We start from the raw sequence: 223,696 nt of genomic DNA, 5'->3' as shown, positions 1-223,696 counted from the left end.
TGGGGGGGGTTTTTTTGGGACGGGGCCCACCAATGGTCCCCAAGGGGGGCCTGTCCGTCCCTGGTTGTTCTCCCTGTCCCGGCCAGCCCCCCCCCCCGGCGGCCGGGCCCAGGCAGGTGCGCCGGAGCCCGGCCCGTCCCGTCAGGTGCGCTGCCGTCTGCGCCAGGCGCGGACGCCGACGACCACCGTGGTCGCCACGACCACCGCCCCCAGCAGCACGGCGTCCGGGACCGCGGCGCCGGCCGCGCGGGCCCACTGTTCGACGGCGAAGGACGCGTCGACACCGAGCAGCCCCGGCAGCGCGGTCGTGCCGTCGTAGACCAGGAACAGCGTGCCCAGGGCGATGAAGAACAGCCCCGAGAGCAACGACGTCGTGTGCAGCTCGAAGCGCCCGAGCCTCAGGGGCCGGCCGCGGAGCCAGACACGGCGGCCCAGGTCGAACCGCTGCCAGAGCAGGGCGAGCGCGAACAACGGCACCGCCATCCCCAGGGCGTAAACGGCCAGCAGCAGGCCTCCGTAGGCCGGGTTGGCCCCGAGGGCGGCGACCGTGAGCACGCTGCCGAGGATCGGGCCCGCGCAGAAGCCGGCCAGCCCGTAGACCGCGCCGAGGGCGTAGACGGACACCGCGGTCGTCGGGCGGATGCGGCCGGACAGTTCCGACAGCCTGCGCGAGGCGAAACCCATGCCGAGGATCTGTGCGACGCCCAGCACGATGATCAGCCAGCCGCCGAACAGCACCAGTTCGTCGCGGTGGCCGTAGAACAGCCGGCCCGCGTACGAGCCGGCGGCGCCCAGTGGGACGAGCGTCGTCGCGAGCCCCAGGTAGAAGATGCCGGTACGGGCCGTCAGCCGGGACCGCGAGTCGATCGAGTACGCGAAGAACGCGGGCAGCAGCAGGGCGCTGCACGGACTGAGCAGGGCGAGCAGGCCGCCCAGGAAGGCGGCCAGGTATCCGATGCCGGTCATCGCTTCGGAGCCGCCGCGCCCTTGCCGGCGTCGGCCGCGGACTCGATGGCCTGCGCGAACGTCTCCAGGGGCTGGGCGCCCGCGATGGGCTGCCCGTTGACCAGGAACGACGGCGTGGACGTGGCACCGAGGGCGTAGCCCTCCTCTTGATCCCTGGCGACCGCCGCACGCGCGGTGTCGCTGCCGGTGTCCCGGCGGAAGCGGTCGAGGTCCTTCACACCCGCCGCTCGGGCCAGCTCCGTCAGCTGTGCCTCGCCGAAGCCCTTCTCCTTGGCGCCCTGGGCGTAGGCGGCCCGGTGGAACTCCCAGAAGCGGCCCTGCCGGCCGGCCGCCCAGGAAGCGCGGGCCGCCGCCTCCGACTCCTCTCCGAAAATGGGGAAGTTGCGCCATTCGATGCGCAGAGTGCCCTTGTCCACGTACTTCTTCACAAGCTCCGGCTCGGTGCCGCGGGCGAACTGGGCGCAGTAGCCGCACTTGAAGTCGGCGTACTCGATGAGCACCACGGGGGCGTCGGCGCGGCCTACGGCGAGCGGGTCGCCGGCCTGGCGCCGGGCGAGTTTCGCCAGCGCCGTGAACTCCTCGGGCCGTTCCACGGCGGCGGACACCTCGGCGGCCGGTTCGCGCGGCGCGGTGGCCTGCCAGGAGACGGTGCCGAGGACGACGGCGGCGAGGACGATTGCCACGCCGATGACATACGGCTTCTTGCCGGCTTTGCTCTTGCCGACGTTGTTCTCGCCGGTCTTGCTGGACTTGGACATACGAAAGCTCCGGATACGTACGGGAAGCGGACGGGGCGGGACGGGGGGCCGTCTACACCCGCAGCACGGAGAGCTCGACGTGACCGGGAGCGGCGCGGTCCGGCCCGCGGGCGGGGACCGGGAGATGCTGCGCCGGGCGGCCAGGTGCGCCGACGGGTACGGTCCGGTCGGCGAGCCCGGCGGCCTGGTCGTGGGCGTGCCGTATCCGCACCGGCGCGGCGGGCTCTTGGCCGTCGCGGCGCCCGTCCGGCTCACAGCCCGGTGAGTCCGGCCGCCGGACGAGTGAGGAGGCCACCAGGATGTGCTCCACAGCCGGAGTGGCGGCCGGAGCGGCAGCCGCAGCCGCGTTCTCATCCGTATCGATGACCGCGTCATCCATGACCGCGTCGTGCACGACTCCCGCACGTGGCACCGCCGGTCGGGACACCGATGCGCCACGCACCGTGTGGCCGGCCGTAGCGGCCGCGGCCACGCGGGTGGGGGCGGACTCGTGTGCCGCCACCATGGCCACAGGAACACGGGCACCCGCGTCCCCGTCCCGTGCCGGAGCCGCACCGATCACGCCCAGTGCGCCGAGGAGCAGCACCAACAGCACCACCGGACGGCACCGGCGGGCGCGGTCGGCGGCAGGGCGCACGGGCGTTCTCCCGAAGATCATGACGGACACTTGCCCCAAAATCGTACGGGCTGTTCCAAGCCACGGCCCTGAGCCACCCCTGAACCGACCCGGAGCAACCCCGGACCGCGCCCCTGACCGCCCCTGGCGCACCCCGGGCGAGAGCCCCCGGCGCACCCCGGACAAGAACCCCGGCACGTCCGGACGGCCACTCGCCGTTCCGCGCCTGCCGCCGTCTCCGCCCGTCCTCGCTCCCGGCACCCGGCCGGGGAACCCGCCTGCACCCCACCGCTCACACCCGACGCCCCTCACCATCCGCCCCGACCCCCACACCCAGCCGAAACCCCCGGACACCTCCGCCGTTCACGCCCGGCGACCGCCTCCGTCTCCGCGCCCATCCCCGCGCCCGTCCCAGCCCCTGCCAAGCCCCCGGACGCCCCGCCGACCCCACGCGGAAATGGGTTCGCCACTCCCGCGCGGCGGGTGAGATCCTGGATCGCGGTATGTCTACTTCCTTCACCGACCTCCAGGCGCTCCTCCACGAGATGCCCCTCCGCGACGCGCACCGGCTCGGCCGGCGCCTCGACGGTGCCCGTCGCATCCGCAAGCCCGAGGCCCGGCAGGCCGTGCTCGACGAGATCGCCGCCGAGGCGGGCGGGGCGGTGGAGCGGCTCGCCGCGCGTGCCGCGCGGCGGCCCGAGGTCACGTACCCGGAGTCGCTGCCCGTCAGCCAGAGGAAGGACGTGATCCTGGAGGCGATACGCGACCACCAGGTCGTGATCGTCGCCGGTGAGACGGGCTCCGGCAAGACCACGCAGATCCCCAAGATCTGCCTGGAGCTGGGCCGCGGCGTGAAGGGCCTGATCGGTCACACCCAGCCGCGCCGGATCGCGGCCCGCACCGTCGCGGACCGGATCGCCGAGGAGCTGAGGACGCCGCTCGGCGAGGCGGTCGGCTGGAAGGTCCGGTTCACCGACCAGGTGAACCAGGACGCCACCTACGTGAAGCTGATGACCGACGGCATCCTGCTCGCCGAGATCCAGACGGACCGCGAGCTGCGCGCCTACGACACGATCATCATCGACGAGGCCCACGAGCGCAGCCTCAACATCGACTTCCTGCTGGGCTACTTCGCCCAGCTCCTCCCGCGGCGCCCCGATCTGAAGGTCGTGATCACCTCCGCGACCATCGACCCGGAGCGTTTCTCCCGGCACTTCGGCGACGCCCCGATCGTCGAGGTGTCCGGCCGGACCTATCCCGTCGAGGTCCGCTACCGCCCGCTCCTGGAGGAGGACAGCGAGGAGTCCGACCGCGACCAGATCACCGCCATCTGCGACGCGGTCGACGAACTCCAGAGGGAGGGGCCGGGCGACATCCTGGTCTTCCTCTCCGGTGAACGGGAGATCCGGGACACCGCCGACGCGCTGAACAAGAAGCTGTCCCGCGCCGGGGGCGCTCACCGGCAGCAGAGCACCGAAGTGCTGCCGCTCTACGCGCGGCTGTCGCACGCCGAGCAGCACCGCGTCTTCCAGCAGCACACCGGCCGGCGGATCGTCCTGGCCACGAACGTCGCCGAGACCTCCCTCACCGTCCCGGGCATCAAGTACGTCATCGATCCGGGCACGGCCCGGATCTCCCGCTACAGCCACCGCACCAAGGTGCAGCGGCTCCCCATCGAGCGGATCAGCCAGGCCAGCGCCAACCAGCGCAAGGGGCGGTGCGGCCGTACGTCGGACGGCATCTGCATCCGGCTGTACTCGGAGGACGACTTCCTCTCCCGGCCGGAGTTCACCGACGCCGAGATCCTGCGGACGAACCTCGCCTCCGTCATCCTGCAGATGACCGCGGCCGGCCTGGGCGACATCGAGAAGTTCCCGTTCATCGACCCGCCGGACCACCGCCACATCCGCGACGGTGTGCAGCTCCTCCAGGAGCTGGGCGCGCTCGACCCCGCCCAGAAGGACCCGAAGAAGCGCCTCACCCCGATGGGCCGCAAGCTCAGCCAGCTGCCCGTCGACCCCCGGCTGGCCAGGATGGTCGTCGAGGCCGACCGCAACGGCTGTGTGCGCGAGGTCATGGTGATCGCGGCCGCCCTGTCCATCCAGGACCCGCGCGAACGCCCCTCCGACAAGCAGCAGCAGGCCGACCAGCAGCACGCCCGCTTCAAGGACGAGACGAGCGACTTCAACGCCTTCCTCAACCTCTGGCGCTACATCCGCGAGCAGCAGAAGATCCTGTCCTCGTCGGCGTTCCGCCGGATGTGCAGGCAGGAGTACCTGAATTTCCTGCGCATCCGCGAATGGCAGGACATCTACATGCAGCTGCGCACGGTCGCCAAGCAGATGGGCATCCACCTCAACGAGCAGGACGCCCCCGAGCAGCACGTACACGTGTCGCTGCTCGCCGGTTTGCTGTCGCACATCGGCCTGAAGGACACCGACAAGAACGAGTACCTGGGCGCGCGCAGCGCGAAGTTCGCGGTGTTCCCCGGCTCGTCCCTGTTCAAGAAGCCGCCGCGCTGGGTGATGTCGGCCGAACTGGTGGAGACGTCCCGGCTGTGGGCCCGGGTGAACGCGAAGGTCGAGCCGGAGTGGATCGAGCCGCTCGCCGAGCACCTGCTCAAGCGCACCTACAGCGAGCCGCACTGGGAGAAGGACCAGGCGGCCGTCATGGCGTTCGAGCGGGTCACGTTGTACGGGGTGCCGATCGTCGCCCAGCGCAAGGTGAACTACGGCCGGATCGACCCGGAGACCAGCCGCGAACTCTTCATCCGCAACGCCCTGGTCGAGGGGGACTGGCGGACGCACCACAAGTTCTTCGCGGACAACCGCAGGCTCCTCACCGAGGTCGAGGAGCTGGAGCACCGGGCCCGCCGCCGCGACATCCTCGTGGACGACGAGACCCTGTTCGACTTCTACGACCAGCGGGTGCCCGAGCACGTGGTGTCCGGGGCGCACTTCGACTCGTGGTGGAAGCACAAGCGGGGCGAGGAGCCGGAACTGCTCGACTTCGAGCGGTCGATGCTCATCCGGGAGGCCGCCGAGGCGGTCACCAAGGACGACTACCCGGACTCGTGGCGGGAGGGCCGGCTCAAGTTCCGTGTGACGTACCAGTTCGAGCCGGGCGCGGATGCGGACGGCGTGACCGTCCATATTCCGCTCCATGTCCTGAACCAGGTCACCGGCGAGGGCTTCGACTGGCAGATCCCGGGTCTGCGCGAGGACCTGGTGACCGAGCTGATCAGGTCGCTGCCGAAGCCGATACGCCGCAACTACGTGCCGGCGCCGAACTTCGCGAAGGCCTTCCTGGACCGTGCGGTGCCGCGGCAGGAGTCGCTGACGGCCTCCCTGGCCCGTGAGCTGACGCTGATGGTGGGCGTCCCGGTGACGGCCGAGGACTTCGACCTGGCGAAGGTCCCGGAACACCTCAAGGTCACCTTCCGGATCGTCGACGAGCGGCGCCGCAGGCTCGCCGAGGACAAGGATCTGGAGGCGTTGCGGCTGAAGCTGCGGCCCAAGGCCCGGCAGGCCCTCTCCAAGGCCGCCGCGGCGGCTGCGGCCTCCTCCGGCGGTTCCGGTGGGAGCATCGAGCGCACAGGGCTGAAGGACTGGACGATCGGCACCCTGACCCGGGTCTTCGAGACGCGGCGGGCCGGTCAGCCCGTCAAGGCGTATCCGGCCCTGGTCGATGCCGGCGACTCCGTCTCCGTACGGCTCTTCGACTCGGAGGCCGAGCAGCAGCAGGCGATGTGGCAGGGCACCCGGAAGCTGATCATGCTGAACATTCCGGTCAACCCCGCGAAGTTCGCGTCCGAGCGGCTCAGCAACCAGCAGAAGCTGAACCTCTCGGCGAATCCGCACGGCTCGATCCAGGCGCTCTTCGACGACTGCGCCACGGCCGCGGCGGACAGGCTGATCGCCGACCACGGCGGACCCGCGTGGGACGAGGAAGCCTTCCGGAAGCTGTTCGACAAGGTCCGTGCGGACCTCGTCGACACGACGGTCCGTACGGTCGCCCAGGTGCAGCAGGTGCTGGCCGCGTGGCAGGCCTGCGAGCGCCGGCTGAAGGGCACCACCAGCCCCGCCCTGCTGGCGAACGTCCGGGACGTACGGACGCAGCTGGACGCGCTGGTGCCCGCCGGCTTCGTCACGAGGACGGGGCTGCGCAGGCTGCCCGACCTGATGCGCTATCTGGTCGCGGCGGACCGGAGGCTGCAGCAGATGCCGTCCTCCGTCCAGCGCGACACCACGCGCATGGAGAAGGTCCACGAGATGCAGGACGAGTACGCCTGGCTGCTGGAGCAGCTGCCGCAGGGGCGGCCGGTCCCGCAGGAGGTCCTGGACATCCGCTGGATGATCGAGGAGCTGCGGGTGAGCTACTTCGCGCACGCCCTGGGCACCGCCCATCCCGTCTCCGACAAGCGGATCGTCAAGGCCATCGACGCGGCCGCGCCGTGACCCCGGGAGGCCGTCGGGCCGGTGACGGCGACATCGCCATGAGTGAGTTCGACCCGGGCCTCTGACCTGCTGTACAGTCTGTGTTCGCAGCCGCACGAAAGACGCGGAAGCGAAAACCTGGTCCTGTGGAGCAGTTTGGAGTGCTCGCCACCCTGTCAAGGTGGAGGCCGCGGGTTCAAATCCCGTCAGGACCGCATGAGAGCCGAGGCCCGCATTCATCGAATGCGGGCCTCGGTCGTGTGTGCTGGACGTCCGCCGCGGGACTACGGTGCCGGCCACGTGCCCCGGGCGTGTGGGGGACACCACGGGTCACGTCCCGTCCGCCTGGTGGGCGCGGCCCGGAATCCGTCGCGATCCGGGCCTTCTTCGCGTCTTGACGGGGTCCTGCGCCGCCGGTACCCAGACATCAGGGGTACAGGGGGCGTACGCCGGGAGGTGACGCATGGGGACGTCGACGAGGCATGAGACACGCGCGCTGCTGCGCGCCCACCTGGCGGCGGCATCGGGCTATCGGCACATCACCCGGCGCTGCGCGGTGTGCCGCCATCTGCTGCGGCTCGCGATGGAGTATTCCGAGCAGCCGTGGGAACCCGGGACCTCCGAGACCGACGAGGAACCCGAGGAACCCCTACGGGCTGGTAAGGACCGTAGCCCCGAATGACGTTGAGCACCGGTGTGACCGGAGTCACGGAACCAGTTTCAGACGTTGTGGCGCTTAACCGCTCTTTACAGCAGACAAATTTAATATGTGCAATTGCACGCCCTGTCGAGCGGTGGAAGCACTCCTCATGAATGTCTGACCAGGGCATCACCTGCCGCACATCGGCGGACGCCCGGACTCCGTTTCCGCCCGCCGGGGAGCAGGCGGCAGTACGCGGCAGCCGTCGGCGTCCTGCGGCCGACAGCCTCCGTGAGACCCGCCACATACCGCCCGGGCCGCACAGCACGGGCACAAAAAAATCGCGCTGGACCCGGCGGAGTCCAGCGCGATCTACGACATGACCCGCGTCTGGCGGGGCGGGGCCTGTTGGGGCAGGCACCAGTCGGGTGGAGCTATGGGTGGGCGTTCCGAGTTGGGGGACTCGGCCGTTCCCGATTACTGCGTACCCGGCGCGATTCCGGGGTGGTTCACGCCTCGCTGCGCTGCTGCGGGATACCCGCGAGCAGTGCGCGGACCTCTGCCTCGCGGTACCGGCGGTGTCCACCCAGGGTGCGGATGGACGTGAGCTTGCCCGCCTTTGCCCAGCGGGTCACCGTCTTCGGGTCCACGCGGAACATCGTGGCGACCTCAGCCGGGGTCAGCAGCGGCTCGGCATCAGGGGTGCGAGCAGTCATGAGCGGCCTCCTCGGGAGAACCGAACCATCTCGGTTCTTTCCTCTAAATTCTGCACCTTGACCCGCGTTGCCCGAAATGGCGGACGCGAGCCGAGTCGGTTATAGGACGAACGGCTTGTCCTCGGCACTACAACTACACCATCTGTCCAGCCACGTCGGCCAAACCGATGGAATTGCCCTCTCAGGTGGCCATCAGCGGCGGAAGCCGATGGACCATGCCATAGCGGACAGTCACGTCACAGTGACGATCAGTCACAGAGCGATCAGGAGTCATCAGACCCCCCATAGAGCGCAATGCCGAGCAATCCGCCCGAACTTGGACGGAAGGAACCCTCCCCGGACTCCTTGTCCTATTTTGACACGTGGGTAGGGGATGAGTGCAAGGCGCCGATTAGTGCTGTCCGTCACGCTTGACACAAAGGCCCGTATAGGGGCCTACGTCCCCGAGCGCCCGTCAGATCCCCCCGCTCGCGGGGGGATCAGCCGCTTCCCGGCCCCTCTTCAGTTCGCCAGCCGCAGTGCCTTGACCGCGCGCCACCGCTCGGTGAACCGGCTGTACGCCGCGGCCGCAGCCGCACCGTCGCCGGCCCGCAGCGCCGACAGTCCCTCCCCGACGTCCGCAGCCGAGCGGTCCGCGGCGAGCAGTGCCTCCGGAAGGGCGTGCACCAGTCCGCCGTAGTCCAGCTCGACCAGTGAGCGCGGATGGAACTCCTCCAGCCAGCGCCCGACGTCGACCAGTCCTTCGGTGAGCGGCCCCTCGCCGATGTGCTCTCGCAATGTGCGCAGGGACCGCGCCAGCCGTTTACGGGCCTGCGCCATGGGGGTGCGGTAGCGGAGTACGGGGGCGGATTCGCCCTCCGCCTTCGCATACTCCCTCTCTTCGTCGACAAAGACCGTGAACCAGGTCACAGGCACATGCCACAGTTCCGTCCGGATCCAGGGCCGGGCGTCCGGATGGCCCTCCCGCCACCTCTCGTGGTCGGCCTCGGCCTGCCGGCGCACCACCGGGGGCAGCAGTGCGTCGAGCACCGGCCCGGGGAACTGTCCGGGCAGCCGCTCCAGCGCCTGCCAGCCGCGCAGCCGGGTCCGCCACGGACAGACGAGGACCACGCCGTCGACCTCCGTGACGAACGCGTCGGCGCTCTCGTGGACCGGCACCGGCACCGGCGGCGTCGGCAGCAAGTCCGCAAGGGAGCGCCGGAGTTCGTCCTGCGCGGAGAGGGACCGGCCGGACCTGGCGTAACGCGTCCAGTGGCGGCGCTCCCGTTCCGGGAAAGCCGCCAGCGGCTCGTACACGCGCAGATAGGACGGGTAGGGGACGCTCACCGAGGAAACCGCGGCCATGCCGGAATCGTGCCACGCGACGGCCCGGGCTACGCCGGGCGAGTGAGCCGTTCCGCGACCGCGACACAGTGCGGTGCAGCCGGAAAGAGTGATGTACGGCACTGCAGCGGATCTACCCTGAGGTAGGCCCTACTCTCTAGCCACCGGGCCGCCCCCACCCATAGGACGGCCCTCCTCCGTCGCTTCGTACTTGGGAGTCACCACCGTGACCGATGTGACCGACGGCGTCCTGCACACCCTGTTCCACTCGGACCAGGGCGGCCACGAGCAAGTAGTGCTCTGCCAGGACCGCGCCTCCGGACTCAAGGCCGTCATCGCCATCCACTCGACCGCCCTGGGCCCCGCCCTCGGCGGCACCCGCTTCTACCCGTACGCGAGCGAGGAGGCGGCCGTCGCGGACGCCCTCAACCTCTCGCGCGGCATGTCGTACAAGAACGCCATGGCCGGCCTGGAGCACGGCGGCGGCAAGGCCGTGATCATCGGCGACCCGGACACCGTGAAGACGGAGGAGCTGCTGCTCGCCTACGGCCGGTTCGTCGCCTCCCTCGGCGGCCGCTACGTCACGGCCTGCGACGTCGGCACATACGTCGCGGACATGGACGTCGTCGCACGCGAGTGCCGGTGGACCACCGGCCGCTCCCCCGAGAACGGCGGCTGCGGGGACTCCTCCGTGCTCACCGCGTTCGGTGTGTTCCAGGGCATGCGCGCCTCCGCACAGCACCAGTGGGGCGACCCGACCCTCCGCGGCCGCAAGGTCGGCATCGCGGGCGTCGGCAAGGTCGGCCACTACCTCGTCGAGCACCTGCTCCAGGACGGCGCCGAGGTCGTGATCACGGATGTGCGCGACGAGGCGGTGCGCCGCATCCTCGACAAGCACCCGCAGGTCACCGCGGTCGCCGACACCGACGCACTGATCCGCACCGAGGGCCTGGACATCTACGCCCCGTGCGCGCTGGGCGGTGCCCTGAACGACGACACCGTGCCTGTGCTCACCGCCACCGTGGTGTGCGGTGCGGCCAACAACCAGCTCGCCCACCCCGGCGTCGAGAAGGACCTCTCGGACCGCGGCATCCTCTACGCCCCGGACTACGTGGTGAACGCCGGCGGTGTGATCCAGGTCGCCGACGAGCTGCACGGCTTCGACTTCGACCGGGCCAAGGCGAAGGCCACGAAGATCTTCGACACCACGTTGGAAATCTTCGCACGTGCGAAGGAAGACGGTATTCCGCCGGCCGCGGCGTCCGACCGGATCGCCGAACAGCGGATGGCCGAGGCCGGTCGCCGCTGACGCTTGACATGCCCTCACGGCACGTGGGACACCGCCGACGGCGAGAGAAGACTCACGCCGTCGGCGGGTCGGCGCACGGAAAGGGTTAAAATCGCAGCTGACCAGCGGGGACGGGGCGCCTCGCCGGTTCTGCGCAGAGGCGCGTCATGCGGGCGGCGTACCGTATGGCCGCGGAAGCAGGTACCGTTGAAGCCCTACGGACACGGTCTCTCCGAGGAGAGCCCGTTCCGACTCATGAACGCGTGTCAAGACTCTGGGGCCGTCGAGCCCCGTCATCGAGGGGGTCGAGCCATGGGGCGCGGCCGGGCCAAGGCCAAGCAGACGAAGGTCGCCCGCCAGCTGAAGTACAACAGCGGCGGGACTGACCTGTCGCGTCTGGCCAACGAGCTGGGCGCATCGACTTCGGGTCCGCTTTCGAGCCAGCCGCCGAACGGCGAGCCGTTCGAGGACGACGAGGAAGAAGACGACCCGTACGCCCGCTACGCGGATTTGTACAACGACGACGAGGACGAGGACGACGAGCCGTCGGACCACTCCTCGCAGCGTCGTGGCGCTTGACGCGCTCGACCTCGCTGAACTGCATTCCACCGACCCGGTCCGGGGCTGCGGCCCCGGACCGGGTTCTGTGCGTCCCCGAACAGTCACCGGTGGTCTCCCGTACGTCACTGGAAGGCCGGGCCATGCGCCCGGCGGGCGATCGGCGGCCACCCGGCGGGTGACCGGCCGTCGCCCGGCCGGGCGGTCGCACTCATCGGTCGGGCAGCGGGTCAGGCCGCGTAGTCGCCGGTCAGCTCGGCACCCGAGGTGTGGTCACCACGGTCGGTGATCGCACCGGCGACCCAGGCGTCGACTCCCCGGTCGGTCAGTGTGGTCAGCGCCACGTCCACGGACTCGGCCGGCACCACGGCCATCATGCCGACGCCCATGTTGAGCGTCCGCTCCAGCTCGAGCCGCTCGACCTGCCCGGCCTTGCCGACCAGGTCGAACACCGTGCCGGGGGTCCAGGTCGAACGGTCGACGGTGGCATGCAGGTGGTCGGGGATCACCCGGGCGAGGTTGGCGGCCAGGCCACCACCGGTGATGTGCGAGAACGCGTGCACCTCGGTGGTCCGGGTCAGTGCCAGGCAGTCCAGCGAGTAGATCTTCGTCGGCTCCAGCAGTTCTTCGCCGAGGGTCCGGCCGAACTCCTCGACCTGCTGGTCGAGGCGCATGGCCGCCCGGTCGAAGAGGACGTGCCGGACCAGCGAGTACCCGTTGGAGTGAAGCCCGGAGGACGCCATGGCGATCACGACGTCACCCGTACGGATGCGATCGGGGCCGAGCAGCCGGTCCGCCTCGACCACACCCGTGCCGGCGCCGGCGACGTCGAAGTCGTCCGGGCCGAGCAGGCCGGGGTGCTCGGCGGTCTCGCCACCGACCAGCGCACAGCCGGCGAGCACACAGCCCTCGGCGATGCCCTTCACGATGGCGGCGACCCGCTCGGGGTGCACCTTGCCGACGCAGATGTAGTCGGTCATGAACAGCGGCTCGGCACCGCACACGACGATGTCGTCCATGACCATGGCGACGAGGTCGTGGCCGATGGTGTCGTACACGCCCATCTGACGGGCGATGTCGACCTTCGTGCCGACGCCGTCGGTGGCGGAGGCGAGCAGCGGACGCTCGAAGCGCTTGAGGGCGGAGGCGTCGAAGAGACCGGCGAAACCGCCGAGGCCGCCCAGGACCTCGGGGCGCTGCGTCTTCTTCACCCACTCCTTCATCAGCTCGACGGCGCGGTCGCCCGCCTCGATGTCGACGCCCGCGGCTGCGTAGCTGGCACCAGTGGTCTCTGACATGACGGAGAGAACTTTCGTGTCGTTACTGCGTTACTGCGGGGGCGTTACGGGCGACGGAGCGCGTCGGCGGCGTCCGCGCCGCCCGCCAGCTCGGTCTCCAGCAGCTGCTTGCCGAGCAGCTCGGGGTCGGGCAGCTCCATCGGGTACTCGCCGTCGAAGCAGGCACGGCACAGGTTCGGCTTGTCGATCGTGGTCGCCTCGATCATGCCGTCGATGGAGATGTACGCGAGGGAGTCCGCGCCCAGCGACTTGCCGATCTCCTCGATCGTCATGCCGTTGGCGATCAGCTCGGCGCGGGTCGCGAAGTCGATGCCGAAGAAGCAGGGCCACTTCACGGGCGGGGAGGAGATCCGGATGTGGACCTCGGCCGCACCGGCCTCGCGGAGCATCTTGACCAGCGCGCGCTGGGTGTTGCCGCGGACGATCGAGTCGTCGACGACCACCAGGCGCTTGCCGCGGATGACTTCCTTCAGCGGGTTCAGCTTGAGGCGGATGCCCAGCTGGCGGATGGTCTGGGACGGCTGGATGAAGGTCCGGCCCACATAGGCGTTCTTGACCAGGCCCGAGCCGTACGGGATGCCGCTGGCCTCCGCGTAGCCGACCGCGGCGGGCGTGCCCGACTCGGGCGTCGCTATCACCAGGTCGGCTTCGACCGGGGCTTCCTCGGCGAGCTTGCGGCCCATCTCCACCCGGGAGAGGTAGACGTTCCGGCCGGCGATGTCGGTGTCGGGACGGGCCAGGTACACGTACTCGAAGACACAGCCCTTGGGCTTCGCTTCCGCGAATCGGGAGGTGCGGATGCCGTTCTCGTCGATCGCGAGCATCTCGCCCGGCTCGATCTCGCGCACGAAGCTGCCGCCGACGATGTCGAGGGCGGCGGTCTCCGACGCCACGACCCAGCCGCGCTCCAGGCGGCCCAGCACCAGCGGGCGGATGCCCTGCGGGTCACGGGCTGCGTAGAGGGTGTGCTCGTCCATGAAGACGAGGGAGAAGGCGCCCCGGACCTGCGGGAGGACCTTCGCGGCGGCCTCCTCGATCGTGAGGGGCTTGCCGTCCTCGTCGACCTGACCGGCGAGCAGGGCGGTCACCAGGTCGGTGTCGTTGGTGGCGGCGACCTGGGTGGCACGGCCGTTCTCACGGGGAAGGTCGGCGACCATCTCGGCGAGCTTGGCGGTGTTCACCAGGTTGCCGTTGTGGCCCAGCGCGATGGAGCCGTGCGCGGTCGCACGGAACGTCGGCTGCGCGTTCTCCCACACCGAGGCCCCGGTGGTGGAGTAGCGGGCGTGTCCGACCGCGATATGGCCCTTGAGGGAGCCGAGAGAGGTTTCGTCGAAGACCTGGGAGACCAGTCCCATGTCCTTGAAGACGAGGATCTGTGAGCCATTGCTCACTGCGATGCCCGCGGACTCCTGTCCCCGGTGTTGCAGCGCATACAACCCGAAATAGGTGAGCTTGGCGACCTCTTCACCCGGAGCCCAGACACCGAAGACGCCGCAAGCGTCCTGGGGGCCCTTCTCGCCGGGGAGCAGGTCGTGGTTGAGTCGTCCGTCACCACGTGGCACGGCTCCGAGTGTAGGCGAGATCGACCACTGGTCCGAATTGGGGATCGTCACATTCGGGCCGGGCGATCCGCACCGGGCCCGCGACCTGGCGTTTCCCCGTGCCGCGGCACCCGACCCCCGGAGGATCGGATTCCGGAAGCCGGGTCACCGGGTGCCGCGAAACAGGAGACCGGGAGCCGTGAGGGGTCTGCCCTGCAGGGACCTCGGCCGGGACCTACGAGGTCCGGCGGGCGGCCGGCGTGCCCCCGTCGGTCTTCCCGCCGTCGGTCGCCTTCCCGCCGTCGCCGGCCTCGGTGGCCTTCGCGCCAAGCCCCTGGCCGTTCTCCGCGGTGAGGACCAGGGTCCCGTCCTTCTGCGTGAAGGCGACCTTGCCGGCGAGGACCTTGAGCATGGCCTTCTCCAGGTCCATGACCGGCCCCCGGCACAGACGGCGCGTGGAGGCGAGCGGCCCGAAGGTGACGGTGCCGTCGGACACCGTGGCCTTGCCGTTCATGGTGTTGCAGCCGAGGTTGCCCTTGACGGTGCCGTCCTTGCCGAGCACGAAGTGCGCCTTGCCCTCCGTTCCCTCGGGCAGCGACGAGGCGACCGAGCCGGTCGTGAGGGACGTCACGGTCCAGTCGGTGCCGAGCAGCGGGGCGGGCTCCTCGGCGCTGAGGGCCACGGTGCCGCCGTTCTCGGTCTTCAGAGTGAGGCGCTTGTCGTCCAGGGACGCTGTGAGCTTCCCGGCGAACGCCTCGGCAAGGGTCTTCTCGAATTCCTGGACCCCGCCCTGGCAGGCCTTCTCGGTGACCGTGCCGCGGCCGAGGGTGAGGGTGTCGCCGTCGATCTTCACCTCGGCGGTGAAGCGGTTGCAGCCGTAGTTGCCGACGGCCCGGCCCTTGGGGTCGATCTCCACGTACGCCCCGGCCGGCGCGTCGGCCTTCTTGCCGCCGACGGTGACGCTGTCGACGCTCCAGCGCGTGCCGGTGACCGGGACGCCGGTCGTGGACCCGGCACCGTCGCCACCGGCCCCGGCTCCGGTTTCCGCACCGCACGCGGAGACGGTGAGGGAGAGGAGGACGGCGCTCAGGGTGATGAGGGGTACTCGGAGCTTCTGCATGCCGGTGTGACGTGGCGGGCGGTGCATCGGTTCCGCCGCCGGCGCCCCGTATGTGCGTGTGCGTTCCGGGGCCCGTGCCATGCGTGCTGCGCCGTCTGCCGGTCCCGCACGGCGGGCGGCCGTGCAGGGCACCGGCGCGGTGCGGTGCGGGGCGGCCGCCGTCGCCGGCAGGCCCGTGCGCGGCAGCCGCCGAGCGCGGTGCCGAGCACGCCCGCGGGACGGTCCTCGGCGTCAGGACATGACCGGCAGCAGTCCCGACAGGTCGGCCCGCTCACCGCTCGCGGACACCCTGGCCCCGCTCAGCTCGGTGGCCCAGTCCGTACGGCCCGTGGCGAGCCGGACCCAGGTCAGCGGGTCGGTCTCGACGACGTTCGGCGGGGTGCCCCGGGTGTGCCGGGGACCCTCGACGCACTGGACGACCGCGTACGGCGGGACGCGGACCTCCACCGCGCCGCCGGGCGCCTTCGCCGCGAGGGCGTCGGCGAGCAGCCGGGTGCAGGCGGCCAGCGCCTGCCGGTCCACCGGGACGTCGAGTCCGGTCGCGGCGTTCAGATCGTCCGTGTGGACGACGAGTTCGACGGTGCGGGTCACCAGGAAGTCGCCGAGGGACATGGCCCCGACCCGCGCGGCCAGCAGTCGCTCCGGGGAGGCGGCGGACAGCCGTTCGATGATCCGCTCGGCCGTCCGTCCGTACAGCGCGTCGGCTTCCGTGCGGGCGGCGATCTCCCTTGTGTCGTCGGAGACCCGTCCCGCGACCGCGGCCGTCGCGAACGGCCAGTCCAGCAGCGTCACCTGCCGCTCGGGCGGCTCCGGCTGGTCCACGTACAGGCTGACGGCCTCCACGGTCAGCGCGATGTGCGTGACGAGTTCGCGGACCGTCCAGTCCCCGAGCCGCGTCGGGAGGGCGAGCTGATCCGGGGTCAGCGTGCCTGCGGCCGCGCGTACGTTCTCGAACTGGGCGAGCACGGCGGCCCGGGTCTTGCCGGGGTCGTACCTGCGGGTGCGCTTCTTGGCCGGTGACATGCGCCGAGGTTAGTCCGCGCCGGGCCGCGGACGCGCGGCCTCCGCCGCCACCCGCGGCCGGGCGACTGTCAGAGGAGGAGCAGGACGGCGGCGGCGAGGAGCACCGAGAGGACGACGGCGACCGGGCCGAGGGGCATGCCCTGGTCGGCCGGCGTGCTGTCGGCCGTGGGGCGCAGTTCGGGGCGTCCGGCCAGGGCCCGGATCTCGTCGGCCGTGCGCGAGGCGGTCGGTACGGCGCCGCGGCGGCGCTCCAGCCAGGAGATGCCCGTCGGCTCGACCTCGATGTCCTGGGTGTCGCCGAGCAGCCTGAGGACGAGCTTGTCGCCTTCCGCGCGGACACCCGCGAGGGCGTCCCAGGGCACGTGCCGGACCTTCCACGACCTGCACACCCAGAGGCCCGCCCGGTCGGCCGTGATGCGCCAGTTGAGGGCGATCGCGGCGGTGTTGGCCATCCAGGCCGCACCGATCACCGTCAACGGGAGCCGCCAGGTGAACGGGTCCCCGTGGAGCAGTGTCATGATCGCGCCGCTCTCCAGGCCGAGCAGTCCGAAACCGACGAGCCGTGAGGCCGGTCCCGCGCCCCAGCGCAGCGGCCGCTCCGGACCCGCGACGAGCCCGGCGGCCGTCTCCTCCACGGACCGGGCGCGCCGTCCCCCACGGGACGCCCATCGGGGTCCGCCGGGGCGGACCGGGCTCACACCGACCTCCACGACGACCTCGTGCTCGCCCCCGGAGACACAGACGACCTCGGCCCCGTCGTGCAGGGCGCCGTAGAGCACGGCCTCACGCAGCGGCAGTACGGTCTCCCCGTCGGCCGGATCGTCCCGCTCGTCGTCGTCCTCGTCCTCGTCCTCGTGGGCGTGCGCCCAGCCGTGCTCCGGACCCGGACCTTCCTCGTCCTCGTCCTCGTACGCGAGTCTCGAGGCGAAGCTCAGCAGCGGTGTGCGCCCTTCGGTGTCGTCGGCCGCGTACACCCACGTCCGCACGTCCTGCCGGCCCTCCCGCACCAGGACCCGCAGGGCGGGCTGCGGCTCGCCGGAGAGCCGTCGGGAGCGTCGGGCGCCGGCGAGGCCGTTGACGAGGAAGGCGAGCCCGGGGACGCCCGTGGCGACGAGGAGCAGCTGCGGGCCGATCGCGTCGTACGGCTCGTCGGCGAGGCGCGCCCAGTCGCCGTCCAGCAGGACGCCGACGCGGGTGCCGACCGGCTGCTCGTCCGGGTAGGCGATCGTGTCGAGGGTTCTGGTGCCGCCGTCGGGCAGGGCGACCTCGACCCGGGTGTCGTCGTCGGTGTAGGCACGGACCTCGCCCTCGACGCGCGTGGCGCGGGCGGCGTGCGCCTCGTCGGCGGCGACCTCCCGGACACCGGTCCAGCCCGCGACGGCCGCCGTCGCCAGGAGCAGCGAGGCGAGCACGAGCGAGGCCCGGCCGCGCCGCACGGACGCGGCGACCGCCGGCACGGGGTGACGGGCGGGTCCGGCGGCCTCCTCGGCCAGCAGCCGCCGCCCGCGGCGGGCGGCCTGCCGGGCGAGCAGGGCCGCTGCTGCGAAGGCCGCCGCGGTCAGTACGGCCAGCCGGTGGTGGAGTCCGGTGTGTCCGAGTGCTTCGTCGGAGAGCAGGATCGCCCCGGTGAGCGGCCCCATGAGCAGCAGGGCGAGGCGGGGCTGCCGCCAGATCCAGTACAGGCCGAGCAGCGCGAGCGCCGCCGTGGTCATGCCCCACCATTCGGGTCCACAGGAGCCGGTGGCGCCGCAGGCCGGTTCTGTGGACACGACGGCCCATCCGGTGGTGCCGGTGAGGGCCAGGGCCGACCAGAGCGGGTGGGACCACCGGCCGGGCACGCCGGCCGCCCAGCGGCGGGCGTCGGCGGACCGCCAGGGGCGGGTGCCGGCCGGTATGTGCTCGGACGGAATGGGAACGGGCGGTTCAGTCACGGCACGCATTATGCGTGGCAGCGCGCGGGGACCCGTCGGACCATGAAAGAGGAGCAGAAAAGGACGAAAGGGGCGGATCGCAATGAAGGAGCACCCGGAGGTCGCCGTCGTACGCCGGGCCTACGAAGCGTTCAACAAGGGCGACATGGACACCATGGCGTCTCTGATGACCACGGACTGCACCCACCACATGCCGGGCACGGGACGGTTCGGAGGCCACCACAAGGGCCGGGACAACGTGCTGGACGTGTACCGCGGACTGGGCGAGTTCTCGCACGGCAGCCTGCGCACCGACCTGCTCGGCGTCTACCCCGACGGACGCGGACACGTCATGGCCGTCCACAAGTACTACGCGGAACGCGAGGACCTCGGCATCGAGATGAAGGGCGGCCTCTTCTTCACGTTCACCGGAGGCAAGATCACCGACGTCGACGAATGCGTCGAGAGCGTCGAAGAGGCGGAGAGCTTCTGGAGCTGACGGCCCGCCCCAGGGGCCCGACGGGCATGACCCGCCGCCTGACAGCCTCCGGCCGGCCAGGCGCCGTACCGGCCCTGCTCCCCCGAGGGAGCAGGGCCGGACGCCGTGGGGGCGTCACGAGGACGCCCTTCGCGTCGCCGCTCAGGCGAGCAGCGCCGGGATCGTCGCCTCGTGCGCGGTGCGCAGCTCGTCCAGCCCGATGGAGAACTCACCCTGAACCTCGATCGCGTCGCCGTCCACGACACCGATACGGGAGGCGGGCAGACCCCGCGCGCCGCACATGTCGTTGAAGCGCACCTCCTCGCTGCGCGGAACCGCGACGACCGCACGGCCCGCGGACTCCGAGAAGAGGAAGGTGAACGCGTCGAGACCGTCGGGAACGACCAGCCGGGCGCCCTTCCCGCCGCGCAGGCAGGACTCGGCGACGGCCTGGATCAGACCGCCGTCGCTGAGGTCGTGCGCCGCGTTGACCATGCCGTCGCGGGACGCCGAGATCAGGATCTCGCCGAGCAGCTTCTCGCGGTCGAGGTCCACGGCCGGCGGCAGACCGCCGAGGTGGTCGTGCACCACCTGGGACCAGGCCGAGCCGCCGAACTCCTCGCGGGTGTCGCCCAGCAGGTAGAGCAGCTGCCCCTCCTCGCCGAAGGCGATCGGGGTGCGGCGGTTGACATCGTCGATCACACCGAGCACGGCCACCACCGGCGTCGGGTGGATGGCGACCTCGCCGGTCTGGTTGTAGAGCGACACGTTTCCGCCGGTGACCGGGGTGCCGAGCTGCTGACAGGCGTCGGCGAGACCACGGGTGGCCTCCGCGAACTGCCACATCACGCCCGGGTCCTCCGGCGAACCGAAGTTCAGGCAGTCGGACACGGCGAGCGGCCTGGCGCCCGACGCGGCGACGTTGCGGTACGCCTCGGCGAGCGCCAGCTGGGCACCGGTGTACGGGTCGAGCTTGGCGTACCGGCCGTTGCCGTCCGTCGCCACGGCCACGCCGAGGTTCGTCTCCTCGTCGATGCGGATCATGCCGGAGTCCTCCGGCTGGGCCAGCACCGTGTTGCCCTGCACGAAGCGGTCGTACTGGTCGGTGATCCAGGCCTTGGACGCCTGGTTCGGGGAGGCGACCAGCTTCAGGACCTGCGCCCGCAGCTCGTCGGCGTCCGCCGGGCGGGGCAGCCGGCCCGCGTCGTCGGCCTGCAGCGCGTCCTGCCAGTCGGGACGGGCGTACGGGCGGTGGTACGTCGGACCCTCGTGGGCGACGGTGCCCGGAGGCACGTCCACGATCTGCTCGCCGTGCCAGAAGATCTCCAGGCGCTCGCCGTCGGTGACCTCACCGATGACGGTGGCGATGACGTCCCACTTCTCGCAGATCTCCATGAAGCGGTCGACGTACTGCGGCTCGACGATGGCGCACATGCGCTCCTGCGACTCGCTCATGAGGATCTCCTCGGGCGAGAGCGTCGCGTCGCGCAGCGGCACGGTGTCGAGCTCGACGCGCATGCCGCCGGAGCCGGCGGAGGCCAGCTCGGAGGTGGCACAGGAGAGACCGGCGCCGCCGAGGTCCTGGATGCCGGCGACCAGGTTCTCCTTGAAGACCTCCAGGGTGCACTCGATGAGGAGCTTCTCCTGGAAGGGGTCGCCGACCTGGACGGCGGGGCGCTTGGTGGGCTTTGTGTCGTCGAAGGTCTCGGAGGCGAGGACGGACACGCCGCCGATGCCGTCGCCGCCCGTGCGGGCGCCGTAGAGGATGACCTTGTTACCGGGGCCTGAGGCCTTGGCGAGGTGGATGTCCTCGTGCTTCATGACGCCTACGCACAGCGCGTTGACCAGCGGGTTGCCCTGGTAGCAGGAGTCGAAGACGACCTCGCCGCCGATGTTGGGCAGGCCCAGGCAGTTGCCGTAGCCGCCGATGCCCGCGACGACGCCCGGGAGGACGCGCTTGGTGTCGGGGTGGTCGGCCGCGCCGAACCGCAGCGGGTCCATCACGGCGACCGGGCGGGCGCCCATGGCGAGGATGTCGCGGACGATGCCGCCCACGCCGGTGGCCGCGCCCTGGTAGGGCTCGATGTACGACGGGTGGTTGTGCGACTCGACCTTGAAGGTGACCGCGTAGCCCTGGCCGACGTCGACGACACCGGCGTTCTCGCCGATGCCGACCAGGAGGGCGTCGTTCTCGGGGGCCTTCTCGCCGAACTGCTTCAGGTGGACCTTGCTGCTCTTGTAGGAGCAGTGCTCGGACCACATGACGGAGTACATCGCGAGCTCGGCGCCGGTGGGACGGCGGCCCAGGATCTCGCGGATGCGCGCGTACTCGTCCTCCTTGAGGCCGAGTTCCTTCCAGGGCTGTCCGACGTCGGGCGTCTCGGTGGCGTGCTTGACGGTGTCCAGAGTCATCAGACGTTGACCAGCTTCTTCAGGATCGAGGTGAAGAATCCGAGGCCGTCGGTGCCGCCGGTACCGACGAGGGGCTCGACGGCGTGCTCGGGGTGCGGCATGAGGCCGACGACGTTGCCGGCGGCGTTGGTGATGCCGGCGATGTCCCGGAGCGAGCCGTTCGGGTTGAAGTCGAGGTAACGGAACGCCACTCGGCCCTCCGCCTCCAGCTCGTCGAGCGTGTGCTCGTCGGCGACGTACCGGCCGTCCATGTTCTTCAGCGGTACGGAGATCTCCTGGCCCTGCGCGTAGTCGGCGGTCCAGGCGGTGTCCGCGTTCTCCACCCGCAGCTTCTGGTCGCGGCAGATGAAGTGCAGGTGATTGTTGCGCAGCATCGCGCCGGGCAGCAGATGGGCCTCGGTCAGGATCTGGAAGCCGTTGCAGATGCCGAGGACCGGCATGCCCGCCTTCGCCTGCTCGATGACCGTCTCCATCACCGGCGAGAACCGGGAGATGGCACCGGCGCGCAGATAGTCGCCGTACGAGAACCCGCCGGCCAGCACGACGGCGTCGACCTGCTTGAGGTCCTTGTCACGGTGCCAGAGCGGCACCGGCTCGGCGCCCGCGAGGCGGGCGGCCCGCAGGGCGTCCCGGTCGTCGAGCGTTCCGGGGAACGTGACGACCCCGATACGAGTGGTCACCGGGACTCCTCGACCTTCACGGTGAAGTCCTCGATGACGGTGTTGGCGAGGAACGTCTCGGCCATCTCGTGGATACGGGCGAGCGCGGCGTCGTCGACGGGCCCGGCGACCTCGAGTTCGAAACGCTTCCCCTGACGTACGTCCGCGATCCCTCCGAAGCCGAGACGGGGCAGTGCGCGCTGCACCGCCTGTCCCTGCGGGTCGAGGATCTCCGGCTTGAGCATGACGTCGACTACGACGCGTGCCACGGGCACTCCCGGTGGTGTGGTGCGAAGGCGGTTCCTTCAGCGTACCCGCCCCGAAAATCTACTCGCGTAGATATCGGAAGGGCCTCTGTCACGTTCCGGTATCGGCACGACAAGCAGCAGGGAAAAACGCGGGGAAAATGCCCCTCACGCGATTCCCGTGGGACACGCGGAAGCAATTGGCCGGGCTTCACAATGCAATGGTTCCCGCTGTACAAAGGAATCCCCGGGCGATCCCCGGAAACAGCATTGCTGCACATCAGCCGGAAGGCCGGTGTCACCGCACGTCAGTGCCGGGATACCGCAGGAAAGGACCGATATCCGTGGCTCAGCGCGTAGTGGTCACGCTCTCCGACGACATCGACGGAGGGGAAGCAGCGGAAACGGTCGCGTTCGGCCTGGACGGGAAGCTGTACGAGATCGACCTCAATCGCTCCAATGCAAAGAAACTGCGCAAGGCCCTCGCCCCGTACGTGGCGGCGGGCCGGAAGCGGTCCCGGGCCGGCAAGGCGTACCGGCACACGCCCCTGGCGCCCGACCCGGCGGCCGTCCGCGCCTGGGCCGGCTCGCACGGCATGGAGGTGCCCGCTCGCGGCCGCATCCCGAAGAAGGTCTACGAGGCGTTCAGCGCCGCCAACTGACCGCCGTGTCCGTGCCGCCGGTTGCTGTTGCCGTCGGCACCCCGCGCCACCCGGAGCCGCCCGATTGCCGCCCGGATCCGCTCGGGGCCACCGCCCGCGCCACCGGCATCCGTCGGCCCCACCCGCATCCGTCCCCCGGCAGCACGGCGTCCGCCCGGGCCGGCCGCTCCCACCGGGACACCGTGCGGGGCCCGGCACACATCCCGGCCGCGGCACCGCTCACCGCCCCTGCGCACCCCGCGTCCGGCCCGGCGCACTGCACCCCACACGCGCCCCTCGCCGAGGGCCCGCGGGAACCGACTTGCGCAACACCCCTGGTGATCAGCTAAAGTCTGGATCACGCCGAGGGGCGAGGCCGAAAAGCCGAACTCCACGAAACGTGCGGGTGTAGTTCAGTAGTAGAACAGCCCTCTTCCAGAGGGAAGGCGCAGTGTGCGATTCCTGTCACCCGCTCTGCACCGCGTACCAGCCACTCCGGTGGATCAGGTACAGTGGTGTTCACGCCGCCCGGTGAAAGCCGAGCGGTAGCACTGCGGACGTGGCTCAGTTGGTAGAGCATCACCTTGCCAAGGTGAGGGTCGCGAGTTCGAATCTCGTCGTCCGCTCTTGATGAAAGGCCCTGGTTGTCAGACCGGGGCCTTTCACGTGTTTCAGCACACTGCCCTCCCGCTGCTGACGCTCAATCCTTATGCCGCCCGGCGCGAAGTCAGGCCTCGCGTCTCGTACCTCGCGCCCCCTGCCTCGCGGACCCGGATGTGGCCTCCGTCACATCTCGTAGGGGCCCTCATGACATTTGTCATGAGCAGTCATGACACGGCGCACTGCCCGGAGCCCTGCTGCGGCGGAACGCTGAAGACATGACTGATGTGATCGAAGCCCGGGGGCTGCGGCGCACCTACGCGGGCGGCTTCGAAGCGGTGTCCGGCGTCTCGTTCTCCGTGGCCGCCGGGGAACTCTTCGCCCTCCTCGGCACGAACGGCGCCGGCAAGACGTCCACCGTCGAACTGCTGGAGGGCCTCGCCGGCCCGACCGAGGGCACCGTGCGCGTCCTCGGGCACGACCCGTACGGGGAACGGGCCCGGGTGCGGCCCCGCATCGGCGTGATGCTCCAGGAAGGCGGCTTCTCGTCGGAGCTGACCGTCGCCGAGACCGTCCGGATGTGGGCCGGCTGCACCAGCGGCGCCCGCCCCGTCGGCGAGGCCCTGGAACTCGTCGAGCTCCAGGGCCGGTCCGGTGTCCGGGTCAAGCAGCTCTCCGGTGGCGAACGCCGGCGCCTCGACCTCGCCCTGGCCCTTCTCGGCCGCCCCGAAGTGCTCTTCCTCGACGAACCGACGACCGGACTCGACGTCGCGAGCCGACGCCGCACCTGGGAACTCATCCGGGAACTCCGGGACTCCGGCACCACCGTGCTCCTCACCACCCACTACCTCGAAGAGGCCGAATCCCTCGCCGACCGGCTGGCGATCATGCACCGCGGCCGTATCGCCGCCGAGGGCCGCGTCGACGAAGTGGTCGCGGCCCAGCCCTCCCACATCTCCTTCGAGCTGCCCGTCGGCTACCACCTCGGCGACCTGCCGCCGCTGGGCTCGCTCGGCGTCACCGGTCACGAGTCCACCGGCCGGACCGTGCGACTGCTCACCGGGGACCTCCAACGCGCAGCGACCGGCGTGCTGTTGTGGGCCCAGCAGACCGGGGTCGAGCTGCGCGGACTCGATGTGCGGTCCGCGTCGCTGGAGGAGGCGTTCCTGCACATCTCCCGCCAGATCGAAAACCCCGTGACCGAGGAGAAGGAGCCGGTGCGATGACCGCCGAGACGACCAGCACGAACACCGCGGCCACGGAGACCAGCGGCACGAACACCGCGGCCACGGAGACCAGCGGCACGAACACCACGGCCACGGAGACCAGCCGCGCGCAGCCCATGGGTGCGAAGACTGCCGGCACGAAGACCACCGGCGGCGACGACGCCGGCGTACGCGCCGTCCGCGCCGGGCGCACCGCCGCGATGCCGGCCGCGCAGACCACCGCCGCCCGTCGCATGGCCGCGCTGGCCCGCACCGAGCTCACCCTCATGGGCCGCAGCAAGGCCACACTGCTGTCCGTGCTGGTACTCCCCGGCGCGATGACCTACGCCATGTCCTCGGCCGTCGCGAACGCGGACCTGGCCGGCACCGGCCTCTCACCGGGCACCGTCCTGCTGCCCGGCGCCATCGGGTTCGCCCTGCTCTTCGCCGTCTACACCGCCCTGACCGGCGTGTTCGTGGCCCGCCGCGAGGAACTGGTCCTCAAGCGGCTGCGCACCGGCGAACTACGCGACCACGAGATCATCGCCGGGGCCTCCCTCCCGTCCGTGGTGGTCGGCCTGGTGCAGGCCGTCCTGCTGGCCATCGGCTGCACGATCGCCATGGACGTCCCGGCGCCCCGGGCCCCGCATCTCGCCGTCGTCGGTCTGCTGGTCGGCATCGTGATGCTCACCGCGCTGGCCGCCGCCACCGCCGCCGTCACCAGGACCACCGAGAGTGCCCAGCTCACGATCATGCCGCTGATGCTGGTCTCGATGATCGGCTCCGGCATGGTCATCCCGCTGGACGCCTTCCCCGGCACGGTCGCCTCCGTCTGCGAACTGCTGCCGCTCAGCCCGGTGGTCGCCCTGCTCCGCGACGGATGGACCGGGGCGGCGGGCACGGGCGAAACCCTCGGCAGCATGACAACTGCGCTGGCCTGGACCGTCGTGGCGGTGTTTGCTGTACAGCGGTGGTTCCGCTGGGAACCGCGACGCTGACCCAGGGAACGGGGGGACGGGGCAGTGATCGTACGGGTACGGGCCCTGCGCGACCGCAGCGGCTTCGCAAAGGTGGACCTCTACACCCGCGTCAGTCTCTACGTCATCGTCTGGTTCGCGGACCTCGGCGTCGTGCTGCAGCTGATGACCGAGCCGGTACGCGGGTCCGGCGTGCCCCTCGCGCTGCACGCCGCGCTCGTCGGCGCCGCGCTCGCCCAGGGCGCCTGGGGCGTACGGATGGTCCGGCTGGGGCTCGACCACTACCTGGGCAAGGCGTCCATGGCGCGCAGGGAGACGGCCGTCGGCGCCGCGCTGCTGGCCGTGCTCCTCACCGGCGGGTTCGTCATCGCGTCGTACGCCGCACCCCGGGACCTGCCGGTCGCCCCCATGCTGTTCTCCTGCGCCACGGTGCCCTTCGTCATGGCCCACTGCCTCGTCGTACGGCGCCGCTACGCGTTCCTGACCCAACCGGCCCTGGCCGCCGTCCTGGGCGGAGCGGTCGCGGCCCTGGGCTCCTCGCCAGAACTCGTGGTGGGCGTGACCCTCACGGAGGTGTTCACCGGCTGGTGGCTGGTCTTCACGGCCCGCTGCTCCGCCTGGGTCCTCGCCGTCATGTGGGAACTCCGGCACACCCGCGACATCCAGGCGCGGCTCGCCGTCGCCGAGGAACGGCTGCGCTTCGGCCGTGATCTGCACGACGTCCTCGGCCGGAACCTCGCCGTCATCGCCCTCAAGAGCGAGCTGGCGGTCCAACTGGCCCGCCGGGAGCGACCCGAAGCCCTGGAGCAGATGATCGAGGTCCAGCAGATCGCCCAGGAGTCCCAGCGCGAGGTACGCGAAGTGGTGCGCGGCTACCGCGAGGCGGATCTCCACACCGAACTCGAAGGCGCCAGAAGCGTGCTGGGTGCCGCCGGCATCCGCTGCCGGATCATCGGCTCCGCCGAAGGGCTGCCGGCGGAGGTGCAGTCCGCGCTCGGCTGGGTGGTCCGCGAGGCGACCACCAATGTGCTCCGGCACGGCGACCCGCGGCAGTGCACGGTACGGCTCACCACGGCCGGCGGACGGGCCGAGCTCGTCGTCGAGAACGACGGCTCCCCCGACACCGCCCCTCACGGTACGGGCGGTTCCGGACTCGACGGGTTGCGGGAACGGCTAATGGTGCTGGGCGGCACGCTCGACGCCGGGCCCACGGGCCGTGGCCGCTTCCGGGTGACGGCCGGGATTCCGCTGCCCGCTCCGGAGCCCGCCGCCGCTCCCGAGCCCGCCGAGACGGGTGAAATGCCCTCCGGAAAGGCACCGGGAAAGGCGGGCGCGCCCTATGCGGCCAATCCGTCCGAGCCGTATGGAGAACCGTCCGGAAGACGAACGGCAGCGGCACCCGGGAAGCGGGTGGGCCTGCCGCATGGAATGGGCTCCGGAAATCAGACGGAAAGTCCTTCCGGGAAGGGCACGGAAATGCCGCCTGCACCCGTCGTCCAGTCCTCTTCCCGGCGCTCCCCCGGACTCCTCGCCGGCCTTCCTGCGGGGCTTCCGGGGGAGCCCGATCCTGCTTCGTCCCGGAAACCGGCCGCGTCGTTCCCGATGCCTCCGAAACCGTCCGCATCCTTCCGGGAACCGTCCGCAGCGTTCCGCCCCCCGGAACCGTCCGTATCGTCCCTTCCCCCGGAACCGTCCGCGCAAAGCGAGGTCCTTCCGTGACCCCGGCCCACCCGGAAACCCCGGAACACCCGGTACGTCCCGTACGCGTCCTGCTCGCCGACGACGAGCACCTGATCCGGGGCGCTCTCGCCGCTCTGCTCGGGCTGGAGGACGATCTGACCGTCATCGCGGAAGCGGCCTCCGGGCCCGAGGCGATTGCCATGGCACGGGCCCACCGCCCCGACGTCGCCGTGCTCGACCTGCAGATGCCGGGCGCCGACGGTGTGAGTGTCGCCACTTCGCTGCGGACCGAACTGCCCGGCTGCACCACCATGATCGTCACCAGTCACGGCCGCCCCGGCCATCTCAAACGGGCCCTCGCCGCCGGCGTGAGGGGTTTCGTCCCGAAAACCGTCAGTGCCCAGCAGCTGGCCCGGATCATCCGGAGCGTGCATGCGGGAAACCGCTATGTGGACCCCGAGTTGGCGGCCGACGCGATCTCGGCCGGGGACTCGCCGCTCACCGCCCGCGAGGCCGAGGTCCTGGAGCTGGCCGCGGACGGAGCTCCGATCACGGAGATCGCCGACCGGGCCTCGCTGTCGCCGGGGACGGTCCGCAACTACCTGTCCTCCGCCGCCACGAAGCTGGGTGCGGAGAACCGGCACGCTGCGGTGCGTCTCGCACGCGAGCGAGGTTGGGTATAGTGGTTCTCGCGCTACGGCGCATGCGGACGTGGCTCAGTTGGTAGAGCATCACCTTGCCAAGGTGAGGGTCGCGAGTTCGAATCTCGTCGTCCGCTCTTGATGAAGGCCCCGGTCATCCGACCGGGGCCTTCGGCGTTCCTACTCCCAGGCCATGCCGGTGAGAAGCTCGTACGCCTCGATGTACTTGGCGCGGGTGCGCTCGACGACCTCCTGCGGGAGGGCGGGCGGCGGCTGCTCGCTCGTGCGGTCCCAGCCGGAGGCGGGGGACGTCAGCCAGTCACGGACGTACTGCTTGTCGTACGAGGGCTGGGCACGGCCGGGCTGCCACTGGTCGGCGGGCCAGAACCGGGACGAGTCCGGGGTGAGCACCTCGTCGGCGATGATGAGCCGGCCCTCGGCGTCGTGCCCGAACTCGAACTTGGTGTCGGCGAGGATGATGCCGCGCTCGCGGGCGATGTCCCGTGCCCGGCCGTAGACGTCGAGGGTCGTCCGGCGCAGCAGGGCGGCGGTCTCCGCACCGACCTGGCGGGCGACCTCCTGGTACGAGACGTTCTCGTCGTGGTCGCCGACGGCGGCCTTGGTGGCGGGGGTGAAGATGGGCGCGGGGAGCTCGGACCCGTCGCTGAGGCCTTCGGGCAGCGCCAGCCCGCACACCGTGCGCGTCTGCCGGTACTCGGCGAGGCCGGAGCCGGTGAGATAGCCGCGGGCCACGCACTCCACCGGAACCATGGTGAGGGACGTGCACACGAGGGTGCGTCCCTCCCAGTCGGCCGGGGCGCCGTCCGGGAGTTCGGTGGACAGGACGTGGTTCGGGACGATGCCGGCGAGCTGCTCGAACCACCACAGGGAGAGCCGGGTGAGGACGCGGCCCTTGTCGGGGATCTCGGTGGGCAGCACCCAGTCGTAGGCGGACAGGCGGTCGCTGGCGACCATCACGAGGTCGCCGGCCTCGTTGCGGTACAGCTCACGCACCTTGCCGGTGTGCAGATGCACCAGGCCCGGCACCTGAATCGGTTCGGGCTTTTCGACGAATCCGGACACGGTTCCTCCCCGTGGTTCTGTCCAATGACCACGATTCTCCCGCATCCGGAGCCGGCCGACCCGGGAGGGGGGTTCCCCGCCGGTGTCACGGCGGGATCTCCCGTTCCCGGGCCGCGCCGGCCGGTCACGTCCGCAGATGCCGGTCAGTCACGTTTGCAGATGCGGTCGAGGAGGTTGGCGGTGGCTCGCTGGATCCGCGGGTCCTTGTGCCCGGGCCGGTCCAGGGCCGGGGACCAGGCGAAGGTGCCGGACGCGAAGACGAGGGCGCCGCTGGGCGCGCGGTAGAGGGAGGTCTCCTGGTGCCGCCGGGCACCGTTCCCGTCGCGGTAGGGGGAATGGGCGAGCAGGATGCGGCCCTGGTGCTCGGGGAGTGCGGTCCGCGGGAAATAGCGGTCGGCCTCGCCCGCGACGAGCCCGGGGATCTCGTCCCCCTCGGAGGCGCCGGTGGACTCCCACAGCCAGTGCGTCGCGTTCCGCACCACCAGCGGATGCGGTTCGGGCACGCGTCCGGCGTACTGGATGCCGAGCAGCTGCTGTTCGGGCCGGTCCACCTCGCGCCACAGCGTGGGCCTGCCGGGGCCGCGGCGCTTGCGGCAGGTCAGCAGCCGGTCCGGCACGCCCGAGGGGGACGGGCCGAGTTCGACCTGCCAGTACATGGTGTTCGCGGAGAGGAACACCAGCGAGGTGCCCTGCTCGCGGGCCAGTTCGGCGGTCCTGCGCATGGGAACCGACCAGTACTCGTCGTGGCCGGGGAACACCAGTCCCCGGTAGCGGCCGGGGTCGACCCGGCCGGCGTGCAGATCACGGGTGTCGGCGTAGGCGAGGTCGTAGCCGTACCGCTCGGCCCAGCGGATGAAGTCGTAGGCGTGGCCGACGTGCAGCGGCAGCCCGGCCCCGGCGTAGGGGCGGTCGAACGAGACGGTGATCGCCGCGTCCTCCTCACCGAGCAGCCGGCCGTGCTCGTCCCACGCGTGGTAGAGGCTCGCTCCGGTCCTGCCGTCCTCGGGGTAGAGGTTGTACGCCTGCCAGGTGACGTCGGGCAGCAGCAGGAGAAGATCGGCGGGCCGGTCGTCCCGCACGGTGAACGTGATGTGCGACCGGTAGCCGTCCGCGGTGGTCAGCACGGCGACGTACGCGCCGATCGACCAGTACGAGGGCACCTGGAGCCGCCAGGACAGCCACCAGTGGTGGCAGGAGACCGTACGGTCGGCGGCGAGCGGGGGCGGCTGGACGATGCCGGACAGCCGGGGACTCGTGGTGATCTTCGCTGCTCCGTCGCCGCCGTAGTGCCCGATCCGGTAGACGTCGACGGAGAACTGCTGGGGCGGGTCGACGGTGATGTGGAAGTCGATCGCGCCGCCGGGAGCGACGGCGCCGGTCGAGGCGAAACCCTTGATCTGCCGGTGCACGTCGTCGGCGGTCCTGGGGCCGCCGGAGCCGCGCGGGCGCGGCACGGGCACGACGCCACCCGGGCCCTCGCCCGGGGCGCCGCCGCTGCCGGCCGGTGCGGACCGGTCGGCGCGGTCGAGCTGTTCGACCTGGCCGAGGGGGTCGAGGTGGTCGGCGTACCAGGGGACGACCTGTCCGGTGTCGCCGAAGTAGTACTCCCCGCCCCGCAGCCAAGGCAGGGGCCCCTGTCCGAAGGGGTCCGTGACGGCGTGGGCGAGCGCTCCCGATTCCCACCGCCGGATCTTTTCCGCCCCCATGCGGCTCCCTCCCTCGACTCCCCCGAGACTCGGCGGGCACGTGACCGGGCCTTGCACCGGATGTCGACCGGCGATACCCAGCACATCACATAACGCACTCGGTCCGTCACCGTTCGTCGCGAATTGACGCGCGAGGAACGGTCGTGTTCCGGACGGGTGGTCACACAGGCCGACGCAGCGGCGGTCAGACCAGGCGGACCGGCTTGTCGGTGCGCACCCCCACCATGGCGAGCCAGGCGCGCAAGGGCTCCGGATCGCCGTCCTCGACGAGGCCGAGCACCCGTGCGGTCAGGTCGGCGACACGCTCGCCGCCGACGAGGAGGGCGGGGCCGTCCAGCCAGTCCAGACCGGGAGCGGCACCGGCCGTGTCCACCGCGGCGCAGCAGACCATCGCCGCCACATGGTCCACGAGGAGGTCCCGGCCGGTACGCGGCGCCTGGAGCGGGAACAGCGGTATCGAGCCGCCGTCCCACAGGCCCTCGCGGTCCTCGTCCGCGTCGCCCCGCCTCCCCCCGACGGGCCGCCTGCGCGGCGGGGCCGCGGCCTCTTCCCGGGCCACCTCGGCGGTTATGCCCTCGGCGAGGGCGTCGGCGGGGTGGGCGCTTGCGGGCTGGTACGCGGCGGCGGGCCGGTACGCGGCGGCGGGCTGCTCCCCCCGAGCCGCGGCTGCGACGCCCGCACCCCGGGCCGGGGCCTCCGGCGCTGCGGGTGCAGTGGACAGATGGTCCAGGACACGGGTGAGCGTCGGGCCGCCGGGCCCGGCGGCCGGCCGGACGCACAGGGAGTCCATGACGCGGTGCAGCCGGGCGGCCTCCGTGCGCCATTTCCGGTCGACGACCTCCTCGGGGTACTGCTGCCATTCCACCGGGGACCAGGCCGGACCGGTGCCGGCCGGACCGCCGTGGAAGAGCCGGGCGGCGAGCAGCGACGCGGCCTCGTCGACCGCCCCGGGCTCCTCCAGCAGGTCGCAGGCCGGACGCTCGCCCAGCCGGGAGGTGAAACCGTCGGCGAGCCGGTCCCGGCGGGACAGTTCGGTGAGCGCGGAGACCACCCCGGCGTCCAGCTTGGAGGGCCAGCGGCCCATGCGCCAGGCGGGCAGGGCGACCCTGGTCAGCAGCCGGTCCCAGCCCGCGTAGGCGAGCCCGACCTGCTCCTGGGCGACGATGCGCAGACCGTAGTCCACAGCCTGTGCACGCTCGGAGGCCGCGGCCGCCACGCCGCGTTCCATCTCCTCGGCATGTCCCACGCAGCCGCGCAGCATGAGCCGGGCCACGCGGCCGACGACCGCCAGGAAGGGCCTGCTCAGCGGGTTGCGTCCCGGCTCGGCGGCCACCGCGACCGCGGCGTCGAGTCCGCGGACCAGGCGCCGGGCCGCGGCTATGTCCGGGTGGGCGGAGGGGCCCGTGCCGGCGACCACCGGAGCGAGGACCGCGCGCAGCTCGCCCACCCTCATCCACCACAGGAACGGGGAGCCGATGACCAGGACCGGAGCCACGTCGCCGACGGCCCGCACGTCCTGCCGGGTCTGCGGCCCGTGCGTACCGGGGGTCCGGTGCGCACGGTGGCTGCGGTCCTCCAGCCAGCTGTCGCAGTCGGGAGTCAGCGCTATCGCCGAGGGCGCGGGCACCTCCAGCCGGTCCGCGAGCTCCCGGACCAGCCGGTAGAGGTCGGGCGCCGCGGCTTCCGACAGTTCCACGGTCGGGGTGACGGCGGGCCGGGCGCGGGCCACGACGGCCTCGACGCCGGCCGCGAACAGCAGCACCAGTACGGCGGTGCAGCCGGCCACCCAGCGGGCGGTGTCCCAGCCGGGACCGGTCAGCCGGCCCGTCGCACCTCCGACGAGCAGCACGACGGCGACGGCCGCGGGCAGCAGGGCGATGGCGAGCGCCCGGCTGCGGACCCGCAGCACGGCGAGCGCCCGGGAACGCGCCGCGAGCGCGCCCATCTCTTCACCCAGACCGGACACGACCGGATCTCACCCCCTGCACCCCTGCATCGGCGTAGGCCACTCCCCCACTGTGGCACCCGCCCAGGACATCGCAATGCCGGTGGGCCAAGTGCCGGAACGCTTGCGCGGCACCATAGTTGGGGCGTGGGCCACCGTCAGCCGGATGGGGCAGCGGTCACCCGATGGAATGGCATCGACCAGAGGTGCAGGGAGTCCGGGCACGCCGTGAGCCGGTATCAGGCACCCGTTCGCACGCCGTGAGCCGGCGACAGGCAACCCCTTCACACGCCGCGTCCGGTCCGTACGGCGGTTCCGGCCCGTACACCGCTCCCAGAGCGGCTCCAGCCTGTACACCGCTCCGGGCCCGTACGGCACTGGTCCGTACGGGCTCGGTCCGGCGGCGGAGGCGGAACGGGGCCCGCCGCGAGGGGCGCGGGCGGCGGAGCCGGGCAGGGTCCGCCGCATCCTTGCCGTACTCAGGCCGTGTGGGTGTCCTCCGCGGCCTTCGCAGCCTCCGCGGCCTTCGCAGCGATGTCCGTACGGTGCTGGGAGCCCTCGAGCCGGATGCGGTCCACCGCGCGGTACGCCCGCTCGCGGGCCTCCGCCAGGTCGGCGCCGGTCGCGGTGACCGACAGCACCCGGCCGCCAGCGCTCACGACCCTGTCGCCGTCACGGCGGGTCCCGGCGTGCAGCACGTAGGCGTGCGGCGCGTCCTGGGCCGCGACCTCGTCGAGGCCCTCGATGACATCACCCGTGCGGGGCGTCCCTGGGTAGTTGTGCGAGGCCACGACGACGGTCACCGCCGCGTCCCCGTGCCAGCTCAGCGGCGGCAGCGACTCCAGGGTGCCGGTGGCGGCGCTGCGCAGGAGACCGCCGAGCGGCGTCCGCAGCCGGGCGAGCACGACCTGGGTCTCGGGGTCGCCGAAGCGCGCGTTGAACTCGATGACCCGGACACCGCGGCTGGTGATGGCGAGACCCGCGTAGAGCAGCCCGGAGAACGGCGTACCGCGTCGGCGCAGCTCGTCCACGGTCGGCTGGAGCACGGTCTCCAGCACCTCGTCGACCAGCTTCGCGTCGGCCCACGGCAGCGGCGAGTACGCGCCCATGCCGCCGGTGTTGGGGCCCTCGTCGCCGTCGAGAGCCCGCTTGAAGTCCTGGGCGGGCTGGAGCGGCACCACCGTTTCGCCGTCGGTGACCGCGAAGAGGGACACCTCGGGGCCGTCGAGGTACTCCTCGATGACGACCCGCTCGCAGGCCAGTGCGTGGGCGCGGGCCGCTTCGAGGTCATCGGTGACGACGACTCCCTTGCCGGCGGCGAGCCCGTCGTCCTTGACGACGTAGGGGGCGCCGAAGGCGTCGAGGGCCTGGTCGATCTCCTCGGGGGTGGTGCAGACGTAGCTGCGGGCCGTGGGCACGTTCGCCGAGGCCATCACGTCCTTGGCGAACGCCTTGGAGCCCTCCAGCCGGGCCGCCTCACGGCTCGGGCCGAAGCAGGGGATGCCGGCTGCGCGCACGGCGTCGGCGACACCGGCGACGAGCGGTGCCTCCGGGCCGACGACGACCAGGCCGGCGCCCAGCTCGGCGGCGAGCGCCGCGACGGCCTCGCCGTCCTGGGCGTCCACCGGGTGCAGCTCGGCGACCTCCGCGATCCCGGCGTTGCCGGGCGCGCAGTGCAGGGCGGTGACGTCGGGATCGAGGGAGAGTGAGCGGCACAGGGCGTGTTCGCGGGCGCCGCCGCCGATGACGAGGACCTTCACGGGACGCAAGCCTAGCCCGCGCCCCGTCGGCGACCTTGTACGGGCCGCCGAAGCGGTGTCCCCTACTCGTTTGTGTATTCCTCCACCACGGTGGCGCCGAGCTCGCGGACGATCAGCTCACGGCCGGACAGCGCCGATTCGACGAGGTCGGGATCGTCCTCCTCGGGGATGTCGTCCTCCGGTGCGACGGGGACGGGCGCGGGCTCGCCGACTGCGGCGGGCGGCGGCCCGGAGGGGGCGGCGGACCCGGCCGGTTCCGGCACGGCGGCCGACGGGGCGGGCCCGGCCGGCGCGGCAGGAGTCGGGGGGGCGTACGACTGCGCGGGCGCGGAGGCCGCCGGGCGGGGCGGCTGCGCCGCAAAGGGCCGGCTCGCACCCGTCTGGGGCTGCGGCTGGGGTGCTCCGCCGCCCGACGGGTCGACGACGGCCTCGATCTTCCACTGGACGTTGAACTGCTCGGCGAGGCACTGCCGCAGCACGTCCTCGCTGCCGCTGCTGACGAAGTTGTCGCGGGCGCCGGCGTTGAGGAAGCCGAGCTGGAGCGTGTTGCCGTCGAAGCCGGTGACCTGGGCGTTCTGGCTGAGCAGGATCCAGGTGAACCGGCGGCGGTTCTTCACCGCTTCCAGGATGGCGGGCCACATGTTCCGGACCTGTGCCGCGCCCTGAGCCATCGCGGGCGAGGCGGCCGGTGCCGCTGCGGCCGCGGGTGGCGTCGTGGGAGCCGGTGCGGGTGTCGCGGCGGGCTCGGGCGCAGTCGTCGGCCTGCCCTGTCCTGGCGCGGCCGCTGTGGGCCAGGCGCCGGGGCGCTGGGCGGCCGCCTGGCCGCCGCCGGTTCCGGGTGCGGTGGCGGTGGGCCAGGAGCCAGGGGCGGGCGACGCGGGTGCCGGCGCCGACGGCTGGGGCGGCGCGGCAGGGGCCGGGGCCGGCGCCGACTGGGCCGCGGTGGGCCAGGAACCGGGCCGCGGTCCTTCGGCGGCGGCCGGCTCGGGCTGTGTCGGCTGCGAGGGGGCCTGGGTCGCCGGTGCCGGAGCGACCGGGGTCTGGGCGTCGGGCGCCGGGGCGCCGTGGTCGGCCGGGCTCCCGCCGCGCGCCGCAGCGCGGGCGGCAGCGACGCCGCCGCCCGGCGGCAACGGCGGATGCGCCTCGGGCCCCGGCACGTACCCCATCGCGGGGCCCGCTCCCGCGGGCGCGAACACGGCTCCCCTCTCCAGCCGGTCCAGCCGGGCCTGGAGGGAGCGCTCGTCGTCGTACGCGGCGGGAAGCAGCACCCGCGCACAGATCAGTTCCAGCTGGAGGCGGGGCGAGGTGGCGCCCCTCATCTCGGTGAGTCCCGCGTTGACCAGGTCCGCGGCGCGGCTGAGCTCGGCGGCGCCGAACACCGAGGCCTGGGCCTGCATCCGTTCGACCACGTCGGCCGGGGCGTCGATCAGACCCTTCTCTGCGGCGTCCGGCACGGCGGCCAGGATGACCAGGTCGCGCAGCCGCTCCAGCAGGTCGGCGACGAAGCGGCGGGGATCGTTGCCGCCCTCGATGACCCGGTCGACGACCTCGAAGGCCGCGGCGCCGTCGCCGGCCGCGAACGCGTCCACGACGGCGTCGAGCAGCGAGCCCTCCGTGTAACCGAGCAGGGCCGTCGCCATGGCGTATGTCACACCGTCCGCGCCGGCGCCGGCGAGCAGCTGGTCCATCACGGACATCGAGTCGCGCACCGAGCCCGCACCGGCCCGCACGACGAGGGGCAGCACGCCGTCCTCGACCGGGATGGCCTCCTTGGCGCACACCTCGCCCAGGTAGTCGCGCAGCGTTCCGGGCGGGACCAGCCTGAAGGGGTAGTGGTGGGTACGCGACCGGATGGTGCCGATGACCTTCTCCGGCTCGGTGGTGGCGAAGATGAACTTGAGGTGCTCCGGCGGCTCCTCGACCACCTTCAGCAGAGCGTTGAAGCCCGCCGAGGTGACCATGTGCGCCTCGTCGATGATGTAGATCTTGTAGCGGCTGCCCGCGGGCCCGAAGAACGCCTTCTCCCGCAGGTCGCGGGCGTCGTCCACACCACCGTGCGAGGCGGCGTCGATCTCGATGACGTCGATGGACCCCGGTCCGTTGCGCGCGAGGTCCTGGCACGACTGGCACTCCCCGCACGGCGTCGGCGTCGGCCCCTGCTCGCAGTTCAGGCAGCGGGCGAGGATGCGCGCACTGGTCGTCTTGCCGCAACCGCGCGGCCCGCTGAACAGGTACGCGTGATTGACCCGGTTGTTCCGCAGCGCCTGCTGCAACGGGTCCGTGACATGCTCCTGCCCGATAACCTCGGCGAAGGACTCCGGGCGGTAGCGGCGGTACAGCGCAAGGGACGACACACCTACGAGGTTATCGGGGCCCACGGACAACCGGCCCCGCCGCCGGGGAACCCCGGAACGCGAGCGCCCCCCACGCACCCGCCAGAGCCGACCTACCCTTGCTGCCTTCCGGCCCTGGGGGAGTTCAGTCAGATAGCGCCACGTGAGGGGCTGCGCCCAGCCTACCCGATCCGGCACCCCGGAAAGCACCCCGCCACCGCGCCGTACCCACCCCGGGACCCGCCTCGGCCGATACCCCGGGGAACGGGTTCGCGAGCACTCCTCAACGTCTTGTATTGTTTGCGGCGGAGGATTCGCCTAGAGGCCTAGGGCGCACGCTTGGAAAGCGTGTTGGGGGCAACCCCTCACGAGTTCGAATCTCGTATCCTCCGCCAGTGCCTCACCGGGCACGATGTCGAAGGGCCCCACCGTTCGCGGTGGGGCCCCTCGACGTGCTTGGTCTCAGTTTTGGTCTCATCTACTTCGGATATTCGCCCTCGAATCCCTATGTCACCCTCGGCAGGGCGCCAGACATATGCCCGTGACTGGCCCAGCTGACCCTCAGTGGGGCGCGACTACGATCGCCAGCATGGACTGGCTGGAGCGGGCCGCGACGTTGAGGCAGTGGACCAAGGGCGGGGCACGTGCTCCCCACAAGCCGCTGCTCCTGCTTTACGCCCTCAGCCGGTTCCAGGAGGATGCCGACGGCGAGCTGGTCTACAGCGCGGTGGAGGAGGACCTGAAGCGGCTGCTGGCCGAGTACGGTCCACCCAACAGGACAACGCCCGCCTACCCCTTCCACCACCTGGCCAGCGACGGAGTGTGGGAAGTGCGCACCGACCGCGGACCCGGCAGCCCCGGAAGCGCGGTGCGGGAGCTGCGGGCATCCAGGGCTGCGGGGCGGCTGACGCCGGAACTGCGGGCGACACTGCGACGGGAGCCGTCGCTGCTGGGCCGGATGGCGCGCGTACTGCTCGAGCAGCACTTCCCGCCCTCCCTGCACAGCGAACTGTGCGAAGCGATCGGACTGGAGCTGGAGCAGGCAGAGACGGGCTGGTTGTCGTCCGCGCGGCGGCAGCGGGACCGGCGGATGCGGGAGCTGGTACTGACTGCCTACGAGTACCAGTGCGCCTTCTGCGGATACGACGGGCGGATCGGGGCGGCGCCGGTCGGACTGGAGGCCGCGCACGTGCGCTGGTGGGCGTTCGGTGGCCCGGATGACGTCGACAACGGCCTCTGCCTGTGCTCGCTGCACCACAAGCTCTTCGACAAGGGCGTCCTCGGTGTCGGCGACGGCCAGCGCATCCTCGTCTCGCAGCACTTCGTCGGGCGCAGCCCCGCGGCCCGCGAGCACGTCATAGCCCTCGCGGGCCGCCCGCTCATCGGCCCGCAGCCGGGCGTCCACCCCGTGGCGGAGCACCACCGCTCCTGGCACACCAGCCAGGTCTTCCACGGCACCCCGCGCCCCGGCGCAGATCTTCCGCGAAGCCGATCTCGCGGGGCCTCGCGCAACCGCCCGCAGGTCAGCCCTCGTGCTCCCATGGGTTGAGCAAAAGCGCGCCAGTCCGGGCCAGGTGCTTGACGTTCCGGCTCACCAGGGTCCACCCGTTCGCGAGGGCCGTGGCGGCGATCAGCGCATCCGGCGGATCGATGCCGGCTCCGGCGCTCCTCAGTTTCCGATGAAGGGCGAGGTACGCGAGGGCCTCCCGTTCTCCGATGGCCGCGATCCGGTCGCTGTGGTCAACGCGAATGGCGTCGAGCGCCAGCGCGAAAGCGGCACGCCGTGCCAGGTCCGGGCCGACATCGGCGAGATGCTCGACCTCGAGCCGGCCGCCGCCTTCGACGCCGCCCTGATCACAGGCGGACTTCCGCTGATCTGCGCGGAGTGGCGGCCCGGAGCCGATATCTGGGAGTTCCTCCGCGACTCGCTCGACAACCCGATCTCGGCGCTGCTGGTCTCCGCCGAGCGGTCACTCGCCGCGGAGTTCCCACCGCAGGCGATGAGCAGGGAGGTCCTGCGGGCAATCGGGAGCGGCGAGAGAACCTTCACCAACATCGCTCGCGCGGCGGGCGGCATCGCCCACACCACTCTCACCCGAGCCACTGACGTCCTGACCGGGAAGCGGGTGGTGGCAGCCGAGCTGCCCCTCTCGCTGAAACCGTCGAAGGAACGCCGTTACCGCGTGGCCGACCCCTATCTCCGGTTCTGGCTCGCGTTTCTGGATCCGCACATGGCGGAGATCGAGCGGATGCTGGGGGATCTTGCGCTGAGCCGGATCAAGGAGCAGTGGACGAGCTGGCGGGGGCGCGCGATCGAGCCCCTCGTCCGGGAATCCCTCGCCCGCCTCCTGCCGGACGGGCTCCTGCCCGCCGCCCCCGCGATCGGCGGGTACTGGACCCGCAGCAATGACGTCGAAATCGACCTGGTGGGCGCCGACCGGCAGCCGGTGGCCAAGAAACTGCTCTTCCTCGGTTCGATCAAGTGGCTCGACAACTCCGCGTTCGACAGCCACGACCTGGCGGCACTGCAAAAGCACCGGGCAGCGATCACCGACGAGCCTGTACCGCTCGTGGCGGCCTCGCGCAACGGGACCGCATGTTCCGGGCTCCAAGCGGCGTACGGACCCGAAGAACTGCTCGGCGCCTGGCGCAGGGCGTGATCAGGAGCCGGACTCCTGTGGTTGCAGTTCTGGTTGCATTCACCCCCGTCCGGCCCGTTCGAACGGGGCAACCCCTAACGCTCCGCCGCAGGTCAGGACGGGTACGACCCCCGCCGGACCCCCGTACGAACATTTGGAGAGCGTGTTGGGGGCAACCCCTCACGACCGTCCAGGGCCTCGCCGGGCACGATGCCGAAAGGGCGTTCGCAGTGGGGCCCTTCGACGTGTGTCAGCCTTCGTCGCCCTGGTCTTCGTCCACAAAGGCTGTGTCGTGGTCTCCCCGGATCGCCGTTCCGCTCTTCCGGGCCACCTCCTTCATCAGGTGGTCGGGCACGTGCCGGCACCGGGCCCGCATGCTCGCGGCGCAGCCGCGCTCCCAGCCCATGACCTGATCGATGACCCGGTCGGGGCTCGGGCAGCCGCACTGTGCGCACCCTCAGGGGCTCGCGGCACCCGCCGCCAGGTCAGCCTCGTGCTCCCGCGGATTGATCGGCTCCTCCACGGAGCGGTCAGGGCCCCAGCCTGTCGTCGGCTGGGCGGCCCTGCACCCCGACGGATACGGCGACCCTTCGCAACCGGGCGGTTCCAGGTGCGTAACCGGACATTCGTACGCGCGACACCACGAAATCCGCTGCTTCGTGACAACCGTCACGTCTCCCCGGACACCTGGGTCGCCGGTTAGTAGATACCGCTCAGGCGACATATGCGATTTTGTCCGCCTTGACACAGACATAGCCCGCATGGGACCTCGGGGCCTTCAGCTCACTCACCTGCGCCTTATGTTTCCCAGCGCAAACAAAGGAATCTGACGGGCCGCCAGGAGAGTCCGTGCCGCGGGAAACGGTGCCAGCACGCCGGGGCGGACGTTTCAAGAGCCCCTCTCGTCTACGACCCCGGTTAGTACCCATGGCCGTTGCCTTGTGCAAACACGGGCTTTAAGAATGGCGGCCCGCAAGGCGTCTCCGCAGCTCAGGCAAAGGGATCTGTGCAGGGCTGGACCCCCACCGGAGGCGCTCCGCGAACACCGAGTGAGGTCACGCATGAGGAAGCACCGCAGGAAGACGCACTACCGGAAGGCGGCCGTCGCCGTCCTCGTCATCGGCGCCGTGGGTGTTCCCTCCGCCGCCATGGCCTGCATGGACACCCAGGAGGACGCGGGCAGCCGACCCCAGGGCCAGTGGCAGAGTGCGGACTCCGCGAGCCGGTGGAGGCAGGCCGCCTGGGACCAGGACGGCACAGGGGAGCAGAAGGGCGGATGGCAGCAGAAGGGCGGATGGACCCAGGAGCGGGCCGCCCGTCAGTGGCAGTCTCCCGCCCCGTCCCCGAGCGCACCCGGGACCACCACCCCGGCGCCGACCGCCCCCGCCTCGAAGACGCCCGCGGCCCCGGCACCGACCGCACCGGTGACCAAGGCCCCGGCGACCAAGGCACCGACCGCCCCGGCGACCAAAGCTCCCACCGCCCCGGCGACCAAGGCCCCCACCGCCCCGGCACCGGCCGCCCCCGCGCCGGCGACCGGCAGCACCGCCCGCGTCCTCCAGCTCGTCAACAGCGAGCGCGGCAAGGTCGGGTGCTCCCCGCTCACCCTGAACGCCAAGCTGACGAAGGCCGCCCAGGACCACAGCAAGGACATGGCCGACCACAAGAACATGTCCCACACCGGCTCCGACGGGTCGAACCCGGGCGACCGCATCACGCGTGCCGGCTACACCTGGAGCACGTACGGCGAGAACGTGGCCTACGGCTACGCCACGCCCGAGAGCGTCATGGCGGCCTGGATGTCCAGCCCGGGTCACAAGGCGAACATCCTCAACTGCTCGTTCAAGGAGATCGGCATAGGTCTCGCGCAGCCCGACAACTACTGGACCCAGGACTTCGGCACCGCCCGATAAGGCCTGACAACGAACACCTGGTCCCGGACGGGCTGCGCCCGCCGCTCACGACGCCGAAGGCCGGACCGTTCCGACTCGTTCCGACGGTCCGCCTTCGTCGTCGCCTTCCCGCTCCCGGCCCTTCAGACGATGCCGGCGGTCCGGTGCATCTCCGCGAAGAACTCCGTGGGCGGGGTCACCCCCGCCGTGACCCTGGCGAAGGCGTCCATGGCCGGGCGGCTGCGCGACACCGCGGCGAGCAGGTGCTGCAGCTCCGGGGTGGGCGGGTCCAGCGCGGCGAGTTCGGTGGTGAACTCGTACATGGGCATGACCTGTTGGTCCCTGCTCCGCTGGTAGTCCCGCATGGCCTCGTCGAACGGACGTCTGCCGCTGAAGGTCTCGTCCAGGGCCCGTGCGCAGAGTTCCGCGTCGCGGAAGGCATCCTGGATGCCCTGGGCGGTGATGAAGTCCTTGAGGTATCCGGCGTCGCCGACCAGTGCCCAGCCCGGCCCGTAGGGCTTGCGGAAGAAGTTCGGGACGGCCGTGCCGACGAGCCGTTCGACGCGCCTGGCCGCGGCAGCCCGTTCCGCGAACGGCGGGACGAGCGCCATGGTGGCCAGGTAGCCGGCCTCCGCGTCCTTCCGGTTCGCGGCGAAGTCCCGCATCGGGAGTCCGCAGATGACCAGGGTCAGGCCGTCGTTCGTGGGCCAGGCGGCGAAGGCCCGGTCCGGCCGCACATATGTCTCGAAGCGGCCGTGCACCGGCAGCCCTTCCCAGTACGAGTAGTAGCTGCACTGGAGCCGGGGCTTCTCGGCGTAGCGGACCGCGCCCACGGTCTTCGCGACAAGCGAGTGGATGCCGTCCGCTCCGAGGACGACACGGGCGTACTCCGTGACGGTCCGGCCGCCCGCGGCGTGGCCCCTGATCCCGGTGACGGTGTCCCCTTCGATCACCAGTTCCTCGACGGCGAAGGCCTCGCGTACCTCCGCGCCGGACTCCGCGGCCGCGTCGACGAGGATCTTGTCGAGGACCGTGCGGCGCGGCGCGTACGAGGCCTCGAAGCCGAGCCCGGCCGGTGACCCCTCGAAGGCGACCGGACCGAAGTCGAAGGAGTACGTGTCGATGGGCGGGCACCCCGTGGCGACGACCTGCGGGAGCAGCCCCCACCGGTCGAGGGCGGCGATGCCCGGCGGGTGGACGAGGTGCGTGGAGAGCGTGTCGCTGGGGAACGTCGCGCGGTCGACGACGAGCACCCGGTAGCCCGAGCGGGCCAGCAGCATCGCGGTCGGAGCGCCCGCGCAACGTGCTCCGACGACGATTGCGTCGTAGACCTTGGTCGTCATGACCTCACCTCGCCTCTGCCGTGGTCACCTCTGGTGTGGTTCTCAGGAGAACGCTAGGCGGCGGGACAGGGTCACCGCTTCGAGAAAACGTCCCGTACGGGACGTGGGTATTTCTGCGTACGCGGCACGGAGGCTGCCGTACCCATGCGGCGCGGGGTCAGACCAGGCCGTGCCGGTGGGCGTACGCCGTGGCCGCCGAACGGGACGACACGCCCAGCTTGAGGAAGATGTTGCTGACGTGCCGCGCCACGGTCTTCTCGCTCAGGAACAGGTCGCCGGCGATGGCCCGGTTCGACTTGCCCACCGCGACGTGCCGCAGCACCTCCAGTTCGCGGGCCGTGAGCAGGCCGGCGGCTCTGGCCGGGGCCCCGATCGCGAGCTCCTCGGCGCGCAGCAGGTCGGGGGTGGCTCCCACGTCCCGGAAGGCCGACTTCGCGGCCTCGATCTCCAGTCGGGCGGTGACCTCGTCGCCCGCCTCCCGGCAGGACAGGCCGAACAGCAGCCGGGCTCGCGCCGCGTCATAGGGGGTGCCGAGTGCGCAGAACGTGCCCACTGCCCGGGCGAGTACGGCCTGGGCTCCGCGCGCGTCGCCCTCGGCGAGCAGTACGGCGCCCTCCGCCGCCTCGGCGAGGGCCTCCAGCATGGGGGCGTCCAGTCGTTCGGCGGCCGACGCCAGTTCCCGCTGGGCGGCGCGGGCGTCCTCGGTGTGGCCGGACGCGAGCGTGATCTCGACGTAGGCGGGAAGGATCCGGCAGCGCGACGGCGCGTCCGCGGCTCCGTCGAGTGCGGTGCGGATCGCGTGCTCGGCGGCTTCCGTGTCCCCGTCCGCCAGCAGGCAGAGCGCGAGCCCCGGCTGCGCGGTGTGCCCGTAGCCGATCGCCTCGCGGTACGCCTGCCGGGCCCGTTCGTACTCGCCGCGCAGCCGGTGCAGCTCGCCGAGCTGGTAGTAGGCGGCGTCCGCGGACTGGGCGGAGGGCGTGGAGCGGAGCCACCGGCAGGCCTTGTCCGCCTCGTCCAGGGCGGCGGTCCAGTCGCCGCCCAGGCGCATGATCTCCACGCGGTGGGCCATGCACACACCGCGGTACGGCACCAGCTCCCGCTGCGCGGCGACCCAGCGGGACAGCTCGTCCGTCCACTCCCGGGCGCGGCGCAGGTCGAAGATCTCGTGGCAGACCGCGATCACCGCGCAGTACGCGAGTCCGGAGACGACCGGGGACACCTCGCCGGCCGTCACCGCGACCATGGCCTCGTCGAGCAGCCGGACCCCCTGCGCCGGGTCGCCGAGGCGGATCAGGCTGTCGCCGAGGGAGACCAGGGCGAAGCTCGTCAGGTCGGTGTCCCGGAAGCGCGTGGCGTACGCGAGTGCCTGCTCGGACATGGCCTTGCAGCGTGGGATGTCCACGGCGAAGTAGCTGTGGAAGCCCTCGAGGGCCAGGAGGTAGCCGGCCTCGACGCAGTCCTCGGCTTCGGTGTCGAGCAGTCTGCGTCCCCGTGCGGTCCAGCCGGTGCACCGGGCCGTCTCGCCGTTCACCGCCAGGTCGATGCCCAGCCAGAAGACACAGCGCACGGCACGCGGCGCATCGCCGCGGCTCAGCCATGCGTGGTACGCCCTGGCCCACAGGTCGTCGCTTTCCCGGTCCCTGCCGATCATGTGGGCGGCGAGCGCCAGCCGTTCCAGGTCGTCGGGGCCGAGCGGACGGTGCCGGTCGGCCTCGGCCAGCTCCGCGTACGCCTCTCCCCACTCGACCCGTGACATCGCCGGGTCCGCGGAGTGCGGCGTTGCGGCTGAGTGCATGCATCCAGTCTCCCAGGACCCGTAGGGGGAAGCCGGATCCTGCCCGCAGGAGGCGGCTTCCCCCTACGGGTCACGCCGCGCGACTGTCCCTTGTGGCCGGACGTGTCCGCGGAAAGCGGCCGGGAGAGTGGTTCTGCGGAATTCCGCCCGCGAGGTGTCGAGAACGCGTTGCCCGCTCCGACGTCCCCTGTGAGAGTCGCCCACGAGGGGCGGCAGGGCATTCCCGGAAGGGGCGACGTCATGAAGTACCTGGTGATGGTGCAGGGCTCGCAGGCGGACTACGAGGCGATGAAGGGCAAGGGCTCTCCGCAGAGCCCGGCCTGGAGCGAGGACCAGCTGCGGGCGATGTTCGCGTACATGGAGTCGATCAACGACGATCTCGCCGAGTCCGGGGAACTCGTCGACGCGCAGGGACTGGTCGAGCCCGCCCGGACCCGGTTCGTCACGGCGGACGAGGACGGACGGCCGGCGATCACCGACGGTCCCTACGGGGAGACGAAGGAGCTGCTCGCCGGCTACTGGGTGCTGGACTGCGCGAGCCTGGAACGGGTCACGGAGATCGCCGCGCGGGTCGCACAGTGCCCCGTGCCGGTGGGCTCCCCGGAGTACCCCGTGGTCATCCGGCCGATCGACGAGGGTGATGTGTGACGCGTACGTCCGAGGTCGAGGACCTGCTGCGCCGGCACGCGCCGCAGGTCCTCGCGTGCCACTCGTACGCGGTACGGGCACTACGGGGGTACGGGAACTTCGGGCCGGCCGGATGGGACTGCTGGAGCCGGCACCGCCCGCTCCCGGCGGGCGTCATCCCACGGGGGTCAGGGACGGAGTCGCGAGGACGGGCGGCCGGAAGGCGGACGTTCCCGCGCCGGCCGGGATGCCGGGCAGGGGCGGGGCCTCGTGGGCGCCGTCGGGGTGGGGGTCGTGGCTCAGGTACTCCTCGCGGTAGCGGCGGCACTCGCGGTGCCAGGTGAGGATGCCGGCGAGCCAGTCCTGCAGCTCGGCCACATGGGTGTCGAGAGCGGCACGCGCCCCGGGGGACAGCCCGTGGTCGTCGCAGAGGACCGGCAGCTCGTTCTCCTTGATGTGCAGGAACTGGCGCAGCCGGGAGTTCATGAGGTCGTCGACGATCCCGAGGGCCGTCGGGTAGTCGCAGTCGAAGAAGTTCTGCACGACGAGGACACCGTTGTGCACCTCGCCCTCGTACTCGATCTCCTTCTGGTACGAGAAGACGTCGTTGATCAGGGTCGCGTAGTCGACGGCCGCGTTCTCCAGGGCCTGGAGGGTGCCGCTGCCGAGGATCTCGGGCGGGATCTCGCCCGCCTTGCGGATGCGGCTCAGGCTCATCGTCATGTCGGCGCCGAAGGTGAGGCGCCGCATCTCGATGTAGTCGACGGGGTCGGGGATGCGGTTGGCCGCCTGGTTGTGGAGCTCCCACAGCCAGCTGTCCGTCATGTCCTGGACGGTGGTGCGGAATCGGGCGCGCGCCTCGGGGTCCATGGGGCCGGCGGTGCGCAGCCACAGGTCGGCGAGCCCGCGCTCCAGGGCGTTCCCGGCCTGCGGGGTGGAGCCGCAGTCGAGCGGCATGAAGAGGGCCAGCCGTTCGTTGCACTGCTGCGCGCCCGCCAGGTCCCTGGTGCGGCCGTAGACGACGGGGTAGTAGTCGTCGCCGTAGGTGCCCCAGGTGAGCCAGGCGGCGCTGAGGTCGAGTTCTTCGAGGGTCGCGTCGGGGTCGAGGCCGGCCGAGCACAGCGCGAAGTCGTAGCCGACGAGTTTGTGTTCGTCCCAGATGTGCGAGCCGGGGACGCCGGGCTGCGGCTCCAGCAGTCCCATCCGGCCGGACCAGTCGACGAGCGTGCGGCGGGACGTCTCCAGGTGCGGGCACAGGCGGGTCTCGAACGGCAGCCGGAAGTCGGGCAGCAGTGACGGACCGGTCCTGTGGAACGGGACGTGGGTGAAGGTGCGGGCCCTGGCCGCCTCGGCCCGCGGGGTCGTGGGGCGGCCGATGCTCAGCGCGGACAGGCCCAGGGCGCCCAGGGGCAGGGTGAGGTACGGCGGGAGGGCGGGGCTTCCGCCGTGGGCTCCTTCGTTCATGTAGCGGCTGGACACCATGTGCCACTCGTGGCCGCCGGACTGCCAGTCCTGGAGGCCCTTCGCATAGGCGAGGACCGCGGCGCGGGCGGCCGGGTCGAGGCCGTGCTCGGCGAAGAGCGGCTCGAGTTCGGTGAGGGTGGTGTGCTCGAACTGCTGGAGGCGGGACGTCAGGAGGTCGTTGACGGCTTCGGCGGCCTCCTGGGTGGTGCAGCCGAGGAACTTCTCCAGGACGAGGATGCCGTTGCTGAGTTCGCCCTCGTCCTCGACCTCGCGCTGGTACGAGAAGATGTCGTTGCGCAGGTGTACGGCGTCGGAGAAGGCGTCCCTGAGCACCCGCAGCGGGCGGGAGCCGGCGATCACGTCCGGTACCTCGGCGCGGGCGGCGAACTCGACGAGCCCGGCGGACCAGGGGGCACCGCCGACCTTGCGGCGCATCTCGATGTACTCGACGGGGTTGGCGACCCGGTCGGCGTTGATGTTGGACAGTTCCCAGAGGGACTCGTTGAGCAGGTTCACCGTGCTCTCGGAGAACCGCTCGCGCCAGGCACGGGACATGGCGGGCACGGTGCGCGTCCAGAGGTCGGCGAGCCCGGCCTCGACCGGGTTGGTCGGTTCGGGGGTGCCGGTCTCCGGGTCCATCGGCATGAAGGCGGGCAGCCGGTCGAGGTAGGCCTTGCCGCCCTCGCGGTCCTGGGTGCGCTTGAAGATCTCCAGGAAGTGGTCGTCGAAGAAGAAGACCCACACGTACCAGTCGGTGACCAGGGCCAGGTCCTCGGCCGTCGCGTCGGGGTGGGTGTAGGAGCACAGCAGGGCGTAGTCATGGGATTCGAGGTCCTGTGTCTCCCAGATGCCGGAACCCTCCAGCATGCCCATCCCGCGGGCCCACTCCCTGGTGTGGGCGCGGGCCTGCTCCAGGTGTGGGTTGAGGCGCGCCGGATACGGCGTGTAGAAGTCCGGCAGCTGAAACGGCTGGGGCACGGTCCGCGGCCTTTCTGTCGGGTGTCATGCGTCTGTCCCGCATGGTGCGGCACCCGGGTCTACCCATGTCGCGACCTGTCCACAGCCGACCCCTATTAGTCATACAAGTCACACCATCAGTCAGTGCCTGTGTGTCAAGCGGTGCATCGCACCGAGGCCGAGGGGATCATCGGACCATGGACAAGACGCTTCGGCTCGCCCAGCAGCCGGACGCCGACGAGCTGCTCGGCAGGAGTCCCCTGGCGGCGCTGGTCGGCATGCTGCTGGACCAGCAGATCCCCATGGAATGGGCCTTCACCGGCCCGTACACGATCGCGCAGCGCATGGGCGACGACGACCTGGACGCCCGCGCGATCGCGGTGTACGACCCGGACCAGTTCGCCGCCCTCCTCTCGGCCAAGCCCGCGGTGCACCGCTATCCGGGGGCCATGGCCAAACGGGTGCAGCAGCTGTGCCAGTACCTCGTGGAGCACTACGACGCGGACGCCGCGGCGGTGTGGCGGGACGCGAAGAGCGGCGCCGACCTGCTGGAGCGGCTGAACGAGCTGCCCGGCTTCGGCAAGCAGAAGGCCCAGATCTTCCTGGCCCTGCTGGGCAAGCAGTTCGGCGTGCGGCCGGCCGGCTGGCGGGAGGCGGCCGGGTCGTACGGGGAGGCCGGCTCGTACCGCTCGGTCGCGGACATCACCGGACCCGAGTCACTCGCCAAGGTCCGCGCCTACAAGCAGGAGACGAAACGCGCCGCGAAGGCCGCCAGAAGCGCCAAGAGTCCACAACAAGGGTGACTTGCCGCGCACCTGTTCCCAGCCGTCCGGCCGGTCGCTAGCTTTCCCCCACCTCTGTTCGCACGGGAAGGACGCTTGTGAACCCATCTCCTCGCAGAGCTCTGGCACTTGTAGCCGCCACGGCGCTCGCGACGCCCCTCCTGCTCGCCTCCGGCGGACCTGCCGCCGCGCACGCCCGTCACCACGACCCGGCCAAGGACGCGGCGAAGCTGTCCCGGAAACTGGTCCGCGAGTCGTCGGCCCGGGAAGCGCACCAACACCTGCGGATGTTCCAGAAGTTCGCCGACGCGGCCGGCGGTGACCGGGCGGCCGGCTCGCCCGGGCACGAAGCCTCCGCGAAGTACGTCCACGACCTGCTGAAGCGGGCGGGCTACCGAGTCTCGTACGACTCCTTCGAGTTCACGTACATCGAGACGCTCGCCGAGAAGCTCTCCGTGGTCTCCCCCGTTCCGCGCAACGTGGAGATCAAGGCGATGTCGTACACCAAGTCCACCCCGGTCGGCGGTATCAACGCGGTGGTCGCCGTGGTCCCCGTCGACGCCACCACCGGCTGCGAGGCCACCGACTACGCCCCGGGCGCGTTCACCGGCCGCATCGCCCTCATCAAGCGCGGCGGCTGCACCTTCGCGGACAAGCAGAAGGCCGCCGCCGAGGCCGGCGCGGTCGGCGCGGCCATATACAACAACACCACGGGAGCCCTCAGCGGCACCCTCGGCGACCCGGCGGCAGGCCGGATCCCCACCGGCGGTCTCACCCAGGAGGCGGGCGAGGCGCTGGCCGCGGAGGCAGCCAAGAGCGAGGTCACGGTCGCGTTCGAGATCCGCCAGCTCCAGGAGAAGCGCACCACCAGCAACGTGATCGCCGAAACCCGGGGCGGCGACCCCACGAACACCGTGATGCTCGGGTCTCATCTCGACTCGGTCACCGAGGGCCCCGGCATCAACGACAACGGCTCCGGTTCGGCCGGTCTCCTCGAAGTCGCCCTGGAACTAGCCGAGACCCACAAGAGGCCCCACAACAAGGTGCGCTTCGCATGGTGGTCGGCCGAGGAACTCGGCCTGCTGGGTTCCGAGGACTACGTCGCCGGACTCACCGAGGAACAGCGCAAGCAGATCAAGCTGTACCTCAACTTCGACATGATCGCCTCGCCCAACCACGCCCAGTTCGTGTACGACGGCGACAACTCCGACGGTGTCGGCGCCCCGGCCGGCCCCGAGGGATCGGCCCAGCTGGAGAAGGCCATAAACGACTTCCTCGACAGCAAGGGCAAGCCGCACGAGGGCACGGACTTCACCGGCCGCTCCGACTACGGCCCGTTCATCGAGGTCGGCATCCCGTCCGGCGGCACCTTCACCGGAGCCGAAGGCATCATGACGGCGGACCAGGCCGCGAAGTACGACGGCGAGGCCGGCGTCGCCTACGACGCGTGCTACCACGCCAAGTGCGACGACCTGGACAACATCGACATGGCGGCCTTCGACACCAACATCGACGTGATCGCCAACGCCGTGGGCACCTACGCCCATGACATCAGCTCGCTGAGCAAGCCGGTCCCGTTCGAGCCCACCACCGGCGGTACGGGCAGCGGTGGCGGACTGCACGACGAGCACGGCCACCTCGCCACGGAGTAACCGGCGGCAGCGGCGCGCCGCGGGCGTTCAGCGCCTGCGGCGCGCCGTGCCGAAGAGGGAGCGGGTGATCTCCCGGCCCAGCCGGGTGCCGATCGACCGGGCCAGCGAACGGAACACCCCGCTGCCGAGGACCTGTTCGGCCAGCGACGGCTCCGCCCGGCCGCGCCCCCGCGCGGCCTCCCGCTCCCTGCCCGTCTTCTCGGCGACCCCGGCCGCCTTCGCCGCCTCGGCCTCCTGTGCGGCACGCTCCGCGGCCGCCTCGGCGGCCTGCTGTTCGGCGCTGAGCCTCTCGTAGGCCGATGTACGGTCCACCGCCTCGGCGTACCGCGCGTGCAGCGGCGACGCGGCCACCGCCCGTTCCCGGACCGCCGCTTCGACCCTCGTTGGCGATCCGGCGGCCCATGAGCGACCGCGGTGCCCGCAGCGGGGTCGCCGCGACGGGTGTCGGGGCGGCCCGTCTCGCTCAGGACGGTGACGACCGCCTCCCCGATGCCCAGTCCGGTCAGCACCTCCTCCAGGTCGTACCGCGAGTCCGAGAACGTCTTCACGGTTGCCTTCAGCGCCTTCGCGTCGTCCGGGGTGAAGGCCCGCAGGGCGTGCTGCACCCGGTTGCCGAGTTGGGCGAGCACATCGGCCGGTACGTCCTCGGGGGTCTGGGTGACGAAGAAGACGCCGACCCCCTTCGAGCGAATCAGCCGCACCGTCCCGGTGACCGCCTCCAGTCCCAGAGCAGCGCTCCGAGGTCGAGCGCGGGCCCAGTGAAGCCGTAGCCCGCCGCGATCTCGGCGGCAGGATCGCCGGGCGAATCACCGGACGGACTGCTTCCACTCATGGTTTGCTCCCTTTTGTCGCCAAATGCGACTTTTGCATCGCCAATCCATGGCTGCGCCCGGAGCCAATGGCCCGGTAGGCTTTCCGTGTGATCTTCAAGCGCATCGGCAATGGGCGGCCGTACCCCGACCACGGCCGGGAAAGCACCCGGCAGTGGGCGGACGTCGCGCCGCGCCCGGTCCGCCTCGATCAGCTCGTGACGACCAAGGGGCAACTGGACCTCGAGACGTTGCTCGCCGAGGACTCCACCTTCTACGGCGACCTCTTCGCGCACGTCGTGAAGTGGCAGGGCGACCTCTATCTGGAGGACGGGCTCCACCGCGCCGTGCGGGCCGCGCTCCAGCAGCGCCAGGTCCTCCACGCCCGGGTCCTCGAACTGGACTGACACCCGGAGCACACCCACTGATCCTTTCGGGTCGCTCTGCGCGCCATCCGATGATCATTTAGTACGCATGGTCGCGAGTCGCATTACGCTGCGCCCATGAGCATGCTCACACCCCCCGGCATGGGCGGCGAATATCGCATCACGGGTGACAAGTACCCGCGGATGCGCCGCCCGCCGCGCCGTCGCCGGATCGTGTTCGTGGTCCTGGCCTGCACCGTGGCCCTCGGCATGGCCGGCTGGGGAACCGTGCAACTCTTCGACGTGTTCACCGGTGACGGTGCGAGGACCGCGGCCATCCGGAAAGCCGGCTGCACACCCGCTCCCGCCCCCACGGCCACCGCGGCGGCGCCTCCGCAGCCCGGCCAGATCACGGTGAACGTCTACAACGCGACCCCCCGCGGCGGTCTCGCCAAGACCACCGCCGACGAGCTGAAGAAACGCGGTTTCGTCATCGGCAAGGTCGGCAACGCCTCGGCGGACTACGACAAGAAGATCGCCGGCGCCGGCGTACTGCTCGGCTCGGCCGAGGCGTACGACGGCCCCTTCGAGGTCCTCGGGGCGCAACTGGCAGGTGCCGAGCACAAGGTCGACACCCGCACCACCCGCGACGTCGACCTGATCATCGGCACGGGCTTCACCTCGCTCAGCGCACCGGCGGACGCCGCGAAGGCCGTGGCCGCCCTGGCCCAGCCCGCGCCCGCCGTCACGGACTGCAAGCGGTAGGCGCTGCAAACGGTGGGCACCCGCGGACGCCGTCGGCCGTACGCCCTCGGGCCGGCCCGCACGCCCCCGGAAGCAGGGCGGCACCGCGGACGAAACGCCCGGGACGGGCCGGTGAAACGCCGGGACGGGTCGGTGTAACGCCCGGGGCCGGGTCCGTCGCTCGACGGACCCGGCCCCGGAGCGGCCGTGATCGGTGGTGCGCACTCGGCAGGAGTGCTCGGTGATGTGTGGTCGGCGATGCGATCGGTGACGGCCGGGCGGTTACTCCGCGGCGCCGTACATGCGGTCGCCCGCGTCGCCCAGGCCCGGCACGATGTAGCCCTGCTCGTTGAGGCGCTCGTCGACCGACGCCGTGACGACGGTGACCGGCGCGCCCGCCAGCTCCCGCTCCATGATCTCGACGCCCTCCGGCGCGGCCAGCAGCACGACGGCCGTCACATCGTCGGCACCCCGCTTGATTAGCTCCCGGATGGCCGCGACCAATGTGCCGCCGGTCGCCAGCATCGGGTCGAGGACGTACACCTGGCGGCCCGAGAGGTCCTCCGGCATCCGCGTCGCGTAGGTCGACGCCTCCAGCGTCTCCTCGTTGCGGATCATGCCGAGGAAACCCACCTCGGCGGTCGGCAGCAGCCGCACCATGCCGTCGAGCATGCCCAGGCCCGCCCGGAGGATCGGAACCACCAGCGGGCGCGGGTGCGACAGCTTCACACCCGTGGTCCGGGCCACCGGGGTCTCGAGGTCGACCTGTTCGGTACGCACGTCCCGGGTGGCCTCGTAGGCGAGCAGGGTGACCAGCTCGTCGGCGAGCCGCCGGAAGGTAGGGGAATCGGTGCGCGAGTCACGCAACGTGGTGAGTTTGTGCGCCACCAGCGGGTGGTCGACGACATGAATCCGCATGACGACCACATTAACCGGGCCCGGGACCGCCTCGTGCTGGCATCAATCGGCCATCCGGAGGGAAGGTGGGGTCATACGATTCCGAGGCTGGGGTGGTGTCGCCGATGCCGGACCCTGACGAACAGGACATACACAAGTCCAGAAGCAGCCGGCAGGACGAAGAGGAGCCGGCGGAGGGCGACCTGGACCGACGGCGCCGCCGCGCCCAGTTCCTGCGAGAACTGCACGAGGCGAAGGCCCTCAGGGACCGTGTCCAGCCGCGCAGGGCCCGCGCCGCGAGGATGCGTCAGGCGATGCGTATGCGCACCTTCCGCTGGTAGGCGGCCGGGGCACTGGACGGCCGTTCCGGCGAAAACCCCTGACGACGCAAGAGCGGAAGACCTCTCGTGAACGCGCGGTTTCTGCCACGATGCCGGTTGGGCGGGGCTCCGAACAGCGCATCCGCTCAGATCCTCCGGCCGGGGGGACCTCCAGCCGGCACCGCCTATGACAGTGGGAGAGTCACGGTGTACTTCGCCGCACTGCTCGCGCGCACCGAAGACGGGTGGGAAGCGAGCGACACAGAGCTCGACGATGTGGAGACGCTGTCCGATCTGACGGACCTGGCCCGTGAGGCCTCGGTGAACGAGGACACGGTGCTGGTCTTCATCGAACAGGAAGACGCGTGGTTCGGCGTCGTCCGCGTGGAAGGCGAGGACGACCCACGTGTGTACGTGTCGGACGCCGCCTCGGCTGCCCGCTCCTCTTACGGGGCCATGCTCACCGATGAGCTGCTCGGCAAGGACGAGGACGACGACGAGCTGGACTCGCTCGACCTCGACGGAACCGAGGAAGGCGAGCCGGAACGGGAGGAGGACACGGCGGACGAGTCCGACGCCGTGCCCGTCGGCCCGCTCGGCGACTCCGAGATCCTCGCGGACCTCGGCATGTCCGCCGGGGAGCTGCGCTCGCTCAGCACGGACGCGCTGGCCGAGATCGCCGACATCCTGGGCGCCTCCGAGATCCTGGAGGCCGTCCGCTAGTGACGGATCCGGTACGGGCGCCCTGGGAGGCGCCCATGCGGCTCGCGCTCGAAGAAGCCGCACGGGCGGCGCTGGCCGGGGACGTCCCGGTCGGCGCCGTCGTGCTGGGCCCCGACGGGGAACTGCTCGCCACGGGGCACAACGAGCGCGAGGCGACGGGCGACCCGACGGCGCACGCCGAGCTGGTCGCGATCCGCCGGGCGGCGGAACGGCTCGGCGAGTGGCGCCTCGCCGGCTGCACCCTGGTGGTCACACTGGAGCCCTGCACGATGTGCGCGGGCGCGATCGTCCAGTCCCGGGTGGACCGGGTGGTGTACGGGGCACGGGACGAGAAGGCCGGCGCGGTGGGATCGCTGTGGGACGTCGTCCGCGATCGCCGGCTGAACCACCGGCCCGAGGTGATCCTCGGCGTCCTGGAAGCCGAGTGCGCGGCCTCCCTGACCGCGTTCTTCCGGGACCGCTGACCCGCCGTTCCCCGGGACTGCGGGCGCCGATCCGCCGGTTCGACGGCCGACCGCGGGCCGCCGGCTTGCGGGCTTGCGGGCCGCAGGCTGCGGACTGCGGACTGCGGACTGCGGACTGCGGACCATGGAGCCCCGGATCGCCGACTCCCACGCATCGACTGCGCGCGGACGTCGGCGCACGCGGACATCGGCGCGGCAGTGCCCGGGGGCGGCTCGGACCCCCGACCACGCCACGCCCGTCCCGGCCGCTGACGGCGCTTCTGCGGGGCGCCGGCGGCCTTCGACGGACGGAGGCCCGGAGAGGCTGCCTCCGGGACCGTGGAAGGGCCGCCGGAAGCCCGCATGGGGCAGGCCCGGGAGGGATCCGGATACGGATTTCAGAACACGGCCCACCTTGGGCTAAGCTCTCTCCCGGTAGCGTGTCCGAGCGGCCGAAGGAGCTCGCCTCGAAAGCGAGTGTGGCGCAAGTCACCGAGGGTTCAAATCCCTCCGCTACCGCTCTTTCACGAAGGGCCCCGGCACATCGCCGGGGCCCTTCGTCGTTCCACGGCCCGCACGGTGCAGAGGATGCGGGCGAGAGGGAACCGATATTCCGGAGGAGCGCCGTCCGGGGGGTTTGACGCTCCCCCAGTCCAGACCGGACCTCGGCGCGGGCCGCGTTCGGAGGACAGCACGGGCCGGCACCTCCGCAGTGAGGTCCTGCTCCCGGCGGCTCCTGCCGGATCCCCGGGGGCTCATCACCCATCCTGCCGCCCGACGGCTCCCGGCGGGCCGGACAAAAGGCCCCGGCCACCGGGACCTTGGTCCCGAGGACGTACGAACCGGCGCCAGGACCGCACAGCGGACAGCGAGGGACGGAGACGGGACGGCAGCCGGACGGGGACGGGCCCGGGCGAAGACGGACGGACACCGGACGGACGCCGACGACGCACCCGGCCCGCCGCCGGACCCCCGGCCGGACACGCCGGGCCACGCCCCACAGGCCGCACAGGCCGCACGTGCCGCCGCCGAATCACCGACGCAGGGCCACTGGAGTGACGCCCGGGTGCGGTTACACTCGCGACCGGACAGGGGACCCGAGGGGGAGGACACGTGGTCGTGCAGGCGAAGAAGGTCGCTCTCTACGTCGTCGTGGTCTTCGTGCTGTACACGATCATCAACTCCCCGGCGCGCGCGGCGGATCTTGTGCAGGTAGGGTTCGAGGGCATTTCGAGCGCCGCGCAGGGCGTCGGCGAGTTCATGACCGCACTGGTGAACTGACCCGGCGACGGTCCGTTCCTAAGGAGCACCCGTGATCCGTCATCTGGTTCTCTTCAAGCTCAACGAGGGCGTGTCGCGCGACGAGCCGCGCGTCGTCGCGGGTGTACGGGCGTTCCAGGAGCTCGGCGGGATCATTCCCGAGCTGGAGTCCTGGGAGTGCGCCTGGAACATCAGCGACCGGCCGGTCGCCTACGACTTCGCGATCAACTCCTCCGTCCGGGACGCGGACGCCCTGAAGAGTTACCTGGAGCACCCCTCCCACCAGGCCGCGGCCGGACAGTGGCGCGAGTTCGCCACCTGGGTGATCGCCGACTACGAGATCTGAGCCCGGCCCGTATCCTCCGCCCGCCCTCCGTCCGCCCGCCGGGCGACCCGCGGACGACCTTCAGGTCCCGCGCCCCCGGGTGCGGGGCCTTCGTCATGGGCGGCCACGGATCATGCCGCATATGCCCCAACTTGCCGTCAACACGGCGTTATACGGTGCTTGCACACAGTGCACATGTCTTGTGATGCTATGACCGCTTTTGACGGATGAGTCCACCGACAGTGACCGCGAAGGGGTGGCGTGACCGTGCCGGCCAGTACAGCGCCTCAAGTGCCGCCCCAGAACGAGAGCGAGTCGCGCGGCAGCAGGGGTGCGGACACCCGGGCCCTCACCCAGGTGCTGTTCGCCGAGCTGAAGCAACTGGAGCCGGGGACCCCCGAGCACAACCGGGTGCGCGCCGCCCTGATCGAGGCCAACCTCCCCCTGGTGCGCTACGCCGCCGTCCGGTTCCGCAGCCGCAACGAACCGATGGAGGACGTGGTCCAGGTCGGCACCATCGGGCTCATCAACGCCATCGACCGGTTCGACCCGGACCGCGGGGTCCAGTTCCCCACCTTCGCGATGCCGACCGTGGTCGGCGAGATCAAGCGCTACTTCCGGGACAACGTCCGGACGGTCCACGTCCCCCGCCGGCTGCACGAGCTGTGGGTACAGGTCAACGGCGCCACCGAGGACCTCACCACCCTCCACGGCAGGACTCCGTCGACGGCCGAGATCGCCGAGCGGCTGAAGATCTCCGAGGAGGAGGTGCTGGCCTGCATCGAGGCCGGCCGCTCCTACCACGCCACCTCTCTCGAAGCGGCCCAGGAGGGTGACGGGCTGCCAGGGCTGCTCGACCGGCTCGGCTACGAGGATCCGGAGCTCGCCGGAGTGGAGCATCGCGATCTGGTCAGGCACTTGCTCGTACAGCTGCCCGAGCGGGAGCAGCGGATCCTACTGCTCCGGTACTACAGCAATTTGACGCAGTCCCAGATCAGCGCGGAGCTGGGGGTCTCCCAGATGCATGTGTCCCGGCTGCTCGCACGGAGCTTCGCCCGACTGAGATCCGCAAACCGTATCGAGGCGTAACCGGATCCAGTGATACCGCCAGTTGGCTGAATTACCCCACATCCCTTGATTCCTGGGCACATTTGGCCCTTACTTGTCGACATGTCACTACAGCGCGTTGCCGACATGTGACATTCTGCAGAAACCGCGTTTGGGGCGGCTCCACCTCCGGTATTCAGGTGGAGGCTGCGTAACTGAAGACGGGAGCGGCCGACGCGACCGTCAGCGACCTCAAGGGGGTGGCATGTCCGCAGAACAGGGCAGCTCGAAGGTGCTCACGCTCACCAAGGGCGCACCTGCCGAGCCCGGCCACGCCGTCGAGCCGCTGACCGCGGCCGCCCAGACGGAGGCCATCGACACCCGCACCCTGTCCCGTTCCCTGTTCCTGCGGCTCCGCGCGCTGGACGCACAAGGCGCGGACGGTCCGGAGCGCACGTACGTACGAGACACGCTCATCGAGCTCAATCTGCCGCTGGTGCGCTACGCCGCCGCACGGTTCCGCAGCCGCAACGAGCCCATGGAGGACATCGTCCAGGTCGGCACCATCGGACTGATCAAGGCGATCGACCGCTTCGACTGCGAACGGGGCGTGGAATTCCCGACGTTCGCGATGCCGACGGTGGTCGGCGAGATCAAGCGCTTCTTCCGCGACACCTCGTGGTCGGTCCGGGTGCCGCGGCGCCTCCAGGAGCTGCGCCTGGCGCTCACCAAGGCCAGCGACGAACTGGCGCAGAAGCTCGACCGGTCGCCGACGGTGCCCGAACTCGCCGCCGTTCTGGGGGTGTCGGAGGAGGACGTCCTCGACGGCCTGGCCGTCGGCAACGCCTACACCGCGTCCTCGCTGGACTCGCCGTCCCCAGAGGACGACGGCAGCGAGGGCTCCCTCGCCGACCGACTGGGGTACGAGGACTCCGCCCTGGAGGGCGTCGAGTACCGCGAGTCGCTCAAGCCGCTCCTCGCCAAACTCCCGCCCCGCGAACGGCAGATCATCATGCTCCGCTTCTTCGCGAACATGACGCAGTCGCAGATCGGCGAGGAGGTCGGCATCTCCCAGATGCACGTCTCCCGTCTGCTGACCCGGACGCTCGCCCAGCTCCGGGAGGGCCTGATCTCCGACTGAACGACCGGGGACGGCCCACGTCCCACGGTCTTCCCCTTCTGCCTCCTCCCCTTCCGCCCCTTCTCATTTGACGGTCCGTCAGAGACACTGGCGGAATGCGGATACGACGTCCCGCACTCGCCGCGGCCGCACTCGCCGCCGCGACCGGTCTGCTGGTCGGCTGCGGCGGCGGGAGCGCCCCCGGGCGTGCCGCCGTCGGCGCCGCGGGCCCCGGGCCGGAGGCATTCCGGGGGACGGCCGTGCCGCCGGACGGAAAGGTCGTCCTGGTGCCCCTGGACGGGCCCGGATCACCGGGCGGTACGCGTTCGGGATCACCGCCACCCGGTACGCGGTCCGGCGGCTCGGAGGGGAAGACGCCGATCACGCCCGGCTCATCCGGGCTGCCCCGCGTACCGGGTGCCGGTACGGGAGAGCCGGCCGACGGCACTGCGGCCGGTCCCGTCGGGACGCCGGGGGATCCGGCCACGCCACACGTGCCCGGCACTCCCGGCGGCCCCGGCGTTCCGAGCGCACCCGGTGGATCAGGTGGATCAGGTACGCCCGGCACCCGGCCGCCGCCGACGGCTCCGCCGTCCTCGTCCCCGCCGCCCTCGCCGGGGCGTCCCCCGGCGCCGGCCGTACTGACCCTCGGCGCCCCGGTGCGCGCTCCCGCGGACCGGCGCTGGTGCGAGCAGGTGACCGTGGAGGTCCGCAACTCCGGTGGCTCACCGGTGCGTTCGGGCACGATCGGCTTCGCCACGCACATCATCGGCGCGCTCGGCATCGACTGGGCGACGATCCGCTCGACCCAGCCACTGCCCCTCCCCCTCACCGCGGGCGCGGTTCGCACCCACACGTACACGGTGTGCGTGGAGTCGTGGCGCGTGCCGCTGGGCATGCACATCGAGACCCGGGACGTGAGCGCCGACTGGAGCTGAACGCACCGGGCCGACCCGGGCGCGGTCGTTCAGCCGGGCCGCAGCCGGCCGTCCGACCGGAGCTGTTCGTCGGCCGGGGTGCCGGTCATGTCAGGGCCGGGGTGCCGGTCATGTCAGGGCTGCCGGTCAGGCGGGGGCTGCACGTCGACCGGTGCCGTCGGCCGGGCTTGAGCCCGCCGTCGGTCAGGCCAGGGCGAGCCAGGCGACCCCGACGAGGACCGCCACGACGGCGACCACGCCGAGGACGAGGCCCATACGTGCGCCGCTCCGCTGAGGCGCGGCCGCCTGCCGGTTCTGCGGGGCACCCTCGTCGACGAAGGCGCGGAACATCTGGGTGCTGCCCGCCGGGTCGTAGCCGCCCTCGGGGCTCTGGGGGTTGTGTGCCATGGGGCAGGACCCTAGCGAAGTCCCGCACCTCGCCCAACCCCGGGGCGAATCGACGGAGACCGGCCTGGTGTCGGGCACGGGACGGCCCGCCGCCCGGCCACGCCCGGCACGGGTGGCGGGCCTAGGCGCTCAGGGGACGCGCTTCGCCTCGATGCCCGCGATGAGGAGTTCGAGCGCGAAGCCGAAGTCGCGTTCGCGCATCTCCTCCACCGTGTCGCCGCCCCGCGCCTCCATCAGTTCGCTGGCCTCCCGGAAGGTCTCGCGGAACTCCGGGCGGTCACCGATCGTCCCCATGGCCTGCTGGAAGTAGTCGTCCTGGCTGACGCCGGCAGCCGCGCAGCGCTCGGCGAATCGGCCCTCGACCGTGCCGAAGCCGTAGACGAACTGGAAAACGGCCGCCATCGCTCCGGTCTGGCCGCTCAGCGGCAGCCCGGTGCGGCGCATCACGCGCTGGAGGGACTTGACGAAGGCCAGGGAGTGCGGCCCGATGTTGAGATACCTGCCGATGAGCGGGGACACCCACGGGTGGCGGACCAGAAGGCTCCGGTACTGCCGGGCGAGCGACCCCAGCTGGTCCCGCCAGTCCGTGGTGTCGTCGGCCTCCTCCGGGAGGACCATCTCGCCGGTGACCGAGTCGAGGGCCAGTTCCAGCAGGTCGTCCTTGGTGTCGACGTACCAGTACACGGACATGGCCGTGACGCCCAGCTCGGCCGCGAGGCGGCGCATGGAGAACCTGGCGAGACCCTCCGCGTCCAGCAGGGCGACCGTCGCGGCGGTGATCCTGTCGCGGTCGAGGCCGGCCGGCTGGTCGGACTTCCGCCCGCGAGGTGTCTTGCCCTCGAGCCACACGCTCGTCCGCACGGCTGCTTTCGCACGATCGGACGCGGTCACCATGGCGCACTCTCCTCGGTCGCTCACTACGGTCCAGGCTATGCCGCGGCGGTGGGTGCGTCCGCCTTCTCCGCCCGCCTGAGCAGCACCGCTGCCAGGAGGCCGCCCACCAGCACGGCACAGGCCCCGACCAGCTGGCTCGTCTCCACCCCGGCGGAGAACGCGTCAGCGATCCGGGCCCGCTCTGCGGCCCCGTCGGCGGCCGCCAGCGCCGCGGGCAGCGAGGCCGCGCCCACGGCAGTGGGTACGAGTGCGGTGAACCGGGAGTTCAGCACCGCGCCCAGGACGGCGACCCCGAGCCCGTTCCCGCATTCGGCGAGCGTGCCGTTGACCCCGGCGCCGACGCCCGCCTTCTCCGGCGGTATCGCGCTCATGATGGCGTTCGCCATGGCGGGCATCGCGAACGAGATGCCCGAGCCCATCACCACGAGCCCCAGCAGCATGCCGACGTATCCGTGGCTGCCGAGCAGCGCGACGGCGGCGAGACCGGCCGCCAGCGTGCTCATGCCGAGGGCGATGGTGGCCGGGGTGCCGAGCCGGGCCACCAGCCGGGCACCCAGTCCGGTGAGGTTGACTGCGACCACGGCGAGGGCGAGCGGTGCGGTCCGCAGACCGGCCTCCAACGGCCCGTAGCCGAGCACGAACTGCAGATGCTGGGTCAGCAGGAACAGTGAGCCCCCCATCCCGAACGCGACGAGGATCGCGCCCGCGACCGCTCCGATGAAGCGCCGGTTGCGGAAGAAGTGCATGTCGAGCATCGGATGCGGGACACGCAGCTCCCACAGGACGAACAGGCCGAGGACGAGCAGGCCGGCCGTGGCCGATGCGAGGACCCGGACGGAGGACCAGCCGTGCTCCGGTCCGGAGATGATCGCGAACACCAGGGCGGTCATACCTGCCGTGGAGAGCAGCGCCCCGAGCAGATCGGGCCGGTCTCCGTGCGGGCTCTTGGACTCCGGTACGAGCGCGACGACCGCGACCAGGCCGATCACCGCCACCGGAAGGTTGACGAGGAAGATCGCGCCCCACCAGAAGTGGTCGAGCATCACCCCGCCGATGAGCGGACCGGCGGCGAAGCCCAGCGAGTTGACGGTGGACCAGAGGCCGATCGCCTTCACCCGCTCGGCGTCGTCGAAGATCTGGACCACGACGGCGAGTGTGGTGGTCATGAGGAGCGCCCCGCCGACGCCCATGCCGGCCCGGGCGGCGACGAGCTGGTCGGAGGACTGGGCGAGCCCGGCGACGAGGGAGCCGATGCCGAACAGGGCGAGCCCCGCGACCAGCATCTTCTTGCGGCCGTAGCGGTCGGAGGCGCTGCCCGCGGTGAGCAGCAGCCCCGCCTGCACCAGCGAGTACGCGTTGATCATCCACTGGATGTCGGCGGTGGTCGCGTCCAGCTCGGTGGTCAGGGACGGGATCGCGACGTTGAGGACGGTGTTGTCGAGCAGCACGGTGAGCTGGGCGAGGCAGATGACGCCGAGGATCAACCAGCGCTGCGGGTGGCCTCCGGGGGCGGAGGTTCGTGGGGTCTCGGCGGTCGTCGCCGTCATCGGGCTCCTTGTACGGTGTACGGGAATCGTTTCCCGTACACCGTACAAGGCCCTTTCTTGTGACGTACAACGGTTTTCCGCCCGACGGGTCCGCGCGGTCCGGGCGCAGAGCGGTCCGCGGTCAGGCCGTTGTGGAGCGATCTGCGGTCAGGCCGTCGTGGAGCGTTGCGCAGTGAGGTCGTAGAGCGTGGTCCCGTCGACCGTCACGGCGGTGAAGTTGGCCTGCACCCACGAGGCGATCTCGCTACTGCTCCCCCCGCCGGGTCCCCGGCCGCCGCCCATGCCGCCTTCGGAGGCGATGAACCAGTGGATCCGCCCGTCGGCCACGTACTGCTTGAACCTGGCGAGTGTCGGGGACGGGTCGGTGCCGTTGAACCCGCCGATGGCCATGACCGGCTTCTGGGTCGCGAGCTGGTAACTCGCAGCGTTCTGGGCCCCGATGGCCGCGGCGGCCCAGGTGTGGTCGTCCGCGTCGGCGAGCAGCTTCGCCTTCACCTCGGAGCCGACCTCGCGGCCGCCGAGCAGCCCGCCCATACCGCCGGGCCGTCCTGCGCCGGTCTCGCCGGACGCCCCTCCCGGTCCGGCGCCACCGGGCATGCCGCCCCCGGCACCGGCTGCGGCCCACGGAGGCGCGCCGGCACCGCCGCCCGGCTGCCCGCCGGGGGTGCCCGTACCGGCGATACCGGCGGTACCGGCGCCGCCGTCATCGGCGGGCGCACCGGGCTCTCCGGTCCCGCCGGGACGGCCGGGGCCGCCCTGGCCCGCACCGCCGGGTCCGGCGCCCTGCCCGGCCGCGCCCCGGCCCGGACCGCCGGCCTGGCCCGGACCGCCCTGCCCTGCGCCGAGGCCCATACCTCCCGGGCCCGCGCCATCCGGGCCCATGCCTCCGGGACGGCCCGGGCCGGCACCCCGCACGCTCGCCGGTCCGGCCAGCACGATCGAACCGGTGTGCGCGGTCGCCACCGTCGACAGCGTGTACGCGGCGGGCCCGGCCAGTACGGCGGCGGCGGCCAGACCCACCGCACCGAGCGCCAGAGGACGCCCCAGCCGTCCCACGAGCACCAGCCCCACCGCCGCCGCGAGACCGCCGAAGAGCACCGCCCAGCGCAGCCAGGGCAGATGGTCCGGTGTCCGGCCCAGCAGGACGTACGCCCACAGCGCCGTCACCGCGACCGTTCCGCCGAGCGCCGCCGACGCCCCGAACCGGCTCCGTTCCTCCCAGAGCACCGCCGCGCCCATGCCGACCAGCGCCGCCACGTACGGGGCGAGCGCCACCGTGTAGTACTCGTGGAAGATGCCCGCCATGAAGCTGAAGACCGCGCCGGTCACCAGCAGCGCGCCGCCCCACACCAGGAACGCCGCCCGGGCCGCGTCGGTGCGCGGCGCCCGCCGCGTGATCAGCAGGCCCGCGACGAGCAGGATCAGTGCGGCAGGCAGCAGCCAGGAGACCTGACCGCCGATGGTGTCGCCGAACAGTCGCCCGATGCCGGTCTCGCCCCAGCCACCGCCGCCCGGACCGCCGCCCGCCGGCCCCCCGCCGCCTCCGACACTGCCGGTCTCATTGCCGTTGATCCGGCCGAGGCCGTTGTAGCCGAGCGTCAGCTCCAGAAAGCTGTTGTTCTGCGAACCGCCGATGTACGGGCGGGACGACGCGGGCCACAACCCCACCACGGCCACCCACCAGCCGCCCGACACCGCCATCGCGCCGCCCGCGAGCAGCAGTTGACCGATCCGGCGGCGGAGCGGCGCCGGAGCGCACACCGCATACACGAGCGCCAGTGGCGGAAGGATCACGAACGCCTGCAGCGTCTTCGTCAGGAATCCCAGACCGACCGCCACGCCGGCCGCGACCAGCCACCCCATCCTGGCGTCCTCCAGGGCGCGCAGTACGCAGTACCCGGCGACGGTCATCAGCAGTGTGAGCAGCGCATCGGGGTTGTTGAAGCGGAACATCAGGGCCGCGACGGGGGTCAGCGCGAGCACCGTTCCCGCGATCAGGCCGGCCGCCGCGCCGAAGCGGCGGCGCACCGCGGCGAACACCACCGCGACGGTCGCCACGCCCATCAGCACCTCGGGCACCAGGATCGCCCACGAGTCGAGCCCGAAGAGCCGCACGGACAGCGCCATCGGCCACAGTGCCGCCGGGGGCTTGTCGACGGTGATGGCGTTCCCCGCGTCGAGCGATCCGAAGAAGAACGCCTTCCAGCTCACGCTGCCCGCCTGAACGGCGGCGGAGTAGAAGGAGTTGGCGTAGCCGGACGCGCTGAGGTTCCACAGGTAGAGCACGGCCGTGGCGGCCAGCAGCAGGGCGAGTGCGACGCGCGTCCGCCGGGACGGGTTCGTCGCGTTCATCGGGAACCCTCCGTTCATCGGGAACCCTCCCGGCGCTCGGGGAAGACCCAGGACCGGAACAGCAGGAACCGCAGCACGGTCGCGGCGAGGTTCGCCGTGACCAGCACGGCCAGCTCCGTGCCGTGCCCGGGGGCGCCGATGCCCGAGGCCGCGTCGAGCGCGGCGAGTGAACCGCTGGTCAGCGCCAGCCCCACGCCGAACACGACCAGCCCCTGGGCCTGGTGGCGCACCACACGGGCCGGGCCGCGCACCCCGAACGTCAGGCGGCGGTTCGCCGCGGTGTTGGCGACGGCCGACAGCAGCAGGGCCAGGCCGTTCGCGGCCTGCGCGCCGAGGCCCGTCCGGAACAGGGAGTACAGCCCCAGATAGAAGAGCGTCGACAGCATGCCGACCGCGCAGAACCCGGCCAGCTGCCGGGCAAGTCCCCTGGGCACGCCTGCCAGTTCACGGTCGCGCGGATCGTCGCCGAAGGGGCGGGCCAGCCGGTCCAGCGGCAGTGCGCCCACGGCGAGGGCCCTGCCCACCCGCCAGACGCCCCTGAGGTCCTCCACGGCCGTCCGGACGATCCGCACCGACGAGTCGGGGTCGTCGACCCAGTCGACGGGCACCTCGTGGATCCGCAGCCCGGCCCGCTCGGCCAGCACCAGCATCTCGGTGTCGAAGAACCAGCCGGTGTCCTCGACCATCGGCAGCAGCCGCTCGGCGACGTCCCTGCGTACGGCCTTGAAGCCGCACTGTGCGTCCGAGAAGCGTGCGGCCAGCGACGACCGGAGGATCAGGTTGTAGGCGCGCGACACGAACTCCCGCTTCGGACCGCGCACCACCCGTGAGCCGCCCGTGAGCCGCGATCCGATCGCCAGGTCCGAATGCCCGGAGATCAGCGGGGCCACCAGCGGCAGCAGCGCGTTCAGGCCCGTGGACAGATCGACGTCCATGTACGCGAGCACGGGCGCGTCGGACCGCGACCACGCGGTGCGCAGCGCCCGGCCCCGGCCCTTCTCCTCCAGCCGCACGCTCCGCACCTCCGGGAACGTCCCGGCCAGCCGCGCCGCGACTTCCGGGGTGCGGTCCGTGCTCGCGTTGTCGGCGACCGTGATCAGGAACGCGTACGGGAAGGTCCGCACGAGATGGTCGCGCAGCCGCAGGACGCAGGGCTCGAGGTCCTGCTCCTCGTTGAAGACGGGAATCACCACGTCCAGCACGGGAGGGAGGCCCGGGCCCGTCACCGGCAGCGGGGCCCGGGCCGGCAGCATGCCCGCGCCGCGGTCCGGAGCGATGTCCGGGGGGACGTCCGGAGGGGCATGGCGGCCACGGCCGGCCTGACGGATGTGGATGCCGAGTGAGGTGTCGGTTCGCATGCCCAGACCCTCGCGAGGCGGGCTGTCACCTCGGTGTGGCGAGCCTGTGGGGCGGCTGTGAGTGCAGGGAGGCGGGCGTTGGCCGCCGGTGCGGGACGCCCGGGAAGCGAACGCCTGCTGCGGGTACGGATCGCGTGCCGGGCCGGTCCGCCCCCGAAGACGCCTGCAAGCACCGGTTGCGGTCCAGCGGACGCCGCCGGCCCCGAGGACACGGGCCTGCGCCCGCGAACGCGCGCGGTGGCGGGCGGAAGCGCGCTCCCGCCCACCACGGGACTACCGCGGAAGCCGCACGGTGAACACCGTGCGTCCGGGCTCCGAGGCCACCGTGACCTCGCCCTCGTGCGCGGCCACCACGGCTCGCACGATGGCGAGTCCGAGGCCCGTGGACCCGGCGGTCCTCGACCGGGACGCGTCGCCGCGCGCGAAGCGCTCGAAGACCGACGGCAGGAGGTCGGGCGGGATGCCCGGCCCGTCGTCCTCCACCTCCAGCACGGCCCGGGTGCCGTCGTGCCGTACCCGGGCCGTCACCGTGGTGCCCGGTGGGGTGTGGGTGCGGGCGTTGCCGAGGAGGTTGACGAGCACCTGGTGCAACCGGGCGGGGTCGCCGGTCAGCGGGACCGGTTCCTCCGGCAGGTCCAGCCGCCACTTGTGGTCGGGGCCCGCCGCGCGGGCGTCGCCGACGGCGTCCACGACCAGCCGGGACAGGTCGGTGGCCTCACGCGACAGCGGCCGTCCCGCGTCCAGCCGGGCGAGCAGCAGCAGGTCCTCGACAAGGCCGGTCATCCGGGCCGCCTCGGACTCGATGCGGCCCAGCGCGTGCCGGGTGTCGGGCCCGACGGGCTCGTGGCCGCGCCGGGTCAGCTCGGCGTAACCGCGGATGGACGCGAGCGGTGTCCGGAGTTCATGGCTGGCGTCGGCGACGAACTGCCGTACCCGGGTCTCGCTGCGCTGCCGGGCGGCCAGTGCCGAAGCGACGTGCCCCAGCATCCGGTTGAGCGCGGCGCCGACCTGGCCGACCTCCGTGCGCGGGTCGGCCTCCGTGTCCGGGACGCGTTCGTGCAGCGCCACCTCTCCGCTGTGCAGGGGGAGTTCGGACACGCGGGTGGCCGTGGCCGCGACCCGGCGCAGCGGCCGCAGCGCGATCCCGGCGAGCGCGGTGCCGGCGATCGCCGCGGCGACCAGTCCCGCGCCGGTGACGCACGCCTCGACGACGATCAGGGTCTCGACGGTGCTCCGAGCCTCGGCGAGCGGAAGGCCGAGCACCAGGTCGTGGTCCGCCGCTCCGGTCCGGGCCGCCCGGTAGTCGCCGAGGCCCGGGAGGGTCACGGTGTGCGGTTCGCCGTCGTCGGGCACCGCCGCGAGTGCCGCCGACTGCGCCGTGTCCAAAGGGCTCACCCCGTCGGGCTCCACCGGCGTCGCCGAGGTGTCCGCGACGAGGCGGACCCCCGACAGGCCCTGCGGGCCGCCGCGCGCGCCGACCGTGCCCACGGGGCGTCCGGGCGCGGTCACGATCCGGAACCCGTCGCCCGGCGGGGGTCCACCGCCCCTCATCAGCTGCCCGCGTTCCCGTTCCACGGAGGCCGTCAGCTCGTCGTCGATCTGCCCGTGCAGATGTGTACTGAGCGCTATCGCCGTGACCGTGCCGATCACCGAGGCGACCACGGCGATGAGCGCGACCGCGGACACCACCAGCCGGGTCCGCAGGGACCACCGGCGCCTCCGCCCCGGCGAACCTGGTACCCCCGCCGGCCCTGGTACCCCCGCCGGCCCTGGTGCCCCAGGCGACCCTGGTTTCCCCGGCCTCCCCGTTCGTCCCGGTCGCTCGCCGCCTCCCCGCGGGAGTCCCCTCAGAAGTCCCCGCGGCCGTCCCCCGCTCACCTACTCACCGGGCTTGATCAGATAGCCGGCGCCCCGCCGGGTGTGGATCATCGGCGTCCGCCCGGCGTCGATCTTCCGTCGGAGGTACGAGATGTACAGCTCGACGACGTTCGCCTTGCCGCCGAAGTCGTACGACCAGACCCGGTCGAGGATCTGCGCCTTGCTGAGCACCCGGCGCGGATTGCGCATCAGGTAGCGCAGCAGCTCGAACTCGGTCGCGGTGAGGTGGATGCCCTCCCCGCCCCGGGTGACCTCGTGGCTGTCCTCGTCCAGGGTCAGGTCCCCGACGACCAGCAACGAGTCGTCCCGGGCCGCCGCGACCGCCGTTCCGGAGCGCCGGATCAGTCCGCGCAGCCGGGCGACGACCTCCTCCAGGCTGAACGGCTTGGTGACGTAGTCGTCACCGCCGGCCGTCAGCCCCGCGATCCGGTCCTCCACGGCGTCCCGCGCGGTGAGGAAGAGGACCGGCAGGTCCGGCTGCTCGGCGCGCAGCCGGCGCAGCACGGCCAGCCCGTCCAGGTCGGGCAGCATCACGTCGAGCACCACCGCGTCGGGCCTGAAGGCGCGCACCTCGCGCAGCGCACCCGTCCCGTCGCCCGCGCTGCGAACATCCCAGCCCTCGTAGCGGAGGGCCATGGACAGCAGCTCGGCGAGCGAGGCCTCGTCGTCCACCACCAGCACCCTCACCGGGCTGCCGTCCGGGCGGAACATGTCGGTGCGCGCCTGGGACCGGGCGGAACGGCCGGTCCGGGCCGGAGCCCCCTGGGTCGGCGAGAACGTGGTCATGGAACCAGGCTGGGAGCCGACCCTGAGAAGCCCCTTGGGCTTTCCTGTGAATTCCCTGAGAATGCCCCGGAGCGCACCACGGCGCCCGCACAGCACCGCCGCACCACGGAGCCCGCACCACGGGCGCCGTCATGCGCAGGGCGCCGCCATGCACGCGACACGGTCATGCACGCGGCGCCGCCGCCCCCAGCAGCCGTGCCCCGTTGTCGTGGCAGACCGCACGCAGCCAGTCGTCGCCCAGATCCAGCCGTTCCAGGGCGTCGAGCTGGTGGACGTAGGCGTACGGGATGTTGGGGAAGTCGCTGCCCAGTACGACCCGGTCGCCCAGGGCCGCCAGCCGGGGCCGTTCCGCGGCCGGGAACGGTGCGGAGCGTTCGGCGAAGTCCGTGAACGCCATGGTCGTGTCCAGGGCGACCCCGTCGTACCGCTCCGCCAGGTCGAGGAAGTCGCCGTACTCGGGCATGCCCATGTGGGCCACGACCAGCCGCAGCCGCGGATGCCGGGCGAGGAGCCCGCGCATCGGCTCGGGCCCGGTGTGCTTGCCGGGCACCGGCCCGGAGCCGCAGTGCGTGACCACCGGGATCCCGGCCTCCGCGAGGAGCCCCCACACCGGGTCGAGGAGCTCGTCGTTCGGGTCGTACGCGCCGACCTGGAGGTGTGCCTTGAAGACCCGCGCTCCCGCGTCCACGGCCTCGCACACATAGCCGGCCGCGCCTTCCTCGGGGAAGAACGTCGCGGTGTGCGCGCAGTCGGGCGTCCGCGCGGCGAAGTCCCCGGCCCAGGCGTTGAGCCAGGCCGCCATGCCCGGCTTGTGCGGGTAGAGCATCGAGGTGAAGGTCCGCACCCCGAACGCGCGGAGCAGTTCCACGCGCCGCTCCTCCTCGTGCCGGTAGGCGATGGGCCACTCCCTCCCGGTCAGCGGGCCGGCCGCGTCGAAGTACGCCCACACCTTGCGCAGTACCCGGTCCGGCATGAAGTGCGTGTGGACGTCGACGAGTCCGGGCAGTCCCAGCCGCCGCCGGAAGTTCCTGACCGGCTCGATGTCCTCAGCCCCGGTCAAAGGTGTGGTTCCTCTCCACCTTGGCCACATGGACGCTGTAGGCCTCGTACCACTCGGCGCGCCCACGCTTCTGGGCCTGCCGGTGCTCCCCTTCGGAGCGCCACACGGCGATCGACGCCTCGTCCCGGAAGTAGGAGACCGTGATACCGAGCCCACCCGGAGTGCGGGCATGGTCGTGCCCCAGGTAGCCGGGCTGCTGCGCGACGAGCTCTTCCATACGCTCCGCCGTCTCGGCGTATCCGTCGGCCTCCTCGGCGCGGAGAGAGGTGAAGACGACGGCGTAGTAGGGGGGTTCCGGCGGCTGGACGGGTCGCTGAGTCATGTCCTCACCCTCGGGCCGGGGCATCGCCGCTGTCCAGATCGTTTTACCGTCCGGGCACCGGGATTTCGTCAGCCGGTCGGGATCCTGGGCCGGAAAGTCCTCCCGCACACCCGGTCAAGGGCCTTCCCCGCCCCCGCGGTCGTGAGAGGCCTTCCCGGGTCGGAAAAGGTCTTCCCGGGTCAGAAGAGGCCTTCCTGTACGTCCGGAACACCGAACGACCGCACCGGGACCCCCGCGGTGACGGCCCCGTCCGCACGGACCATTTCCCAGCCGCTCATCAGCCGCGAGTCGACGACGAGGACCTCGCCTCCCGCGCCGGCGAGGTGCAGGTCGGGCCCGGCGGCGGCGACCAGCCGGCCCGCCACGGTTCCCCCGGCCACCAGCTCCTCGACCACCCCGGTCGCGGCCGGCGCGTCGTCCAGCCCGAAGACCCCGGCATGGTCGGCGACCTCGCACGGCAGCCGCTCCAGCGACTCGGGCCAGCCGCTCAGGACGACGGCCTCCCCGTACAGCGCCCGTACCGCGTCCGCCCGCTCCACCGGGCCGGGCAGCGCTGCCCGTACCGCCCGCTTGTCCGCGTACGGGATCCGGTCGGGCACGCCGAGCGCCGCCCGCAGCAGCTCCTCGGTGCGGCGCGCAGCCATCAGCGGTCCGCGTCCCAGCCAGCTGAACGCCACCGCGCCCTGTTCCAGCAGGCGCCTGCGGCCGCGCTCCTCGGCGGTGATCCCGGCCTTCACCATTCCGGGGCCGAACCACGCCAGGTACACGCGACAGGTCCGCGGGTCGTCGGCCATCGTGTCCGCGGCCACCGAGTGCGCCCGGTCCAGCCGCGCGCACTCCGGGCACTGCGCCCGCGTACCCCGGGCGGGCACGGCCGCCCCCAGCGGGCAGGGATTCCGCCGGGCGCCCAGGCACCGCCGCTCCCCGGTCACCCGGAACGCCGGCTCCCGCCCGGGGGCCAGCGGGCTCACCCGCTCGACGGGCCCGTTCCACCACACCAGCCCGGCCGTACCGTCCGCGTTCCAGCGGATCCCGGCACATCGCCAGCCCATGTCAGCACCACTCCGAACCGGCGCGGTCCGCGGTGATGCCCACGCTCACCGAGCCCCGGTCGGGTCCGCCGAGGTCGAGGTACGCCGTCGTCCCGGCCATGTCCTTGGTGTAGCACCTGCCGGCCGGGCCGTCGCCGGTGCGGGGCCGCCAGCCGTGCGCGGTCGCCGCCTGCCGGTAGTGGGCGTGGAGGCTCTCCGGCGACCCGCCGTACCGGTACTGCACCCCGGCGGACACGAACAGACCGTCGTCGTCGCACCCCTGGTACGTCTCGCTCCTGCCGGCACCCGCGGGCCGGGCGTCCAGCACCGGGTCCTTCGCGAGCACCCCGGCGAGCCGGTCCTCGTCCTGTCCGCAGCCGTAGACGAACAGGAAGTACGCCACCGGTGCGATCACCCACGCCCCGGCGACCGCGACCACGGCGGCGAGCAGCAGCGCGACTCCTCGATTGCCCATCCGTGGACGCTAACGCACCTGCCCCGGGACGCCCCCGGGCCCGGTATGCCGTACCGGGCCGCCCGGGCGGGACCAGGGCATCTGGTCCACGTCGTGGGCGATTTGGGCCGGCCGGAGGACCGTGGCCTCGGCGGGGCGTCGCACGGCTCATGACCGCCCGCCGCCCGCCGCCCGCCGCCGGGCGCCCGGCGCCCGGCGGCCGGCGCCCGGCGACCGACAGCCGACAGCCGACAGCCGACAGCCGACAGCCGGGAAGTCTCCGATGCCCGCCGGGCGCAGAGCGAGTCCTCCGCACAGCCTGCTCTCGGTCCCCGCACGGCCTGCTCTCGCAGGAGCCGAACCGGCTCCTAGCGGGACTGCCGACACGCCTCGTTTGCGGTCGACGCTGTCACGCCGGCCTCGGTCAGGCTGCTGACGCAGGCGGTCTGGTCGCCGCCCTGGCCGACGAAGCACGCCATGCGGACGGTGTCCGTGACCTGGGTGCCGTGCTTCTGGAGGTAGTTCTGGCAGGCAGCCTGGTTCGCGTGGGCGGCCGGCGCAGCGGTGGCGACGCCGCCCACGGCGAGGGCCAGGGCGGCGAGAAGGCCGGCGATACGTGCCGAAGGACGCATGGGGGATGCACCTGCTCTCTCGGTCGGGCGGCACGGCCCGGGGTGCGGACCGCTCGCGGGGGCGGCGCCGGGCGAACGCACGGAGGGGCCGAGTCCCCTGGGATCCCTTGGATTCGAGCACCACCGGGGCCGAGTACGCGGTGTGCCGTGCGGGTGGTGTGCGCTTCCGCCGGGACCCGATCGGCTCGGCATCGACCACCCTCGCTCATTCGACGCTAGAACACTCCCTGAGCGCACGCACTCCAGGCCGCGGGAAGAGAACGGGGCACGACCTCGTCATGGTCTCGTCAGGGCCGCCCGCCTTCGCCACGAAGACGTCCCGCAGATCACGGAATCCCTGGGCCGCCGTCCATTTCGGTCCGGCCATGGACGTTGATGTCACCCGCTGATGCCAGAAGCCCCTCGGGATGATCCCGAGGGGCTTCTGAGCTGTGTGCACTCGGCAGGATTCGAACCTGCAACCTTCTGATCCGTAGTCAGATGCTCTATCCGTTAAGCTACGAGTGCTTGGCGTCCCGGGCTTTTCTGCCTGGTCGGCGTTGCGGGAACAACATTACATGACCTGCGCCGGGACGCGAAATCCATTAGCCGCACCACCTCTGACCTGCGGAAATGCCATTCGGGGCACCGATCGGGGACGCCTTGGGCGTGGGCGCCGCGACGCGGCGGAAGCCGCTAAGAGGGGTCATGGAGGGCGAATTGTGGCCCAGGTCACGCATACCTAGGTCACGCATAAAAGGATTCCGGTGAGGAACGCCGACCGGGCCGGGCACAGCGACCGGGCTCGGCGCGGTCGGAGACGCCGGGACGACCACAGCCGCCGAAGCCCGCCGAAGCATCGGGGAAACGCCGAAGCCCCGGCCGTGGGGCCGGGGCTTCGGACTGAAGAGCGGAGGCGGAGGGATTTGAACCCTCGATGGGCTTTAAGGCCCAAACCGCATTAGCAGTGCGGCGCCATAGACCGGACTAGGCGACGCCTCCTCGCACCGCGCTCGCGCGGATGGTGCGTGCAGATGATGACACAGCCCAGTGGTGCGTCACCAATCGGAACCCACCGTACTAGGAGGAAAGGCAACAGGGCAAAGGGCTTCGGTTGCGCAACGCCGGGGGCCGGGGAGCGTTGGAGAGGTCAGGGGCGCGAGCCGCCCCTGATCCCTGTGCGTCGTGACCATGTCCCGTCGCGCCGTGCGCCGCCGTTCGTACGACGTCCGGTCGTACACCGCCGCGTCGTACGCCGTCGTGCCGTGGGCCGCCGCAACGTCGTCGCGGAACCCCAGGAGTCGTCATGCCCCTTCGCCCAGCCGGCAGCCGTGCCGCCCTCGCGCGCCCAGCCTCCGCCCGCGTTCCCGTCCGGCGCCTCGCCGTCACCGCCGCGCTGTCGGCGGCCGCCACCGTCGCGGCCCTGTCCGGACCTCCCGCAGCGGCCGTGGTCCGGGCTCCCGCCACCACGGCGCCGGTTTCCGTGGCGGGGCCCCTGCCGGTGCCGTTGCCTCCAACGGACGCGTCCGACCGGCTGACCGTCACCACCGAGGCGACCGGCGAGGCCGGGGACGGCACGTACCGACTGGAGTGCGGCCCGGCCGGCGGCAGCCACCCCCGGGCGCGGGAGGCGTGCGACAAGCTGGCCGAGCTGGCCGGCACGGGCGCCGACCCGTTCGCGCCGGTCGGCGACGGCACCTGGTGCACCCAGCAGTACGGCGGCCCGGCGAAGGCCACGGTCACCGGAACGTGGCAGGGCCGTCGCGTGGACGCCGTCTTCACCCGGTCCGACGGCTGTGAGATCTCGCGGTGGCAAAACCTCGAGCCGGTCCTGCCGTCCACCGCGGCCGCCCCGGTGTAGACGCCACGGCCGTCGTGCCAGGTCACGCCCCGCGCGGCGGTCCGTCTTGTGATCCCACGGTTACACAACCTTGCTGAGAGCTCCCCCTCATCCCCCGTCGGAGCCGGGAGGGTGCCCGTAGACTCCCTCCAGTGACAGGGTGCGGCCCGAGGGACAGGATGGGCCCGGCTGTCCGGCAAGGTGCAGTAGGCAGGGAGGAACCGTCGTCGTGAGCAGCAGGCCATCCCGAGGCGCTGCTCGCCTCGCAGCCATACTCGATGCCCTCCCCGACGGGCTTCTGCTCGTCAACTGCAATGGCACGGTCGTCAACGCCAACACCATTGCCCTCGAAATGTTCGAGGCACCGGGCACGGCGCTCGTGGGGCGGGGGCTCCTCGACCTGCTTCCGGAGTTCGACTCGCAGCTCATCCCCGGGTCGATGCGCCGCCCCGACGCCGCGGGCGCCCGCGGACGCACCAAGCCGACGAGGATGACGGCCCGGCGCACCGACCAGAGCGAGTTCCCCGCCGAGGTGACCAGCGCCAACCTGGAAGACGGCCGGGACGCCTACAACGACCGGCACAGCTACACCGGCGACGAGCTGCTGATGCTGGTCGTGCGCGACCTGTCGGGGACCGTCGACACCGAGGCCGAACTGGCCCGCTCGCAGCGGCAGACGGAGATGATCCTGCGCGCCGCGGCGGAGGGCGTCGTCGGCACGGACACCGCGGGCCGCGTCGTCCTGGTGAACCCGGCGGCCGCGCAGATCCTCGGCCACCGGGCGAGCGACCTCGGCGGCAAGGAGCTGCACCCCCTGATCCTGCACTCGCGGGCCGACGGCGAGCCGTTCCCGTACGAGGAGTCGCCGATCGCGGACACCCTCAAGTCGGGACGCAAGCACCGGGTCCGCGGCCAGGTCCTGTGGGCGAAGAACGGCGACCCGGTCCCGGTCGACCTGACGACCGCGCCCGTGCGCGACGGCGACCAGCTGGTCGGCGCGGTGATGACGTTCACCGACCGGCGTCCCTTCGAGGAGCAGGCCGCGAAGCACGCCGAGGTCCTGGAGCGGGAGACCGCGCGGTACGACGCGCTGGCCGCCCGCCACACCCAGCTGCTGGCGGTGCTCGACACCTCGCTGCGCGGACCGCTGGAGGAGCTGCGCGGCGAGCTCGGCACGCTCGCCGCGGACGACGCGGGGCAGCTGTGGCCTGACGCCAACCGCACCCTGCACCACCTGGCCGCCGGGTACGCACGGATGACGACCCTCGTCGACAACGTCCTCGCCTTCCAGCGGCTGGACTCGGGCACCGAGGAGCTGAAGAAGAGCAACGTCCTGCTCGACGGTGTCGTGGCGGCGGGCGTCGACGGCGCGGTCGAGCTGATCGGCCCGGGCAGGGCGCAGTTCGCGGTGCACGCGCCGACGATCGAGGCCGAGGTGGACGCGGGCCGCCTGGCGACGGCGCTCGCCCACCTCGTCGCGGACGTCGCCGGGGTCGACGCCACTGGCAACGCCCCGGTCGCCGCGGGCGGCGGTTACATGGACTCCACCGTCGTGGTCGCGGCGGCCCAGCGCGGCGACGTGGCCAGGATCGAGGTGCGCGGCCCGTACCCCGGGGGCGACCCGGTGCACCAGCCGATCGTGCGGGGCATCGTGCAGGCGCACGGCGGGGTGCTCCAGACGCACTCGGTCCCGGGCATGAGCCATCCCGCGTACGTCCTGGAGGTGCCGCTCGGCGCGGGCGCGGGCACCGTCACGCTGCCCGAACCGGAACCCGAGCCGGAGCCCGCCCCCGGAGACGCCGGCCTCCCGGCGCTTCCCGCGCTTCCGGCCCAGGCCCAGCAGCCGGCGGACGCCCCGGCGGGCATCGGCGACGGGGCGCAGGGCGGCGGTGGACGACGGCGTGCCCGCCGGTCGTCCACGGACGCGTTCCTGGAGAGCCCCCTCGCCGCCCCGAACGGGTCGCCCGCCCCGAACGGACCATCCGGCCCGAACGGATCGTCCGGCCCGTCCGCGTCCGGCGCGGGCGACGCCGTGGCGCCCGTCCCCGCACAGCCCGTCCCCGCACAGCCCGGTGTCGTCGCGGCGCCGACCGGACGTCGCCGGGGACGCCCCGACGACACCGGGGCCGGCCGCGCGGTCGCCCCTCAGGACATCCCCGCCCAGCAGGGCACGGCACCGGGAGCGGCCCCCGAGGCCGGCCCCGTCGGCGGTACCGGCCGCAGGCGCGGGAGGCCCAGCCCCGCGGAGGCGGCGGCACCGGACGGGCCCGCCGAGGGGACCGTGGTGACCGCGGCCGAGGGTGCGCGGGACACGGGCCGTGCCGCGCTCGGCGCGACCGTGCCCCCTCAGGGCGTGCCGGCGCTGCAGGACGCCCCGACCGGGCGCAGGGCCCGCCGGGTGGCCGAGCCGGTGGGTGCGCTGCCCGCCCTGCCGTCCGCCGGACAGCCGGAGGCCGGTGCTGCCATGGACGCCCCCCAGCCGGGCGCGGCCGTGCCGGACCCGGCGCCGGTCCAGCCGACCGGGCGGCGTGCCCGCCGGGCGCTGGCGCCCGCCCCCGCGCAGGACGAGGCCGGGCCGTCGGGCGCCCGGGCCGCGTTCGCGCTGCCGCCCGCCGAGGCCGACCGCACCCCCGCCACCCCGTCCGGGGCAGCCGCCGTGGACTCGTCTCCGGCCGGCCGCCACGATCCGGTGACGATGCCGCCCGGCGCGGACCACACCCCGCCGCAGCCCCACCCGATGCCGGTGGGCGGACCGGGGACTCAGGAGACTCCCGGGTGGGGTATGCCCGTACCCGGCTGGGGCAGCCCCGCCGAGGCTCCGGCGCCGCATCCGGCGGACGGCCGGGGACGGCCGCCCTCCGGCCCGGCGACGACGGCTCCGCCGACGACTCCGACCGCTCCCGCGGCTCCCGAAGCGGCCGCCCCCGAGGCGCCGGTATCGCGGACCGTGGGCGGCACCGGTGCCCTGCGCATGGCACCGGGCACTCCCAATCCCTCCACGGGCACCGTCGTCGGCGCCAGGTCGCTGCGGGCCGCGCCCGCTCCCGAGCCGCTCCCGGCCGATGCCTCGCAGGGCCGTGCCATAAGCGTCCGTACCCTCGGCCAAGGCGTGGCGTTCGGACAGCAGCTCGCCCAGCAGAACCAGAGCAACGGCTCGGGGATCAGCACCGGTTCGGGGCGGCGCCGCAAGCTGGCCACGCCTCCGGCCGAGGGCCGCGAGCCGGCACCGGCTGCTTCGACGGCCTCGACGGTGGCCTCGACGGCCCGTCCGGGCGCCCAGCAGCAGACGCAGACGCCGCCTCCGCAGCGGCCGCAGCAGCCCCAGGGCACCGGCCAGGTGCCGGGGCAGCCGCAGCTGTCGCCCCCGTCCGAGGGCCGGGGCCGTGCGTACGCCATAGGCGCGCCCGACGAGGGTGCGGAGGGGCCCGAGCCCCTCGACGGCCCCGGCGGCGCGGTCGAGGTGACCAACCGTCCGGCGCCGCAGCCCGTGGATGACGAGCTGCCGCCCGAGCCGCTCGACAACCCGCGCCGACTGCTCGTGTGGCCGGCACCGGACGCGGCGACGCAGCAGGCGCTGAGCGAGCGCGGCTACCGCCCCGTCGTCGTGCACTCGCGCGAGGAAGTGGACGCGCAGATCGCGGCGTTCCCCGCGGCGCTGTTCGTCGACCCGCTGACCGGTCCCATCACCCGTACCGCGCTCCAGTCGCTGCGCCAGGCCGCTGTGAGCGCCGAGGTGCCGGTGCTGGTCACCGCGGGCCTCGGCCAGGCGTCCCGGGACGCGGCGTACGGCGCCGACCCGGCCGTCCTCCTCAAGGCGCTCGCTCCCCGGGACAGCGAGCAGCATCCGCCGCGGGTGCTGCTGATCGAGGAGCACGAGGAGATCGCCCAGGCGCTCACCGAGACCCTGGAGCGGCGCGGGATGCAGGTCGGGCGGGCCGGTGCCGACGCCGACGCGGTGGCACTGGCGTCCCGGATGGGTCCGAACCTGGTGGTGATGGACCTGATGCAGGTGCGCCGCCGCCGGGCCGGGATCGTCGACTGGCTGCGCGCCAACGGCCAGTTGAACCACACCCCGCTGGTCGTCTACACCTCCGCCGGGATCGGCGAGGAGGACCTGCCGCGCCTGGCGTCCGGCGAGACCGTGCTGTTCCTGGCGGAGCGGTCCACGAGCGCCGAGGTGCAGAGCCGGATCGTGGACCTGCTGGCGAAGATCGGCACCAACTGAGGCCGTACGTACCGCGGACCGGCAGGGCCGGGACCGGGGGCGGCCGGGTCCGTTCTGCCGCGGTCCGGCTGGATCCGGATCGGCCGTGCCGCGGCTCCGTAATGCCCGTACGTTCATGGGACGGCCCCGCACTCGGGCGAAGTACGGGGCCGTCCGTGTCGCACGCGGTACGAACGGGGCGGGTCGTCCCCGCGCCGGTCAGACCAGGGTGACCTCCAGCTCGCCGGCCGCGTACTGCCTGCGGATCACCTTCTTGTCGAACTTGCCGACGCTGGTCTTCGGCACCGCCGGGATCAGCGCCCAGCGCTCGGGCAGCTGCCACTTGGCGATCGACTGCGCGAGGAACTCCCGCAGCGCGGTGTAGTCGGCGGTCGAACCCTCCTTCAGGACCACGGCCGCCAGCGGGCGTTCGCCCCACTTCTCGTCCGGGACGGCGACGACGGCGGCCTCGGCGACCTCCGGGTGGGCCATCAGCGCGTTCTCGAGCTCGACGCTGGAGATCCACTCGCCACCGGACTTGATGACGTCCTTGGCCCGGTCGGTGAGCGTCAGGTATCCGTCGGGGGAGATGATCCCGACGTCCCCCGTCTTCAGCCAGCCGTCCTCGCTGAACTTGTCGGCGGGCCGGAGCTCTTCGCCGCCCACTCCGCCGAAGTAGGCACCGGCGATCCAGGGGCCCCGGACCTCCAGCTCACCGGCCGATTCCCCGTCCCACGGCAGCACCTCGCCCGAGGGGCCGACCAGCCGTCCCTCGACGCCCGCCGGGAAGCGGCCGGCCGTGATGCGGTAGGGCCACTCCTCCTCGGCGGTCAGTCCGGCGGGCGGGTTGGCCATCGTGCCGAGCGGCGAGGTCTCGGTCATGCCCCAGGCCTGGCAGAGCCGTACGCCCAGCTTGTCGTACGCCTCCATGAGGGCGGGCGGACAGGCCGAGCCGCCGATGGTGACGCTGGCCATGCTGGAGACGTCCCGCGGACGGGCGTCGAGCTCGGCGAGCAGGCCCTGCCAGATGGTGGGCACGGCGGCCGCGTGCGTGGGCTTCTCACGCTCGATCATCTCGGCGAGCGGCCCGGGCTGCAGGAAGCGGTCCGGCATCAGCATGTTGACGCCGGTCATGAACGTGGCGTGGGGAAGGCCCCAGGCGTTCACATGGAACTGCGGCACGACGACGAGCGTGGTGTCCTTGTCGGTCAGGCCCATCGACTCGGCCATGTTGACCTGCATGGAATGCAGGTAGACGGACCGGTGGGAGTAGACGACGCCTTTGGGGTCACCGGTGGTCCCGGAGGTGTAGCACATGGCGGCGGCCGTGCGCTCGTCCAGCTCGGGCCAGTCGAAGGTGGTGGGCCGGCCGGCGATCAGCTCGTCGTAGTCGTGCACCCGGGCCTGCGCGCCGTCGAGGACGGACCGGTCCCCGGGGCCGGACACGACCACGTGCTCGACCGTCGGCAGGTGCGGGAGGAGCGGGGCGAGCAGCGGCAGCAGGGTGCCGTTGACGATGACGACCCGGTCGGCCGCGTGGTTGACGATCCAGACCAGCTGCTCGACGGGAAGCCGCAGGTTGAGGGTGTGCAGCACCGCGCCCATGGAGGGGATGGCGAGGTAGGCCTCGACGTGCTCGGCGTTGTTCCACATGAGGGTGGCCACCCGCTGGTCGCCCTCGACCCCCAGCTCGTCGCGCAGCGCGTTCGCCAGCCGGGTGGCGCGCTCGCCGATCTCCGCGAAGGAACGGCGCTGCGGTTCGGCCTCGCCGGTCCAGGTGGTGACCTGCGACTTTCCGTGGATCGTCATTCCGTGACGGAGAATGCGGGTCACGGTCAGCGGTACGTCCTGCATGGTGCTGAGCACGGCGTCCTCCCGGTGGGCGCTACGTGTCGACAAGGGTGTGCAGATTCTGCGCACATACCGCTTGGTATGTCACTACCCGGGAGTACACAATCGCCGTGCGGATCAGGGAAGGCCGTCGGTTTCCGGCCGGGGGCGGCGGGAGCCGGGCGGGTGTCACCGTTCGTCGGCGGGAGCCGGGCGGGTGTCGGCCGGGGGCGGCGGAAGTCGACGGCGTCCGGCCAGCGTCAGCGGACCGGGACGAGCTCCGGGTCCTCGCGGAGTTTGCCGAGCGCGCGGGACACGGCGCTCTTGACCGTGCCGACCGAGACGCCGAGCACCTCCGCGGTCTGGGCCTCGCTGAGGTCCTCGTAGTAGCGCAGCACCACCATGGCCCGCTGGCGGTCCGGGAGCTTCATCACCGCACGCCACATCGCGTCGTGCAGCACCTGGTGTTCCGCGGGGTCGGAGGAGGGACGGTCCGGCGGCTCGGGCAGCTCGTCGCAGGCGTACTCGTCGACCTTGCGCTTGCGCCACTGCGAGGTACGGGTGTTGACCAGGGCGCGCCGTACGTAGCCGTCGAGGGCCCGGTGGTCCTCGATGCGGTCCCAGGCGACGTAGGTCTTGGTCAGGGCCGTCTGCAGCAGGTCCTCGGCGTCGCTCGGGTTCGCGGTGAGCGAGCGTGCGGTGCGCAGCAGCACGGGGCCCCGGGCCCGTACGTACGAGGTGAACGACGGATACACCGGGCGGCCCGTGGCGGCCGTGGAGGCGCTGTTGCAGACTGGCGTGGTCATGCCCTCAACGCTAGGAGCGGGGCCCCTGTCTGGGATCGGCCCCAGGTCCCGAAGAGGGGTCCGCCTCAGGTTGTAGGGGCGGGCCGTGGTCCACCTCCTGAAGGTGGAGGATTTCCCGGGAGCCTCAGGGACGGGCCACAGGGCGACGCGGCCGGTGCCGCCGGATCCCGCACGCCTGGCCGGGACTTCGCGGGCCTGCGGAACCGGCATGGCACGGCCTCCGGCCGACCGGGGTCATACGTCGGCCGGAGGCCGTGCCCGGCGGAGGCGGTTGCCTGACGGAGGCCGTGCCTCAGGGCCGGGTCTCAGGGGCCGGACCCCAGGGGTCCGCCGCGGAAGCCGTGCCCCGGTCCACGGCCTGGGCCGCGACCGGCCCGACGTCAGTGGTCCGTCCCGAGGACGAGCCCGGAGGTGGGGACGCCCGTCCCGGCCGTCACCAGGACGCGGCCAGCCCCCGGCACCTGGTTGCAGGACGTACCGCGCACCTGCCTGACCGCCTCGGCCAGCCCGTTCATCCCGTGCAGATAGGCCTCGCCGAGCTGTCCCCCATGCGTGTTCAGGGGCAGCGCGTCCGCGGCGACGAAATCCGCCGCCTCGCCGGGCCGGCAGAAACCGAATTCCTCCAGTTGCATCAGCACGAACGGAGTGAAGTGGTCGTAGAGGATCCCCACATCGATGTCGGCGGGGCGCAGACCGGAGGACCGCCACAGCTGACGGGCCACCACCGCCGTCTCGGGCAGGCCGGTGAGATCGTCCCGGTAGAAGCTCGTCATCTGCTCCTGGGCGCGTCCCGCGCCCTGCGCGGCCGCGAGGACCACCGCCGGTGGCCGCGGCAGGTCCCGGGCCCGTTCGACCGAGGTCACGACCAGCGCCTGTCCGCCGTCGGTCTCCTGGCAGCAGTCCAGCAGCCGCAGCGGTTCGGCGATCCAGCGCGACGCGGCGTGCTCGGCGAGCGTGATCGGCCTTCCGTGGAAGTACGCGGCGGGGTTGTTCGCGGCGTGACGGCGGGCCGTGACCGCGACGTGGCCGAACGCCTCCGGGGTCAGTCCGTGGGCGTACAGGTAGCGCTGCGCGGTCATGGCCACCCAGGAGGCCGGGGTGAGCAGCCCGAACGGCAGCGCCCAGCCGAGCGCGGCCCCCTCCGCGGACGGCTCGCGACGCTGGACGCCGGAGCCGAAGCGTCGCCCCGACCGTTCGTTGAACGCGCGGTAGCAGACCACGACTTCGGCCACTCCGGTGGCCACGGCGAGCGCCGCCTGCTGCACCGTGGCACAGGCGGCGCCACCGCCGTAGTGGACCCGGGAGAAGAACGACAGCTCTCCGATCCCGGCGGCCTGCGCCACGGTGATCTCGGGGCTGGTGTCCATCGTGAAGGTCACCATGCCGTCGACGTCGGCCGGCGCCAGACCCGCGTCGTCGAGCGCGGCCCGTACGGCCTCCACCGCCAGGGTGAGCTCGCTCCGGCCCGAGTCCTTGGAGAACTCGGTGGCCCCGACGCCGACGATCGCGGCCCTTCCGCCGAGCCGGTCGGCCCTGCGCGCGCTCATGCCGACGCCTCCCCGGGAGAGGTGCGGTCCGGCGTCCGGTCCGGCGCCCACTCAGGGAGCGTCACCGTGACGGTGCCGGTGACATGGGGGCCGCGGGCGTTGACGCCGACGACCCTGATCTCCACGTCCCGTCCCTCGCAGGTCAGGACGGTGCCGGAGAGGGTCATGGTGTCGCCCGGATGGTTGGGCGTGCCGAGGCGAATCCGCACCGAGCGCAGCCGCGCCCCGGGACCCGTGTGGTCGGTGACGTACCGGCCGACGAGTCCGTTGGTCGTCAGGATGTTCATGAAGATGTCCGGGGACCCCTTGTCCCGCGCGGCTTCCGCGTCGTGGTGCACGTCCTGGTAGTCGCGGGAGGCGACGGCCCCGGCGACGATCAGGGTGCGGGTGACCGGGATCTCCAGCCGTGGCAGTTCGTCGCCGGCCCTCAAGACGGCTCCCCTTCCCGTTCCTCCTTGATCGGCGTCCCGGATTCCTCCGGGAGCCGTCGGGGTGGCGTCCATCAGCCCTCGCTCCCCCGGAACACGGGAAGCACCAGTTCCGGGTCCATCCGCTGGAAGTCCAGCCGGACCGGCATCCCGATCCGTACCTTGTCGCAGGGCACGCCCACGACGTTGCTGATCAGGCGTACGCCTTCGGCGAGTTCGACCAGCGCGACCGCGTACGGCGGCGAGAACGCGGGGAACGGCGGATGGTGCATGACCACGTACGAGTACACGGTGCCCTCGCCGCCCGCCTCGACGGTGTCCCACTGCGGTGAGCCGCAGGCGTTGCATCCGGGCAGCCAGGGGAACCGGAGGGTCCCGCACCCGCCGCACCGCTGGATCAGCAGCCGCCCGGCGGCGACGCCCTCCCAGAAGCCGGCGTTGTCCCGGTTCACGACCGGGCGGGGGCGTCTCGCGGTCTCCTGCTTCCGCTGTGCGGGGGCGTACTTGAGGATGCGGAAGCGGTGGGTGCCGGCCGGTTCCCCGTTCGCCCGGACGTCAGTCCGCGTGGTGACGAAGTATCCCGACCCCAGTTTCGTCGTCTTGCGTGCCGACACCGATTCGATCACCGAGTCGAAGGTGATGCGGTCACCGGGCCGGAGTTCGCGCAGGTACTCCTGCTCGCAGTCGGTCGCCACCACGGAGGTGCATCCGGCGTCGTCGAGGAGCGCGAGGAGTTCGTCGTAGGCCGCCGACCGGGCGTCGTGCCCGGAGAGTCCGCCCATCGTCCAGGCCTGGAGCATCGTGGGGGGCGCGATGGCGTCCGGTCCCGCGTACGCCGGGTCGGTGTCGCCCACGGCCTCGCACCAGTGCCGGATCATCGGCTCGTTGACCAGGTCCTTGCCGACGGCTGAGACGGCTGCCGCCCGGCCTTCGTACGCCTTCAGCCGCTGGCACAACGTGTCGTTCACCACCGCCCCCTCGCCCGCCGGGTCGTGTCGCCGTGACGGCTCAGGTTTCTGACTGTCCGTCAGTTCCCGGGGTCGTGTCAAGAGGCCCGGGGCTTGCGAGGAGACGTCACGCGCACCGGGCCGTGCCGTACCGCGCCGCACTGTGGCGCGTCGACCGGCCCGTCGCCCGCGCCACCACGGGAAGGCCGCGCCACCACGGGAAGCCACGCCCCGCCGCGCGGCACGGCCCCGAGCGGCACGCCCCCCACGGCACGACCCCCGCGGGGTGGCACACGCGAGGCGGCCCGGAGACGCGGCGGCCGCCCGACGCACCACGGCCCGGCCGGCCGCACCGCAGTGCCGTCGGCCGGGCCGTGCATCGCCCCGCGTCGCGCCCCCCATCAGGGCACCCGGTCACACCCACATGTCGTAGAAGTTCACCGCGACGTTCTCGTTCGGCTGGTAGATCGCCGTGAATCCGGCCGGTCCGCTGACCTGCGCCGTGCTGTTCTGGTTCGACGCGCCCGCACCGGATGCGACCTGTTGCGTGGTCGACGAATTGCCGGAGTTGCCACCCCCCACACCACTGAAGCCGATACTGGCCGCGCTCGCGTTGGATCCGTTGTCCGCGTACGAGCCGTTGTCGGCGTGGGCCACCCCCGAGAACAGTGCGGCGGCGAGCGGGAGCGCGGCGGCAGCGGCGAGGACGCGGGCGTTACGGATGCTTGCCATGTCTTCTTCCTCCAGGAACCACAAGTAAGGCATGTTCCGGGACGGTCGGCCGACCGCCTCGGACGCTGGACTCGACGTCGCGAGACCAGAGTTGCCCAGCGATCCCCGGCGAACCACCACGCAGGCAGCGATTCCCCCTCAAGCATGAGGAACCGCCGATAAACCACCGACACGCCAGGACACCACAGGCCGTCACCGCTTCGGCTCAGCGGGCCCTGGGGCCGCAGGCGGAGAACCGTTACTGCACACCCCGCCACCCACCGCCCGAGGGCGCCATCCCGACGTATCCCGCTTCCCTTTCTCGAACGGGTGTACGAAAATAAAGCCATGGCCACCATCGACCGGCGTGCCGCCACCCTGGCCCTCGCCCATGCGCTCACCGCCGCCGAGCGCGGCCTCCCTGTGATCCCGCTGACCAGGCACAAGCTGCCCGCGCTGCCCTCACCGCACCGGGACGAGCCCGCCCCTCCCGTCTGCCGCGGCGAATGCGGCCGCTACGGCCACGGTGTGCACGACGCCACGAGCGACCCGGCCCGGGTCCGCGACCTCTTCGCCGCCGCGCCCTGGGCCACGGGCTACGGCATCGCCTGCGGCCGGCCCCCGTACCACCTGATCGGCATCGACCTGGACACCAAGTCCGGCGCCGACGGCGGTGCGGCCCTGCGCCAGGTCGCGTTCCAGCACCTGTTCACGATCCCCGACACCGTGGTCGTGCTGACCCCGAGCGGCGGCCGCCATCTGTGGCTCACCGGCCCCGCCGACTCCGTCGTCCCCAATTCCGCGGGCCGGCTCGCTCCCGGCATCGACATCCGCGGCGCGGGCGGCTATCTGGTGGGCCCCGGCTCCCTCACCGCGCACGGCGTCTACCGGCTCGCCCCCGGCACGGCCCACCTCGTCCCCGCGGCCTGCCCTGGCACCCTGCTGCGGCTGATCGCACCCCCCGCCCGCCCCCGCCACCCCGCGGCCCGCCCGAGCCACGGCCAGGGCCTGGTCGACTTCGTCCTCGCGGCCCACACCGGCCAACGCAACACCCGCCTGTTCTGGGCCGCCTGCCGCGCCTACGAGAACGGTCTCGGCGACGCCCTCGCCGACCCGCTTACCGCGGCCGCGATCCGCACCGGCCTCAGCGAACGCGAGGCCCGCGCCACCATCGCCTCCGCGGCCCGTCTCACCACGGCCGTCCCCTGAACCCGGCGGACGGCCCACCGCCCGGCACCGCGCCGCATCCGGCACGAGCCGCGCGACACCTGCGAGACGCGAGCCGTTGGACTGCCGGGGGGAGGCATTCATTGCCGCAGGCAACGGGCAGGAGGGCCGACCACGTGCTCCCTACCCGCGCCAACGTCCACGGGGACCGGGGAACCCCGTGGCGGTGCGCCGGCGACGTGCCGTGTCAGCCGTGTCAGACGCTTCGGGCGGGGAGAGCCGCACGACGTCCTCGTCCTTGATCTCGTGGCCCTCGGCACGTGAGGGCTTCACGCCTGCCGCGCGGCCGCCGGCGGGAGCCCCCGGCGGCACGACCGCCTACGCAGAGTGCATCGGGTCCTTGGAGCGCATCGGGTCCTTGGCGTTCGGGGTCCGCACGGCGAGTGCCGCGACATCGTCCTCGAGCCTGCCGCCGCTGTAGCGGACCAGGTCCTGGTGGAGCCGGTCCAGCAGCTCGCGGGGCGTCGCCGGGCCCTGCCGCTGCATCCAGTCCGGCAGCGGGAAGAACGCACCGGTGCGGTCGCGGGTCTCCGTCACGCCGTCGGTGTAGAGCAGCAGCTGGTCGCCCGGGTCGAAGGCGAGGGTGTCCACGGTGTAGTGGTCCCCGATGAGTGTCGCGAGGTGGAGGGGCGGCGAGGGGGTGCTGGGGTCCACGACGCGGATCTCCCCCTTGTGCACCAGCAGCGGAGGGGGATGGCCGCAGTTCAGGATCTTGATCTGCCCACCGCCGTGCGGGATCTCGGCGATGAGGGCGGTGGCGAAGCGCTCCGGCAGGTCCTGGGTGGGGAACGCGGCGCTGTGGCGCACGATGCTGGTCTCCAGGCGGTGGATGATGCCCCTCAGGTCGGGCTCGTCGTACGCGGCCTCCCTGAAACAGCTGATCACCGCCGACGCCGCCCCCACCGCGGTCAGTCCCTTGCCTCGTACGTCGCCGATGAGCAGCCGGACCCCGTACTGCGTGTCCGCCGCCTCGTAGAAGTCACCGCCGATCCGGGCCTGCTCCTGCGCCGCCAGATACAGCGACTCGATCTCCACGCCCTCGATACGGCGGGGCAAAGGGCGCAGCAGCACCATCTGGGCCGCGTCGGCGACGAGCCGCACATGGAAGAGCGTCTCCTCGCGCTGCAGCCGGACATGGCTCGCGTAAGCGGCCGCCAGCGTCACCGCGATGATCGCGGCCGCGGTGAACGGCGTTCCCAGATCGGTGTAGAAGAAGCTGAGGGTGATCATGGCCGCCAGGCAGAACGTCCCCAGCAGGACCGTGGGGAGCACCGGCCACATCGCGGCGGCGAGGGCGGGCGCGGCCGGCAGGAGACGGCTGAAGGCGAACTCCCTCGGCGTGGAGAACGCCAGACTGGTGATGAGCACGGTGACGATCACCGGGGACAGCATGGCGACGTCCCACCGGCTGTCGTAGGCAGCACCAGGACGACGGAGCCACCACGACCGTCCAAACTTGATCACAAAATGCATCATATCGGCGTGAAGCAGGCATCGAGCGTCGAGCAATGCCCGCAGCTCGCGCGGAGAGCGACCTGCCCAGCGCCCGCTGCGGCCATCGACGACGCTCACGGAACCGTCATCCGGGACGCCGCGCTGCCACCTCCCGCCGTGGAAACGTGCACCGCCGACGGGAGCGAGCGGGAGGGGGCACCCCGGAACCGCCCGCGCCTTCGCGCCGCGCCTTCGCCCCGCGCCTTCGCCCCGCGCCTTCGCCCCGCGCCTTCGCCCCGCAGCTTCGCGCCGGGGCCGGCCTGCGCCCGATGGCCTTCCGGCCCTTCGGAGTGGCCGGCGGCTCCTCAGCACGGCTCCCCCTCACCCGTACAGAGCAAGCTCCGCCGACGGCGATGCGCAGGTGTCCGGCGGAGGACCGACCGAGCATGGCATATACACCCAGACGGGCCCAGACGGGCCTGCCCCGGGAACAGAGCCGCCCCACCCCGCGCCCGGGATGCCTGCCCGCCACTGACTCCCGGTGAGTGCGTCGTGACAGAACGTCCCACAGCCTTGCAGAATGCCGTCAACCGGAGCTCCCGCAGGCACCCCGGCCGGCCGGACCGCGAAGGTCCGCGATCCGGGACGCGTCACCGGAAAGGGCACCCAGGATGCAGACTCCCCCGTTCGAGAGCTGGGCACTGGACTGGGCCGTCAGAGCCCGAGGAATCCAACAGGGCGGCTTGCTCGCCGGCCTCCTGGTCGACCTCGCAACCGATCCCCGTCAGGTCCACCTGGCCCGCACGGTCTGCTTCCCCCTGCATGCGGCAGCCCGTGCACTGGGAGTCGAGGCCAAGGCCCTCCGGTCGGCACTGCACCGATTGTGCGAAGCACGCCTGCTCACCTGGAGCACAGACGACGCCCCCGCCTCACCGCACGTCACCGTCACCCTCCTCCCCCCACCGGTCCTCGCCGAGTCCGCCTGGCCGTACGGGCGGCGGGCCGCCTGACGGTACGGGGGCGGTCGGCCACGAGACCCACATCAGGACGACCACGAGGAGTCGGCCAGGGCTGGTCCCCGCAAGGAACCGTCCCGACCGGGGACCGGGATCGATGGTGAGAACCGTGAGTCGTCCACACGCGCGGGCGGGGCACCGGCCCCCGTGTGACCTCCGCGGGCTGATGACGGCACGAGCGTCGCCGCGGCCACGAGCCTCGCCGCGGCAGCGACGAGCGCGGCGCTGTCCCCTCCGGACGCCGGATGGGACAGCGCTTCGACATCGGTTTCGGAGGCACGTCGCCGCTCATGGACGAGCGGAACTCTCACGGGACTCGACAGCGCCGGCCGTGCGTTCGCCATCCGACAAGTCGCTCTCCGACGAGGTGGTATCGACTCCCGCCCCCGCCGCAGGCGGAGCAGCTTCCGGTCAGTCGGTACGGAACGGGGGAACGGTGAGCCTGTCAGTGCAGGAGGTGTCGTAGCCGCCGGAGGGCCGGTCGAAGAAGCCGACCAGTATCGCGCGGGCGCAGTCGGACTGTTCGAGCGTGCTGTGGCCGAGGCCTGGGAACACCAGGTGGCGGGAGCGGGACAGGCCGGTGGCGGCGGCAGCGGCCCACCGTGTTCCGGCGGGCCCGTCGAACGTGCCCGACAACAGCAGGGTGGGCACATCGCTGCGGGTCCGGGCCGTCACCCGGGGATCGGCGCGTCCGACGTCCCATGCTCCGCAGTCGGAGAAGATCCGGGAGACGAACTCCTGTTGCGGCAGCAGGGACAGGACCCGGTCGGGGAAGTCGGGCAGGGCGGCCTTTGCCGCGGTCTGCACCTTCTGACGGTCGGTGAATGCCGCCTGCTCACGGCAGACCACCCCGTAGAACAGGCCCCAGCCGACGAAGCGGGGCGGGGACAGGCCGGCCAGAATCGTCTTGGCGGCGGGCAGGCCGTTGCCGGCGGCCAGGGCGTGCACCGCAGCCGGCACGGTGGTCAGCGCCCAGGGCGGCAGAGCAGCCACCACCACCATGTTGGCCAGTTGGTAGCCGTCGATCACCACGGTGGTGGCCGGGGCCCCGCCCTCGCCGGGCACGGTCACCGTCAGCGGCCGGCGGTTCAGACGGTCCACGGTGGCGTCGAACTCCGCCTCCAGACCGGGGTAGGCCGCCTGGCAGGCCGGCTGGGCCGCACACGCGGCGAACATGGCCTTGTACTGGTCGGCGGCATTGGTCCACAGGCCGTCAAGAAGGTTGAGGTCGGGGGTGACGACGGAATCCACGACCACGCTGCGGATGCCCTGCGGGTGGTCGCGCAGCAGCTGCAGGGCCAGATCGCTGCCGTAGGACACCCCGTAGACGTTCCATTCCCCGATGCCCAGCGCCCTTCGCAGATCGGCGATGTCGGCGGCGTTCTCGGTGGTGTTGTACGCCGACAGGTCATAGCCCATCCCGGCCAGCCGGGTGCGGCACGCCCGGGTCGCCTCGGCGCCCTTGCGGGTGGTTTCCGGGTCGGTGGCCAGCAGCGTGACGGCCTGGCGATTGAACGCGTCGACCTCCGGGCAGCTCAGCAGCGGATCGGAGCGTCCCGTACCACGCTGGTCGACGAAGATGACGTCCCGGTCGGCATTGATCGCCGGCTCGAGCCGGGACACGGTGAAGGCATCCAGCAGCCCGGACCCGCCCGGCCCGCCGGTGAGCCAGACCACCGGGTCGCGCTTGGGCTGCGCCGCGGCGGCCTTGAGACGGGCCACCGCGATCTTGATGGTGCGCCCTTCAGGCTTGGCGCGGTTCTCCGGTACCGTCAAGTAGCCGCAGCTGAACTCCGGCCCCATCGCGGGCACGCCGGGAAGTATCGGCGTCGGACACGCCGCCGCGGCATAGCCGAGCCGACCGGTCGGCATCGGGCACGCTCCGTGGATGCGCAGACGTGTCCCGGGGAAGATCCAGTGGCCGTGGTCACCCGTCCCGAACACCGGTGGGCCGGGGTGTTCACGGGCAGCGCTCTCGAGTACCGACTGGTTGGCGTCGCGGATCTCAGGCCACCGGTCCGCGTTGCCCAGGTACCGCAGCGCGAGTCTCGACAGCGAGTCCCCGCTCACGACCGTGTGAGTCGGACACGCTCGCCCGACCGGAGCCGGCGGCCGCGCCCGCAGCGGCTCACCGGCGTGCCTGCCGGACGGCGTGGGCCTCGGCTGGGCCACGGCTGCGCCCCCTGAGGAGAGGACGAAGGATCCTGCGGCCAGGCTGCTGACAATCGCCCTGGCCGCTCGGCGGACCCCGCGTATTCGAGGGCGGGTCGGTTCCTGTAGCTGCTCGCCATGCATGGCCGATCTCCTGGAGAGACACGGGAAGCGTCATGGATGTATCACGCTAGGCGACTCATCCGGAGGCGGCCCTTCCTGTTGACCCGATCGGACTCGGGACGAGTACGGGCCGCGCATGCAGCCGACCGTGCGTTCAAGGCGGGTGATCGTGGTGGAGCGCCTCCCTGCCTCACACGAGCCCCGCTGGAGACAGGGTGCGCCCGCCCGTCGACAGCCGACGGCGTGGCCGGCGACGAACGGCCGGTCCGCCGGTCCGCTGCCGGCCGCGATCGCGGCCGGCAGCGGAGGCAGGCAGAAGGCCGAAGCCACGCAGGTCCGCAGCGCCGGCCTACGGGTCAGTGGTCGTTCTTGAACGTGAAGTGGCCGGCGCCGTCCATCACGCCCTGACTGCCGGTGACGCTGAAGAAGTTGACGCGTACTTCGACGCCCTCGGGGATGTCAGCCTTCACCGCCGAACCTGCGCCGCTGGCGCTGGAGTACGCGCAGCCGTCGTCATTGCCGTCCGTCAGGCGGAACCGCACGGGAGCGTTGCGCGGACCCCAGTAGAACGAGGCGATGACGGACGAACGGTCGCTCCTGTTCCGGTCGCACAGCGTGATCTTGTCGCCGTTTTCGACGATGCGAATGCTGCCGGAGGTGTCGCCGTTCATCTTGTTCACGTAGTGCGTGTGGTCGGACCCACTGGCAGCGGCCGGCCCCGCGGAGGTCAGAGCCATGAGTCCCGCAGAGACAATGGCTCCGAGCACCGTCAGACCACGTCGAAGCTGCATAACGGTCCCTTCACTCAGATGATCACTTTGCGATGGCAAGTCTGGCCCACGGCCACACGCCCCTCAACGGCGTTCGGCGAAAGGTCCGTTTGTTCGTCCGATTTGCAGCGAGTGACGAACTGCGAGCCCGTGGAGGCGCGCGCCGCGTACAACAGCCGCAGGCCCATGACACCTCGTCGACCCTGGGGCTCGTCGGCGGCTCCCGTCGTACCGGTACAGGCGGGCGACCGAGTCCCGGAACAGGACGTCGTTCTTGCCGGCGCCGCTGAGGTCGCCCATGCCGACCATCGTGTACCCGCCCCAGCCCGACCCGATCTTCACGGCCCTGTCGAGGCCGCCGGCCGCGTTCCCGGAATACCGGAACAGGCTGCTGCCGCGATGTGGCATGGGCCGGTGTGGACGCTCCGCGTCGGTACCGGTCTCGTCGTGGCTGAGAAGCGCTTCGTTCGGTCTTTCCGGCGTACGAACGTGGTCAGGGCGACCGGACAGACGGATGGCCCCTGACCATCGATCGGGTCAGGGGCCGTTTCACCGGGCGGTGGGTGTGGGATTTGAACCCACGGTGACTCGCGCCACGACGGTTTTCAAGACCGTTCCCTTAGGCCGCTCGGGCAACCCACCCTCGCTCCGCGTCACCTGGCGCGGAGCGGCTACAGCCTACCGGCTGGACGGGGTCGCCGGGGCGGCTCGGTGGGCTCTGGAGGGACGGGCCGGCAACTTCGACATGGTGTACGACATCGCTGCGGCCCAGAGGGCGACGAAGGCGAGCTCCGCCCAGGGGTCATCGAGCAGGAACCTGTCGACGGTGACGAGCAGGACGGCCCAGACGAGGAACAGCGCGACTCTCTGCATGGCCTTCACCTCATGTGCGTCAGGTCCTGGTGAGTTGCCGCGCCGCCCCGTTGGAGGCCGGTCGGCGACTCGGCACTGATCGCACGTTATGGATCTTCACCACGGCCGGGCAATGGCCTTGATCAAGATCTGAGGGTGGGACGGCCCGCCCCGCGTCACCTGGGAGCGGTGACGCGGGGAGCGGAGCTCGGTTGTCAGCTGTCGCCCTTGCGTTCGCCCAGGGTGACCTGGATGGTGGACTGCTTGCCGTCGCGCTCGTAGGTGAGGCTGACGGTGTCGCCCGGCTTGTGGGTCCAGATCTCGCTGATCAGGGTCGGACCGCTGTCGATCGGGTGGTCGTCGAGGCGGACGATCACGTCACCGGACCTGAGTCCGGCCTTCTCCGCCGGGCCGTTCGGGGTGATGGCGGGGGCGCCGCCGGTGCCCTCGGCCGCGATCGTGGCGCCACCGCTCTTCTCGTCCATGGACACGGTGGCCCCGATGACCGGGTAGACGGGCGTGCCCGTCCTGATCAGCTGCTCGGCCACGGACTTCGCCTGGTTGATCGGGATCGCGAAGCCGAGACCGATGGAACCCGGCTGGCCCTGGCCCAGACCGTTGCCGGCGGACTGGATCGCCGAGTTGATGCCGATGACCGCGCCGCGCGCGTCGAGCAGCGGCCCCCCGGAGTTGCCCGGGTTGATCGAGGCGTCGGTCTGCAGGGCGCTCATGTAGGACGCCTTGCCGCCCGTACCGCCACCGGAGGCGACCGGACGGTTCTTCGCACTGACGATGCCGGTGGTGACCGTGTTGGACAGGCCGAACGGGGCACCGATCGCGATGGTCGAGTCGCCGACCGCGACCCGGTCGGAGTCGCCGAGCGGCAGCGGGGCGAGCGCGGCAGGGGCGTTCTTCAGCTTGAGCACGGCCACGTCGTAGCCCTGCGCCCGGCCCACGACCTCGGCGTCGTACTTCTTTCCGTCGACGAAGGTGACGGACAGCGTGCCGCGGTCGGCGGCGGAGGCGACCACGTGGTTGTTGGTGAGGATGTGGCCCTGCTTGTCGTAGACGAATCCCGTGCCGGTGCCGGCCTCGCCGCTGACCCCCTCGGCCTGCGCCTCGATGGTGACCACGCTGGGCAGCGCCTTCGCGGCGACGCCCGCGACCGTGGCGGGGTCACGCTTGAGGTCGCTGGGCAGCCCGGAGGCGGTCACGGTCGTCGAACGGATGGCGCTGTCACCGCGCTCGGCGGCCCAGTAGCCGATGCCCCCGCCGACACCGCCGGCGACGAGTGCGGCCACCAGCACGGCGGCGATCAGGCCGCCCCGCCCGCCCGACGGCCTCGGACCGTGGGGCGGAGGTACGGGCGCGCCCCAGACCGGTCCGCCACCCCCGCCGTACGGAGGGTGCGCGGCGGGCTGCGGCGGCCAGCCGTCACCACCGGAGGAAGCGGGCGCCCCCATCGGGAGCGGCGCGGTCGCCGGCTCCGGCCCGTACGGGTCGGGGAGAGGCTGCGTGGGAGCCGCCTCGGAGGAGCCGAGGTGCTCGGCGGAGGCTGCCGGCTGCTCCACGGGAGGCATGGCGGCCGGAGGCACGGGCGGCGCAGGAGGCGCGGTCGGGGCTGTCGGGGGGACAGCCGGGACCCCAGTGCCCTCGTTGTCGGTGCTCACAGCTCTCTCCTCGGTTCCACATCGATATCTGTCTCAGCCAGCTGTTCCGGTCCGCCGTCGCGGTCCGCCGTACCAGTCTGCGCTTCCGTTCTGCCGTTCCGCCGTCGGGCCCGTGGTCCCGGCCGACGGGCCGGGGTGCGGGTCCGTCGGCCGACCGGAGCGCGGGTCCGCCGCCGCTCCGGTCCGGCGGTCCGGGCCGTTCGGTCCCGTCCCGTCCTGTCCGGCGCGGCACCGCGGGCCGTCTTCCGGTCCGGGGCGCCGGCCCCGCTCCGGTACGCGGCCGGGTGACGGTCCCGGCCGACGGCCCTGGTCGACAGCCGGGACCGGCTGACGGTCCCGGGCGACGGCCGCGGGAACGTCCCAGGTCGGCACCCCAGCTTTTCCCACAGCACGTCAGGCCACTGTAAGCAGGACCTGTGCTTCCGCGCGTCCTTCCTTATATCCACATCGAACGGACACGACTCGAAGAACCGTTCACCCTCCCGCCATACAGCGGTGGCACGATGACGCGGTGACCCACGCACCGCAGCACACCAGCCAGTCCCCCATCCAGGTGGTCGCCCACCGGGGCGCCTCGGAGGACGCACCCGAGCACACGCTCGCCGCCTACCGGAAAGCCATCGAGGACGGGGCCGACGCCCTCGAGTGCGATGTGCGGCTCACGGCCGACGGGCAACTGGTCTGCGTGCACGACCGGCGGGTCAACCGTACGTCGAACGGCCGCGGCGCCGTTTCCACCCTCGAACTCTCCGACCTGGCCGCCCTCGACTTCGGCTCGTGGAAGGAGGACCCGGCCGAAGCGCCCGACTGGGACCGGGAGAGCACGTCGGTGCTGACCCTGGAGAGGTTGCTGGAACTGGTCGCGGACACCGGCCGCAGGGTCGAGCTGGCCATTGAGACCAAGCACCCGACCCGCTGGGCGGGCCAGGTCGAGGAGCGGCTGCTGGAGCTGCTGGGGCGATTCGGGCTGAACGATCCCCTGCCCGGGGAGCCCTCACCGGTGCGGATCATGAGCTTCTCGGCGCGCTCCCTGCACAGGGTGGCCGCGGCGGCGCCCGCCATCCCCACCGTCTACCTCATGCAGTTCCTCTCACTGCGTGTGCGCGACGGTCGTCTGCCGGCCGGGGCGCGGATCGCCGGCCCCGGTATCCGACTCGTCCGCAACCACCCCGGCTACGTCGAGCGCCTGCACGCCGCCGGACACCGGGTGCACGTCTGGACCGTGGACGAGCCGGAGGACGTCGAGCTGTGCGCACAGCTGGGCGTCGAGGCGATCATCACCAACCGCCCCAAGCAGGTCCTGTCCCAACTGGGACGCCTGCAACTCCCGTAACAGGGAGTGCTCCGGCGCGTTCGGAGCGTGTTCCTGTGTGTCGAATGCGTCACCGTCCGCATCCTGGCCGGTTTCCGGTCCAGGCCATTGGGGCATTCACTCCGTGGCGTGGGGCGAAGGAGGTCTCGGGGGTGGCGTTGGTGGTGGCACAGGAGGTGCCCACGTCGTCGAGCATGGCCGTGCCCCATGGCCCTGCGGGCGTGGGGCGGGCGCGGCATCGTATGCGGGAGCAGCTGCTGAGCAGCGGGGTCTCCGAATCGGTGATCGACGACGCCGTACTTATCCTTTCCGAACTGCTCAGCAATTCCTGTCGGCACGGCAGACCGCTGGGGCAGGCCGAAGCCGGTGACGGGGATGTCCGTGCGGCATGGCGGCTCGATCCTCTGGGCCGGCTCACGGTCGAGGTGACGGACGGAGGCGGTCCGACCAGACCGATTCCGGCCACTCCCTCGGTGACCGCACGCGGCGGCCGAGGGCTGAACATCATCAGGGCACTCGCCCAGGACTGGGGCGTGCGGGACAGCGCGACCGGCGAGGTGACCGTGTGGGTCCTGGTGAACGAGGGGCATCGACGAGAAGATTTCGCTACGCGCGTTGCGAACGGGCACGGCCTGGACTTCGCGGACCCTTTCGACGAGCTCGGCTGAGGGGTACGGGCGGCCCGGTCGACGGGCTCGGCCTCGGGGTCCGGGGCCGATCGACGGGCTCTGCCAAGGATGGGCCGTACGCGAACGGCATGCACGTCACTCCCGCACACCCGCCCGCCGGGCTGCCCCACGGCCCGGGACGTGTGCGGGACACGACGTGCGCCGTGACAGGACGCAGGCCCGGCCGCGAGAGTGCGCGGGGACGCGGACGTACGCCCTGACAGGACGCGCTCGGACACGGCGTATCCGGGGCACGCGACGTACGCCGTGGCGGTACGGCTCGGCCCCGGCGTATGCCTGGGCCGGACGCACGTCCGGACTCGAACGCACGCGGAACCGATGGGCCGGCCGTTCGGGAGCGGCGCGCCGCGACACCACCGCAGCAACCCGCTGTGGCTGTGCTGGCAGGTGACGGCCGACACGGCCGCATGCGACTAGGCTCGCGGCCTAGACCGCACCATCGGATCCGGGAGAGAGCCGCACCATGGCCAAGAAGCGCGCCCAGACCAAGGCCAAGCCGCAGCTGACCGACGGGGAGATTCCCGTCGTCGGCGCCCGTGAGCCCTGCCCGTGTGGTTCGGGCCGGCGCTACAAGGCCTGCCACGGCCGCGCAGCCGCGCACGCCGTCACCGAGCGGGTCCAGCGTCCCTTCGAGGGGCTGACCGGCGAGTGCGACTGGGTCGCGCTACGCGAACTGGTGCCCGCGGCCACCGTCGAGCTGACCCTGAAGGGCGGGCTGCCCGAGGGCGTGCCGTCCGTGACGCTGGCGACCGTGCTGCCCATGGCGTGGCCCGCGCTGCGCCGCGAGGACGGCTCCGTCATGCTCGGCGTGCAGAGCGACACGCAGTCCGGCGATCTGAGCCGTGATCTCGGCACCAGCCTCGAGCTCGCGCTGACCGCCACCCCGGGGACCCCGGTGACGGAGGTCCGCAGCACCGCCGACTCTCCGCGCCTGCAGGACCTCCTGGCCCCGGAGGCACCGTTCGAGCCGGTCGTGCAGAGCGGCTTCGAGTTCTGGGTCCCTGACACCGAGAACGCGACCCCCGAGGTCACGGCCTCCCTGGAGCGGGCGAACGCCGCCGCGATCCCGACCGTGAAGCTCACCGGTGTGGAGGCCGCGTACTGGTGCGAGACCCCGGAGAAGAACCATCTCCGCTGGGTCATGCCGCACGCCGAGGAGAAGCTGCTCGACGCTCTGGCCCGGCTGCACGCCGCGGGAACCTCGTCGCTCGGCGAGGGCACCCGGCTGGTCGGTTCCTTCCGGGCACACGGTCTGATCGTGCCGGTCTGGGACCTGCCCACGAACATGAGCGCCGATGACTGCGAGAAGCCGGCGGCCGAATTCGCGGAGCGCCTCGCGGCCGCGCTGGAGACCGACGCGCCGCTGACCTCGGAGGAGCGCCGGGCCCGCGGCGGGCTCACCAACCGCCAGGTCACCCTCAGCTGAACCGTCACCGCGCCCGGGCGGACGGGACCGGCCCGGGCGCGTGAGCCCCGTCACAACTCACGGTAATGGCCGGGAAATCGCGCCCCCAATAACCGAGATCGAATTTGCGAACGGCAGATCTCTTGTTACCGTTTGAGTAGCCCGATCGCTGGTGCATCCCCCGTCGCCAGCGATCGGGCATCTATGTTTGGCGGCATAGCCAGGCTGCTTTGAGTGCTCGGATGATCACTCAACGGCCCCTGGTGGAGCCGGAGTTGCTGCCCGAGCGCAGCAGCAGCGGCCCGTCGGCGCCGCGCGCGAATTCCACCACGGCCATGTACTCGTCGAAGTTTCCCGCACTGCGTTCCCGGGGCGTCTCGCAGATACCGGGTTCGTCGTCGGCAGCGATCGCGCAGTTCATCTGGAGGGTTCTTCCGGCGGGCCCCATGAGGGTCAGCAGCGAACTCAGTTCCTTCCCCGTGGCGTTCCTGTAGTAGGTACGGCCCCAGGTTTCCCTCAGGTCGCTGACCAGACAGGTCTGTGCCTCCACACCGACCGGCGAGGAGAGTTCCGGGCCACAGCGGAAGACGGGCCCGCGCGCCTCGGCGTCCGCCGGGGCGCCGTCCCGGGCGGACGTCGGAACGGCGGACGGCTCCTGGGGCGCCCCCGCACGGTCGGCCGCAGCGGCCCGGGAGCCTCCTCCGCCGACCGGACGGTTTGCATCCTCCTCGGGTCCGGCGAACTCGGTGGCGGGCCCTGCGGCCACGGCGGGCTCCGGGGCCGCGACGGACCGCGCGGAGGAGTCGGCAGGGGCGTACCCCCGGCCCGAGGCCGGGAGAGGCAGCAGCACGGCGCACGCCACCACGGCCGTGAGCCCGATCATGCGGAGATTCCTCGCGGATGCCACCTGTCCCCCTGCCGGCGAAACAACGGACGGTGGGCCGAAGATAGCGATCACGGACGGGCTTCCGGCGGGCTCCGCGCCCATTTCGCGTACATCTCGGGCGCGCTCACACCCGTACGAGTGAGCGCCGGAACACGGCGGGGTACGCCGGGCGTGCCCCAGCACCGGTACGGAGTCCCCGGAGCACCCGGATCCGCCGACCGGTTCCCGGCCTCATGAACGACCGACGTGAACGACCGACGTGGACGGCCAGCGGGGGCGGCCGACGTGGACGACGGACGTGAACGACGGACGTGAACGACCGGCGTGAAGGATCGACGTGGCTGATCGAGGCTGAGGATCGACGGCGCCCGTTCCGGTGCGCGGGCCACCGCCTCCCCGTACGGCAGGACTCAGTACGCGAGCCGGGTGCCGCCGCCCGGCGCGCCGGTGCTCGCCTCGACGAGTGCGTCGACGACCGCCTCCACGTCGGGCAGCCAGGGCGCCCCGGGCCCCGGCATCGGCGGCCGTACCCAGCGGACCTGGCCGCTGCCGATCTCTGACGGCGGCAGCACGAGATAGCCGCCCGCGCTGTGGAAGCGCAGGGAACTCGGCACGCAGTCCTTGACGTACAGCAGTTCGCCCAGTCGTTCGAGCGAGTAGGGCGCCACCAGCAGCGACCAGCGGGTCGGCGTCGCGACGACGGGGCCGAGGCGGGTGCCGAGGCGGTCGAGGGCCGCCAGTGCCCGGGGCCCTGCGACCGCGGGGAGGCTCACCGCGCAGGGGGCGCTGCCCCCGGTCGCGAGCAGGACCGGGGCGGCGGGCCGGTTGGTCCACCACCAGCGCACCATGCGCGCGTCCGTGGTGGCGGCCAGCAGCTCGGGGTCGAAGGGGTGTGCGCCGGGTACGACGCACTCGGGGTCGGGACAGGCACAGCCACGGCCCCCACCGGGCCCGCGCGAGGCTCCGGCCGGCTTCAGGCCCACTCCTGGGAGTACGGGCCATTTCCACACGGTGGCGCAGGTCAGCGCCGCATCCAGCTGGGCAGGCGTCCCTGTGCGCCGGAACCGGAGCCTGCGTCGCCTTCCGAGGATCTCGCGCATGAGCGCTCGTTCCTTTCCGTTGAACGCCGAGGTCCACATCACACCACGGTTCAGTCGCACCACCGGGTGTGCATCACTGTCACTGCGCGGACATGCTCTGTACAAAGCCTGCTGTACGGGTAACCCGTCAGGGACCGAGCGGGGAACGTGGCGAGGGGTGGCGCGCCATGGCGCTTGCTGTCCTGTGTGCTGGACCCCGCCACTCGGGGCCGGGGCGCGGCCGCCCGTGGGGAAGACGCCCGAGCCGGTGGCCAGGTTCCGGGGCTGGTTCAACTGCCCCTGGCCGATACCGATTACGTACCCGTCACGCTCGACATGACGCGCGCTGCTGCGGTCTCAGTCGACCGCAAATGCCCGCCACTTGGGGCATTTTTTGGCCAAGTTTACTTTCCCGTTGACACCAGGAGTCTCGTGAGGACAATGCTGGACATCCCCTCACTTGTGCGTGTACATGTGGATGCATTGATGGCGGCGCAGATTGACATGGGGGTTTGCGATGCTATTCAGCACAATCGGGCAGCCGGAAAGCCGGCAGCCATGAGCGCCCCGCACCCGTCGAAAGTGGCTGGAATCGATCCAGCCGTCCCCGCTCCCGCCCACACTGCCACCCCCCTGCCCGCCGGGTTCACCCCGCCCGGCGCGGTCATCCAGGACCGCCTCGCCGGATGGGTGTCCGACCTCACGACCCTTCACGAACTCACCGAGCGGCTGGCCCGGACCCAAACCCTCGACGACGCGCTGCACGAGCTGCTCCGGGCCGGTGCCGCCCTGGTCGGCGCACGCCGTGGCCTCGTCGTCCTGGAGCCTGCCGACGGCCGCGGCCCGACCGTCACCGTCGGCCTCGGGCTCGCCCACTCCGACCTCGGCCACATCGAGACGCTGCCGCGCAGCACCACCTCGTACGGGCGCATCCTCGACGGCCTCCCGGGCGCCGGGCCGGACGACAGCTCCCACCCCGATCTGCTCGGCGAACCGGGGCTCGACCCCCGGCACCGCGAAGTCGCCGCCCGCCTCGGCTACGCCGCCAGCTACGCCCTCCCCCTCGCCGCCGAGACAGCCGGAAAGCTCGGTGCCGCCGTCTGGTTGTACGACGAGCCCGCCGAGCCGACCGAGCGTCGCCGACATCTCGCCGGCTTGTACTGCACGTACGCCGGCGAACACCTCGCCCGGCTGCTGGAGCTGGAACGCGCCCGCAAGGACGTCGCCACCATCGCCGAGGAACTGCTGCCCAGCCGTCTGCCCCGGGTCCCCGGGGTGCAGCTGGCCGCCCGCCACCGCAGCGGTCCCCAGGGCGGCGGCGACTGGTACGACGCGCTGCCGCTGCCCGAGGGGGCGCTCGGCCTGGCGGTCGGATCCGTCACCGGATCGGGGCCCAGCGCGCTCGCCGCGATGGGCCGGCTCCGCGCCTCCCTGCGCGCATACGCGGTGATGGAGGGCGAGGACCCGGTCGCAGTCCTGTCCGACCTGGAACTGCTGCTGCGCCTGACCGAGCCGGCCCGCGCCGCCACCGCGCTCTTCGCCTACTGCGAACCGGCCGACCGCAAGATCGTCCTCGCCGGGGCCGGCCACACCCCGCCACTGCTGGCCGGCGGGCGGCGCACCGAGTTCGTCGAGACCTCCCTGTCGGCTCCGCTCGGCATGCTCGCGTGCTGGGAGGCACCGAGCGTGGAGCTGTCCCCCGAACCCGGAGAAACGGTGCTGCTGTACACCGACGGGCTGCTGCACCGCACCGGGGAGCCCATGGACCGGGCCTTCGCCCGGCTCCACGCGGCCGCCGCGAGCGTCCCGAAGGCGCTGCGCGGGGACCCGGGATCGATCGCCGACCACGTGCTGCGGACCGTACTGCCGGAGAGCCTCGACCGGCCCGAGGGGGGCGAGGACGTGGTCGTCCTGGCGGCCCGCTTCGAGTAGCCGGTGTGGCGGGTGCCCGCAGACCCGGTCCACGTCGAAGTGCGGTGCGGTAGGCCCACATACGACCGGCCGCCGGGTGACCGGCGTTCGCCGCGGACGCCGGACGGCCGGTCGCCGGACGGCCGGGCTCCGGACGGCCGGTCGCCGGACGGCCGGGCTCCGGACGGCCAGTCGCCGGACCAGCGGCCACCGGACCAGCGGCCACCGGAGGGCCAGTCGCCGAGCGACCGGCCCTCCGGTGGCCGGGCCGCCCGGCCGGCCCACCCGGCCCCGGCCTCCGACCGACCGCCCGCCCGTCGGCCCGCCCGCCGACCACTGAACCGGCCGACGGGCCGACCGAGGGGCCGACCGACCGCCATCCGGGCCGGCCACCCGGCCGATCCCCGACCCGTAACGCCCGAATCGCCTCCGAATCGCCTCCGGACGGCCTCCGGACCGCAACACCGGGTCAGGCCACCGGACAGGCCGCCGTGCCCCGCCCCGCCCCCGCCCGGCTTTCGCCCCGGAGGCACCCTGCCGCACGCCCGTACGATGTGAGTCGGTCCAGTGTCGTACTGAGGAGGCAGAACCGTGGCCGACGATCTCGTGCCGGAGACCCCGGAAGAGACGGTTGAGACGGAAGAGCAGCCGATCAAGCAGCGCAAGAACGGCCTCTACGCGGGTGTGTCCGACGAGCTCGCCGCGAACATGCGGACCGGCTGGGCCGACACCGAGCTGCGCGATCTGCAGCCGATCCCGCAGGCCGAGCACACGGCACGTCGCCGCGCCGCGCTCTCGGCGCGCTTCCCGGGCGAGCGTCTGGTGATCCCCGCGGGCAATCTGCGGACCCGGTCCAACGACACCGAGTACCCCTTCCGGGCCTCCACCGAGTACGTCTACCTGACCGGCGACCAGACCCAGGACGGCGTCCTGGTGCTGGAGCCGAAGGGCGACTCCCACGAAGCCTGCCTCTACCTGCTGCCCCGCTCCGACCGCGAGAACGGCGAGTTCTGGCTGGACGGGCAGGGCGAGCTGTGGGTCGGCCGCCGCCACTCCCTCGCCGAGGCCGAGCAGCTGCTGGGGATGCCCGCCAAGGACGTCCGCGAACTGCCCGCCCTGCTGCGCGAGGCCACCGGCCCGGTCCGCAACGTCCGCGGCCACGACGCCGGCATCGAGGCCGCCCTCAACGACAAGGTCACCGCGGAGCGCGACGAAGAACTCCGGGTGTACCTCTCCGAGGCCCGCGTCGTGAAGGACGCGTTCGAGATCGGCGAGCTGCAGAAGGCCGTCGACTCCACCGTCCGGGGCTTCGAGGACGTCGTGAAGGTGCTCGACAAGGCGGAGGCCACCTCCGAGCGGTACATCGAGGGCACCTTCTTCCTGCGCGCCCGCGTCGAGGGCAACGACATCGGCTACGGCTCGATCTGCGCCGCCGGACCGCACGCCACCACCCTGCACTGGGTGCGCAACGACGGCCCGGTCCGCTCCGGCGAACTGCTGCTGCTGGACGCGGGAGTGGAGACCCACACCCTCTACACCGCCGACGTCACCCGCACCCTGCCGGTCAACGGCCGCTTCACCGAGCTCCAGCGCAAGATCTACGACGCGGTCTACGAGGCGCAGGAGGCCGGTATCGCCGCGGTGCGGCCCGGCGCCCCGTTCCGCGCCTTCCACGACGCCGCGCAGCGGGTGCTCGCCGAGAAGCTCGTGTCGTGGGGCCTGCTCGGCGACCTCGACGTAGAGAAGGTCCTGGAGCTCGGACTCCAGCGCCGCTGGACGCTGCACGGCACGGGTCACATGCTCGGCCTGGACGTCCACGACTGCGCCGCCGCCCGTACCGAGGCCTACGTCGACGCGACCCTGGAGCCCGGCATGGTCCTCACGGTCGAACCCGGCCTGTACTTCCAGGCGGACGACCTGATGGTGCCCGAGGAGTACCGCGGGATCGGCGTCCGGATCGAGGACGACATCCTGGTCACCGAGGACGGCAACAGGAACCTGTCGGACGCGCTGCCGCGCCGGACCGACGAGGTCGAGGCCTGGATGGCGGCGCTCAAGCAGGGCTGACGACGGAAGGCGGCACCGGCCGGAAGACAGCGGTGGCGGCCGGAAGTCAGCACCGACTGCCGGAGGACGGCACGTGCCGGAAGACAGCATCGGCGGCCGGAACGGCGCTGACGGCCGAAACGCGGGCTGCCGACCGGACGACCGGACAGCGGCGCATGCCGACGGGTGGGCGGTGCTGCCGGCCCGAAGGCGGTGCTGCCCGCCCGAAGGCGGTGCTGCCCGCCCGAAGGCACGAACCACGCACGGAGGGCGCGCGGCTCAGGGGTCTCACGACACCTTGAGCAGCGCGCCCTCCCGCCATTTCAGGATCTTGTCGAAGCACACCACCGCGCCCTGCCCCGGCCGGTTACGGAAGTGGACGTGGTCGGCGAGCTGCTCGATGAGGGACAGCCCCCGGCCGTGCTCGGCCAGCGGCAGCGGTTGCAGACAGGCGCGCGGCTCCCGCCCCGCGGGGAATCCGGGGCCCGAATCGGCGACCTCGATACGACAGGTGTCGCCGTCCAGATAGGCGGTGACCCGGTACGCCTCGGCCGCGGCACCGGCCCTTTCGTCGCCGCCGTGCTCGACGGCGTTGGCGCAGGCCTCGCTGAGCGCGACCGACAGGTCGTAGGAGACGTCCGGATCGACCCCCGCGGTTTCCATGGTGCCGAGCAGAAGACGGCGGGCGAGCGGAACGCTCGCAGCCTCGCGCCGCAAGTGCAGAGACCACCAGATGCTCATGCTCCAGCCTCCAGGCTGCGGCTCGACATACCGATACGTATTGCCGGGGCCCCGCCCTCGTATGCCCCTTCTGTGCGCAACTGAGCTCGTTCGGCGGATGCGCCGTCCCGCTCGGCGGTGTATGTCAGCGGGCTCGGCGCGCATGTCACCAGGGGGACGGACCGGACCTTACGGACCTGCCGCATGGGCGCGGTGGACGCAATGCGATGATGGCCCGGCCATGTCTTCTCCCGTCGCACGCGCCGGAGCCGGTCTGCGGTTGCTGAGGGCCGCGGTGTTCACCGCGGTCTGCGTCGCGTTGTCCGCGGCGGGACACGCCCTGGCGGCCTGTGCGCCCTTCCCCTGGTGGACGCTGGTGCTCGGCTTCGCCGCGACGTTCGCGGCCGTGGCGGCCTGCGCCGGGCGGCAGCGTTCCCTGCCGGCCGTGATCGCGGCCCTGGCGGGCGGCCAACTCGCCCTGCACGCCCTGTTCACGCTCGGACGGCATCGTCCGGCAGCGGCCGTCACGGACGGCGACGCCTCACTGATGCGGCTCGCCGAGAAGCTGCTGTGCGGGGAGCGGCCGGGCGGGCTGACGATTGCCGAGGCCCATCGCGTCGTCTCCGGTGCCGGACTCGACCCCGCGACGGTGCACGGCGGACACGCGCTCCCGGCGACATCGCTCGCCGAGACGCTCACCGGGCTGCTGCCCAGTCTTCCGATGTTCCTCGGCCACATGCTGGCCGCGCTGGTATCGGGCTGGCTGCTGCGGCGCGGCGAGACGGCACTGTTCCGGGTGGCCGAACTGTCCGCACACGGCGCGGGCGAGGTCGCGGCGACGGCCCTCGTACGGTCGCTGCGGGCCGCACCGGCGCTCGTACGGGCCCTGCTCGCCGGACTTCCCGGGGCGCCCGGGCACGCCTCGCGCACTCCCCGTACCGCGACGGCCGAGCTGCTCCCGACGGTCGGGGAACCCCTTCAGCACGCGGTGATCAGACGCGGGCCGCCCGCTTCCGGGCTCGCCCTCGCTGCTTGACGCGGCCCGCTCCACCGGAGTCCTACGGAGTGGTGCCGCGGGGTCCGTGCGCATCCGTACGCGCCGGACCGTGAATCCGTAACCGCTTCCGCTTCGGAGTACCCAATCGTCATGAAGAGCTCTCGTCCCGCCGTTGTCGGCGCCCTCACCGCGTCCGCCGTACTGCTGCTGTCCGGCCCGGCGTTCGCGCACGTCAGCGTGCAGCCGCAGGGCCAGGCCGCCAAGGGCGGCTTCGCCACGGTCAACTTCAAGGTGCCGAACGAGCGCGACAAGGCCTCGACGGTGAAGGTCGAGGTCAGCTTCCCCACCGACCATCCGCTGGCGTCCGTGATGCCGCAGCCGGTGCCGGGCTGGAAGGCCGAGGTCACCAAGTCCAAGCTGGCCAAGCCGCTGGAGATGCACGGCAAGAAGATCGACCAGGCGGTCACCAAGGTCACCTGGACCGCCGACGGCGGCAGGATCGCACCGGGCCAGTTCCAGCAGTTCCCGCTGTCGATCGGCCGGCTCCCCGACGACGCCGACCAGCTGGTGTTCAAGGCGCTGCAGACCTACGACAACAAGGAAGTCGTGCGCTGGATCGAGGAGCCGCAGGCGGGCCGGGAGGAGCCGGCCAACCCGGCTCCGGTGCTCAAGCTCTCGGCTGCGTCCGGTGACGACCACCACGGCGGCGGCAAGAGCGCCGACGGCAAGAACGGCGACGCCGGTACCGGTCACGATGCCAAGAGCCACGAAGGGGCGCCCGGGCACGGCGGCGAGGGGACGCAGACCGCGGCTTCCGCCACCGACACCACCGCGCGGGTCCTGGGAGCGGCCGGAGTCGTCGTCGGTGTCGCGGGCGTCGCCTTCGGCGTGCTCGCCGGCCGCCGCCGCTCCGCCTGACGGGACGCCTTCCTCCTCGTCTCGCAGGCTTCAGAAGTCTCCCGGGCCTTCAGAAAAATCCTCGAAGCCTTCGAAGTCCGCTCCGGCCCTGTCGGGCGTCCTTCGAGGCCTTCACCGAAGTGTTCTCCGAAGCTCCATCAGCACACCCACCAATGGGACGAATGACCATGCACAAGAAGCACGCGCTCGCCGCCGCCCTCATGGCGGCGACCGCCCTCACCCTCTCCGCGTGCGGCGGGGGCGGCTCCGGCTCCGGCGGCCAGGCGGTCGCCTCCGTCTCCGGGGCCCCGACAAAGCCCGCGACCGTACTCGACCGGCCGTGGCAGAAGCCCGACCTGGTCCTCACCGACACCCGCGGCCAGAAGTACGACCTGCGGGAGCGGACCAAGGGCAAGCCGACGCTGATCTACTTCGGTTACACGCACTGCCCCGACGTCTGCCCGCTGACGATGAGCAACATCGCCATCGCCAGGAAGTCGCTCCCCAAGGCGGACCAGGACAGGCTCCAGGTCGTCTTCGTCACCACCGACCCCGAGCGCGACACCTCCGCCGAGCTCGCCAAGTGGCTGCCCAGCGCGGGCGACGCCTCGTTCGTCGGTCTCACCGGCGACTTCAAGACGATCCAGGCAGGGGCCCGCCAGGTGGGCATCGGCATCGACCCGCCGAAGAAGGAGAAGGACGGCTCCGTCGTCTCCATGCACGGCGCACAGGTGATCGCCTTCTCCCCCAAGACGGACCTCGGCTACGTCCTCTACGGCGAGGGAACCCGCGCCGAGGACTACACCGAGGACCTGCCCGAGATCGTCAAGGGGGAGAACCCGTGAACCGCCGCAAGACCCTCGCCGCCGTCATATCCCTGAGCGCCGCCCTGGCGCTGGGCGGCTGCTCCTCCGAAGGCAAGCCCGAACTGAAGGTAGGCGGCGCGTTCATGCCGCAGCCCGTGAGCGACATGGCGGGAGGCTTCCTCACCGTCACCAACACGAGTGATACGGGGGACAAGCTCACCTCGGTCACCAGCGCCCTCTCGGACGACGTTCAGATCCACGAGACGAAGAACCAGAAGATGCAGCAGGTGTCGTCATTCGACATCCCTGCCAACGGCGAGCTGAAACTCGAACGCGGCGGCAGCCACATCATGTTCATGGCCATCAAGCGGGCACCGAAGGTCGGGGACACCGTCCCCGTCGAACTGCACTTCGAGAAGGCCGGCACCGTCAAGGTCGAACTCCCGGTGAAGGAACGCACCTACCAGCCGAAGCACCACTGAGAACGGACCCCTCATGACAGCCACCGCCCCGCGCCTCGGAACCTCCCTGCTGCGGCTGCTGCTCGTCGCGGCAGCCCTGCTCGGCGCCCTGGTCACCGGCGCGGCACCCGCGTCGGCGCACGCCGCGCTCACCGGCAGCACCCCCGAGGACGGGGCGGTGGCCGCCACCGCCCCGAAGGACGTCACCCTGACGTTCTCCGAACAGGTCGCCATGGACGACGACTCGATCCGCGTCCTGGACCCCAGCGGCAAACGCGCCGACACCGGCGAACTGCAGGACCTGTGCAGCGGTGGCGTCGTCAAGTACGGGGTGGGGCTGCACACCGAGCTCCCCCGTGGCACGTACACCGTCGCCTGGCGGGCCGTCTCCGCCGACAGCCACCCCATCTCGGGCGCCTTCACCTTCTCCATCGGCGCCCCCTCCCGGACCAGTGTCGCCATGCCGGAGCAGCCGGCCGGCGGCGGGCTCGTCGGCGCCCTCTACGGCATCGCCCGGTACACCTCCTACGCGGGATTCATCGTCCTCGTGGGCGGCAGCGCCTTCGTCCTGGTCTGCTGGCCGCGCGCCGCGGGCGTGCGGTCCGTGCAGCGGCTCGTCGTCCGCGGCTGGGTCGCACTGACCGCGTCCACCCTCGCCATGCTGCTGCTGCGGTATCCGTACACCGGCTCCGGGAAGCTCGCGGACGCCCTCGATCTGGGCGGCCTCCGGACCGTGCTGGAGACGAAGACCGGCGCGTCTCTGGTCTCCCGGCTGCTGCTGCTCGGCGCTGCCGCGCTGTTCGTCGCGGTGCTCTTCGGGGCGTACGCCCGGCGGGAGGAGGGGTCGCAGCAGGACGGGGCGGCGGCGGACGGGGCGGCGGCAGGCGAGTCGGGCTCGGGCACGGACGGTTCGGGCCCGGACAGTTCGGGCTCGGGCGGGGAAGGCGCCTACGCGGCGGCCGTACCTGCCCTCTCCAGCGCGGCAGTCGCCGGTCCGGGGGCGGAGGCGGGCAGCGTCTCCTGCGAGAAGCCGGCCACCACGGGGACGGAATCCGGGACGCCTGGTACGAAGACCGATGCCGTACGCGCGCAGGCTCGCGCACGGGAGACCGGGACCACGGACACCGGCCTGTCCGAGCGCGTCGGCGCGCACGAGGACACCGACCTGTCCGATGAAACCCGCCCGCACGACGACCCCGGTCCCGACAGGAAAGACCTCACCTTCGGTCTCGCCATCGGAGGCACCGTCGTCTCGGCCGGCATCGCCGCCACCTGGGCGCTCTCCGAGCACGCCTCGACCGGCCCCCAGCCGGGTGTGGCCATGCCCGTCGACGTACTGCACCTGCTCGCCGTGGCCGGCTGGCTCGGCGGGCTCGCGGCGCTGCTGGTCTCGCTCGCCCGGCCCACCCCGGACGGCGTCATCGGCCGTGCGGCGGTCCGGCGCTTCTCCCGGCTGGCGTTCGGCTGCGTCCTCGCCCTCACCGCGACCGGGATCTACCAGTCCTGGCGGCAGGTCGGCTCCTGGCCTGCCCTGACCGGCACGGACTACGGGCGGCTGCTCCTGGTCAAGATCGGGCTGGTCGTCCTCATGGTCGGCATCGCGTCGGTCTCCCGGCGCTGGACCGTACGGCTCACCGACACCTCCGCCGCTCCGTCGCAGACGCCGGACGAGGCGGCGGAAGCCACCCCCGGGGCACCGGCCCGGGACGCGGAAGCTCCGGAACGCTCCGCCGCAGTGCCCTCGCAGGCCCCGCAGGCCCCGCAGGCCACGCAGGCTCCCGACGGGAGTGCCCGGGACGCCGGCCCTGAGGCCTCGGCCGACGCGGAGGGGCCCGACCCCGCGCGGGCCGCGCAGCTCGCCCGTCAGCAGGCCGCCATCACCGCGGCCAGCCGCAGGCGGCTCCGCGACGCCGACCCGGAACGGGCTGGGCTGCGGCGCTCGGTGCTCGTCGAGACCGTGGTGGCCGTGGTGCTGCTGGCGGTCACCACCCTGCTGACGTCCACCGAACCCGCGCGTACGGAGACGGAGGCGGGCCGCCGGTCCGGCGGCGCCGCGTCGACCGCGGTCCCCGACCGGCCCGTGGACATCAGCCTGCCGTTCGACACCGGCGGCCAGGACGGGAAGGGCACGGTGCGGCTGGCCCTCGACCCGGGCCGGGTCGGTTCGAGCACCCTGCAACTGTGGCTGACCCGGCCCAACGGGCGGCCGCTCGACGCACCCGAGGTGAAGGTCGCCTTCACCCTCCGGGCCCAGGACATCGGTCCGCTCCCCGTGGGACCGGACCGTATCGCCACCGGACACTGGAGGACGGCCGGAGTGGCGGTCCCCATGCCCGGCGAGTGGGAGATCGCGGTGACCGTCCGCACCTCCGACATCGACCAGACGACCGTGAAGAAGAACGTGAAGATCGGCTGAACAGCGTGAGCGACATCGAGATTTCCCGGCGACGGATCCTCGGCACCATGGGCGCCGCCGGAGCGACCGGCCTGGCGTTGGGCGCGGCCGGCGGTGCCGGCGTCTACGCAGCCGCGGCCGCGCCCGAGGCCGAGGGCAGCACGCTGAGCGCCGTGGGCGCGGCCGAGGAGGCGTTCCACGGGAAGCACCAGCCCGGGATCACGACCCCCTTGCAGGCCCGGGGCCATCTGGTGGCCTTCGATCTGGCGGCGGGTGCCGGACGCAAGGAGGCCACGGCGCTGATGCGCCGCTGGTCGGACACCGCGCGGAAACTGATGGCCGGGGAAGAGGCGGCCGCGGGCGGTCATGACACGGGCATCGCCCTGGATGCCGGACCCTCCTCCCTGACCGTCACGTTCGGCTTCGGGGCGTCTTTCTTCGACCGGACCGGTCTGGCGGCGCAGCGGCCCTCCCAGCTGGACCCGCTGCCCCCGTTCTCGTCGGACCAGCTCGACGCCAAGCGGAGCAACGGCGACCTGTGGCTGCAGATCGGGGCAAACGACGGCCTGGTCGCCTTCCATGCGCTGCGCGCCCTGCAGAAAGACGCCGGTTCCACGGCACGGGTGCGCTGGCAGATGAACGGCTTCAACCGATCGCCGGGGGCGACGAGTCGGCCGATGACAGCCCGCAATCTGATGGGCCAGGTGGACGGAACACGCAATCCGAAGCCTTCGGAGCCGGATTTCGAGCAGCGGATCTTCGTGCCGGACAGCGGCAGTCCGTCGTGGATGGCGGGTGGCTCCTACGCGGTCGTACGGCGCATCCGGATGCTGCTGGACGACTGGGAGGAGCTGACGGTCGCCGAGCAGGAGCAGGTCATCGGCCGGAGGAAGGCGGACGGCGCGCCGCTCACGGGTGGCGGCGAGACGGCGGAGCTGGAGCTCGACAAGCTCGGCCGGGACGGCAAACTCGTCATCCCGGCGAACGCGCACGCCCGGATCTCGGCTCCGGAGGCGAACGGCGGTGCCGCGATGCTGCGGCGCCCGTTCTCGTACCACGACGGCATCTCGCCGGAGGGGGTGCCGGATGCGGGTCTGCTGTTCGTCTGCTGGCAGGCCGATCCGCTGAAGGGATTCGTGCCGGTGCAGCGGAAGCTCGACCGGGGCGACGCGCTGTCGCAGTTCATCCGGCACGAGGCCAGCGGGCTCTTCGCCGTCCCGGGCGGGGCGCGCGCCGGGGAGTACGTGGGCCAGCGGCTGCTGGAGGCGTAGGCACGCGGAGCCCGCGCCGGGACTCGCCCGGCTCCGGGGTGCGCGGGCGGGACGGCGGGACGTCGCCGGAATCCATGCGGGCGGGTGGCGGCCGACCGGACGACGGAACCCCCGCCGGACTCCACGCGGGCGCGCGTGCCCGCCACAGGAACGACGGGCCCGGACCCGCCGTCCGTGCCGCCGCGGGACGTACGCACCTCGCGGCGCCCCGGCACGGGACGACGTCCACCTCCGCCACGGCGCGGCACCGCGCGCCCCGTCCAACGCCCGACTCGTCCGCCCCGTCCAACGCCCGACTCGTCCGCCCCGTCCGGCACACGACTCGTCTCCCCGTCCGGCGCATTAGGGTGACCGTATGTCGGCGACTCGGTATACGTATCTCGGTCCGGAAGGCACCTTCACGGAGGTCGCGCTGCGCACGCTGCCGGAGGCTGCCACCCGGGAGCTCGTCCCGATGGTGTCGGTGCCCGCCGCGCTCGACGCGGTGCGCGGCGGTCAGGCCGCCGCCGCCCTGGTGCCGATCGAGAACTCGGTCGAGGGCGGGATCACGACGACCCTCGACGAGCTGGCGCACGGCGAGCCGCTGATGATCTACCGGGAGGTGCTGCTCTCCATCTCCTTCGCGCTGCTGGTGCGTCCGGGGACGGCCCTCGCCGACGTGAAGACGGTGACCGCGCATCCGGCGGCGCAGCCCCAGGTCCGCAACTGGCTGGCGGAGCACCTTCCGGACGCGTCGTGGGAGTCGTCGGCGTCGAACGCCGACGGGGCGCGCCTGGTGCAGGAGGGCCGGTTCGACGCGGCGTTCGCCGGTGAGTTCGCGGCCTCGATCTACGGTCTGGAGCCGCTGGTCACCGGGATCCACGACGCGCAGAACGCCCAGACCCGGTTCGTCCTGGTGGGGAGGCACGCGCGGCCGTCGGCGCCCACGGGTGCGGACAAGACGTCGGTGGTCATCTGGCTGGGCGACGACCACCCCGGCGCGCTGCTGGAACTGCTCCAGGAATTCGCGGTGCGGGGCGTCAACCTGATGCGGATCGAGTCCCGGCCCACGGGTGAGGGAATTGGCCGCTACTGCTTCTCGGTGGATGCCGAGGGGCATATCGCCGACCGCCGGGTGGGCGAGGCCCTCATGGGTCTGAGGCGCATCAGCCCGAATGTCCGTTTCCTCGGGTCGTATCCGAGGGCGGGGGTGACCGCCGACGATGTGCGTCCGCTGCGGGCGGGCACCTCGGACGGGGACTTCGTGCTGGCGGCGGAGTGGCTGGCCCGGTGCCAGGACGGCCGTGGCTGAAGCCGGAGGCGGCGGCGCGCTCCGGTGCGGCCGGGGATGTCCACAGAGTTATCCACAGGCTTGGTTCTCGACCTGGGGACAAGTCGACAACGATCTACGACAGGGTCGACAAATCGCCCCGGCGACCCCACACCCACCCACAGGGCGCCTGCCGGGCCTTGTCACCCCAATTCCTTTGATCAACTCTTTGGAGGGAGAAATTCCCACCCGAATGAGTGCGTGAGGTCTGTTTGATCAGGGAATCCCGGGCCCCGCACGCAGCCTTTCGGAATGACCTCCCCCGCGATCCACAGGGGTTCCGCACAGCCTGTGGATAACGTTCCCGGCACACACTTTCCTGTGGACAAACCTTTTCGGCCGGGCAATTCCCCGTGATCCTAATCACCCGAATTCGGGCAAACCGTCGCGCGCGTGTATATCCGTGGGGTGGGCCCACCCCACACCGGTAGCCTGGTGGGGTGATTGACCTTCGCCTGCTCCGTGAGGACCCCGACCGTGTCCGCGCCTCCCAGCGCGCCCGTGGAGAGGACGTCGGACTCGTCGACGCCCTCCTCTCCGCCGATGAGCGGCGCAGGTCGTCCGGCGTCCGCTTCGACGAGCTGCGTTCCGAGCAGAAGTCGCTCGGCAAACTGATCCCCAGGGCCACCCCTGAGGAGCGCGCCGAGCTCCTGCAGAAGGCGGAGCAGCTCAAGGCCGACGTCAAGGCCGCAGAAGCGGCGCAGAACGACGCCGACGAGGAGACCCGGCGGCTGCTTCTGCAGCTCGGCAACCTCGTCCACCCCGACGTGCCGGTCGGCGGCGAGGAGGACTTCACCGTCCTCGAGACGCACGGCACCATCCGCGACTTCACCGCCGAGGGATACGAGCCCAAGGACCACCTGGAGCTCGGCGAGGCGCTGGGCGCCATCGACGTCGAGCGCGGCGCCAAGGTGTCCGGCTCGCGCTTCTACTACCTGACGGGCATCGGTGCCCTGCTGGAGCTCGCGCTCGTCAACGCCGCGATCGCCCAGGCCACCGCGGCCGGCTTCATCCCGATGCTCACCCCGGCGCTGGTCCGCCCCCGTGCCATGGAGGGCACCGGCTTCCTCGGCCAGGCCGCCGAGAACGTGTACCACCTGGAGAAGGACGACTTCTACCTGGTGGGCACCTCCGAGGTCCCGCTCGCCGCGTACCACATGGACGAGATCATCGAGGCCGACAAGCTGCCCCTGCGGTACGCGGGCTTCTCGCCCTGCTTCCGCCGTGAGGCCGGCACGTACGGCAAGGACACCCGGGGCATCTTCCGCGTCCACCAGTTCGACAAGGTCGAGATGTTCTCGTACGTCGCGCCCGAGGACGCCGAGAACGAGCACCGACGGCTCCTGGAGTGGGAGAAGGAGTGGCTGACCGGCCTCGAACTGCCCTTCCGGGTCATCGACGTCGCCAGCGGTGACCTGGGTGCCTCCGCATCCCGCAAGTTCGACTGCGAGGCGTGGATCCCGACCCAGGGCAAGTACCGCGAGCTGACCTCCGCCTCGAACTGCGACGGCTTCCAGGCGCGCCGCCTGTCGGTCCGGATGCGGGACGGCAAGAAGGTCCAGCCGCTGGCGACGCTCAACGGCACGCTGTGCGCCGTACCGCGCACCATCGTCGCCCTCCTGGAGAACCACCAGCAGGCCGACGGCTCGGTGAAGGTGCCGGCCGTGCTGCGCCCGTACCTCGGAGGACGCGACGTCCTGGAGCCCGTGGGCAAGTGACGTTCCCGTACCGCCTGATCGCGACCGACCTCGACGGGACGCTGCTGCGTTCCGACGAGTCGGTCTCGCAGCGCACGCGCGAGGCGCTCGCCGCCGCCACCGCGGCGGGCGCCTCGCACATCGTGGTGACTGGCAGGGGGGTCCGCTGGACCCGGCACATACTCGACGCGCTGGACTACCGCGGGCTGGCCGTCTGCGGCCAAGGAGCGCAGGTCTACCACGCGGGTGAGCACCGGCTGCTGACCTCGCTCACCATGGACCGGCGGCTCGCCGCGGTGGCGCTGGCGAAGATCGAGGCCGAGATCGGCCCGCTGGCCGTCGCCGCGAGCCGGGACGGCCTCGACGGGGACGTCCTCGTCGGACCCGGCTACCGGGTGCACGAGGGCCCGCTCCCGCACACGCCGTACGAGGACCCGGCCGAGCTGTGGGCGGCGCCGCTCACCAAGCTCTACGTCCAGCACCCCGAGCTGGACGACGACGCGCTGGCGCGGGCCGCCCGGCAGGTGGTGGGCAGCCTCGTCGACATCGTGGTGGCCGGACCGGGAATAGTGGAGATCCTGCCGCTGGGGCTCAGCAAGGCGACCGGTCTCTCGCTCGCGGCCCGCCGTCTGGGTCTCAAGGCTGTGGACACCATCGCCTTCGGCGACATGCCGAACGACATACCCATGTTCGGGTGGGCGGCGCACGGCGTCGCCATGGCCAACGCACACGACGAGCTGAAGGCCGTGGCGCACGAGGTCACCGCGTCGAACGAGGACGACGGCATCGCGGTGGTCCTGGAGCGGCTGTTCCCGTGACCGGACCGTCGTGGCGTGACGATGCGGTGTCGCGGCGTGGTGGCGTGGCGTGGCGTGGCTGAGGATGCGCGGATCGAACACGCACGGGGGCCGACCCCGACGACGACTCGCTTTTCAGCAAAGCGCAGTGCAAGCCGCCGCCTTGCCACTCGGCCAGTCCTCCGGGAGGGGGCGGCCCGCGCACGAAGCGCGCTCGAAGCGGCCGCCCCCGGGCGTCGCAGACGGCTCGCGGAGAAGGTGATGAGCCCTACTCCGGTGCCGGCCCGCGACGTCCCCGCCGGGAGCTCGACGGACTCGTACTCTCTGTCATCGCCGTGCTCCTCTCCCGGTCGGTGGACTTGCTGACCCGAACTACTGTGCCCCTGGGACCGGCGGGCGGGCCACTGATTTTCCGGACACCCTGGGTGGCATGACGAAGTCACCACAGGTCCGTCTGCGCCGGATCTACGAAACGCCCGAGCCCGAGGACGGCACCCGCGTCCTGGTCGACCGCCTCTGGCCGCGCGGGCTGCGCAAGGACGCGGCGGCCGTCGACGAGTGGCCGAAGGCGGTGACGCCCTCCGACGAGCTGCGCCGCTGGTTCCACGGCTCCTCCGGTGACCCTGAGGAGTTCCGCCGGCGCTACGAGGCGGAGCTCGCCGAAGCGGACGCGGCGGCGGAGCTGGACCGGCTCCGGGTCCTCGCCCGGTCGGGGCCGCTCACCCTGCTCACCGCGGTGAAGGACCCCGACAGCAGCCACGCGGCCGTGCTCGCCCGGCTGCTGTCGTCCTCCTGAGCATCGCGCGCCCCCGCCGGCGACCGGCCGTCGCCGGTGCCGCGCCGACGGCCGTCGTCGTCACTCCTCCCCGGCGACGGTCAGCCTGCGCAGCTTCTGTCCGGCGTACCAGGTGGCGAGGACCGTGACGGCCGCGAGGAGCACGGACGCGGTCGGCAGCGCGACGTCGGAGGCGATGACGCCCTCCGCACCGATGCGTTCCGCCAGGGCGAGGGACCACTGCTGCACACTCAGTGTGCGGGCGCCCGGCACCAGATTGCCGAACAGGGTCTCCCATACCAGCGCGTACACCAGGCCGAACACCACGGCGTGCCGGCTGACCGTGCCGAGCAGCAGGAACAGCGCGCTGTACGCGATGGAGGCGACCAGGGCCGCAACGGTGTAGGCGACGGCGATCTGCTGTCCGTTGCCGTTGAGGATGAACCCGGCGATCAGCGTCGGTACCGCGGAGAACGCCATGGTGACGGCGATCGCGACGGTCAGTTTGGTCATGATGATCGTGGGCCGCTTCACCGGCTTGGCCAGCAGGTAGACGATCGAGCCGTCGTCGATCTCCGGGCCGATGGCGCCCGTTCCGGCGATCACGCCGATGAGCGGCACCATCGTGGCGAGCGCGAATCCGCCCAGGACGTCCGCGGCGACCTGGTCGTCGACGCCGCTGAACACCCTCACCGCACCGGAGATGACCAGCAGCATGGCGGGCAGCGCGAAGAGGATCGCGGCCCGGCGGCGGCCGAGGAGGGCCCGGTAGGTGAGCCGGGCGACTGTGGGGTCGTACATCGCTTCACAGCTCCAATCAGGCCGTTACGAGGTAGGAGAAGACGGATTCCAGCGACTCGTCGGAGGGCGAGACGGTGAGGAGCCGGATGCCGTGCTCGCGGGCGAGCCGGGGCAGTTCGGTGGTGAACCGGCCGAAGTCGACTGCCTGGACGCGCAGGGCGCGCTCGCTCAGGTCCACTTCGATACCCGCGGTCGACGAGTCGGCGATCAGGGCGGCGGCCAGCGCGCGGTCGTCGCTGGACCTGATGAGGTAGCGGTGCGGCCGGTCGGTCATCAGCCGGCGGATCTTCCGGAAGTCGCCGGACGCGGCGTGCCGTCCGGCCACGATCACCTCGATGTGCGAGGCGAGTTGCTCGACCTCCTCCAGGATGTGCGAGGAGAACAGCACCGTGCGGCCCTCCGCGCCCATCCGCCGCAGCAGGTCCATCAGTTGCATGCGCTGGCGGGGGTCCATGCCGTTGAACGGCTCGTCGAGCAGCAGCACCGACGGGTCGTGCACCAGAGCCGACGCCATCTTGACGCGCTGGCGCATGCCCTTGCTGTACGTGGCGATCTTCCGGTCCTGGGCGTACTCCATCTCCACCGTGGCGAGCGCCTGCTGAGCCGCCTTGGCGCCCAGGCCGTGGAGTTCGGCGTTGGCGACGACGAATTCACGGCCGGTGAGGAAGTCGTACATGGCTTCGCGCTCCGGCACGACGCCGATGTGCCGGTAGACCTGCTCGTTGCCCCAGATGGGGGTGCCGTCGAGGGTGACCGTTCCCGTGGAGGGGGCGAGGAAGCCGCCCATCATGTTGATGAGCGTGGACTTGCCCGCGCCGTTGGGACCGAGCAGTCCGGTCACGCCCGGACCGATCGACATGGTCACGTCGTTGACGGCCACCACATTGCCGAACCAGCGCGAGGTGTGGTCGATGTCGATGGTGGTCACAGCCCGGCCTTTCGGTAGCGGCGCATCAGTACGGCGTAGCAGCCGGCGATCAGCGCGAGGACGGCCAGCAGGTAGACGACCCCGGTGCCGGCCGACGGACCGTCGCTGCCGGGGAACGCGGACGGAGCGCCGAGGAACGCCGTCTGGACCCCGTCGATCAGCGTGACCGGGGAGAACAGCCCGAGCCATTCGATGACCCCGGCGTTCCCGGTCTCGTGGGCGATGGCCTGGACGGTGGACACCGCTCCGTAGGAGATGGTGAACACGGCGATGATCCCGGCGACGCCGAATCCGCGGCGCGGGGTGAGTGCGGCGATCACCAGTCCGATGCCGGCGAACAGCAGGGAGAGCAGAGCCACGGACACCAGCCCCTGTGCGAAGCCCTTGGTCTGCTCGGCGAAGTCGAACTTCGCCAGCAGCGCGCCCGCGTAGAGGATCACCAGCGGGATCCCGGTGAGCAGGAACAGCGCCGAGGCCATCGCCGCGTACTTGGCGAGGACGTAGTCGGAGCGTTCGATGGGGCGCGAGAAGTAGAGCGGGATGGTCTTGAAGCGCAGGTCGCGGGAGACCGTCTGTGGTGCCTGGGAGGCGAGGTAGAGCCCGATGACCGCCTGGAGGTACAGCGCGTAGGAGGTGTACTTCATCGGCAGCTCGGTCATGTTCGGCACCGCGACCGCGATCGTGACGATGATCGCCGCGACGAGCGTCATCACCGCGAACAGCAGTATCGGCAGCACCTTCGACTTGGCGGACCGCCCGAGTCCGTACGCGCCGCGGAGCGACTGCGAGTACAACGAGCGGCGTGCGTAGGCACGGCCGAGGCGCTGTCCGTCGTAGTTGCGGTAGCCGATGTTGTGGATCTGTGTGGTTTCGCCGGTCATCGTGACTGCACCTCCGCTGCGACGGCCGTTGCTGCTGCCTCGGGGCGGAAGACCTCCGCGATGTGGTGCCGGCGCTGTTCCATGCGGACCAGGCCGAGGCCGAGGTCGGCGACGGTGTCCCGCACGAGGTCGTACGTGTGCTCGCCGGTGGCCTCGATCAGCAGGATGTGGCCCGCTCCCGGCAGGCCCTGCTCCTCGCCCGCGTGCAGGGTGACGCCCGCTGCGGCGAGGGCGGTACGCACCGCGGCGCTGCCGTCGGGATGGGTGTCGGAGTCGGTCACCTCGATCGCGAGGGTGGCGGTGGCCTGCGTGAAGTCGCTGGTGGAGCTGGAGCGGAGCAGCCGTCCCCCGTCCACGACGACGACATGGTCGCAGGTGCGTTCCAGCTCGCCGAGAAGGTGGGAGGTGACCAGCACCGAGATGCCGAAGTCGGTGTGGATGCGGCGGATCAGGCCGAGCATCTCGTCGCGGCCGACCGGGTCGAGGCCGTTGGTCGGCTCGTCGAGCAGCACCAGCTGCGGGTCGTGGACGAGTGCCTGGGCCAGCTTCACCCGCTGCTTCATGCCCGTCGAGTAGCCGCCGATGGGGCGGTAGCGCTCCTCGTAGAGCCCGACGTGGCGCAGGGTGTCGGCGGTCCGTTCCCGGGCGGCGGTCGCCGGGAGCCCCGACATGCGCGCCATGTGCACGACGAACTCGGTGGCGGAGACGTCCGGCGGCAGGCAGTCGTGCTCCGGCATGTAGCCGACCCGCTCCCGGATGGCGCTGCCGTGGGTGGCGACGTCGAGGCCGAGCACCGTGGCCCGGCCCTCGGTGGCGGGGGAGAGACCCAGCAGGATCTTGATCAAGGTGGACTTGCCGGCTCCGTTGGCACCCACCAGGCCGGTCACACCCGGTCCGATGTCCAAGGAGAGCCGGTCAAGCGCGGTCACCCGGGGGTACCGCTTGCTCAGGCTTTCGGTCGCGATCACAGTCACGTGTCGACCGTAGTGTCGCGGACCACATCGGTCGTCAGACCTGGCGGCTGGATATGTGTCCGACTCCAGTCGTACGTGCCCTTAGGGAGGTCGGCTCCGGAGAGGACTCCGCCGGGCCGGTTTTCCACAGTCGCTGCACGGCCCTTGACGCAGCCGCCGGGCATTGTCACATTCGTTGATGTCAAGTTACGACCACGGACCGCGCATGTGCGGACACGGGACGGGACGGATGGCATGACGGCAGCGGTGGGGACGGGGCTCGGCGCGGAGCTGCGCGGGTTCCGGGAGGTGCAGCGTCTGGCGTACGACTGCGCGGAGGCCGTCGCGGCGCAGCTGAAGCCGGGCGTGACCGAGCGCGAGGCGGCACGGATGCAGCGCGACTGGCTGCGCCGGCGCGGGGTGCGGGACTGGTTCCATCTGCCCTTCGCCTGGTTCGGTGACCGTACGGCGTTCGCGGGCTTCCGCATACCGCTGCAGTTCTTCCCGACCGACCGCAGACTCGAGGCGGGGATGCCGTTCATCCTCGACATGGCTCCCGTGTACCGAGGCCACACCGCCGACATCGGCTATTCGGGCTGCCTCGGTCCGCACCCGGTGCACAGCAGGCTGCTCGCGGACCTGGAGGAGCACCGCGAGCTGATCCTGCGCGAGGTCCGCGAGCGCCGTTCGCTGCGCGAGATCTACGAGGACGTGGACCGGCTCATGGTCCGCCAGGGCTACGCCAACCGGCATCGCGCCTATCCCTTCGGAGTGATCGCGCACAAGGTCGACCGGGTCGGGGAGCGCCGCTGGGCGCCGAGCCTCTTCGGGTTCGGCACCCGGAGCGTCAGGGGGCTGGTCTCCGACGCCGTGCGCGGGCACCGCGAGGGCTGGTCACCGCTGTGGAGCCCGTACCGGTTCTCGGACCATCCGCCGCAGCCCGGTCTGTGGGCGGTCGAACCACACCTCGGATTCCGGGGTACGGGCGCGAAGTTCGAGGAGATCCTGGTCGTCACCGACTCCCGGGACCCGGAGCAGAGCGCCTTCTGGCTGGACGACGATCTGCCGCATGTGCGGCGCTGGGCCGAGGAGAGGAACCCGTGAGCGACGTGGGTCTCGAAGGGGCGCGCGAACGCCGGGTGCGCACCGGCGGAATCGAGCTGTGCGTGGCCGAGCTGGGCGATCCCGCACAGCCGACGGTGATGCTGGTGCACGGCTATCCGGACAGCAAGGAGGTGTGGTCCGAGGTCGCGGCGCGCCTCGCCGCACGCTTCCACGTGGTGCTGTACGACGTACGGGGCCACGGCCGGTCCACGGCCCCGAAGCCCCTGCGCGGCGGATTCACCCTGGAGAAGCTGACGGACGACTTCCTGGCCGTGGCGGACGCCGTGAGCCCGGACCGGCCGGTCCATCTGGTCGGGCACGACTGGGGGTCCGTCCAGGCCTGGGAGTTCGTCACGGTCCGGCGGACGGAGGGCCGGATCGCCTCCTTCACCTCGATGTCCGGTCCGTCCCTCGACCACTTCGGGCACTGGATCAGGAAGCGGCTGGTCAGGCCCACCCCGCGGCGCACGGCCCAGCTGCTCGCCCAGGGTGCCAGGTCCTGGTACGTGTACATGCTGCACACGCCGGTCCTGCCCGAGCTGGCCTGGCGCGGGCCGCTCGGCAAGCGGTGGCCGGGGATCCTGGAGCGCTTCGAGAAGGTGCCGACGGGGCATGGGACGCGTACGGCCCGCGCCCTGGGTTCCGGGGCCCACGGGTCCGGGCCCGGGTCCGGGTCCTCGGATGGGCAAGCGGCGTCGTATCCGACACCGTCGCTGCCACGGGACGCCGCGCACGGCGCTTGGCTGTACCGCGACAACGTCCGGTTCCGGCTGCGCAGGCCGCGCCCGGACGCGTACGCCCATGTGCCCGTCCAGCTGATTACGCCGACCGGTGATGCGTTCCTCTCCGAGCGGCTCTACGACGAGCTGGAGCTGTGGGCGCCTCAGCTGGTCCGCCGCACCGTGGCCGCCAGGCACTGGATACCCCGCACCCGCCCCGACCAGCTGGCCGCCTGGATCACCGGGTTCGTCACGGCGCACGACAGTCCGGCCAAGGGTGCCCCCGCGAGGAACCTGACCGCTGCCGGCCCGTACGCCGACCGGTTCGGCGGGCAGCTGGTGCTGGTGACGGGCGCGGCCGGCGGGATCGGCCGGGCCACGGCGTTCGCCTTCGCCGAGGCCGGGGCCCGGGTCGTGGCCGTCGACAAGGACGCCGAGGGCGCGGCCAGGACCGCGGACATGTGCCTGCTGATCGGCTCACCCGAGGCGTGGGGTGAGGCGGTCGACGTCTCCGACGAACAGGCCATGGAGAAGCTCGCCGAGAAGACCGCCGCGGAGTACGGCGTCGTCGACGTCCTGGTGAACAACGCCGGGATCGGGCTGTCGGGGTCGTTCCTCGACACCGGCACCGAGGACTGGAAGAAGGTCCTGGACGTCAATCTGTGGGGGGTCGTGCACGGCTGCCGGATCTTCGGCCGGCAGATGTCGGAGCGCGGGCAGGGCGGCCACATAGTCAACATCGCGTCGGCGGCCGCCTACCAGCCGTCCCGGGTCCTGCCCGCGTACAGCACGTCCAAGGCGGCGGTACTGATGCTCAGCGAGTGCCTGCGGGCCGAACTGGCCGGACAGGGCATCGGGGTGAGCGCGATATGCCCCGGGCTCGTCAACACCGGCATCACCTCGAAGGCCCGCTTCGCCGGGGTGTCGGCGGAGGAGGAGAAGCGCAGGCAGCAGAAGTCCGCCCGGCTGTACGCGCTGCGGAACTATCCGCCTGAGAAGGTCGCCGCGGCGATCCTGAGGGCAGTCGTGCGGAACCAGGCCGTCGTCCCGGTCACCCCGGAGGCCCGCGGCGCACATCTCCTGGCCCGCCTGGCCCCGGGGACACTGCGGACGTTCGCCCGGTGGGAGCCCCGGTTGTGAGCGGCCGTCCCCCGGCCGCAGGGAAAGGGCACGGGCGTTCCGTGCCCGGTCCGGCGGTCGTACCATCCCTCGCAGGAGGGCTCACCGCGCGGCAGCCGTCACCGGCGGGGCGGGCAGAGCGGCGACGCGGCGTCGTGGGCCACGGGTCGTAGGGAGAAGCAGTGCCCGGGCAGTCAGCAGCATCGGCATCCTCGTCCGCCGAGTACCGGATCGAGGACCTGGCGCACGCGAGCGGCGCCACGGTCCGGACGATCCGCGCCTACCAGGACCGCGGTCTGCTTCCGAAACCGGAGCGCCGCGGCCGGTCCAATGTGTACGGAGCGGCGCATCTGGCGCGGCTGAACCAGATCGCCGATCTCCTCGACCGGGGCTACACCCTGGCCAGCATCAAGGAGTTGCTGGAGGCGTGGGACAACGGCCGCGGTCTCGGCGGGGTGCTGGGGCTGGTCGCCGAGGTGGGTGGCCCCTGGACGGACGAGAAGACGGTCCGGCTGACCCGCGAGGAGCTGTACGGGCGTTTCGGCGGCGCGCCCGACGACGAAGCGCTCGCCGACGCACTGGAGTTGGGCGTGCTGGAGCGAGTGCCCGGCAGTGACGACGAGTTCCTGGTGCCCAGTCCGCAAGAACTCGCAGTGGCGGTGGAGTTGCACGCGGCGGGCGTTCCACTGGCCGCCATCTCCGGACATCTACGGGAACTTCGCGGGCAGGTCGAGCACATCGCCTCCCGTTTCCTGGAGTTCACCACCGAGCACGTCTTCACGCGCTACCTCGGCCACCGGCCACCGACCGACAGCGACGCGGCGGAGGCCGCGGCCATGGTGCGTCGGCTCCGTCCGCTCGCACAGCAGACCGTGGACGCCGAACTGGCCCGTGCCATGCGACATCTGGCGACCCGTCATCTTCATCAGCACTTGACCGCCGAAATTCCCCTTCCGGTCCGCACGGGTCCGGTGGCCGTACCGCTCCCGGTGGAAACGGTCACGGCTGTCGAGGAGTTGGTGGGAGTGGAACATGCCGCTGCGTTCATCAGTGCGGCAGCTGAACGGGAGTTGAATGCTCGTACAATGAACGCTCTTGCTGCGCGTCATAGTTACCCACAGGATGAAGGGTGAAACCGGGCCTTTTCCTGACAAACCCTCTGTGGATAACTGCTTTTGATTGTGAATCAAACCTAACTTGGAAGATTTTACCTGAAGTTGACCCGGTGGCTGGCGCGAGGGCCGGAATCGGATGAACCGGAGCGACGAGAACCGGACGGCCGGACACGGCCGGACAGAGAGCTTTGTCGCAGCGCACAGGACCACCACCCGCACCATCGGAAAATAGCTTCCCCATATGGGATCCCCGAAGGTCGCGCGGGCCGGAACGCGCAGAACGCGTGGCAGCAGACCCCGTGGGGGACCCCGGGCAGGCAGACACCGTGGAAAAGACACCGCGGGAAAGCAGACCCGTGGCAAATGAGGTGCCGGCCGACGCCCGTCACGGGCACGCTGGAGCCATGGACGAAAGACGCACCGTACGGGTCTCGAAATATCTGTCGAAACATCTGCGGCACCAGCCCGAGCGGATCGGCATCGCTCTCGACGCGCACGGCTGGGTGGAGATCGACACCCTCATCCGGGCGGCGGCCGACCACGGTTTCCCCTTCACCCGCGCCGAGCTGGACCATGTGGTCGCTGCCAACGACAAGCAGCGGTTCGCGGTCGACGGCGACCGCATACGCGCCAGTCAGGGCCACACCGTGACGGTCGACCTCGATCTGCCGCAGGCGGAGCCGCCCGCCTTCCTGTACCACGGGACCGTCGCACGCTCCCTGGACGGCATCCGCACGGAGGGCCTGTGCCCGATGAACCGCCACCACGTCCATCTGTCGCCCGACCGCGAGACGGCCACCCGGGTCGGAGCCCGGCGCGGCCGCCCCGTCGTGCTCGTCGTCGACGCCGCCGCCATGCACCGCGCGGGTCATGTGTTCCACGTCAGTGCCAACGGCGTCTGGCTGACCGACCTGGTGCCGCCGGAGTACCTGCGTCTTCCCGGCTGACTGGGCCGACCCGGCCGACGCTCAGCGGCCGAGCTTGTCCAGCGCCTCGGTGGCGATCCGCTCGAAGACCTTCTCGTCCGCGTCGAAGTCCGAACCGGGGATCGGCGTGTGGATCACGATCTCCGTGAATCCGAGGGCGAAGTGCTTGCCCGCGAAGTCGACGAATGCGTCGAAGGAAGCCAGTGGGCGGTCCGGGGTGAACCCGGTGAGCAGGATCTTGTCGAGCTCGTCGACGTCCCGGCCGACGCTCTCGCAGGCCGCCTCGAGCTTCTCGAACTGACCGCGGATCGCCTCCAGCGACTGGTCGGGCGTACCGGTCTCGAACAGCTTGGGGTCCCCCGTGGTCACCCACGCCTGGCCGTGGCGGGCGGCGAGCCGCAGTCCGCGCGGGCCGGTCGCCGCGACGGCGAACGGGATCCTGGGCCGCTGCACACAGCCGGGGATGTTGCGGGCCTCGACGGCGGAGTAGAAGCTGCCCTCGCTGGTGACCGCGTCCTCGGTGAGCAGCCGGTCGAGCAGCGGGACGAACTCGGCGAACCGGTCCGCGCGCTCGCGCGGAGACCACGCCTCCTGGCCGAGGGCCGTCGCGTCGAAGCCCATGCCGCCCGCGCCGATGCCGAGGGTGATCCGGCCGTCCGACACGTCGTCGAGCGTCATCAGTTCCTTCGCGAGCGTCACGGGGTGCCGGAAGTTCGGCGAGGTGACGAGGGTGCCGAGACGCATCCGCTCGGTGACGGTCGCGGCCGCGGTCAGCGTGGGTACCGCGCCGAACCAGGTGGTGTCACGGAAGGAACGCCACGACAGATGGTCGTAGGTGTAGGCGGCGTGGAAGCCGAGGTCCTCGGCCCGCTGCCAGACCTTCCGGCCCTCGCTCCATCGGTGGACAGGCAGGATCACGGTGCTCAGACGCATGGCATCGACCATACCCGCGGCGCGGAGGCGGCCGGACGCCTCGGAGGGCGCGGAGCCCGAGGAGGGCGCGGACGGTCCCGCCCGGGCCGGGCGCACGGGGCGACACGGTCGTCCATCGACGGCTCAAACGGTACTCACCTGTGCGCCCTGCGTCACACACGTGCACACGGATGCAGGAGAATGCGTCTGTGACCTCAGCTACCGACTCCGCCCCCGCCCGACCGGCCCCCGCGATCCCCCGGCTGATCGCCACCGACCTCGACGGAACGTTGCTGCGGGACGACAAGACCGTCTCGGAACGCACCATCGCGGCCCTCGCCGCAGCCGAGGAGGCGGGCATCGAGGTCTTCTTCGTCACCGGCCGACCGGCCCGCTGGATGGACGTCGTCAGCGACCATGTGCACGGTCACGGTCTCGCCATCTGCGGCAACGGCGCAGCCGTCGTCGACCTGCACGGCGGCCCCGGCACCCACCGCTTCGTCAAGGTCCGGCCGCTGGAGCGGGAGGCGGCGCTGGAGATCGTCGCGGTGCTGTGCGCCGCGGCCCCGGGCACGTCGTTCGCCGTCGAACGGACCGGTGGCATCCACCACGAACCGACCTATCCGCCGCTGCACCTCGACCCGGTGGCCAGTGTCGCCCCCATGGAACGGCTGCTCGCCACGGACTGCGACGTCGCGGCCCAGCCGGTGCTCAAACTGCTGGCCCACCACCCCGAGATGGCGCCCGACGACTTCCTCGCGCTGGCCCGCACCGTCGCGGGCGGACTGGGCTCCATCACCCGTTCCAGCCCCACCGCCCTGCTGGAGATCAGCGGCCCCGGCGTCTCCAAGGCCAGCACCCTCGCCCTGTGCTGTGCGGAACGCGGCATCTCCTCCGCGGAAGTGGTCGCGTTCGGCGACATGCCCAATGACGTCGAGATGCTCGGCTGGGCGGGCACGTCCTACGCCATGGGCAACGCCCACCCCACCGTGGTGGCCGCCGCGTCCGGACGTACGGTCGCCAACAACGACGACGGAGTCGCGGTCGTGATCGAGGAGCTCCTCCGTTCGCACCAGAGCGGGCCGGTCCTGTAGGTCCACGGTCCGACGTGCGGGCCCACGGTCCGAGTGCGGGCCCACGGTCCGACGTGCGGGTAGGAGCACGGCCCGACTGCGGGCCCACGGTCCGAGTGCGGGTCGGCTGTCCGGCATGCAGGTCGGCAGGCCGTTCGGCGGGCCGACCTCCTGTATGGGCCGCCCGATACCCCCTCCGGTGGAGCAGCCGAATCCTCTGACGGACCAGCCGGTCCCACCCGTGGAGCAGCCGAATCCTCCGACCGACCGGCCGGTCCCACCCGTCGGCTGACCAATCCCTCCGGCGGGCCGGCCAGTCACCCTCCCGTGGGCCGGACCCTCGCGCAGGCCGGACGGATCGTCCCGTCCGGCCTACAACGGCGCCTCCCAGACCACCGTCGTCCCGGCGCCGCACTCCCCGATGCCCGGCCCGTAACGGCTGGACCCGCCGAGCGCCTCGGCACGCCGCTTCAGATTGCGCAGTCCGCTGCGCCGGCCGCCCTCCGGAATCCCCACCCCGTCGTCGGCTACCGTCAGCCGCACCCCGGCCCGTGCCTCGGACAGTTCCGCCGTCGCGTCCACGACCACCTCGATGCGCGACGCCGACGCGTGCCGGAACGCGTTGGACAGCGCCTCGCGCAGCGCCGCGATGAGGTTCTTTCCGGTCAGTTCGCCGACCTGCTCGTCGATCGCGCCGACGAACCGGTGGGAGGGTTTGAAGCCGAGGGGCACGGCCGCCATGTTGATCTCGCGCAGTACCCGGGTGCGCAGCCCCGACGGGGCCTCAGCCGGTCCCTGCTGCAACGCGAAGATGGCGGTGCGGATCTCCTGGATGGTCACATACAGTTCGTCGACCGCCTTCTCGACGCCCACTCCGACTTCCGGCACATCGGACTTCCGCTGTGCGGTCTCCAGCATCATCCCGGTGGCGAACAGCCGCTGGATGACGAGGTCGTGCAGATCACGGGCGATCCGGTCGCGGTCCTCGAACACCACCAGCCGCTCACGGTCCCGTTGTGCGTCCGCCATCATCAGCGCGAGCGCCGCCTGCGAGGCGAACTGCGTCGCGAGAGTGCGCTCCGCGGCGGTGAACGGACGGGCTCCGCGCGGCCGCGGGGTGGCCAGAGCCCCCAGCACGCGGCCACCGCTGTTCAGGGGCAGGATCATGCTCGGCCCGAACTGCGACGCCAGCCGGGTGATGATCCGCGGGTCGGTCGCGGAGTCCTCCACGAACACCGCCTCTCCCTCCAGGATCTTGGCGACGACCGGGCTCTCGGGCGGGATCACCATGCCCAGCGCGGTGCGCGGCTGGTCGGCGGCGACCGCCACGATCTCCAGACCGCCGTCCTCCGCGGGCAGCAGCACGATCCCCGCGGCCGAGCCGGCGAGGTGCCGGGCCTGTTCCGCGACGACCTCCAGGGCGTCGTCGGCGTCCCCGCCCGACAGCAGCGCGGTCGTGACGGCCACCGATCCGTCGATCCACCGTTCCCGCTGCCGCGCCGCCTCGTAGAGCCGCGCATTACCGATGGCGATTCCCGCCTCCGCTGCCAGCACCCGGACCATGTGCAGGTCGTACTCGGTGAACTCGGCGCCGCCGCGCTTCTCGCTCAGGTACAGATTGCCGAAGATCTCTCCCTGGACCCGGATGGGGACCCCCAGGAAGTGCGGCAGGCGGCGCGGACCGTCCGGGGAGCCGGTGGCGGAATCGGCGGTCAGCTCGTCCAGCCGGGCCGGATCCGGATCGTCGACGAGGGCGCCCAGCAGCCCCTTCAGCCGGTCCGGGTATCGCCCGATGGCCGCAGCCCGGTCCTCCGGGACCCCGTGCGTCACGAAGTCCGAGAGGCCCCGCTGCTCCTCGTCGATCACCGCGATCGCCGCGTAGCGGGCGTCCGCCAGCTGGGCGGCGGTCTCGCAGATGCGGTCGAGCGTCGAGTGCAGCTCCAGGCCCGTGCCGACCGAACGCATCGCCTCCAGCAGCTGCGGAACGCGAGCCGTGAGCTCCGTGGACAGGCCCAGCAGGCTCCGCGTCGCCTGTGCGGAGAATCCGAGGGGGTCCGGGTCCGACATGAACCCGAGCGTAGTAAGTCCCATATGACAGGGAAAGTCGGCTATTACGGGAAGGCCGTATCACGGGGAACGTCGGCTGGGGGTGCCGCGAGGCGAGCCAGGCAGGGCCCCGCCCGGGAAGCCGGGCCGGTCGCCGGTCCGGGCCGGTCGCCTCCGGCTCTTCTCAGAGAACGGTGACGGGTTCCGCGCCGAGGGCCGGTGCCGGCACGGCATCGGACCGCCGTTCCCGCTCCAGCATCCGGCGCAGCGGCCCGTCGGCCACCGCCAGCTCCTCGTAGGTGCCACGCTGCACGACGCTCCCCCGGTCCAGCACCAGCACCTCGTCGACGGCGTCCAGCCCCTGCAGCCGGTGGGTGATCAGCACGGTCGTACGGCCCTCGGTCGCGGACAGGAGGTCGGCGGTGAGCGCGTCGGCCGTAGCCCGGTCCAGATGCTCGGCCGGCTCGTCGAGCACGAGCACCGGGAAGTCGGCCAGCAAGGCGCGCGCCAGCGCAAGCCGCTGCCGCTGACCGCCGGACATCCGGGCCCCGTGTTCGCCGACCGGTGTGTCCAGGCCCTCGGGGAGTGAAGCGGCCCACTCGCTCAGCCGCGCCGCGGAGAGCGCCGCCCACAGTTCCTCGTCCGTGGCGCCGGGACGCGCCAGCCGGAGGTTCTCCCGCACGGTGCTGTCGAAGAGGTGCGCGTCCTGCGCGCACAGGCCGACCCACCGGCGCACGGCGTCGCCGTGCAGTGCCCGGGCGTCGGTGCCGCCCAGCGTGTACGTACCGCCCTCCGTGTCCAGGAACCTCAGCAGCACCTGTGCGACCGTGGTCTTGCCCGAGCCCGAGGGCCCGACGACGGCGACCCGCCGTCCCGCGGTGAGCGTCAGGTCGAAACCGGTCAGTGCCGTCCGATCCGCGCCCACGTACCGGGCGGCCGCACCCCGCAGTTCCAGCGGGAACGGCGACCCGGGCCGCCGGGCCGGAACAGCCGGTTCCCGCACCGGCACGGGTGCGTCCAGCACCTCGTACACGCGCTCGGCGCTGCGCCGGACCCGCTGCCGGAACTGCACGGCCGCCGGCAGTCCGGCCACGGCCTCGAACGCGGCCAGAGGGGTCAGCACCACCACGGCGAGCGTCACGCCGCCGAGCCGGCCCTGCTGCACGGCCTGCGCTCCAACGAGCGCCGACGCCAGCACGGTCAGCCCGCAGACCAGCGCGGACAGTCCGGCACCCAGGGCCGTCGCGGCGGCGGCGCGCGAGGCGATTCCGGTCAGCTCGGCGTCCGCCCTGCGCGCGAGGTCCGTACGGGCACGCAGTGCTCCCGCGACGGTCAGTTCGGCATTGCCCACGAGCAGATCGCCCACCCGGGTGGCCAGCACCCCGCGGGCGGGCGCCAGCCGCCGCTCGGCACGCCGGGCGCACGCACCGCTCAGCAGCGGCACGGCCACCCCGGCCGTGAGCAGCCCGAGAGCCAGCACGGCTCCCGCCTCCGGCAGCAGCCAGGCGGTGAACCCGGACGCCACCGTGCCGACGGCCAGCGAGGCGCCCACGGGCAGGAGCCAGCGCAGCCAGTAGTCCTGCAACGCGTCCACGTCCGACACCAGCCGGGACAGCAGATCGGCCCGCCGGGTGCGGCCCAGGCCCGCGGGTGCGATCCGCTCCAGCCGCCGGTACACCCCGACCCGCAGGTCCGCGAGCATCCGCAGCACCGCGTCGTGGGACACGAGGCGCTCCGCGTAGCGGAACACCGCGCGGCCGATGCCGAACGTGCGGGTCGCGGTGACCGCGACCATCAGATAGAGCACGGGGGGCTGCTCGGAGGCCCGGGAGATGAGCCAGCCGGAGGTGGCCATCAGTCCGACGGCCGATCCGAGTGCGAGGCTCCCCAGCAGCAGCGCGAACACGAGCCGCCCGCGGAGCGCCCCCGCTTCCTCCCGGACGCGCGCGAACACGCCCCGGACGCCGCCCGGTCGCCGGCGGCCGGCCTCCGGCTGTGCGTCGGTCTCGTCGGCCGCTGTGCCCAGGGGGGCCGGGGTGGCCGGGGTGGCCGGGTTCGGCGGGGTGACGTCACCGGACACGGAGGAACCGCTGTCGGGGGCCCATGTGTGGTCCGTATCCCGCCCTGAAGACGACGGCCCGTCCAGGGTGACCACGCGGTCGGCGACCGCGAGGAGCGCGGGACGGTGGACGACCAGCAGGACGGTCCGGCCCGCGGCCAGCCTGCCGACCGCCTCGACGATCCCGGCCTCGGTCTCACCGTCCAGGCCCGCCGTGGGTTCGTCGAGCAGCAGCACCGCGCGGTCGGCGAGGAACGCGCGGGCGAGGGCGAGGCGCTGTCGCTGTCCGGCCGAGAGTCCCGAGCCGTCCTCGCCGAGCAGGGTGTGCATCCCGTCCGGCAGCGCTGCCACGAACTCCTCCGCCCCGGCGTCCCGCAGTGCCGCCAGCACGGCGTCCTCGTCCGCGTCGGGCCGTGCGAGCCGGACGTTCTCGGCGATCGTCCCGGCGAAGAGGTACGGCCGCTGCGGCACCCAGGCGATCCGCTCGCGCCACCGCTCCACCCCTTCCGGGGACAGCGTGGCGAGGTCGGTGTCCCCGGCCAGGGCCCGGCCCTCGTCGGGGGCGGTGAAACCGAGGAGGACACCGAGCAGGGTCGACTTCCCGGCCCCGCTCGGCCCGGTCAGGGCGACCGTCTCACCCGGCTCCACGACCAGTGACGCCGCGTCCAAGGAGGGCCGTGCCCGCCCGGGATGACGAACGGTCACGTCCTCGATCCGCAGACCCACCGGCCCCTCGGGTACCTCCGCCGCGCCCCGGGCGGGCATCGGGGTCTCCAGCACGGCGAAGATCTCCTCCGCCGCGGCCAGGCCCTCGGCGGCCGCGTGGTACTGCGCGCCGACCTGCCGCAGCGGCAGATACGCCTCGGGGGCGAGCACCAGGATGACGAGTCCGGTGTACAGGTCGAGATCGCCGTGGACGAGCCGCATGCCGATGCCCACAGCGACGAGTGCCACCGACAGCGTCGAGAGCAGTTCGAGGGCGAACGACGACAGGAACGCGATGCGCAGGGTCCGCATGGTGGCCCTGCGGTACTGGCCGGTGATCGTCCGGATCGACTCGGCCTGGGCCTTCGCCCGGCCGAACACCTTGAGCGTGGGCAGTCCCGCGACGACGTCGAGAAAATGGCCGGACAGCCGGGACAGCAGCTGCCACTGCCGGTCCATGCGCGACTGGGTTGCCCATCCGATCAGCATCATGAAGAGCGGGATCAGCGGCAGCGTCCCCGCGATGACCGCCGCGGAGATCCAGTCCTCGGTCACGATCCGGGCCAGGACCGCCACCGGCACCACGACCGCGAGACCGAGCTGCGGGAGGTAGCGCGAGAAGTAGTCGTCGAGGGCGTCCACTCCCCGGGTGGCGAGCGCGACGAGCGAACCGGTGCGCTGCCCTACGAGCCATCCCGGTCCGAGACCGGCCGCCCGCTCCAGCAGTCGCCCCCTGAGCTCGGACTTCACCGCCGCGCTCGCCCGGTGTGCGGCGAGTTCGGTCAGCCAGGACACGATGCCCCGGCCCAGCGCGACCGCTCCGAGCGCCAGCAGGGGCGTACGCAGCCCGGCCGCGTCGAGGCCGTGCTGGAACGCCCCCACCACCACCTCGGCGACGAGCATCGCCTGGGCGACGACCAGCCCCGCACCGGCGAGGCCGAGGACCACCGTCGCCAGCAGGAAGCGACGGGTGGACCGGGCGTACCGGAGCAGACGCGGATCGATCGGTTTCACGTGAAACATCCCTGCCTGTGAGCGGTCCGGCGGCCGGCGTCAGTGCGCCTCGGCGATGTGCTGGGTGCCGATGCGCTTGCGGAACACCCAGTACGTCCAGCCCTGGTAGAGCAGCACCAGCGGGGTCGCCACGGCCGCACACCACGTCATGATCTTCAGCGTGTACGGGCTGGAGGAGGCGTTGGTGACGGTGAGGCTCCACGCCGGGTCCAGCGAGGACGGCATGACGTTCGGGAAGAGCGTCAGGAAGAACAGGGCGACGACCGCCGCGATGGTCACTCCGGACAGGGCGAACGACCATCCCTCACGTCCGGCCCTGATGGTCACGACCGCACCGATCAGCGCGGCGCCGGCCACGACCACGGCGACCAGGCTGGTCCCGTCGCCCCTGCTCGCCTGGGTCCAGAGCAGGAAGCCCATCGCCAGGACGACGGTGATCAGCCCGAGCACCGACGCGAGCCTCCGTGCCCGTTCCCGGATGTCCCCGACCGTCTTCAGCGCGACGAACACCGCACCGTGGAAGGTGAACAGGGCGAGCGTCACCAGGCCGCCCAGCAGGGCGTAGGGGTTGAGCAGGTCGAGGAAGGTGCCGACGTACTCCTTGTGCGCGTCGATCTTCACACCGCGCACGATGTTGCCGAAGGCCACGCCCCACAGGACCGCCGGGATCAGCGAGGTCCAGAAGATGGCGCGCTCCCAGTTGGTCTGCCAGCGCTCCTCCGGCCGCTTCACGCGGTACTCGAAGGCGACGCCACGGATGATCAGGCACACCAGGATGATCAGCAGCGGGAGGTAGAAGCCGGAGAACAGCGTGGCGTACCAGTCGGGGAAGGCCGCGAAGGTGGCGCCGCCGGCGGTGAGCAGCCAGACCTCGTTGCCGTCCCAGACGGGCCCGATCGTGTTGATCAGCACCCTGCGTTCCTTGCGGTCGTGGGCCAGCAGCTTGGTCAGGACCCCCACCCCGAAGTCGAAGCCCTCGAGGAAGAAGTAGCCGGTCCAGAGCACGGCGATGAGTACGAACCAGACGTCGTGGAGTTCCATGTCACAGTCCCGGTCGTCATTCGTTGATCGTTGATCGTCGGTCGTCGGTCGTTGATCGTCGACGTCAGTACGAGAAGGCCATCGGGCGGTCGGCGTCATGGTCGTGACCGCCGATCCTGGTGGGCGGGTTGAGGTCGTCGGCGGTGAGCTCGGGCGGCCCGGCCTTGGCGTACCTCACGAGCAGCCTGACCTCGATGACGGCGAGGACGGCGTAGAGCGCGGTGAAGACGATCATCGAGGTGAGCACCTCGGCGTTCGAGACGCCGGGGGAGACTGCGTCCCGGGTGCGCAGCACGCCGTAGACGGCCCAGGGCTGCCGGCCCATCTCGGTGAAGATCCAGCCCCAGGAGTTGGCGATCAGCGGGAACCCGAGCGTCAGGGTGCCGATGAGCCAGTACAGCCGGGTGAGCCGCTCGCCGAGGGGCTTCCTGAAGAGGACGAGATACGGCACCTCGTCCTCGCCGACCCGCTGCGCCTTCGGCAGCAGGAACTTCTTCCGGGTGAGCCACAGCCCGGCGAGGCCGATGGTGAAGGAGGCCATGCCGAAACCGATCATCCAGCGGAAGCCCCAGTAGGCGACGGGGATGTTCGGCCGGTAGTCGCCCGGTCCGTACTTCTTCTGCTCGGCCTCGTTGGTGTCGTTGATACCGGGCACGTACGAGCTGAAGTCGTCGTTGGCCAGGAAGGACAGCAGTCCGGGGATCTCGATGGCGACCTTGTTGTGCCCCTTCTCCACATCGCCGTAGGCGAAGACGGAGAACGGGGCCGGGCCTTCGCCGTCCCACAGGGCTTCGGCCGCGGCCATCTTCATCGGCTGCTGCTTGAACATGACCTTGCCGAGGAAGTCGCCGCTGACCGCGGTGAGCAGTCCTGCGACGACCACGGTGACCAGGCCGAGCCTCAGCGAGGTCTTCATCACGGGGATGTGCTTCCGGCGGGCCAGGTGGTACGCGGCGATGCCCACCATGAACGCGCCGCCGGTGAGGAAGGCCGCGGACAGGGTGTGGAACACCTGGGTGAGGGTGGTGTTCTGGCTGAGGACGGCCCAGAAGTCGGTGAGTTCGGCCCGGCCGGTCGCCTGGTTGATGCGGTAGCCGACGGGGTGCTGCATCCAGGAGTTGGCCGCCAGGATGAAGTAGGCGGACAGGACGGTGCCTATGGACACCATCCATATGCAGGCGAGGTGGATGCGCTTCGGCAGTTTGTCCCAGCCGAAGATCCACAGCCCGATGAACGTGGACTCGAAGAAGAACGCGATCAGAGCCTCGAAGGCCAGCGGGGCGCCGAAGACGTCTCCGACGAAGCGCGAGTAGTCGGACCAGTTCATGCCGAACTGGAACTCCTGCACGATGCCGGTGACCACGCCCATCGCGATGTTGATCAGGAAGAGCTTTCCCCAGAACTTCGTGGCTCTGAGGTACTTCTCCTTCTCCGTGCGCACCCAGGCCGTCTGCAGGCCGGCCGTGAGGGCGGCGAGCGAGATGGTCAGGGGTACGAAGAGGAAGTGGTAGACGGTGGTGATGCCGAACTGCCAGCGCGCCAGCGTCTCTGGTGCCAGAGCTAGGTCCACGTCGCCTTCTCCTTACATCCGGCGTGGTCACAGCCGCAGCATGCCCCTTGGATCTCGTACAACTCCGGACCAACCAGGGCACGCTTGTGAACGCGTTCACATTCACAAGCATTATTGCCCATGCGAAATTCGCACGTTCAACCGGGGCCCCTCTTGAAAGGTCAGCACTTCAACATCTTGTTGAAGTGCTGACTGGAGCGCCGCGTCCCGTGGTCCGTCCCGTGGTCCCGTGGTCCGGTGGTCCGGCACTCCCATGGCCCCGCGCCCTGAGGACCTGGCCTGCGCGGATGACCGGCGGCCGGCCGGGGGATATGCCGCGGGGCCGGGAACGAAGGGTTCCGTTCCCGGCCCCGCCGGAGGCCCGCCTACATCTCCTTGCGGAACGCCTCCGCCGTGTGCAGGAAGAGGTCGTTGGCCTCGTTCTCGCCGATGGTGACCCGCACACCCTCGCCGGCGAACGGCCGGATCACCACGCCGGCCTTCTCGCAGGCCGCCGCGAAGTCGAGGGTGCGCTCCCCGAGACGCATCCAGACGAAGTTCGCCTGCGTCTCCGGCACGGTCCAGCCCTGCTCGACCAGTGCCTGGTACACCCGGTTGCGCTCGCACACCAGAGCGCCGACTCGTCCCAGGAGTTCGTCCTCGGCCCGCAGCGAGGCCACCGCGGCGTCCTGGGCGAGCTGGCTCACACCGAAGGGCACGGCGGTCTTGCGCAGCGCGCCCGCGACCGGCTCGTGCGCGACCGCGAAGCCGACCCGCAGTCCGGCCAGGCCGTACGCCTTGGAGAAGGTGCGCAGGACCGCGACATTGGGGCGGTCGCGGTAGAGCTCGATGCCGTCGGGTACCTCGGGGTCCCTGATGAACTCGCGGTACGCCTCGTCCAGCACCACCAGCACGTCCGACGGCACGCGGTCCAGGAACCGCTCCAGCTCCGCACGCCGTACGACCGTGCCGGTCGGGTTGTTCGGGTTGCAGACGAAGACCAGCCGGGTGCGGTCGGTCACGGCGTCGGCCATGGCGTCCAGGTCGTGCACGTCACCGGCGGTCAGCGGCACCTGCACGGCGGTGGCGCCGCTGATCTGCGTGATGATCGGGTAGGCCTCGAAGGACCGCCAAGCGAAGACGACCTCGTCACCGGGGCCGGAGGTGGACTGCACCAGCTGCTGGGCGACGCCCACCGAACCGGTGCCCGTGGCGATGTGGCTCACCGGCACGCCGAACCGGGAGGACAGCTCCTCCATCAGTCCCGTGCAGGCCATGTCCGGGTACCGGTTGAAGTTCCCGGCCGCGGCGACCGCGCTCTCCATCACGCCGGGCAGCGGCGGATAGGGGTTCTCGTTGGAGGACAGCTTGTACGTCACCCGGTCGTCGCCGGAAGCGGCCGGCTTCCCCGGCTTGTACGTGGGAACACCGTCCAGCTCGGCGCGCAGCTTGGGACTCGTCTCGCTCACCGCAGGTCCTCCTCGGCCCTTGCAGATCAAGTGCCGTGCGGGCGGATCCCGCGCACAGCAGCTCCATGCTCATCAATACTTCTCACCTTATGAGGATTGAGCCCCGGTGCGAATGGCGGGCGACCAGAAATCAAGGGCGCACGCTTCAAACCGTGCGCCGTGGCTTGCGCCGTGGCGCGCATCCCCCGTGAAGGTGAGTTGAGACCTCTTCGAGACCTACGTCAAGTGGCGACCGTATCCGCCCGGACACTCCGCACTCTTATGCCGATCACATCAACTCCCTCTCTTTTCAAGGGGATAGACCATAAGTGATCATGCAGAATCGTGCCTGTCAATGCGGGCATATGCACCCGCGCCCATCACCGCCCATCCCCCTAATATCGGCTCGCCATGACAGCAGCAGGGAAGCACCAGGTGAGCCGGTCGACCGGTCGCCGGCTGGGGCGAGCGGGCATCCGGGACGTGGCCGCCGCAGCCGGTGTGTCCATCACGACCGTGTCCGACGCGCTCAACGGCAAGGGCCGGCTCCCGGACGCCACCCGCCGGCATGTCCGCGAGGTCGCCGACCGGCTGGGCTATCGCCCCTCCGCCGCGGCCCGCACGCTCCGCACGGGAAAGTCCGGCCTCATCGGCCTGACCGTCACCACGTACGGAGACGAACCGTTCACCTTCACGGAGTTCGCGTACTTCGCGGAGATGGCCAGAGCCGCGACGTCCGCCGCGCTCGCCCGCGGCTACGCCCTGGTCATCCTGCCCGCGACCTCCCGGCACGACGTCTGGTCGAACGTCGCACTGGACGGAACCGTCGTGATCGATCCCTCCGACCAGGACCCCGTGGTCACCGAACTGGTCCGCCAGGGTCTCCCCGTGGTCTCCGACGGGCGCCCCGCCGGGTCGCTCCCCGTCACCGCATGGGTCGACAACGACCACGAAGCGGCCGTCATGGACCTGCTCGACCATCTCGCCGCCGCCGGCGCACGCAGGATCGGACTGCTCACCGGCACCAGCACGGACACCTACACCCGTCTGTCCACCACGGCGTACCTCCAGTGGTGCGAACGGGTCGGCCAGGACCCCGTCTACGAGAGCTACCCGGCACACGACCCGTGCGCGGGCGCCGTCGCCGCAGACCGGCTGCTCGCCCGGCCCGACCGGCCGGACGCGGTCTACGGGCTGTTCGACCCCAACGGCACCGACCTCCTCGCCGCCGCACGGCGCTACGGTCTGCGCGTGCCCGACGACCTGCTGCTCGTCTGCTGCAGCGAGTCCACCGTGTACACCAACACGGACCCGCCGGTCACCACGCTGTCCCTCAAGCCGCGCCGCATCGGCACGGCGGTCGTCCAGCTGTTGATCGACGCCATCGAAGGGGTCGGGGGCAGCCGTCCGGTCGAACAGGTCATACCGACCGAACTCATCGTCCGCGCCTCGTCGGAACGTCGCCCTCCGCGTACGACCGTGAGCGCACCACGTTCACCATCGACGGACTGACCCGGATGAACAGGGGCGAATTGCCCGCCGGGCTGGGTGTACAGCAGGATTGACCACCCCTGGTGCGTCACACAGCAGGGGCCTCATTCCTATGATGGGCGCACGACATCACGGATCGGCGTCGATCGGCAGGGAAAACCCTTCCGACGGCGGGGGAACGGTCCGACCGGTGTACGGCGGCGCGACGGTGGTGGAGGGGTCAATGACTCAGGGGGCCGGTCAAGGACCCGTGGTGCGAACGGCGACGTTGCGCGACTTCCGCGTGCCGCCGTATGCGCAGGCTCCCGCGCATCCCGACGGCACGCCCGCAGTGCCGTCGGAGGAAGCGCATGCACTCGTCCCGCCCGCCGCTCCGTCCGCGGCGCCTGCGCCCGCCGGGTCCGTCCCACCCGCGCCGGACGGACCGCCGGCACCGCCGGCCCACCAGGTGTCTCCCCCGCCGCAGGGTCACCCGGCCGTACCGCCCACGCCTCCGGCCGCCCCGGTCGCCGGCGAGCACACTGCCGCATTCGGCCCCATGGGCGGCGGCACGGCGCCGGCGCACCCGGGGAACGCGCTTCCCGGCGACGAACCGGACGGCTACACGCCCACCGCACGCGACCTGCCGGTCATCAACCGGGGCGACACCGTCCAGGTGCACGTCACCCCCGACCCGGCCCCGGTGCCCGACAACGGCCGCGGACCGCTCTACGTCGTCGGCGACGTCCACGGCTACCTCGACGAACTCGTCGCCGCGCTCCGGGCCCAGGGGCTCATCGACGCCGACGGCAACTGGGCCGCGGGCAACACCCGGCTGTGGTTCCTCGGTGACTTCACCGACCGCGGGCCGGACGGCATCGGCGTCATCGACCTCGTCATGCGCCTGTCCGCCGAGGCCGCGGCAGCCGGCGGCTACTGCAAGGCCCTCATGGGAAACCACGAACTGCTGCTCATCGGCGCCAAGCGCTTCGGTGACACACCCGTCAACTCCGGTGCCGGCACGGCCACCTTCCAGGCGGCCTGGCTCCTCAACGGCGGCCAGAAGTCCGACATGGACCGGCTCCAGGACGTCCACCTCCAGTGGATGTCCCGGCTCGACGCGGTCGTGGAGGAGGACGGACACCTCCTGCTGCACTCGGACACCACCGCGTACCTCGAGTACGGCTCCACCATCGAGGACGTCAACGACACCGTCCACGAGATCCTCACCCGCAATGACGCGGACGAGTGCTGGGACCTCTTCCGCAAGTTCACCAAGCGCTTCGCCTTCAACGACGAAGCCGGACCCACCGCCGTACGGGAACTGCTCGACGCCTACGGAGGACGGCGCATCGTCCACGGCCACAGCCCCATCCCGTATCTGCTCGGCCAGGTCGGCTCCGAGGACGGCGACGAGGGTTCCGGTCCGGTCGTCGACGGTCCGCACGTGTACGCCGAGGGGCTCGCCATCGCCATGGACGGCGGAGTGACCATGGCCGGAAAGCTACTGGTCGTCCAGCTGCCGCTGCCCGACTGAGGGCGACGAGCAGGGGCGATTTCCGGAAACCCCCTGTCACCTCGCGCCGTGCCCGCTCTACCATCGGCTTATCCGTAGCAGGCTCTCCTCCGTTTCCGCCCAACTGCCCGTCCACACAGGCATTCCGGCCCTACGGAGCATCGGGGGATGCACATGAACAGCGCTCCGCACCTGCTGGCCGAGGACCGCCCGGAATTCGTGCGCGCCGTCGACGAGGCTCTTCGCAGCGTGCGCGACCGGCCGGATCCCAACGGAACGGGCCGGCAGCTCGGTATCGACCGACTGCGCACGATGGCCCTGGACGCGGCGGTCCTGATAACCGCCGCCGCAGCCGCCGAGTACGAGCAGTACGTGAAGGTCCGCGAGGTGCGCCGCTCACCGGCCTCCGCGGGACAGGACGCCGTCCCCGCCCCTGCAGCGGGCGGCACCACCGAGCCGGCGGGTGCCGGGATCGCCGCCGTCGTGACCGTGCTGGCTCCGGTGCTCTCCGGCACCGCCACGGTGATATTCCTGCTGGTGGGCTATGCCCTGACCCTGTTCACTCCCGAACCGGCCTTCGCACGGACCATGCTGACGGCGGGCTGGTCCTTCGCGGCGCTCACCGCACTCGGCATCCTCGTCGCGGCGGTCGGTCTGCTGATCACGGCGTTGCGGAACGGCACCGCCTCCGTCGCGGCGGCATCGCCGGATCCGGGGGACGACCCCCTTGCGGACGACGTGACGCGCGCGCGGGACGCCTGGCGTCAGGCGCTGCTGGAGCGCGGCATCCTCCCGTTCCTGCGGGACGCCCTCGCCGACCCCGCCCCCACCTCCGGCACCGGCTCGTCGGCATCCCCGGATTCGACGGATTCCCCGGCCCGCCGGATTCCCACGCTCGGCTACAGCAGCCCCGATTTCGCGAGCCCGGACGAGGTCGCGGGCAGCCCCCGGCCGACGTTCACCAGCCCGGACTTCACCAGCCCCCACTTCGGGGGGCCGGAGCACCGGCCGGACTGAGTCCGCAGGCATCGGGGCGCCTGCCCATGGCCTCCGACGCGCGTGTGCCGTGCTCGACGCGCGTGTGCCGTGACCGGCGGACCGGGCACGGCACACGTCAAGCCGTCAGAACTCGGCGGCGTCGGAGCGCAGGACTACTTCATGGTCTTGGCGCGGTGATTCACCCAGGCGTTCACTCGCTCCTGCGGGCTGAGGGAGTCGCGCTGGACCGACCTGTTCATCGCTTCGCCCGGGAGCAGGAACGGGGCACCGAACGGGCCGCAGACGGGACCGCCACCCAGCCCGGGGGTCCCGGTGCCCGGAATGCACTGGGCTTCCTGGAGGGCGATACTGTCGCTGTGCCCGACGGTGATGTAGACCCTTCTCTCGTCGGTGCCGGGGTCGTCGTCGTCGGGCAGCGTCCCGGTGTGCACGGCGATGCCACAGGGGTTCTCCGGGGCGTCGTACACGTTGAAGCCGTATGTCGTGCCGCCGGCGGGCCGCTGGAAGGCGAAGACCGTGATCCCGGCGAGCTGGGCGAGGTACTCGTTGCCGTGGTCGGTTTCGGCGTCCACGTCGACGCACGGTCCCGTCGCACCGGTCGCGCCCGTGGCACCCGTGGCACCCGTCGCACCGGTCGCGCCGGTCGCGCCCGTGGCGCCGTCCTCACCGGGGGCACCGGTCGCACCCGTGGCACCCGTGGCACCCGTGGCGCCGGTCGCACCCGTGGCGCCGGTCGCACCCGTGGGGCCGACCTTGCACCGGTCCTTGTCCTTGTCCTTGTCCTTGTCCCCGTCGTGCTGCGCGATCCGGGGCTTGCAGTCGTCGCCCGCGGCGACCGTGGTTCCGGGGTTCAGGACCTGCGCCGTGGCGATCTGGGGTCCGGCGATCCCGGCCAGCAGGAGGGCGAGCGAGGCGACCGTGCCTCCCGCCATCCATTTGCCGCGACGGGGCAGCGGTCCCAGACGGGACCCCGTCCTGTTCTCAGGACTCATGTACGTGCTCCTTGTTCGAACCGGTTCGGGCGCGCCCCGAACGCAATAGCGATGCTTGCCCGCTCGGGACTGCAGCGCTCGCGGGTCGTGCCCAAATGGGTAGATTCATCAGCAGCACGGGCCAATTCCTACATACATATGGACCAACTCCATCCAATACGCCCATAGCGTTGTTGCGCCTGACCGGGCAGCAATCGGCGACCCCCGCGCGTGGACATAAGTCATGGAATGACTTGCTATGCCACAGTGAGGCCCGGCCGCCCTCCGCCACGACAGACACCCGGGACCGGTGATGACGTGAAGCCGTCCATTTGCCTGTGCATGATCGTCAAGAACGAGTCGCGCGTCATCGAGCGGTGCCTCGCCTCCGTACGCGATCTGGTGACCACCTGGGTGATCTCCGACACCGGCTCGACGGACGGCACCCAGGACCTGATCCGCTCGGCACTCGGCGGCATCCCCGGGGAACTCCACGAGGAGCCCTGGGTGAACTTCGGCCACAACCGCTCGCTGAACATCGCGCACGCCCGGGGCAAGGCCGACTATCTGCTGCTGCTCGACGCCGACCTGGCCATCCGTCAGGACGCCCCGCTGCCCCGGCTGACCGCGGACGCGTACATGCTGCGCCACGACTGCACGACCTCGTACCGCATCAAGCGCCTGGTCCGAGGGGACTTCACATGGCGCTACGAAGGCGTCACCCATGAGTACCTGACCTGCGACGAGCCCTCCAACCAGGAGAACCTCGATGCCCTGGTCATCGTGGACTACGGCGACGGCGGGTCGAAGCACGACAAGTTCGAACGCGACGCCCGGCTGCTCGGCGCGGAGATGGAGCGCGACCCGGGCAATTCGCGCACCGTCTTCTACCTCGCCCAGACCATGCGCGACATGGACAGGGACGCCGAGGCCATCACCCTCTACGAGAAGCGCGCGGAAATGGGCGGCTGGGCGGAGGAGGTCTACTGCTCCCTGCTCCAGGTCGGCATCCTCAAGGCCGGGAACGGCGACTGGCCGGGGGCGATGGACGCCTTCACCCGGGCGTGGGAGACCCGGCCGCAACGCCTGGAGGCCTGCTACGAACTGTCCTGCCGGCTCCGGACCATGGGCCGCTACCAGGCCGCCCACGCGCTGAACTGCGCCACCCTGGGCAAGGAGTGCCCGGCCGAGGACCTGCTGTTCACCCAGCCGTGGGTCTACCGCTGGGGGCTGCTGTTCGAATACTCGATCACGGCGTACTGGGTCGGCGACTACAGGAGTTCCCTACAGGCGTGCGACCGTCTCCTGGCCATGCCGGACCTGCCCGAGTCCCACCGCCGCCAGGTCCTCGCCAACCGCGAGTTCGCCCGGATCCAGCTGGCGGCCATCCCCCTGCCGACCACAGGCGGGCGCAGGACCAAGTCCCAGCGCCCGGCCCGCAAGTCCCGCTGAGGCCTCTCCTCAGACGCCGGTGAACCGGTCTCCCGCCGGGCCTTCGAGGAGCCCCGGCGGGAGCCTTCGGCCGTAGGCGAGCAGCAGCAGGTGCTGCGCTTCGCCGAACACCTGCGTTCCGGTGCCGAAGGACCAGTCGAGGTCGGTGGCGCGGAGCCGTACACCGTCGAGGTCCGCGCCGAAGAACTTGGTCGTCCGGGGGGTGACACCGCCCAGCAGGATGCGCAGCCGGTCCTCGGGCACTCGGCGGTCGAGGCCGAGCGCCACCGTGATGTCCAGGCCGTGCACGACGTCATGGCCGAGAGCGGCCGCGGCACCGCCGACGGGCGGCGTCCACGGATGGTGCGCGTTGTCCCGGAGCAGCCGCGCGAGTTCCCGGGGCGAGTGGGCCGCCGCGTCCCGGCGCGCACACCGGTCGGTCATCCGGTGGAGGCGTCCTCCCGCCTTGAGGAGTTCCAGGACGGTCCTCGGCAGCGAGTACCGGAAGCCCAACGACATATGGGCTGCGACCTCGCGCACCCGCCAGCCGCCGCACAGGCTCGGCGCGTCCCATCGGCGGTCCGTGAGCGTGTCCAACAGGTCGGCCAGCTCACACCGTTCGGCCGCGATCGCCGCTGTGATGTCTGCCGGTTGCGTGTGCTGATTCGTGGTCTCTCCCATGGCGTCCAGCCTGGTCGCGCATGCCACCATAAGTCCAAGACCGTGTGCTTATCTCTCCTAGAATCCTCGGTTATGGAGCTCCGTCAGCTGCAGTACTTCGTCACGGTGGTGGAGGAGGGCGGCTTCACCCGTGCCGCCGCGCGGCTGCACCTGGCACAGCCGGGGATCAGCGCCCAGATCCGGCAGCTCGAACGGGAGCTCGGACAGCAACTGCTGGACCGTTCCGGCCGGTCGGTCACGCCGACCGAAGTGGGCGAGGCCGTACTGCCGTACGCCCGGGCCGCGCTCGCCGCCGTGGAGGGGGCGCGGCAGACGGTGGACGAGTTCAGCGGTCTGCTGCGCGGCCGGGTCACCATCGGTGTGCTCTCCGGTGCCGGCGTCCACGGGTTTCCGCTGACCTCCGTACTGGCCGCGTTCCATGAGCGGCACCCGCGGATCGAGGTCACCCTGACCGAGGACTCGTCGGAGCATCTGTTCACCGCCCTTCAGCGCGGTGAACTGGACATCGCGGTGGCCGGACTCGCGGACGAGGAACCTCCGCCCGGTGTCTCCGTCCAGGTCGTGGTCGACGAGCCGCTGGTCGCCGCCGTCGCCGGGGACGACCAGCTCGTCGCGGACGAGGGCGGTACGAGCGTCCGGCTGGCGGCGCTCCGGGACCGGCCGGTGATCAGTCTGCCGCGCGGTACCGGTACCCGCGGAGTGCTGGACCGCGCCTGCGCCCGCGCGGGGTTCCACCCCCGGGTGGTGTTCGAGGCGGCCGATCCGCGGTTCCTGGCGCAGCTCGCCGCCCGCGGGCTCGGGGTGGCGGTGGTGCCGATGCCCCGGGCGGACGTCGCCTCCGGCCTCGGTCTGCGCGTCCTGACGCTCGTCGAGCCGCGGCTACGCGCCCGGGTCGCCCTCGCCTGGCGTACCACCGGGCCGGCCGGACCTGCGGCCTGCGCCCTGCTGGGCCGTCTGCGAGCCGCCTTCGGCGACGCCCCGGGCAACGTCGGCGAGGCCGCACGGTAGGCCCACCCGGAAACGCCCCGGATCGCGGACGGGCCCGCGACTCCCCCCATGGGTCGCGGGTCCGTCCGCCGCCCGGTCGCCCGGGTCGGTCGGCTGGACCGGACTGCTCGGCCAGTCGGCCGGGTCAGTCGGCCAGCGGCAGGTAGACGCGGTTGCCGCTCTCCGCGAACTCGCGCGACTTCTCCGCCATGCCCTCCTCGATCTCCTCCTGGGTACCTCCGTGTTCGCGCCGGATGTCCTGTGAGATCTTCATCGAACAGAGCATTAGCAGAGTATCCATATGGTCTAGGGTCGTGGACAGACAGCCACACGAGACCCGAGGGGGGCCGCCGATGGAGAAGCGCGAAGAGCTCGTCAGCAGGTTGCGAGGGGTGCCCGAAGGCACGCCGACCGTGGACGAGGTTCGAGCGATGCTCGCCGCGGACCCGACGCTCAAATGCGTCGTCTGCTACGCGCGCATCTCGTTCGACGGACGGGTCAAGGACGCCCACGGCATCGAGGACCAGCACCGCGAGATGGGCGACCACGCCCGTACGTTCGACTGGCTGGTGGTCTACCGGTACACCGACAACGACAAGAGCGCGAGCAAGGAGAGCGTCGTTCGCGACGACTTCGAGCAGCTCATCACCGACCTGAAGGCCGGCCACACGCCCGAGGGCTACCCCATCCATGGCGTGATGGCCGTGAACGACGACCGCCTCTACCGCCGGCCGAGCGACTGGGAGCGGTACCTGAAGGCGTTCACGGCGCACGAAGGCCGCGTCTACCACGACTCGAACGGCATCCAGGACCTCTACGCCGAGGGGTTCGAGATCAAGGGTCTCGTGGGCGTGGCCATGTCGCTCAGCGAGACGAGGAAGAAGCAGCGCCGCTCACGCAACAGCCACCGCAACCGCGCGATTCGCGGCCTGGCCGTCTCCGCATGGCGACCGTTCGGGTGGGAGGACGACAAGGTCACACTCCGCCCGAAGGAGGCCGACGCGATCCGCCAGGCCGTCAAGGACGTGATCGCGGGGGCATCCATCTCCGAGATCACCCGGCAGTGGAAGGAGGCCGAGTTCATCACGAGCCGGGGCAACCCCTTCCAGTACCAGACCGTCAAGCAGGTACTGATGAACCCGCGACTCTGCGGCTACCGGGAGATCAAGGGCGAGCTCGTCCGCGACGGCGACGACAAGCCCGTAGTCGGCGAGTGGGAGGCGATCGTCACTCCCAAGGACTGGTACGCCGTGACCAACACGATCCGCGAGCGGGGACGAGGGTCCGGCGTGCCGACGGGCGGTCTGGTCCACAAGTACCTGCTGACGGGCATCCTCAGGTGCGGCAACGTCCTGGAGGACGGGACCGTCTGCAACAACAAGATGATCGGCATCAAGGCGAACGACTGGCTGAAGTACAAGCACGCCTACATGTGCAAGAAGACCGTCGACGGGGGGTGCAACAAGACGTACAAGCGGGGCGACGAGACCGACAGGTTCGTGGTGGACGTGGTCATCGCCAAGCTGGAGAAGGACGCCGCCAGCAAGTCCCGCGACGTGCCCGACTGGGACAAGGCCGAAGCCCTAGAACGTGCCATCCGCAGCCGCAAGGAGCTGGAGCGCCGGTGGCACGACGACGAAGACACCGACATCGACGACGAGGCGTTCTTCCGGAACCTTCCGGTGATCGAGCGGCGCATCAAGGAGCTGCGTGCCGACCAGGCGAAGAACGAGGCGTTGAAGGCGGAGGCCGAGGCCGCAGAAGCCGACATCGCCGCGTCGTTCAAGGGCAAGACGCTGACGCAGAAGCGCAAGGCCATAAAGGATGCGCTCGTAGCCGTTGTGGCCGTCCCCGGCGGCAAGGGGAACAAGGCGTTCGACTACGAGCTGCTCAAGCCTGTGTGGCGCACTTCCGAGTGAGGCGGGTACCCAGCCACAGCATGACTCTGAGCTGGGACCGCTCAGCGGCGAGACCACGGCACTAGGTCGTGTTCTTCGAAGTCGGTGATCTGACTGGATGGCCGTCCGGGGCAGTGGCGGGCGGCAAACCACATGGCGGGGTCGCGGGCGAGGTCTAAAGCATGTCCTAGGCGTCGGGGTTCTTGCCCGTGGCAACGGTATTGATGCGCTGAACCTGGAACTTGGCGAACGACTGCAGGTCGTGGTCCTTGGGCAGAGAGTCGCCGAAGACGAAGGCCACGACGGTGCCGACGCGCAGGACCACGCCCGGGCGGTTCCCGTCCGCGTAGGCGTCGGTCTCGTCGGCGCCCGCGTCGACGGTCAGCGGCTTGGCGTCGGGCTTCCCTTCATGGGTGTCGGCGACCAGCGACTTCATGCCCACCTTGGCGTTGTCGACCGAGTCGTACGCGAGGAGCTCGAAATCCACGAACGCCCCGCTCGTGGAGTACCGGCTGTTCCCATACGAGGTGAGCCCGGCACAGCTGAATCGAGCCCCCTGCTCGCAGCGCTTCTGCAATTTGCTCCCGTCCCTGACGAGGGGCGAATCTCCCTTCCAGCCCTTGGGGGCGGCGAGTTCGCTCGGGATGGCCTGGGCCAGCTGGGAAGGGTTGAACGGCGCGTCGGCTGCGCGACTCTCACCGGCGCCTCCACCACTAGTACTGCCTTCCGAGCAGCCCGCCAGTGCCAGTACCAGCGTGATACCCGCAGCCGCACCGCGCATCGTTCGAAGCATCATCACTCGTTCCCCCATCAGTGATCATCCATCAGTTGTACTTGGATAGGTGTTGTCGGAGTCGTCGAGGTCGCTGACCATCATGATGAGCGCACCCTCGGACGGGTCGTCGATGCGGTCGCCGCTCTCGCTGTCGGCGCCGTTGCACCGATCACCCGTCCGCTTCGTATCCGCCCGCTCTGGTCGCGGTCGGCATTGCAGGCGGGACAGGCCGCTCCGCTGCCCTTTGGGGCAGCGGACCAGCAGGGGGCTCCGGTCAGCTGGCTGCAGCCCCGCGGCGCCTGAGGGCGTAGAAGGTGATGCCGCCGAGCAGGAGGACTCCGGCGCCGATGCCGACGGGCAGCGCGAGCCTGCCCACGAGCGACTCGTCGCCCTTCGCGGCGGCCGTCGTGCCGTCGGCCCTGCCCTTCTCGTCCGTCCCGCCGGTCCCCTCCTGGTCGCCCTTCCCGTTCGTGCCGGGCGGCGAGGCGCCCTGGGTGGCGTCGTCACCGAAGTGGAACACCGGGCTGTTGTCGGAGCGCGGCGTGCCGGAGACGTCCACGGTCAGCGAGATCGGTACGACGATGCCCTTCGCCTCGTCGTCCGGCTCGGCGACCTGTGCCTGGATATAGTACGTGCCGGGCACGTCGTATCCCTTGGAGTCGGAGGTCTTCGCGGCGTCCCCGTCGGTGATCTCCCAGGGCCCGCAGACCCGCTCGATGTGCCCGGTCCTGCGCGCGAAGAGCTCGGTCACGTCGTGGTCCTCGTTGCACTGCGTCTCCTCGCGCTGTGCGTTGTAGACCGTGACGCTCCAGCCGGTGGTGACGGAGCTGGGGAAGTCGGCCGGGATGTCCACACCGCCCTTGACCGTGAGTTTCTGGCCCGCCTTCACCTCCACCCGCCAGAAGGGGGCCTCACCGACGGCGATCGACTGCCGGTGGGTGCCCGGGCCGATCGGGGTGGCGCTGTTGAAGGAGAAGCCGCCCTCGGCGTCCGCCCCGGTGCGGGGCTCGGGAGTCCGCGCGCCGGCTTCCTGGGTCGTCTTGTCGGCGATGCCGACGAGGAGTTCGACGGGCATCGGCTTGTCGCCGGACTGGGTCACGTCGTTCTCGACCATGATGCAGCCGATGTCGTTCGGTGCGGGCTTCTCGTTGCCCGCTCCGGGTTTGCTGCGGCCTCCGGTGGAGATGATGTTCGCCCATCCCATCGACTGGTCGAACTCCCGCAGCCACTCGCGGGGTTCGCCGTCTCCCGGAGGACCGGCGGCGACGGTGATGATGGAGCCGCGCCCGTACCCCTCCTCGGCGACGGCGGTGGCGCTCACCTGGAGCCGCTGGTCCGGCCGCTTCTTGACCTTGTAGTAGAGGTCGCGTCCGCCGGTGAACTTGTCCAGGTACTGGCCGGGCGTGACCAGCGGAGCGTCCTGGCAGCCGTTGAGGGAGCCGTCGACCGGCTTGCCGGTGGCGTGGTAGGTCCGCCACCCCTTGCGGAACAGGGTGCCGAGATTGGCGGTCAGCGAGTCGGCGTCGTCGGCGTCCGCGTACGACCCGTCGGTCACGTCGGCGATGCACTTCAACTGCGCGCGTGCCGAGGAGGGCGTCCGGAAGCCGACCACGTCCACGGCCAGGTCGATGCCCTGCTTCTTGAGCTCGCGGGCCACCTCGCAGGGAGGCGGCGGCGCGCAGGTGTCGTCGCCGTCCGAGACCAGGATGATGCGGCGCTTGCCGCTGGTGCCGAGGTCCCTGGCGGCTTCGCGGAGCGAGACGCCGATCGGTGTGAACCCGACCGCCTTGAAGCCCGCGACGCGCTTCTTGGCGTCGGCACGCGCCGTCCGGTCCATCGGTGTGACCGGCAGGACCTGCTGGGTGTCGGCGCAGCCCTTCTTCTTGTCCTTTCCGGGGTACGTGGCGCCGTACACGCGCAGTCCCAGCGGGGCCTGTTCGGGGGCGGTGTCGATGATCCGGGTGACCGCCTGCTTCGCGGCTGCGAGGCGGGTCTGGCCGCCGGCGTCGTTCTCGTTCATCGAACCAGACAGGTCGAGAACCAGGTTGATCCGGGCAGGCTCCGGCACCTCCGGCGCTGCGGGGGAGGCGCTCGCGGTCGCGGCCGGCGACAGGAGCACGCCGAGCAGCGGCAAGGAAACAGCAGCGAGCACGCGTCGTCGGCGTGGCCTTGGATACATGAAGGTGATCTCCAGGAAGTTGTCTGTCGGCCCCTAGCTTTGCCGGTCAGGGAACGGGCGCTCGGGAACGGTGAGACGTGTTCTCGCACCGGGGACCAGCGGAGCGGACGTTGTGCCGTCCCGCCTTTCGATCCCCGTGGGTCCAGGCGGCCGGAACGTCTGTGCTGGCCAACGTTCTTGTGTGCGGTGCCGAACTCGATTCACTCGAAGACAGGCACGACACCCCCCAACACCCCACGGCGTGGTCAGCGGGGTGGCCCCGGAGGTGAGTCTTGCGCGGTGTGATCATCTTTTCCAGGGTCTGTGAGTGCAGATAATTGGGCAGTCCTGGCTGCTGCCCGGGCTCAGCCCGAGTGGAAGGTGACTGATGAAGCTGTCGGCCAGTGACCGCGGCCGCCTCAAGGAGATCCTTCGGGCGCGCCGAGCCGCGATCGACCCGGTGACCATGGGGTTCCCCAAGCGCATCCCTGGTCCTGGTCGACGGGCTGCCGGTCTGAGCCAAGAGCAGATGGACGTGCTGCTCACGCGTACTCCGGGCACGTACAACCGGTTCGAGAACGGTCACCTCGCCAACCCCGGTACTGATCTCCTCACCTCGGTCGCAAGGACGCTGCGGCTGGATGAGCAGGAGTGGGCGTTCCTGTGGCTGATCACCCGCAAGGAGAACCCGCCCTATGTTCTGCACGGCTGCTCGGGGACGTCCATTGCCGAAGCGTGGCAGCGGATCATCGATCACATTCACGGTGCGTTGGCGTACGTCAATGACGCTGAATGGAACGTCATCGTTCACAACGAGGACTTCCGACGCCTCTTTCCTCGCGGACAAGCCCCCGCCAACGTCATGCGCTGGATGCTCCTTGACCCCGATGCCCGCACCGACGTGCTGATGCACTGGGAGACCCACTGGGTGCCGGCCATGATGCCCCACCTGAAACACAGCGTGGAGCTGCGCCCGGAGAATCTGGCGCTCGGTCGTCTCGCGTACGACGTTCTCAACGACCCCGTGACCGGACCGCTCTACCGCCAGCATGCGGCAGCCCCCATCCCCTATTTCGACGGCTCCGAACTCCCCATCCGCCACGCCATTCACGGCCCCGGCTGGCTCACGACCTGCCTCGCCGAACCCGTCACAGCCCCCGGCGCCCGCATCAACCTCAGCTTCTACACGCCTGGAGAGCCGCTAACCTGTCGCTACCCCACGCTCGTTCAGCCGCTCGTATCCTGACCAGGCAACACACCGAGGACGGCTCAGTACCACCGGATCCGCGCGCCATCAACAGGGGACTTGAGGTGCGTCACACTGGTGCCCCGGACCGAAGTGGTCCTGGACACCAGTGGCTGAAGCAGCAAGTGGTGTGCTCGCCGACGGTCAGATGTCCCAGGGATTCCGGTCACCAGTGCAGATCTTGAACGAGTGGCTCCACCAGTACCCCTCGTTGGTGGTGACGTAGGTGTTGCTGCTGAAGCCGCCGGGCCGGATCGTCCCGTGCGCCGTCCAGTTGTTTTCTTCGAAGTTCCAGAGGACGGCCTTGACGGGCAGGTTGTTGCGGTAGGAGTTGATGCCGTTCGTGCCCACCCCCATGCCGTAGTGATCCAGATAGAAGCAGGCGCTCAGGCTGGCGGCCACGAAGTCCAGGGTCCGGTATTCGGTGCTGCGGTAGAGGCACAGCCTGTCCGTCGGACACGCTTCGGCGGCCGTCGCCGATGTGGCGCCGATGGTCATCCCTGTGGCCGCGACGGCCCGCCCGAACCACACGCCGCGCGCTCCTCTCCAACTCGACAAGTCAAAAGCGGGGTTGGGATCAGCCCGTCTCTGGGCACGACGACCACCCCGGTACCATCGGCACCGGGGTCCTGATCAGGGCTTCCGCGACCGGACCACCCCGGATGCTGTCCAGGCCAAGGGGTGGTCCGGTCTTTCGTTGTTGTGCGCGGCCGGCCACGAGCAGACCGGACGAGCCAGAGCCTCTCGGCACTCAGCTCAGGGCTTTGCCCACCTCGTAGATGGTCGGCCGGTCCTCCGGCGCCGGGCTGAGCATGGCTTCGACCAGGCCGCCGAGCTCGCCGGGTACCCGAACGGTCCGGCGCATTCCGTCGAGAATGGCTTGCCGCTGCACGGGGCGCGGCGCGTCGTCCGGGTATTCGACCGCCCGCCAGCCCGTGGCCGAGATCAGCAGCGAGGCTCCCAGGGCGTAGATGTCGGCAGGCTGTGTCGCTTCGGCCACGCCGGTGGCGAGGACGCTGCGCGCGATCTCCGGTGCCTCGTAGTGGACGAGGCACCCACGGAACGGGAAGTCGTACCCGGCGGGCACCTGGCCGCCACGGGCCAAGGCGAGATCGATGAGGTGAGTTCGCTCGGGTCCCACGATGAAGTGGGCCGGCTGTACGTCCCCGTGTGCCCAGCCCTTGGCGTGCAGCTCCGCCAGCGCTTCGACGCATCCGAGGGCGACGCTCACGCGTGGCTCGACCGACCCGCCTTCCGCTCGGCACGGCTCCCACAGGCGGTACAGGTCGGGCCCCTCGCGCCACGGCTGCATGTTCCACGTCCCGTGCTCCCACTCACCGTAGGCGATCTCCTCGGAGCCGAGGCGGTACAGCACCGCGCCCTCCCGTGCGGGGGCAAGCGCCGTCCAGGGCTGGGCCGGCCATTCGGGCGTCACCTCGATCGGGTACCCGAGTTTCACCGCATACCGGCCCCGGTGACTCTCCACGTCCCAGACCATCGAGCCGCGACGGTTGAGGACGAGACGCTGAGCGGTGGGCATGAGCGCGTCGAGCACGACGACCGGCAGTTCAGGGGGTGGGCCGGACAAGACTCTCTCCTTCGTTCCAGACGGGTGCGGCCGACCCCGCGCAGAGGCCGGCCGCGTCCTTGACGCCGAGGGCTACGCCTGACCGTAGGGCCGGCCGCAGTCGGAGTCGCACTGCGCCAGGTTCTCGCCGTCCACGGTCCACAGGTCGTCGAAGACCATGAACCCGCTGGCCTTCATGGCCCGGGCCGACGCGGCGACCATCTTCGGGTCACGCGGCCCCCCGCCCGGCCGCGGGTTGTGGTGGAGGAAGCGGCCCGCGTGCTTCTCGCACAGCTCGGCGTACTCCTTGGTGTGCAGGATCAGGGCGTGCAGGCCCATATCCACGTCATCGGACGGGACCATCGGAGCCGTCGCCGTCGCCACGGTGACCAGGAAGGCCACGGCCTGGTCGGCGATCCGCTCGGCACGTTCGGGCGTCTGCCCGTTGTGGACGGCCACGAAGTAGGCGAGGCTCTCGAACAGCTCCTCGCCGACCACCTCACGGCCGGTCCTCTGGTCGTTCACCGTTGCCGTCATGCGTACGTCCTCCTTGGGTTGAAGAAGTGCCTGGGCAGTGCCTCCGTCCCGACCGCCGAGCTCGGCTCGCAGACGGCCGGGGGAGTTTGTTGGCCCGCCCTGAACGGGGACGGGGGAGCCCCGGATTCGGCAACCCTCCCAGGGCGGACCGGTCTAGGTGCCGGTGCCGAGGGCGACCCCGATCACCAATCCGCACGAAGCGCTGATGCAGATGATGAAGAGGACGCCGGTGTACCGGCCGATGACGCGCATCACAGGCCGACCCGGCTGTTGGTGTTCTTCACGGCCAGGCGCGCGCTCAGTTCCTCCCGCGCCTTGGGTGCCACGACATCGCCGGGCATGGCGTCCCACTCGATGCCGCCGTTCATCGGCCGCATCTGAACGCGGCCACCGATCTCGCCCATGATGAGGCCGAAGCGTCCGGTCTTCTGGTCCTTGGCCAGTTCGCCGACTCCGGGTCTGGCCTGCTGATTGCTCGCCATGGGCACGAGCATGCTGCCGTTCACAAGGACGTCGGAACCTCCACCAAACCCCACTTCGGGACGTCCCGCGTCAGGTAGAACGTCCCTAGTGCCGTCCCGAGGATCAGGGAGAGACTCATGCCGAACGAGAGGCTTCGTGCCGTCATGGCGGACGGAGGCTGGACGTACGCCACCCTCGCGGAACAGGTCGACGTAGACCCCAAATCCGTTGAGCGATGGGTCAATCTCGGCCGTACGCCACGCCGTGTCACAGCCATGCGGGCGGCAGAGACCCTAGGAGAAGACGTGCACGCACTCTGGCCGGCACTCCGGCAGGCGCGCGCGGCGCGAGCGATCAGCCCGGAGCTCGTGGCGCTCTACGACCAGCGGGCGGACATCCCCGTATCCGCCTTCGTGGACATGTTGACGCAGGCCCGCGAGCACATCGACGTGTTGGTGTACGCGGCCGTCTTCTTGCATGAGGCGTATCCCCGACTCAACGAGCTGCTGCGGGAGCGAGCCGCAGACGGCTGCTCGATCCGGATCGCGGTGGGCGACGCCGAGAGTGAGAACGTTCGGGCGCGCGGCCAGGAGGAGAAGTTCGGGCACGGCATCGAGTCCCGTTGCCAACTGGCGCTCATGCACTACCGGCCCCTGATCGGCGTGCCCGGCATCGACGTCCGGACCCACGGGACGACGCTCTACAACTCGCTCTACCGCGCCGATGATCAGTTGCTGGTCAATGCGCATGTCTGGGGGGTCAACGCGTACGGGGCCCCGGTGTGGCATCTTCGGCGTAGCGGCGAAGGCGGCATGTTCGACACCTACGCCGCGAGCTTCGACGCGGTGTGGTCCACGGCGACGCTCGTACGGCACGAGGGATGACCATGGCACGGACCGAGTACTACGACGACCCGAACGCGCCCAAGCCGAACAGCATGGTTGTCGCGGCTTCGGCCGTCGTCACCGACGAGCAGGGGCGCATCCTGCTCCAACGTCGACGCGACAACGATCTGTGGGCCCTCCCCGGCGGGGGCATGGACCTCACCGACTCTCTCCCCGGCACGGCCGTCCGCGAGGTCAAGGAAGAGACCGGTTTGGACGTGGAGATCACGGGACTGGTCGGCACGTACACCGACCCGAGGCACATCATCGCCTACACGGATGGCGAGGTACGCCGGCAGTTCAACGTCTGTTTCACCGCGCGGATCGTCGGCGGAGAGCTGGCGATCTCCGACGAGTCGACGGAGCTACGGTTCGTCTCGCCAGACGAGCTGGACCAACTTCCGATGCACCACACGCAGCGACTCAGGCTCCGCCATTTCATGGAGCACCGCGAGCGGCCCTATCTCGGCTGACCCCACGACGGCCATCTGACAGTCCCCAACATGTGCCGGTGGACGCTCCGACGTCAAAAGATCAGTCCGCAGAACGACGAAGGCTGACCGACGACTCCCCCCCGGAATGTCGTCGGTCAGCCTCGTTTCCGCAGGTCAGTCAGCCAGCGGAAGGTAGACGCGGTTGCCGGAAGCAGCGAACTCCTTCGACTTCTCCAGCATCCCGGCCTCGATCTCCTCCGGGGTTGCGTCCGAGTCGCCGCCGAACTGCTCTGTGATGCTTCTGCTGATCTTCATCGAGCAGAACTTCGGCCCGCACATGGAGCAGAAGTGCGCCGTCTTGGCCGGCTCGGCCGGCAGCGTCTCGTCGTGGAACTCCCGGGCCGTGTCCGGGTCGAGGGCCAGGTTGAACTGGTCCTCCCAGCGGAACTCGAAGCGGGCGTCCGACAGCGCGTCGTCCCACTCCTGGGCACCGGCGTGCCCCTTGGCGACGTCGGCGGCATGGGCAGCGATCTTGTAGGTGATGACGCCGGTCTTCACGTCGTCTCGGTTGGGCAGACCCAGGTGCTCCTTGGGCGTGACGTAGCAGAGCATCGCGGTGCCCCACCAGGCGATCATCGCGGCGCCGATGCCGGAGGTGATGTGGTCGTAGGCCGGGGCGACGTCGGTGGTCAGCGGGCCGAGCGTGTAGAACGGCGCCTCCTCGCAGATCTCCTGCTGGAGGTCGATGTTCTCCTTGATCTTGTGCATCGGGACGTGCCCGGGGCCCTCGATCATCGTCTGCACGTCGTGCCGCTTGGCGATCCGGTTGAGCTCCCCGAGCGTCTTCAGCTCGGCGAACTGGGCGTCGTCGTTGGCGTCCGCGATCGAGCCGGGCCGCAGACCGTCGCCGAGGGAGTACGTCACGTCGTACGCGGCGAGGATCTCGCAGAGCTCCTCGAAGTTGGTGTAGAGGAAGTTCTCCTTGTGGTGCGCCAGGCACCACGCGGCCATGATCGAACCGCCGCGGGAGACGATGCCGGTCTTGCGGCGCGCGGTCAGGGGTACGTACCGCAGGAGCACGCCGGCGTGGACCGTCATGTAGTCGACGCCCTGCTCGGCCTGCTCGATGACCGTGTCCTTGTAGATCTCCCAGGTCAGTTCCTCGGCCCGGCCGTCGACCTTCTCCAGGGCCTGGTAGAGCGGGACGGTGCCGATCGGGACGGGCGAGTTGCGCAGCACCCACTCGCGGGTGGTGTGGATGTTCCGGCCGGTCGACAGGTCCATGACCGTGTCGGCGCCCCAGCGGGTCGCCCACGTCATCTTCTCCACCTCCTCCTCGATGGAGGAGGTCACCGCGGAGTTGCCGATGTTGGCGTTGACCTTCACCAGGAACCGCTTGCCGATGATCATCGGCTCGATCTCCGGGTGGTTCACATTGGCCGGGAGCACGGCGCGTCCGGCGGCGATCTCCTCGCGGACGACCTCGGGCGCGACGTTCTCGCGGATCGCGACGAACTCCATCTCCGGAGTGATCTCGCCTCGGCGCGCGTACGCGAGCTGGGTCACCGCCCGGCCGCCGCGGCCGCGGCGGGGCTGCCGGGGCCGGCCCGGGAAGACCGCGTCGAGGTTGCGCAGACCGCCGCGCGGCGAGGTGTGCTTGATGCCGTCGTCCTCGGGGCGCACGGGCCGGCCGGCGTACTCCTCGGTGTCCCCGCGGCCGACGATCCAGTTGTCCCGCAGCGGCGGCAGTCCGCGCCGGACGTCGGTCTCCAGCGCGGTGTCGGTGTACGGGCCGGACGTGTCGTACAGCGTCACATCCTTGCCGTTGGTGAGGTGCACCTGGCGCACCGGCACACGGATGTCGGGGCGGGAGCCCTCGACGTAACCCTTGTGCCAGCCGATGGACTTCCCGGCCCCGTCGTTCTGCTTCGAGGCAGGCGTGCGTGCGTCCTGAACGGTCATGAGACCTACTCCCTACGCCGGCATTACCCGGTAACAGGTTCGGCGGTCGACGCAGCGGTTCCCGTACGGTCCGTACGGATGTCAGCGCCCTCTCAGCCCGGTGCTCCGAGCTCCCGCGTGTGCAAAGGTGTCACCACGCTAGCGTCCTCCCGGCCGGGCTGGCCAGGGGGCCCGTCGCAGTTGGGATGATCGTTCGGTGACCCAGTCAGAGCCTCACGCACATGGACATTCGCACAGCCACGGGCCGGCCGCGCCCGTGTCGAAGCACCTCCGCAAGGTCATCGCGGCGGTGCTGATCCCCTTCGCCGCAGCCGTGGTGGTGGGGCTGGCCGTCCTCTGGCCGGGCGGGGCACCGGAACACGAGCGCACTGGTGTCGGTTTCGACCGGCAGACCGAGCAGGCCACGGTGGTGCGGGTCGACCGGGTGGACTGCAAGGCCGTCAATGCCGCGACGACCCCACCGACCGGTGATCCCACGGCCCCGCAGGGCCGCGAGGCCGAGCAGCGCCGGAACGGCACCTGCGGCAAGGCGACCGTCAAGGTCACCACCGGTCCCGACACGGGCCGTACCTTCGTCGAGATCGTCCAGCCCGACGCTCCGCGGCAGTTGAAGACCGGGCAGGAGGTGGTGGTCGCCTACGCCCCGGACGCGCCGCGTGAACTCCAGTACTCCGTCACCGATGTGAACCGGAAGCTGCCGCTGGTACTGCTCGCCGCGATCTTCGCGGTGGCCGTGGTGCTGGTGGGACGGATGCGCGGGCTGATGGCGCTCATCGCGCTGGCCGTGAGCTTCGGCGTGCTGACGCTGTTCATCCTGCCCGCCATCCTCCAGGGCTCGGACCCGCTGGTCGTGGCGGTGGTGGGGGCGAGCGCGATCATGCTCATCGCGCTCTACATGTGCCACGGCCTGTCGGCCAGGACGTCGGTGGCGGTGATCGGCACTCTGATCTCCCTGATGGTGATCGGGCTGCTGGGCTCGGTGTTCATCGACTGGACGGTCCTCAGCGGCAACACCGACGACTACACCGGTCTGATTCACGGCCTCTATCCGAACATCGACATGAGCGGTCTGCTGCTGGCGGGCGTCATCATCGGCTCGCTCGGCGTGCTGGACGACGTGACGGTCACCCAGACGTCCGCGGTGTGGGAACTCCACCAGGCCGACCCGGAGATGGGGGCGCGGGCGCTCTACCGGGCAGGTCTGCGTATCGGCCGGGACCACATCGCCTCGGTGGTGAACACCCTCGTTCTCGCCTACGCGGGCGCCGCCCTTCCGCTCCTGCTGCTCTTCAGCATCGCGGAAAGCAGCGTGGGAACGGTGGCCAACAGCGAACTGGTCGCGGAGGAGATCGTCAGAACGCTCGTCGGGTCCATCGGTCTCGTCGCCTCGGTGCCGGTGACGACCGTGCTCGCGGCGCTGGTCGTCTCCGCGGACCGGCCTGAGGCAGCCCTCACGGTGGGTGGCGTGCAGCCGGCCACCGGGCCGGGCGGAGCGAGCGCACCGGCGCCCCGGGGCGGACGGGGGCGGCGGCGCAAGAGGTGACGCGGACGCCCGCAGGCTGCCTGGTCGGCTGCTCGACCGGAGGGCGGGCGTCCGCACTGCTGCCCGACCATGGCCGAGTCGGTACAGCAGGCATGTCCGATCAACTCGGTCGGCCGGCCGACCGCGGGTGCCCGGACTCCGGGTGCTCCGGGGCCGGCGGCGGACACCCGGACCCCGTGGTCAGCGGGCGTTCTCCTCGGCTGTCAGCCGGCGTTCTCCTCGGCGAGGATCCGGCTGAGCACATCGTCGAGCGAGCCTTCGAAGTCGCCCAGTGTGCGCTCCTGACCGAGCGGAACGAGCCGGTCGGTCCGGTCGAGGAAGGCCACGAGCGGCGCGGCGGCGGCGCGGAAGGTCGCCTGCTCGCTTCCCACCCGGAGTCGGAGGTGCACGTCGGAGAGGTCGTCGGGCCGGGCCGGCGCGATGTGCACATCGCCGTCCCCGTTGGGCCCGTTGATGCCGTCGAGCAGCAGCTCCCTTCCGAACGCCCAGGTCACGGGGGTGTCGCCGGGAAGGCGAAAGGTCATCCATACGGCGAAGGGATCACCGGCGTCATAGCGGAGCTCCACCGGGATCCTGAAGGAGAGCTCCTCGGAGACCAGGAAGCTCATCATCACCTCTGCCTGAACCGACTCGCGCATGACGCAAATCGTCCTCGACCGACGGGGATATCACAAGGAGTAGTTCTTCAGATACTGATAGAGAACGCGAACGAACTGACCAGCGACCCGACTTCGCTCTGCAGGCGTGTCACGGCCGGCAGCAGCCGGTGCTCCTGGTGGCGCGGGAGCGAGATCGCCATGGCCGCGGCTGTGGTCCCGGCGGTGATCGGAATCGCCGCACACACCGTGCCGAGTGCGTACTCCTGCCGCTCGACGACCGGCCGCATCCTCTCGGTGCCGGCGAGCCGCGCAAGGAGCGTGGCGCGGTCGGGCACCGAGTACGGCGTGAGCGGACGCACGGGGTGCCGGTCCAGATGGTCCCGGCGAGTGCGCTCGTCGAGCTGGCTGAGCAGGCACTGTCCGATCGCATGCGCGTGCCCGGTCTCCCGGAAGTCCGCCCACTCCTCGACCGCCGGTGCCGTCGGGGTGTCCGCCACAGCCACGAGCTCGATCTCGTCCTCGCGGTAGACCGCGAAGTAGACCGGTGCGCCGATCACGTCCCGCCAGTGGGCGAGCGAGTCCGAGATACGGCTGCGGCGAAGCTGCCGCTCCCCGGCTCCCGCGAGCCGCTGCGCCGCGTCGCCGTAGCGGAACACGCCGTTCTCGCGGCGCAGATAGCCCTCGAAGGTCAGGGTGCGGAGCAGGTGGTACGCCGTGGGCAGGGCCAGACCGGCCTCCCGGGCGAGCTGTTTGGCCGGCGCCCCGTCGGCGTGCGCGCCCACCGCTTCCAGGAGCCGCAGTGCCCGTTGCACCGAGCCGATCAGGGTAGGACCCGACGCATTGGTGGCTGTGGCCACAGGTCACCCCCAGGCGTGCCGACGGATGTCACCCGCCCGCAGGGGCCGCCCCCGCGGGCCGCCGCAACCCCCGCCCGCGGTGGAGCATTCGCGCGCTCTCCGGCCCACGCGCCTTGGCCGACCCGTGTTTTCCGGGAGACGGCAGCGTTTTTCCACTCTAATGGCCGCCTCTCCGGACCCCAAAGGCCGAGAAGATCCCCGTTCCCCCGTCCGGCCTAGTGCACGCACCGCCCCTCTCCGCTGAACCGCTGAATCCTTACCAGTCGCCGGTCTTGGATGAAGACGAGGTGAATTTCCGTACGACGTAGAGAAGTCCACCCACAAGGGCGACGAACACCAGCACCTTGAACAACAGGCCGATCACAAACCCGAGCACGGTGGTGATCATTCCGCCGAACACGACAAGGGCGATGACCGGTACGGCGATCCACTTCACCCACCAGGGCATACCCGCGAATATCTCCCGCACGGCCATGTTCCTCATCCTCGTTTCCGTGGAGTGGTTCTGAGATTTCCCACTTCCGATGCTAGGTGGAGAGGGGAGCCTCGCGGGCCCTCCGGACCCCTTGGTCTCCCCTGATCCGACCCTGAGAGGGAACTCGGGGATGCGGTCAGCTCTCCGGGGGAGAGAAGACGACCAGCACCCGCAGATCCTCGCTGATGTGGTGGAACTTGTGGGGCACTCCCGCCGGGACGTACACCACGCTCCCGCGCGCCACCAGCGTCGTCTCCGTGCCGACCGTGATCGAGGCACGGCCGCTCACCACGAAGTACACCTCGTCCTGACCGTGGGGCTGCTGCGGGTCGGTCGCGCCGGCGTCCAGGGCGTACAGGCCGACGGACATATTGCGCTCGCGCAGGAACTGCAGGTACGCCCCTTCGTTGGCGGTCCGCTCCGCCTCCAGTTCATCAAGCCGGAATGCCTTCATTGCCCGTTTCCGCCCCTGGTTGATCTGCCGCTGTTCGGCGCCGGTCGTGTCTGCCACGATCAGACACATGAAGAATTTCGTAGTCAAGACGATCGCCAATGCGGCGGCTCTGGGCGTGGCGATATGGCTGCTCCAGGACATCACGCTGACCGGCGCCAGCACCGGCCGCAAGGCCCTCACGCTCGTTCTCGTCGCCCTGCTGTTCGGCCTGGTGAACCTCCTCGTCAGGCCGCTGGTGAAGCTGATCGCGGCCCCGTTGTACCTCCTCACCCTGGGCCTGATCACTCTGGTGGTCAACGCCCTGATGCTGCTGCTGACGTCCTGGCTGGCCGATGAACTCGGCCTCTCCTTCCACGTCGAGGGCTTCTGGACTGCCGTGCTGGGCGGCCTGATCATTTCCGTGGTGTCGTGGGTGATGAACGTCGTTCTGCCCGACGGCAAGGACTGAGCACCGCCGATGGAATCCCCGCACCTCTCGCGTTCCCCGTACCGGGTGTGCTTCGTCTGCACCGGGAACATCTGCCGGTCCCCGATGGCGGAGGCGGTCTTCCGCGCCCGCGTCGAGGAAGCCGGCCTGTCCTCCTCTGTCGAGGTGGACAGCGCGGGCACCGGCGGCTGGCACGAGGGCCACGGCGCCGATCCCCGCACCCTCTCCGTGCTCGATGAGCACGGCTATGCCTGTGACCACGTGGCCCGCCGGTTCCGTGCCTCGTGGTTCCCGCTGGTCGACCTGGTGATCGCCCTCGACGAGGGGCATCTGCGGGAGCTCCGCTGGCTCGCGCCCACCGCGGAGGACGCCGCGAAGGTGCGGCTGCTCCGCTCGTACGACCCTCGGGCGAGGGCGGACCTGGATGTTCCGGATCCGTACTACGGTCACCGTGAGGACTTCGAGGAGTGCCTCCGGATGGTGGAGACGGCGAGCCAGGGGCTGCTGGCCGCCGTAGTCGGGGCGATCGAGGAGCGTGCGGCATGAGCATCGGCGACGGAACCCGGTCGGTGCGGGCCGGCCTCCCGGACCCGGTGAAGTACGAACCGGCGCTGCCGGGCCCCGTCTTCGCCGCGCACTACCACCTGCCCGGCGAGGCCACCGGCTCCTACGTCTACGGCCGCGACGACAACCCGACGTGGACCCATCTGGAGCGGGCGATCGGCGAGTTGGAGTCACCCGGCGAGGGCGTCCACACCGTGGTCTTCGCCTCCGGCATGGCCGCGATCTCCGCGGTGCTGCTCTCCGGTGCCCGCCCGGGCGACGCCGTGGTCCTGCCGGACGACGGCTACCAGGCGCTCGCCCTCATGCGCGAGCAGCTGGAGACGTACGGCGTGGAGGTGCGGACCGCCCCGACCCGCGGGGACGCCCAGCTCCGCGTCCTCGACGGCGCACAGCTGCTGTGGATCGAGACGCCGTCCAATCCGGGCCTCGACGTGTGCGACGTGGCCCGGCTGGCCGAAGCGGCGCACGCCGCCGGTGCGCTGGTCGCCGTCGACAACACGCTCGCCACCCCGCTCGGACAGCGGCCGCTGGAACTCGGCGCCGATTTCTCCGTGGCCAGCGGCACCAAGGGCCTGACCGGCCACGGTGATCTCCTCCTGGGGTACGTGAGCTGCCGGGACGAGGAGTCGGCCGCACGGGTGCGACGCTGGCGCAAGGTCGTCGGCGCGATCCCCGGCCCGATGGAGGCATGGCTCGCGCACCGCTCGCTCGCCACGCTCCAGCTCCGCGCCGACCGCCAGGCCGCCAATGCCCTGGCGCTCGCCGAGTCCCTGTCCCGGCGCCCCGAGGTGAGCGGACTGCGCCATCCCGGGCTTCCGTCCGACCCGGCCCATGCGGTCGCGGCCCGCCAGATGCGGCGTTACGGCTGCGTCGTCTCCTTCGTCCTGCCCGACCAGGCCCATGCGGAACGGTTCCTGGAGGGACTGCGACTGGCGGACGACGCCACGAGCTTCGGCGGCGTAAGGTCCACCGCCGAGCGCCGCGGACGGTGGGGCGGGGACGCCGTGCCGGAGGGCTTCATCCGCTTCTCGGTGGGCGTGGAGGACGCCGACGACCTGGTGACGGACGTCGAGCGGGCGCTCGACGAGGCAGCCTGGGAATAGGCCGTACACAGCGCGGACGGTCCGAGCCTCCCCCCTCGTGGCTCGGACCGCCCCGGTCCCCTTTTCTCGAAGAACCGCACGGTCAAGGCTAGTTGACTCAGCGTCAGTGTCCAATCACGGTAGCGACAGAGACCTATCGACATATTTATAGTTGTGCCCGGCCGGGGACGTAGCCGAGACGGGAGGGCAAGGCATGGACCTCGCCTTGCTGCGTACGTTCGTCACCGTGCACCGGGCCGGGTCGTTCACCCGCGCCGCCGCCCTGCTCGGGCTCTCGCAGCCTGCCGTCACCAGCCAGATCCGCACCTTGGAGCGGCAGCTCGGCCGCCCCCTCTTCCTGCGCAGGGCACGTGGCGTCACCCCGACCACGATCGGTGACGAGCTCGCCCACCGGGCGGCACCGCACCTCGACGCGCTGGTCGAGATCGCCGAGCAGGGACGCCATGAGGAGTCGGAGGCCGCCCGCACCCTCCACCTCGCGGGACCGCCGGAGTTCCTCTCCCTGCGTGCCCTGCCGGCCCTGGCACCGCTCATCACCCGGGGGCTGGCGCTGCGCACAGCGTTCGGGACCGCTGAGGAGGTCCTGGAAGGGCTCGCGGCCGGCCACCACGACCTGGCCGTCACCACGGCACGGCCCCGCGGCGGACTGATGTCCTCCACTCCGCTCTGCGACGAGGAGCACGTCCTGGTCGCGGGCCCGCGCTGGGCCGCCCGGCTCGCCCCCGGCCTGCTGCGCCGCAACGGGCCCGCGGTCCTCGACCGCATCCCGGTGGTCGAGGTCCACGAGTCGCTGCCGCTCGTCGGCCGCTACTGGGCGACGGTCTTCGACGAGCCGCCCATCGCGACGGCGACCGTGGTCACCCCCGATCTGCGCTCCGTGCTGGACGCCGTGACGGCGGGCGCCGGTCTCGCCGTGCTTCCCCGCTACCTGTGCGAGGAAGCTCTGGAGAGCGGTGCGGTGATCGCGCTGCTGGACCCGCCGGTGCCCCCGCTGCGCACCTATTTCCTGGCGGTCCGAACGGGAACGCTCGCCCTGACCCACATCGCGCGGGCACAGGAATGGCTGCTGCGCGCGGCGGCCGACTGGAACTGATCACTCCGGGTCTCGCCACGGGCGTTTCAGAAGGGGTGTGACGGGCCACGCTCTTGCCATGACCGAACGGCCCGTGGTCAAGCGCACCGCCCGCGCCATTCTGCTCGACGGTGACGACCTGATCCTGATCAAGCGCACCAAGCCCGGCATGGCTCCGTACTGGATCACCCCCGGCGGGGGCGTCGAGCCCGAGGACGCGACCGTCGTCGACGCCCTCCACCGCGAGGTCGACGAGGAACTCGGCGCCAAGATCACCGATGTGGTGCCCTGCTTCGTCGACACCGTCGAGCACATCAGCGGCGGCGGGGTGACCGGGGTGAAGGTGCAGCACTTCTTCATCTGCCGTCTCGAGTCCATGGACGCCACCCGGCGTCACGGGCCCGAGGTCGACGAACCGAGCGGCGAGTACGAGATCGTGCGGGTGCCCTTCAGCAGGGTCGGCATCGCCGCTGTCGACCTCGTGCCGCTCTCCCTGCGGCACTACCTGGACGGCAATATCGAGGGCGTGCGGGCCATGCACGCGCCGGACCTCGGCTGACGGGCCGGTGCGGTTCGGCGTCGGACCGGTTCGACGCCGTGCCCGGTCGAGAGTCCGGCTCCGTCGGTATGCGGGTCAGTGGGCCGACGGGCCGGTCAGCCGGCCGGTGTCCGGTTCAGTGGTCGGCGCTCACCAGCTCCTCGACCGCGTCGTGCCGGATGCGGTCGGAGGGGATCCCGATGTTCCGGAGGGCGTCGACACCACTGCGGATCATCCCGGGTGGGCCCGACAGATAGGCGTCGTACGCGGTCCACGGTCCGTAGGCGCGCACGGCCTCCGGCAGCTGCCCGGTCAGTCCACGGCTCGGCTCGTCCGACACCACGGGCCGCACCGACAGCCACGAGTGCGACTGCTGCAGCCGCAGCATGGTGTCGATGTCGTACAGGTCGTGGTCGGTCCGTGCACCGTAGAACACCTCCACGGGGCGCCGTTCACCGTGCTCGGCGACATCCTCGACCAGGGCCTTGATCGGTGCGATACCGGTACCGCCGCCCAGGCACAGCATGCCGTTGTCATTGCTGTGGTCCACGACCATCGATCCGGCCGGCGGCCCGAGGCGCAGGACGTCGCCGGGCCTCGCCCGGTGCACCAGCGCACCGGATACCCAGCCGGCCGGGACGGCCTTCACATGCAGGGACAGCAGGCCGTCCGCACGGGGAGCCGCGGCGAAGGAGTAGTGACGCCATATGCGGGGCCACCACGGCGTCTCCAGTGTCGTGTACTGACCTGCGAGGAAAGGATACGGCTGGTCCGGCCGGAGGGTGATCACCGCGATGTCGGGGGTCCTCAGGTCGTGGGACACGACTTCGGCGTACCACCAGGCCGGCGACGTCAGCTCGTCCTCGGCGGCCGCGTCGATCATGATCTGGGACATCGTCGTGTACGCACGCACCCAGGCCGCCTCGGTCGCGCGGTCCCAGGAGTACACGGCATAGCGGGACAGCGCCCCGATCAGCGCCTCGCCGACAGCGGGGTAATGGGCCGCCTGGGTCCCGTACTTGCGGTGCCCGCGGCCGAGCTGCCGCAGATAGCCGGTCAGTATCCGGGCGTCGTCCAGATTGTCGGCAGCCAAAAGGAGCGCTTTGAGCAGCCGGTCGCGCTGCGCGTCCATCGCGGGAGGGAAAAGGGGCCGCAACTCGGGACGGGCGATGAACAGCAACGCGTAGAAATACGAGGTCACCTTGTCGGCGATCGGGGCAATCTCCGCCATCGTGCGGCGTATGAGTGCTGCGTCGCCGGAAGCCGTGGGCGTCGAAGCGTCCATGTCCGCGCAGCCTGCCAGCCGGAAGCACCCTTGGGAACCAATAGACGCAAGTCCCGGATTCCGTACCTACTTTCCCGTTAAGCTGCTTTGCCCTGTGCCTGCGCCCCCGTCCGCCCGGGGGCATTCGTCAGGGCCTTCGCCCGTCCCCGCTGCGGCCGGTTGCCCTTCGGACCAGACCGTACGCCTCACGGAGGTCGCCGCCGCGGTACCGGTGTGTGGCGATCGGCGACACATGGTGGTCCGCGTTCACCGCGACCGACTCCGGCACGGCGGCGAACAACTCCGCGTCCGACAGGGAATCGCCGTACGCCACGCAGTCCTCTGCCCGCACCCCGAAGTCCTTCCGGATCCCCTCGGCTATGCGTACCTTCGCAGCCGCGTCGAGGATGCCCGCCGGGTCGACCGGCACGGTGAAGGGCACCGCGGGGAACACCGAGCCGTGTGCCGCGTGCGCACCCCAGTCCAGCAGCCGCTCGACGAAGAACGACGGGGAGAGCGAGATCACCGCGCAGTACTCACCGCGGTCCCGGATGTCCTGCCACACCTCGCGTATGCCGGCCAGCCACGGCGCGGCCTCGAAGGCGGCCGCGACATGGGTGTCGGTCAGCCCGGACCACAGGGCGTGGATGCCCACAGCGAACTCCGGAGGCCCGATCCGCCGTGCCGAGAACTCCCGCTCCAGCACACCGATCTCATCGAGCAGCGCGAGTTGCCGCGAGATCTCCACGGAGGCGGACGAGCCACGGATCAGTGTCCCGTCGAGGTCGAAGAGGTGCAGTGCGGTCATGTACGCCGAGGCTAGTACCCGTACGTACGGGCCGGACGCGGTGCGCGACCGCGGGCGGCACGGTGTTTCACGTGAAACAGCTGACGCGGCCCGTCCGAAGGGCTCTCCTCGTCCTCCATGTCGCCGTCTCCGTGAGCTGGTTGGGCATCACCGTCGGCCCGCTCACCCTCAGAGTCACCGCCCACACCACCGGGTCCGCGGCCACCGGGGAGGTTGCCCGGCAGGCCATGCTGATCTTCTCCGGCCGGCTGGTCATCCCGGTCGCCCCGCTCACCCTGCTCACGGGTCTTGTCCCGTCACTCGGGACGCCCTGGGGGCTGGCCCGGCATCGCCGGATGCTCACCAAGTTCTGGCTGACCCTGATCACCACGGGCTGTCGGTCCTGGCGTTGCGGCCGGGCATCGTCAGGGCCGCGGAGCAGGGGATGACGGACGTCGTTCCGGTGATCGCCCCCGTGGTGGGGACCCTCACCTACTTCTTCGTCACGGCCGTCGCGGTGCTCAAGGCATGGGGTCTCACCAGGCGGGGCTGGAAGGGCCGTTCCGGAGTTTCCGCACCGGCGCCGTCCGCATCGCTGCGCGCCTCGAAGATCTCCAAACCGGTGGACGCGACGCCGGGCAGTCGGACACTCTGACCTCCATGCCGATTTCCCTCTCCGATCTGCCGATCCGTCGACTGACCAGGGGGGATCTCACCTCCTGCGCCGACCTCTCCGAGAACCGGGGGTGGCCTCGCGAGGAGCACAAATGGAGTCTTCTGCTGGCCGCCGGTACGGCGTACGGCATCGACGACCCCGCGGGCAAGGGCCTCGTCTCCGCCTGCGTCGTCACCTCCTACACCCCCGGTCTCGCAGCGATCGGCATGGTCCTCGTCGCCGAAGCGCACGCGCGCCGGGGTGTGGCCCTGCGAATGATGCGCCATGTGCTCGAGGAGACCGACGGCGTCCCGCTGACACTGCACGCCACGCCTTATGGGCAGCCCCTCTACGAACAGCTCGGCTTCACCGCGACGGGCCGGGCCGAGATGGTCCGCGGGACGTTCCGGCCCTCCCCCTCCCACACCCCGTCCGACGCGGGGACGGCCGTGGCTGCGGACGGCGGTCCGGGCGTATGGCCGACGACGCGTCCGGCCACGGCGGAGGACCTGACCGCGATCCGCCGGCTCGACGCCGAGGTCTTCGGCCAGGACCGCACCCATCTGCTCACCCGTCTGCCGGTGTTCGCGGACCACGTCCATGTCGCCGAGGACGGGACGGGACTCGTCGGCTACGCGGCCCTCTGGCCGAACATGGAGACCCATGTCGTCGGACCGTTGATCGCACGCGACACCGGTACGGCGAAGGCACTGATCGCCTCGCTCGCCGCCCGGACGGACCGCCCCCTGCGCACCGACATCGATGTGCGCCATGAGGAGCTGCTGACCTGGGTGAAGGCCCACGGCCTGGAATCCGTCGCCTTCAACGCGGTGATGACGCGTGGCATCGATGCGCTCCCGGGTGACTGGACCCGCCGCTTCGCACCGCTGACGGTGGCAGCGGGCTGACGAGCGACGGCACGGCCGCGGCGAGCGCGACCACGCGCCTGGTCACCAGGCTCGAGGACCGGAGCCTCCTCAAGCGCTACCTCTGCGCCACCGGTCGGCGCGGCATCTACACGGACTTCGCGGATGCCGGCCGCGCCCTGCTCGCCGCCGAGCGCCCCACCAATGACGCGGCATGCGCGAAGCTCGACGAGGCCGCGAAGGACCCGGAGCTGGAACCGCTCGTCAGGGCCGACGAGACGCTGCGCGCGCCAGCGTCGACGCAGACGGCGCCTTGAGAGAAGATCGTTTTCTCTGACGGAAGGATCCGGGCCCCTCATGACCGACCTCGAGATACGCCCTGCGTCCGCCGAGGACGTTCCGGCGATCGTGGCCATGCTCGCCGACGACCCCCTGGGAGCGCAGCGCGAGTCGCCGGACGACCTGACCCCTTATCTGATCGCGCTGGGTCGGCTGGCGGATGACCCGAACCAGCACCTGACCGTCGCCGTGCGCGAAGGCCGTGTGGTGGGAACCCTTCAGCTCACGGTCATCCCCGGCCTCTCCCGGCGCGGAGCCACCCGGTCCGTCATCGAGGGCGTCCGCGTCCATGCCGACGAGCGCGGCAGCGGTCTGGGCACTCGGCTCATCGAATGGGCCGTGGAGGAATCCCGTCGCCAGGGATGCCGGTTGGTCCAGCTGACATCCGATGCGACCCGCACCGACGCCCACCGCTTCTACGAACGGCTCGGCTTCGAGGCATCCCACATCGGCTTCAAGATGAGCATCTGAGACCGGCATGCCATTCCGTCCACCGGGGAACAGGCTCGGTTTCACGTGAAACAGTGCAAGCACCGGCCGGACAGCCCGGGGCAGGTGGCACACGTCCGGCGGCACCGGCCGGGCAGCGCGGGCCAGCCGGTGCCCACCGGTCATCGGAGTCCGCGCCAGCCCTCCGGGTCGACACCACCGGGAACGCTGGCGGACGGGTCGTACGGGGTGCGGGTGAAGACGAAGGACCCGAGGTCCAGATGGCTCACACTGCCGTCCGGCCGCCGCCCCACGCGCAGGACCTCGCCCGCGTAGTAGCCGTCGAGACCGGTCCATGTGCCGTCGGCCGCGGCACGGAACCGAGAACCCCTGCCAACGCCCCGCAACGGCTGCAATTCCAGGCCCCGGTCCGCCGCCAGGCGCAGCCCGTACGGCTGCGTCCCCCAGTACCAGGGGCCGGTCAACTCCAGCAGTTCCCGGTCCACCTCGGCCGCCGGACGCCATGGCTCGGGGATCCGGGGCTCGGCTTCTGCGACGATGCCCACCAGGTCGGAGGCGACTGCTCCGAGGAGCGGACCGGACGTGCAGTTGGCGAGCAGGACGGCTCCCACGCCGTCCTCCACGCTCAGCCACATCGCCGCCAGGAACCCGGGAAGCGAGCCCGAGTGCCCGACGAGCGTCCGGCCGTCCTTGCAGGCCAGTTGGAGTCCCAGACCATAGGCGTTGTCCCAGTCGCCCGCCTCCGCCGGCACCGAGGGCACACGCATCTCGGCGACCGACTCGGCGCTCAGCACCCGCTCGTCCCCGCGGGCGAGGAAGGCGGCGAAGCGGCTCAGATCCGCGGCCGTCGACCAGAGCTGCCCCGCGGGCGCCATTACCCCGAGGTCCTCGGCCGGCTCGGGGAGCAGTGCATCGGCCCAAGGGTGCACGGCCCACCCCTCGGCATGCGGGGCCCGCGCCCCCCCGCTCGTCCGCTCCATGCCGAGCGGCACCAGGACCTCGCGTCGCAGCACCCGCTCCCACGGCTCCCCGCGCAGCGCCTCCACGAGTGAACCCAGCAGCGTGTAGCCGGGGTTGGAGTAGTGATGACGCCGACCCGCCGGGTGCAGGAGGGGCCGCTCACCGAGCACCTCCGCAAGCCCCGGACGCAGACTCCCAGGTGTCCGCTCCCACCAAGGGCCGGGAGATTCGGCGGCCAGCCCGCCGCCGTGTCCGAGGAGTTGAGCAATCGTCACCTCGCCCACCCCCGTGCCGGGCAGATGCTTCTCCAGGGGATCCGACAGGTCGAGCCGCCCCTCGTCCCGCAGCCGCATCACCAGCACGGCCGTGAGGGGCTTGGTGATGGATCCGATGCGGAACTGTGTGCCGGAGTCCGGCACATGCCCGTCCGTACCGCCACGGGCGCCCGTCCACACCGTGTCCCCTTCACGCACCACCGCGGCCACGAGCGAAGGCGCGCGTCCCTCGCTCTGCGCGACGGCGATACGGTGCAGAAGGGACCGCTGCGTACTGGGAAGCAGCTCTGCGGCTGCGGAGGATGAGGTCATACCCAAGATCTACCGACCTGGTCCGCTCACGTCGAATCGGCCCTCATTACACTCCCACGGTGAGCAACGTACGGTGCACGCAGTGCGGCACGGAGGGCCTGGAGCAAGGGTTCGTCGAGGACACCGGCGAACACTCCCGCGGATACGCACGCTGGATCGCCGGGCCGCTCGAACGCGGCTGGCTCGGCGGAGCGAAGAGGATGGGCCGTCCGCGACGGCAGATCGACGCCTTCCGGTGCCCCAGGTGCGGGCATCTGGAACTGTTCGCCGGCCAGGAGGTCTGACACCCGGACCTACGGGGCGTGGCGTGCCCGGGCGGGTGGCGCAGGGGACTTCACAACCCGGTCCGCTGCGCGCCTACTTCGCATCGACCCGACGGTAGGTGCAGACGTGCACGCCCGCGCCGCTGATGGTCGAGGAGACCAGTTCTAGCGTGCGCTGCTCGCCGTCGCCCGGGAAGATCGTCTTACCGCCGCCGAGGATCACCGGCATGATCATGAGCCGGAGCTCGTCGACCAGGTCCTCGTGCAGCAGCGTGCATGCCAGCGTGGGGCTCCCCATGACCAGCAGGTTGCCTTCCTCGGTCCCCCGCAGCTCCCGGATACGGGCGACGGCCTCCCCGCCGGGGATACGCGTGGTGTTCTCCCACGTCAGGTCGTCGTCGCCCAGCGTCTCCGACACGACGTACTTCGGGATGGCGTTCATCCGGTCGGCGAACGGGTCACCTGCCCGCTCGGGCCAGGCACCGGCCATCGTCTGCCAGGTGCGGCGCCCGAAGAGAAGCGCGTCCGCCGCGCCCAGCGCATCGTCGAAGGCTCCGCCCACCACCTCCGGGTCGAAGAACGGGTGCGACCAGCCGCCATGGGCGAAACCGCCGTCCCTGTCCTCGTCGGGTCCGCCCGGTGCCTGCACGACACCGTCCAGGCTCATGAACTCACTGATCACGATGCGCATGGGAAGGGCTCCTTTTCCTCGCTGGGGAGTTACGGCAATGGAGACTGTCGCGCCCATCCGGAATCATCGCGCCTCCCGGACCCGCCATGGTGATGTGGAACACATCCGGGGCACCTGGACGCATCCCGGTGCGCCGTGGGACGGGACCGGCTCCCTGACCTCCCCGGCCGTCTGTAGGTTCTCGCGGCTCGTGTCGGGCGTCGGTCCCGTGGCCTGCGGGTTCGTCTGCTGTCTCACGCCATGTCGGACGCACGGCGTCTCAGCTCCTTGTCGGAACTCGCCGGCTCCGCTGACCAGCGGCGCCAGTGCGGCCAGCTGAGCTGCGGTGTCTCGCGGTCGATGTCGGATCCGACTTCCGTCCGACATCGACCGTGAGATTCCGACAGGGATTTGAGAACCCATACACGTCATGTAGGGCCTCGCCGCTCGTGGCACAGGCCGGGCCCGCCGACCTACGGTTCTTCCGCAGTCTCAGGCGGATGGCACAGCCGCTCAGTCTCACGAACGTGGCATTTCCTCGTGGTCTCGGCCGACTGGCCGGAACCCCCGAGCCGCTGAACTGCGGTTTCTCCGTTCGATGCCGCGTTCGATGCCAAGATCGTGAGAATGTGCCACGGCTCGTGGGACCCCACACGTCACGATCAGGTCTGTGCCATGTCGACGAACCGCGAGTAGTGACCCTGGAAGGCGACCGTGATCGTCGCTGTCGGGCCGTTCCTGTGCTTGGCGACGATCAGATCCGCCTCGCCGGCGCGGGGCGACTCCTTCTCGTAGGCGTCCTCGCGGTGCAGCAGGATCACCATGTCGGCGTCCTGCTCGATGGAGCCGGACTCACGCAGGTCCGAGACCATCGGCTTCTTGTCCGTGCGCTGTTCCGGGCCACGGTTCAGCTGGGAGAGCGCGATGACGGGGATCTCCAGCTCCTTGGCCAGCAGCTTGAGGTTCCGGGACATGTCCGAGACCTCCTGCTGGCGGCTCTCCGCGCGCCGCGACCCGCCGGACTGCATCAGCTGGAGATAGTCGATGACGACGAGCTTCAGATCGTTGCGCTGCTTGAGCCGACGGCACTTCGCGCGGATCTCCATCATCGAGAGGTTCGGTGAGTCGTCGATGTAGAGGGGGGCGGCCGAGACGTCCGGCATGCGCCGGGCCAGACGGGTCCAGTCGTCGTCTGTCATCGTGCCGGAACGCATGTGGTGCAGCGCGACCCGCGCCTCGGCGGACAGCAGGCGCATCGCGATCTCGTTGCGGCCCATTTCGAGGGAGAAGATCACGCTCGGCAGGTTGTTCTTGATCGACGCGGCCCGGGCGAAGTCCAGGGCGAGCGTGGACTTTCCCATGGCGGGACGGGCGGCGATGACGATCATCTGGCCCGGGTGCAGACCGTTGGTAAGCGAGTCGAAGTCGGTGAAGCCGGTCGGTACGCCGGTCATCTCACCGCTGCGCGATCCGATCGCCTCGATCTCGTCGAGCGCACCCTCCATGATGTCGCTGAGCGGCAGGTAGTCCTCGCTGGTGCGCTGTTCCGTGACGGCGTAGATCTCGGCCTGGGCCGAGTTGACGATCTCGTCGACGTCGCCGTCCGCGGCGTATCCCATCTGCGTGATCTTGGTGCCCGCCTCGACGAGACGTCGCAGCACGGCCCGCTCGTGGACGATCTCCGCGTAGTACGCGGCGTTGGCCGCCGTGGGAACGGACTGGACCAGGGTGTGCAGATAGGAGGCGCCGCCGACGCGGGTGATCTCACCGCGCTTGGTCAGCTCTGCGGCCACCGTGATCGGGTCGGCCGGCTCGCCCTTGGCGTAGAGGTCGAGGATGGCCTGGTAGACCGTCTCATGCGCAGGGCGGTAGAAGTCGGGGCCCTTGAGCACCTCCACCACGTCGGCGATGGCGTCCTTGGACAGCAGCATGCCGCCGAGCACGGACTGCTCGGCATCGATGTCCTGTGGAGGGACCCGTTCGAAGCCCTGGGCTCCACCGTCCCAGGAACCCCCGTCGCGGCCCCGCTCGTGCTGCTCCTCCCGGCCTCGCCCCTCCCCGCGCCGGGGGCGGGAGACAGGCAGACGATCGCTGGGTCCGAGATCGGCCCACGGATCGTCCAAGGGCTCGGGAACGGTCACCCGGGCCACCTCCTCCCGTCCGCGCGGCGGACCTCGCCATGCCACTCTTTCTAGGGCACGGCACTGACAAAACGAGAAGCCCGACTCCGCGATCGGCGCGTCGGGCGACGGACAACGTTAGGGCCGCGGGCACCGTCAGCCAATCTGGTTATCCACAGGCCATGTGGACGACTGGGCAGATGCTGTGGAGAACCGGCCCCATCCTGTGCACGGAGCGGGGGACAGCGCTGTGGACAAAGTCATAGCGTCTCCATACGCAGCGCTCTGACCTGGTGGTTTTCCGTCCACTGGTTGTGCAGGAGAAAAACTTCTCCCACTGGCTCAAGATCAGAACAAACGGCGCACAGGGATGCCACGACCACACACTTCTGTAAGGACCAGGATCACATTGCGTCTCTTACCTGTGGACGATTGAATGGAGAGCGTGACCCAGGCTTCCACGACACCCTCGATCCGCCGTAGACAGCACGACCGCGAGATCGTCGCGCTGGCCGTTCCGGCCTTCGGCTCCCTGGTCGCCGAGCCCCTCTTCGTCATGGTCGACAGTGCGATCGTCGGACACCTGGGCACCCCCCAGCTCGCAGGGCTCGGCATCGCGGCGGCCCTGCTCACCACCGCGGTGAGCGTCTTCGTCTTCCTCGCCTACGCCACCACGGCAGCCGTCGCACGCCGTGTCGGAGCGGGCGATCTCCCCGCGGCCATACGCCAGGGAATGGACGGCATCTGGCTCGCCGCCCTCCTGGGCGCCGCGGTCGTCACCGTGGTGCTGCCCGCCGCACCCTGGCTCGTCGACCTGTTCGGCGCGTCCGCCACCGCAGCACCGCATGCCGCCACCTATCTACGCATCGCCGCCCTCGGCATCCCCCCGATGCTGGTAGTCCTCGCCGCCACGGGCGTCCTGCGCGGCCTCCAGGACACCAGAACCCCGCTCTACGTCGCCCTGGCCGGCTTCAGCGCCAATGCCGTGCTCAACGTCGCCCTGGTCTACGGCGCCGACCTCGGCGTCGCCGGATCCGCGTGGGGCACGGTGATCGCGCAGTGCGCCATGGCCTGCGCCTACCTCGTGGTGGTCGTCCGCGGAGCCCGACGCCACGGCGCCTCGCTCCGCCCCGACGCCGCGGGCATCCGCGCCTGCGCCCAGGCGGGCGCCCCCTTGCTGGTCCGGACGCTGTCCCTGCGGGCGATCCTCATGGTGGCCACCGCCGTCGCCGCACGGCTCGGTGACGCCGACATCGCCGCCCACCAGGTCATCCTGTCCTTGTGGAGCCTGCTGGCGTTCGCCCTCGACGCGATCGCCATCGCCGGGCAGGCCATCATCGGCCGGCACCTCGGCGCGGGCGACACCGACGGCGCACGTCAGGCGTGCCGGCGCATGGTGGAGTGGGGCCTGGTCTCCGGGGTGGTGCTCGGAACCCTGGTCGTCGTCGCACGCCCCGTGTTCATTCCGCTCTTCACCGGCGACGCGGCGGTCCAGGACACCCTGACGCCCACGCTGCTCGTTGTCGCGCTGTCCCAGCCCGTCGCCGGGGTGGTCTTCGTCCTCGACGGAGTGCTGATGGGCGCAGGGGACGGAACGTATCTGGCCGGGGCCATGCTGGTCACCCTGGCGGTGTTCACGCCCGTCGCCCTGTTCGTACCGGCGCTCGGCGGTGGCCTCACGGCCCTCTGGTGGGCCATGACCCTGATGATGGCGGTCCGCATGCTGACGCTCTGGCTCCGGGCCCGTTCCGGCCGCTGGCTCGTCACCGGAGCCACTCGCTGAACCGGATGTTTCACGTGAAACAGGCAGGGTTGTCCGTTTCACGTGAAACAGCTCGAACGTTCACGTGAACAGCCTGAACGGCCTTCCACCGACCCTCCACCACAGGGGCCCCACCAAAGGCGGGTCTGCCGAGCAACCGGCAGCACGGTGAAGGGCCGTACCCCCAAGGGGGTACGGCCCTTCACTTGCTCTGCTGACGCAGCGATCAGGCGGCGATGACCTCGACGCCGACCTTGGCGGCAACCTCGGCGTGCAGACGCACGGACACCTGGTGCGCGCCCAGGGTCTTGATCGGGGAGCCGAGCTCGATGCGACGCTTGTCCGTCTCCGGACCACCCGCGGACTTGATCGCCGAGGCGATGTCGGCCGGGGTGACGGAGCCGAAGAGGCGGCCGGAATCGCCGGACCGGACGGCCAGGCGGACCTTCAGGCCCTCGAGCTTGGCCTTGACCTCGTTGGCCTGCTCGATGGTCGCGATCTCGTGGATCTTGCGGGCGCGGCGGATCTGTGCCACGTCCTTCTCGCCACCCTTGGTCCAGCGGATCGCGAAACCGCGCGGGACCAGGTAGTTGCGAGCGTAGCCGTCCTTGACGTCGACGACGTCGCCGGCAGCGCCGAGGCCGGAGACCTCGTGGGTCAGGATGATCTTCATGCTGTGGTCACCCTTTCCTTAGCGCGCGGTGGACGTGTAGGGCAGCAGCGCCATCTCACGGCTGTTCTTGACGGCCGTGGCGACGTCACGCTGGTGCTGCGTGCAGTTGCCGGTCACGCGACGGGCACGGATCTTGCCGCGGTCGGAAATGAACTTCCGCAGCATGTTCGTGTCCTTGTAGTCGACGTACGTGACCTTGTCCTTGCAGAACGCGCAGACCTTCTTCTTAGGCTTGCGCACAGGCGGCTTCGCCATGGTGTTTCTCCTGTGTGATCAAGAAGTTTGGGTACGGGCCTGCCCTTAGAAGGGCGGCTCGTCCGAGTAGCCGCCGCCGGAGCTTCCGCCCCAGCTGCCCCCGCCCTGCTGGCCGCCGTTGGCCGGGGCGCTGGAGGCCCAGGGGTCGTCGGCGGGAGCGCCGCCGCCACCCTGCTGCTGGCCGCCTCCCCAGCCGCCGCCCTGCTGGCCGCCGCCGTAGCCGCCCTGCTGGCCGCCGCGACCGGTGGTCTTGGTGACCTTGGCCGTGGCATTGCGGAGACTGGGGCCGACTTCCTCGACGTCCAGCTCGAAGACCGTGCGCTTGACGCCCTCGCGGTCCTCGTAGGACCGCTGCTTCAGCCGACCCTGGACGACGACACGCATGCCGCGCTGGAGCGACTCGGCGACGTTCTCCGCCGCCTGCCGCCAGACCGAGCAGGTCAGGAACAGGCTCTCGCCGTCCTTCCACTCATTGGTCTGCCGGTCGAAGGTGCGCGGGGTGGACGCGACACGGAACTTCGCGACCGCCGCACCGGAAGGGGTGAAGCGCAGCTCGGGGTCGTCGACAAGGTTGCCGACGACCGTGATGACGGTCTCGCCTGCCATGGATGAACCTCTCGGCGGGGATTGCTGCTGGCTGCTGTGTTGCTACTCGGACCCGAGCGGTGAGCCGGAAGCTCAGTGCGTCTCGGGACGGAGGACCTTGGTCCGGAGGACCGACTCGTTCAGGTTCATCTGACGGTCGAGCTCCTTCACGACCGCAGGCTCGGCCTGCAGGTCGATGACCGTGTAGATGCCCTCGGGCTTCTTCTTGATCTCGTAGGCGAGACGACGACGGCCCCAGGTGTCGACCTTCTCGACCTTTCCGTTGCCCTCACGGACGACGGAGAGGAAGTTCTCGATCAGCGGGGAGACAGCGCGCTCCTCGAGATCGGGGTCGAGGATGACCATCACCTCGTAGTGACGCATGTGGAACCCACCTCCTTTGGACTCAGCGGCCACGGTCGTTCCGTGGCAGGAGGGTCGTGATGCGTAAGCAACGGTATCCGCGACCACTGACAATCCCGGGGGATCGGGGCGTGGCAGGGCAGACACCGGCGCAGACCGTACAGAGTACCTGCCTTGTGCCCTGCGGTTGAAATCCGGCGGCAGGGAGCCGCACTCTGTACCCATTGGGATAAAGCGGTGCGGATCCCGCGCCGCGTTCCGCTGGAGGTGCTCCATGGCACAGGCAGTCCGATCGCGTTCCTCCGCCTCCCTCCTGGCCAGTGACGGCAAGGTGCACCCGCTCCAGGACACCCTGGTCGTGGTGACGGTGGTGCTGGGCGCGGTGGCCTTCATCTCGGCGATGTTCCGCGAACTGCACCTGCTGAGCTCCTGGGCGGGACTGCTGGGCATCCTCTCCGGTGCCTACGGGCAGTACATCTCCGTCACGACCCGCGAGCGGTTCGCTCTGATCGTCGGACTGGGCGCCTCCGCGGTCGGTTTCTTCCTCGCCATGTTCAACGGCGGGCTCTTCTGAGACGGGACTGAGGCGGGACGGCTCGCTCTTCCCGGCAGGCTCCGGGACGGGTCCTCCGAGAAGTCCGGGAGGCACCCGGTCCCACCTGCCGCGTGGCGCTGAACCGTGCGGCCAAACCCGGCGCTTCCCAGGCGCAGTAGGCTTCGGCGCGAGAGCCGGAGCCCCTGACCCCATGGGGACACACCTGCCGAGGAGCGCCCCACATGAGCCTGACCCTGAGGACCATCAGCCGAGAGCAGCATCTGGCGTACATCCAGAGCCTGCCTGCGGCGAGCCACTGCCAGGTCCCGGCTTGGGCTGATGTCAAGACGGAGTGGCGCTCCGAGAGCCTCGGATGGTTCGACAGGGACGATCAGATCGTCGGTGCCGGCCTGGTCCTCTACCGGCAGCTCCCCAAGATCAAGCGCTATCTCGCGTACCTGCCCGAGGGCCCGGTGATCAACTGGTACGCGCCGAACCTCGACGACTGGCTGCAGCCCATGCTGGCGCACCTGAAGAACCAGGGCGCGTTCTCCGTGAAGATGGGCCCGCCGGTCGTCATCCGGCGCTGGGACGCCGGGGCCATCAAGGCCGGCATCCAGGACCCGGACGTGAAGCGGCTCCGCGACGTCCAGGCCACCCACGTCGAGCCGCGCGCCTTCGAGGTCGCCGACCGGCTCCGCAAGATGGGCTGGCAGCAGGGTGAGGACGGCGGCGCGGGCTTCGGCGATGTGCAGCCCCGCTACGTCTTCCAGGTGCCGCTGGCGAACCGTTCACTCGACGACGTCCTCAAGGGCTTCAACCAGCTGTGGCGCCGCAACATCAAGAAGGCCGAGAAGGCCGGTGTGGAGGTCGTCCAGGGCGGTTACGAGGACCTCGCCGAGTGGCAGCGGCTGTACGAGATCACCGCGGTGCGCGACAAGTTCCGCCCCCGCCCACTCTCGTACTTCCAGCGCATGTGGCAGGTCCTGAACGCCGAGGACCCCAACCGTATGCGCCTGTACTTCGCCCAGCACGACGGCGTGAACCTCTCGGCGGCCACGATGCTGGTCGTCGGCGGGCACGTCTGGTACTCGTACGGCGCCTCCGACAACATCGGCCGTGAGGTCCGTCCCTCCAACGCGATGCAGTGGCGGATGCTCCGCGACGCCTATGCAATGGGAGCGACGGTCTACGACCTCCGCGGCATCTCCGACTCACTGGACGAGACCGATCACCTGTTCGGCCTGATCCAGTTCAAGGTGGGCACGGGCGGCGAGGCCGTCGAGTACGTCGGGGAGTGGGACTTCCCGCTGAACAAGCTGCTCCACAAGGCGCTCGACATCTACATGTCGCGGCGCTGACGTTCCGCTCACCAGATCCGTACCGCTCACCCCGACCCCCACCGCAGTCCAGAGAAAGGTTCCGGACCGGCCATGGCGCTCACCCTGTACGTCGACACCGCGCGCTGGCGGGCGCATCAGAAGTCCGTGCTCGATCAGTTCCCAGGGGTCGTCCCGGTGTGCAAGGGCAACGGCTACGGCTTCGGGCACGAGCGCCTGGCCGAGGAGGTGACGCGTTTCGGCGCGGACATGCTCGCCGTCGGCACGACCTACGAGGCGGCACGGATCAAGGACTGGTTCAGCGGCGATCTGCTGGTGCTCACCCCGTTCCGCCGGGGCGAGGAGCCGGTGCCGCTGCCGGACCGGGTGATCCGTTCCGTTTCGTCCGTGGACGGGGTGCACGCGCTGGTGGGCGCGCGGGTCGTCATCGAGTGCATGAGCTCGATGAAGCGTCACGGTGTCGGCGAGGACGAGCTGGGCAGGCTGGCCTCGGCGATCGAGGACGTCCGGCTGGAGGGCTTCGCGCTGCACCTCCCGCTGGACCGCACCGACGGCACCGACGCGGTCGAGGAGGTCATCGGCTGGATGGACCGGCTGCGGGGCGCCCGTCTGCCGCTGCACACCATGTTCGTGAGCCATCTGCGCTCCGAGGACCTCGCACGGCTCCAGCAGCAGTTCCCGCAGACGCGGTTCCGCGCGCGGATCGGCACCCGGCTGTGGCTCGGCGACCACGAGGCGACGCAGTACCGGGGCTCGGTCCTCGACGTCACCCAGGTCACCAAGGGCGACAGGTTCGGCTACCGGCAGCAGAAGGCGGCCTCCGACGGCTGGCTGGTCGTCGTCGCGGGCGGAACCTCCCACGGTGTGGGACTGGAGGCTCCGAAGGCGCTCCACGGTGTGATGCCGCGGGCCAAGGGCGTCGCCCGGGCCGGTCTCGCCACCGTGAACCGGAACCTCTCCCCGTTCGTGTGGGCCGGCAAGCAGCGCTGGTTCGCGGAGCCCCCGCACATGCAGGTGTCGATCCTCTTCGTGCCGTCGGACTCCCCGCAGCCGCAGGTCGGCGACGAGCTCGTGGCACACCTGCGGCACACCACCACGCAGTTCGACCGGCTCGTCGACCACTGACACCCGCCCGGCCGGGGCGCGGCACCCGGACACCCTCTAGTTCCGGACCGCGCCCCACTCCGCCTTCGGCTCACCGGCGGGCGCGAGGTCGCGGGACGGCTGTGCCGCGGGTCCGATGACGAACACGTCCGGCGCCCCGTCCAGCACCCCGCCCGACGGATCGTCCGAGCCGTCGCGGCGCACCGGGTCGCGGTCCGGCATCAGGACGTCCCGTACGACGAGGGCGCAGAAGTAGAGCGTCGCCAGGATGTGGACGGCGATGGCGAGCTGGTAGCCCTCGGGGGGCAGCCCCTGCCGCTTGTCGCCGCTCATCGTGTACGCGAGGTACATCCAGATCCCGAGGAAGTAGACGACCTCGCCTGCCTGCCAGACGAGCATGTCGCGCCAGCGGGGTCGGGCCAGCGCGGCGAGGGGGATCAGCCACAGCACGTACTGCGGCGAATAGACCTTGTTGGTGACGATGAACGCCGCCACGACGAGGAAGGCCAGCTGGGCGAAGCGCGGCCGCTGCGGCGCCATGAGCGCGAGCGCACCGATCCCGGCGCAGAGGACCAGCATCAGCAGGGTGGCGACGGTGTTGACGGTCTCGATCTCGATCGGCCGCCCCGTGCGCTGGGTGATGATCAGCCAGAACGACCCGAAGTCGATCTGCCGCTCCTGGCTGAACGTGTAGAACTTCTTCCAGCCCTCGGTCGCGAGCAGCATCACGGGCAGGTTCACGGCGAGCCAGGCACCTGCCGCGCCGAGCACGGCGGTGCCGTACGCACGCCAGCGGCCGGCGCGCCAGCAGAGCACGAGCAGCGGGCCCAGGAGCAGCACCGGGTAGAGCTTCGCGGCGGTCGCGAGCCCGATGAGGATGCCGAACGCCAGGGCACGGCCGCGGGACCAGGAAAGGACGGCGGCCGCTGTCAGCGCGACCGCCAGGAGGTCCCAGTTGATGGTGGCGGTCAACGCGAAGGCGGGGGCGAGGGCCACCAGCAGCCCGTCCCAGGGGCGGCGGCGGTGGGTCCGGGCCGCGCAGACCGCGATGACGGCCGCGCAGACCAGCAGCATCCCCGCGTTGACCATCCAGTAGACCTGCTCGCGGAACTGCAGGGATCCGTCGAAGGGTGCGGTCAGCCACGCGGCCACCTGCATGAACAGACCGGTGAGCACGGGGTACTCGAGGAACTCCATGTCGCCGTTCAGCCGGTCGAAGTAGGGCACGAGGCCGTCGGAGAAGCCCCGGCCGAGATAGAGGTGCGGGATGTCCGAGTAGCAGGCGTGGGTGTACTGGGAGTTCACCCCGCGGAACCAGGCCCATTCATAGCAGGGGATCTTCTGGACCATGCCGAGCGCGAACATGCCGATCGCCACCAGGGCGATCACCCGCACGGGGGTCAGCGAGCCGCCGCCGAGGCGTGCCCAGCGGCCGACCGGGCCGCCGATCAGCTCGCTGCCGGCCGCCGCCACCTCGTCCTGCTGCGTGGGCCGAACCACGGGCCGGTCTTCGTGCACGCTCGTCATGGGCCACATCCTGCCGTACGGGGCCGGGGAAACGGTGAGGGCCGCCGCACCCTGTCGCTCGGGTGCGGCGGCCCTCCTGGGCTTGCAGGCTCATGGCCTCACGGGCGGGGCGTCAGTTGCTGCCGCCGTCCGTTCCGCCGAACAACCCTCCGGGTTTGCCCGGCTTGGAGTCCGACGGTGAGGGGCTCGGGCTGATTCCTCCGTCCGTCGTTCCTCCGGTCGGGTCGGTTCCCCCGTCGACGCCCGCTGTGTCGCCGTTGCAGGTCCAGTCCCAGGGCTTGCAGGGGCGGCCGTCGGGATCCTTGCTCCTGCTCGGCGAAGGCCGGTCCGAGGGCGACTCCGAGTCGGAAGGCGTCGGGGACGGCGTTCCGCTGGGCTCCGACGGCGACGGGCTCGGTGTCGGAGCGCCTGCGGCGTCCGCGACCTCGCCGATCTCGGTGGCCTGCGGGAAGTCCTCGACGTCCTGGCCCTTCAGGGCCTCGCGCATGTAGTTGGTCCACACCTCGGCCGGGATGTCACCACCGTGGATGGAGGGGACACCGCCCGTGCCGTTCATGGACAGCAGCTTCCGGTCCTCGGGGTCGGTACGGAACAGCGTCACCGAGGTGGACAGCTGCGGGGTGTAGCCGACGAACCAGGCCGACTTGTTCTTGTCGGTGGTTCCGGTCTTGCCGGCGGCCGGGCGGCCCAGCTTCTGGGCCTTCTTGCCGGTGCCGTTCTTGACGACGTTCTCCAGGACCTCGGTGATGTTGTCCGCGATGTCGGCGTCCATCGCCCGCTGGCCCTCCGGGGCGCCGAAGCCGGGGACCTCCGCCCCGTTGTGGACGACCTTGGTCACCGAGAAGGGTTCGTGGTGGACGCCCGACGCCGCGAAGGTGGCGTACGAGTCCGCCATCCGGATCGCGCTCGGCGTGGAGGTACCGAGGGTGAAGGAGGCGTTCAGATCCGCCATCGACTCCTCGAGGATGCCGGTCTTCATGGCGACCGACTTCACGTTCGTGAGGCCGACGTCCATGCCGAGCTGGGCGAAGGGCGTGTTGATGGACTTCTCCATCGCCTGGTTCAGCGTCACGTAGCCGTACGGGGTCGTGCTCTCGTTCTTCTGCCGGAACGGCTCTCCCCGGGCGTTCTTCAGGGGCTGGCCGTCACGGCCCTTGATGACGATCAGGTCGTTGCCGTTGTACTTGCTGTTGACCGACAGGCCGCGGCCGCCGCTGTTGGGCGTGCCGTACTCCATCGCCGCGGCGAGCACGTACGGCTTCCAGGTCGAGCCGACCGGGACGCCGGAGGTGTCGGCGTTGTTGGTGAAGTGCTTGTTGTCCCAGCCCTCGCCGCCGTAGAGCGCGACGATCGCCCCGGACTTGACGTCGACGGACGCGGCGCCGAACTGGACGAACTTGTCCGTGGCGGGCCGCTCCTTGTCGTCCAGGAACTCCTTGCGGGTCTTGGCGACCGCGGCCTCCATCGCCTTCACCTTCTTCTCGTCGAAGGTGGTGTAGATGCGGTAGCCGCCGCGCTCCAGCTGTTCCGGGGTGAGGTTGGTGCGCTTCAGCACGTACTTCTTGGCGGTCTCGATCAGGTAGCCCTTCTGGCCGCTGAGACCGGTCACCAGCTGGGAGGGCTTGGGCGTGGGGAACTTGGTGAACGTGGCCCGCTCTGCCGCGGTCATCCGGCCGACCTCGACCTCGCGGTCCAGGATCCACGCCCAGCGTTCCTGGGCACGCTGGGTGTTCTTGTGGGCTTCGGCGCCCGGGCCGATGCCGCCGTCGGGGTTGTAGAGGTTCGGGCCCTTCAGTAGAGCAGCGAGGAACGCGCCCTCGGAGGCGTCGAGGTCGTCGGAGTCCTTCTTGTAGTAGGCCTGGGCGGCGGCCTGGATGCCGTAGGCGTTGCGGCCGAAGTAGGCCGTGTTCAGATAGCCCTTCAGCACGTCGTCCTTGTTCATGGTCGCGCCGACCTTTATGGAGATGAACAGCTCCTTGACCTTGCGCGTCATGGTCTGGCTCTGGTCGAGGTAGGTGTTCTTCACGAACTGCTGCGTGATCGTCGAGCCGCCCTGGGTCTGGCCGCCCTTGGCCATGTTGACCACGGCGCGGGCGACGCCCATGGGGTCGACGCCCTTGTCCTCGTAGAACGTGGCGTTCTCCGCGGCGATGACCGCGTTCCGCACCGGCGGCGGGATCTTCTCGATGGGGACGATCTGCCGGTTGACCTCACCACCGGTCGAGGCCAGCTGCGTCCTGCCGTCGTTCCAGTAGAAGACGTTGTTCTGCGCCAGCGCGGCCTTGTTCTCGTCGGGCACCTCCACCATGGCGAGGGCCACACCGGCACCTGCCATGCCGATCGCGAACAGGCCGAAGCAGGTGCCGGCGACCAGCTTCCACGACGGGACCCAGCGGCCGAGGCCCTGCTTGCCCGCCCGGGGGTAGTCGATGAACCCCTTCGGCGATTCGGCCGCACGGCCCCTGCCGCCCCGCTGGGCGGCGCGACGGGCCTCGGCTCTGCTTCCGTAGGAGGGCTCGTCGCCATAGGGACTGCTGGCGTTGCCCTGCATGGGGTTGGCGCGGCGGCCGGGCAGCTGCTGGGCGGCGCGGCGTGCCGCGGCACGTCCGCCGCCCTGCGGCTGCGGCGGTTTGCGACGGTGCTCGCTCATCGAACGACTACTCCTCGGGCAGGCAAGCGCCTGAAGCGGCAGTTGAGTTCCAGTCCCCCCGATATACGGACGAGACCCTTGGTCCGACTCGCCCGTGGTCCATCCCGGACGGTGACGCTCCCTGGCGCGCAGCGGTTCCCGCGGAATGCATGCCGCACAGACTACGCAGGACCGAAAGCTACCCAGGGCCGAATTCCACCCCAAATCAGGCAACTCACATGTGACGAATTAGTGATGTGACGCCGCTCACAAAGGCCCCACTTGTCGCAGCGGAACCACGCCTCTATCGTCGTGATGTATCGAGTCGATACATCAGCACGACATAAGGGTCCCCGGCAGAGGAGGAGGCGACGGGTGAGCAGACGCTCCGGCATCCTCGAGTTCGCCGTGCTCGGCCTGCTCCGCGAGGCCCCTATGCACGGATACGAACTCCGCAAGCGGCTCAACACCTCGCTGGGGATCTTCCGGGCGTTCAGCTACGGAACCCTCTATCCCTGTCTGAAGACGCTGGTCGCCAACGGCTGGTTGATCGAGGAACCCGGCAGCGCCCCCGAGGAGGCCCTGGCCGCCTCACTCGCCGGACGACGCGCGAAGATCGTCTACCGGCTCACCGCGGAGGGCAAGGAGCACTTCGAGGAGCTGCTCTCCCACACCGGCCCGGACACCTGGGAGGACGAGCACTTCGCGGCACGTTTCGCGTTCTTCGGGCAGACCGAGCGCGAGGTGCGGATGCGGGTGCTGGAGGGCCGCCGCAGCCGGCTGGAGGAGCGGCTGGAGAAGATGCGGGCCTCCTTGGCCCGTACCCGTGAGCGGCTCGACGACTACACGCTCGAGCTGCAGCGGCACGGCATGGAATCCGTGGAACGCGAGGTCCGCTGGCTGAACGAGCTCATCGAGAGCGAGCGGGCGGGCCGGGACCGGAGGGAATCCGGGACCGGCACCTCCGCGGAGTCCGACCACACATCTGGAGACACGGGCGGCCTGCCCCGGCACCGGGGTAGCGCCCGGCCGGATCCGTCCGACGACACCGCCACATGAGGACCTGCACACCCGCAGGACCTCATCGGAACTGAGAACACAGGGAGCAACCGGAATGGGTTCGGTTCGCGTAGCCATCGTCGGCGTGGGCAACTGCGCCGCATCGCTGGTGCAGGGCGTCGAGTACTACAAGGACGCCGACCCGGCCGGCAAGGTGCCGGGTCTGATGCACGTCCAGTTCGGCGACTACCACGTCCGGGACGTCGAGTTCGTGGCCGCGTTCGACGTGGACGCCAAGAAGGTCGGCCTCGACTTGGCCGACGCCATCGGCGCCAGCGAGAACAACACCATCAAGATCTGCGACGTGCCCGCCAGTGGCGTCACCGTGCAGCGTGGCCACACCCTCGACGGCCTGGGCAAGTACTACCGCGCCACCATCGAGGAGTCCGCCGAGGCGCCGGTCGACGTCGTCCAGGTCCTCAAGGACAAGCAGGTCGACGTCCTCGTCTGCTACCTGCCCGTCGGCTCCGAGGACGCGGCGAAGTTCTACGCCCAGTGCGCCATCGACGCCAAGGTCGCGTTCGTCAACGCCCTCCCGGTCTTCATCGCCGGCACCAAGGAGTGGGCGGACAAGTTCACCGAGGCCGGTGTCCCGATTGTCGGTGACGACATCAAGTCGCAGGTCGGCGCCACCATCACGCACCGTGTGATGGCCAAGCTGTTCGAGGACCGGGGCGTCATCCTGGACCGCACGATGCAGCTGAACGTCGGCGGCAACATGGACTTCAAGAACATGCTCGAGCGAGAGCGCCTGGAGTCCAAGAAGATCTCCAAGACGCAGGCCGTCACCTCGCAGATCCCCGACCGTGAGCTCGGCGAGAAGAACGTCCACATCGGCCCGTCCGACTACGTGGCCTGGCTCGACGACCGCAAGTGGGCGTACGTGCGCCTCGAGGGCCGTGCCTTCGGTGACGTTCCGCTGAACCTGGAGTACAAGCTCGAGGTGTGGGACTCCCCGAACTCCGCGGGTGTCATCATCGACGCGCTGCGCGCAGCGAAGATCGCCAAGGACCGCGGCATCGGCGGCCCGATCCTCTCCGCTTCCTCGTACTTCATGAAGTCCCCGCCGGTCCAGTACTTCGACGACGAGGCCCGCGAGAGCGTCGAGAAGTTCATCCGGGGCGAGATCGAGCGCTGACGCGCCACGCGGCGACACCGTCGCACCGTGAAAGGGGATCCCTGGGCAATCCGCCCGGGGATCCCCTTCGTGTGTGACGCTTGCTCGCATGCCTGTCGTACGTGACCTGCGCGTACTCCTGCGTCTCACCGGCTTCCGCCGGCTGCTCACCGTCCGGCTGCTCTCCCAGGCGGCCGACGGCGTGTACCAAGTGGGGCTCGCCACCTATGTGGTCTTTTCGCCGGAGAAGCAGACTTCGGCGGCCGCGATCGCCTCGGCGATGGCGGTGCTGTTGCTCCCGTACTCGCTCCTCGGACCGTTCGCGGGGGTGCTCCTGGACCGGTGGCAACGACGGCAGGTGTTCCTCCACGGCAATCTGCTCCGGGCGTCCCTGGCCGCGGGCACCGCACTGCTGATCTTCCTCACCGCGCCCGACTGGCTGCTCTACGCCTCCGCGCTATGCGTCACCGCGGTCAATCGCTTCATCCTCGCCGGACTGTCCGCGGCTCTGCCCCGCGTCGTGGACGCCGACCGGCTCGTCATGGCCAACTCGGTCTCCCCGACCGCCGGCACATTGGCCGCCACAGCGGGCGGCGGTCTCGCCCTGGGGCTGCGTGCGGTCGCCTCGGACTCCGACACCGCGGTGGTCCTGCTGGGCGCCCTGCTCTACCTGTGCGCGGCCCTCGCGTCGTTGCGCATGGCCCGTTCCCTGCTGGGCCCCGACACCGTCGGCGTCCGGACCGGGCTCGCCGCCGTGCTCGCCTCCACGGCCCGTGGTCTGGTGGCCGGTCTGCGGCATCTCCACGAACGGCGGCCGGCGGCGCGGGCCCTCGTCGCGATGACCTTGATGCGCTTCTGCTTCGGTGCGCTCACGGTCATGGTGCTGATGCTCTGCCGGTACGCATGGTCCGACGGGGACCGTCCGGGCTCGGACGGCGGAGTGGCCCTGCTGGGGCTCGCCATCGCCGTCACGGGGGCCGGCTTCTTCGCCGCGGCCGTCCTCACTCCCTGGGGCGTGGGCCGGCTCGGACAGAACGGCTGGATGATCGCCTGCGCCGCCGGGGCCGCCGTACTCGAACCGGCCCTCGGCCTGTGGTTCGCACCGGCCCCCATGCTGGCCGCGGCCTTCGTCCTGGGCCTGGCCACACAAGGAGCCAAGATCACCACGGACACCGTGGTCCAGTCCTCGGTGGACGACTCGTTCCGCGGGCGGGTCTTCTCGGTCTACGACGTGCTCTTCAACGTGGCCTTCGTCGCCGCCGCCGGCGTCGCTGCCCTGATGCTTCCGCCGGACGGACGCTCGGCGGTTCTGGTCATCACCGTGTCCGCCGTCTACCTGGCGGTGGCCGGCTACCTGTTCCGGCCTGCCCGAGCCCTCCGCAGCGGCTGACCGACACCACCAGGGCGTTGTTTCACGTGAAACAACGCCCCTCGGTGTACTGACTGCGAACGACCGGCGGCCGACACTCAGCGACGTTTCACGTGAAACATCGCCTCAGCTCTGTTCCGCCCACCATTCCTTGAGGGCCGCGACGGCCGCCTCGTGCTCCATCGGCCCGTGCTCCAGACGTAGCTCCAGCAGATGCTTGTAGGCGCGGCCGATCTCCGGACCGGGTCCCAGCCCCAGGATCTCCATGATCTGGTTGCCGTCCAGATCGGGCCGGATGGCGTCCAGCTCCTCCTGCTGCTGCAGCTCGGCGATGCGCTCCTCCAGCCCGTCGTACGTACGGGACAGAGCGGCGGCCTTGCGTTTGTTGCGGGTGGTGCAGTCGGAGCGGGTCAGCTTGTGCAGGCGGTCCAGCAGCGGCCCGGCATCACGTACGTACCGGCGCACGGCCGAGTCGGTCCACTCGCCGCCTCCGTAGCCGTGGAACCGCAGATGCAGCTCCACCAGCCGTGCCACGTCCTTGATCTGCTCGTTCGAGTACTTCAGAGCAGTCATGCGCTTCTTGGTCATCTTCGCGCCCACCACCTCGTGGTGGTGGAAGGAGACCCGTCCGTCCAGCTCGAAGCGACGCGTCTTCGGCTTGCCGATGTCGTGGAGCAGCGCGGCAAGGCGGAGGACCAGGTCCGGGCCGGCCTCCTCCAGATCGATCGCCTGCTCCAGCACGATGAGCGAGTGCTCGTAGACGTCCTTGTGCCGGTGGTGCTCGTCACTCTCCAGCCTCAGGGCGGGGAGCTCGGGCAGCACATGCGCGGCGAGACCGGTGTCGACGAGCAGACCGAGTCCCTTGCGCGGGTGGGACGCGAGGATCAGCTTGTTCAGCTCGTCCCGCACCCGTTCCGCCGACACGATCTCGATCCGCTCGGACATTGCCCGCATCGCGGCGACGACCTCGGGATCCACCTCGAAGTCGAGCTGCGCCGCGAACCGGGCGGCACGCATCATCCGCAGGGGATCGTCGGAGAAGGAGCTCTCGGGTGTCCCCGGGGTGCGCAGCACCCGGTCGGCGAGGTCCTGCAGACCACCGTGCGGGTCGATGAACTCCTTCTGCGGAAGAGCCACGGCCATGGCGTTCACGGTGAAGTCGCGGCGGACGAGGTCTTCCTCGATGGAGTCGCCGTACGACACCTCGGGCTTGCGTGACGTCCGGTCGTACGCCTCGGAGCGGTACGTGGTGATCTCGATCTGGAACGGGCGGTCCGTGCCCTCGTCGCGGGCGTTCTTCTGCGCCCCGACGGTGCCGAAGGCGATCCCGACGTCCCAGACCGCGTCGGCCCACGGGCGGACGATCTTCAGGACGTCCTCGGGGCGGGCGTCCGTGGTGAAGTCCAGGTCGTTGCCGAGCCTGCCGAGCAAAGCGTCCCGGACGGACCCGCCGACCAGGGCGAGACCGAAGCCGGCCTCCTGGAAACGGCGGGCGAGGTCGTCGGCGACGGGGGACACCCGCAGGAGCTCGCTCACTGCGCGGTGCTGCACGTCACTCAGTGCAGTCGGGTTGTCTTCGTTGGCGTTCGGCACAACAGAAAAGGGTACGTGCACGAACCCGCCGGGGCTTCCCGGTTTCCTTGGGCAAGCGCCGTTCTGTAGCGATCTTGTGGCGCACTCCACGGCACTCAGGCACAGCGCATCTCGTTACCATGCGTGGACGCACATCCGACGACCACTGACGACGACGAGGACGGGCGAGCGCGTGGCCGAGGCTGCAGACACCCAGGGAAGGAGTCCGTCTCCTGCCCGTCGATGGCTGCGCAGGGCAGCGGTGCTGATGACCGGCGTGCCCCTTGTGACGGGGCTGCTCTCCGGCCCCGCGGCGGCCGCCCCCGCGCCGGCCGCCGAGAAGGCCTCCGGTGCGGTGGACGTGTCCCTCGACTCACTGAGCCCGGGCGCCCCGGTGAAGGGCGACACCCTCACGATCTCCGGCACCGTGACCAACAACGGCAAGGAGACGATCACCGGAGCCGAGCTCGCCCTGCGCGTGGGCTCCGGGCTGACGACCCGGTCGGCGATCGACGACGCCGCGCGCCGCAACGCGTCCTCGGGCAGCGAGGCGACCGAGCTGGCCGACGACGCGTACAAGGTCACCTTCGCCGGCCTGCCCGCCAGGGTCCGGCAGGACTTCACCCTCTCCGTGCCGGTCGACAAGCTCGGCCTCGGCGCTGCGGGCGTCTACCAGCTCGGCGTCTCCGTCTCCGGACGGACCGCCCGGGACACCTACGACCGTCAGCTCGGCATCGAGCGGACCTTCCTCCCGTGGCAGCCCGCGGCACCGGAGAAGAAGACCCAGCTGACCTACCTCTGGCCGCTGATCTCCTCCGCGCATGTGACCGCGGAGACCGGCTCCGACGAGCAGCAGACCCCGGTGTTCGACAGCGACCTCCTGGCCACGGAGCTCGCGCCCGGCGGCCGGCTCCAGCAGCTCGTCGCTCTCGGCGGCCAGCTCCCCGTCACCTGGGTGATCGATCCGGATCTGCTGGCCACGGTGGACGCGATGACCAGGAGTTACCAGGTCAAGAGCGGCGACACCACGGTCGCGGGCAGGAACCAGGCCGTCGCCAAGCAGTGGCTGAGCTCACTGGAGAAGGCGGTGCAGGACCAGAAGGTCGTGGCACTGCCCTTCGGCGACCCCGATCTCGCCTCCCTCGCCCACCGCGGCAAGAACGTCTCGGGATCGCTGAGCCACCTCCAGTCGGCCACCGAGGTCGCCAGGACCACCGTCGAGACCGTCCTCCATGTGACCCCGTCGCTCGACTTCGCATGGCCCGTGAACGGTGCGCTCGACCCGTCCGTGGTGGACGTGGCGACGTCCGCGGGGGCGCACCAGCTGATCGCCCGCAGCGACAACTTCCACGACGACCTGGCGTACACGCCCACCGCGGCCCGTCCGACCGGCGGAGGCACGACCGCGGTGGTCTCCGACGCGGGGCTCTCCACCGCCTTCGAGGGCGACATGGCGCGCGCCGAGGACTCGACGCTGGCCGTCCAGCGCTTCCTCGCCCACACCCTGGCCATCACCCTGCAGAAGCCCGACAGCCAGCGCAGTGTGGTCGTGGCGCCCCAGCGCATGCCGAGCGCGAGCCAGGCGCAGTCCATGGCGGCCGCCCTGCACGCCCTGGCCAGCCAGCGCTGGACCGAGCCCCTGGACCTCCCGGCGGCCGCGGCGGTCAAGCCCGACCCCCAGGCCAGGACGCAGGTGCCCTCCGCCTCGGCGTACCCGAAGAAGCTGCGTGCCGGCGAGCTGCCGGTAGAGGCGTTCCGGGAGATCAAGAAGACCCAGGACACCCTCGACCACTTCAAGGTGATCCTCACCTCGCCCGACCGGGTCGTCACACCGTTCGGGAACGCCACCAGCCGTTCGATGTCCACTTCCTGGCGCGGCAAGGTCAAGGGGGCCCGCGCCTACCGCGACGGGGTGCTGGCCTATCTGCAGAGCCTCACCACCGAGGTCGGGCTCATCCAGAAGACGACCGCGACCCTGTCCGGCCGGAGCGCCACCCTTCCGGTGACCGTGCAGAACAAGCTGCTGCAGGACGTCGACAACCTCGTGCTGCGCCTGGAGTCCGAGTCGCCGGCCCGTCTGAGCATCGGCGACGACGAGGGCGGCGCGAAACTCCCGGTGAGGATCGCGGACGGCCACAGCCAGTCGGTGAAGTTCACCGCGACGGCCAACGCCAACGGCCCGGTCCAGGTGAAGGCCCAGCTGTACACCACGGACGGCGTCGCGTACGGCGAGCCGATGACATTCACCGTGAAGGTCTCGGAGATCACCCCGACGGTGATGCTGGTCCTGGCGGGCGGTGTCCTGCTCCTCGTCCTCGCGGGCATCAGGATGTACACCCAGCGCAAGCGGGCGGCCGCACGGGAAGCGGAGCCGGGCGGGGGCGATCCCGAGCAGCCGAGTGACCCGGCCCCGGACACCGGACCCGTGAGCGATACCCCGTCCGGCACGGGTGAGAAAGTGGACCGTTGAGCCATGCGCGAGCTTGAGGAGAGCGCCAGTGAACTCGCCGTACGACGGTGACCGCGGCCAGGGCGCCGGCGGCGATCCCGCGGGGCACGTGCCGCCGCAGCAGCCGAGCGCCCGGGACCCGTACGTCCAGGAAGCCTACGCGGACGATCCGTACCGCGAGCGCGACCTGTCCGCCCAGGACCCGGTGGCCGAGGCGCTCTACGACCGTGCCGCGCACCCTCCGCCCCCGCCGGGCACCTATGCGGACCCCCGGCCGTTGTACCAGCAGCCGCCGACGCCGCGGAACGCCCCGGATCCGCAGGTGTGGGCCCAGACCCCGGCACCCGAGCCGGACGGTCCGACCCGCCATCTGCCGTACGGCGACGCCGCGGCGGCAGCCCAGTACGTGGGCGTGGACGACCTGGTCACCGAGGCCGGCGACGAGGAGCCGGACGCCTTCGCGCATCTGTACCGGGACCAGCAGGGCACGGCCGCCCGTGTGCCGGAGCCCGCACCCGAGCCGGCGCCGCCCGCCCCGAAGAAGTCCGGCGGCCGTGCCTCCGGGCTGTTCAAGTCGAGCGCGGTAATGGCCGCGGGCACCCTCGTGTCCCGTATCACGGGCTTCGTGCGGAGCCTGGTGATCACCGCCGCTCTCGGTGCCGCCCTGCTGGGTGACACGTTCACCGTGGCGCTCACCCTGCCCACGATGATCTACATCCTGACCGTCGGCGGCGGACTGAACTCGGTCTTCGTGCCGCAGCTCGTCCGCGCCATGAAGAACGACGAGGACGGCGGGGAGGCCTATGCCAACCGCCTGCTGACCCTGGTGATGGTCACCCTCGGCATCATCGTGGCGATCGCCGTGGCGGGCGCTCCCGTGCTGATCCACCTCATGTCGCCGACCATCGCCGACAACCAGGCCGCCGACGGTGTCGCCGTCACCTTCGCCCGCTACTGCCTGCCCACGATCTTCTTCATGGGCGTGCATGTGGTGATGGGTCAGATCCTCAACGCCCGCGGGAAGTTCGGCGCGATGATGTGGACCCCGGTCCTCAACAACATCGTCATGATCTTCACCTTCGGTCTCTTCATCTGGGTGTACGGCACCTCCGCCGAGTCCGGGATGGGAGTGACGACCATTCCGCCGGAGGGCGTGCGGCTGCTCGGTATCGGCACGCTTCTCGGACTGGCCGTCCAGGCGCTGGCGATGATCCCGTACCTCCGCGAGACCGGTTTCCGCTTCCGGCCCCGGTTCGACTGGAAGGGCCACGGTCTCGGAAAAACGGTCCGGCTGGCGAAGTGGACGGTGCTGTTCGTCCTCGCCAACCAGGCCGGCGTGATCGTGGTGACCCGCCTCGCCACGGCGGCGGGCGAGGCCTCGGGCAAGGACGGCGCCGGCTTCCTGGCCTACTCCAACGCCCAGCTCATCTGGGGCATGCCGCAGGCGATCATCACCGTGTCCGTGATGGCCGCCCTGCTGCCGCGCATCTCCCGGGCCGCGCACGACAACGACACGGGCGCGGTGCGCGACGACATCTCGCAGGGTCTGCGGAACTCCGCGGTCGCGATCGTCCCGGTCTCCTTCGCGTTCGTGGCGCTCGGCGTGCCCATGTGCACGCTCCTCTACGCGGCGAGCGGCATCGAGGCCGCCCGGTCCATGGGCTTCATCCTGATGGCCTTCGGCCTCGGCCTCATCCCGTACTCGGTGCAGTACGTCGTACTGCGCGGCTTCTACGCCTACGAGGACACCCGCACGCCCTTCTACAACACCGTCATCGTCGCGGCGGTCAACGCCGCCGTCTCGGTGGTCTGCTACCTCGTGCTGCCCGCCCAGTGGGCCGTGGTCGGCATGGCCGGTGCCTACGGTCTGGCGTACGCCGTCGGCGTCGGGGTGGCGTGGCGCAGGCTGAGCAAGCGCCTGGGTGGCGACCTGGACGGCTCCCACGTCGTCCGGACCTACGCCCGCCTGTGCATCGCCTCGCTCCCGGCCGCCGTCCTCAGCGGCGGCGCCGGCTTCCTCATTCTGGAGTTCCTGGGCGAGGGGGCCTTCGGGTCGCTCGTGGCCCTGGTCGTCGGGGCCGCCGTCCTGCTCGGGACGTTCTTCGTGGCGGCGAAGCGGATGCGCATCGAGGAACTCAACGCGATGGTCGGTATGGTCCGGGGGCGCCTCGGCCGCTGATTGGCAAGGACAGCACAACCATCGTCCGCCGCCGTGTGTCGTGCATAGCGGCGGTCTGTGGGCACAATTGGCGTGACTTTGCTCGGCTGACCGACCAGCGCGCAACGGATGGGGAGGCAGGAACGACGGTGGCGGAACGTAGCACGGCTGCCGTCGACGTGGCCGACAACAGCGGCGATGACCCGCTGACCGCGAAGGCGGACAAGGCCATGGCCGACGGGTTGGCGGAAGACCGCGACGCAGCGGACAAGGGTGGGCAGGAGACGGACGGCGAGCGCACGGCTGCCGAGGCCGGCGGTATCGCCACGCCCGAGCTCCACAGCGGTCACAAGCTCGCGAGGCGCTACCGGCTCGAGGAGTGCGTCACCCGTCTGGACGGGTTCAGCAGCTGGCGTGCCATGGACGAGAAATTGCGCCGTGCCGTCGGCGTGCACGTCCTTCCCGCCGACCATCCGCGCGCCCGGTCGGTGCTCGGAGCGGCCCGGTCCGCCGCGCTGCTCGGAGACCCCCGTTTCGTCCAGGTCCTCGACGCCGTCGAGGAGAACGACCTCGTCTACGTCGTGCACGAGTGGCTCCCGGACGCCACCGAGTTGACCAGTCTGCTGGCGTCGGGTCCCTTCGAGGCACATGACGCCTATCAGCTCGTCAGCCAGCTCGCGCAGGCCATGGCCGCCGCACACCGCGAGGGCCTGTCCCATCTGAAGCTCACGCCCAGTGCCGTACTGCGGACCTCGTCCGGCCAGTACCGCATCCGCGGCCTCGCCGTGAACGCCGCCCTGCGGGGCATCTCCTCGGACCGTCCGCAGCGCACGGACACCGAGGCCATCGGCTCGCTGCTGTACGCGGCCCTCACCCGGCGCTGGCCGTACGAGACCGATGCCTACGGCCTGTCCGGCCTGCCCAAGGACGTGGGTCTGATCTCTCCGGACCAGGTCCGGGCCGGTGTTCACCGCGGTCTCTCCGAACTGGCCATGCGCGCCCTGGTCAACGACGGCGCCACCGCGTCCCGGCAGGAACCTCCCTGCACCACCCCCGAGGAGCTGGTCAAGGCCATCGGGGAGCTGCCGCGCATCCGCCCGCCGGAGCCCGCCTTCACAGCCCCGCCCGAGTACCAGCGCACCACGTACCAGCAGGGCACCTACGGGCGGCCCAAGCCCCACCCCGGGCCGGCTGCCACGCAGCCCATCACCGCTCCGCCGGCCCCCCTGGAGTCCCCCACCGGCAAGGCCCTCAAGTGGGCCGTCTCCGCGCTCCTCATCGTCGCCCTGGGGCTCGGTAGCTGGCAGCTCGCCGAGGCCCTCCTGGACCGCTCGGACACGCCGACCGGGCCCACCCCCACCCAGAGTCCTCAGGCCCCCCAGAGCGGCCCCGACCAGAAGCCCGCCCGGACGCCCAAGCCGATCGCCATCGTGGACGCCCGGGACTTCGACCCGCTCTCGGACGGGACCGAGAAGCCCGAGGGGATAAAGAAGGCCTACGACGGCAACCCGAGCACGTTCTGGCACACGGACTTCTACCTCGGCGCCGAGTTCGGCAATCTCAAGGAGGGCGTCGGGATCATCCTGGATCTCGGCAAGGCACAGCCGGTCGATAAGGTGGATGTCTCGTTCGTCGGCGACACCTCGGTCGAGCTCAGGACCGCGCCCGCCGACGCCCAGGTGGCACCCGGGCAGTACGACGCCTTCAAGAAGGTCGCCGCGGGGTCGGGGACCACGGTGACGCTGAAGCCCGGCGAACCGGTCCGGACGCGGTACGTCCTGGTCTGGCTCACCAAGCTCCCCAAGACCTCGGATGGGAACTTCCGGGGCAAGGTCTCGGAAATCAAGATCACCGGCTGATCCCGGTATTCTCGCGGCGCAACCCGTCACCGCCTCCGGGCGCGACGGAGGAGTTCTCACGGGGGGAGGTGGGAAGGGCAGTGCAGAGCGCCAGTGACGCAGATCTGCTGGCTCGCCATGTCGCCGGCGATCCGGACGCGTTCGGCGAACTCGTCAGGCGGCACCGGGACCGGCTGTGGGCCGTCGCCCTGCGCACGCTCGGAGACCGGGAAGAGGCCGCCGACGCCGTCCAGGACGCCCTCATCTCCGCCTACCGTGGCGCCTCCGGCTTCCGGGGCCAGTCCGCGGTCACCACATGGCTGCACCGCATCACGGTGAACGCCTGTCTGGACCGGGCACGGAAGGCGGCCTCGCGCAGGACCGCGCCCATCGACGACGCGGAGCGCCTGGAGCAGCTCCTGGAGCCCCATGAGTCCGCGGAGGCACCTGCCGAGCGTGAGGACCTCCACAGGCAGCTGGTCGCCGCCCTGGCCACCCTCCCGGCCGAGCAGCGGGCCGCCCTGGTGCTGGTCGACATGCAGGGCTATCCGGTGGCCGAGGCCGCTCGCGTCCTGGACGTGCCCAGCGGCACGGTGAAGAGCCGCTGCGCCCGCGGCCGGGCACGGCTGCTTCCACTCCTCACCCATCTGCGCACGGATGGGGAGGGTAGCCCCGACGCGCCCGGGGGAAGGAACCGGTCGCAGGGGACATCCGTCCCATCGGCAGCAGAACCGAGAAACCCAGATGCTGTGAAGGGCGGAGGTGGGCGCGCGTGACTTCCACGGCCGGCACGACCCAGCACCCGGACGTCTCGGAGATCTCCGACCTCACCGAGGGACTGCTCGCCCCGTCGCGGAGCGCCGACGTGCGACGGCACCTGGAAGGCTGCGCGCTGTGCGCGGACGTCCGAGACTCCCTGCAAGAGATCCGGGACCTCCTGGGCACGCTGCCCGGGCCGCAGCGGATGCCCGCCGACATCGCCGGACGCATCGATGCCGCGCTCGCCGCCGAGGCGCTACTGGACTCGACCGCACCCGGCTCCGCCCACGATGTTTCACGTGAAACGCCCGCCGTCTCCGCCGCCCCGTCGGGGTCCGGCGCCGACCGGCCGGCCGGCCGCCCGCGGGGTGCCGTGGGCCCCGGGCGGACGGGGACCCGCGGTCCACGTCCTCGTCGCCGCACGCTGGCCCTCGGGGCGGTCCTCGGTGCCGCCGCACTCGGTATCGGCGTGGTGTTCCTCCAGGGAAGCGGACCTACCGGCGAGAAGACGGCGACCAGCATCACGGACACGGCGAGCAAGAGCGGCGGGGACGCGGCCACGTTCTCCGGCACCAGCGTCGACGAGCGGGTACGGGTCCTGCTGGCGGCCGAGGGCACCATGACCGCGGAGAAGACCGAGCCGAAACAGAAGAACACGCAGTCCAAGTTCCGTGACGCACCTTCCAAGGGCGCCGCCGTCCCCGTTCCGGCATGTGTGCAGGCTGCCACGGGCCGCACGGACCGGCCACTGGCCGCGGAGACGGGCACGTACAAGGGCACCAACGCGTATCTCGTCGTGATGCCGGACACCTCGGACACCAAACGGGTGGAGGCGTTCGTCGTCGACGCCGCCTGTGCGACTTCCGCGCCGGACGGCAAGGGCGAGTTGCTGCTGAACCGGACCTATCCCCGTCACTGACCCGGTCCGTCCACGTGCCGTACGGACACGGCGGGAATGCATGCCCCGTAGGATCCGTTGGGTGGGGTGAGAGAGCGAATCCCAGCCCCGTAGGCAGTTGGCAGTCTGCAGAGACGAGGAAGAAACCCGTGAGCGACGTCCGTAACGTGATCATCATCGGCTCCGGGCCGGCCGGCTACACCGCAGCGCTGTACACAGCGCGCGCCTCGCTGAAGCCCCTGGTGTTCGAGGGCGCCGTCACCGCCGGTGGAGCGCTGATGAACACCACCGACGTGGAGAACTTCCCCGGTTTCCAGGACGGCATCATGGGCCCCGAGCTGATGGACAACATGCGGGCCCAGGCCGAGCGCTTCGGCGCCGAGCTCGTCGCGGACGATGTCGTCTCCGCCGACCTCTCCGGTGAGATCAAGACCGTCACGGACACCTCCGGCACCGTCCACCGCGCCAAGGCGGTCATCGTCGCGACCGGCTCCCAGCACCGCAAGCTGGGCCTCCCCAACGAGGACGCGCTCTCCGGCCGCGGTGTCTCCTGGTGCGCCACCTGCGACGGCTTCTTCTTCAAGGACCAGGACATCGCCGTCATCGGCGGCGGCGACACCGCGATGGAGGAGGCGACCTTCCTCTCCCGGTTCGCCAAGTCCGTCACCGTCGTGCACCGCCGGGACTCCCTACGGGCTTCCAAGGCCATGCAGGAGCGCGCCTTCGCCGACCCGAAGATCAAGTTCGCCTGGGACAGCGAAGTCGCCGTGATCCACGGTGAGCAGAAGCTCTCCGGTCTGACCCTGCGCAACACCAAGACCAGCGAGACCAGCGAGCTCCCCGTGACCGGTCTGTTCATCGCGGTGGGCCACGACCCGCGGACCGAGCTCTTCAAGGGCCAGCTCGACCTGGACGAAGAGGGCTACCTGAAGGTCCAGTCCCCCTCGACGCGCACCAACCTCACCGGTGTGTTCGCCGCCGGCGATGTGGTCGACCACACGTACCGCCAGGCCATCACGGCAGCGGGCACCGGGTGCTCCGCCGCCCTGGACGCCGAGCGGTTCCTGTCGGCGCTGGCCGACGAGGAGAAGGCCGCGGCCGCGGCAGTCTGACGCACGCACCCGATTCCCCCACTACCCACACGAGCTAGGAGGTTGCCGTGGCCGGCACCCTGAAGAACGTGACCGACGATTCCTTCGAAGCGGACGTCCTGAAGAGCGACAAGCCCGTCCTGGTGGACTTCTGGGCGGCCTGGTGCGGCCCGTGCCGTCAGATCGCTCCGTCCCTCGAGGCCATCGCCGCCGAGCACGGCGACAAGATCGAGATCGTCAAGCTCAACATCGACGAGAACCCGGCCACCGCTGCCAAGTACGGCGTGATGTCCATTCCGACGCTGAACGTCTACCAGAACGGCGAGGTCGCCAAGACCATCGTCGGCGCGAAGCCCAAGGCCGCGATCGTGCGCGACCTCGAGGACTTCCTCGTCGACTGACCGCGGCCCGTCGTTTCACGTGAAACGGCCCCATCCCCGAGCGTGGGTGGGGCCGTTCTCCTTGTGTCTGTCTTCGGGTCCCGTCTTCTGTCCCAGGGCCGCGCGCTGTCCCGTCCAGGGGCCGTGTCATCTTCCTCGGCCTATGGGCGGCCCGGTCCATGGGCATTCCGGCCCGGGGCGGCCTACCGGTCCAAGGGCGGTTCCGCTCCCCGGTCCAGCGGTGGCCCCCGGTCCAAGAACCGTCCGGATGCCTCCCCCACCGGCTTCTCTCCTACAACGGCCGGAGGACGGGCTCCTTCTGCACCGCGCCCAGAAGCCTGTCGAGAGCCAGCTCGACGTCCTCCTTCCACGAGAGCGTGGTGCGGAGCTCAAGCCGCAACCGGGGGAACGACGGATGCGGCCGCACCGTCTTGAAGCCGACGGCCAGCAGATGGTCCGCGGGCAGCACGCAGGCCGGCTCCTTCCACCGGGCGTCACCGAATGCCTCGATGGCCTTGAAGCCCCTTCGCAACAAGTCCTTGGCCACGGTCTGCACCATCACCCGGCCCAGTCCCTGCCCTTGGTACCCGGGCATGATCCAGGCAGTGATCAGCTGCACCGCGTCCGCGGACACCGGGCTGGTGGGGAACGCCGTGGAGCGGGGGACATACGCCGGGGGTGCATAGAGCACATAGCCGACCGGCATCTCGTCGACATAGACGACACGGCCACAGGATCCCCATTCCAACAGGACGGCGGAGATCCAGGCCTCCTTCTCCAGCTCCGGCGTGCCCGCCTTTACCGCTGCTTCTCCACTGACCGGATCAAGCTCCCAGAAGACGCAGGCGCGGCAGCGCTTGGGAAGGTCCGGAAGGTTGTCCAGTGTGAGTGGTACGAGCCGACGCCCCATGAAGGCTGTTCCTCACTTCCTCCGCCCGCCGCGTCCAGGGCGGCCGCCAGCGCGCTCCGCTCCTTGAGGAGGCTGCCGACGAAACCGCCGACCGCTCCCAGGCCCAGCACTGCTGTCAACAGTCCGGCGCGGCTCACCGATCGCATGGCCTCCGGCCCTCCTTTTCTGAGGTGGATCAAGCTGGATGTGCCATACCAGAACGCATCGTATCCACCCAGCGACGACATCGACACCGAGGAGAAGGAAAGGACGGGCCTCGCTCCGGCATACACCGGATGCGGCCCGTCCTTCCGAACGTCACGGACTCGGCTGGTCGCCGGCTCAGTCCTCGCCGTCCTCGGGCTCCTGGCCGAGGCCCTGCTCGAGGACCCGGCCCTCACCCGGAGCCAGGGTGCCCAGGATCCGTTCCAGGTCTTCCATCGAGGCAAACTCGACGACGATCTTTCCCTTCTTCTGGCCGAGGTCGACCTTGACCCGCGTCTCGAACCGGTCCGACAGCCGGGAGGCGAGGTCGGACAGTGCCGGCGAGACACGGCTTCCCGCGCGGGGTCCCCTCGGCTTGGACGAGCTCTTGGGATGTGAACCCATCAGGGTGACGATCTCCTCGACCGCCCGCACCGACAGCCCCTCGGCGACGATGCGGTAGGCGAGCCGGTCCTGCTCCTCCGCGTCGTCGACCGAGAGCAGCGCCCGGGCATGGCCGGCCGAGAGGACGCCTGCGGCCACCCTCTTCTGGACCGGAGGTGAAAGCTTCAGCAGACGCAGCGTGTTGGAGACCTGAGGGCGCGACCGGCCGATCCGGTCCGCCAGCTGGTCGTGCGTGCAGTTGAAGTCCTTGAGCAGCTGGTCGTATGCGGCAGCCTCTTCCAGCGGATTCAGCTGGGCCCGGTGGAGGTTCTCCAGGAGGGCGTCGAGCAGCAGCTTCTCGTCGTCGGTCGCGCGCACGATCGCCGGGATCGCCTCAAGGCCCGCCTCCTGGCACGCCCGCCAGCGGCGCTCGCCCATGATGAGCTCGAACCGCTCCGGTCCCAGCTGCCGCACGACGACCGGCTGGAGCAGGCCCACTTCCTTGATGGAGGTGACCAGCTCGGCGAGCGCGTCCTCGTCGAAGACCTCACGAGGCTGCCGCGGGTTCGGGGTGATGGAACCCAGCGGGAGTTCGGCGAAAAACGCCCCGGCAGGGGATGCCGGCTCGGCCGCCGACTGCCGGTCCCCGGCGGCCGACGGCATCTCCTGCGACACCACGTGGGCCTGTGGCAGCGTGGCGATCTTGGCGGCCGGCACACCGCGCTCCGCCGTCAGCACGGGGGCAGCGGACGGCGAATCCGTACCACCGGCCGCCGGAGAACCGGCCTGCTCCCCCTGAGCGACGGGGATCAACGCACTGAGCCCACGCCCCAACCCTCTACGTCGCTCGCTCACTGGATCCCCTCCGACATGCTGTGCTGGCTGTGCTGGCTGCCCGCATGGGCGTGCCTGCCGTCGTAGTAGACGCCGGCCCCACGCAGGGCGATCTCCCGGGCCGCTTCGAGATAGGAGAGGGCCCCACTGGATCCTGGATCGTACGTGAGGACCGTCTGCCCGTAACTGGGTGCCTCCGAGATACGCACCGACCGGGGAATGCTGGTCCGGAGCACTTCCTCACCGAAGTGGCTGCGCACCTCTTCGGCCACCTGGGAAGCGAGCCGGGTACGGCCGTCGTACATGGTCAGGAGGATCGTTGACACATGGAGGGTCGGGTTCAGGTGCCCCCGCACCAGGTCGACGTTCCTCAGCAGCTGGCCCAGGCCTTCCAGCGCGTAGTACTCGCACTGGATGGGGATCAGGACCTCCGCGCCGGCGACGAGCGCGTTGACTGTCAGCAGTCCCAGAGAGGGCGGACAGTCGATGAGGATGTAGTCCAGGGGCTGCTCGTACGCCTGGATGGCACGCTGGAGTCGGCTTTCACGGGCCACCAGGGAGACCAGTTCGATCTCCGCACCAGCGAGGTCGATGGTGGCCGGGGCACAGAAGAGGCCCTCGACGTCCGGAACGGGCTGGACCACCTCGGAGAGCGGCCGACTGTCGACCAGCACGTCGTAGATCGACGGGACCTCGGCGTGGTGGTCGATACCCAGAGCCGTGGAGGCGTTGCCCTGCGGGTCGAGGTCGACCACCAGGACACGGGCACCGTGCAGGGCGAGCGATGCGGCGAGGTTGACCGTCGTCGTGGTCTTCCCCACACCGCCCTTCTGATTGGCCACCACCATGACGCGCGTCTGCTCCGGCCTGGGCAGCCCTCCGCCCGCATGGCCAAGAGCGTCCACGGCCAGTTGTGCGGCACGGCCGATGGGGGTGTCGTCCATCGGGGGCGGTGTTTCACGTGAAACATCCGCTCCCGCCGATTCGGTACGGGGACCGGGGACCGGATCGGTCATCGGTCCCGCGATGTTTGCGTCGGACCGCAAGGATTCACTCTCCTCGACATCAGGCTCGCGATGTGCAGAGCCTGCCATGCTTTCGGGGTCCTGAACCAGCGAGGTCGGGCCTTCTGTGGGTGAATCCACCTTTGTGGAAAACTCCGTCCCCCTCACGAGGGGCTTGCGGTCGCGAGGCGCGGCGGCCGCGCGACCGCGGCTGATGATCCCATGCAGCAGTGAGCGACGTTTCACGTGAAACACGATGCACAGGCCGCCTGGTCAGACGCCCACGACACTCCGAAACAGGCAGGTTAGGCAGCTTGTCCGGAGCACTGCTCACACATAGGGCATATCAACGGCGCCGGCGCACACGCCCGGCCCGGGCTGCCTTGGCTCGCTTGGCCGCGAACCTCACACCGCCCGGGCTCTCGCCGCACTTGACCCGGACCACCGTGGAAAGCGGGTCCACGATGCCCTCACCGACGTGCAGCACCGAGGTCTCGACCACACCCAGCTTGCTCAGCGCGGCACGGGCACTGCTGATCTCTTCCTCGGCGGTGTCGCCCTTGAGTGCGAGCATCTCCCCATAGGGGCGCAGCAGGGGAACGCCCCAGCTGGCGAGCCGGTCCAGCGGGGCGACGGCACGCGCCGTCACCACATGGACCTGGGGCAGCTTGCCGAGCATCTCCTCCGCACGGCCGCGCACGACCGTCACATGGTCGAGACCCAGGAGCTCGACGACCTCCTGGAGGAAGGTGGTGCGGCGCAGCAGCGGCTCCAGCAGCATGATCTTCAGGTCCGGCCGGACCAGGGCCAGCGGGATACCGGGCAGCCCGGCGCCCGAGCCGACGTCGCAGACCATGACTCCTTCCGGTACGACCTCCGAGAGGACCGCGCAGTTCAGCACGTGCCTCTCCCAGAGCCGGGGCACCTCGCGGGGGCCGATCAGACCTCGCTTGACCCCCGCGTCCGCGAGCAGCTCGGCGTACCGCACCGCCTCCGGGAAGAACTCACCGAAGACCTCGCGAGCCTGCTCCGGCGCCTGGGGAAGCTCCTGCGCCTCCGTCACGGGAACCGTCCTTCCGTACCGCACTGTGGGTGGCTGCTATCAGGCTGACAAAGACCGGCCCCGCCTGCGAACAGACGGGGCCGGGAGGACCGGGGCCGATCAGGCCGGGAGGACCACGACGAAGCGCTCCGGCTCCTCGCCCTCGGACTCGCTGCGCAGGCCGGCGGCCGCGACCGCGTCGTGCACGACCTTGCGCTCGAACGGCGTCATCGGCTTGAGCTTGACGGGCTCGCCCGTGGACTTCGCCTCCTCGGCGGCCTTCGCGCCCAGCGCGGCCAGTTCCTCACGCTTCTTCGCCCGGAAACCGGCGATGTCGAGCATCAGCCGACTGCGGTCACCGGTCTCCCGGTGCACGGCCAGCCGGGTGAGCTCCTGCAGAGCCTCCAGCACCTCACCGTCACGACCGACGAGCTTCTGCAGATCGCGGCTGCCCGCGTCGCTGATGATCGAGACCGAAGCCCGGTCCGCCTCGACGTCCATGTCGATGTCGCCATCGAGGTCGGCGATGTCGAGCAGGCCCTCGAGGTAGTCGGCCGCGATCTCACCCTCCTGTTCCAGGCGGGTCAGGGTGTCGCCGTCAGCGGCCGCGGGGGTGGTGTCCGTCACGGATGGACTCCTTCTTACTTCTTGGTCGGGTGCTTGGGCCGCTGCTGACCCTTGCGCTGTCCGGACTTGGCTTGGCGTGCGGAGCCGGAAGCGGGCTTGGCCGCCGGCTTGGACGTTCCGTTCTGCGATGCGTCCGGCTTCTTCAGCGAGGTCTTCGCACCCGTGGAGCCCGCCTCGTCGACCGACTCGACGCCGGTCTCCGCGGAACCCTGGGCTCCGGAGCCCGTGGCCTGACGCTGGGACTTCGTCTGACGCTTGGGCTGCTGCCGGTTGGCGCGGGCGGTCTCCGCGGCCTTGCGGGCCTCGACCTGGGCCGGGTCCTCCTTGAGCTTGCCCTTGGCGCGCAGCTTCTCCTGGCGCTGCTTGTAGGCGAGGCTGCCCGGAGTCGGGTTGCGGCGGATCACGTACATCTGCTGGCCCATGGTCCACACGTTGGTGGTCAGCCAGTAGACGAGGACACCGACCGGGAAGTTGATACCGAAGACGGCGAACATGACCGGGAAGACGTACATCAGCATCTTCTGCTGCTGCATGAACGGCGTCTTCACCGTGAGGTCGACGTTCTTCGTCATCAGCTGGCGCTGCGTGTAGAACTGCGACAGCGACATCAGGACGATCATGATGACCGTGACGACACGCACGTCCATGAGCGTCGCGCCGAGCGCCGCGACCTCCTGGGCGCTGTCCGTGAACGTCGCCGGCAGCGGGGCACCGAAGATCTTGGCCTGGCGGGCGCTGTCCAGCAGGGACTGGTCGATGACACCGACCGTCTTGTTCCGCGCGATGTCGTTGAGGACCGTGTACAGCGCGAAGAAGAACGGGGACTGCGCCAGGATCGGAAGGCACGAGGAGAGCGGGTTGGTACCCGTCTCCTTGTACAGCTTCATCATCTCTTCGGACTGGCGCTGTTTGTCGTTCTTGTAGCGCTCCTGGATGGCCTTCATCTTCGGCTGGAGCGCCTGCATGTTCCGGGTCGCCTTGATCTGCTTCACGAAGAGCGGGATCAGACAGATCCGGATCAGCACCACGAGGGACACGATGGACAGTCCCCATGCCCAGCCCGAGTCGGCACCGAACACAGCTCCGTACAGCTTGTGGAACTGAACGATGATCCAGGTGAGGGGTGTGGTGATAAAGCTGAAGAGACTGGCAATCGTGTCCACTAATCAGGCTCCTTGAGCGTTGGGCGAGGTCCCAGCGGCCGGGGGTTGGGGCTCAGCGGCGGAGTGCCCGCCCTTACGGTCACGCCACGCGTTGCGCAGCAGCTCGTGCCAACGCGGACGCTTGCGCGGTGGGACATGGTCCACACCGCCGGGCGACCACGGATTGCACCGCAGGATGCGCCAGGCGGTCAGAGCCGTGCCCTTCAACGCGCCGTGCCGGTCGATCGCCGTGTAGCCGTAGTGCGAACACGACGGGTAGTACCGGCAGACAGGCCCGAGAAGCGGACTGATCGTCCACTGGTACAACTTGATCAATGCCAGCAGTGGGTACTTCACTGCGCACCGCCTCCCAGCAACCGCCGCAGGGCGGCGTCCAGGTCTCGGGCCAGATCTGCATGCTCGGCGTCGCCCGCTCCGGGCAGCGCCCGTACCACCACCAGGCTACCGGGGGGCAGCTGGGGCAGGCGGTCGCGGACCAGGTGGCGCAGCCTTCGCTTCACAAGATTGCGGACGACCGCTCCCCCGACGGCCTTGCTCACGACGAAACCCGCACGCGTCGGGGGAGCGCTCTCCCCAGGCGCGTGCGGGTCCGTGGCACCGCTGCGTAGATGGACGACGAGTAGCGGGCGTCCGGCCCGGCGTCCTCGGCGTACCGCGGTCGCGAAGTCCTCGCGCCGCCTCAGCCGATTCTCGGTAGGCAGCACGACATGACCTGTACGTAGATCAGGCGGACAGGCGGGCGCGACCCTTGCTGCGGCGGGACGCGAGGATCGCGCGGCCGGCACGGGTACGCATACGCAGCCGGAAGCCGTGGGTCTTCGCACGACGACGGTTGTTCGGCTGGAAGGTGCGCTTGCTCACTCGGGGGCTCCAGAAATGATTTGTGTGGTGGCGGGGCATCGCCTGGCTGTCACCGTGCGCCCACGAGTAGCTCGCAATACGCCCGAGTGCACCGCTTCACCGACCACGGAAGTGGTCTTTGCCCATCGGAGGCAGGCGGCAGCAGCCATCGACAACTCGACCTGGTTACGGTACGCGGGGCTACGCCATCCGGTCAAACCAGCCCTTCGACGGCCCTGTCTGTACACAGGCTGTGGACAACAACTTGAACCGCACCCACCGCCCTGACTACCGTGACTGGACTCCGATTCCTTTCGTTCCCGCCTGCCGGGCCTGACCGACCCGTCCCGAGAACCACACATTCGTGGGACCTGTGAGAGAGCGTGCCTTGTGGCTGACGTACCTGCCGATCTTGCCGCAGTGTGGCCACGAGTGCTCGAGCAGCTCCTCGGAGAGGGGCAGCAGGGCATCGAGCCCAAGGACAAGCAGTGGATCGAGCGCTGCCAGCCACTGGCGCTGGTCGCCGACACCGCGCTGCTCGCCGTCCCCAACGAGTGGGGCAAGCGGGTCCTGGAGGGCCGGCTGGCCCCGCTGATCAGCGACACGCTGAGCCGTGAGTGCGGCCGTCCCATCCGTATCGCGATCACGGTCGACGACTCCGCCGCCGGCCCGGCCGCTCCGGCGCCCCCGCACGTGCAGCAGCCGCCCCGGTACCAGGACGACGCCTACGGCCGGCCGCCGGCCGACGACGGGCTGCCGGGGGTCCGCCCCGCGTACCCGGACTACCAGCCGCAGCGCCCGGACGCCGGTGCCTGGCCGCGCAGTCAGGACGACCTGTCCTGGCAGCAGCCGCGGCTCGGCGGGTTCCAGGAGCGCGACCCGTACGCCGGCTCCCGTCCGCCGCAGCACGACTACCGGACGCAGCCGGGCGGCGACCACTCCGTCTACGACCAGGCGCACTACGAGCAGCCCGGGTACGAGCAGCCGCAGTACGACCAGCCGCGTCCCGAGCGCCGGGACCACCTGGACACCGGTCCCGGTCCCGCGCATCTCGCGGGCGGACCCACGGGACCCGGTTCGCCTTCCACGGGAACCCCGTCGGTCGGCGGCCAGGGCGAGCCGCATGCCCGGCTGAACCCGAAGTACCTCTTCGACACCTTCGTGATCGGTGCTTCGAACCGGTTCGCGCACGCCGCGGCCGTCGCGGTCGCCGAGGCGCCCGCCAAGGCCTACAACCCCCTCTTCATCTATGGGGAGTCGGGCCTCGGCAAGACCCATCTGCTGCATGCCATCGGGCACTACGCACGCAGCCTCTACCCGGGCACCCGCGTGCGGTACGTGAGCTCCGAGGAGTTCACCAACGAGTTCATCAATTCGATCCGCGACGGCAAGGGCGACGCCTTCCGCAAGCGGTACCGCGACGTGGACATCCTGCTCGTCGACGACATCCAGTTCCTCGCGAGCAAGGAGTCGACCCAGGAGGAGTTCTTCCACACCTTCAACACCCTCCACAACGCGAACAAGCAGATCGTGCTGTCGTCGGACCGTCCGCCGAAGCAGCTGATGACGCTGGAGGACCGGCTGCGCAACCGCTTCGAGTGGGGACTGACCACCGATGTGCAGCCGCCCGAGCTGGAGACGCGTATCGCAATCCTCCGGAAGAAGGCGGTGCAGGAACAGCTCAACGCCCCGCCGGAGGTCCTGGAGTTCATCGCCTCCCGCATCTCCCGCAACATCCGTGAGCTGGAGGGGGCACTGATCCGGGTGACGGCGTTCGCGTCGCTCAACCGGCAGCCGGTGGACCTCGGGCTCACCGAGATCGTGCTGAAGGACCTGATCCCGGGCGGCGAGGACTCCGCCCCTGAGATCACCGCGACGGCCATCATGGCGGCGACCGCCGACTACTTCGGGCTGACCGTCGAGGACCTCTGCGGTTCCTCGCGCAGCCGGGTGCTGGTGACGGCCCGCCAGATCGCCATGTACCTGTGCCGGGAACTGACCGATCTCTCGCTGCCCAAGATCGGTGCCCAGTTCGGCGGTCGCGACCACACGACGGTGATGCACGCCGACCGGAAGATCCGGGCCCTCATGGCGGAGCGGCGGTCCATCTACAACCAGGTCACCGAGCTCACGAACCGCATCAAGAACGGCTGACGCGGCCGGCGCGCCGACCGTCACCAGCGGACGGCCCACGGCCCACAGGGGCGTTCCGGAGATCTCCGGAACGCCCCTCCTTCGTCCTCCGGAACGCCCCTCTCCCGCTGTCCGGCCGATGCCGCCCCTGCGTGCGCTCCGGGCCACCTCCGCCGCGCCGGGCCACGGCGACCGGGAACGCGCCGCCCGGGAACGCGCCGACCGGTCCCGGGGACGCTGCGGCCGGGTCCCCGAGGCACCCCGCGGGCACCCCCGAGGCGCCTGACGGAGGGCGGCGGACACCTGAGGGACACCGTGCAGTCCGCCAGTGGTGTTCGAATGGCCCTAGCAGAGGCGGTGTTCTCCACAGGTCAGATGCTCATCCGCTGTCCACACCCTGGGGACTGCGGAGTTGTCCCGAAAGCTTCCACAGCTGGGTCAGCCTGGTGTTGATCTTTGCAGGTCAAGGCCTTGTGGAATTGTGCGTGACCGGTCTCCACAGGCTGTGGACACAGTCGTCGTCCACAGGAGGGTCCCGGGCGTTGTCCACCGGCAGCCCACAGGGAAGTGGATGTTGTGCACAGGTTTCCCACATCGCTGTCCACTGTTCGGCAACGAGGCACCCCCGATCACCATGTCGAGTGAAAGCCGTCACACCAAGGTGCCGGGTTGGGCTGTGGGGAACCTGGGTAAAGCTGGGGACAGCGCTGGGGAGAAATCCCTGTCGCCTGTGTATCGGGTGTGCACAACTTTGGTGTGTCCACAGATGCCCCCGCTTGTCCACGGGCTGCACCCACAGGCGCAGTGGATAAAAAACCGGCCTTGAGCTGCGATAACGCAGTTATCCACGGTTTCCACAAGGCCTACTACTACTCCCACATAGAGTTAGCCCGGAATCCGCTTCGAAGTGGGGCCTGTGCACAACTCGCCGTCCGTGCTCCCGGTACCTCTGGTCACGACTTGACCTCGACCCCGCACCGGGTGTCTGCGGCGTGCGTCAGACTGGTTCCCGGCAGCACGGCCACGAAGCAGTCAGACGAAGAAGCCACACGGCGAGCCAGCAACAGCAGGAGGCGGTACCGGTGAAGATCCGGGTGGAGCGCGATGTACTCGCGGAGGCAGTGGCCTGGACGGCCCGCAGCCTCCCGGCCCGTCCGCCGGTGCCCGTCCTCGCGGGCCTTCTGCTGAAGGCCGAGGACGGTGCCCTGAGCCTCTCGGGCTTCGACTACGAGGTGTCGGCGCGTGTCTCCGTCGAGGCGGACGTCGAGGAGGACGGCACGGTCCTGGTCTCCGGCCGGCTGCTCGCCGACATCTGCCGGTCCCTCCCCAACCGCCCCGTCGAGATCTCCACGGACGGTGTACGGGTGACCGTGGTTTGCGGCTCGTCGCGGTTCACCCTCCACACCCTGCCGGTGGAGGAGTACCCGACGCTGCCCCAGATGCCCGGCGCGACGGGCACCGTGCCCGGCGACGTCTTCGCGGCCGCCGTGGCCCAGGTCGCCATTGCCGCCGGCCGTGACGACACCCTCCCGGTGCTCACCGGTGTGCGCATCGAGATCGAGGGCGACACGGTCACCCTCGCCTCCACCGACCGCTACCGCTTCGCGGTCCGTGAGTTCCTGTGGAAGCCGGAGTCCCCGGACGCCTCCGCGGTCGCCCTGGTCCCGGCGAAGACCCTCCTCGACACCGCCAAGTCGCTGACCAGCGGTGACACCGTGACGCTGGCCCTGTCCGGCTCCGGAGCGGGCGAGGGCCTGATCGGTTTCGAAGGCGCCGGCCGCCGCACCACCACCCGGCTGCTCGAAGGCGACCTGCCGAAGTACCGCACTCTCTTCCCCACCGAGTTCAACTCGGTCGCAGTCATCGAGACCGCGCCGTTCGTCGAGGCCGTCAAGCGCGTGTCGCTGGTCGCCGAGCGAAACACCCCGGTGCGGCTGACCTTCGAGCAGGGCGTGCTGATCCTCGAGGCGGGCTCCAGCGACGACGCACAGGCTGTGGAGCGCGTCGACGCGCAGCTCGACGGCGACGACATCTCGATCGCGTTCAACCCGACGTTCCTGCTCGACGGCCTCAGTGCCATCGACTCGCCGGTCGCGCAGCTGTCCTTCACCACGTCCACCAAGCCGGCGCTGCTCAGCGGCCGGCCCGCGATGGACGCCGAGGCGGACGACGCCTACAAGTACCTGATCATGCCCGTTCGACTGAGCGGCTGACCCCGCAGGTGAGGACCTGGGTCCGGGCGTAGGCTCGGACCCAGGTGCACGACCACGGCAAAAGCCACGACGTCAAAGGAACATGTGATGGAGCTCGGTCTCGTCGGTCTCGGCAAGATGGGCGGCAACATGCGTGAGCGCATCCGCCGCGCAGGCCACACCGTGGTCGGTTACGACCGGAACCCGGACCTCGCCGATGTCCACAGCCTCCAGGAGCTTGTGGACAAGCTCAAGGGGCCTCGGGTCGTGTGGGTGATGGTCCCGGCGGGTGCCGCGACCCAGTCCACCATCGACGAGCTCGCCGAGCTGCTCTCCCCCGGGGACGTCGTCGTGGACGGCGGCAACTCCCGGTGGACCGACGACGAGAAGCACGCCCAGGAGCTGGCCGCCAAGGGCATCGGCTTCGTCGACTGCGGTGTCTCCGGCGGTGTGTGGGGCCTGGAGAACGGCTACGCGCTGATGTACGGCGGCGACGCGGAGCACGTCGCGAAGGTCCAGCCGGTCTTCGACGCCCTCAAGCCCGAGGGCGAGTTCGGCTCCGTCCACGCCGGCAAGGTCGGCGCGGGCCACTTCGCCAAGATGGTCCACAACGGCATCGAGTACGCGATGATGCAGGCCTTCGCCGAGGGCTGGGAGCTGCTGGAGGCCGTGGACTCCGTCACCGACGTCCGCGAGGTCTTCCGCTCCTGGCAGGAGGGCACGGTCATCCGTTCCTGGCTGCTCGACCTGGCCGTGCGCGCGCTGGACGACGACGAGCACCTGGGCAAGCTGCGCGGCTACGCCGCGGACTCCGGCGAGGGCCGCTGGACGGTCGAGGCCGCCATCGACCACGCCGTTCCGCTGCCCGCCATCACGGCGTCGCTGTTCGCCCGTTTCGCGTCCCGCCAGGACGACTCCCCGCAGATGAAGATGATCGCCGCCCTGCGCAACCAGTTCGGCGGTCACGCGGTCGAGTCCAAGTAACACCGAAGCCGGGGGAGGTCGGCGCACACCACATGCATCTCACGCATCTGTCGCTGGCCGACTTCCGCTCCTACGCCCGGGTGGAGGTTCCGCTCGACCCGGGCGTCACCGCATTCGTCGGGGCGAACGGCCAAGGCAAGACGAATCTGGTCGAGGCCGTCGGCTATCTCGCCACTCTCGGCAGCCACCGGGTCGCCTCCGACGCACCGCTGGTGCGGATGGGCGCCGACCGGGCGGTCATCCGCGCCGCCGTGACCCAGGGCGAGCGGTCCCAGCTGGTCGAGCTGGAACTGAACCCCGGCCGCGCCAACCGCGCCAGGATCAACAGGTCCTCGCAGGTCAGGCCGCGTGACGTGCTCGGGATCATACGGACGGTGCTGTTCGCTCCGGAGGACCTTGCGCTGGTCAAGGGCGACCCCGGAGAGCGCCGGCGCTTCCTCGACGAGCTGGTCACCGCCCGCGCGCCCCGGATGGCGGGCGTGCGCTCCGACTACGACCGGGTCCTCAAACAGCGCAACACGCTGCTGAAGACCGCCGCCATGGCCCGTCGGCACGGCGGACGCTCCATGGACCTCTCCACGCTCGACGTGTGGGACCAGCACCTGGCCCGGGCCGGGGCGGAGCTGCTGAGCAGCCGGCTGAACCTGATCGCCACGCTCCAGCCGCTCGCCGACAAGGCGTACGAACAGCTCGCGCCGGGCGGAGGTCCGGTCGCCCTGGAGTACAAGTGCTCGGCGGCCGGCGACGGACACACCCGTGAGGAGCTGTACGAACAGCTGATGGCCGCGCTGGCGGAGGTACGCAGGCAGGAGATCGAGCGGGGCGTCACCCTGGTCGGACCGCACCGGGACGATCTGCTGCTCTCGCTGGGCCGCCTCCCCGCCAAGGGCTACGCGAGCCACGGCGAGTCCTGGTCGGTCGCGCTGTCCCTGCGGCTCGCCTCGTACGATCTGCTCCGCGCCGAGGGCAACGAACCGGTGCTCGTCCTCGACGACGTGTTCGCGGAGCTCGACGCGCGACGCCGGGAACGCCTCGCGGAACTGGTGGCCCCGGGTGAGCAGGTGCTGGTCACCGCGGCCGTGGACGACGACGTGCCGGAGGTGCTGGCGGGCGTGCGCTACGCCGTGGCCGACGGACGGGTGGAACGGGTATGAGCAGCAACGCTCCCGGTGAGCAGACCCCGGGCGGCGGCGCGTCCGGCACCTCCGGAGTACCCGAACTCTCCGGTGTCGATCTCGCCCGGGTGGCGTTGCGCGCGGCGAAGGAGCAGGCCAGGGCGCGGGGTGCGGCGGCTCAGCAGAAGAAGCAGGCGAGGCGGGGCGGCGGCCTGCGCTCGGGTGCCCGAGCGGACGGCCGGGATCCGCTGCCGCTGGGGGCGGCGATCAACCGGCTGATCTCGGAACGCGGCTGGGAGACGCCGGCCGCGGTCGGCGGGGTGATGGGCCGCTGGCCCCAGATCGTGGGCGAGGACCTCGCGAAGCACTGTGTCCCGCAGTCGTACGACGAGGAGGCGCGGGTGCTCACCGTGCAGTGCGACTCGACGGTGTGGGCGACGCAGCTGCGGCTGCTGGCGGCCCAGCTCGTGGCCCGGCTGAACACCGATCTCGGCCAGGGGACTGTGAAGATGATCAAAGTCCTGGGGCCCGGTGGTCCGCAGCGCCGGTTCGGTCCTCTGCGGGCTCCAGGGAGCACCGGCTACGGGGACACCTACGGCTGAGCAGCCCGCCACCGGCCACGACAGGCCGGCGCGGCGCTGGCCGAGGGCCGTATGCGCACGGCTTTTCCGCAGGTCAGCGGCTTATCGGGGCTGCCCGGGAACGGGTGCCGCACGGTCGTGTGCATGAAGCGTCCCGCACGGTAGCCGGAGGTTGACAGCCCGAAGCGCTGGATGCCCGCGTGAGCGTCTTGGAGCCCCTGCCCCGATATGGGGAGTCGGTCGACGGTCTCTCAGGGCGCCACATGCCGATTCAGGGACCGGCAAACCCCCATCGATGTCAGTGGTACCGGTAGACTGGTAAGTAATCCCGCCGGTTAGCGGGACACGTCGACCAAAGCAGAACGACGCAGCCGCTCCCGCCCGTGTGGGGGACGGCTCGTGCCGTGCCAGAAAGGGCGCTTCGTGGCCGATTCCGGCAACCCCAACGAGAACAATCCGTCCAACGCGACCGGTGCTTCGAGCGAGGCCGGCTCCTCGTACGACGCCAGTGCGATCACCGTCCTCGAGGGTCTGGACGCCGTCCGCAAGCGACCCGGTATGTACATCGGCTCGACCGGCGAGCGCGGTCTCCACCACCTCGTGTACGAGGTCGTCGACAACTCCGTCGACGAGGCCCTCGCCGGGCACGCCGACCGTATCGACGTGACGCTGCTCGCCGACGGCGGTGTCAAGGTCGTCGACAACGGGCGTGGTATCCCGGTCGACATCCACCCGGTGGAGAAGAAGCCGGCCGTCGAGGTCGTCCTGACGGTCCTGCACGCCGGCGGCAAGTTCGGAGGCGGCGGCTACGCCGTGTCCGGCGGTCTGCACGGCGTCGGTGTGTCCGTGGTGAACGCCCTGTCCACGAAGATCTCGGTCGAGATCAAGCGGGACGGTCACCGCTGGACGCAGGACTACAAGATGGGCGTCCCGACCGCCCCGCTCGCCCAGCACGAGGAGGTCGGCGACTCGGGCACGTCGGTGACCTTCTGGGCCGACGGCGACATCTTCGAGACGACCGACTACTCCTTCGAGACGCTGTCCCGGCGTTTCCAGGAGATGGCGTTCCTCAACAAGGGCCTGACGATCTCGCTCACGGACGAGCGCGAGTCGGCCCTGGCCACGGCCGGTGCGGACTCCCCGGAGGCCTCGGAGGAGGAGCCGCAGGCGCGCACGGTGACGTACCACTACGAGGGCGGCATCGTCGACTTCGTCAAGTACCTCAACTCCCGCAAGGGCGACGTCATCCACCCCACCGTCATCGACATCGATGCCGAGGACAAGGAGCGCATGCTCTCGGTGGAGATCGCGATGCAGTGGAACTCCCAGTACACCGAGGGTGTCTACTCCTTCGCGAACACCATCCACACGCACGAGGGCGGTACCCATGAGGAGGGCTTCCGCGCCGCGCTCACGGGTCTCGTCAACCGCTACGCGCGTGACAAGAAGCTGCTCCGCGAGAAGGACGACAACCTCACCGGCGAGGACATCCGCGAGGGTCTGACGGCGATCATCTCCGTCAAGCTCGGTGAGCCGCAGTTCGAGGGCCAGACCAAGACCAAGCTGGGCAACACGGAGGCGAAGACCTTCGTCCAGAAGATCGTCAACGAGCACCTCACCGACTGGTTCGACCGCAACCCGAACGAGGCGTCGGACATCGTCCGCAAGTCGATTGCGGCGGCCACCGCCCGGGTCGCGGCCCGCAAGGCCCGTGACCTGACGCGTCGCAAGGGCCTGCTGGAATCGGCGTCCCTGCCCGGCAAGCTGAGCGACTGCCAGTCGAACGACCCGACGAAGTGCGAGATCTTCATCGTCGAGGGTGACTCCGCCGGTGGTTCGGCGAAGTCCGGCCGCAACCCGATGTACCAGGCCATCCTGCCCATCCGCGGCAAGATCCTGAACGTCGAGAAGGCCCGCGTCGACAAGATCCTGCAGAACACCGAAGTGCAGGCGCTGATCTCGGCGTTCGGCACCGGTGTGCACGAGGAGTTCGACATCTCGAAGCTCCGCTATCACAAGATCATCCTGATGGCGGACGCCGACGTCGACGGCCAGCACATCAACACGCTGCTGCTGACCTTCCTCTTCCGTTTCATGCGGCCGCTCGTCGAGGCCGGCCACGTGTACCTGTCGCGCCCCCCGCTCTACAAGATCAAGTGGGGCCGGGACGACTTCGAGTACGCCTACTCGGACCGCGAGCGGGACGCCCTGGTGGAACTCGGCAAGCAGAACGGCAAGCGGATCAGGGAGGACTCGATCCAGCGCTTCAAGGGTCTCGGCGAGATGAACGCCGAGGAGCTGCGAGTGACCACGATGGACATCGAGCACCGGGTGCTCGGCCAGGTCACGCTGGACGACGCGGCCCAGGCCGACGACCTGTTCTCCGTGCTGATGGGCGAGGACGTCGAGGCCCGGCGCTCGTTCATCCAGCGCAACGCCAAGGACGTCCGCTTCCTCGACATCTGAGTCGGTCCGTCGCTGACCGCCGAGAAAGGATCTGAGAACCAGCAATGGCCGACGAAATCACTCCCGCCGCTCCGGAAGAGGCGGAAGAGGGCCCGCAGCTGCGCATCGAGCCCGTCGGGCTCGAGACGGAGATGCAGCGCTCGTACCTCGACTACGCGATGTCCGTCATCGTGTCGCGTGCGCTGCCGGACGTGCGCGACGGCCTGAAGCCCGTCCACCGCCGTGTGCTGTACGCGATGTACGACGGCGGGTACCGGCCCGAGAGGGGCTTCTACAAGTGCGCCCGTGTCGTCGGCGACGTCATGGGTACGTACCACCCGCACGGTGACACGTCGATCTACGACGCCCTGGTCCGCCTCGCCCAGCCGTGGTCGATGCGCATGCCGCTGGTGGACTCCAACGGCAACTTCGGCTCCCCGGGCAACGACCCCGCGGCCGCCATGCGCTACACCGAGTGCAAGATGGCGCCGCTGTCCATGGAGATGGTCCGGGACATCGACGAGGAGACCGTCGACTTCCAGGACAACTACGACGGCCGCAACCAGGAACCGACGGTCCTGCCGTCCCGGTTCCCGAACCTGCTGGTCAACGGCTCGGCCGGTATCGCCGTCGGTATGGCAACCAACATCCCGCCGCACAACCTGCGCGAGGTGGCCGAGGGAGCCCAGTGGTACCTGGCCCACCCGGACGCCGGCCACGAGGAGCTGCTCGACGCGCTGATCGAGCGCATCAAGGGCCCCGACTTCCCGACCGGCGCCCTGGTCGTCGGACGCAAGGGCATCGAGGAGGCATACCGGACCGGACGCGGCTCGATCACCATGCGTGCCGTCGTCGAGGTCGAGGAGATCCAGAACCGCCAGTGCCTGGTGGTCACCGAACTCCCCTACCAGGTCAACCCGGACAACCTCGCGCAGAAGATCGCCGACCTGGTGAAGGACGGCAGGATCGCCGGGATCGCCGACGTGCGCGACGAGACGTCCTCGCGGACCGGTCAGCGCCTGGTCATCGTCCTCAAGCGGGACGCGGTCGCCAAGGTCGTCCTCAACAACCTCTACAAGCACACCGATCTGCAGACCAACTTCGGCGCCAACATGCTGGCGCTGGTCGACGGTGTGCCGCGCACGCTCTCGCTGGACGCGTTCATCCGCCACTGGGTGACGCACCAGATCGAGGTCATCGTCCGGCGCACCCGCTTCCGGCTGCGCAAGGCCGAGGAGCGGGCCCACATCCTGCGCGGCCTGCTCAAGGCCCTGGATGCGATCGACGAGGTCATCGCGCTCATCCGGCGCAGCGCGACGGTGGAGGTCGCGCGCGAGGGCCTGATGGGCCTGCTGGAGATCGACGAGATCCAGGCCAACGCGATCCTGGAGATGCAGCTCCGCCGGCTCGCCGCCCTGGAGCGCCAGAAGATCGTCCAGGAGCACGACGAACTCCAGGCCAAGATCAACGAGTACAACGCGATCCTGGCTTCGCCGGAGCGGCAGCGGCAGATCATCAGCGAGGAACTGGCGCAGCTCGTCGAGAAGTTCGGCGACGACCGCCGTTCGAAGCTGGTGCCCTTCGACGGCGACATGTCCATCGAGGACCTGATCGCCGAGGAGGACATCGTCGTCACCATCACGCGTGGCGGCTATGTGAAGCGCACCAAGACCGACGACTACCGCTCCCAGAAGCGCGGCGGCAAGGGCGTGCGCGGCACGAAGCTGAAGGAAGACGACATCGTCGACCACTTCTTCGTGTCCACGACGCACCACTGGCTGCTGTTCTTCACCAACAAGGGCCGGGTCTACCGCGCCAAGGCCTACGAGCTCCCGGACGCCGGCCGGGACGCCCGCGGCCAGCACGTGGCGAACCTGCTGGCCTTCCAGCCGGAGGAGCGGATCGCCCAGATCCTCGCGATCCGTGACTACGAGGCCGCTCCGTACCTGGTGCTCGCCACCAAGTCCGGCCTGGTGAAGAAGACGCCGCTGAAGGACTACGACTCGCCGCGTTCGGGCGGTGTCATCGCCATCAACCTCCGCGAGACGGACGGCGACGGCGAGGGCGGCCCGGACGAGCTGATCGGTGCCGAGCTGGTGTCGGCGGAGGACGATCTGCTGCTCATCAGCAGGAAGGCGCAGTCGATCCGCTTCACCGCGACGGACGAGGCGCTGCGTCCGATGGGCCGTGCCACGTCCGGTGTGAAGGGCATGAGTTTCCGGGAAGGCGACGAACTGCTCTCGATGAATGTCGTCCGGCCGGGTACGTTCGTCTTCACTGCCACCGACGGGGGGTACGCCAAGCGGACTCCCGTCGACGAATACCGTGTCCAGGGTCGTGGTGGCCTCGGAATCAAGGCCGCCAAGATCGTTGAGGACCGCGGATCGCTCGTGGGCGCGCTGGTGGTCGAGGAGTCGGACGAGATCCTCGCCATCACGCTCTCCGGTGGTGTGATTCGTACGCGAGTCAACGAGGTCAGGGAGACGGGCCGTGACACCATGGGCGTCCAACTGATCAACCTGGGCAAGCGCGATGCCGTCGTCGGCATCGCCCGCAATGCCGAGGCCGGTCGCGAGGCCGAAGAGGTCGAAGGGACCGAAGTGGCCGAAGAGGTCGTCGAGACCGCTGCGGTCGAGGGGGCCGAGGGCGTGACGGTCGAAGCCGCCGGGGGCAGTGAGCCTTCGGCAGGGGAGCACGAGGAGTAAGCGTGAGTGGAGCCACGGGCGCCGGATCGGCCGCTTCCGGAGCGAACGGTGCCCGTGGCCCAGCCACGGACTCCAAGAACGGCCAGTCCGGTGCAGGCAGGGGAGCGACGGTGACCGACACCCGCGATACACAGGACGGGTACGAGGGCGTTGACGCCGGGCCGCTGCCCGGCGAGCGCCGGCAGCCCCCGGCTGCCGCCCAGCCGTACCACCCGCCGGCCGCCTATGGGGCGGAGGGCCAGCGGATGCCCAGGACGGGCGCGAGGACGACGCCGCGCACGCGCAAGGCGCGGCTGCGGGTGGCCAAGGCCGATCCCTGGTCGGTGATGAAGGTCAGCTTCCTGCTGTCGATCGCGCTGGGCATCTGCACGGTCGTCGCCTCGGCGGTGCTGTGGATGGTCATGGACGCCATGGGCGTCTTCTCCACCGTGGGCGGCACCATCAGCGAGGCCACCGGCTCGAGCGACAGCAACGGGTTCGACCTCCAGTCGTTCCTGTCGCTGCCGCGTGTGATGATCTTCACCTCCGTCATCGCGGTCATCGATGTCGTCCTGGCCACGGCGCTCGCGACGCTCGGTGCTTTCATCTACAACCTGTCGGCGGGCTTCGTGGGCGGTGTGGAGCTCACTCTCGCCGAGGATGAGTGAGCATCGACAACCGATTTTGGGACTGGCCCCGACGTGCGCTAATCTTCAGGAGTCGGCGCGCGGAAAGCGTGCAGAGCGCGGGGCTATAGCTCAGTTGGTTAGAGCGCATCCCTGATAAGGATGAGGCCACAGGTTCAAATCCTGTTAGCCCCACACTACGAAGACCCCCAGGCGATCGAGCCTGGGGGTCTTCGGCTTGCTTGTGTACGAGTGCGCCGGGTACGGGTGCCACGCCGGTCCGGGAGAGCGGCGGGCGGGCTGTGCGGTCCGGCGTCGGGGCCTTGGGTGTTGCCGTCGTCCCCGTGGGGAGCCGTGGAGTCCCACGGGCGACCGGTTCCTGGCCCCGGCCGGTGTCACGCCGTGAGTGCGAAGGACTCCGGTGTCCTCGGGGTGTCCGAGAGACCCACCGGCACTCTGAGGCGCCGGGCGGCGGAGGAGGCTCCGTGGGACTCGGCACGGAGGCGCTGTTTCATGGTGAGGACCGCGCGGAGCGGGGACGGGGCCGGGCACCGGAGCCTGTTCGGCCGCCGCGGTGGGGCGGTGGCGGCCCGGGCGCCCGGTGCGGGGAGCGAACTGCTGTACGTCGCGAGCGGGGCGACGACGGGAGCGGCGGCCGGCTGCGGGGCCGTGCACGGTGTGCGGTGGCACGATCCGGCGGGCTGCGCTACAAGCGCCGCCCGGGTGCGGAGGCCCAGGAGGGCGAGAAGGGCGTGGAACGCCCCGACGAGAAGGACCCACACCTTGCTGACCTGCTTCGCTGCCACGGCTGCTCGCTTTCGGGATGTCCGATCTGCGTACTTCTCCCATCATGTGGATGTGTGCGGCGATGTCCCGGACCGACGCCGCCGCGCGGCCGTTCTTCGGATGAACACCACTCGGATGGTCGATCAGGGGGCACCCGGAACGCATTTCCGTTGGAGTTGATCACGCTGAGTTGAACCCCGTGATGCGGGCGGGAGTTGGGAGGAATGCAGGTCACTGATCGGTATCGGTCGGTGTGTATAGTCGGGCCTCAGAGGTCCCCTACGTCAAGGAAAGACGAGGTCGCGCGGTGAAGAAGCTGCTCCTGGTCGCACTGGCCGCCATCGGCGGGCTCCTCGTGTACCGCCAGATTCAGGCGGATCGCGCCGAGCAGGACCTGTGGACGGAGGCGACTGACTCCGTGCCCGCAGGTTCCGGTGTGTGAGACCACCACAGTCTGTGTATCGTGCCCCGGCCGCCTGAGCGGCCGGGGCACGGCGCTGTCCGGAGCGGCGTGCTCTCCGGGCGCGATGCCGTCCGAATCCGCGGACCGCTTCCGTCCGTTCACCCACGCGAATCGCGTAATTGCTTGAGCAAAGACATGGGAGTCGTGGGACAAGAGGGGTGATTCGACCCACGGCGCAGACAGCGGAGGGGCGGGCGCGGCAGGATGACGCAGGGCTCGCAGCGAGACGACAAGGAGCGGCGCGTGATGAGGCAGCGCGGCAGGGGCCGGGCGGTGCCGGCCCGGGTGGGGGCGGCAGGCGCGGCGCTGTGCCTGGTGGCGATGCTGCCGGCGCCGGCGTGGGCGGCGGACGCCGCCGAACCGGGCGAGTACGTCTTCGACACATCGGCCAAGCCGGGCCACGGCGCCACGGGCAGCGGCGACGCCCCGAAGCTGGTGGCAGGCACCACGTACAAGGACACCATCAAGCCGGGCGGCAAGCTGTACTACCGCGTCGATCTGGACGCCAAGTCCAATGCGTACCTCTCGGCGGTGGCCGTCCCCGGAGCCGGTGCCAAGGTGTCCACGCAGGACGGGATCACGGTCACCCTGGAGGACCGTGAGGCGAGCTCCTGCCAGCGGGAGGACGCCGATCTCGAGGAGGGCCACCCCCGGCCCATGGCCGTCGCGGTCGCCCGCGTGATCGACAAGGGGAACTCCTCCTGCCAGCAGGCCGGACCGTACTACCTGGTCGTCGAGCGCGACGGCGATTCCGCGTCGTCCGGTGACTGGGGCCTGGAGCTCCGCTACCTGTCCGAGCCGGGGCTCAAGACCGCCCCGCCGACCGTCGCACCGTCCCAGTGGCCGTCCGAGTCCCCCCAGCCGCCCGCGGGCGGCGCCACGGAGCGGGCGGGCGGGACGAGCTTCTTCGACGCCACTGGCGTGCAGAACGGCGAGTGGACGGGCAGCATCAGGCCCGGGCAGACCGTCTACTACCGAGTCCCGGTGGACTGGGGCCAGCAGCTGTTCGTCGGCGCCGACCTGGGCAGCTCGCCCAAGGAGGGGAGCTTCGTCAGCAGCGCCCTCGACGTGCGGCTGTACAACCCCGCGCTGGGCCTGGTGAACCGTCTGTCCCTGAGCTACGGCGGCAAGCAGGAGTCCCGGGGGATGGACCCGCTGCCCGCAGTCGCCTACGAGAACCGCTTCTCCAGTGACAACGAGGTCTCCGCCGTACGGTTCGCCGGCTGGTACTACATGGCGGTGGGGCTGAACCCCAAGGTCGCGGAGCAGTTCGGTAAGGGCGCGCAGCGCGTGACGCTGCGGGTGAACCTCAAGGGCTCGGAGAAGGCCGCCCCCGCGTACGCGGGACCGGCGGGGGCGTTCACCGTCGGCGAGGAGGACCGGGAGGCGGCCGCGAACGGACTGAGCGGCCCCACGCAGGAGGCCTCGGGCACGATGCGGCTGGTCGGCTACACGGGGATCGGCACGGGGACCGTGCTGGTGCTCGGGCTCGGCGCCTGGACGCTGGTCGCGAGGCGGCGCGCGACGTCCGCACCGGCCGAGGCGCCCACGCCTGCGCAGGGCGGTGCGACGGCCCGGTACGGGCCGCCCTCGGGCTGGTAACGGCCACGGGAACGAGCGGCGAAGCCGCCCCGGCGGGAACGGCCGGAGCAGCCGCGCCCGGCCCGCCGGGCCGGGTGGCTCAGCTCTGCGTCAGGGCCCAGAAGCCGACGACGAAGCAGATCAACGCGACGACCAGGACCGGGATCGCCACCTTCGGGGGCGGTCCCGGACGCTGCCGCGCCGCCTCGGCGGCCGTGCTCACGGTCTGTCCGCCCTGGGTGGGGACGTGTGCGCCCGGCGCCGTGTACGGGTGGGTGACCGGCGGCCCGTAGGGCGAAGCGGCCGTGGGGGCCTGTGCGAGGCCCTGTGCCGTGCCGGGAACGGGGGACGGCGTGCCGGGCTGTGCGGCGGCGGGCTGGGACGCGAGCGCCGTCGGCGTGGGAGCCGAGGGCTGCGGCGGAGGAGCGAGGTGGAAGCTCCCGGTCGGGGACATCGCGGACGGCGGCGGATACGCCGCTTCGGAGGCGGCTGCCTGCCCCGCTGCGGACGGGGAGCCGTCCGGCGACGGACCGTTTCCGCCGGGGCCGCCGGGGCCCGTGCCGCCTATGCCTGCTGGGCCTGCGGCGCCCGTCAGGGGGCCGTCCGGGCCGAAACCGGAGGGCAGCGGGCCCAGCCGGTCGACGACCTCGACGGCCGCCTTGCCGGGATCCGCCTCGGGAAGCAGCTCCAGGGCCGCGGCAAGCGCCTTGCGGGCGCCGTTGGCGGAGCGGAACCGCGCCTGCGGGTCCGGCTGGAGCAGCCCGGCCAGCACCTGCCAGAGCGGCTCGGGCACGCCCTGCGGCGCCCCGGGCGTGCCGTGGACGGTGAAGTGGTCGACCAGGGCCTGTGAGTCCGGCTTCCGGCCCGTGAGCAGATGGAGGGCGACCAGGCCCACCGCGAACAGGTCGGCGGGGAAGTCGGGTTCGGCGCCCCGGAGCTGCTCGGGCGCGAGGTAGCCGGGCGTTCCGATGACGAAGTTGCTCTCGGTCAGCCGGGGCTCGCCCTTGCGCATCGAGATGCCGAAGTCGGACAGCCGCAGATGCGGCCGCCCCTGCCCGGTGGCCTCCAGCAGGATGTTCGCGGGCTTGATGTCACGGTGCACGACCCCCTCCGCGTGCACCGTGGCCAGTCCCGAGAGGAGCTGGTCGAGCAGGATGCCGGCGGAGCGCGCCGGAACGGCGCCGTAGTCGCCGATCAGATGGGCGAGCGAGCCGCCGCTGACCAGGTCCATGGTGAACAGGACCTTGTCGTCGTCGGCGGCCCAGCTGGCCGGGGCGAGCACGTGCGGATGGTCGATCCGCATGGCCTGCTCGCGGACGAAGCGCAACAGTGTGTGCGCGTCGCTCTGTTGCAGCACCTTGGCCGCCACATAGCGCCGCCTGCGGTGGTCCCAGGCCCGCCACACGGAGCCCATGCCGCCGCTTCCGATGGGGTCGACCAGTTCGTACCGACCCGCGAAGACCTCACCCATTGCGCTGCGTCCGCTCCCCGTCGTTCAGTTCAGCTGTTCCGGTGTTCCGCCGGGATCAGCTCTGGTGTGCTTCGTAGTGGGCGACTGCCTCCGCGGTGCGCCCGGCGCCGTACACCCGGAGGAACTCTGCCAGTTCGGGGTGCGTGGGGGCGAGGGAGTCCGCGGCATCGATGATGTCCCCGGCTGCCGACACGGACCGCAGCAGCGACTGGATCTCGCGGACCACGCGGCGCACGGTGGGGGCGCCCGAGCCGTTCGTCGAGGGGCTGGTGCCGGTGAGCACCGAGCCGCCCTGCGACTTCTTGATCTCCTCCATGCGGTCGGTGGCCTCCCCCGCGCTGACGCTGCCGTCGGCGACCTGCACGGCGAGCTCCTGCAGTGCCTGGACGCGCTGGACGACGGCCGGGTTTCCGATCTTGGCCCGCTGTCCGCTCATCAGCTGCGACAACATGGGCGCCGACAGTCCGAGCACCGCGGCGAGACGGGCCTGGTTCAGGCCCAGATCGTCGATGAGCCTACGGAAGAGCGCCCCCAACGGCTCCCCGTACCAACTGCGCTGAAGCTCTCTGGCTCTCGCGGTCGCTTCCTGCTGCGCTGTTTCCATGTGCGCCTCCCCATCGCTGTCGGTTCGCTGATGCGAACCCGACGAGCATCTTACGGAGAGTGGTCGCGCACGGGGAGTCCCAATCCTTTTGCGGGAACCGGGGGGTGACCCGGTACTCTGGTCAGCGGCGGTGACCGGTGAACGGGCCGGGCGTTCGCCTTCCCTTACGGGGCCTTAGCTCAGTTGGTAGAGCGCTGTCTTTGCATGGCAGATGTCAGGGGTTCGACTCCCCTAGGCTCCACTTATGAGACCCCCTCTGACCTGCAGTGATGCGGGCGGAGGGGGTTTCGTGCCGTCCGGGCGCGGTGGGAAGGGCCCCGGTCACAGAGTGCCTCCGGGTGCGTCCTCGGGGCCGGCGTCGAGGATCCCCGTCTTGGCGATCAGATAGGCGAGCTGTGCGCGGCTTCTGCTGCCCAGGAGCTCCGAGGCCTTGCGTACATGGGTCGCCACGGTTCTGGTGCTCATCCCCAGGCGGCCGGCGATGGTCTCGTCGGTGTAGCCGTTCACCATGAGCTGGAGGATCGCCCTGCGGGTCTCGTCGGTGAGCAGCGGAGGCCGGTGCTCGGTGGGGGTGTGCAGGAGGGGGGTGGCGCGCTCCCACGCGTGCTCGAAGATCCCGACGAGATAGCGGATCGTGCCGGGATGCTCGATGGCCAGGGCGACCGTCCGGCGTTCCTGGGCGGGGTCGGGGATGAATGCGATCTTCCGGTCGACCACGATGAGCCGGTCGAACACCTCGTCGAGGGTGCGGACTTCGGCGCCCGCCACCGAGATCTGCTCGACGTAGGACAGCGTCGGTCCGTGCGAGCGGACGGTGTGCTGGTAGATGGTGCGCTGTCGTACGCCGCGCTGAAGCGCAAGCAGGTCGCCGGGCAGGGCATTCGCCAGTAGTTCCTGGGGGCGGCCGCCACCGGGCTGGGCGGTGAGCAGTTCCTCCTGCGCGGAGCTGACGGCGGAGGCCAGCGCGGCGCTGATGACCTCGGGGCCGTTGATCTCGCGGACCGGTGCGCTGCTGGTGCGATAGCTGGCGCGGTAGACCTCCTCCGCACGGTGGATGGAGGCGCGCGCCGTGGCGAGGGCGCGCTGTTTCTCCTCGATGACCGTTTCGAGGGGGCGCATCAGGGTGTCGGCGGCCAGGCCCGGCGGGATGGGGACGAGGGTGCCGTCGGGTGCCCGCTGGAGGAGTCCCAGGGAGAGCAGACATTCGGGGCATTCCTCGGCGGACGGGGCGCCGCTCCATGTCTTGGCGTAGAAGAGCAAACCTTCGTCGCAGACCTCGGAGGCAGTGGTTCCCACCTCTATGTCCGACTTTCTGCACATTTGTTCATCCTTCATATCCCTGTGTTGCATGATCATGCTCCTCGATCTCCCTGTGTGAGACGAGAAGCAAGGCGCATGATTCCTGTCACGGGCCGAAAACGAGTTGGCCGGACAACAAATCAGGGGGACAGGGACATGCAGCGGAATAGTGCTCTCCATCGGATTCTAGGAGCGCTCGCGGTGGCCGTTCTGGTGGCTCTGGGAGCCTCTGCGGGCGACCGCGGCGACATTCGCGGAGAGGTCGTTGCGGCGGCTGTGCAGCCGGCCGACCCGGAGTGGGGCTGATCGCTGCGGATCCCCGCAGAATTGCGGACCTCGGCAGAAGTCAATTCCTTCCCGTTAAATTCTTGTGTACAGGAGACGACGTATGTCCGCCCTTCCAGTCGCGATGAACCCGCTGTCCGCCCTCGACGGGCTGCAGGACAGGCTGACGGAACTCAAGAAGTCCGGAATGTACCGTGAGTTCACTCCCTGCTCCTACCTCGCGGATGAGCCCGGCCACGCGATGCACCGCGGCCGGCGTATCCAGGTGTGGTGCACCAACGACTACCTGGGGATGAGCCAGAACCGGCAGGTGATGGAGGCGCAGATCGCCTCCACTCTGCGGCACGGCACCGGGAACGGCGGCTCCCGCAACATCGCGGGCACCAGCGAGGCGCACGTCGAGCTGGAGACCCGCTTGGCCGACTGGCACCGCAAAGCCCGCGCCCTCGTCTTCACCAGCGGCTACGTGGCCAACTTCGAGACCCTCTCGACGCTGCTGGCGGCGGTCCCCGACATGGTGGTCTTCTCCGACTCGCTCAACCACCGTTCGCTGATCGAGGGTATCCGCGCCTCCGGAAACACGAAGCACGTCTTCCCCCACAACGGCGTGGCCGCGCTGGAGGAACTCCTCGCGCAGTACCCCC

Annotated in this window: 192 protein-coding genes, 12 tRNA genes, 1 other RNA gene and 4 pseudogenes (1 of these 209 only partly in view); 104 read left to right on the top strand and 105 right to left on the bottom strand. The window is 70.7% G+C overall.

Annotated features, from left to right (window positions below):
* Positions 1–141: 141 nt before the first annotated feature.
* Genes ACZ4Z5_RS04660 through ACZ4Z5_RS04650 form a run of 3 tightly spaced genes read right to left on the bottom strand, consistent with a single transcriptional unit; the run spans position 142 to position 2,391 of the window.
* On the bottom strand, positions 142–966 hold the full coding sequence (locus tag ACZ4Z5_RS04660) for a cytochrome c biogenesis CcdA family protein (protein WP_468256532.1): 825 nt from the start codon (positions 964–966) through the stop codon (positions 142–144).
* Positions 963–1,724 (bottom strand): DsbA family protein, encoded by a 762-nt coding sequence (locus ACZ4Z5_RS04655; protein WP_468256529.1) that lies wholly within the window; start codon positions 1,722–1,724, stop codon positions 963–965. The genes ACZ4Z5_RS04660 and ACZ4Z5_RS04655 overlap by 4 nt, the downstream gene beginning before the upstream one ends.
* A 52-nt stretch (positions 1,725–1,776) precedes the next feature.
* On the bottom strand, positions 1,777–2,391 hold the full coding sequence (locus tag ACZ4Z5_RS04650; protein ID WP_468256527.1) for a hypothetical protein: 615 nt from the start codon (positions 2,389–2,391) through the stop codon (positions 1,777–1,779).
* A gap of 452 nt (positions 2,392–2,843) precedes the next feature.
* Between ACZ4Z5_RS04650 and hrpA the strand changes: the two genes are divergently transcribed.
* From hrpA to ACZ4Z5_RS04635, 3 genes are all read left to right on the top strand, one after another.
* On the top strand, positions 2,844–6,797 hold the full coding sequence (hrpA, locus tag ACZ4Z5_RS04645) for an ATP-dependent RNA helicase HrpA (protein WP_468256524.1): 3,954 nt from the start codon (positions 2,844–2,846) through the stop codon (positions 6,795–6,797).
* Between the two features lie 119 nt (positions 6,798–6,916).
* Positions 6,917–6,991 (top strand) — tRNA-Asp (locus ACZ4Z5_RS04640).
* A gap of 248 nt (positions 6,992–7,239) precedes the next feature.
* On the top strand, positions 7,240–7,458 hold the full coding sequence (locus ACZ4Z5_RS04635) for a DUF6274 family protein (protein ID WP_468256522.1): 219 nt from the start codon (positions 7,240–7,242) through the stop codon (positions 7,456–7,458).
* Positions 7,459–7,925: 467 nt separating this feature from the next.
* Here the strand turns inward: ACZ4Z5_RS04635 and bldC are convergent, their stop codons facing one another.
* Together bldC and ACZ4Z5_RS04625 are read right to left on the bottom strand one after the other, a co-directional pair.
* Entirely contained in the window at positions 7,926–8,132 is a 207-nt protein-coding gene (gene bldC / locus ACZ4Z5_RS04630; RefSeq protein ID WP_003949541.1) for a developmental transcriptional regulator BldC, read from the bottom strand.
* A gap of 501 nt (positions 8,133–8,633) precedes the next feature.
* The gene (locus ACZ4Z5_RS04625) at positions 8,634–9,476 is read right to left on the bottom strand and encodes a DUF8083 family protein (protein WP_468256519.1); all 843 of its coding nucleotides are present in this window, start codon (positions 9,474–9,476) and stop codon (positions 8,634–8,636) included.
* A gap of 205 nt (positions 9,477–9,681) precedes the next feature.
* Here ACZ4Z5_RS04625 and ACZ4Z5_RS04620 point away from each other — a divergent pair, with 205 nt between their 5' ends.
* Positions 9,682–10,764, top strand: coding sequence for a Leu/Phe/Val dehydrogenase (locus ACZ4Z5_RS04620; RefSeq protein WP_468256516.1), 1,083 nt, complete (start codon positions 9,682–9,684; stop codon positions 10,762–10,764).
* A gap of 291 nt (positions 10,765–11,055) precedes the next feature.
* Complete coding sequence (locus ACZ4Z5_RS04615) at positions 11,056–11,322, top strand: DUF3073 domain-containing protein (RefSeq protein ID WP_468256513.1); 267 nt, start codon at positions 11,056–11,058, stop codon at positions 11,320–11,322.
* Positions 11,323–11,531: 209 nt separating this feature from the next.
* Here ACZ4Z5_RS04615 and purM read toward each other — a convergent pair whose 3' ends face one another.
* The 5 genes from purM to ACZ4Z5_RS04590 all read right to left on the bottom strand — a co-directional run bounded on the left by purM (position 11,532) and on the right by ACZ4Z5_RS04590 (position 18,214).
* Entirely contained in the window at positions 11,532–12,599 is a 1,068-nt protein-coding gene (purM, locus tag ACZ4Z5_RS04610) for a phosphoribosylformylglycinamidine cyclo-ligase (RefSeq protein ID WP_468256510.1), read from the bottom strand.
* Positions 12,600–12,643: 44 nt separating this feature from the next.
* Positions 12,644–14,161: an amidophosphoribosyltransferase gene (purF, locus tag ACZ4Z5_RS04605; protein WP_468256508.1), complete on the bottom strand. Its 1,518-nt coding sequence runs from the start codon at positions 14,159–14,161 to the stop codon at positions 12,644–12,646.
* Positions 14,162–14,375: 214 nt separating this feature from the next.
* Positions 14,376–15,260, bottom strand: coding sequence for an META domain-containing protein (locus ACZ4Z5_RS04600; RefSeq protein WP_468256506.1), 885 nt, complete (start codon positions 15,258–15,260; stop codon positions 14,376–14,378).
* Positions 15,261–15,491: 231 nt separating this feature from the next.
* A complete protein-coding gene (locus ACZ4Z5_RS04595) occupies positions 15,492–16,283 on the bottom strand; it encodes a maleylpyruvate isomerase family mycothiol-dependent enzyme (RefSeq protein ID WP_468256504.1) in 792 nt (263 codons plus the stop codon).
* A gap of 68 nt (positions 16,284–16,351) precedes the next feature.
* Positions 16,352–18,214, bottom strand: a complete 1,863-nt coding sequence (locus ACZ4Z5_RS04590; RefSeq protein ID WP_468256503.1) for a hypothetical protein — start codon at positions 18,212–18,214, stop codon at positions 16,352–16,354.
* A gap of 82 nt (positions 18,215–18,296) precedes the next feature.
* On the opposite strand from ACZ4Z5_RS04590, the gene ACZ4Z5_RS04585 reads away from it, so the two are divergent.
* Positions 18,297–18,692: a nuclear transport factor 2 family protein gene (locus ACZ4Z5_RS04585; RefSeq protein WP_468256501.1), complete on the top strand. Its 396-nt coding sequence runs from the start codon at positions 18,297–18,299 to the stop codon at positions 18,690–18,692.
* Between the two features lie 141 nt (positions 18,693–18,833).
* On the opposite strand, the gene purL is transcribed toward ACZ4Z5_RS04585, so the two are convergent.
* From purL to purS, 3 genes are read right to left on the bottom strand one after another with little or no spacing between them, the layout of a single operon-like run.
* A complete protein-coding gene (gene purL / locus ACZ4Z5_RS04580; protein WP_468256499.1) occupies positions 18,834–21,083 on the bottom strand; it encodes a phosphoribosylformylglycinamidine synthase subunit PurL in 2,250 nt (749 codons plus the stop codon).
* Entirely contained in the window at positions 21,083–21,763 is a 681-nt protein-coding gene (purQ, locus tag ACZ4Z5_RS04575; RefSeq protein WP_468256496.1) for a phosphoribosylformylglycinamidine synthase subunit PurQ, read from the bottom strand. Before purQ ends, purL begins: the two co-directional genes overlap by 1 nt.
* Positions 21,760–22,011 carry a phosphoribosylformylglycinamidine synthase subunit PurS gene (purS, locus tag ACZ4Z5_RS04570; RefSeq protein WP_468256494.1) on the bottom strand — a complete coding sequence of 84 codons (252 nt, stop codon included), beginning with the start codon at positions 22,009–22,011 and terminating at the stop codon, positions 21,760–21,762. Before purS ends, purQ begins: the two co-directional genes overlap by 4 nt.
* 320 nt (positions 22,012–22,331) lie before the next feature.
* Between purS and ACZ4Z5_RS04565 the strand changes: the two genes are divergently transcribed.
* From ACZ4Z5_RS04565 to ACZ4Z5_RS04530, 8 genes are all read left to right on the top strand, one after another.
* A complete protein-coding gene (locus tag ACZ4Z5_RS04565; RefSeq protein ID WP_468256492.1) occupies positions 22,332–22,649 on the top strand; it encodes a histone-like nucleoid-structuring protein Lsr2 in 318 nt (105 codons plus the stop codon).
* A 381-nt stretch (positions 22,650–23,030) separates the two neighbouring features.
* A tRNA-Gly gene (locus tag ACZ4Z5_RS04560) sits at positions 23,031–23,102 on the top strand.
* 79 nt (positions 23,103–23,181) lie between these two features.
* Positions 23,182–23,254: transfer RNA gene (locus ACZ4Z5_RS04555), tRNA-Gly, on the top strand.
* Between the two features lie 252 nt (positions 23,255–23,506).
* Positions 23,507–24,454, top strand: coding sequence for an ABC transporter ATP-binding protein (locus ACZ4Z5_RS04550; protein ID WP_468256489.1), 948 nt, complete (start codon positions 23,507–23,509; stop codon positions 24,452–24,454).
* Between the two features lie 200 nt (positions 24,455–24,654).
* Positions 24,655–25,431 (top strand): ABC transporter permease, encoded by a 777-nt coding sequence (locus ACZ4Z5_RS04545; RefSeq protein ID WP_468256650.1) that lies wholly within the window; start codon positions 24,655–24,657, stop codon positions 25,429–25,431.
* Positions 25,432–25,455: 24 nt separating this feature from the next.
* Entirely contained in the window at positions 25,456–27,129 is a 1,674-nt protein-coding gene (locus tag ACZ4Z5_RS04540) for a sensor histidine kinase (protein ID WP_468256487.1), read from the top strand.
* On the top strand, positions 27,126–27,773 hold the full coding sequence (locus ACZ4Z5_RS04535) for a response regulator (protein WP_468256484.1): 648 nt from the start codon (positions 27,126–27,128) through the stop codon (positions 27,771–27,773). Before ACZ4Z5_RS04540 ends, ACZ4Z5_RS04535 begins: the two co-directional genes overlap by 4 nt.
* 22 nt (positions 27,774–27,795) lie before the next feature.
* A tRNA-Gly gene (locus ACZ4Z5_RS04530) sits at positions 27,796–27,868 on the top strand.
* Between the two features lie 43 nt (positions 27,869–27,911).
* Here the strand turns inward: ACZ4Z5_RS04530 and ACZ4Z5_RS04525 are convergent.
* The 6 genes from ACZ4Z5_RS04525 to ffs form a co-directional block, all read right to left on the bottom strand.
* The gene (locus ACZ4Z5_RS04525) at positions 27,912–28,814 is read right to left on the bottom strand and encodes a phosphoribosylaminoimidazolesuccinocarboxamide synthase (RefSeq protein WP_468256482.1); all 903 of its coding nucleotides are present in this window, start codon (positions 28,812–28,814) and stop codon (positions 27,912–27,914) included.
* 143 nt (positions 28,815–28,957) lie between these two features.
* Positions 28,958–30,520 (bottom strand): N,N-dimethylformamidase beta subunit family domain-containing protein, encoded by a 1,563-nt coding sequence (locus tag ACZ4Z5_RS04520; protein ID WP_468256479.1) that lies wholly within the window; start codon positions 30,518–30,520, stop codon positions 28,958–28,960.
* 184 nt (positions 30,521–30,704) lie between these two features.
* Positions 30,705–32,465 (bottom strand): M48 family metalloprotease, encoded by a 1,761-nt coding sequence (locus ACZ4Z5_RS04515; protein ID WP_468256647.1) that lies wholly within the window; start codon positions 32,463–32,465, stop codon positions 30,705–30,707.
* Between the two features lie 479 nt (positions 32,466–32,944).
* Positions 32,945–34,225 carry a phosphoribosylamine--glycine ligase gene (gene purD, locus ACZ4Z5_RS04510; protein ID WP_468256476.1) on the bottom strand — a complete coding sequence of 427 codons (1,281 nt, stop codon included), beginning with the start codon at positions 34,223–34,225 and terminating at the stop codon, positions 32,945–32,947.
* 62 nt (positions 34,226–34,287) lie between these two features.
* The gene (locus ACZ4Z5_RS04505; protein ID WP_468256474.1) at positions 34,288–36,579 is read right to left on the bottom strand and encodes a DNA polymerase III subunit gamma and tau; all 2,292 of its coding nucleotides are present in this window, start codon (positions 36,577–36,579) and stop codon (positions 34,288–34,290) included.
* Positions 36,580–36,635: 56 nt separating this feature from the next.
* Positions 36,636–36,734: signal recognition particle sRNA small type (gene ffs / locus ACZ4Z5_RS04500), an RNA gene on the bottom strand.
* 131 nt (positions 36,735–36,865) lie between these two features.
* Here ffs and ACZ4Z5_RS04495 point away from each other — a divergent pair.
* Both ACZ4Z5_RS04495 and ACZ4Z5_RS04490 read left to right on the top strand, forming a co-directional pair.
* Positions 36,866–36,953: transfer RNA gene (locus ACZ4Z5_RS04495), tRNA-Ser, on the top strand.
* A gap of 194 nt (positions 36,954–37,147) precedes the next feature.
* Positions 37,148–38,107, top strand: coding sequence for a phosphorothioated DNA-binding restriction endonuclease (locus tag ACZ4Z5_RS04490; protein ID WP_468256472.1), 960 nt, complete (start codon positions 37,148–37,150; stop codon positions 38,105–38,107).
* On the opposite strand, the gene ACZ4Z5_RS04485 is transcribed toward ACZ4Z5_RS04490, so the two are convergent.
* A complete protein-coding gene (locus tag ACZ4Z5_RS04485) occupies positions 38,082–38,276 on the bottom strand; it encodes a type II toxin-antitoxin system VapC family toxin (RefSeq protein ID WP_468256645.1) in 195 nt (64 codons plus the stop codon). The two genes, ACZ4Z5_RS04490 and ACZ4Z5_RS04485, sit on opposite strands and share 26 nt — an antisense overlap.
* A gap of 78 nt (positions 38,277–38,354) precedes the next feature.
* Here ACZ4Z5_RS04485 and ACZ4Z5_RS04480 point away from each other — a divergent pair.
* A pseudogene (locus ACZ4Z5_RS04480) lies at positions 38,355–39,218 on the top strand (ATP-binding protein); the annotation flags it as partial.
* A gap of 1,040 nt (positions 39,219–40,258) precedes the next feature.
* Complete coding sequence (locus ACZ4Z5_RS04475; protein WP_468256470.1) at positions 40,259–41,110, top strand: CAP domain-containing protein; 852 nt, start codon at positions 40,259–40,261, stop codon at positions 41,108–41,110.
* 122 nt (positions 41,111–41,232) lie between these two features.
* Here ACZ4Z5_RS04475 and ACZ4Z5_RS04470 read toward each other — a convergent pair whose 3' ends face one another.
* Positions 41,233–42,432, bottom strand: coding sequence for an NAD(P)/FAD-dependent oxidoreductase (locus ACZ4Z5_RS04470; RefSeq protein ID WP_468256468.1), 1,200 nt, complete (start codon positions 42,430–42,432; stop codon positions 41,233–41,235).
* 157 nt (positions 42,433–42,589) lie between these two features.
* Positions 42,590–44,227 (bottom strand): helix-turn-helix transcriptional regulator, encoded by a 1,638-nt coding sequence (locus tag ACZ4Z5_RS04465; RefSeq protein ID WP_468256465.1) that lies wholly within the window; start codon positions 44,225–44,227, stop codon positions 42,590–42,592.
* Positions 44,228–44,467: 240 nt separating this feature from the next.
* Between ACZ4Z5_RS04465 and ACZ4Z5_RS04460 the strand changes: the two genes are divergently transcribed.
* The gene (locus tag ACZ4Z5_RS04460) at positions 44,468–44,875 is read left to right on the top strand and encodes a YciI family protein (RefSeq protein ID WP_468256462.1); all 408 of its coding nucleotides are present in this window, start codon (positions 44,468–44,470) and stop codon (positions 44,873–44,875) included.
* A gap of 153 nt (positions 44,876–45,028) precedes the next feature.
* Here ACZ4Z5_RS04460 and ACZ4Z5_RS04455 read toward each other — a convergent pair whose 3' ends face one another.
* Complete coding sequence (locus ACZ4Z5_RS04455; RefSeq protein ID WP_468256459.1) at positions 45,029–47,296, bottom strand: terpene synthase family protein; 2,268 nt, start codon at positions 47,294–47,296, stop codon at positions 45,029–45,031.
* A 176-nt stretch (positions 47,297–47,472) separates the two neighbouring features.
* On the opposite strand from ACZ4Z5_RS04455, the gene ACZ4Z5_RS04450 reads away from it, so the two are divergent.
* Both ACZ4Z5_RS04450 and ACZ4Z5_RS04445 read left to right on the top strand, forming a co-directional pair.
* Positions 47,473–48,078: an HhH-GPD-type base excision DNA repair protein gene (locus ACZ4Z5_RS04450; protein ID WP_468256457.1), complete on the top strand. Its 606-nt coding sequence runs from the start codon at positions 47,473–47,475 to the stop codon at positions 48,076–48,078.
* Positions 48,079–48,179: 101 nt separating this feature from the next.
* Entirely contained in the window at positions 48,180–49,709 is a 1,530-nt protein-coding gene (locus tag ACZ4Z5_RS04445) for a M28 family metallopeptidase (protein WP_468256642.1), read from the top strand.
* Positions 49,710–49,736: 27 nt separating this feature from the next.
* Here ACZ4Z5_RS04445 and ACZ4Z5_RS04440 read toward each other — a convergent pair whose 3' ends face one another.
* The 3 genes and pseudogenes from ACZ4Z5_RS04440 to ACZ4Z5_RS04430 form a co-directional block, all read right to left on the bottom strand.
* Positions 49,737–50,021: a helicase HerA-like domain-containing protein gene (locus ACZ4Z5_RS04440; RefSeq protein WP_468256639.1), complete on the bottom strand. Its 285-nt coding sequence runs from the start codon at positions 50,019–50,021 to the stop codon at positions 49,737–49,739.
* Between the two features lie 191 nt (positions 50,022–50,212).
* Positions 50,213–50,410: pseudogene (locus ACZ4Z5_RS04435) on the bottom strand (helicase HerA-like domain-containing protein); the annotation flags it as partial.
* Entirely contained in the window at positions 50,401–50,541 is a 141-nt protein-coding gene (locus ACZ4Z5_RS04430; RefSeq protein WP_468256454.1) for a hypothetical protein, read from the bottom strand. The pseudogene ACZ4Z5_RS04435 and the gene ACZ4Z5_RS04430, both read right to left, overlap by 10 nt.
* An 87-nt stretch (positions 50,542–50,628) precedes the next feature.
* On the opposite strand from ACZ4Z5_RS04430, the gene ACZ4Z5_RS04425 reads away from it, so the two are divergent.
* On the top strand, positions 50,629–50,925 hold the full coding sequence (locus tag ACZ4Z5_RS04425; protein WP_003999914.1) for a type II toxin-antitoxin system VapB family antitoxin: 297 nt from the start codon (positions 50,629–50,631) through the stop codon (positions 50,923–50,925).
* A 96-nt stretch (positions 50,926–51,021) separates the two neighbouring features.
* Positions 51,022–51,648, top strand: a complete 627-nt coding sequence (locus ACZ4Z5_RS04420; protein WP_468256452.1) for a LytR C-terminal domain-containing protein — start codon at positions 51,022–51,024, stop codon at positions 51,646–51,648.
* A gap of 261 nt (positions 51,649–51,909) precedes the next feature.
* Here ACZ4Z5_RS04420 and upp read toward each other — a convergent pair whose 3' ends face one another.
* Positions 51,910–52,545, bottom strand: coding sequence for a uracil phosphoribosyltransferase (upp, locus tag ACZ4Z5_RS04415; RefSeq protein WP_468256449.1), 636 nt, complete (start codon positions 52,543–52,545; stop codon positions 51,910–51,912).
* Between the two features lie 104 nt (positions 52,546–52,649).
* Between upp and ACZ4Z5_RS04410 the strand changes: the two genes are divergently transcribed.
* The 9 genes from ACZ4Z5_RS04410 (at position 52,650) to ACZ4Z5_RS04370 (ending at position 58,700) form a co-directional block, all read left to right on the top strand.
* Positions 52,650–52,865, top strand: a complete 216-nt coding sequence (locus ACZ4Z5_RS04410) for a hypothetical protein (protein WP_468256446.1) — start codon at positions 52,650–52,652, stop codon at positions 52,863–52,865.
* Positions 52,866–53,051: 186 nt separating this feature from the next.
* On the top strand, positions 53,052–53,567 hold the full coding sequence (locus ACZ4Z5_RS04405) for a tRNA adenosine deaminase-associated protein (protein ID WP_468256444.1): 516 nt from the start codon (positions 53,052–53,054) through the stop codon (positions 53,565–53,567).
* Between the two features lie 35 nt (positions 53,568–53,602).
* Positions 53,603–54,031, top strand: coding sequence for a tRNA adenosine(34) deaminase TadA (gene tadA, locus ACZ4Z5_RS04400; protein ID WP_468256441.1), 429 nt, complete (start codon positions 53,603–53,605; stop codon positions 54,029–54,031).
* Between the two features lie 413 nt (positions 54,032–54,444).
* A tRNA-Ser gene (locus ACZ4Z5_RS04395) sits at positions 54,445–54,529 on the top strand.
* 600 nt (positions 54,530–55,129) lie between these two features.
* Entirely contained in the window at positions 55,130–55,291 is a 162-nt protein-coding gene (locus tag ACZ4Z5_RS04390; protein ID WP_468256663.1) for a hypothetical protein, read from the top strand.
* 31 nt (positions 55,292–55,322) lie between these two features.
* Positions 55,323–55,616, top strand: coding sequence for a Dabb family protein (locus ACZ4Z5_RS04385; RefSeq protein ID WP_468256438.1), 294 nt, complete (start codon positions 55,323–55,325; stop codon positions 55,614–55,616).
* 246 nt (positions 55,617–55,862) lie between these two features.
* Positions 55,863–56,684 carry an RNA polymerase sigma factor SigF gene (locus tag ACZ4Z5_RS04380; RefSeq protein ID WP_468256435.1) on the top strand — a complete coding sequence of 274 codons (822 nt, stop codon included), beginning with the start codon at positions 55,863–55,865 and terminating at the stop codon, positions 56,682–56,684.
* 223 nt (positions 56,685–56,907) lie between these two features.
* A complete protein-coding gene (locus ACZ4Z5_RS04375; protein ID WP_468256432.1) occupies positions 56,908–57,783 on the top strand; it encodes an RNA polymerase sigma factor SigF in 876 nt (291 codons plus the stop codon).
* 638 nt (positions 57,784–58,421) lie between these two features.
* On the top strand, positions 58,422–58,700 hold the full coding sequence (locus ACZ4Z5_RS04370; RefSeq protein ID WP_468256429.1) for a hypothetical protein: 279 nt from the start codon (positions 58,422–58,424) through the stop codon (positions 58,698–58,700).
* Positions 58,701–58,883: 183 nt separating this feature from the next.
* On the opposite strand, the gene ACZ4Z5_RS04365 is transcribed toward ACZ4Z5_RS04370, so the two are convergent.
* The 14 genes from ACZ4Z5_RS04365 to ACZ4Z5_RS04300 form a co-directional block, all read right to left on the bottom strand.
* Positions 58,884–59,087 (bottom strand): hypothetical protein, encoded by a 204-nt coding sequence (locus tag ACZ4Z5_RS04365; protein WP_468256426.1) that lies wholly within the window; start codon positions 59,085–59,087, stop codon positions 58,884–58,886.
* A 129-nt stretch (positions 59,088–59,216) separates the two neighbouring features.
* A complete protein-coding gene (locus tag ACZ4Z5_RS04360) occupies positions 59,217–59,981 on the bottom strand; it encodes a TetR/AcrR family transcriptional regulator (RefSeq protein ID WP_468256422.1) in 765 nt (254 codons plus the stop codon).
* A gap of 35 nt (positions 59,982–60,016) precedes the next feature.
* Complete coding sequence (locus ACZ4Z5_RS04355) at positions 60,017–61,528, bottom strand: MFS transporter (RefSeq protein WP_468256419.1); 1,512 nt, start codon at positions 61,526–61,528, stop codon at positions 60,017–60,019.
* 147 nt (positions 61,529–61,675) lie between these two features.
* On the bottom strand, positions 61,676–63,898 hold the full coding sequence (locus tag ACZ4Z5_RS04350; RefSeq protein WP_468256416.1) for a glycosyltransferase family 39 protein: 2,223 nt from the start codon (positions 63,896–63,898) through the stop codon (positions 61,676–61,678).
* A complete protein-coding gene (locus tag ACZ4Z5_RS04345) occupies positions 63,895–65,133 on the bottom strand; it encodes a bifunctional glycosyltransferase family 2/GtrA family protein (RefSeq protein WP_468256636.1) in 1,239 nt (412 codons plus the stop codon). Before ACZ4Z5_RS04345 ends, ACZ4Z5_RS04350 begins: the two co-directional genes overlap by 4 nt.
* 378 nt (positions 65,134–65,511) lie before the next feature.
* Complete coding sequence (locus tag ACZ4Z5_RS04340) at positions 65,512–66,930, bottom strand: HAMP domain-containing sensor histidine kinase (RefSeq protein ID WP_468256633.1); 1,419 nt, start codon at positions 66,928–66,930, stop codon at positions 65,512–65,514.
* Positions 66,931–67,116: 186 nt separating this feature from the next.
* On the bottom strand, positions 67,117–67,902 hold the full coding sequence (locus tag ACZ4Z5_RS04335) for a response regulator transcription factor (RefSeq protein ID WP_468256413.1): 786 nt from the start codon (positions 67,900–67,902) through the stop codon (positions 67,117–67,119).
* Positions 67,903–68,065: 163 nt separating this feature from the next.
* Positions 68,066–68,992 carry an amidohydrolase family protein gene (locus ACZ4Z5_RS04330; protein ID WP_468256410.1) on the bottom strand — a complete coding sequence of 309 codons (927 nt, stop codon included), beginning with the start codon at positions 68,990–68,992 and terminating at the stop codon, positions 68,066–68,068.
* Positions 68,949–69,284: an antibiotic biosynthesis monooxygenase family protein gene (locus ACZ4Z5_RS04325; RefSeq protein WP_468256407.1), complete on the bottom strand. Its 336-nt coding sequence runs from the start codon at positions 69,282–69,284 to the stop codon at positions 68,949–68,951. The genes ACZ4Z5_RS04330 and ACZ4Z5_RS04325 overlap by 44 nt, the downstream gene beginning before the upstream one ends.
* A gap of 179 nt (positions 69,285–69,463) precedes the next feature.
* Positions 69,464–70,336 (bottom strand): DUF2797 domain-containing protein, encoded by an 873-nt coding sequence (locus ACZ4Z5_RS04320; RefSeq protein WP_468256404.1) that lies wholly within the window; start codon positions 70,334–70,336, stop codon positions 69,464–69,466.
* A gap of 1 nt (position 70,337) precedes the next feature.
* On the bottom strand, positions 70,338–70,790 hold the full coding sequence (locus tag ACZ4Z5_RS04315) for a hypothetical protein (protein ID WP_468256402.1): 453 nt from the start codon (positions 70,788–70,790) through the stop codon (positions 70,338–70,340).
* 347 nt (positions 70,791–71,137) lie between these two features.
* The gene (locus tag ACZ4Z5_RS04310; protein WP_468256399.1) at positions 71,138–71,401 is read right to left on the bottom strand and encodes a hypothetical protein; all 264 of its coding nucleotides are present in this window, start codon (positions 71,399–71,401) and stop codon (positions 71,138–71,140) included.
* A gap of 434 nt (positions 71,402–71,835) precedes the next feature.
* Positions 71,836–71,908, bottom strand: a tRNA-Arg gene (locus ACZ4Z5_RS04305).
* A 383-nt stretch (positions 71,909–72,291) separates the two neighbouring features.
* Positions 72,292–72,382, bottom strand: a tRNA-Ser gene (locus ACZ4Z5_RS04300).
* Between the two features lie 304 nt (positions 72,383–72,686).
* Here ACZ4Z5_RS04300 and ACZ4Z5_RS04295 point away from each other — a divergent pair.
* Positions 72,687–73,241 carry an SSI family serine proteinase inhibitor gene (locus tag ACZ4Z5_RS04295; protein WP_468256396.1) on the top strand — a complete coding sequence of 185 codons (555 nt, stop codon included), beginning with the start codon at positions 72,687–72,689 and terminating at the stop codon, positions 73,239–73,241.
* 208 nt (positions 73,242–73,449) lie between these two features.
* Positions 73,450–77,445, top strand: a complete 3,996-nt coding sequence (locus tag ACZ4Z5_RS04290) for a PAS domain-containing protein (RefSeq protein WP_468256393.1) — start codon at positions 73,450–73,452, stop codon at positions 77,443–77,445.
* Positions 77,446–77,643: 198 nt separating this feature from the next.
* Here the strand turns inward: ACZ4Z5_RS04290 and ACZ4Z5_RS04285 are convergent, their stop codons facing one another.
* From ACZ4Z5_RS04285 to ACZ4Z5_RS04260, 6 genes are all read right to left on the bottom strand, one after another.
* Positions 77,644–79,290 (bottom strand): long-chain fatty acid--CoA ligase, encoded by a 1,647-nt coding sequence (locus tag ACZ4Z5_RS04285; RefSeq protein WP_468256631.1) that lies wholly within the window; start codon positions 79,288–79,290, stop codon positions 77,644–77,646.
* 224 nt (positions 79,291–79,514) lie between these two features.
* On the bottom strand, positions 79,515–80,060 hold the full coding sequence (locus tag ACZ4Z5_RS04280; RefSeq protein ID WP_468256390.1) for a SigE family RNA polymerase sigma factor: 546 nt from the start codon (positions 80,058–80,060) through the stop codon (positions 79,515–79,517).
* Positions 80,061–80,440: 380 nt separating this feature from the next.
* Complete coding sequence (locus tag ACZ4Z5_RS04275) at positions 80,441–81,607, bottom strand: lipid-transfer protein (protein ID WP_468256387.1); 1,167 nt, start codon at positions 81,605–81,607, stop codon at positions 80,441–80,443.
* Complete coding sequence (locus ACZ4Z5_RS04270; RefSeq protein WP_468256385.1) at positions 81,604–82,038, bottom strand: MaoC family dehydratase; 435 nt, start codon at positions 82,036–82,038, stop codon at positions 81,604–81,606. The genes ACZ4Z5_RS04275 and ACZ4Z5_RS04270 overlap by 4 nt, the downstream gene beginning before the upstream one ends.
* Positions 82,039–82,109: 71 nt before the next feature.
* Complete coding sequence (locus ACZ4Z5_RS04265; RefSeq protein WP_468256382.1) at positions 82,110–83,003, bottom strand: bifunctional MaoC family dehydratase N-terminal/OB-fold nucleic acid binding domain-containing protein; 894 nt, start codon at positions 83,001–83,003, stop codon at positions 82,110–82,112.
* Positions 83,004–83,396: 393 nt separating this feature from the next.
* Complete coding sequence (locus tag ACZ4Z5_RS04260; protein WP_468256379.1) at positions 83,397–83,714, bottom strand: hypothetical protein; 318 nt, start codon at positions 83,712–83,714, stop codon at positions 83,397–83,399.
* 327 nt (positions 83,715–84,041) lie between these two features.
* Between ACZ4Z5_RS04260 and ACZ4Z5_RS04255 the strand changes: the two genes are divergently transcribed.
* Positions 84,042–84,902, top strand: a complete 861-nt coding sequence (locus tag ACZ4Z5_RS04255) for a bifunctional DNA primase/polymerase (RefSeq protein ID WP_468256376.1) — start codon at positions 84,042–84,044, stop codon at positions 84,900–84,902.
* A 336-nt stretch (positions 84,903–85,238) separates the two neighbouring features.
* On the opposite strand, the gene ACZ4Z5_RS04250 is transcribed toward ACZ4Z5_RS04255, so the two are convergent.
* Positions 85,239–86,393 (bottom strand): PP2C family protein-serine/threonine phosphatase, encoded by a 1,155-nt coding sequence (locus ACZ4Z5_RS04250; RefSeq protein ID WP_468256373.1) that lies wholly within the window; start codon positions 86,391–86,393, stop codon positions 85,239–85,241.
* A gap of 632 nt (positions 86,394–87,025) precedes the next feature.
* Here ACZ4Z5_RS04250 and ACZ4Z5_RS04245 point away from each other — a divergent pair.
* A complete protein-coding gene (locus tag ACZ4Z5_RS04245; RefSeq protein ID WP_468256370.1) occupies positions 87,026–87,364 on the top strand; it encodes a hypothetical protein in 339 nt (112 codons plus the stop codon).
* Positions 87,365–87,781: 417 nt separating this feature from the next.
* Here the strand turns inward: ACZ4Z5_RS04245 and ACZ4Z5_RS04240 are convergent, their stop codons facing one another.
* The 5 genes from ACZ4Z5_RS04240 to ACZ4Z5_RS04220 all read right to left on the bottom strand — a co-directional run bounded on the left by ACZ4Z5_RS04240 (position 87,782) and on the right by ACZ4Z5_RS04220 (position 92,936).
* Positions 87,782–89,440, bottom strand: coding sequence for an alpha/beta fold hydrolase (locus ACZ4Z5_RS04240; protein ID WP_468256368.1), 1,659 nt, complete (start codon positions 89,438–89,440; stop codon positions 87,782–87,784).
* A 560-nt stretch (positions 89,441–90,000) separates the two neighbouring features.
* Positions 90,001–90,315, bottom strand: a complete 315-nt coding sequence (locus tag ACZ4Z5_RS04235) for a hypothetical protein (protein ID WP_468256365.1) — start codon at positions 90,313–90,315, stop codon at positions 90,001–90,003.
* 656 nt (positions 90,316–90,971) lie between these two features.
* Positions 90,972–91,056: transfer RNA gene (locus tag ACZ4Z5_RS04230), tRNA-Ser, on the bottom strand.
* A gap of 36 nt (positions 91,057–91,092) precedes the next feature.
* Entirely contained in the window at positions 91,093–91,287 is a 195-nt protein-coding gene (locus ACZ4Z5_RS04225) for a hypothetical protein (protein ID WP_468256363.1), read from the bottom strand.
* 194 nt (positions 91,288–91,481) lie between these two features.
* Positions 91,482–92,936, bottom strand: coding sequence for a S1C family serine protease (locus tag ACZ4Z5_RS04220; protein ID WP_468256361.1), 1,455 nt, complete (start codon positions 92,934–92,936; stop codon positions 91,482–91,484).
* A 511-nt stretch (positions 92,937–93,447) separates the two neighbouring features.
* Here ACZ4Z5_RS04220 and ACZ4Z5_RS04215 point away from each other — a divergent pair.
* The 3 genes from ACZ4Z5_RS04215 (at position 93,448) to ACZ4Z5_RS04205 (ending at position 96,363) form a co-directional block, all read left to right on the top strand.
* The gene (locus tag ACZ4Z5_RS04215; RefSeq protein WP_468256358.1) at positions 93,448–94,269 is read left to right on the top strand and encodes a glycerophosphodiester phosphodiesterase; all 822 of its coding nucleotides are present in this window, start codon (positions 93,448–93,450) and stop codon (positions 94,267–94,269) included.
* Between the two features lie 44 nt (positions 94,270–94,313).
* Positions 94,314–94,916 carry an ATP-binding protein gene (locus tag ACZ4Z5_RS04210; protein WP_468256355.1) on the top strand — a complete coding sequence of 201 codons (603 nt, stop codon included), beginning with the start codon at positions 94,314–94,316 and terminating at the stop codon, positions 94,914–94,916.
* Between the two features lie 484 nt (positions 94,917–95,400).
* Entirely contained in the window at positions 95,401–96,363 is a 963-nt protein-coding gene (locus tag ACZ4Z5_RS04205) for a DUF5926 family protein (RefSeq protein WP_468256352.1), read from the top strand.
* Positions 96,364–96,592: 229 nt separating this feature from the next.
* On the opposite strand, the gene ACZ4Z5_RS04200 is transcribed toward ACZ4Z5_RS04205, so the two are convergent.
* Positions 96,593–97,225 (bottom strand): hypothetical protein, encoded by a 633-nt coding sequence (locus tag ACZ4Z5_RS04200; RefSeq protein WP_468256350.1) that lies wholly within the window; start codon positions 97,223–97,225, stop codon positions 96,593–96,595.
* A 413-nt stretch (positions 97,226–97,638) separates the two neighbouring features.
* Positions 97,639–98,328, bottom strand: a complete 690-nt coding sequence (locus ACZ4Z5_RS04195; protein WP_468256348.1) for a bifunctional DNA primase/polymerase — start codon at positions 98,326–98,328, stop codon at positions 97,639–97,641.
* A gap of 420 nt (positions 98,329–98,748) precedes the next feature.
* On the opposite strand from ACZ4Z5_RS04195, the gene ACZ4Z5_RS04190 reads away from it, so the two are divergent.
* Together ACZ4Z5_RS04190 and ACZ4Z5_RS04185 are read left to right on the top strand one after the other, a co-directional pair.
* On the top strand, positions 98,749–100,239 hold the full coding sequence (locus tag ACZ4Z5_RS04190) for a PP2C family protein-serine/threonine phosphatase (protein WP_468256346.1): 1,491 nt from the start codon (positions 98,749–98,751) through the stop codon (positions 100,237–100,239).
* Positions 100,240–100,809: 570 nt separating this feature from the next.
* Positions 100,810–102,285 (top strand): aminopeptidase P family protein, encoded by a 1,476-nt coding sequence (locus ACZ4Z5_RS04185; protein WP_468256343.1) that lies wholly within the window; start codon positions 100,810–100,812, stop codon positions 102,283–102,285.
* A gap of 267 nt (positions 102,286–102,552) precedes the next feature.
* On the opposite strand, the gene ACZ4Z5_RS04180 is transcribed toward ACZ4Z5_RS04185, so the two are convergent.
* A complete protein-coding gene (locus tag ACZ4Z5_RS04180; protein WP_468256341.1) occupies positions 102,553–103,005 on the bottom strand; it encodes an ATP-binding protein in 453 nt (150 codons plus the stop codon).
* 220 nt (positions 103,006–103,225) lie between these two features.
* Between ACZ4Z5_RS04180 and ACZ4Z5_RS04175 the strand changes: the two genes are divergently transcribed.
* From ACZ4Z5_RS04175 to ACZ4Z5_RS04135, 9 genes are all read left to right on the top strand, one after another.
* Positions 103,226–104,020 carry a hypothetical protein gene (locus tag ACZ4Z5_RS04175; protein WP_468256339.1) on the top strand — a complete coding sequence of 265 codons (795 nt, stop codon included), beginning with the start codon at positions 103,226–103,228 and terminating at the stop codon, positions 104,018–104,020.
* Between the two features lie 111 nt (positions 104,021–104,131).
* Positions 104,132–104,899 (top strand): YcnI family copper-binding membrane protein, encoded by a 768-nt coding sequence (locus ACZ4Z5_RS04170; RefSeq protein ID WP_468256337.1) that lies wholly within the window; start codon positions 104,132–104,134, stop codon positions 104,897–104,899.
* 167 nt (positions 104,900–105,066) lie between these two features.
* Positions 105,067–105,723: an SCO family protein gene (locus tag ACZ4Z5_RS04165; RefSeq protein ID WP_468256629.1), complete on the top strand. Its 657-nt coding sequence runs from the start codon at positions 105,067–105,069 to the stop codon at positions 105,721–105,723.
* Positions 105,720–106,166: a copper chaperone PCu(A)C gene (locus ACZ4Z5_RS04160; RefSeq protein WP_468256335.1), complete on the top strand. Its 447-nt coding sequence runs from the start codon at positions 105,720–105,722 to the stop codon at positions 106,164–106,166. The genes ACZ4Z5_RS04165 and ACZ4Z5_RS04160 overlap by 4 nt, the downstream gene beginning before the upstream one ends.
* 13 nt (positions 106,167–106,179) lie before the next feature.
* On the top strand, positions 106,180–108,561 hold the full coding sequence (locus ACZ4Z5_RS04155) for a copper resistance CopC/CopD family protein (RefSeq protein WP_468256333.1): 2,382 nt from the start codon (positions 106,180–106,182) through the stop codon (positions 108,559–108,561).
* 5 nt (positions 108,562–108,566) lie between these two features.
* The gene (gene efeB, locus ACZ4Z5_RS04150) at positions 108,567–109,811 is read left to right on the top strand and encodes an iron uptake transporter deferrochelatase/peroxidase subunit (RefSeq protein WP_468256331.1); all 1,245 of its coding nucleotides are present in this window, start codon (positions 108,567–108,569) and stop codon (positions 109,809–109,811) included.
* A 355-nt stretch (positions 109,812–110,166) separates the two neighbouring features.
* Complete coding sequence (gene pheA / locus ACZ4Z5_RS04145; RefSeq protein WP_468256329.1) at positions 110,167–111,102, top strand: prephenate dehydratase; 936 nt, start codon at positions 110,167–110,169, stop codon at positions 111,100–111,102.
* Between the two features lie 458 nt (positions 111,103–111,560).
* Positions 111,561–112,838, top strand: a complete 1,278-nt coding sequence (gene serS / locus ACZ4Z5_RS04140; RefSeq protein ID WP_468256326.1) for a serine--tRNA ligase — start codon at positions 111,561–111,563, stop codon at positions 112,836–112,838.
* Positions 112,835–113,635, top strand: a complete 801-nt coding sequence (locus ACZ4Z5_RS04135) for an HAD family hydrolase (RefSeq protein WP_468256322.1) — start codon at positions 112,835–112,837, stop codon at positions 113,633–113,635. Before serS ends, ACZ4Z5_RS04135 begins: the two co-directional genes overlap by 4 nt.
* A gap of 55 nt (positions 113,636–113,690) precedes the next feature.
* Here the strand turns inward: ACZ4Z5_RS04135 and ACZ4Z5_RS04130 are convergent.
* Positions 113,691–113,799: transfer RNA gene (locus ACZ4Z5_RS04130), tRNA-OTHER, on the bottom strand.
* Between the two features lie 245 nt (positions 113,800–114,044).
* On the opposite strand from ACZ4Z5_RS04130, the gene ACZ4Z5_RS04125 reads away from it, so the two are divergent.
* Positions 114,045–114,410, top strand: a complete 366-nt coding sequence (locus ACZ4Z5_RS04125) for a DUF488 domain-containing protein (RefSeq protein ID WP_468256319.1) — start codon at positions 114,045–114,047, stop codon at positions 114,408–114,410.
* A gap of 60 nt (positions 114,411–114,470) precedes the next feature.
* Here ACZ4Z5_RS04125 and ACZ4Z5_RS04120 read toward each other — a convergent pair whose 3' ends face one another.
* Genes ACZ4Z5_RS04120 through ACZ4Z5_RS04105 form a run of 4 tightly spaced genes read right to left on the bottom strand, consistent with a single transcriptional unit; the run spans position 114,471 to position 117,967 of the window.
* Positions 114,471–115,190: an ABC transporter permease gene (locus tag ACZ4Z5_RS04120; protein ID WP_468256317.1), complete on the bottom strand. Its 720-nt coding sequence runs from the start codon at positions 115,188–115,190 to the stop codon at positions 114,471–114,473.
* Between the two features lie 16 nt (positions 115,191–115,206).
* Positions 115,207–116,118, bottom strand: a complete 912-nt coding sequence (locus ACZ4Z5_RS04115; protein ID WP_468256315.1) for an ABC transporter ATP-binding protein — start codon at positions 116,116–116,118, stop codon at positions 115,207–115,209.
* Positions 116,115–116,999, bottom strand: coding sequence for an ABC transporter permease (locus ACZ4Z5_RS04110; protein ID WP_468256313.1), 885 nt, complete (start codon positions 116,997–116,999; stop codon positions 116,115–116,117). Before ACZ4Z5_RS04110 ends, ACZ4Z5_RS04115 begins: the two co-directional genes overlap by 4 nt.
* The gene (locus ACZ4Z5_RS04105) at positions 116,996–117,967 is read right to left on the bottom strand and encodes an ABC transporter ATP-binding protein (RefSeq protein WP_468256626.1); all 972 of its coding nucleotides are present in this window, start codon (positions 117,965–117,967) and stop codon (positions 116,996–116,998) included. The genes ACZ4Z5_RS04110 and ACZ4Z5_RS04105 overlap by 4 nt, the downstream gene beginning before the upstream one ends.
* 240 nt (positions 117,968–118,207) lie before the next feature.
* Here ACZ4Z5_RS04105 and ACZ4Z5_RS04100 point away from each other — a divergent pair, with 240 nt between their 5' ends.
* The 4 genes from ACZ4Z5_RS04100 (at position 118,208) to ACZ4Z5_RS04085 (ending at position 122,956) form a co-directional block, all read left to right on the top strand.
* The gene (locus ACZ4Z5_RS04100) at positions 118,208–119,056 is read left to right on the top strand and encodes a M24 family metallopeptidase (protein WP_468256310.1); all 849 of its coding nucleotides are present in this window, start codon (positions 118,208–118,210) and stop codon (positions 119,054–119,056) included.
* A gap of 5 nt (positions 119,057–119,061) precedes the next feature.
* The gene (locus tag ACZ4Z5_RS04095; protein WP_468256623.1) at positions 119,062–120,915 is read left to right on the top strand and encodes an SDR family oxidoreductase; all 1,854 of its coding nucleotides are present in this window, start codon (positions 119,062–119,064) and stop codon (positions 120,913–120,915) included.
* Between the two features lie 161 nt (positions 120,916–121,076).
* On the top strand, positions 121,077–122,027 hold the full coding sequence (locus ACZ4Z5_RS04090) for a MerR family transcriptional regulator (RefSeq protein WP_468256308.1): 951 nt from the start codon (positions 121,077–121,079) through the stop codon (positions 122,025–122,027).
* 386 nt (positions 122,028–122,413) lie between these two features.
* On the top strand, positions 122,414–122,956 hold the full coding sequence (locus ACZ4Z5_RS04085; protein ID WP_468256305.1) for an RNA 2'-phosphotransferase: 543 nt from the start codon (positions 122,414–122,416) through the stop codon (positions 122,954–122,956).
* 21 nt (positions 122,957–122,977) lie between these two features.
* Here ACZ4Z5_RS04085 and ACZ4Z5_RS04080 read toward each other — a convergent pair whose 3' ends face one another.
* Positions 122,978–123,868, bottom strand: a complete 891-nt coding sequence (locus tag ACZ4Z5_RS04080) for an LLM class flavin-dependent oxidoreductase (RefSeq protein WP_468256301.1) — start codon at positions 123,866–123,868, stop codon at positions 122,978–122,980.
* A gap of 170 nt (positions 123,869–124,038) precedes the next feature.
* Here ACZ4Z5_RS04080 and ACZ4Z5_RS04075 point away from each other — a divergent pair, with 170 nt between their 5' ends.
* Complete coding sequence (locus ACZ4Z5_RS04075; protein WP_468256299.1) at positions 124,039–124,941, top strand: HAD-IIB family hydrolase; 903 nt, start codon at positions 124,039–124,041, stop codon at positions 124,939–124,941.
* A gap of 351 nt (positions 124,942–125,292) precedes the next feature.
* Here ACZ4Z5_RS04075 and ACZ4Z5_RS04070 read toward each other — a convergent pair whose 3' ends face one another.
* From ACZ4Z5_RS04070 to hisC, 5 genes are all read right to left on the bottom strand, one after another.
* Entirely contained in the window at positions 125,293–126,987 is a 1,695-nt protein-coding gene (locus ACZ4Z5_RS04070) for a GAF domain-containing sensor histidine kinase (RefSeq protein ID WP_468256296.1), read from the bottom strand.
* Positions 126,988–127,150: 163 nt separating this feature from the next.
* A complete protein-coding gene (gene cydD / locus ACZ4Z5_RS04065; RefSeq protein ID WP_468256293.1) occupies positions 127,151–130,744 on the bottom strand; it encodes a thiol reductant ABC exporter subunit CydD in 3,594 nt (1,197 codons plus the stop codon).
* 39 nt (positions 130,745–130,783) lie between these two features.
* Positions 130,784–131,785 carry a cytochrome d ubiquinol oxidase subunit II gene (cydB, locus tag ACZ4Z5_RS04060; RefSeq protein ID WP_468256289.1) on the bottom strand — a complete coding sequence of 334 codons (1,002 nt, stop codon included), beginning with the start codon at positions 131,783–131,785 and terminating at the stop codon, positions 130,784–130,786.
* 64 nt (positions 131,786–131,849) lie between these two features.
* Positions 131,850–133,355: a cytochrome ubiquinol oxidase subunit I gene (locus tag ACZ4Z5_RS04055; protein ID WP_468256286.1), complete on the bottom strand. Its 1,506-nt coding sequence runs from the start codon at positions 133,353–133,355 to the stop codon at positions 131,850–131,852.
* 365 nt (positions 133,356–133,720) lie between these two features.
* Complete coding sequence (hisC, locus tag ACZ4Z5_RS04050) at positions 133,721–134,803, bottom strand: histidinol-phosphate transaminase (protein WP_468256283.1); 1,083 nt, start codon at positions 134,801–134,803, stop codon at positions 133,721–133,723.
* Between the two features lie 390 nt (positions 134,804–135,193).
* Here hisC and ACZ4Z5_RS04045 point away from each other — a divergent pair, with 390 nt between their 5' ends.
* The 3 genes from ACZ4Z5_RS04045 (at position 135,194) to ACZ4Z5_RS04035 (ending at position 138,785) form a co-directional block, all read left to right on the top strand.
* Complete coding sequence (locus ACZ4Z5_RS04045; protein ID WP_468256280.1) at positions 135,194–136,294, top strand: LacI family DNA-binding transcriptional regulator; 1,101 nt, start codon at positions 135,194–135,196, stop codon at positions 136,292–136,294.
* Positions 136,295–136,496: 202 nt separating this feature from the next.
* Positions 136,497–137,789 (top strand): metallophosphoesterase, encoded by a 1,293-nt coding sequence (locus ACZ4Z5_RS04040; RefSeq protein ID WP_468256277.1) that lies wholly within the window; start codon positions 136,497–136,499, stop codon positions 137,787–137,789.
* 147 nt (positions 137,790–137,936) lie between these two features.
* Positions 137,937–138,785: a hypothetical protein gene (locus tag ACZ4Z5_RS04035; protein WP_468256274.1), complete on the top strand. Its 849-nt coding sequence runs from the start codon at positions 137,937–137,939 to the stop codon at positions 138,783–138,785.
* A 134-nt stretch (positions 138,786–138,919) separates the two neighbouring features.
* On the opposite strand, the gene ACZ4Z5_RS04030 is transcribed toward ACZ4Z5_RS04035, so the two are convergent.
* Positions 138,920–139,759 (bottom strand): hypothetical protein, encoded by an 840-nt coding sequence (locus ACZ4Z5_RS04030; protein WP_468256271.1) that lies wholly within the window; start codon positions 139,757–139,759, stop codon positions 138,920–138,922.
* Between the two features lie 321 nt (positions 139,760–140,080).
* On the opposite strand from ACZ4Z5_RS04030, the gene ACZ4Z5_RS04025 reads away from it, so the two are divergent.
* Positions 140,081–141,190 carry a glycosyltransferase gene (locus ACZ4Z5_RS04025; protein WP_468256269.1) on the top strand — a complete coding sequence of 370 codons (1,110 nt, stop codon included), beginning with the start codon at positions 140,081–140,083 and terminating at the stop codon, positions 141,188–141,190.
* 9 nt (positions 141,191–141,199) lie between these two features.
* Here the strand turns inward: ACZ4Z5_RS04025 and ACZ4Z5_RS04020 are convergent, their stop codons facing one another.
* A complete protein-coding gene (locus tag ACZ4Z5_RS04020) occupies positions 141,200–141,850 on the bottom strand; it encodes a maleylpyruvate isomerase family mycothiol-dependent enzyme (RefSeq protein WP_468256266.1) in 651 nt (216 codons plus the stop codon).
* Between the two features lie 72 nt (positions 141,851–141,922).
* Between ACZ4Z5_RS04020 and ACZ4Z5_RS04015 the strand changes: the two genes are divergently transcribed.
* Positions 141,923–142,858, top strand: a complete 936-nt coding sequence (locus ACZ4Z5_RS04015) for a LysR family transcriptional regulator (protein ID WP_468256263.1) — start codon at positions 141,923–141,925, stop codon at positions 142,856–142,858.
* 124 nt (positions 142,859–142,982) lie between these two features.
* Here ACZ4Z5_RS04015 and ACZ4Z5_RS04010 read toward each other — a convergent pair whose 3' ends face one another.
* Entirely contained in the window at positions 142,983–143,111 is a 129-nt protein-coding gene (locus tag ACZ4Z5_RS04010; RefSeq protein ID WP_468256661.1) for a hypothetical protein, read from the bottom strand.
* A gap of 79 nt (positions 143,112–143,190) precedes the next feature.
* Between ACZ4Z5_RS04010 and ACZ4Z5_RS04005 the strand changes: the two genes are divergently transcribed.
* The gene (locus ACZ4Z5_RS04005; RefSeq protein ID WP_468256260.1) at positions 143,191–144,756 is read left to right on the top strand and encodes a recombinase family protein; all 1,566 of its coding nucleotides are present in this window, start codon (positions 143,191–143,193) and stop codon (positions 144,754–144,756) included.
* A 166-nt stretch (positions 144,757–144,922) separates the two neighbouring features.
* On the opposite strand, the gene ACZ4Z5_RS04000 is transcribed toward ACZ4Z5_RS04005, so the two are convergent.
* Complete coding sequence (locus ACZ4Z5_RS04000) at positions 144,923–145,516, bottom strand: hypothetical protein (RefSeq protein WP_468256258.1); 594 nt, start codon at positions 145,514–145,516, stop codon at positions 144,923–144,925.
* A 268-nt stretch (positions 145,517–145,784) separates the two neighbouring features.
* Entirely contained in the window at positions 145,785–147,662 is a 1,878-nt protein-coding gene (locus ACZ4Z5_RS03995; protein WP_468256256.1) for a vWA domain-containing protein, read from the bottom strand.
* Positions 147,663–148,056: 394 nt separating this feature from the next.
* Between ACZ4Z5_RS03995 and ACZ4Z5_RS03990 the strand changes: the two genes are divergently transcribed.
* Positions 148,057–148,914: an MmyB family transcriptional regulator gene (locus ACZ4Z5_RS03990; RefSeq protein WP_468256253.1), complete on the top strand. Its 858-nt coding sequence runs from the start codon at positions 148,057–148,059 to the stop codon at positions 148,912–148,914.
* A gap of 144 nt (positions 148,915–149,058) precedes the next feature.
* Here ACZ4Z5_RS03990 and ACZ4Z5_RS03985 read toward each other — a convergent pair whose 3' ends face one another.
* From ACZ4Z5_RS03985 to ACZ4Z5_RS03970, 4 genes are all read right to left on the bottom strand, one after another.
* Positions 149,059–149,445, bottom strand: a complete 387-nt coding sequence (locus ACZ4Z5_RS03985) for a peptidase inhibitor (protein ID WP_468256250.1) — start codon at positions 149,443–149,445, stop codon at positions 149,059–149,061.
* Between the two features lie 220 nt (positions 149,446–149,665).
* Positions 149,666–150,502, bottom strand: a complete 837-nt coding sequence (locus ACZ4Z5_RS03980) for a protein kinase family protein (protein ID WP_468256247.1) — start codon at positions 150,500–150,502, stop codon at positions 149,666–149,668.
* Positions 150,503–150,574: 72 nt separating this feature from the next.
* On the bottom strand, positions 150,575–151,018 hold the full coding sequence (locus ACZ4Z5_RS03975) for a glycine-rich domain-containing protein (protein ID WP_468256244.1): 444 nt from the start codon (positions 151,016–151,018) through the stop codon (positions 150,575–150,577).
* Positions 151,019–151,269: 251 nt separating this feature from the next.
* Positions 151,270–151,512 carry a hypothetical protein gene (locus ACZ4Z5_RS03970; RefSeq protein ID WP_468256620.1) on the bottom strand — a complete coding sequence of 81 codons (243 nt, stop codon included), beginning with the start codon at positions 151,510–151,512 and terminating at the stop codon, positions 151,270–151,272.
* A 105-nt stretch (positions 151,513–151,617) separates the two neighbouring features.
* Here ACZ4Z5_RS03970 and ACZ4Z5_RS03965 point away from each other — a divergent pair, with 105 nt between their 5' ends.
* Together ACZ4Z5_RS03965 and ACZ4Z5_RS03960 are read left to right on the top strand one after the other, a co-directional pair.
* Positions 151,618–152,364, top strand: a complete 747-nt coding sequence (locus ACZ4Z5_RS03965) for a helix-turn-helix domain-containing protein (RefSeq protein WP_468256241.1) — start codon at positions 151,618–151,620, stop codon at positions 152,362–152,364.
* A gap of 2 nt (positions 152,365–152,366) precedes the next feature.
* On the top strand, positions 152,367–152,837 hold the full coding sequence (locus ACZ4Z5_RS03960; protein ID WP_468256238.1) for an NUDIX domain-containing protein: 471 nt from the start codon (positions 152,367–152,369) through the stop codon (positions 152,835–152,837).
* Positions 152,838–152,972: 135 nt separating this feature from the next.
* Here ACZ4Z5_RS03960 and thiC read toward each other — a convergent pair whose 3' ends face one another.
* Positions 152,973–154,760, bottom strand: coding sequence for a phosphomethylpyrimidine synthase ThiC (gene thiC, locus ACZ4Z5_RS03955; protein ID WP_468256235.1), 1,788 nt, complete (start codon positions 154,758–154,760; stop codon positions 152,973–152,975).
* A gap of 196 nt (positions 154,761–154,956) precedes the next feature.
* On the opposite strand from thiC, the gene ACZ4Z5_RS03950 reads away from it, so the two are divergent.
* Complete coding sequence (locus ACZ4Z5_RS03950; protein WP_468256232.1) at positions 154,957–156,303, top strand: YibE/F family protein; 1,347 nt, start codon at positions 154,957–154,959, stop codon at positions 156,301–156,303.
* 203 nt (positions 156,304–156,506) lie between these two features.
* On the opposite strand, the gene ACZ4Z5_RS03945 is transcribed toward ACZ4Z5_RS03950, so the two are convergent.
* The 4 genes from ACZ4Z5_RS03945 to ACZ4Z5_RS03930 all read right to left on the bottom strand — a co-directional run bounded on the left by ACZ4Z5_RS03945 (position 156,507) and on the right by ACZ4Z5_RS03930 (position 158,688).
* Entirely contained in the window at positions 156,507–156,941 is a 435-nt protein-coding gene (locus ACZ4Z5_RS03945; protein ID WP_468256229.1) for an SsgA family sporulation/cell division regulator, read from the bottom strand.
* 47 nt (positions 156,942–156,988) lie between these two features.
* Positions 156,989–157,714 (bottom strand): IclR family transcriptional regulator, encoded by a 726-nt coding sequence (locus ACZ4Z5_RS03940; RefSeq protein WP_468256226.1) that lies wholly within the window; start codon positions 157,712–157,714, stop codon positions 156,989–156,991.
* Between the two features lie 301 nt (positions 157,715–158,015).
* Positions 158,016–158,228, bottom strand: coding sequence for a DUF5326 family protein (locus tag ACZ4Z5_RS03935; RefSeq protein ID WP_468256617.1), 213 nt, complete (start codon positions 158,226–158,228; stop codon positions 158,016–158,018).
* Between the two features lie 142 nt (positions 158,229–158,370).
* On the bottom strand, positions 158,371–158,688 hold the full coding sequence (locus ACZ4Z5_RS03930) for a cupin domain-containing protein (protein WP_468256614.1): 318 nt from the start codon (positions 158,686–158,688) through the stop codon (positions 158,371–158,373).
* 67 nt (positions 158,689–158,755) lie between these two features.
* Between ACZ4Z5_RS03930 and ACZ4Z5_RS03925 the strand changes: the two genes are divergently transcribed.
* The 5 genes from ACZ4Z5_RS03925 (at position 158,756) to ACZ4Z5_RS03905 (ending at position 162,413) form a co-directional block, all read left to right on the top strand.
* Entirely contained in the window at positions 158,756–159,136 is a 381-nt protein-coding gene (locus ACZ4Z5_RS03925; protein WP_468256224.1) for a phage holin family protein, read from the top strand.
* A gap of 9 nt (positions 159,137–159,145) precedes the next feature.
* Entirely contained in the window at positions 159,146–159,661 is a 516-nt protein-coding gene (locus ACZ4Z5_RS03920) for a low molecular weight protein-tyrosine-phosphatase (protein WP_468256221.1), read from the top strand.
* Entirely contained in the window at positions 159,658–160,782 is a 1,125-nt protein-coding gene (locus ACZ4Z5_RS03915) for a cystathionine gamma-lyase (protein WP_468256218.1), read from the top strand. Before ACZ4Z5_RS03920 ends, ACZ4Z5_RS03915 begins: the two co-directional genes overlap by 4 nt.
* 193 nt (positions 160,783–160,975) lie before the next feature.
* Positions 160,976–161,875, top strand: coding sequence for a LysR family transcriptional regulator (locus ACZ4Z5_RS03910; protein ID WP_468256215.1), 900 nt, complete (start codon positions 160,976–160,978; stop codon positions 161,873–161,875).
* 58 nt (positions 161,876–161,933) lie between these two features.
* Positions 161,934–162,413 (top strand): NUDIX domain-containing protein, encoded by a 480-nt coding sequence (locus ACZ4Z5_RS03905; RefSeq protein ID WP_468256213.1) that lies wholly within the window; start codon positions 161,934–161,936, stop codon positions 162,411–162,413.
* 115 nt (positions 162,414–162,528) lie between these two features.
* Here the strand turns inward: ACZ4Z5_RS03905 and ACZ4Z5_RS03900 are convergent.
* Positions 162,529–163,665: pseudogene (locus tag ACZ4Z5_RS03900) on the bottom strand (globin domain-containing protein); the annotation flags it as partial.
* A 139-nt stretch (positions 163,666–163,804) separates the two neighbouring features.
* A complete protein-coding gene (locus tag ACZ4Z5_RS03895) occupies positions 163,805–164,464 on the bottom strand; it encodes an HAD family hydrolase (RefSeq protein WP_468256211.1) in 660 nt (219 codons plus the stop codon).
* A 71-nt stretch (positions 164,465–164,535) separates the two neighbouring features.
* Between ACZ4Z5_RS03895 and ACZ4Z5_RS03890 the strand changes: the two genes are divergently transcribed.
* The 5 genes and pseudogenes from ACZ4Z5_RS03890 (at position 164,536) to ACZ4Z5_RS03870 (ending at position 166,774) form a co-directional block, all read left to right on the top strand.
* Positions 164,536–164,892, top strand: a complete 357-nt coding sequence (locus ACZ4Z5_RS03890) for a hypothetical protein (RefSeq protein ID WP_468256208.1) — start codon at positions 164,536–164,538, stop codon at positions 164,890–164,892.
* Positions 164,889–165,098, top strand: coding sequence for a hypothetical protein (locus tag ACZ4Z5_RS03885; RefSeq protein ID WP_468256205.1), 210 nt, complete (start codon positions 164,889–164,891; stop codon positions 165,096–165,098). The genes ACZ4Z5_RS03890 and ACZ4Z5_RS03885 overlap by 4 nt, the downstream gene beginning before the upstream one ends.
* 5 nt (positions 165,099–165,103) lie before the next feature.
* Positions 165,104–166,006 carry a GNAT family N-acetyltransferase gene (locus ACZ4Z5_RS03880; protein WP_468256202.1) on the top strand — a complete coding sequence of 301 codons (903 nt, stop codon included), beginning with the start codon at positions 165,104–165,106 and terminating at the stop codon, positions 166,004–166,006.
* 23 nt (positions 166,007–166,029) lie between these two features.
* Positions 166,030–166,281: pseudogene (locus tag ACZ4Z5_RS03875) on the top strand (MarR family transcriptional regulator); the annotation flags it as partial.
* Positions 166,282–166,321: 40 nt separating this feature from the next.
* The gene (locus tag ACZ4Z5_RS03870; RefSeq protein ID WP_468256200.1) at positions 166,322–166,774 is read left to right on the top strand and encodes a GNAT family N-acetyltransferase; all 453 of its coding nucleotides are present in this window, start codon (positions 166,322–166,324) and stop codon (positions 166,772–166,774) included.
* 140 nt (positions 166,775–166,914) lie between these two features.
* On the opposite strand, the gene ACZ4Z5_RS03865 is transcribed toward ACZ4Z5_RS03870, so the two are convergent.
* Positions 166,915–168,300, bottom strand: a complete 1,386-nt coding sequence (locus tag ACZ4Z5_RS03865; RefSeq protein ID WP_468256197.1) for a serine hydrolase domain-containing protein — start codon at positions 168,298–168,300, stop codon at positions 166,915–166,917.
* Positions 168,301–168,359: 59 nt separating this feature from the next.
* Here ACZ4Z5_RS03865 and ACZ4Z5_RS03860 point away from each other — a divergent pair, with 59 nt between their 5' ends.
* Positions 168,360–168,584 (top strand): hypothetical protein, encoded by a 225-nt coding sequence (locus tag ACZ4Z5_RS03860; protein ID WP_468256194.1) that lies wholly within the window; start codon positions 168,360–168,362, stop codon positions 168,582–168,584.
* A 73-nt stretch (positions 168,585–168,657) separates the two neighbouring features.
* Here the strand turns inward: ACZ4Z5_RS03860 and ACZ4Z5_RS03855 are convergent, their stop codons facing one another.
* Both ACZ4Z5_RS03855 and dnaB read right to left on the bottom strand, forming a co-directional pair.
* Positions 168,658–169,254 (bottom strand): dihydrofolate reductase family protein, encoded by a 597-nt coding sequence (locus ACZ4Z5_RS03855; RefSeq protein ID WP_468256191.1) that lies wholly within the window; start codon positions 169,252–169,254, stop codon positions 168,658–168,660.
* Between the two features lie 641 nt (positions 169,255–169,895).
* Positions 169,896–171,374 carry a replicative DNA helicase gene (dnaB, locus tag ACZ4Z5_RS03850; RefSeq protein ID WP_468256188.1) on the bottom strand — a complete coding sequence of 493 codons (1,479 nt, stop codon included), beginning with the start codon at positions 171,372–171,374 and terminating at the stop codon, positions 169,896–169,898.
* A 415-nt stretch (positions 171,375–171,789) separates the two neighbouring features.
* Here dnaB and ACZ4Z5_RS03845 point away from each other — a divergent pair, with 415 nt between their 5' ends.
* Complete coding sequence (locus tag ACZ4Z5_RS03845; RefSeq protein ID WP_468256186.1) at positions 171,790–173,136, top strand: MATE family efflux transporter; 1,347 nt, start codon at positions 171,790–171,792, stop codon at positions 173,134–173,136.
* A 205-nt stretch (positions 173,137–173,341) separates the two neighbouring features.
* Here ACZ4Z5_RS03845 and rplI read toward each other — a convergent pair whose 3' ends face one another.
* From rplI to rpsF, 4 genes are all read right to left on the bottom strand, one after another.
* Complete coding sequence (gene rplI, locus ACZ4Z5_RS03840; RefSeq protein WP_468256183.1) at positions 173,342–173,788, bottom strand: 50S ribosomal protein L9; 447 nt, start codon at positions 173,786–173,788, stop codon at positions 173,342–173,344.
* Positions 173,789–173,806: 18 nt separating this feature from the next.
* On the bottom strand, positions 173,807–174,043 hold the full coding sequence (rpsR, locus tag ACZ4Z5_RS03835) for a 30S ribosomal protein S18 (RefSeq protein ID WP_003949403.1): 237 nt from the start codon (positions 174,041–174,043) through the stop codon (positions 173,807–173,809).
* 45 nt (positions 174,044–174,088) lie between these two features.
* Positions 174,089–174,649: a single-stranded DNA-binding protein gene (locus ACZ4Z5_RS03830; protein WP_468256180.1), complete on the bottom strand. Its 561-nt coding sequence runs from the start codon at positions 174,647–174,649 to the stop codon at positions 174,089–174,091.
* Between the two features lie 72 nt (positions 174,650–174,721).
* Positions 174,722–175,012 (bottom strand): 30S ribosomal protein S6, encoded by a 291-nt coding sequence (rpsF, locus tag ACZ4Z5_RS03825; RefSeq protein WP_053724701.1) that lies wholly within the window; start codon positions 175,010–175,012, stop codon positions 174,722–174,724.
* Between the two features lie 253 nt (positions 175,013–175,265).
* Here rpsF and ACZ4Z5_RS03820 point away from each other — a divergent pair, with 253 nt between their 5' ends.
* The 3 genes from ACZ4Z5_RS03820 (at position 175,266) to ACZ4Z5_RS03810 (ending at position 177,991) form a co-directional block, all read left to right on the top strand.
* The gene (locus ACZ4Z5_RS03820) at positions 175,266–175,565 is read left to right on the top strand and encodes a hypothetical protein (RefSeq protein ID WP_468256178.1); all 300 of its coding nucleotides are present in this window, start codon (positions 175,266–175,268) and stop codon (positions 175,563–175,565) included.
* 203 nt (positions 175,566–175,768) lie between these two features.
* Positions 175,769–176,887 carry a lipid II:glycine glycyltransferase FemX gene (locus tag ACZ4Z5_RS03815; protein ID WP_468256175.1) on the top strand — a complete coding sequence of 373 codons (1,119 nt, stop codon included), beginning with the start codon at positions 175,769–175,771 and terminating at the stop codon, positions 176,885–176,887.
* A gap of 72 nt (positions 176,888–176,959) precedes the next feature.
* Complete coding sequence (locus ACZ4Z5_RS03810; protein ID WP_468256172.1) at positions 176,960–177,991, top strand: alanine racemase; 1,032 nt, start codon at positions 176,960–176,962, stop codon at positions 177,989–177,991.
* 36 nt (positions 177,992–178,027) lie between these two features.
* Here ACZ4Z5_RS03810 and ACZ4Z5_RS03805 read toward each other — a convergent pair whose 3' ends face one another.
* Both ACZ4Z5_RS03805 and ACZ4Z5_RS03800 read right to left on the bottom strand, forming a co-directional pair.
* Positions 178,028–179,497: a glycosyltransferase family 87 protein gene (locus ACZ4Z5_RS03805; RefSeq protein WP_468256169.1), complete on the bottom strand. Its 1,470-nt coding sequence runs from the start codon at positions 179,495–179,497 to the stop codon at positions 178,028–178,030.
* Positions 179,498–179,609: 112 nt separating this feature from the next.
* The gene (locus ACZ4Z5_RS03800) at positions 179,610–182,147 is read right to left on the bottom strand and encodes a transglycosylase domain-containing protein (RefSeq protein WP_468256167.1); all 2,538 of its coding nucleotides are present in this window, start codon (positions 182,145–182,147) and stop codon (positions 179,610–179,612) included.
* Positions 182,148–182,501: 354 nt separating this feature from the next.
* Here ACZ4Z5_RS03800 and ACZ4Z5_RS03795 point away from each other — a divergent pair, with 354 nt between their 5' ends.
* The 3 genes from ACZ4Z5_RS03795 to ACZ4Z5_RS03785 all read left to right on the top strand — a co-directional run bounded on the left by ACZ4Z5_RS03795 (position 182,502) and on the right by ACZ4Z5_RS03785 (position 185,692).
* Entirely contained in the window at positions 182,502–183,185 is a 684-nt protein-coding gene (locus tag ACZ4Z5_RS03795; protein WP_468256165.1) for a PadR family transcriptional regulator, read from the top strand.
* Between the two features lie 55 nt (positions 183,186–183,240).
* On the top strand, positions 183,241–184,323 hold the full coding sequence (locus ACZ4Z5_RS03790) for an inositol-3-phosphate synthase (RefSeq protein WP_468256162.1): 1,083 nt from the start codon (positions 183,241–183,243) through the stop codon (positions 184,321–184,323).
* An 88-nt stretch (positions 184,324–184,411) separates the two neighbouring features.
* Positions 184,412–185,692, top strand: coding sequence for an MFS transporter (locus tag ACZ4Z5_RS03785; RefSeq protein WP_468256158.1), 1,281 nt, complete (start codon positions 184,412–184,414; stop codon positions 185,690–185,692).
* A gap of 105 nt (positions 185,693–185,797) precedes the next feature.
* Here the strand turns inward: ACZ4Z5_RS03785 and ACZ4Z5_RS03780 are convergent, their stop codons facing one another.
* Positions 185,798–187,264 carry a CCA tRNA nucleotidyltransferase gene (locus ACZ4Z5_RS03780; protein WP_468256155.1) on the bottom strand — a complete coding sequence of 489 codons (1,467 nt, stop codon included), beginning with the start codon at positions 187,262–187,264 and terminating at the stop codon, positions 185,798–185,800.
* Between the two features lie 172 nt (positions 187,265–187,436).
* Here ACZ4Z5_RS03780 and ACZ4Z5_RS03775 point away from each other — a divergent pair, with 172 nt between their 5' ends.
* The 7 genes from ACZ4Z5_RS03775 (at position 187,437) to trxA (ending at position 196,837) form a co-directional block, all read left to right on the top strand.
* Positions 187,437–189,713, top strand: coding sequence for a DUF6049 family protein (locus ACZ4Z5_RS03775; RefSeq protein WP_468256153.1), 2,277 nt, complete (start codon positions 187,437–187,439; stop codon positions 189,711–189,713).
* 28 nt (positions 189,714–189,741) lie between these two features.
* A complete protein-coding gene (murJ, locus tag ACZ4Z5_RS03770; protein ID WP_468256150.1) occupies positions 189,742–191,871 on the top strand; it encodes a murein biosynthesis integral membrane protein MurJ in 2,130 nt (709 codons plus the stop codon).
* A gap of 128 nt (positions 191,872–191,999) precedes the next feature.
* Positions 192,000–193,709 carry a protein kinase family protein gene (locus ACZ4Z5_RS03765; RefSeq protein ID WP_468256147.1) on the top strand — a complete coding sequence of 570 codons (1,710 nt, stop codon included), beginning with the start codon at positions 192,000–192,002 and terminating at the stop codon, positions 193,707–193,709.
* Between the two features lie 80 nt (positions 193,710–193,789).
* Entirely contained in the window at positions 193,790–194,464 is a 675-nt protein-coding gene (gene sigM, locus ACZ4Z5_RS03760; RefSeq protein ID WP_468256146.1) for an RNA polymerase sigma factor SigM, read from the top strand.
* Positions 194,461–195,366, top strand: a complete 906-nt coding sequence (locus ACZ4Z5_RS03755) for an anti-sigma factor (RefSeq protein WP_468256143.1) — start codon at positions 194,461–194,463, stop codon at positions 195,364–195,366. Before sigM ends, ACZ4Z5_RS03755 begins: the two co-directional genes overlap by 4 nt.
* 128 nt (positions 195,367–195,494) lie before the next feature.
* Positions 195,495–196,457 (top strand): thioredoxin-disulfide reductase, encoded by a 963-nt coding sequence (trxB, locus tag ACZ4Z5_RS03750; protein WP_468256140.1) that lies wholly within the window; start codon positions 195,495–195,497, stop codon positions 196,455–196,457.
* A gap of 47 nt (positions 196,458–196,504) precedes the next feature.
* Positions 196,505–196,837: a thioredoxin gene (gene trxA, locus ACZ4Z5_RS03745; RefSeq protein ID WP_468256138.1), complete on the top strand. Its 333-nt coding sequence runs from the start codon at positions 196,505–196,507 to the stop codon at positions 196,835–196,837.
* Between the two features lie 271 nt (positions 196,838–197,108).
* Here the strand turns inward: trxA and ACZ4Z5_RS03740 are convergent, their stop codons facing one another.
* The 9 genes from ACZ4Z5_RS03740 to rpmH all read right to left on the bottom strand — a co-directional run bounded on the left by ACZ4Z5_RS03740 (position 197,109) and on the right by rpmH (position 203,824).
* Positions 197,109–197,726 carry a GNAT family N-acetyltransferase gene (locus ACZ4Z5_RS03740; protein ID WP_468256135.1) on the bottom strand — a complete coding sequence of 206 codons (618 nt, stop codon included), beginning with the start codon at positions 197,724–197,726 and terminating at the stop codon, positions 197,109–197,111.
* A gap of 321 nt (positions 197,727–198,047) precedes the next feature.
* Positions 198,048–199,148, bottom strand: coding sequence for a ParB/RepB/Spo0J family partition protein (locus ACZ4Z5_RS03735; RefSeq protein WP_468256132.1), 1,101 nt, complete (start codon positions 199,146–199,148; stop codon positions 198,048–198,050).
* Entirely contained in the window at positions 199,145–200,221 is a 1,077-nt protein-coding gene (locus ACZ4Z5_RS03730; protein WP_468256129.1) for a ParA family protein, read from the bottom strand. Before ACZ4Z5_RS03730 ends, ACZ4Z5_RS03735 begins: the two co-directional genes overlap by 4 nt.
* 256 nt (positions 200,222–200,477) lie before the next feature.
* Positions 200,478–201,194, bottom strand: a complete 717-nt coding sequence (rsmG, locus tag ACZ4Z5_RS03725; RefSeq protein ID WP_468256126.1) for a 16S rRNA (guanine(527)-N(7))-methyltransferase RsmG — start codon at positions 201,192–201,194, stop codon at positions 200,478–200,480.
* Positions 201,195–201,293: 99 nt separating this feature from the next.
* The gene (locus tag ACZ4Z5_RS03720) at positions 201,294–201,800 is read right to left on the bottom strand and encodes a Jag family protein (RefSeq protein ID WP_468256123.1); all 507 of its coding nucleotides are present in this window, start codon (positions 201,798–201,800) and stop codon (positions 201,294–201,296) included.
* Positions 201,801–201,814: 14 nt separating this feature from the next.
* On the bottom strand, positions 201,815–202,963 hold the full coding sequence (gene yidC, locus ACZ4Z5_RS03715; protein ID WP_468256120.1) for a membrane protein insertase YidC: 1,149 nt from the start codon (positions 202,961–202,963) through the stop codon (positions 201,815–201,817).
* Between the two features lie 3 nt (positions 202,964–202,966).
* A complete protein-coding gene (gene yidD, locus ACZ4Z5_RS03710; RefSeq protein ID WP_468256117.1) occupies positions 202,967–203,299 on the bottom strand; it encodes a membrane protein insertion efficiency factor YidD in 333 nt (110 codons plus the stop codon).
* Positions 203,296–203,667 carry a ribonuclease P protein component gene (rnpA, locus tag ACZ4Z5_RS03705; RefSeq protein WP_468256114.1) on the bottom strand — a complete coding sequence of 124 codons (372 nt, stop codon included), beginning with the start codon at positions 203,665–203,667 and terminating at the stop codon, positions 203,296–203,298. The genes yidD and rnpA overlap by 4 nt, the downstream gene beginning before the upstream one ends.
* Positions 203,668–203,686: 19 nt before the next feature.
* Complete coding sequence (gene rpmH, locus ACZ4Z5_RS03700; protein ID WP_003956500.1) at positions 203,687–203,824, bottom strand: 50S ribosomal protein L34; 138 nt, start codon at positions 203,822–203,824, stop codon at positions 203,687–203,689.
* A 369-nt stretch (positions 203,825–204,193) separates the two neighbouring features.
* Here rpmH and dnaA point away from each other — a divergent pair, with 369 nt between their 5' ends.
* The 11 genes from dnaA to ACZ4Z5_RS03645 all read left to right on the top strand — a co-directional run bounded on the left by dnaA (position 204,194) and on the right by ACZ4Z5_RS03645 (position 219,414).
* Entirely contained in the window at positions 204,194–205,957 is a 1,764-nt protein-coding gene (dnaA, locus tag ACZ4Z5_RS03695; RefSeq protein ID WP_468256111.1) for a chromosomal replication initiator protein DnaA, read from the top strand.
* A gap of 1,061 nt (positions 205,958–207,018) precedes the next feature.
* Positions 207,019–208,149, top strand: a complete 1,131-nt coding sequence (gene dnaN, locus ACZ4Z5_RS03690; protein WP_468256108.1) for a DNA polymerase III subunit beta — start codon at positions 207,019–207,021, stop codon at positions 208,147–208,149.
* Between the two features lie 87 nt (positions 208,150–208,236).
* The gene (gnd, locus tag ACZ4Z5_RS03685) at positions 208,237–209,112 is read left to right on the top strand and encodes a phosphogluconate dehydrogenase (NAD(+)-dependent, decarboxylating) (RefSeq protein WP_468256105.1); all 876 of its coding nucleotides are present in this window, start codon (positions 208,237–208,239) and stop codon (positions 209,110–209,112) included.
* Between the two features lie 32 nt (positions 209,113–209,144).
* Positions 209,145–210,266, top strand: coding sequence for a DNA replication/repair protein RecF (gene recF / locus ACZ4Z5_RS03680; protein ID WP_468256102.1), 1,122 nt, complete (start codon positions 209,145–209,147; stop codon positions 210,264–210,266).
* Positions 210,263–210,829: a DciA family protein gene (locus ACZ4Z5_RS03675; RefSeq protein WP_468256099.1), complete on the top strand. Its 567-nt coding sequence runs from the start codon at positions 210,263–210,265 to the stop codon at positions 210,827–210,829. Before recF ends, ACZ4Z5_RS03675 begins: the two co-directional genes overlap by 4 nt.
* Before the next feature lie 378 nt (positions 210,830–211,207).
* Positions 211,208–213,274: a DNA topoisomerase (ATP-hydrolyzing) subunit B gene (gene gyrB / locus ACZ4Z5_RS03670; RefSeq protein ID WP_468256096.1), complete on the top strand. Its 2,067-nt coding sequence runs from the start codon at positions 211,208–211,210 to the stop codon at positions 213,272–213,274.
* A 44-nt stretch (positions 213,275–213,318) separates the two neighbouring features.
* Positions 213,319–215,958, top strand: a complete 2,640-nt coding sequence (gyrA, locus tag ACZ4Z5_RS03665) for a DNA gyrase subunit A (protein ID WP_468256093.1) — start codon at positions 213,319–213,321, stop codon at positions 215,956–215,958.
* Positions 215,959–216,068: 110 nt separating this feature from the next.
* Positions 216,069–216,605, top strand: coding sequence for a DUF3566 domain-containing protein (locus ACZ4Z5_RS03660; protein WP_468256090.1), 537 nt, complete (start codon positions 216,069–216,071; stop codon positions 216,603–216,605).
* A 79-nt stretch (positions 216,606–216,684) separates the two neighbouring features.
* Positions 216,685–216,758: transfer RNA gene (locus ACZ4Z5_RS03655), tRNA-Ile, on the top strand.
* Between the two features lie 898 nt (positions 216,759–217,656).
* Positions 217,657–217,791, top strand: a complete 135-nt coding sequence (locus ACZ4Z5_RS03650) for a DLW-39 family protein (protein WP_003958712.1) — start codon at positions 217,657–217,659, stop codon at positions 217,789–217,791.
* A gap of 267 nt (positions 217,792–218,058) precedes the next feature.
* Positions 218,059–219,414 carry a hypothetical protein gene (locus ACZ4Z5_RS03645; protein ID WP_468256612.1) on the top strand — a complete coding sequence of 452 codons (1,356 nt, stop codon included), beginning with the start codon at positions 218,059–218,061 and terminating at the stop codon, positions 219,412–219,414.
* A 79-nt stretch (positions 219,415–219,493) separates the two neighbouring features.
* Here ACZ4Z5_RS03645 and ACZ4Z5_RS03640 read toward each other — a convergent pair whose 3' ends face one another.
* Together ACZ4Z5_RS03640 and ACZ4Z5_RS03635 are read right to left on the bottom strand one after the other, a co-directional pair.
* Positions 219,494–220,864 carry a serine/threonine-protein kinase gene (locus tag ACZ4Z5_RS03640; RefSeq protein ID WP_468256087.1) on the bottom strand — a complete coding sequence of 457 codons (1,371 nt, stop codon included), beginning with the start codon at positions 220,862–220,864 and terminating at the stop codon, positions 219,494–219,496.
* A 55-nt stretch (positions 220,865–220,919) separates the two neighbouring features.
* Positions 220,920–221,468, bottom strand: a complete 549-nt coding sequence (locus tag ACZ4Z5_RS03635; RefSeq protein WP_468256084.1) for a helix-turn-helix domain-containing protein — start codon at positions 221,466–221,468, stop codon at positions 220,920–220,922.
* Positions 221,469–221,636: 168 nt separating this feature from the next.
* Here ACZ4Z5_RS03635 and ACZ4Z5_RS03630 point away from each other — a divergent pair.
* Positions 221,637–221,709: transfer RNA gene (locus ACZ4Z5_RS03630), tRNA-Ala, on the top strand.
* A gap of 80 nt (positions 221,710–221,789) precedes the next feature.
* Here ACZ4Z5_RS03630 and ACZ4Z5_RS03625 read toward each other — a convergent pair.
* The gene (locus tag ACZ4Z5_RS03625; protein WP_468256082.1) at positions 221,790–222,788 is read right to left on the bottom strand and encodes a helix-turn-helix transcriptional regulator; all 999 of its coding nucleotides are present in this window, start codon (positions 222,786–222,788) and stop codon (positions 221,790–221,792) included.
* Positions 222,789–223,155: 367 nt separating this feature from the next.
* Between ACZ4Z5_RS03625 and hemA the strand changes: the two genes are divergently transcribed.
* Positions 223,156–223,696: the beginning of a 5-aminolevulinate synthase gene (gene hemA / locus ACZ4Z5_RS03620; RefSeq protein ID WP_468256079.1), read on the top strand. It continues 674 nt past the right edge of the window; 541 of the gene's 1,215 nt are visible here — the first part of the coding sequence; its start codon is at positions 223,156–223,158; its stop codon lies beyond the right edge, outside the window.

Source organism: Streptomyces sp. NPDC030222 (assembly GCF_055573115.1).
Note: the sequence above shows the minus strand (reverse complement) of the source record. Positions and strands in the feature narration are given on the sequence as shown.

What these genes read in the sequence shown, in the direction of transcription:
- ACZ4Z5_RS04025 (WP_468256269.1), top strand. Translation starts at nt 140,081, where the DNA reads ATGATCGTCAAGAACGAGTCGCGCGTCATCGAGCGGTGCCTCGCCTCC.
- rpsF (WP_053724701.1), bottom strand. Translation starts at nt 175,012, where the DNA reads ATGCGTCACTACGAGGTGATGGTCATCCTCGACCCCGATCTCGAGGAG.
- gnd (WP_468256105.1), top strand. Translation starts at nt 208,237, where the DNA reads ATGGAGCTCGGTCTCGTCGGTCTCGGCAAGATGGGCGGCAACATGCGT.
- ACZ4Z5_RS04120 (WP_468256317.1), bottom strand. Translation starts at nt 115,190, where the DNA reads ATGTACGACCCCACAGTCGCCCGGCTCACCTACCGGGCCCTCCTCGGC.
- ACZ4Z5_RS04330 (WP_468256410.1), bottom strand. Translation starts at nt 68,992, where the DNA reads ATGTGGCCAAGGTGGAGAGGAACCACACCTTTGACCGGGGCTGAGGAC.
- ACZ4Z5_RS04075 (WP_468256299.1), top strand. Translation starts at nt 124,039, where the DNA reads ATGCAGGAGAATGCGTCTGTGACCTCAGCTACCGACTCCGCCCCCGCC.
- ACZ4Z5_RS04015 (WP_468256263.1), top strand. Translation starts at nt 141,923, where the DNA reads ATGGAGCTCCGTCAGCTGCAGTACTTCGTCACGGTGGTGGAGGAGGGC.
- ACZ4Z5_RS04660 (WP_468256532.1), bottom strand. Translation starts at nt 966, where the DNA reads ATGACCGGCATCGGATACCTGGCCGCCTTCCTGGGCGGCCTGCTCGCC.
- ACZ4Z5_RS03870 (WP_468256200.1), top strand. Translation starts at nt 166,322, where the DNA reads ATGACCGACCTCGAGATACGCCCTGCGTCCGCCGAGGACGTTCCGGCG.
- ACZ4Z5_RS04045 (WP_468256280.1), top strand. Translation starts at nt 135,194, where the DNA reads ATGACAGCAGCAGGGAAGCACCAGGTGAGCCGGTCGACCGGTCGCCGG.
- ACZ4Z5_RS04345 (WP_468256636.1), bottom strand. Translation starts at nt 65,133, where the DNA reads ATGCTGCCGGCCCGGGCCCCGCTGCCGGTGACGGGCCCGGGCCTCCCT.
- purL (WP_468256499.1), bottom strand. Translation starts at nt 21,083, where the DNA reads ATGACTCTGGACACCGTCAAGCACGCCACCGAGACGCCCGACGTCGGA.
- ACZ4Z5_RS04100 (WP_468256310.1), top strand. Translation starts at nt 118,208, where the DNA reads ATGACGGCAGCGGTGGGGACGGGGCTCGGCGCGGAGCTGCGCGGGTTC.
- ACZ4Z5_RS03820 (WP_468256178.1), top strand. Translation starts at nt 175,266, where the DNA reads ATGGCACAGGCAGTCCGATCGCGTTCCTCCGCCTCCCTCCTGGCCAGT.
- ACZ4Z5_RS03925 (WP_468256224.1), top strand. Translation starts at nt 158,756, where the DNA reads ATGAAGAATTTCGTAGTCAAGACGATCGCCAATGCGGCGGCTCTGGGC.
- ACZ4Z5_RS04085 (WP_468256305.1), top strand. Translation starts at nt 122,414, where the DNA reads ATGGACGAAAGACGCACCGTACGGGTCTCGAAATATCTGTCGAAACAT.
- upp (WP_468256449.1), bottom strand. Translation starts at nt 52,545, where the DNA reads ATGCGGATTCATGTCGTCGACCACCCGCTGGTGGCGCACAAACTCACC.
- gyrA (WP_468256093.1), top strand. Translation starts at nt 213,319, where the DNA reads ATGGCCGACGAAATCACTCCCGCCGCTCCGGAAGAGGCGGAAGAGGGC.
- pheA (WP_468256329.1), top strand. Translation starts at nt 110,167, where the DNA reads ATGTCGGCGACTCGGTATACGTATCTCGGTCCGGAAGGCACCTTCACG.
- ACZ4Z5_RS04255 (WP_468256376.1), top strand. Translation starts at nt 84,042, where the DNA reads ATGGCCACCATCGACCGGCGTGCCGCCACCCTGGCCCTCGCCCATGCG.
- rplI (WP_468256183.1), bottom strand. Translation starts at nt 173,788, where the DNA reads ATGAAGATCATCCTGACCCACGAGGTCTCCGGCCTCGGCGCTGCCGGC.
- ACZ4Z5_RS03920 (WP_468256221.1), top strand. Translation starts at nt 159,146, where the DNA reads ATGGAATCCCCGCACCTCTCGCGTTCCCCGTACCGGGTGTGCTTCGTC.
- ACZ4Z5_RS04010 (WP_468256661.1), bottom strand. Translation starts at nt 143,111, where the DNA reads ATGAAGATCTCACAGGACATCCGGCGCGAACACGGAGGTACCCAGGAG.
- ACZ4Z5_RS04350 (WP_468256416.1), bottom strand. Translation starts at nt 63,898, where the DNA reads ATGAACGGAGGGTTCCCGATGAACGCGACGAACCCGTCCCGGCGGACG.
- ACZ4Z5_RS04125 (WP_468256319.1), top strand. Translation starts at nt 114,045, where the DNA reads ATGACGAAGTCACCACAGGTCCGTCTGCGCCGGATCTACGAAACGCCC.
- ACZ4Z5_RS04260 (WP_468256379.1), bottom strand. Translation starts at nt 83,714, where the DNA reads ATGGCAAGCATCCGTAACGCCCGCGTCCTCGCCGCTGCCGCCGCGCTC.
- ACZ4Z5_RS04460 (WP_468256462.1), top strand. Translation starts at nt 44,468, where the DNA reads ATGAAGTACCTGGTGATGGTGCAGGGCTCGCAGGCGGACTACGAGGCG.
- ACZ4Z5_RS04475 (WP_468256470.1), top strand. Translation starts at nt 40,259, where the DNA reads ATGAGGAAGCACCGCAGGAAGACGCACTACCGGAAGGCGGCCGTCGCC.
- ACZ4Z5_RS03815 (WP_468256175.1), top strand. Translation starts at nt 175,769, where the DNA reads ATGAGCCTGACCCTGAGGACCATCAGCCGAGAGCAGCATCTGGCGTAC.
- thiC (WP_468256235.1), bottom strand. Translation starts at nt 154,760, where the DNA reads ATGACCGTTCAGGACGCACGCACGCCTGCCTCGAAGCAGAACGACGGG.
- ACZ4Z5_RS04615 (WP_468256513.1), top strand. Translation starts at nt 11,056, where the DNA reads ATGGGGCGCGGCCGGGCCAAGGCCAAGCAGACGAAGGTCGCCCGCCAG.
- ACZ4Z5_RS04365 (WP_468256426.1), bottom strand. Translation starts at nt 59,087, where the DNA reads ATGGCACACAACCCCCAGAGCCCCGAGGGCGGCTACGACCCGGCGGGC.
- ACZ4Z5_RS04375 (WP_468256432.1), top strand. Translation starts at nt 56,908, where the DNA reads ATGTCCGCAGAACAGGGCAGCTCGAAGGTGCTCACGCTCACCAAGGGC.
- ACZ4Z5_RS04315 (WP_468256402.1), bottom strand. Translation starts at nt 70,790, where the DNA reads ATGGGCAATCGAGGAGTCGCGCTGCTGCTCGCCGCCGTGGTCGCGGTC.
- ACZ4Z5_RS04355 (WP_468256419.1), bottom strand. Translation starts at nt 61,528, where the DNA reads ATGACGGCGACGACCGCCGAGACCCCACGAACCTCCGCCCCCGGAGGC.
- ACZ4Z5_RS04030 (WP_468256271.1), bottom strand. Translation starts at nt 139,759, where the DNA reads ATGAGTCCTGAGAACAGGACGGGGTCCCGTCTGGGACCGCTGCCCCGT.
- ACZ4Z5_RS03730 (WP_468256129.1), bottom strand. Translation starts at nt 200,221, where the DNA reads ATGGCAGGCTCTGCACATCGCGAGCCTGATGTCGAGGAGAGTGAATCC.
- ACZ4Z5_RS03865 (WP_468256197.1), bottom strand. Translation starts at nt 168,300, where the DNA reads ATGACCTCATCCTCCGCAGCCGCAGAGCTGCTTCCCAGTACGCAGCGG.
- ACZ4Z5_RS04600 (WP_468256506.1), bottom strand. Translation starts at nt 15,260, where the DNA reads ATGCAGAAGCTCCGAGTACCCCTCATCACCCTGAGCGCCGTCCTCCTC.
- ACZ4Z5_RS04515 (WP_468256647.1), bottom strand. Translation starts at nt 32,465, where the DNA reads ATGGGCGCGCTCGCGGCGCGTTCCCGGGCGCTCGCCGTGCTGCGGGTC.
- ACZ4Z5_RS03975 (WP_468256244.1), bottom strand. Translation starts at nt 151,018, where the DNA reads ATGACGGCAACGGTGAACGACCAGAGGACCGGCCGTGAGGTGGTCGGC.
- ACZ4Z5_RS03945 (WP_468256229.1), bottom strand. Translation starts at nt 156,941, where the DNA reads ATGCGCGAGTCGGTTCAGGCAGAGGTGATGATGAGCTTCCTGGTCTCC.
- ACZ4Z5_RS03965 (WP_468256241.1), top strand. Translation starts at nt 151,618, where the DNA reads ATGCCGAACGAGAGGCTTCGTGCCGTCATGGCGGACGGAGGCTGGACG.
- ACZ4Z5_RS04295 (WP_468256396.1), top strand. Translation starts at nt 72,687, where the DNA reads ATGCCCCTTCGCCCAGCCGGCAGCCGTGCCGCCCTCGCGCGCCCAGCC.
- ACZ4Z5_RS04595 (WP_468256504.1), bottom strand. Translation starts at nt 16,283, where the DNA reads ATGTCACCGGCCAAGAAGCGCACCCGCAGGTACGACCCCGGCAAGACC.
- ACZ4Z5_RS03880 (WP_468256202.1), top strand. Translation starts at nt 165,104, where the DNA reads ATGCCGATTTCCCTCTCCGATCTGCCGATCCGTCGACTGACCAGGGGG.
- ACZ4Z5_RS04250 (WP_468256373.1), bottom strand. Translation starts at nt 86,393, where the DNA reads ATGCATTTTGTGATCAAGTTTGGACGGTCGTGGTGGCTCCGTCGTCCT.
- ACZ4Z5_RS04275 (WP_468256387.1), bottom strand. Translation starts at nt 81,607, where the DNA reads ATGAGCGCGCGCAGGGCCGACCGGCTCGGCGGAAGGGCCGCGATCGTC.
- cydB (WP_468256289.1), bottom strand. Translation starts at nt 131,785, where the DNA reads ATGGAACTCCACGACGTCTGGTTCGTACTCATCGCCGTGCTCTGGACC.
- ACZ4Z5_RS04635 (WP_468256522.1), top strand. Translation starts at nt 7,240, where the DNA reads ATGGGGACGTCGACGAGGCATGAGACACGCGCGCTGCTGCGCGCCCAC.
- ACZ4Z5_RS04280 (WP_468256390.1), bottom strand. Translation starts at nt 80,060, where the DNA reads ATGACCACGCCAGTCTGCAACAGCGCCTCCACGGCCGCCACGGGCCGC.
- ACZ4Z5_RS04205 (WP_468256352.1), top strand. Translation starts at nt 95,401, where the DNA reads ATGGCCAAGAAGCGCGCCCAGACCAAGGCCAAGCCGCAGCTGACCGAC.
- ACZ4Z5_RS03675 (WP_468256099.1), top strand. Translation starts at nt 210,263, where the DNA reads ATGAGCAGCAACGCTCCCGGTGAGCAGACCCCGGGCGGCGGCGCGTCC.
- ACZ4Z5_RS03625 (WP_468256082.1), bottom strand. Translation starts at nt 222,788, where the DNA reads ATGTGCAGAAAGTCGGACATAGAGGTGGGAACCACTGCCTCCGAGGTC.
- ACZ4Z5_RS04360 (WP_468256422.1), bottom strand. Translation starts at nt 59,981, where the DNA reads ATGGTGACCGCGTCCGATCGTGCGAAAGCAGCCGTGCGGACGAGCGTG.
- ACZ4Z5_RS04080 (WP_468256301.1), bottom strand. Translation starts at nt 123,868, where the DNA reads ATGCGTCTGAGCACCGTGATCCTGCCTGTCCACCGATGGAGCGAGGGC.
- ACZ4Z5_RS04420 (WP_468256452.1), top strand. Translation starts at nt 51,022, where the DNA reads ATGAGCATGCTCACACCCCCCGGCATGGGCGGCGAATATCGCATCACG.
- ACZ4Z5_RS04410 (WP_468256446.1), top strand. Translation starts at nt 52,650, where the DNA reads ATGCCGGACCCTGACGAACAGGACATACACAAGTCCAGAAGCAGCCGG.
- ACZ4Z5_RS03845 (WP_468256186.1), top strand. Translation starts at nt 171,790, where the DNA reads ATGGAGAGCGTGACCCAGGCTTCCACGACACCCTCGATCCGCCGTAGA.
- ACZ4Z5_RS04520 (WP_468256479.1), bottom strand. Translation starts at nt 30,520, where the DNA reads ATGGGGGCGGAAAAGATCCGGCGGTGGGAATCGGGAGCGCTCGCCCAC.
- ACZ4Z5_RS03910 (WP_468256215.1), top strand. Translation starts at nt 160,976, where the DNA reads ATGGACCTCGCCTTGCTGCGTACGTTCGTCACCGTGCACCGGGCCGGG.
- ACZ4Z5_RS04465 (WP_468256465.1), bottom strand. Translation starts at nt 44,227, where the DNA reads ATGCACTCAGCCGCAACGCCGCACTCCGCGGACCCGGCGATGTCACGG.
- ACZ4Z5_RS03970 (WP_468256620.1), bottom strand. Translation starts at nt 151,512, where the DNA reads ATGCTCGTGCCCATGGCGAGCAATCAGCAGGCCAGACCCGGAGTCGGC.
- ACZ4Z5_RS04210 (WP_468256355.1), top strand. Translation starts at nt 94,314, where the DNA reads ATGCGTCACCGTCCGCATCCTGGCCGGTTTCCGGTCCAGGCCATTGGG.
- ACZ4Z5_RS04225 (WP_468256363.1), bottom strand. Translation starts at nt 91,287, where the DNA reads ATGCAGAGAGTCGCGCTGTTCCTCGTCTGGGCCGTCCTGCTCGTCACC.
- ACZ4Z5_RS04490 (WP_468256472.1), top strand. Translation starts at nt 37,148, where the DNA reads ATGGACTGGCTGGAGCGGGCCGCGACGTTGAGGCAGTGGACCAAGGGC.
- ACZ4Z5_RS04110 (WP_468256313.1), bottom strand. Translation starts at nt 116,999, where the DNA reads ATGACCGGCGAAACCACACAGATCCACAACATCGGCTACCGCAACTAC.
- ACZ4Z5_RS04335 (WP_468256413.1), bottom strand. Translation starts at nt 67,902, where the DNA reads ATGACCACGTTCTCGCCGACCCAGGGGGCTCCGGCCCGGACCGGCCGT.
- ACZ4Z5_RS04325 (WP_468256407.1), bottom strand. Translation starts at nt 69,284, where the DNA reads ATGACTCAGCGACCCGTCCAGCCGCCGGAACCCCCCTACTACGCCGTC.
- ACZ4Z5_RS04550 (WP_468256489.1), top strand. Translation starts at nt 23,507, where the DNA reads ATGACTGATGTGATCGAAGCCCGGGGGCTGCGGCGCACCTACGCGGGC.
- ACZ4Z5_RS04170 (WP_468256337.1), top strand. Translation starts at nt 104,132, where the DNA reads ATGAAGAGCTCTCGTCCCGCCGTTGTCGGCGCCCTCACCGCGTCCGCC.
- ACZ4Z5_RS04180 (WP_468256341.1), bottom strand. Translation starts at nt 103,005, where the DNA reads ATGAGCATCTGGTGGTCTCTGCACTTGCGGCGCGAGGCTGCGAGCGTT.
- ACZ4Z5_RS03635 (WP_468256084.1), bottom strand. Translation starts at nt 221,468, where the DNA reads ATGGAAACAGCGCAGCAGGAAGCGACCGCGAGAGCCAGAGAGCTTCAG.
- ACZ4Z5_RS03800 (WP_468256167.1), bottom strand. Translation starts at nt 182,147, where the DNA reads ATGAGCGAGCACCGTCGCAAACCGCCGCAGCCGCAGGGCGGCGGACGT.
- ACZ4Z5_RS03895 (WP_468256211.1), bottom strand. Translation starts at nt 164,464, where the DNA reads ATGACCGCACTGCACCTCTTCGACCTCGACGGGACACTGATCCGTGGC.
- ACZ4Z5_RS04585 (WP_468256501.1), top strand. Translation starts at nt 18,297, where the DNA reads ATGAAGGAGCACCCGGAGGTCGCCGTCGTACGCCGGGCCTACGAAGCG.
- ACZ4Z5_RS04195 (WP_468256348.1), bottom strand. Translation starts at nt 98,328, where the DNA reads ATGCGCGAGATCCTCGGAAGGCGACGCAGGCTCCGGTTCCGGCGCACA.
- ACZ4Z5_RS04235 (WP_468256365.1), bottom strand. Translation starts at nt 90,315, where the DNA reads ATGAACGGCGACACCTCCGGCAGCATTCGCATCGTCGAAAACGGCGAC.
- ACZ4Z5_RS04165 (WP_468256629.1), top strand. Translation starts at nt 105,067, where the DNA reads ATGCACAAGAAGCACGCGCTCGCCGCCGCCCTCATGGCGGCGACCGCC.
- ACZ4Z5_RS03960 (WP_468256238.1), top strand. Translation starts at nt 152,367, where the DNA reads ATGGCACGGACCGAGTACTACGACGACCCGAACGCGCCCAAGCCGAAC.
- ACZ4Z5_RS04545 (WP_468256650.1), top strand. Translation starts at nt 24,655, where the DNA reads ATGCCGGCCGCGCAGACCACCGCCGCCCGTCGCATGGCCGCGCTGGCC.
- ACZ4Z5_RS04310 (WP_468256399.1), bottom strand. Translation starts at nt 71,401, where the DNA reads ATGCGTCCTTCGGCACGTATCGCCGGCCTTCTCGCCGCCCTGGCCCTC.
- ACZ4Z5_RS03805 (WP_468256169.1), bottom strand. Translation starts at nt 179,497, where the DNA reads ATGACGAGCGTGCACGAAGACCGGCCCGTGGTTCGGCCCACGCAGCAG.
- ACZ4Z5_RS04040 (WP_468256277.1), top strand. Translation starts at nt 136,497, where the DNA reads ATGACTCAGGGGGCCGGTCAAGGACCCGTGGTGCGAACGGCGACGTTG.
- ACZ4Z5_RS03905 (WP_468256213.1), top strand. Translation starts at nt 161,934, where the DNA reads ATGACCGAACGGCCCGTGGTCAAGCGCACCGCCCGCGCCATTCTGCTC.
- ACZ4Z5_RS03915 (WP_468256218.1), top strand. Translation starts at nt 159,658, where the DNA reads ATGAGCATCGGCGACGGAACCCGGTCGGTGCGGGCCGGCCTCCCGGAC.
- ACZ4Z5_RS03640 (WP_468256087.1), bottom strand. Translation starts at nt 220,864, where the DNA reads ATGGGTGAGGTCTTCGCGGGTCGGTACGAACTGGTCGACCCCATCGGA.
- tadA (WP_468256441.1), top strand. Translation starts at nt 53,603, where the DNA reads ATGCGGCTCGCGCTCGAAGAAGCCGCACGGGCGGCGCTGGCCGGGGAC.
- ACZ4Z5_RS04070 (WP_468256296.1), bottom strand. Translation starts at nt 126,987, where the DNA reads ATGTCGGACCCGGACCCCCTCGGATTCTCCGCACAGGCGACGCGGAGC.
- ACZ4Z5_RS04020 (WP_468256266.1), bottom strand. Translation starts at nt 141,850, where the DNA reads ATGGGAGAGACCACGAATCAGCACACGCAACCGGCAGACATCACAGCG.
- ACZ4Z5_RS04625 (WP_468256519.1), bottom strand. Translation starts at nt 9,476, where the DNA reads ATGGCCGCGGTTTCCTCGGTGAGCGTCCCCTACCCGTCCTATCTGCGC.
- ACZ4Z5_RS04320 (WP_468256404.1), bottom strand. Translation starts at nt 70,336, where the DNA reads ATGGGCTGGCGATGTGCCGGGATCCGCTGGAACGCGGACGGTACGGCC.
- purM (WP_468256510.1), bottom strand. Translation starts at nt 12,599, where the DNA reads ATGTCAGAGACCACTGGTGCCAGCTACGCAGCCGCGGGCGTCGACATC.
- ACZ4Z5_RS03830 (WP_468256180.1), bottom strand. Translation starts at nt 174,649, where the DNA reads ATGGCAGGCGAGACCGTCATCACGGTCGTCGGCAACCTTGTCGACGAC.
- hrpA (WP_468256524.1), top strand. Translation starts at nt 2,844, where the DNA reads ATGTCTACTTCCTTCACCGACCTCCAGGCGCTCCTCCACGAGATGCCC.
- ACZ4Z5_RS04470 (WP_468256468.1), bottom strand. Translation starts at nt 42,432, where the DNA reads ATGACGACCAAGGTCTACGACGCAATCGTCGTCGGAGCACGTTGCGCG.
- ACZ4Z5_RS04245 (WP_468256370.1), top strand. Translation starts at nt 87,026, where the DNA reads ATGCAGACTCCCCCGTTCGAGAGCTGGGCACTGGACTGGGCCGTCAGA.
- ACZ4Z5_RS04190 (WP_468256346.1), top strand. Translation starts at nt 98,749, where the DNA reads ATGCTGGACATCCCCTCACTTGTGCGTGTACATGTGGATGCATTGATG.
- ACZ4Z5_RS04430 (WP_468256454.1), bottom strand. Translation starts at nt 50,541, where the DNA reads ATGAGTGGAAGCAGTCCGTCCGGTGATTCGCCCGGCGATCCTGCCGCC.
- ACZ4Z5_RS03810 (WP_468256172.1), top strand. Translation starts at nt 176,960, where the DNA reads ATGGCGCTCACCCTGTACGTCGACACCGCGCGCTGGCGGGCGCATCAG.
- recF (WP_468256102.1), top strand. Translation starts at nt 209,145, where the DNA reads ATGCATCTCACGCATCTGTCGCTGGCCGACTTCCGCTCCTACGCCCGG.
- ACZ4Z5_RS03855 (WP_468256191.1), bottom strand. Translation starts at nt 169,254, where the DNA reads ATGCGCATCGTGATCAGTGAGTTCATGAGCCTGGACGGTGTCGTGCAG.
- ACZ4Z5_RS04005 (WP_468256260.1), top strand. Translation starts at nt 143,191, where the DNA reads ATGGAGAAGCGCGAAGAGCTCGTCAGCAGGTTGCGAGGGGTGCCCGAA.
- ACZ4Z5_RS04450 (WP_468256457.1), top strand. Translation starts at nt 47,473, where the DNA reads ATGGACAAGACGCTTCGGCTCGCCCAGCAGCCGGACGCCGACGAGCTG.
- ACZ4Z5_RS04000 (WP_468256258.1), bottom strand. Translation starts at nt 145,516, where the DNA reads ATGCGCGGTGCGGCTGCGGGTATCACGCTGGTACTGGCACTGGCGGGC.
- ACZ4Z5_RS04155 (WP_468256333.1), top strand. Translation starts at nt 106,180, where the DNA reads ATGACAGCCACCGCCCCGCGCCTCGGAACCTCCCTGCTGCGGCTGCTG.
- ACZ4Z5_RS03645 (WP_468256612.1), top strand. Translation starts at nt 218,059, where the DNA reads ATGAGGCAGCGCGGCAGGGGCCGGGCGGTGCCGGCCCGGGTGGGGGCG.
- ACZ4Z5_RS03990 (WP_468256253.1), top strand. Translation starts at nt 148,057, where the DNA reads ATGAAGCTGTCGGCCAGTGACCGCGGCCGCCTCAAGGAGATCCTTCGG.
- ACZ4Z5_RS04655 (WP_468256529.1), bottom strand. Translation starts at nt 1,724, where the DNA reads ATGTCCAAGTCCAGCAAGACCGGCGAGAACAACGTCGGCAAGAGCAAA.
- ACZ4Z5_RS03740 (WP_468256135.1), bottom strand. Translation starts at nt 197,726, where the DNA reads ATGGGGCGTCGGCTCGTACCACTCACACTGGACAACCTTCCGGACCTT.
- ACZ4Z5_RS04200 (WP_468256350.1), bottom strand. Translation starts at nt 97,225, where the DNA reads ATGATCGGGCTCACGGCCGTGGTGGCGTGCGCCGTGCTGCTGCCTCTC.
- bldC (WP_003949541.1), bottom strand. Translation starts at nt 8,132, where the DNA reads ATGACTGCTCGCACCCCTGATGCCGAGCCGCTGCTGACCCCGGCTGAG.
- ACZ4Z5_RS03885 (WP_468256205.1), top strand. Translation starts at nt 164,889, where the DNA reads ATGACGGACGTCGTTCCGGTGATCGCCCCCGTGGTGGGGACCCTCACC.
- ACZ4Z5_RS03785 (WP_468256158.1), top strand. Translation starts at nt 184,412, where the DNA reads ATGCCTGTCGTACGTGACCTGCGCGTACTCCTGCGTCTCACCGGCTTC.
- rpsR (WP_003949403.1), bottom strand. Translation starts at nt 174,043, where the DNA reads ATGGCGAAGCCGCCTGTGCGCAAGCCTAAGAAGAAGGTCTGCGCGTTC.
- ACZ4Z5_RS03930 (WP_468256614.1), bottom strand. Translation starts at nt 158,688, where the DNA reads ATGAAGGCATTCCGGCTTGATGAACTGGAGGCGGAGCGGACCGCCAAC.
- ACZ4Z5_RS03790 (WP_468256162.1), top strand. Translation starts at nt 183,241, where the DNA reads ATGGGTTCGGTTCGCGTAGCCATCGTCGGCGTGGGCAACTGCGCCGCA.
- ACZ4Z5_RS04035 (WP_468256274.1), top strand. Translation starts at nt 137,937, where the DNA reads ATGCACATGAACAGCGCTCCGCACCTGCTGGCCGAGGACCGCCCGGAA.
- ACZ4Z5_RS04175 (WP_468256339.1), top strand. Translation starts at nt 103,226, where the DNA reads ATGTCTTCTCCCGTCGCACGCGCCGGAGCCGGTCTGCGGTTGCTGAGG.